Annotated in this window: 202 protein-coding genes and 4 riboswitches (2 of these 206 running past the window's edge); of the genes, 77 read left to right on the forward strand and 125 right to left on the reverse strand. The window is 70.5% G+C overall.

The features are described from left to right. Positions 1-847, reverse strand: the 5' portion of a protein-coding gene (locus HNR15_RS10220; protein WP_179481438.1) for a glutathione S-transferase family protein. Its footprint begins 185 nt before the window's first position; only the first 847 of its 1032 coding nucleotides appear in the window; the start codon lies at positions 845-847; its stop codon lies beyond the left edge, outside the window. Continuing rightward, a complete protein-coding gene (locus HNR15_RS10225; protein WP_179483710.1) occupies positions 844-2148 on the reverse strand; it encodes a dipeptidase in 1305 nt (434 codons plus the stop codon). Before HNR15_RS10225 ends, HNR15_RS10220 begins: the two co-directional genes overlap by 4 nt. A 117-nt stretch (positions 2149-2265) precedes the next feature. On the opposite strand from HNR15_RS10225, the gene HNR15_RS18615 reads away from it, so the two are divergent. Continuing rightward, positions 2266-2904: a DUF3043 domain-containing protein gene (locus tag HNR15_RS18615; protein WP_233761413.1), complete on the forward strand. Its 639-nt coding sequence runs from the start codon at positions 2266-2268 to the stop codon at positions 2902-2904. 15 nt (positions 2905-2919) lie between these two features. Here HNR15_RS18615 and HNR15_RS10235 read toward each other — a convergent pair whose 3' ends face one another. Then, positions 2920-3135 (reverse strand): hypothetical protein, encoded by a 216-nt coding sequence (locus HNR15_RS10235; protein ID WP_179481440.1) that lies wholly within the window; start codon positions 3133-3135, stop codon positions 2920-2922. Positions 3136-3284: 149 nt separating this feature from the next. Then, positions 3285-4457 carry an NAD(P)-dependent malic enzyme gene (locus HNR15_RS10240; RefSeq protein WP_343048505.1) on the reverse strand — a complete coding sequence of 391 codons (1173 nt, stop codon included), beginning with the start codon at positions 4455-4457 and terminating at the stop codon, positions 3285-3287. Positions 4458-4599: 142 nt separating this feature from the next. Between HNR15_RS10240 and HNR15_RS10245 the strand changes: the two genes are divergently transcribed. Beyond that, complete coding sequence (locus HNR15_RS10245) at positions 4600-5106, forward strand: bifunctional adenosylcobinamide kinase/adenosylcobinamide-phosphate guanylyltransferase (RefSeq protein WP_179481442.1); 507 nt, start codon at positions 4600-4602, stop codon at positions 5104-5106. Positions 5107-5196: 90 nt separating this feature from the next. On the opposite strand, the gene gcvT is transcribed toward HNR15_RS10245, so the two are convergent. Then, a complete protein-coding gene (gene gcvT / locus HNR15_RS10250) occupies positions 5197-6345 on the reverse strand; it encodes a glycine cleavage system aminomethyltransferase GcvT (RefSeq protein ID WP_179481444.1) in 1149 nt (382 codons plus the stop codon). A 99-nt stretch (positions 6346-6444) separates the two neighbouring features. Between gcvT and HNR15_RS10255 the strand changes: the two genes are divergently transcribed. From HNR15_RS10255 to HNR15_RS10285, 7 genes are all read left to right on the forward strand, one after another. Continuing rightward, positions 6445-7938, forward strand: a complete 1494-nt coding sequence (locus HNR15_RS10255; RefSeq protein ID WP_179481446.1) for a leucyl aminopeptidase — start codon at positions 6445-6447, stop codon at positions 7936-7938. Positions 7939-8004: 66 nt separating this feature from the next. Beyond that, entirely contained in the window at positions 8005-9402 is a 1398-nt protein-coding gene (gene lpdA / locus HNR15_RS10260) for a dihydrolipoyl dehydrogenase (protein ID WP_179481448.1), read from the forward strand. Between the two features lie 44 nt (positions 9403-9446). Then, entirely contained in the window at positions 9447-11291 is a 1845-nt protein-coding gene (gene sucB, locus HNR15_RS10265) for a 2-oxoglutarate dehydrogenase, E2 component, dihydrolipoamide succinyltransferase (RefSeq protein ID WP_179481451.1), read from the forward strand. 7 nt (positions 11292-11298) lie between these two features. Then, on the forward strand, positions 11299-12213 hold the full coding sequence (locus HNR15_RS10270; protein ID WP_179481453.1) for a TIGR01777 family oxidoreductase: 915 nt from the start codon (positions 11299-11301) through the stop codon (positions 12211-12213). 75 nt (positions 12214-12288) lie between these two features. After that, the gene (locus HNR15_RS10275; protein WP_179483713.1) at positions 12289-13203 is read left to right on the forward strand and encodes an ABC transporter ATP-binding protein; all 915 of its coding nucleotides are present in this window, start codon (positions 12289-12291) and stop codon (positions 13201-13203) included. Further along, positions 13203-14003, forward strand: coding sequence for an ABC transporter permease (locus tag HNR15_RS10280; protein WP_179481455.1), 801 nt, complete (start codon positions 13203-13205; stop codon positions 14001-14003). Before HNR15_RS10275 ends, HNR15_RS10280 begins: the two co-directional genes overlap by 1 nt. After that, entirely contained in the window at positions 14003-14815 is an 813-nt protein-coding gene (locus HNR15_RS10285; RefSeq protein ID WP_179481457.1) for an ABC transporter permease, read from the forward strand. The genes HNR15_RS10280 and HNR15_RS10285 overlap by 1 nt, the downstream gene beginning before the upstream one ends. An 18-nt stretch (positions 14816-14833) precedes the next feature. Here the strand turns inward: HNR15_RS10285 and HNR15_RS10290 are convergent, their stop codons facing one another. Further along, a complete protein-coding gene (locus HNR15_RS10290) occupies positions 14834-16417 on the reverse strand; it encodes a serine/threonine-protein kinase (protein ID WP_179481459.1) in 1584 nt (527 codons plus the stop codon). A gap of 89 nt (positions 16418-16506) precedes the next feature. Here HNR15_RS10290 and HNR15_RS10295 point away from each other — a divergent pair, with 89 nt between their 5' ends. Continuing rightward, positions 16507-17679, forward strand: a complete 1173-nt coding sequence (locus tag HNR15_RS10295) for a citrate/2-methylcitrate synthase (protein ID WP_179481461.1) — start codon at positions 16507-16509, stop codon at positions 17677-17679. A gap of 6 nt (positions 17680-17685) precedes the next feature. On the opposite strand, the gene HNR15_RS10300 is transcribed toward HNR15_RS10295, so the two are convergent. Continuing rightward, a complete protein-coding gene (locus HNR15_RS10300; RefSeq protein WP_179481463.1) occupies positions 17686-18828 on the reverse strand; it encodes a citrate/2-methylcitrate synthase in 1143 nt (380 codons plus the stop codon). Positions 18829-18920: 92 nt separating this feature from the next. Here HNR15_RS10300 and lipB point away from each other — a divergent pair, with 92 nt between their 5' ends. Beyond that, complete coding sequence (gene lipB / locus HNR15_RS10305; RefSeq protein ID WP_179481465.1) at positions 18921-19550, forward strand: lipoyl(octanoyl) transferase LipB; 630 nt, start codon at positions 18921-18923, stop codon at positions 19548-19550. A gap of 13 nt (positions 19551-19563) precedes the next feature. On the opposite strand, the gene HNR15_RS10310 is transcribed toward lipB, so the two are convergent. Beyond that, on the reverse strand, positions 19564-20142 hold the full coding sequence (locus tag HNR15_RS10310) for a cysteine hydrolase family protein (RefSeq protein ID WP_179481467.1): 579 nt from the start codon (positions 20140-20142) through the stop codon (positions 19564-19566). A gap of 173 nt (positions 20143-20315) precedes the next feature. Here HNR15_RS10310 and lipA point away from each other — a divergent pair, with 173 nt between their 5' ends. Continuing rightward, positions 20316-21341 (forward strand): lipoyl synthase, encoded by a 1026-nt coding sequence (lipA, locus tag HNR15_RS10315; RefSeq protein WP_179481469.1) that lies wholly within the window; start codon positions 20316-20318, stop codon positions 21339-21341. Between the two features lie 5 nt (positions 21342-21346). Next, positions 21347-22135: a DUF4191 domain-containing protein gene (locus tag HNR15_RS10320; protein WP_179481471.1), complete on the forward strand. Its 789-nt coding sequence runs from the start codon at positions 21347-21349 to the stop codon at positions 22133-22135. Positions 22136-22397: 262 nt separating this feature from the next. Here HNR15_RS10320 and HNR15_RS10325 read toward each other — a convergent pair whose 3' ends face one another. Next, positions 22398-22847: an RDD family protein gene (locus HNR15_RS10325; RefSeq protein WP_343048506.1), complete on the reverse strand. Its 450-nt coding sequence runs from the start codon at positions 22845-22847 to the stop codon at positions 22398-22400. 172 nt (positions 22848-23019) lie between these two features. On the opposite strand from HNR15_RS10325, the gene glnA reads away from it, so the two are divergent. From glnA to HNR15_RS10335, 3 genes are all read left to right on the forward strand, one after another. Further along, complete coding sequence (gene glnA, locus HNR15_RS10330) at positions 23020-24444, forward strand: type I glutamate--ammonia ligase (protein WP_179481475.1); 1425 nt, start codon at positions 23020-23022, stop codon at positions 24442-24444. A gap of 820 nt (positions 24445-25264) precedes the next feature. Further along, the gene (locus HNR15_RS18620; protein ID WP_281373884.1) at positions 25265-25387 is read left to right on the forward strand and encodes a hypothetical protein; all 123 of its coding nucleotides are present in this window, start codon (positions 25265-25267) and stop codon (positions 25385-25387) included. After that, entirely contained in the window at positions 25384-26202 is an 819-nt protein-coding gene (locus HNR15_RS10335) for a glycoside hydrolase family 16 protein (protein ID WP_179481477.1), read from the forward strand. Before HNR15_RS18620 ends, HNR15_RS10335 begins: the two co-directional genes overlap by 4 nt. 151 nt (positions 26203-26353) lie before the next feature. Here HNR15_RS10335 and HNR15_RS10340 read toward each other — a convergent pair whose 3' ends face one another. Continuing rightward, positions 26354-27058, reverse strand: coding sequence for a nitroreductase family protein (locus HNR15_RS10340; RefSeq protein ID WP_246305914.1), 705 nt, complete (start codon positions 27056-27058; stop codon positions 26354-26356). Between the two features lie 265 nt (positions 27059-27323). Here HNR15_RS10340 and HNR15_RS10345 point away from each other — a divergent pair, with 265 nt between their 5' ends. Both HNR15_RS10345 and HNR15_RS10350 read left to right on the forward strand, forming a co-directional pair. Further along, entirely contained in the window at positions 27324-29492 is a 2169-nt protein-coding gene (locus HNR15_RS10345) for an MMPL family transporter (protein WP_179481479.1), read from the forward strand. A gap of 79 nt (positions 29493-29571) precedes the next feature. Continuing rightward, positions 29572-29835: a DUF4031 domain-containing protein gene (locus tag HNR15_RS10350; RefSeq protein WP_179481481.1), complete on the forward strand. Its 264-nt coding sequence runs from the start codon at positions 29572-29574 to the stop codon at positions 29833-29835. Positions 29836-29894: 59 nt separating this feature from the next. On the opposite strand, the gene HNR15_RS10355 is transcribed toward HNR15_RS10350, so the two are convergent. Beyond that, positions 29895-30383: a VOC family protein gene (locus HNR15_RS10355; RefSeq protein WP_179481482.1), complete on the reverse strand. Its 489-nt coding sequence runs from the start codon at positions 30381-30383 to the stop codon at positions 29895-29897. 125 nt (positions 30384-30508) lie between these two features. Between HNR15_RS10355 and HNR15_RS10360 the strand changes: the two genes are divergently transcribed. Together HNR15_RS10360 and HNR15_RS10365 are read left to right on the forward strand one after the other, a co-directional pair. After that, positions 30509-31243, forward strand: a complete 735-nt coding sequence (locus tag HNR15_RS10360; protein ID WP_179481483.1) for a TetR/AcrR family transcriptional regulator — start codon at positions 30509-30511, stop codon at positions 31241-31243. Positions 31244-31259: 16 nt separating this feature from the next. Next, positions 31260-32759, forward strand: coding sequence for an amidohydrolase family protein (locus HNR15_RS10365; RefSeq protein ID WP_179481484.1), 1500 nt, complete (start codon positions 31260-31262; stop codon positions 32757-32759). A 41-nt stretch (positions 32760-32800) separates the two neighbouring features. Here the strand turns inward: HNR15_RS10365 and HNR15_RS10370 are convergent, their stop codons facing one another. The 6 genes from HNR15_RS10370 to HNR15_RS18250 form a co-directional block, all read right to left on the reverse strand. After that, positions 32801-34915: a S9 family peptidase gene (locus HNR15_RS10370; protein WP_179481485.1), complete on the reverse strand. Its 2115-nt coding sequence runs from the start codon at positions 34913-34915 to the stop codon at positions 32801-32803. A gap of 1 nt (position 34916) precedes the next feature. Next, positions 34917-38483, reverse strand: a complete 3567-nt coding sequence (gene dnaE, locus HNR15_RS10375; RefSeq protein ID WP_179481486.1) for a DNA polymerase III subunit alpha — start codon at positions 38481-38483, stop codon at positions 34917-34919. Between the two features lie 200 nt (positions 38484-38683). Further along, positions 38684-39205: a DUF1643 domain-containing protein gene (locus HNR15_RS10380; protein WP_179481487.1), complete on the reverse strand. Its 522-nt coding sequence runs from the start codon at positions 39203-39205 to the stop codon at positions 38684-38686. 58 nt (positions 39206-39263) lie between these two features. Next, on the reverse strand, positions 39264-40193 hold the full coding sequence (locus HNR15_RS10385) for an RluA family pseudouridine synthase (RefSeq protein WP_179481489.1): 930 nt from the start codon (positions 40191-40193) through the stop codon (positions 39264-39266). Next, positions 40186-40806, reverse strand: a complete 621-nt coding sequence (gene lspA / locus HNR15_RS10390) for a signal peptidase II (RefSeq protein ID WP_179481491.1) — start codon at positions 40804-40806, stop codon at positions 40186-40188. Before lspA ends, HNR15_RS10385 begins: the two co-directional genes overlap by 8 nt. Next, on the reverse strand, positions 40779-41273 hold the full coding sequence (locus tag HNR15_RS18250; protein WP_343048507.1) for a TraR/DksA family transcriptional regulator: 495 nt from the start codon (positions 41271-41273) through the stop codon (positions 40779-40781). The genes lspA and HNR15_RS18250 overlap by 28 nt, the downstream gene beginning before the upstream one ends. Before the next feature lie 16 nt (positions 41274-41289). On the opposite strand from HNR15_RS18250, the gene HNR15_RS18255 reads away from it, so the two are divergent. After that, positions 41290-41862, forward strand: a complete 573-nt coding sequence (locus tag HNR15_RS18255; RefSeq protein ID WP_246305915.1) for a hypothetical protein — start codon at positions 41290-41292, stop codon at positions 41860-41862. A 114-nt stretch (positions 41863-41976) separates the two neighbouring features. Here the strand turns inward: HNR15_RS18255 and HNR15_RS18625 are convergent, their stop codons facing one another. The 16 genes from HNR15_RS18625 to mraZ all read right to left on the reverse strand — a co-directional run bounded on the left by HNR15_RS18625 (position 41977) and on the right by mraZ (position 59573). Continuing rightward, positions 41977-43071 (reverse strand): DivIVA domain-containing protein, encoded by a 1095-nt coding sequence (locus tag HNR15_RS18625; protein WP_218883657.1) that lies wholly within the window; start codon positions 43069-43071, stop codon positions 41977-41979. A 93-nt stretch (positions 43072-43164) separates the two neighbouring features. Beyond that, entirely contained in the window at positions 43165-43452 is a 288-nt protein-coding gene (locus HNR15_RS10405) for a YggT family protein (protein WP_179481495.1), read from the reverse strand. 177 nt (positions 43453-43629) lie between these two features. Continuing rightward, complete coding sequence (locus HNR15_RS10410) at positions 43630-44133, reverse strand: cell division protein SepF (protein WP_179481497.1); 504 nt, start codon at positions 44131-44133, stop codon at positions 43630-43632. 66 nt (positions 44134-44199) lie between these two features. Further along, positions 44200-44913: a YggS family pyridoxal phosphate-dependent enzyme gene (locus HNR15_RS10415; protein WP_179481499.1), complete on the reverse strand. Its 714-nt coding sequence runs from the start codon at positions 44911-44913 to the stop codon at positions 44200-44202. Next, complete coding sequence (locus tag HNR15_RS10420; protein ID WP_179481501.1) at positions 44903-45655, reverse strand: purine nucleoside phosphorylase YfiH/LACC1 family protein; 753 nt, start codon at positions 45653-45655, stop codon at positions 44903-44905. The genes HNR15_RS10415 and HNR15_RS10420 overlap by 11 nt, the downstream gene beginning before the upstream one ends. A 45-nt stretch (positions 45656-45700) precedes the next feature. Next, complete coding sequence (ftsZ, locus tag HNR15_RS10425; protein ID WP_179481503.1) at positions 45701-47050, reverse strand: cell division protein FtsZ; 1350 nt, start codon at positions 47048-47050, stop codon at positions 45701-45703. Positions 47051-47327: 277 nt separating this feature from the next. Further along, on the reverse strand, positions 47328-48767 hold the full coding sequence (gene murC, locus HNR15_RS10430; RefSeq protein WP_343048508.1) for a UDP-N-acetylmuramate--L-alanine ligase: 1440 nt from the start codon (positions 48765-48767) through the stop codon (positions 47328-47330). A gap of 3 nt (positions 48768-48770) precedes the next feature. After that, entirely contained in the window at positions 48771-49889 is a 1119-nt protein-coding gene (gene murG, locus HNR15_RS10435) for an undecaprenyldiphospho-muramoylpentapeptide beta-N-acetylglucosaminyltransferase (protein WP_179481505.1), read from the reverse strand. Beyond that, positions 49886-51133: a putative lipid II flippase FtsW gene (gene ftsW / locus HNR15_RS10440; RefSeq protein WP_179481507.1), complete on the reverse strand. Its 1248-nt coding sequence runs from the start codon at positions 51131-51133 to the stop codon at positions 49886-49888. Before ftsW ends, murG begins: the two co-directional genes overlap by 4 nt. After that, positions 51130-52611 (reverse strand): UDP-N-acetylmuramoyl-L-alanine--D-glutamate ligase, encoded by a 1482-nt coding sequence (gene murD, locus HNR15_RS10445; protein ID WP_179481509.1) that lies wholly within the window; start codon positions 52609-52611, stop codon positions 51130-51132. Before murD ends, ftsW begins: the two co-directional genes overlap by 4 nt. A gap of 43 nt (positions 52612-52654) precedes the next feature. Then, complete coding sequence (gene mraY / locus HNR15_RS10450; protein WP_179481511.1) at positions 52655-53731, reverse strand: phospho-N-acetylmuramoyl-pentapeptide-transferase; 1077 nt, start codon at positions 53729-53731, stop codon at positions 52655-52657. After that, positions 53728-55113, reverse strand: coding sequence for a UDP-N-acetylmuramoyl-tripeptide--D-alanyl-D-alanine ligase (locus HNR15_RS10455; RefSeq protein ID WP_179481513.1), 1386 nt, complete (start codon positions 55111-55113; stop codon positions 53728-53730). Before HNR15_RS10455 ends, mraY begins: the two co-directional genes overlap by 4 nt. Beyond that, positions 55110-56873: a peptidoglycan D,D-transpeptidase FtsI family protein gene (locus HNR15_RS10460; RefSeq protein WP_179481515.1), complete on the reverse strand. Its 1764-nt coding sequence runs from the start codon at positions 56871-56873 to the stop codon at positions 55110-55112. The genes HNR15_RS10455 and HNR15_RS10460 overlap by 4 nt, the downstream gene beginning before the upstream one ends. Before the next feature lie 376 nt (positions 56874-57249). Then, positions 57250-57966 carry a cell division protein FtsL gene (gene ftsL / locus HNR15_RS10465; protein WP_179481517.1) on the reverse strand — a complete coding sequence of 239 codons (717 nt, stop codon included), beginning with the start codon at positions 57964-57966 and terminating at the stop codon, positions 57250-57252. After that, positions 57963-58946 carry a 16S rRNA (cytosine(1402)-N(4))-methyltransferase RsmH gene (gene rsmH, locus HNR15_RS10470; RefSeq protein ID WP_179481519.1) on the reverse strand — a complete coding sequence of 328 codons (984 nt, stop codon included), beginning with the start codon at positions 58944-58946 and terminating at the stop codon, positions 57963-57965. The genes ftsL and rsmH overlap by 4 nt, the downstream gene beginning before the upstream one ends. Before the next feature lie 192 nt (positions 58947-59138). Next, positions 59139-59573, reverse strand: a complete 435-nt coding sequence (mraZ, locus tag HNR15_RS10475; RefSeq protein ID WP_179481521.1) for a division/cell wall cluster transcriptional repressor MraZ — start codon at positions 59571-59573, stop codon at positions 59139-59141. Between the two features lie 255 nt (positions 59574-59828). Between mraZ and HNR15_RS10480 the strand changes: the two genes are divergently transcribed. From HNR15_RS10480 to HNR15_RS10490, 3 genes are read left to right on the forward strand one after another with little or no spacing between them, the layout of a single operon-like run. After that, complete coding sequence (locus HNR15_RS10480) at positions 59829-60830, forward strand: AAA family ATPase (protein WP_218883658.1); 1002 nt, start codon at positions 59829-59831, stop codon at positions 60828-60830. 2 nt (positions 60831-60832) lie between these two features. Then, positions 60833-62113: a DUF58 domain-containing protein gene (locus HNR15_RS10485; protein ID WP_179481523.1), complete on the forward strand. Its 1281-nt coding sequence runs from the start codon at positions 60833-60835 to the stop codon at positions 62111-62113. After that, the gene (locus HNR15_RS10490) at positions 62110-64374 is read left to right on the forward strand and encodes a transglutaminase TgpA family protein (RefSeq protein ID WP_179481525.1); all 2265 of its coding nucleotides are present in this window, start codon (positions 62110-62112) and stop codon (positions 64372-64374) included. The genes HNR15_RS10485 and HNR15_RS10490 overlap by 4 nt, the downstream gene beginning before the upstream one ends. Positions 64375-64464: 90 nt before the next feature. On the opposite strand, the gene HNR15_RS10495 is transcribed toward HNR15_RS10490, so the two are convergent. The 6 genes from HNR15_RS10495 to HNR15_RS10520 form a co-directional block, all read right to left on the reverse strand. Beyond that, positions 64465-65850, reverse strand: coding sequence for an RNA polymerase sigma factor (locus HNR15_RS10495; RefSeq protein WP_246306221.1), 1386 nt, complete (start codon positions 65848-65850; stop codon positions 64465-64467). 304 nt (positions 65851-66154) lie between these two features. Further along, a complete protein-coding gene (locus HNR15_RS10500) occupies positions 66155-66511 on the reverse strand; it encodes a universal stress protein (protein WP_179481529.1) in 357 nt (118 codons plus the stop codon). A gap of 48 nt (positions 66512-66559) precedes the next feature. Next, positions 66560-67750, reverse strand: coding sequence for a homoserine O-acetyltransferase MetX (gene metX, locus HNR15_RS10505; protein WP_179481531.1), 1191 nt, complete (start codon positions 67748-67750; stop codon positions 66560-66562). Between the two features lie 44 nt (positions 67751-67794). Then, a riboswitch (SAM riboswitch) is annotated at positions 67795-67908 on the reverse strand. A gap of 118 nt (positions 67909-68026) precedes the next feature. Beyond that, positions 68027-69010: a DUF4192 domain-containing protein gene (locus HNR15_RS10510; RefSeq protein WP_179481533.1), complete on the reverse strand. Its 984-nt coding sequence runs from the start codon at positions 69008-69010 to the stop codon at positions 68027-68029. Between the two features lie 97 nt (positions 69011-69107). Continuing rightward, positions 69108-69458 carry a YkvA family protein gene (locus HNR15_RS10515; protein ID WP_246305916.1) on the reverse strand — a complete coding sequence of 117 codons (351 nt, stop codon included), beginning with the start codon at positions 69456-69458 and terminating at the stop codon, positions 69108-69110. A 20-nt stretch (positions 69459-69478) separates the two neighbouring features. Beyond that, positions 69479-70189 carry an EcsC family protein gene (locus HNR15_RS10520; RefSeq protein ID WP_343048509.1) on the reverse strand — a complete coding sequence of 237 codons (711 nt, stop codon included), beginning with the start codon at positions 70187-70189 and terminating at the stop codon, positions 69479-69481. A gap of 84 nt (positions 70190-70273) precedes the next feature. On the opposite strand from HNR15_RS10520, the gene HNR15_RS10525 reads away from it, so the two are divergent. Genes HNR15_RS10525 through HNR15_RS10540 form a run of 4 tightly spaced genes read left to right on the forward strand, consistent with a single transcriptional unit; the run spans position 70274 to position 74908 of the window. Beyond that, a complete protein-coding gene (locus tag HNR15_RS10525) occupies positions 70274-71155 on the forward strand; it encodes a sulfurtransferase (RefSeq protein WP_179481537.1) in 882 nt (293 codons plus the stop codon). Further along, entirely contained in the window at positions 71110-71631 is a 522-nt protein-coding gene (locus HNR15_RS10530) for a SufE family protein (RefSeq protein WP_179481539.1), read from the forward strand. Before HNR15_RS10525 ends, HNR15_RS10530 begins: the two co-directional genes overlap by 46 nt. Next, positions 71628-73172, forward strand: a complete 1545-nt coding sequence (locus tag HNR15_RS10535; RefSeq protein ID WP_179481541.1) for a hypothetical protein — start codon at positions 71628-71630, stop codon at positions 73170-73172. Before HNR15_RS10530 ends, HNR15_RS10535 begins: the two co-directional genes overlap by 4 nt. A 41-nt stretch (positions 73173-73213) precedes the next feature. Further along, positions 73214-74908: a DNA polymerase gene (locus tag HNR15_RS10540; protein WP_179481543.1), complete on the forward strand. Its 1695-nt coding sequence runs from the start codon at positions 73214-73216 to the stop codon at positions 74906-74908. 64 nt (positions 74909-74972) lie between these two features. On the opposite strand, the gene HNR15_RS10545 is transcribed toward HNR15_RS10540, so the two are convergent. Both HNR15_RS10545 and HNR15_RS10550 read right to left on the reverse strand, forming a co-directional pair. Beyond that, positions 74973-75890, reverse strand: a complete 918-nt coding sequence (locus HNR15_RS10545; RefSeq protein WP_179481545.1) for a PAC2 family protein — start codon at positions 75888-75890, stop codon at positions 74973-74975. A 140-nt stretch (positions 75891-76030) separates the two neighbouring features. Then, the gene (locus tag HNR15_RS10550; protein WP_179481547.1) at positions 76031-76456 is read right to left on the reverse strand and encodes an HIT family protein; all 426 of its coding nucleotides are present in this window, start codon (positions 76454-76456) and stop codon (positions 76031-76033) included. A 194-nt stretch (positions 76457-76650) separates the two neighbouring features. On the opposite strand from HNR15_RS10550, the gene HNR15_RS10555 reads away from it, so the two are divergent. Then, positions 76651-77253 carry a cysteine hydrolase family protein gene (locus HNR15_RS10555; protein ID WP_179481549.1) on the forward strand — a complete coding sequence of 201 codons (603 nt, stop codon included), beginning with the start codon at positions 76651-76653 and terminating at the stop codon, positions 77251-77253. A gap of 21 nt (positions 77254-77274) precedes the next feature. Here the strand turns inward: HNR15_RS10555 and hrpA are convergent, their stop codons facing one another. The 3 genes from hrpA to HNR15_RS18820 all read right to left on the reverse strand — a co-directional run bounded on the left by hrpA (position 77275) and on the right by HNR15_RS18820 (position 82542). After that, entirely contained in the window at positions 77275-81147 is a 3873-nt protein-coding gene (hrpA, locus tag HNR15_RS10560) for an ATP-dependent RNA helicase HrpA (RefSeq protein ID WP_179481551.1), read from the reverse strand. 104 nt (positions 81148-81251) lie between these two features. Next, complete coding sequence (gene thpR, locus HNR15_RS10565) at positions 81252-81842, reverse strand: RNA 2',3'-cyclic phosphodiesterase (protein ID WP_179481553.1); 591 nt, start codon at positions 81840-81842, stop codon at positions 81252-81254. Between the two features lie 43 nt (positions 81843-81885). Beyond that, a complete protein-coding gene (locus tag HNR15_RS18820; RefSeq protein ID WP_179481555.1) occupies positions 81886-82542 on the reverse strand; it encodes a DUF4185 domain-containing protein in 657 nt (218 codons plus the stop codon). A gap of 39 nt (positions 82543-82581) precedes the next feature. On the opposite strand from HNR15_RS18820, the gene HNR15_RS18825 reads away from it, so the two are divergent. After that, positions 82582-82854 carry a hypothetical protein gene (locus HNR15_RS18825; protein ID WP_179481557.1) on the forward strand — a complete coding sequence of 91 codons (273 nt, stop codon included), beginning with the start codon at positions 82582-82584 and terminating at the stop codon, positions 82852-82854. Between the two features lie 324 nt (positions 82855-83178). On the opposite strand, the gene HNR15_RS10580 is transcribed toward HNR15_RS18825, so the two are convergent. From HNR15_RS10580 to HNR15_RS18830, 8 genes are all read right to left on the reverse strand, one after another. Continuing rightward, entirely contained in the window at positions 83179-84495 is a 1317-nt protein-coding gene (locus tag HNR15_RS10580) for a bifunctional o-acetylhomoserine/o-acetylserine sulfhydrylase (RefSeq protein ID WP_179481559.1), read from the reverse strand. Between the two features lie 81 nt (positions 84496-84576). Then, positions 84577-84694: riboswitch (SAM riboswitch) on the reverse strand. Positions 84695-84809: 115 nt separating this feature from the next. Continuing rightward, positions 84810-86000: a DUF445 domain-containing protein gene (locus HNR15_RS10585; RefSeq protein WP_179481561.1), complete on the reverse strand. Its 1191-nt coding sequence runs from the start codon at positions 85998-86000 to the stop codon at positions 84810-84812. Between the two features lie 85 nt (positions 86001-86085). Beyond that, on the reverse strand, positions 86086-86769 hold the full coding sequence (locus tag HNR15_RS10590) for a hypothetical protein (RefSeq protein WP_179481563.1): 684 nt from the start codon (positions 86767-86769) through the stop codon (positions 86086-86088). A gap of 106 nt (positions 86770-86875) precedes the next feature. Beyond that, positions 86876-87559: a hypothetical protein gene (locus HNR15_RS10595; RefSeq protein ID WP_179481565.1), complete on the reverse strand. Its 684-nt coding sequence runs from the start codon at positions 87557-87559 to the stop codon at positions 86876-86878. After that, complete coding sequence (locus HNR15_RS10600; protein WP_179481567.1) at positions 87556-88053, reverse strand: DUF4352 domain-containing protein; 498 nt, start codon at positions 88051-88053, stop codon at positions 87556-87558. Before HNR15_RS10600 ends, HNR15_RS10595 begins: the two co-directional genes overlap by 4 nt. A gap of 285 nt (positions 88054-88338) precedes the next feature. Then, entirely contained in the window at positions 88339-89022 is a 684-nt protein-coding gene (locus HNR15_RS10605) for a DUF4352 domain-containing protein (RefSeq protein ID WP_179481569.1), read from the reverse strand. 100 nt (positions 89023-89122) lie between these two features. Further along, on the reverse strand, positions 89123-90358 hold the full coding sequence (locus HNR15_RS10610) for a 5-methylcytosine restriction system specificity protein McrC (RefSeq protein ID WP_179481571.1): 1236 nt from the start codon (positions 90356-90358) through the stop codon (positions 89123-89125). Between the two features lie 11 nt (positions 90359-90369). Beyond that, the gene (locus HNR15_RS18830) at positions 90370-93216 is read right to left on the reverse strand and encodes an AAA family ATPase (RefSeq protein ID WP_218883661.1); all 2847 of its coding nucleotides are present in this window, start codon (positions 93214-93216) and stop codon (positions 90370-90372) included. Positions 93217-93390: 174 nt separating this feature from the next. On the opposite strand from HNR15_RS18830, the gene HNR15_RS10620 reads away from it, so the two are divergent. Continuing rightward, positions 93391-94881, forward strand: a complete 1491-nt coding sequence (locus HNR15_RS10620) for a cytochrome P450 (RefSeq protein WP_179481573.1) — start codon at positions 93391-93393, stop codon at positions 94879-94881. A 51-nt stretch (positions 94882-94932) separates the two neighbouring features. On the opposite strand, the gene serA is transcribed toward HNR15_RS10620, so the two are convergent. Further along, positions 94933-96132, reverse strand: coding sequence for a phosphoglycerate dehydrogenase (gene serA, locus HNR15_RS10625; protein WP_179481575.1), 1200 nt, complete (start codon positions 96130-96132; stop codon positions 94933-94935). Between the two features lie 53 nt (positions 96133-96185). Beyond that, positions 96186-96749 carry an arsenate reductase/protein-tyrosine-phosphatase family protein gene (locus tag HNR15_RS10630; RefSeq protein ID WP_179481577.1) on the reverse strand — a complete coding sequence of 188 codons (564 nt, stop codon included), beginning with the start codon at positions 96747-96749 and terminating at the stop codon, positions 96186-96188. Between the two features lie 101 nt (positions 96750-96850). Here HNR15_RS10630 and HNR15_RS10635 point away from each other — a divergent pair, with 101 nt between their 5' ends. Beyond that, positions 96851-97633: a class I SAM-dependent methyltransferase gene (locus tag HNR15_RS10635; RefSeq protein WP_179481579.1), complete on the forward strand. Its 783-nt coding sequence runs from the start codon at positions 96851-96853 to the stop codon at positions 97631-97633. 25 nt (positions 97634-97658) lie between these two features. Here HNR15_RS10635 and HNR15_RS10640 read toward each other — a convergent pair whose 3' ends face one another. From HNR15_RS10640 to HNR15_RS10650, 3 genes are read right to left on the reverse strand one after another with little or no spacing between them, the layout of a single operon-like run. After that, positions 97659-98543: an FkbM family methyltransferase gene (locus HNR15_RS10640; RefSeq protein ID WP_179481581.1), complete on the reverse strand. Its 885-nt coding sequence runs from the start codon at positions 98541-98543 to the stop codon at positions 97659-97661. 50 nt (positions 98544-98593) lie between these two features. After that, on the reverse strand, positions 98594-99232 hold the full coding sequence (locus HNR15_RS10645; RefSeq protein ID WP_179481583.1) for a WbqC family protein: 639 nt from the start codon (positions 99230-99232) through the stop codon (positions 98594-98596). Then, the gene (locus HNR15_RS10650; protein ID WP_179481586.1) at positions 99229-99885 is read right to left on the reverse strand and encodes a PIG-L family deacetylase; all 657 of its coding nucleotides are present in this window, start codon (positions 99883-99885) and stop codon (positions 99229-99231) included. Before HNR15_RS10650 ends, HNR15_RS10645 begins: the two co-directional genes overlap by 4 nt. A 92-nt stretch (positions 99886-99977) precedes the next feature. Between HNR15_RS10650 and HNR15_RS18835 the strand changes: the two genes are divergently transcribed. The 9 genes from HNR15_RS18835 to HNR15_RS10695 are packed head-to-tail and all read left to right on the forward strand — an operon-like array spanning position 99978 to position 109904. Next, positions 99978-100523, forward strand: a complete 546-nt coding sequence (locus HNR15_RS18835) for an acyltransferase (protein WP_179481588.1) — start codon at positions 99978-99980, stop codon at positions 100521-100523. Beyond that, positions 100520-101488 carry a glycosyltransferase gene (locus HNR15_RS10660; RefSeq protein ID WP_179481590.1) on the forward strand — a complete coding sequence of 323 codons (969 nt, stop codon included), beginning with the start codon at positions 100520-100522 and terminating at the stop codon, positions 101486-101488. The genes HNR15_RS18835 and HNR15_RS10660 overlap by 4 nt, the downstream gene beginning before the upstream one ends. After that, positions 101476-102540, forward strand: a complete 1065-nt coding sequence (locus tag HNR15_RS10665; RefSeq protein WP_179481592.1) for an NAD-dependent epimerase/dehydratase family protein — start codon at positions 101476-101478, stop codon at positions 102538-102540. Before HNR15_RS10660 ends, HNR15_RS10665 begins: the two co-directional genes overlap by 13 nt. Continuing rightward, on the forward strand, positions 102537-103529 hold the full coding sequence (locus tag HNR15_RS10670; protein ID WP_179481594.1) for a glycosyltransferase family protein: 993 nt from the start codon (positions 102537-102539) through the stop codon (positions 103527-103529). Before HNR15_RS10665 ends, HNR15_RS10670 begins: the two co-directional genes overlap by 4 nt. Next, positions 103520-104548 carry a hypothetical protein gene (locus HNR15_RS18280; RefSeq protein ID WP_179481596.1) on the forward strand — a complete coding sequence of 343 codons (1029 nt, stop codon included), beginning with the start codon at positions 103520-103522 and terminating at the stop codon, positions 104546-104548. The genes HNR15_RS10670 and HNR15_RS18280 overlap by 10 nt, the downstream gene beginning before the upstream one ends. Further along, positions 104545-105261 (forward strand): cytidylyltransferase domain-containing protein, encoded by a 717-nt coding sequence (locus tag HNR15_RS10680; RefSeq protein ID WP_179481598.1) that lies wholly within the window; start codon positions 104545-104547, stop codon positions 105259-105261. Before HNR15_RS18280 ends, HNR15_RS10680 begins: the two co-directional genes overlap by 4 nt. Further along, positions 105258-107516 (forward strand): N-acetylneuraminate synthase family protein, encoded by a 2259-nt coding sequence (locus HNR15_RS10685; protein ID WP_179481600.1) that lies wholly within the window; start codon positions 105258-105260, stop codon positions 107514-107516. Before HNR15_RS10680 ends, HNR15_RS10685 begins: the two co-directional genes overlap by 4 nt. Then, entirely contained in the window at positions 107507-108610 is a 1104-nt protein-coding gene (locus tag HNR15_RS10690) for a glycosyltransferase (RefSeq protein ID WP_218883663.1), read from the forward strand. The genes HNR15_RS10685 and HNR15_RS10690 overlap by 10 nt, the downstream gene beginning before the upstream one ends. 46 nt (positions 108611-108656) lie before the next feature. Beyond that, positions 108657-109904 carry an O-antigen ligase family protein gene (locus HNR15_RS10695; RefSeq protein ID WP_179481602.1) on the forward strand — a complete coding sequence of 416 codons (1248 nt, stop codon included), beginning with the start codon at positions 108657-108659 and terminating at the stop codon, positions 109902-109904. On the opposite strand, the gene HNR15_RS10700 is transcribed toward HNR15_RS10695, so the two are convergent. Continuing rightward, positions 109901-111154: an MFS transporter gene (locus HNR15_RS10700; RefSeq protein ID WP_179481604.1), complete on the reverse strand. Its 1254-nt coding sequence runs from the start codon at positions 111152-111154 to the stop codon at positions 109901-109903. The genes HNR15_RS10695 and HNR15_RS10700 overlap by 4 nt on opposite strands. Positions 111155-111222: 68 nt before the next feature. Here HNR15_RS10700 and HNR15_RS10705 point away from each other — a divergent pair, with 68 nt between their 5' ends. Together HNR15_RS10705 and HNR15_RS10710 are read left to right on the forward strand one after the other, a co-directional pair. Next, the gene (locus HNR15_RS10705; RefSeq protein ID WP_179481606.1) at positions 111223-111858 is read left to right on the forward strand and encodes a winged helix-turn-helix domain-containing protein; all 636 of its coding nucleotides are present in this window, start codon (positions 111223-111225) and stop codon (positions 111856-111858) included. 231 nt (positions 111859-112089) lie between these two features. After that, entirely contained in the window at positions 112090-113478 is a 1389-nt protein-coding gene (locus HNR15_RS10710) for an HNH endonuclease signature motif containing protein (protein ID WP_179481608.1), read from the forward strand. Positions 113479-113493: 15 nt separating this feature from the next. Here the strand turns inward: HNR15_RS10710 and HNR15_RS10715 are convergent, their stop codons facing one another. Continuing rightward, positions 113494-114498 (reverse strand): glycosyltransferase family 4 protein, encoded by a 1005-nt coding sequence (locus tag HNR15_RS10715; protein ID WP_179481610.1) that lies wholly within the window; start codon positions 114496-114498, stop codon positions 113494-113496. 136 nt (positions 114499-114634) lie between these two features. Here HNR15_RS10715 and HNR15_RS10720 point away from each other — a divergent pair, with 136 nt between their 5' ends. Next, the gene (locus HNR15_RS10720) at positions 114635-115735 is read left to right on the forward strand and encodes a glycosyltransferase (RefSeq protein ID WP_179481612.1); all 1101 of its coding nucleotides are present in this window, start codon (positions 114635-114637) and stop codon (positions 115733-115735) included. A 12-nt stretch (positions 115736-115747) separates the two neighbouring features. Here HNR15_RS10720 and HNR15_RS18840 read toward each other — a convergent pair whose 3' ends face one another. From HNR15_RS18840 to HNR15_RS10765, 9 genes are all read right to left on the reverse strand, one after another. Continuing rightward, positions 115748-117241, reverse strand: coding sequence for a polysaccharide biosynthesis tyrosine autokinase (locus HNR15_RS18840; RefSeq protein WP_179481614.1), 1494 nt, complete (start codon positions 117239-117241; stop codon positions 115748-115750). A 76-nt stretch (positions 117242-117317) separates the two neighbouring features. Beyond that, positions 117318-117626, reverse strand: coding sequence for a PqqD family peptide modification chaperone (locus tag HNR15_RS10730; protein WP_179481616.1), 309 nt, complete (start codon positions 117624-117626; stop codon positions 117318-117320). Next, positions 117626-118504 carry a nucleotidyltransferase family protein gene (locus HNR15_RS10735; protein ID WP_179481618.1) on the reverse strand — a complete coding sequence of 293 codons (879 nt, stop codon included), beginning with the start codon at positions 118502-118504 and terminating at the stop codon, positions 117626-117628. Before HNR15_RS10735 ends, HNR15_RS10730 begins: the two co-directional genes overlap by 1 nt. A gap of 54 nt (positions 118505-118558) precedes the next feature. Continuing rightward, on the reverse strand, positions 118559-118870 hold the full coding sequence (locus HNR15_RS10740) for a DUF3349 domain-containing protein (RefSeq protein WP_179481620.1): 312 nt from the start codon (positions 118868-118870) through the stop codon (positions 118559-118561). Then, a complete protein-coding gene (locus HNR15_RS10745; RefSeq protein WP_179481622.1) occupies positions 118870-119172 on the reverse strand; it encodes a hypothetical protein in 303 nt (100 codons plus the stop codon). The genes HNR15_RS10740 and HNR15_RS10745 overlap by 1 nt, the downstream gene beginning before the upstream one ends. Before the next feature lie 9 nt (positions 119173-119181). After that, entirely contained in the window at positions 119182-120402 is a 1221-nt protein-coding gene (locus HNR15_RS10750) for an inorganic phosphate transporter (RefSeq protein WP_179481624.1), read from the reverse strand. Positions 120403-120527: 125 nt separating this feature from the next. Beyond that, a complete protein-coding gene (locus HNR15_RS10755) occupies positions 120528-121970 on the reverse strand; it encodes an HAD-IB family hydrolase (RefSeq protein ID WP_179481626.1) in 1443 nt (480 codons plus the stop codon). Continuing rightward, on the reverse strand, positions 121967-123277 hold the full coding sequence (locus HNR15_RS18290; protein ID WP_179481628.1) for an alpha/beta fold hydrolase: 1311 nt from the start codon (positions 123275-123277) through the stop codon (positions 121967-121969). The genes HNR15_RS10755 and HNR15_RS18290 overlap by 4 nt, the downstream gene beginning before the upstream one ends. A gap of 220 nt (positions 123278-123497) precedes the next feature. Then, complete coding sequence (locus HNR15_RS10765) at positions 123498-123767, reverse strand: hypothetical protein (RefSeq protein ID WP_179481630.1); 270 nt, start codon at positions 123765-123767, stop codon at positions 123498-123500. Between the two features lie 52 nt (positions 123768-123819). On the opposite strand from HNR15_RS10765, the gene HNR15_RS10770 reads away from it, so the two are divergent. Together HNR15_RS10770 and HNR15_RS10775 are read left to right on the forward strand one after the other, a co-directional pair. Further along, the gene (locus tag HNR15_RS10770; RefSeq protein ID WP_179481632.1) at positions 123820-124179 is read left to right on the forward strand and encodes a hypothetical protein; all 360 of its coding nucleotides are present in this window, start codon (positions 123820-123822) and stop codon (positions 124177-124179) included. Positions 124180-124412: 233 nt separating this feature from the next. Beyond that, positions 124413-125072, forward strand: coding sequence for a hypothetical protein (locus HNR15_RS10775; protein ID WP_179481634.1), 660 nt, complete (start codon positions 124413-124415; stop codon positions 125070-125072). 63 nt (positions 125073-125135) lie between these two features. Here the strand turns inward: HNR15_RS10775 and HNR15_RS10780 are convergent, their stop codons facing one another. From HNR15_RS10780 to HNR15_RS10790, 3 genes are all read right to left on the reverse strand, one after another. Further along, the gene (locus tag HNR15_RS10780) at positions 125136-128036 is read right to left on the reverse strand and encodes a vitamin B12-dependent ribonucleotide reductase (protein ID WP_179481636.1); all 2901 of its coding nucleotides are present in this window, start codon (positions 128034-128036) and stop codon (positions 125136-125138) included. 124 nt (positions 128037-128160) lie between these two features. Continuing rightward, a complete protein-coding gene (nrdR, locus tag HNR15_RS10785; protein ID WP_179481638.1) occupies positions 128161-128670 on the reverse strand; it encodes a transcriptional regulator NrdR in 510 nt (169 codons plus the stop codon). A gap of 342 nt (positions 128671-129012) precedes the next feature. After that, a complete protein-coding gene (locus HNR15_RS10790) occupies positions 129013-129453 on the reverse strand; it encodes a hypothetical protein (protein ID WP_179481640.1) in 441 nt (146 codons plus the stop codon). A 306-nt stretch (positions 129454-129759) separates the two neighbouring features. Between HNR15_RS10790 and lexA the strand changes: the two genes are divergently transcribed. Next, positions 129760-130488, forward strand: coding sequence for a transcriptional repressor LexA (lexA, locus tag HNR15_RS10795; protein ID WP_179481642.1), 729 nt, complete (start codon positions 129760-129762; stop codon positions 130486-130488). A 33-nt stretch (positions 130489-130521) separates the two neighbouring features. Here lexA and HNR15_RS10800 read toward each other — a convergent pair whose 3' ends face one another. Further along, entirely contained in the window at positions 130522-131412 is an 891-nt protein-coding gene (locus tag HNR15_RS10800) for an NAD-dependent protein deacetylase (RefSeq protein ID WP_343048510.1), read from the reverse strand. Between the two features lie 127 nt (positions 131413-131539). Here HNR15_RS10800 and HNR15_RS10805 point away from each other — a divergent pair, with 127 nt between their 5' ends. Then, a complete protein-coding gene (locus tag HNR15_RS10805) occupies positions 131540-132469 on the forward strand; it encodes a LysR family transcriptional regulator (RefSeq protein WP_179481644.1) in 930 nt (309 codons plus the stop codon). A gap of 18 nt (positions 132470-132487) precedes the next feature. On the opposite strand, the gene HNR15_RS10810 is transcribed toward HNR15_RS10805, so the two are convergent. The 10 genes from HNR15_RS10810 to hflX form a co-directional block, all read right to left on the reverse strand. Then, the gene (locus HNR15_RS10810; protein WP_179481647.1) at positions 132488-134893 is read right to left on the reverse strand and encodes a ComEC/Rec2 family competence protein; all 2406 of its coding nucleotides are present in this window, start codon (positions 134891-134893) and stop codon (positions 132488-132490) included. Continuing rightward, positions 134890-135864 carry a ComEA family DNA-binding protein gene (locus HNR15_RS10815; RefSeq protein WP_179481650.1) on the reverse strand — a complete coding sequence of 325 codons (975 nt, stop codon included), beginning with the start codon at positions 135862-135864 and terminating at the stop codon, positions 134890-134892. Before HNR15_RS10815 ends, HNR15_RS10810 begins: the two co-directional genes overlap by 4 nt. Positions 135865-135961: 97 nt before the next feature. Next, the gene (locus tag HNR15_RS10820) at positions 135962-136849 is read right to left on the reverse strand and encodes a DegV family protein (RefSeq protein WP_179481652.1); all 888 of its coding nucleotides are present in this window, start codon (positions 136847-136849) and stop codon (positions 135962-135964) included. Between the two features lie 9 nt (positions 136850-136858). Next, complete coding sequence (leuS, locus tag HNR15_RS10825) at positions 136859-139744, reverse strand: leucine--tRNA ligase (RefSeq protein ID WP_179481654.1); 2886 nt, start codon at positions 139742-139744, stop codon at positions 136859-136861. A 265-nt stretch (positions 139745-140009) separates the two neighbouring features. Continuing rightward, complete coding sequence (gene rpsT, locus HNR15_RS10830) at positions 140010-140270, reverse strand: 30S ribosomal protein S20 (RefSeq protein WP_179481656.1); 261 nt, start codon at positions 140268-140270, stop codon at positions 140010-140012. A 191-nt stretch (positions 140271-140461) separates the two neighbouring features. Beyond that, the gene (gene holA / locus HNR15_RS10835) at positions 140462-141424 is read right to left on the reverse strand and encodes a DNA polymerase III subunit delta (protein WP_179481658.1); all 963 of its coding nucleotides are present in this window, start codon (positions 141422-141424) and stop codon (positions 140462-140464) included. A gap of 38 nt (positions 141425-141462) precedes the next feature. Then, positions 141463-142131, reverse strand: a complete 669-nt coding sequence (locus HNR15_RS10840; RefSeq protein ID WP_179481660.1) for a phosphatase PAP2 family protein — start codon at positions 142129-142131, stop codon at positions 141463-141465. Positions 142132-142148: 17 nt separating this feature from the next. Then, positions 142149-144704: an ATP-dependent DNA helicase gene (locus HNR15_RS10845; RefSeq protein ID WP_218883664.1), complete on the reverse strand. Its 2556-nt coding sequence runs from the start codon at positions 144702-144704 to the stop codon at positions 142149-142151. A gap of 63 nt (positions 144705-144767) precedes the next feature. Next, positions 144768-147470 (reverse strand): MGH1-like glycoside hydrolase domain-containing protein, encoded by a 2703-nt coding sequence (locus HNR15_RS10850; RefSeq protein ID WP_179481662.1) that lies wholly within the window; start codon positions 147468-147470, stop codon positions 144768-144770. Between the two features lie 60 nt (positions 147471-147530). Next, entirely contained in the window at positions 147531-149006 is a 1476-nt protein-coding gene (gene hflX, locus HNR15_RS10855; RefSeq protein ID WP_179481664.1) for a GTPase HflX, read from the reverse strand. On the opposite strand from hflX, the gene HNR15_RS18845 reads away from it, so the two are divergent. Next, complete coding sequence (locus HNR15_RS18845) at positions 148978-150171, forward strand: DUF559 domain-containing protein (RefSeq protein WP_179481667.1); 1194 nt, start codon at positions 148978-148980, stop codon at positions 150169-150171. The two genes, hflX and HNR15_RS18845, sit on opposite strands and share 29 nt — an antisense overlap. A gap of 146 nt (positions 150172-150317) precedes the next feature. After that, a complete protein-coding gene (locus tag HNR15_RS10865) occupies positions 150318-150944 on the forward strand; it encodes a methyltransferase (RefSeq protein ID WP_179481669.1) in 627 nt (208 codons plus the stop codon). On the opposite strand, the gene dapF is transcribed toward HNR15_RS10865, so the two are convergent. Together dapF and miaA are read right to left on the reverse strand one after the other, a co-directional pair. Then, positions 150928-151788 carry a diaminopimelate epimerase gene (gene dapF, locus HNR15_RS10870; protein WP_179481671.1) on the reverse strand — a complete coding sequence of 287 codons (861 nt, stop codon included), beginning with the start codon at positions 151786-151788 and terminating at the stop codon, positions 150928-150930. The two genes, HNR15_RS10865 and dapF, sit on opposite strands and share 17 nt — an antisense overlap. Positions 151789-151799: 11 nt before the next feature. After that, the gene (gene miaA / locus HNR15_RS10875; RefSeq protein WP_179481673.1) at positions 151800-152723 is read right to left on the reverse strand and encodes a tRNA (adenosine(37)-N6)-dimethylallyltransferase MiaA; all 924 of its coding nucleotides are present in this window, start codon (positions 152721-152723) and stop codon (positions 151800-151802) included. Between the two features lie 193 nt (positions 152724-152916). Between miaA and HNR15_RS10880 the strand changes: the two genes are divergently transcribed. Genes HNR15_RS10880 through HNR15_RS10900 form a run of 5 tightly spaced genes read left to right on the forward strand, consistent with a single transcriptional unit; the run spans position 152917 to position 158272 of the window. Then, positions 152917-154179 (forward strand): NAD(P)/FAD-dependent oxidoreductase, encoded by a 1263-nt coding sequence (locus tag HNR15_RS10880; protein WP_179481675.1) that lies wholly within the window; start codon positions 152917-152919, stop codon positions 154177-154179. Beyond that, on the forward strand, positions 154176-154925 hold the full coding sequence (locus HNR15_RS10885) for a DUF1365 family protein (RefSeq protein ID WP_179481678.1): 750 nt from the start codon (positions 154176-154178) through the stop codon (positions 154923-154925). The genes HNR15_RS10880 and HNR15_RS10885 overlap by 4 nt, the downstream gene beginning before the upstream one ends. After that, the gene (locus HNR15_RS10890) at positions 154922-156190 is read left to right on the forward strand and encodes an SAM-dependent methyltransferase (RefSeq protein ID WP_179481680.1); all 1269 of its coding nucleotides are present in this window, start codon (positions 154922-154924) and stop codon (positions 156188-156190) included. Before HNR15_RS10885 ends, HNR15_RS10890 begins: the two co-directional genes overlap by 4 nt. Then, entirely contained in the window at positions 156187-157497 is a 1311-nt protein-coding gene (locus HNR15_RS10895) for an SAM-dependent methyltransferase (protein ID WP_179481682.1), read from the forward strand. Before HNR15_RS10890 ends, HNR15_RS10895 begins: the two co-directional genes overlap by 4 nt. Continuing rightward, positions 157490-158272, forward strand: coding sequence for a DUF1295 domain-containing protein (locus HNR15_RS10900; protein ID WP_343048511.1), 783 nt, complete (start codon positions 157490-157492; stop codon positions 158270-158272). The genes HNR15_RS10895 and HNR15_RS10900 overlap by 8 nt, the downstream gene beginning before the upstream one ends. 72 nt (positions 158273-158344) lie before the next feature. On the opposite strand, the gene HNR15_RS10905 is transcribed toward HNR15_RS10900, so the two are convergent. Next, positions 158345-159844 carry a DHA2 family efflux MFS transporter permease subunit gene (locus HNR15_RS10905; protein ID WP_179481686.1) on the reverse strand — a complete coding sequence of 500 codons (1500 nt, stop codon included), beginning with the start codon at positions 159842-159844 and terminating at the stop codon, positions 158345-158347. A 131-nt stretch (positions 159845-159975) separates the two neighbouring features. On the opposite strand from HNR15_RS10905, the gene HNR15_RS10910 reads away from it, so the two are divergent. Then, positions 159976-160953: an Lrp/AsnC family transcriptional regulator gene (locus HNR15_RS10910; protein ID WP_179481688.1), complete on the forward strand. Its 978-nt coding sequence runs from the start codon at positions 159976-159978 to the stop codon at positions 160951-160953. A 67-nt stretch (positions 160954-161020) separates the two neighbouring features. On the opposite strand, the gene HNR15_RS10915 is transcribed toward HNR15_RS10910, so the two are convergent. The 8 genes from HNR15_RS10915 to HNR15_RS10950 form a co-directional block, all read right to left on the reverse strand. Further along, complete coding sequence (locus HNR15_RS10915; protein WP_246305919.1) at positions 161021-162235, reverse strand: MFS transporter; 1215 nt, start codon at positions 162233-162235, stop codon at positions 161021-161023. A gap of 133 nt (positions 162236-162368) precedes the next feature. After that, positions 162369-163898, reverse strand: a complete 1530-nt coding sequence (miaB, locus tag HNR15_RS10920) for a tRNA (N6-isopentenyl adenosine(37)-C2)-methylthiotransferase MiaB (protein ID WP_179481692.1) — start codon at positions 163896-163898, stop codon at positions 162369-162371. Positions 163899-163931: 33 nt separating this feature from the next. Continuing rightward, positions 163932-165311 carry an FAD-binding oxidoreductase gene (locus tag HNR15_RS10925; protein ID WP_343048512.1) on the reverse strand — a complete coding sequence of 460 codons (1380 nt, stop codon included), beginning with the start codon at positions 165309-165311 and terminating at the stop codon, positions 163932-163934. A 24-nt stretch (positions 165312-165335) separates the two neighbouring features. Then, entirely contained in the window at positions 165336-165959 is a 624-nt protein-coding gene (locus HNR15_RS10930) for a LysE family translocator (protein ID WP_179481694.1), read from the reverse strand. Between the two features lie 23 nt (positions 165960-165982). After that, positions 165983-166513, reverse strand: coding sequence for a regulatory protein RecX (locus HNR15_RS10935; RefSeq protein ID WP_246305920.1), 531 nt, complete (start codon positions 166511-166513; stop codon positions 165983-165985). Between the two features lies 1 nt (position 166514). Next, positions 166515-167594: a recombinase RecA gene (gene recA, locus HNR15_RS10940; protein ID WP_179481696.1), complete on the reverse strand. Its 1080-nt coding sequence runs from the start codon at positions 167592-167594 to the stop codon at positions 166515-166517. 410 nt (positions 167595-168004) lie between these two features. After that, positions 168005-168799, reverse strand: coding sequence for a transglutaminase-like domain-containing protein (locus HNR15_RS10945; RefSeq protein ID WP_179483723.1), 795 nt, complete (start codon positions 168797-168799; stop codon positions 168005-168007). 11 nt (positions 168800-168810) lie between these two features. After that, complete coding sequence (locus HNR15_RS10950; RefSeq protein WP_179481698.1) at positions 168811-169044, reverse strand: DUF3046 domain-containing protein; 234 nt, start codon at positions 169042-169044, stop codon at positions 168811-168813. A gap of 95 nt (positions 169045-169139) precedes the next feature. On the opposite strand from HNR15_RS10950, the gene HNR15_RS10955 reads away from it, so the two are divergent. The 4 genes from HNR15_RS10955 to HNR15_RS10970 all read left to right on the forward strand — a co-directional run bounded on the left by HNR15_RS10955 (position 169140) and on the right by HNR15_RS10970 (position 176872). Further along, entirely contained in the window at positions 169140-170102 is a 963-nt protein-coding gene (locus HNR15_RS10955; RefSeq protein ID WP_179481700.1) for a nitrilase-related carbon-nitrogen hydrolase, read from the forward strand. A gap of 26 nt (positions 170103-170128) precedes the next feature. Beyond that, positions 170129-171142, forward strand: coding sequence for an agmatine deiminase family protein (locus tag HNR15_RS10960; protein WP_179483724.1), 1014 nt, complete (start codon positions 170129-170131; stop codon positions 171140-171142). Positions 171143-171209: 67 nt separating this feature from the next. Further along, positions 171210-175865 carry an ATP-dependent helicase gene (locus tag HNR15_RS10965; protein WP_179481702.1) on the forward strand — a complete coding sequence of 1552 codons (4656 nt, stop codon included), beginning with the start codon at positions 171210-171212 and terminating at the stop codon, positions 175863-175865. Between the two features lie 167 nt (positions 175866-176032). Next, positions 176033-176872 carry an Fpg/Nei family DNA glycosylase gene (locus HNR15_RS10970; RefSeq protein ID WP_179481704.1) on the forward strand — a complete coding sequence of 280 codons (840 nt, stop codon included), beginning with the start codon at positions 176033-176035 and terminating at the stop codon, positions 176870-176872. A 121-nt stretch (positions 176873-176993) separates the two neighbouring features. Here HNR15_RS10970 and HNR15_RS10975 read toward each other — a convergent pair whose 3' ends face one another. The 4 genes from HNR15_RS10975 to rimO form a co-directional block, all read right to left on the reverse strand. Further along, complete coding sequence (locus HNR15_RS10975; protein WP_179481707.1) at positions 176994-177293, reverse strand: helix-turn-helix domain-containing protein; 300 nt, start codon at positions 177291-177293, stop codon at positions 176994-176996. Positions 177294-177462: 169 nt separating this feature from the next. Next, positions 177463-177951: a CinA family protein gene (locus HNR15_RS10980; protein ID WP_179481709.1), complete on the reverse strand. Its 489-nt coding sequence runs from the start codon at positions 177949-177951 to the stop codon at positions 177463-177465. Between the two features lie 6 nt (positions 177952-177957). After that, entirely contained in the window at positions 177958-178557 is a 600-nt protein-coding gene (gene pgsA, locus HNR15_RS10985) for a CDP-diacylglycerol--glycerol-3-phosphate 3-phosphatidyltransferase (protein ID WP_343048513.1), read from the reverse strand. Positions 178558-178574: 17 nt separating this feature from the next. Beyond that, entirely contained in the window at positions 178575-180098 is a 1524-nt protein-coding gene (rimO, locus tag HNR15_RS10990) for a 30S ribosomal protein S12 methylthiotransferase RimO (protein ID WP_179481713.1), read from the reverse strand. A 68-nt stretch (positions 180099-180166) separates the two neighbouring features. On the opposite strand from rimO, the gene HNR15_RS10995 reads away from it, so the two are divergent. Then, positions 180167-181342 (forward strand): dipeptidase, encoded by a 1176-nt coding sequence (locus HNR15_RS10995; RefSeq protein ID WP_179481715.1) that lies wholly within the window; start codon positions 180167-180169, stop codon positions 181340-181342. Between the two features lie 40 nt (positions 181343-181382). Here the strand turns inward: HNR15_RS10995 and HNR15_RS11000 are convergent, their stop codons facing one another. The 5 genes from HNR15_RS11000 to HNR15_RS11020 all read right to left on the reverse strand — a co-directional run bounded on the left by HNR15_RS11000 (position 181383) and on the right by HNR15_RS11020 (position 186935). Next, positions 181383-182204 carry a hypothetical protein gene (locus HNR15_RS11000; RefSeq protein ID WP_179481717.1) on the reverse strand — a complete coding sequence of 274 codons (822 nt, stop codon included), beginning with the start codon at positions 182202-182204 and terminating at the stop codon, positions 181383-181385. Between the two features lie 15 nt (positions 182205-182219). Further along, positions 182220-182915 (reverse strand): ion channel, encoded by a 696-nt coding sequence (locus tag HNR15_RS11005; RefSeq protein WP_179481719.1) that lies wholly within the window; start codon positions 182913-182915, stop codon positions 182220-182222. After that, a complete protein-coding gene (locus HNR15_RS11010) occupies positions 182912-185458 on the reverse strand; it encodes an FtsK/SpoIIIE family DNA translocase (RefSeq protein WP_179483725.1) in 2547 nt (848 codons plus the stop codon). The genes HNR15_RS11005 and HNR15_RS11010 overlap by 4 nt, the downstream gene beginning before the upstream one ends. Before the next feature lie 239 nt (positions 185459-185697). Continuing rightward, complete coding sequence (locus tag HNR15_RS11015) at positions 185698-185973, reverse strand: type II toxin-antitoxin system antitoxin (protein ID WP_179481721.1); 276 nt, start codon at positions 185971-185973, stop codon at positions 185698-185700. A gap of 11 nt (positions 185974-185984) precedes the next feature. After that, entirely contained in the window at positions 185985-186935 is a 951-nt protein-coding gene (locus HNR15_RS11020) for an SPFH domain-containing protein (protein WP_179481723.1), read from the reverse strand. Positions 186936-187102: 167 nt separating this feature from the next. Continuing rightward, positions 187103-187217: riboswitch (SAM riboswitch) on the forward strand. A 52-nt stretch (positions 187218-187269) separates the two neighbouring features. Between HNR15_RS11020 and HNR15_RS11025 the strand changes: the two genes are divergently transcribed. Continuing rightward, positions 187270-188706, forward strand: coding sequence for an aminotransferase class V-fold PLP-dependent enzyme (locus HNR15_RS11025; RefSeq protein ID WP_179481725.1), 1437 nt, complete (start codon positions 187270-187272; stop codon positions 188704-188706). Positions 188707-188731: 25 nt separating this feature from the next. Here HNR15_RS11025 and HNR15_RS11030 read toward each other — a convergent pair whose 3' ends face one another. Beyond that, positions 188732-189694, reverse strand: a complete 963-nt coding sequence (locus tag HNR15_RS11030; RefSeq protein WP_179481727.1) for an endonuclease/exonuclease/phosphatase family protein — start codon at positions 189692-189694, stop codon at positions 188732-188734. A gap of 36 nt (positions 189695-189730) precedes the next feature. Here HNR15_RS11030 and HNR15_RS11035 point away from each other — a divergent pair, with 36 nt between their 5' ends. The 3 genes from HNR15_RS11035 (at position 189731) to HNR15_RS18635 (ending at position 192521) form a co-directional block, all read left to right on the forward strand. Beyond that, positions 189731-190390, forward strand: a complete 660-nt coding sequence (locus HNR15_RS11035; protein ID WP_218883666.1) for a SatD family protein — start codon at positions 189731-189733, stop codon at positions 190388-190390. Continuing rightward, positions 190387-191130 carry a hypothetical protein gene (locus tag HNR15_RS11040; protein ID WP_179481729.1) on the forward strand — a complete coding sequence of 248 codons (744 nt, stop codon included), beginning with the start codon at positions 190387-190389 and terminating at the stop codon, positions 191128-191130. Before HNR15_RS11035 ends, HNR15_RS11040 begins: the two co-directional genes overlap by 4 nt. 505 nt (positions 191131-191635) lie before the next feature. Further along, a riboswitch (cyclic di-AMP (ydaO/yuaA leader) is annotated at positions 191636-191793 on the forward strand. A gap of 14 nt (positions 191794-191807) precedes the next feature. Beyond that, complete coding sequence (locus tag HNR15_RS18635; RefSeq protein WP_179481731.1) at positions 191808-192521, forward strand: LysM peptidoglycan-binding domain-containing protein; 714 nt, start codon at positions 191808-191810, stop codon at positions 192519-192521. A gap of 270 nt (positions 192522-192791) precedes the next feature. On the opposite strand, the gene HNR15_RS11050 is transcribed toward HNR15_RS18635, so the two are convergent. Further along, positions 192792-194474: an RNase J family beta-CASP ribonuclease gene (locus tag HNR15_RS11050; RefSeq protein ID WP_179481733.1), complete on the reverse strand. Its 1683-nt coding sequence runs from the start codon at positions 194472-194474 to the stop codon at positions 192792-192794. After that, positions 194471-195358 (reverse strand): 4-hydroxy-tetrahydrodipicolinate synthase, encoded by an 888-nt coding sequence (gene dapA, locus HNR15_RS11055; protein ID WP_179481735.1) that lies wholly within the window; start codon positions 195356-195358, stop codon positions 194471-194473. The genes HNR15_RS11050 and dapA overlap by 4 nt, the downstream gene beginning before the upstream one ends. 262 nt (positions 195359-195620) lie before the next feature. On the opposite strand from dapA, the gene HNR15_RS11060 reads away from it, so the two are divergent. The 3 genes from HNR15_RS11060 to HNR15_RS11070 are packed head-to-tail and all read left to right on the forward strand — an operon-like array spanning position 195621 to position 197897. Next, a complete protein-coding gene (locus tag HNR15_RS11060; RefSeq protein ID WP_179481737.1) occupies positions 195621-196433 on the forward strand; it encodes a thymidylate synthase in 813 nt (270 codons plus the stop codon). After that, complete coding sequence (locus HNR15_RS18640; protein WP_179481739.1) at positions 196430-197359, forward strand: dihydrofolate reductase; 930 nt, start codon at positions 196430-196432, stop codon at positions 197357-197359. Before HNR15_RS11060 ends, HNR15_RS18640 begins: the two co-directional genes overlap by 4 nt. Next, positions 197352-197897, forward strand: a complete 546-nt coding sequence (locus HNR15_RS11070; RefSeq protein WP_179481741.1) for a GNAT family N-acetyltransferase — start codon at positions 197352-197354, stop codon at positions 197895-197897. Before HNR15_RS18640 ends, HNR15_RS11070 begins: the two co-directional genes overlap by 8 nt. A gap of 6 nt (positions 197898-197903) precedes the next feature. Here HNR15_RS11070 and HNR15_RS11075 read toward each other — a convergent pair whose 3' ends face one another. Next, positions 197904-198332 carry a VOC family protein gene (locus HNR15_RS11075; RefSeq protein ID WP_179481743.1) on the reverse strand — a complete coding sequence of 143 codons (429 nt, stop codon included), beginning with the start codon at positions 198330-198332 and terminating at the stop codon, positions 197904-197906. Positions 198333-198420: 88 nt separating this feature from the next. Beyond that, positions 198421-199167 (reverse strand): 4-hydroxy-tetrahydrodipicolinate reductase, encoded by a 747-nt coding sequence (dapB, locus tag HNR15_RS11080; protein ID WP_343048514.1) that lies wholly within the window; start codon positions 199165-199167, stop codon positions 198421-198423. Between the two features lie 123 nt (positions 199168-199290). Here dapB and HNR15_RS11085 point away from each other — a divergent pair, with 123 nt between their 5' ends. Then, on the forward strand, positions 199291-201075 hold the full coding sequence (locus HNR15_RS11085) for an MFS transporter (RefSeq protein ID WP_179481747.1): 1785 nt from the start codon (positions 199291-199293) through the stop codon (positions 201073-201075). A 57-nt stretch (positions 201076-201132) separates the two neighbouring features. On the opposite strand, the gene HNR15_RS11090 is transcribed toward HNR15_RS11085, so the two are convergent. Further along, positions 201133-202146, reverse strand: coding sequence for an NAD(P)H-binding protein (locus HNR15_RS11090; RefSeq protein ID WP_179481749.1), 1014 nt, complete (start codon positions 202144-202146; stop codon positions 201133-201135). Positions 202147-202194: 48 nt separating this feature from the next. Between HNR15_RS11090 and HNR15_RS11095 the strand changes: the two genes are divergently transcribed. Further along, a complete protein-coding gene (locus HNR15_RS11095; protein WP_179481751.1) occupies positions 202195-203163 on the forward strand; it encodes a cytochrome c oxidase assembly protein in 969 nt (322 codons plus the stop codon). Between the two features lie 257 nt (positions 203164-203420). On the opposite strand, the gene HNR15_RS11100 is transcribed toward HNR15_RS11095, so the two are convergent. The 9 genes from HNR15_RS11100 to HNR15_RS11140 form a co-directional block, all read right to left on the reverse strand. Then, complete coding sequence (locus tag HNR15_RS11100) at positions 203421-204065, reverse strand: SIMPL domain-containing protein (RefSeq protein WP_179481754.1); 645 nt, start codon at positions 204063-204065, stop codon at positions 203421-203423. A 73-nt stretch (positions 204066-204138) separates the two neighbouring features. Then, a complete protein-coding gene (locus HNR15_RS11105; protein WP_179481756.1) occupies positions 204139-205071 on the reverse strand; it encodes a PDDEXK family nuclease in 933 nt (310 codons plus the stop codon). A 190-nt stretch (positions 205072-205261) separates the two neighbouring features. After that, positions 205262-206092: an Fpg/Nei family DNA glycosylase gene (locus HNR15_RS11110; RefSeq protein ID WP_179481758.1), complete on the reverse strand. Its 831-nt coding sequence runs from the start codon at positions 206090-206092 to the stop codon at positions 205262-205264. Between the two features lie 8 nt (positions 206093-206100). After that, entirely contained in the window at positions 206101-207762 is a 1662-nt protein-coding gene (locus HNR15_RS11115) for an alkaline phosphatase D family protein (RefSeq protein ID WP_179481760.1), read from the reverse strand. A 24-nt stretch (positions 207763-207786) separates the two neighbouring features. Further along, positions 207787-208770, reverse strand: a complete 984-nt coding sequence (locus HNR15_RS11120; RefSeq protein ID WP_179481762.1) for a TRM11 family SAM-dependent methyltransferase — start codon at positions 208768-208770, stop codon at positions 207787-207789. Positions 208771-208989: 219 nt separating this feature from the next. Continuing rightward, a complete protein-coding gene (locus tag HNR15_RS11125) occupies positions 208990-211473 on the reverse strand; it encodes a polyribonucleotide nucleotidyltransferase (RefSeq protein WP_179481764.1) in 2484 nt (827 codons plus the stop codon). A 198-nt stretch (positions 211474-211671) separates the two neighbouring features. Then, on the reverse strand, positions 211672-211941 hold the full coding sequence (gene rpsO, locus HNR15_RS11130) for a 30S ribosomal protein S15 (protein WP_179481766.1): 270 nt from the start codon (positions 211939-211941) through the stop codon (positions 211672-211674). Between the two features lie 178 nt (positions 211942-212119). Then, entirely contained in the window at positions 212120-212548 is a 429-nt protein-coding gene (locus tag HNR15_RS11135; protein WP_179481768.1) for a DUF350 domain-containing protein, read from the reverse strand. A 102-nt stretch (positions 212549-212650) separates the two neighbouring features. Beyond that, entirely contained in the window at positions 212651-213601 is a 951-nt protein-coding gene (locus tag HNR15_RS11140) for an alpha/beta fold hydrolase (protein WP_179481770.1), read from the reverse strand. A 41-nt stretch (positions 213602-213642) separates the two neighbouring features. On the opposite strand from HNR15_RS11140, the gene HNR15_RS11145 reads away from it, so the two are divergent. Beyond that, on the forward strand, positions 213643-214173 hold the full coding sequence (locus HNR15_RS11145; RefSeq protein ID WP_179481772.1) for a MarR family winged helix-turn-helix transcriptional regulator: 531 nt from the start codon (positions 213643-213645) through the stop codon (positions 214171-214173). 339 nt (positions 214174-214512) lie between these two features. On the opposite strand, the gene ndk is transcribed toward HNR15_RS11145, so the two are convergent. The 7 genes from ndk to HNR15_RS11180 all read right to left on the reverse strand — a co-directional run bounded on the left by ndk (position 214513) and on the right by HNR15_RS11180 (position 222781). Beyond that, entirely contained in the window at positions 214513-214932 is a 420-nt protein-coding gene (gene ndk / locus HNR15_RS11150; protein ID WP_179481774.1) for a nucleoside-diphosphate kinase, read from the reverse strand. Positions 214933-214956: 24 nt separating this feature from the next. Continuing rightward, positions 214957-215784 (reverse strand): undecaprenyl-diphosphate phosphatase, encoded by an 828-nt coding sequence (locus tag HNR15_RS11155; protein WP_179481776.1) that lies wholly within the window; start codon positions 215782-215784, stop codon positions 214957-214959. 46 nt (positions 215785-215830) lie between these two features. Next, positions 215831-216253, reverse strand: coding sequence for a DUF4233 domain-containing protein (locus HNR15_RS11160; protein WP_233761119.1), 423 nt, complete (start codon positions 216251-216253; stop codon positions 215831-215833). Next, entirely contained in the window at positions 216250-217641 is a 1392-nt protein-coding gene (locus HNR15_RS11165) for a bifunctional folylpolyglutamate synthase/dihydrofolate synthase (protein WP_179481778.1), read from the reverse strand. Before HNR15_RS11165 ends, HNR15_RS11160 begins: the two co-directional genes overlap by 4 nt. Further along, positions 217638-218150, reverse strand: coding sequence for a GNAT family N-acetyltransferase (locus HNR15_RS11170; protein WP_179481780.1), 513 nt, complete (start codon positions 218148-218150; stop codon positions 217638-217640). Before HNR15_RS11170 ends, HNR15_RS11165 begins: the two co-directional genes overlap by 4 nt. After that, entirely contained in the window at positions 218147-221479 is a 3333-nt protein-coding gene (gene ileS, locus HNR15_RS11175) for an isoleucine--tRNA ligase (protein ID WP_179481782.1), read from the reverse strand. The genes HNR15_RS11170 and ileS overlap by 4 nt, the downstream gene beginning before the upstream one ends. Positions 221480-221881: 402 nt before the next feature. Further along, positions 221882-222781 carry a class I SAM-dependent methyltransferase gene (locus HNR15_RS11180; RefSeq protein ID WP_218883668.1) on the reverse strand — a complete coding sequence of 300 codons (900 nt, stop codon included), beginning with the start codon at positions 222779-222781 and terminating at the stop codon, positions 221882-221884. A gap of 9 nt (positions 222782-222790) precedes the next feature. Between HNR15_RS11180 and HNR15_RS11185 the strand changes: the two genes are divergently transcribed. Further along, positions 222791-223882, forward strand: a complete 1092-nt coding sequence (locus HNR15_RS11185) for a hypothetical protein (protein WP_179481784.1) — start codon at positions 222791-222793, stop codon at positions 223880-223882. A 9-nt stretch (positions 223883-223891) separates the two neighbouring features. Here HNR15_RS11185 and HNR15_RS11190 read toward each other — a convergent pair whose 3' ends face one another. Beyond that, positions 223892-224503 (reverse strand): GAD-like domain-containing protein, encoded by a 612-nt coding sequence (locus HNR15_RS11190; protein WP_179481785.1) that lies wholly within the window; start codon positions 224501-224503, stop codon positions 223892-223894. A gap of 208 nt (positions 224504-224711) precedes the next feature. On the opposite strand from HNR15_RS11190, the gene valS reads away from it, so the two are divergent. The 5 genes from valS to HNR15_RS11215 all read left to right on the forward strand — a co-directional run. Then, positions 224712-227351, forward strand: coding sequence for a valine--tRNA ligase (gene valS, locus HNR15_RS11195; RefSeq protein WP_179481787.1), 2640 nt, complete (start codon positions 224712-224714; stop codon positions 227349-227351). 88 nt (positions 227352-227439) lie between these two features. Then, positions 227440-228177 (forward strand): DUF4129 domain-containing protein, encoded by a 738-nt coding sequence (locus HNR15_RS11200; RefSeq protein WP_179481789.1) that lies wholly within the window; start codon positions 227440-227442, stop codon positions 228175-228177. Next, positions 228164-228655 (forward strand): hypothetical protein, encoded by a 492-nt coding sequence (locus HNR15_RS11205; RefSeq protein ID WP_179481791.1) that lies wholly within the window; start codon positions 228164-228166, stop codon positions 228653-228655. Before HNR15_RS11200 ends, HNR15_RS11205 begins: the two co-directional genes overlap by 14 nt. After that, positions 228652-229623, forward strand: a complete 972-nt coding sequence (locus HNR15_RS11210; RefSeq protein ID WP_179481793.1) for an AAA family ATPase — start codon at positions 228652-228654, stop codon at positions 229621-229623. The genes HNR15_RS11205 and HNR15_RS11210 overlap by 4 nt, the downstream gene beginning before the upstream one ends. Before the next feature lie 7 nt (positions 229624-229630). After that, on the forward strand, positions 229631-230686 hold the 5' portion of the coding sequence (locus HNR15_RS11215; protein WP_179481795.1) for a DUF58 domain-containing protein. It continues 201 nt past the right edge of the window; 1056 of the gene's 1257 nt are visible here — the first part of the coding sequence; it begins with the start codon at positions 229631-229633; its stop codon lies off the right edge, out of view.

The raw sequence follows: 230686 nt of genomic DNA on the forward strand, positions 1-230686 counted from the left end.
GGTTGATGTCCGAGTGCACGACGTAGTAGTGCCGCTTGATCTGCTCGAAGTCGACGGTGTCGCCGAAACCGGGCGTCTGGAACAGGTCCCGCGCGTAGGCCCACAGCGCCGGGAACTCGATCAGCTTCGCGCGGTTGCACTTGAAGTGCCCGTGGTAGACCGGATCGAAGCGCACCAGAGTGGTGAAGAGGCGCACGTCGGCCAGCGTGATGTGATCGCCGACAAGGTAGCGCCGATCGGTGAGGCGCTCCTCCAGCCAGTCCAGGGCCGTGAAGAGCCGGTCGTACGCCGCGTCGTACGCCGGCTGCTCACCGGCGAAACCGCAGCGGTAGACGCCGTTGTTGACTTCGGTGTAGATGCGCTTCATCACCGGGTCCATCTCCGCCCGCAGCGCCTGCGGGTAGAGGTCGGGCGCACCGTCGCGGTGGAAGGCGTCCCACTGCTCGATGAGGTCGATGTCCATCTGGGGGAAGTCGTTGGTGACCACCGACCGGGTCGGTAGGTCGACCAGCGCGGGCACCGTGATCCCGCGCGGGTAGCCGGGCTGGCGGTTCTCGAACGCGTCCTTCAGGCGCGGCATCTTCAGCACGGGATCGAGGCCGCCCGGATCCAGGTCGAAGGTCCAGCTGTCCGCGTCATGGGTCGGCCCGCACACCCCCAGGGAGATGGCGTCCTCGAGGCCGAGCAGCCGGCGTACGGTCGTGAGCCGACTGGCCCACGGGCACGCGCGGCTCACCACGAGCCGGTAGCGCCCCGGCTCGACCGGCCAGGTCGGTGAATCCTTCGTGATCCGGTCGTCGATGTAGTTGGTGTCGCGTTCGAAGCTGGGCTCGACGTAGGCGGTCATGAGCCCATCCTGCCCAGCCGGTCCAGCAGGAACGCCTCCGCACGGCAGACACGCTCGAACTCGCCGAGGTGCAGGCTCTCGTTCGCGCCGTGCGCACGGGTGTCAGGGTCCTCGACGCCGGTCACCAGGATGGCCGCCTCGGGGAAGCGCTCGGCGAACGCCGCCACGAACGGGATCGACCCGCCCACCCCGATGTCGACCGGCTCGGTGCCGTCCCAGGCATCGCGGAACGCCGCCCGCGCCTGGTCCTGCACCGGACCGCTCGCGTCGGCCGAGAACCCGGCGCCCTCGTCGTCCAGGGTCACCTCGAGCTGTGCGCCCCAGGGCGTGTGCTCGCGCAGGTGCTCCTGCAGCAGCCGGTAGGCCTCCCGTGGGTCCTCGTCCGGCGCGATGCGCATGGAGACCTTGGCGCGCGCGGACGCGGCGAGCGTGTTCGACGCCGTGTCGACCGACGGCGCGTCGATGCCGATCGTGGTGATGGCCGGACGGGTCCACAGGTCCGACAGCAGGTCGCCGGAGCCGATGACCTGGACGCCGTCGAGCAGGCCGGACTCCAGGCGCAGGCGGGCCTCGTCGTACCCAAGGTCAGAGGCAGTGCCGCCACGCAGTCCCTTGACCGCCACGGTGCCCTTGTCGTCGTGCAGGGAGGCGAGCAGCCGCACCAGGGCGGTGATCGCGTCCGGGACCGGGCCGCCGTACATGCCCGAGTGCACGCTGTGGTCGAGGGTGCGCACGGAGACGACCACGCGGATCATGCCGCGCAGGGTCGTGGTGAGCGCCGGCGTGCCGATGTCCCAGTTGGTGGAGTCGGCCAGCACGATCGCGTCCGCACGCAGCCGGTCGCCGTGCCGTTCCAGGATGGTCGCGAGCGAGTCGGATCCGACCTCCTCCTCCCCTTCGACGAACACCGTGACGCCCACGGGCGGGCGCCCGTCATGTGCCCGGATCGCCGCGATGTGCGCCATCACGCCGGCCTTGTCGTCGGCGGCGCCGCGGCCGTAGAGCCGTCCGCCGCGCTCGACCGGCTCGAACGGCGGGCTGTCCCAGTCCTTCTCGTCACCGGGAGGCTGCACGTCGTGGTGGGCGTAGAGCAGCACGGTCGGCGCGCCGTCGGGGGCCGGAAGGTGACCGATGACCGCGGGGCGGCCGCCCTCGCGGACGATCTCGACGCTCAGGCCCTCGGCGCGGAGCAACTCGGCGACCGCCTCGGCGCTGCGATCGACCTGCGTCTGGTCGAAGGAGTCCAGGGAGACGCTGGGGATCGCGGTCAGGGCCTCCAGGTCGGCGCGTACGCCGGGCATCAGGTCCGCGATCCGGGCGGTCAGTCGTGCGGTGTTCTCGGGCCCGTTGTGAGGGGCTGCGGCGTCGGTATCGGTCACGGCGGCCACCGTAGTCCCGACCCCCGTAGAATCATCAGCGTGTTAGGCCGCAGCAAGTCCGAACCAGTCACCACGAGCACCCCGGATCCCGGCGAGGGGGTGGTGCTCACCAAGGACGGCAAGAAGGGTCGGCCGACGCCGAAGCGCCGCGAGCAGCAGGCGGCTCGCCGCCAGCCGCTGGTGCCGCAGGACCGCAAGGTCGCCAAGACCGCGTCCCGCGAGGAGCAGCGCAAGTCGCGCATCGCCCAGCGCGAGGCCATGGCGCGCGGCGACGAGAGCGCGCTGATGCCGCGCGACCGGGGGCCGGTGAAGCGCTACATCCGCAACTTCGTCGATGCCCGCCTGCGGATCGGCGAGGCGGTCCTGCCACTGATGCTGATCATCCTGATCGGCTCGGTCGCGCTGCCCAGCAACCTGCTGAAGACCAACGGCCTGCTGGTCGTATGGGCGATCGCCGTCATCAGCGTCATCGACGCTGCCTTCATGTGGCGCCGCCTCAAGAAGCGCATCGTGGAGTCCACCGGTGAGGCGCCGCCGAAGGGCGCGTGGTGGTACGCCGGAATGCGCGCCTTCCAGATGCGCTTCACCCGGATGCCCAAGCCGCAGGTGCCCCGCGGCATCCCGCTGGACGACATCCCGCTGCCCGGTCGAGCGAGCGGGACCGTCAAGACCCGCTGACCTGGGGCGAGCGGCTTACAGCTCGTCGGACAGGCTCATCGGCCCGTAGACGACCTCGCCGTTCTCCAGGAGCGTCACCGAGGCGACGCCGGCATCGGCCAGCTCGCGCCAACTCTGCCCGAGCCAGGACTCGGCGTCGCTCTGCGTCGGGAACGCGGAGGTCACCATCGCGGTGCCGCGCAGTTCCCCGCCGTCGCGGTCGGCGTAGGTCCAGGTCCAGGCATCGCTCATGCGGGCGAGCCTATGTGCGGCCGGTGACATCCGTCGTACGCCGGTCGGAAGTCGGCGCCGCGGTCACTTTCCTTCGCTCACCGCGCGGGCGTCCGGTCGGAAGTCGGCGCCGCGGTCACTTTCCTGCGCTCGCCGCCCGGACGATGGTGTCAGGCGTGCGCGGCCACCGCTGCGGCAACCGCCGGCGCCACACGCTCGTCGAACACGCTGGGCACGACGAGCTCCGCCGCCGGCACCTCGACGAGGTCGGCGATCGCCTGAGCGGCGGCCAGCTTCATGGCCTCGGTGATGCCGCTCGCCCCGGAGTCGAGCGCGCCGCGGAAGAGACCGGGGAACACCAGGACGTTGTTGATCTGGTTCGGGTAGTCCGAACGCCCGGTGGCCACGACGCGTGCGTGCCGTGCCGCGACCTCAGGGTGAACCTCAGGGTCAGGGTTGGCCAGGGCGAAGACGATCGCGTCCGAGGACATCGTGGCGACGATCGCCTCGGGCACACTGCCCCCGGAGACGCCGATGAAGACATCCGCGCCAACCATGGCGTCAGCGAGCACCCCGGTGACCCCGCGCGGATTGGTGGTGGCAGCCACCCGCACCTTGTGCTCCGCCAGATCCGTACGGCCCGAGTGCACCACGCCGCGCGAGTCGCACACGACGACGTCCCGGACACCCCGGCGGATCAGGATGTTGGCGATCGCGACCCCGGCGGCTCCGGCGCCGGAGACGACCACCCGCAGCGTCTCCAGCTCGCGTCCCACGACCTTCGCGGCGTTGATCAGGGCGGCGAGCGACACGATCGCGGTGCCGTGCTGGTCATCGTGGAAGACCGGGATGTCCAGGCGGGCCTTCAGTTGCTCCTCGATGGCGAAGCAGCGCGGCGCGGAGATGTCCTCCAGGTTGATGCCGCCGTACGTCGGCGCGAGGCGCGCGACCGCCTCCACGATCTCCTCCACCGTGCCGGTCTCCAGGCACACCGGCACCGAGTCGACACCGGCGAAGTGCTTGAAGAGGACCGCCTTGCCCTCCATCACCGGCAACGCGGCGACCGGGCCGATGTCGCCCAGGCCGAGCACGGCCGTGCCGTCGGTGACGACCGCGACCGTGTTGCGACGGGTCGTGAAGCGGAACGACAGCGACGGGTCGACCGCGATCGCGCGACATACGTCGGCCACGCCGGGCGTGTAGAGCAGCGCCAGGTCCGCGCGGTCGCGCAGCGGCTTGGTCGGGACCGACTCCAGCTTGCCGCCCTCATGGGCCTCGAACACCGGTCCGGAGATATCCGGCTGCGAAGGGGCGGGCACGGGTGGGACGGGGTGTTCGGTCACGCTGGGTGCACCTCTGCGGTCTCGGGGCGGGCGGGACATCGGCTGGTGCCGCGGTGGGCCCGCGTCACCCAACCACGTGGGCATCGGGGGGCGCTACTCGCAACCCGCTGCCGGGCGCGTCGCGAGCCCCTAACCTGTCGGGATGAGCACGACGTTGGTCCTCGGCGGCACCGCACGATCGGCACGCAGGTACGCCGCGGCGTTGCTGCCGGCCGGTTCCCCGGTCACGGTGGTCTTCCCCGGCGAGCCGATGACCGACCAGTACCCCGACGAGTGGACCACCGTGCGGGCCGATGACCTGACCCGCACCATCCTGCGCGGCCGCACGCCGGTGCTCATCGACTCCCTCGAGACCTGGGTGAGCGGGCTGCTCGACCACTACGACGCCTGGTCGGGCGACGAGGCGCGCCTCGCCACGGTGCGCGAGGCCATTGCCGAGTTCGGGGCGTTGTGGATGCACGCGCCGTACGACTCGGTCGCGCTCAGCCGCGAGGTCGGTCTGACCGCCATCCCCGAGGACGACCGCAACCGGCGACTGCGTGACGTGCTCGAAGAGGTCAACGCAACGGTCTCGGTCATCAGCAAGCGCACCCACCTCATCGTGGCCGGCCGCGCTCTGGACCTGTCGGACTCGGTCCGCATCGACTGACGGCACCGACCGCCGGCCTGACGGCGTTCGGCACGGTTGACGGCGTTCGAACGCCGTCAACGGACGCGAACGCCGTCAGCGTGCGTCGGCTCAGCTCGGCTGCACCTGCACGAACGGCGGCTTGACCACCGTCACCGGCAACGCCCGCCCGCGCACGTCGACCACGAGCTCGTCACCGGCGGTGATGCCGCGGTCGAGCAGTGCCAGGGCGATGCCCTGCTTGAGCGTGGGCGACATGGTCCCCGACGTGACCTCGCCGACGACGGTGCCGTCCTCGCGCGTCACGGCACAGTGCGCACGGGGGATGCCGCGACCGGTGGCCAGCAGGCCCCAGGCGAGCCGGCAGGACTTCTCGGCCCGCTGCTTCGCGAGCACGTCCTTGCCCCAGAACTGCTCCTTGTTCCACCCGACGGCCCAGCCCGCGCGCGCCATGTTGGGGGTGATCCGCATCGACAGGTCGCTGCCGTGCAGCGGGTAGCCCATCTCGGTGCGCAGCGTGTCGCGCGCCCCGAGGCCGCAGGGCAGTCCGTCCAGGTCGCGGATCGCGTCCATCAGCGCGTCCCACAGGGCCGGGGTGTCGTCCCAGCGCGGCACCAGCTCGAAACCCTTCTCGCCGGTGTATCCCGAGCGCAGCACGATGATGTCGCGGCCCTGCCAGCTCGTGGCGGCGCTGGTGAACGACATGTAGTCCATGTCGGTCGGCAGCCCGAGCCGCTGCAGCACCTCGGCGCTGCGCGGACCCTGCACCGCGACGATCCCGTAGTCCTCGTGCTGGTCGCGCACCTCGATGCCCTCGGGTGCGGCGGCCTGCAGGCGGCGCACGACCTCGGCGGTGTTGGCCGCGTTGGGGACCAGGAAGATCTCGTCCTCGCTGGTGAAGTACTGGATGAGGTCGTCGACCACGCCGCCCGTCGCCTCGTCGCAGCACATCGTGTACTGCGCCTTGGGCGGGGCGATCTTGCGCAGGTCGTTGGTGAAGCACCGGTTGACGAAGTCGGCGGCGCCCGGCCCGCGGACCGAGGCCTTGCCAAGGTGACTGACGTCGAAGATGCCGACGCGCTCGCGGACGGCGGTGTGCTCGCGCAGCACTCCGCCGCCGGCGTACTCGATCGGCATCTGCCAACCGCCGAAGTCGGCCATCTTCGCGCCGAGGGCGCGGTGGCGTTCGTCGAGCGGTGAGGTCCGGGCGGGTGCGTCGGCGACGGGCAGGGCGGTGGCGTCGGGGGGCAGCGAGGTCATGGCGTCACGGTAGCTGTGAGCCGCGCGTACAGTCGCGAGAGGCATTCACCGCCCAAAACAACACAAGCACCACCGACGACGAGAACGAGGACGACACACGTGACGACCACCGTTTCCCTGACCGCCAAGACCGCTCCCGACGGAGCCGACGTGACGGTCGTGCTGACCCGCAAGGGCGCGAAGGGGGCGGTCGCAGTGCGCACCCCCGCCCTGACCGACGCCGGCTGGGCGCACCTGGACACGCTGCTGACCGCGGTCCAGGCGACCGGCGCGGCCGACGAGGTGCTGAAGTTCACCGGGGTGCCCGGTGCGGGCGACCTGGTGGTGGCGACCGGATCCGGGCTGTCGGGTGAGCCCACCGCGACGGACGCCGAGACCGTACGCCGCGCCGCGGGCGCCGCCGTCACGAAGTTCAGGGGCACTCCCTCCGCCTATCTGGCACTCCCCACCGAGGATCCCGCCCTGCTGACCGCATCGGTCGAGGGCGGTCTCTTCGGTGCGTACGCGTACACCGCCTACAAGACCGGCGACGTCAAGGCTCCGGTCGCCACCCTGCGGGTGCACGCGAGCAGCCCGACCGGCAAGGACGCGAAGGCCCTGATCGCCCGCGCCCAGACGGTGGCCGCCGCGCAGAACTGGGCGCGCGACCTGGTCAACATGCCCCCGCTCGACCTCTACCCCGAGTCGTTCGCCCAGGCGGTGCGCGAGCGGTTCTCGGGCACCAAGGTGAAGGTCGAGGTCGCCGAGGAGGCGCAGCTCGTCAAGGACGAGTGCGGCGGTCTGATCGGCGTCGGTCGCGGCTCGGCCCGCCCGCCGCGCCTGGTCACCCTCACCTACAAGCCCCGCAAGGCCTCAGCCCACCTGGCACTGGTCGGCAAGGGCATCACCTTCGATTCAGGCGGCCTCTGCATCAAGCCCGCCGACGGCATGCTCACCATGAAGAGCGACATGGGCGGTGCCGCTGCCGTCGCCGCGACCATCGAGGCCGTCGCCGCGCTCGGCCTGCCCGTTGCCGTGACCGGTTACCTCTGCCTGGCCGAGAACCTCACCGGCGCCGACGCGCAGCGACCCGGCGACGTCGTGCGGATGCCCAACGGCAAGACCGTGGAGATCATCAACACCGACGCCGAGGGCCGCCTCGTGATGGCCGACGGCCTGAGCCTCGCCTCGCGGCTCACCCCCGATCTGACCATCGACGTCGCGACCCTCACCGGCGCGGCCGTCGTGGCCCTGGGCGACCAGACCGCTGCCGTGGTCAGCAACGAGGACGCCGTGCGCGAGGAGATCGTCGACGCCGCGGGACGGGCGGGCGAGGCCGCATGGCCGATGCCGCTGCTGGAGCACCTGCGCGCCGGACTCGACTCCAAGATCGCCGACGTCAAGCACACCGGTGCGCGCCCCGGCGGTCTCATCAGTGCCGCGCTCTTCCTGCGCGAGTTCGTCGGCAACGGTGCCGACGGGTCGCAGCTGCCGTGGGCGCACATGGACATCGCCGGACCGGCGTACAACGAGAAGCCTTACGGTTACACGCCGTTCGGCGGCACCGGGTACGCCGTGCGCACGCTCGTCACGCTGGCCGAGGGCCGGGCCTGACCGCACCACCCGGCGGCTGACAAGCTGCCGACCTGACATCACTGACGCAAAGGAGCGTTGACCCGTATGACGTCCGCGGACCCCGGGACCGACCAGACCGACACCTTCGACATCGTCGTGCTGGGCGGTGGCAGCGGCGGCTACGCCTGCGCGCTGCGCGCCACCGAGCTCGGTCTGAGCGTCGCGCTGGTGGAGCAGGGCAAGCTCGGCGGCACCTGCCTGCACCAGGGATGCATCCCCACCAAGGCACTGCTGCACGCGGCCGAGGTCGCGGACGCCGCACGCGAGAGCGCGAAGTTCGGGGTGAAGGCCTCGCTCGACGGCATCGACATGCCGGGGGTGCACTCCTACAAGGACGGGGTCATCTCCCGGCTCTACAAGGGTCTGCAGGGCCTGATCTCCGCGCACAAGGTGGAGTACGTCGAGGGCACCGGTCGGCTGAGCTCCCCCACCACGGTCACCGTCGGTGATCGGGTGCTCACCGGCCGGCACGTGGTGCTCGCGACGGGTTCGACACCGCGGCTGCTGCCCGGTCTCGAGGTCGGCGGCCGCATCGCGACCAGCGCCCAGGCCCTCACCCTCGATCACGTCCCCGAGCGCGTCGTCGTGCTCGGCGGCGGCGTCATCGGTGTCGAGTTCGCCTCCGTATACAAGTCGTTCGGCGCCGAGGTGACCGTCGTCGAGGCGCTGCCCCGTCTGGTGGCCAGTGAGGACGAGGCCGTCTCCAAGGCGCTGGAGCGCGCGTTCAAGAAGCGCAAGATCACCGTGCGCACCGGCGCCCGCTTCGCGTCGGCGACCGACGGTGCGGACGCCGTGACGATCACCCTGGAGTCCGGCGACACCATCGACGCCGACCTGCTGCTGGTCGCCGTCGGCCGCGGCCCGGTCACCGCGGACCTGGGATACGAGGAGGCCGGCGTCACCCTCGAGCGCGGCTTCGTGCCCACCGACGAGCGGTGCCGCACCGGCATCCCCGGCGTCTACGCGGTCGGCGACATCGTGCCCGGGCTGCAGCTCGCGCACCGCGGCTTCGCCCAGGGCATCTTCGTGGCCGAGGACATCGCCGGACTCGCGCCGGCCCCCGTCGACGAGCAGACCATCCCCCGGGTGACCTACTGCGAGCCGGAGATCACGGCGGTCGGGATGACCGAGGCGCGCGCCCGCGAGGAGTACGGCGACGACGTGTCGACGTACGAGTACAACCTCGGCGGCAACGGCAAGAGCCAGATCCTGCAGACCCAGGGCTTCGTCAAGCTCGTACGCCGCACCGACGGGCCCGTCGTCGGCGTGCACATGATCGGCGCCCGGATGAGCGAGCAGGCCGGGGAGGCCCAGTTGATCGTCGGCTGGGAAGCGCTGCCCGACGACGTCGCACCGCTCGTGCACGCCCACCCCACCCAGAACGAAGCGCTCGGCGAGGCGCACCTCGCGCTCGCCGGGAAACCGCTGCACGCCCACTCCTGAGACCCGCCCACCACACCGCCTGAACATGAAGGAGAATGTCGGCCATGTCTGAACGCGTGACCATGCCCGCACTCGGAGAGTCCGTCACCGAAGGCACCGTGACCCGGTGGCTGAAGCAGGTGGGCGAGGAGGTCGCGGTCGACGAGCCGCTGCTGGAGGTCTCGACCGACAAGGTCGACACCGAGATCCCGTCGCCGGTGGCCGGCACGCTGCAGGAGATCCTGGTGCAGGAGGACGAGACCGTCGAGGTCGGCGCCGACCTGGCCGTGGTGGGCGAGGGTGCGGGCGGCGACTCCGCCGGCAGCGGGTCCGACGCGGCATCATCGGAGCCCGCCCGATCCGAGGAGCCCGCCCAGTCCGAGGAGCCTGCTCCCGCCGAACCGTCGGCCGCCGCGGAGCCGGACGAGAAGAACACCGAGGACGAGGCCCCCGCCCAGGCGGCCCCGGCACAGGCATCGAACGACGCAGGCGGCGCTGGTGGTTCCGGCGAGGGCGAGACCGTGACCATGCCCGCGCTCGGCGAGTCCGTCACCGAGGGCACCATCACCCGGTGGCTCAAGGCCGAGGGCGACGAGGTCGCCATGGACGAGCCGCTGCTGGAGGTCTCGACCGACAAGGTCGACACCGAGGTCCCCTCCCCGGCCGCGGGCACGCTGACCAAGATCCTGGTCCAGGAGGACGAGACCGTCGAGGTCGGCGCGAAGCTCGCCGTCATCGGGGGCGCGCCCTCCGGTGGCGACGCCGCGTCGTCTTCCCCGGCTGCGTCGACCGGGTCTTCGGTGCCGGCTCCCACCAAGGACACCGAGACGACCAAGTCCGAGCCGCAGGCAGAGCAGAAGGACGAGGCGCCCGCCCCCGAGCCCGAGAAGAAGGCCGAGCCCGCCCCCGAGTCCGAGCCTGCCCCCCAGAAGCCGGAGCCCTCCGCGGCGCCCGCCGCGCAGCCATCGGCGTCTTCCGAGGGCGACGGCGGTTCCTCGGCGTACGTGACCCCCCTGGTCCGCAAGCTCGCGACCCAGCACGATGTCGACCTGGCCTCGGTCAAGGGCACCGGGATCGGCGGGCGCATCCGCAAGCAGGACGTGCTCGAGGCCGCCGAGGCGGCGAAGGCGCCCGCCACACCGGAAGCACCCGCCGCACCTGCAGCCGCGAGCACCCCGGCAGCGCCGTCGATCGACGTGTCCGCCAAGCGCGGCACCACCGAGAAGATGACCCGGATGCGCCGGCTCATCGCGACCCGGATGGTCGAGTCGCTGCAGGTCTCGGCGCAGCTCACCACGGTCGTCGAGGTCGACGTCACCCGGATCGCCCGTCTGCGCGACCGCGCGAAGGCCGGCTTCGCCGAGCGGGAGGGCGTCAAGCTCAGCTTCCTGCCGTTCTTCGCGCTCGCCGCGGTGGAGGCGCTCAAGACCCACCCGGTGCTCAACGCCAGCGTCGAGGACGACTCGATCGTCTATCACTCCAGCGAGAACCTGGGGATCGCCGTCGACACCGAGAAGGGGCTGTTCGTCCCGGTCATCCAGAACGCCGGCGACCTCAACATCGCCGGTCTGGCGCGCAAGATCGGCGACCTGGCCGCGCGTACCCGGGACAACAAGGTGACCCCCGACGAGCTGGGCGGCGGCACCTTCACGCTGACCAACACCGGCAGCCGGGGCGCGCTCTTCGACACCCCGATCATCAACCAGCCGCAGGTCGCGATCCTCGGCACCGGCTCGGTCGTCAAGCGCGCGGTCGTGCTGAGCGACGCGGACGGCGGCGAGACCATCGCGATCCGCTCGATGGTCTACCTGGCGCTCTCCTACGACCACCGGATCGTGGACGGCGCCGACGCCGCCCGCTTCCTCGGCACCGTCAAGGAGCGCCTGGAAGAGGGCGCGTTCGAGGTCTGATCCCGTCATGACGCAGTCGGACGCCCGGGTGGTGCAACGGGTCGCGATCACCGGATCCTCCGGGATGATCGGCACTGCTCTGATCGAGCACCTCACCGCCCGCGGCGACGAGGTCGTGAAGGTGGTGCGGCACGCACCCGGCGCGTCGGACGAGGTGCAGTGGGACCCGGCGAAGGCCGAGCTGGACCCGGCCGACCTGCGTGGGGTGACCGCGGCGGTCAACCTCGCCGGCGCCGGCATCGGCGACCATCGGTGGACGGCGGCGTACAAGCGCACCATCACCGAGTCGCGGGTCTCCTCGACCGCGACCCTGGCTCACGTGCTCGCCTCGCTCGAGGCTCCGGTGCGTCTCGTCAGCGCGTCCGGGATGTCCTATTACGGCGAGCGGGGCGACGACGTGGTCGACGAGTCCGGTGCGCCCGGCGACTCCTTCCTCGCCGGCGTGACCCAGGTGTGGGAAGCGGCCACGGCACCTGCGGCTGCCGCCGGCCACCCGGTGTGCTTCCTGCGCACCAGCCTGGTGCTGGACCAGAAGGGCGGGTCGATGGAGCAGGTGCTGCGGCTGGCCAAGCTCGGGCTCGGCGGCCCGCTCGGCTCCGGGCGCCAGTGGTGGTCGTGGATCTCGTTGGAGGACCAGGTCCGCGCGATCGTGCACCTCATCGACCATCCCGAGATCACCGGGCCGGTCAACATGAGCAGTCCCTCCCCCGCTCGGCAGGCCGACTTCATGCACGCGCTGGGACGCGCCCTGCACCGGCCCGCGGTGCTGCCGGCCCCGTCGTTCGCGCTGCGGGCAGTGCTCGGCGAGCTGGCATCGGAGATCATGACCAGTCTGCGGATGCAGCCGAAGGCGCTGCAGGACAGCGGCTTCGTCTGGTACCACGGAGAGCTGGGCGAGGTCGCGGAGTGGCTCGCTCGCTGATCCCGGCACGTCTTCCCGCACCCTGTCGGCCGCGGTAGGTAGGTTCGCCGGGTGCCCACGCGAGCGGACGACTCGATGATCCAGGCCCGTTCGCTGCGCAAGAGCTTCGGGTCGTTCGAGGCGGTGCGGGGCATCGACGTGCAGATCCACCGCGGTGAGTCGTTCGGCTTCCTCGGGCCCAACGGCGCCGGCAAGTCCTCCACGATGCGGATGATCGCCGCGGTGTCCCCGGTCACCTCGGGCGAGTTGCGGATCCTGTCGATGGACCCTGCCACGCACGGCTCGCAGATCCGCGGCCGGATCGGCATCTGTCCGCAGGAGGACACCCTCGACAACGACCTCAGCGTGCGCGACAACCTGATCGTCTACGGCCGCTACTTCGGCCTCTCGCGCGCGGCCGTCCGCTCCCGAGCCGACGAGCTGCTGGAATTCGCGCAGCTGACCGAGCGGGCGCAGGCGAAGGTCGACAATCTGTCCGGAGGGATGAAGCGTCGGCTGACCATCGCCCGGTCGCTGATCAACGACCCGGAGTTGCTGCTCCTCGACGAGCCCACCACCGGCCTCGACCCGCAGGCCCGGCACTTGTTGTGGGACAAGCTGTTCCGCCTCAAACAGCAGGGCGTCACCCTGGTGCTGACCACGCACTACATGGACGAGGCCGAGCAGCTGTGCGACCGGCTCGTGGTGATGGACAAGGGTGAGATCGTGGCCGAGGGGTCGCCGTTACGGTTGATCGCCGAGCACTCCACGCGGGAGGTCGCCGAGCTGCGCTTCGGCGTCGGTGAGCACGAGGACATGGCAGACCGGGTGCGCGATCTTGCCGACCGGGTCGAGGTGCTGCCCGACCGGCTGCTCCTCTACACCCAGCACGGTGAGGAGACTCTCGCCAAGGTCGGCGAGCGCGGGCTCACGCCGACCGCCGTCCTGGTGCGGCGTTCCACGCTCGAAGACGTCTTCCTGCGGCTCACCGGCCGCAGCCTGGTCGACTGATGAGCGCCACGACGGACCGGCCGAGCCCCTTCCAGGCGTGGCGGCTGGCGGACTACTGGTTCACGCTCTACCGCCGCACCTGGCGGGGCAGCGTGGTGACCAGCTTCCTCAATCCGCTGCTCTACGTGGTGGCCATGGGGGTGCTGCTCGGCGGTTTCGTGCACGCGGACCCCCAGCGGCCCGAGGGCGCGCACAGCTACCTGCAGTTCGTGGTCCCGGGGATGCTTGCCGCGCAGTCGATGCAGGTGGCGATCGGCGAGGTCACCTTCCCGGTGATGACCATGCTCAAGTGGCACAAGACCTACTTCTCGATGGCCGCCACACCGCTCCGGGTCGTCGACCTGGTCGTGGCGCACCTCGGTTTCGCCGTCCTACGGCTGGCGCTCACCGCGGTGGTCTTCACCCTGGTGCTCGCACCGTTCGGTGTTTTCCACTCGGTGCTCGGCGCCTGCGGCGTGGTGCTGGTGCAGTTGCTGCTCGGCCTCGCCTTCGCCGCGCCCATCTACGCGTACGCGGCGGCCCTGCGCAACGAGATGGGATTCACCCTGATCTTCCGGCTCCTGATGATCCCGCTGACCCTCTTCTCGGGTGCCTTCTTCCCGCTGTCCAACCTCCCCGCGCCGCTGGAGGCCATCGCCCGTGTCAGCCCCTTGTGGCAGGGGGTGTCACTGACCCGGATGTTCGCGCTGGGGACGAGCGAGCCCGGTCCCGTGGCCACGCACCTGGCCTATCTCGTGGTGCTCGCCGCGGTCGGCGTCTGGCTCAGCGTGCGGGCGCTCACCCGGCGGTTGATCTTCTGATGGCGATCCTGTCCGCACCGATCACCCGTGACCGCGGTCGCGAGCTGTCCCGCGCTGCCGCGACGGGCGTGCTGCTCTACCGCAACTACCTGGTCTACCGGCGCGGCTGGATCATCTTCCTGACCGGCTTCCTCGAGCCGGTGCTCTACCTGCTCTCCATCGGGATCGGCGTCGGCAAGCTGGTGCACGGTTTCGATGTCGGCGGTCGCTCGGTGCCGTACGCGGACTTCGTGGCGCCGGGCATGCTCGCGGCGTCGGCCATGAACGGAGCCATCTTCGACACCACCTTCAACGTGTTCTTCAAGTTGAAGTACCAGAAGCTCTACGACCAGGTCCTGTCCACGCCGCGTACGACGAGCGACGTCGCCCGCGGCGAGATCACCTGGGCCCTGTTACGCGGCGGCATCTACTCCGCGGCGTTCCTGCTCGTGATGCTCGCCCTCGGACTCGTGCACAGCTGGTGGGCTGTCCTGGCGCTGCCGGCGGCCCTGCTGATCGGGTTCGGTTTCGGCGGGATCGGGATGGCGCTCACCACCTGGATGCGCAGCTGGCAGGACTTCGAATTCATCACGCTCGGCACGTTGCCGCTCTTCCTCTTCTCGGCGACCTTCTTCCCGGTCTCGGCCTTCCCCGAGTGGCTGCAGTGGGTCGTGCAGTGCACCCCGCTCTACCGCGGGGTCGTGCTCTGCCGCGAGCTCACCACCGGGCAGGTGGGCATCGGATCGATGGTCTCGGTGGTCTACCTGCTGGTGCTCGGCGTCATCGGCACCCGCATCGTCAGCCGACGACTGTCGGTGCTGCTGCTCACCTGACCGCGCCGACGGGCGCGATCACAACGCTGTCCATGCGGTGATCCGCCACCCGTCGGAGGTCCAGACGAGCGAGACGTCGGCGCGCTCCCCCGCCGTCGCGGGCAGGGTGCGGGTGCCGTCCGGCCCTGACACGGTGTACGCCGACCGGTCGATCACCGCCTGCACCTGCGTGGTGCCTCCCGTCGTCGAGACGGTCCGCGCACTACGGACCCGAAAATCCAGCCGCGAGTAGTGCATTCCGCCCGCGCGGGCGGTGCTCAGGTCCGCGCTGTCGGATCGGTATGCCGTTGAACCGACCTGCACCGCCGACCGCAGATCACCCGCATCCCCGGTGACCCACGCATGCGCCCGGGCGCTGACGAGCAGCTGGAGCACGCCCAGCGGCGAGCGCGACAAGCGTTGCCGGGGCGATGCAGTCGTGGAGAACGGAGACGTCGGGTGGAGCGGGCGCGACGTGCTGGGCGCCGAGCGGGTCGGGGTGGCCACCGGGGCCGCACGGGTGCGGGGGGCGCCGGCCAGGCTGCGAGACGACGTCCGCGTTGCGTGGTCGGCACCGGCGGGCGTGCCGTCCCCCACCAGCATCAGGCCGCCGGCGACCAGTCCGACGAACGCCGCCGCACCCGCCGTATGCACCACGACCGGGCGCCGCCACCATGCGCCGCCCTCCGCACTCGCGCTGTGCCGCCCGATGCCCTCCCACGGTCTCGCCGCCGGCTCACCCCCCTCGTGATTCGGGCTCCTGCCCTCCCGGCCGGCGTCCTCACGGATGCGGCGGGTGAGCTGCACTCCGGGATCGTCCCCCGATCCCTGCGGCGCCGTACGCCGCCCTGCCGACCCCTGCACCGGCGCGGGCTCGGCGGGTGCCATCGCCCAGAGCGCCACCGCGAAGTCCTCCGGGGTCGGACGTGCAGATGGGGTGTGCGACAGGCAGGAAAGCACCAAGTCGCGCAGCTCCGGCGCGAGCTGCGGGGCGAGATCAGCCAGGTCGGGGCGCAGCGCGGCGGGCTCGGGTGCGGTGCCGACGAGTGCGGTCCATGCGATCGCGCCCAAGGAGTACGCGTCGCTCGCGGGGGTGACCTCCTGGCCCGCCAGGACCTCTGGCGCGGCCCAGCTCTTGGTGACCCACAAGGGGAGGCCGTCGTGCCCGGCCAGCTGGGAGAAGCCCAGGTCGGCGATCAACGGCTTGCCCTCCTGGGTGAAGAGGAGGTTGCCCGGGCTGAGGTCGCCGTGGACCAGGCCCATGCTGTGCAGATCGTGCAGGGCGCGGGCCACCGGGCACAGCACCGTGACCAGTTCGCCCGGAGTCAGGTGGTCGCGGGTGCGCAGACTCTCGGCCAGCGACCCGCCCTCCGCCAGTTGCATCACGAGCGCCTGTCCCCCGTCGTCGAGGGTAACGACCTCGTGCAGCCGCACGACGTGCTCGTGGCGCAGGGCCTGGAGCAGGGACGCCTCGTGCTGCAGGACGTCACCCTCGTCGGCGCCGAGCACCTTCGCTGCGAGCCGCACGCCGTCCGAACGGCGGACCGCCCACACCTGGCCCGACCCGCCGGCACCGAGCGGATGCAGCACCTCGTACCCCGGCATTTGCGGTCGCGCGTCCATGGCACCTGACCGTGCCATCCGCGGGGCGCGGCCCGCAGAACTTGTCCACAGCCCCCACCCCCGTTCGTGAGGGAACTAGCGTGCCTCTCGTGGACGACGCCGATCTGATCAGCACCTCGGTCGCCGCGGAGCTGTTGGGCGTGCAGGTGCGCACCGTGTACGCGTACGTGAGCCGTGGCGTCCTCACCCGGGCCGACCTCGTCGGGTCGCGGCACGACGGGTCCCGCTTTCGGCGGTCGGAGGTCCTCGCCCTCGCCGAGCGGCACCGGCGTGCCGTGGCCGGCCGGTTCGAGCTCACCATCGACACCCGGATCACCTCCCTCATCCCCGAAGGAGTGCTGCTGTATCGCGGCGCCGACGCGACGCAGCTCGCGACGGACACGGCGTACGAGCGGGTGGTCGAGCTGCTCTGGGAGTGTCCCGAGTTCGACTGGGCCCCGACGCCGTCGACCGACGGCGCGGCATCGCAGGCACGCCGGCTGTGCGGACCGGAGGCCACCGGCGCGGACCGCGTGCGGATGGCGGTGCACCTGCTGCACGACGGGACGCGGGGAGACCAGGTCGCCACCGACACGACCCGATTCGCCAGGGCCGGTCATGCGGCGCTGCTCGCCGCGGTGGCGTCCGTCGGGACGCCCGACCACACCACTCAGGGCACGCTGGCGGGACGTTTGGGCCACGGGCTGCTGGGTCGCCCTGTCGACGCTGCGGAAACGACGCTTCTGAACGCCGCCCTGGTGCTGCTGGCCGACCACGAACTCGCCACCTCGACGCTGGCGGCCCGCACCGCCGCGGGCACCGGCGCGCCGCCGTACCTGGTGGTGCTGGCGGGGTTGTCGGCGCTGGGCGGCCCGCGACACGGAAGCGCCTCAGTGGGCGCGGAGCATCTGCTCCGATGCAGCATCGACGACGGCGCCTCGGCCGCGCTCGACGAATACGAGGGGTCACCACCGGGTTTCGGGCACGCCGTCTACCGCGGGATCGACCCGCGTGCGGAGACCTTGCTGGGGCTGCTGGAGGAGACCGCGCCGAAGGTGGTGGCAGCCGCCGATGCGCTGCGCCTCGAGGTGCACCGGCGCGGCGGCGGCTACCCCAACGTCGACCTCGCGTTGGCGGCGCTCGCCGTCGGCCACGACCTGCCGCACGGCGCCGGGGAGACCATCTTCTCCGTGGCCAGGATCGCCGGCTTCATCGCGCACGGGATCGAGGAGCACGGCCACCCGCTGCGGTTCCGCCCGCGCGCGATCTACACCGGTGACTGAGAACCGTTACTGCACAGGCGGTCCCACGTATCGCGAGCTCGGCCGGAAGATCTTGCGGCCCCTCGCCTGCTCCAGGATGTGCGCGGTCCACCCGATGACCCGGCTGCACGCGAACGTGGGTGTGAAGAGCTCACGAGGGATGCCGCACTCCTGCATCACCACGCCGGCGTAGTACTCCACGTTCGCGCGCAGCGGGCGATCCGGCTTGGCCTCGTCGAGCACCCGCACGACCTCCTTCTCGACCCGCACCGCGAGCTCAGCGGTGTCGCCGCCGAGCTCGGTCGCGGTCTCCCGCAACAGCTCCGAGCGGGGGTCCAGACCCCGGTAGACCGCGTGGCCGAAGCCCATCACCCGCTGCCCCGCGGCCAGCCGCGCGCGCGCCCAGGGTGCAGCGTTCTCGACCGTGCCGATCTGGTCGAGCGCATCGAGGGCGCGACTCGGCGCACCGCCGTGCAACGGCCCGGACAGTGCGCCGATGGCCGCGACGACGCACGCCGTGAGGTCGGCGCCGGTCGAGGCGACGACCCGCGCGGTGAACGTCGAGGCGTTGAACCCGTGGTCGACCGTCAGACACAGATACCGGCTGAGCGCCCGCACGGCGCGCTCGTCCGGTGTGCCGCCCGTGACCATCCAGAGGTAGTTGCCGACGTACCCCAGCTCGGCGCGTGCCGGGCGGGGCTGCTCACCGCGTCCGACGGCGTACGCCGCCGCGACCAGCCACGGGACCGCGGCAGCGGTCCGCAGCGCCGCCTGTTCCCGCGCCGCGTCGTCCAGGTCCCACAGCGGCTCGTCACCTGTGAGGACGCCGTACGCCGAGATAGCAGTCCGCAACGAGGACAACGGTGCTCGCGTCGGCGCGGCACGCAGGACAGCGGTGAGCTGCTCGGCGTAGCGATCCGTCGCGAGCAGATGCTCGGCGATCTCCCCACGCCATGCGCGAACGGTCTCGGGGTCCGGCAGATCGCCGCGCAGCAGCAGGTGCCAGACGTCCTCCACGCTGTGGTCGCGGGCGAGACCGGTGGCGTCGTACTGCCGGTAGTGGAAGAAGCCCTCGGCGCCGCGGACGTCTCCGAGGGCGGTGTCGGCGACGACCACGCCGGCCAGACCCGGAGGCGCGATCAGGGGTGCGGGGTCAGCGGTCTGTGTCATGGCGCCAGCTTCACCGGGCCGCGACGCCGCGCCAATGTTGATCGTGTCAATGTGACGCGGGAGTACGGAAGGTCCCGGCGTACGCTCGAACGATGCGCATCGAGCAGCTCGGCTTCGCCCCCGATCTCGTCGATTACCAGGCCGCCTGGGACACCCAACGCGAGGTGCACGCCCGCGTCGTCGCCGGTGAGCAGGAGGACACCGTGCTCCTCTTGGAGCACGCGGCCGTCTACACCGCCGGGAAACGCACCGAGCCGCACGAGCGTCCGTTCGACGGCACGCCGGTGATCGACGTGGACCGCGGCGGGAAGATCACCTGGCACGGCCCGGGACAGCTCGTCGGCTATCCGATCGTGCGACTGCCCAACCCGATCGACGTCGTGGGGCACGTGCGCCGACTCGAACAGCTGATGATCGACGTCTGCGCTGACCTCGGCCTGGCCGCTCAGCGCGTCGAAGGTCGCAGCGGGGTGTGGTTCGCCGCATCGGACGGCAGGCCCGAGCGCAAGGTCGGCGCGATCGGCATCCGGGTCAGCCGCGACGTGACCATGCACGGGTTCGCGCTCAACTGCGACTGCGACCTGTCCTGGTCCAACACGATCGTCCCGTGCGGGATCCCCGACGCCGGCGTCACCTCGCTCAGCCAGGAGCTGGGCCGCGACGTCCCCGTGCGCGAGGTGCTGCCCTTCGTACAGAAGCGGCTCCCGGACATCCTGGGCTGAGCAGCCGCCGCACTCACCCGAGCAGGTCGGCGGTCTTCACGACGGTCGCGAACTCCCCGTGCAGGTTCGCCGCCGTGACCCGAGACAGCTCGGCGGCGGTGTACTCGGCGCCGTCCGGACCCACCCGGTCGAAGGTGTGCGTGGCGTCGATGACGAAGCGCACGTCGTAGCCGAGGTTGCCGCCGACCCTCGCGGTCGTCTCGCAGCAGTGGTTGGTGGTGATCCCGCAGATCACGATCGAGGAGATGCCCTCCTGCTGCAGCCACGCGTGCAGGTCGGGCGTGCCGTGAAAGCTGGAGTTGACCGACGTCGCGACCAGCAGGTCCGGCTCACCCGTGATGACGTCCTTGAACGCGTGGCCCGGCTGACCGGGGCGCAGCGGCGAGCGGGGGTCGAGCGAGTCGTGCCGGACGAACACGACCGGGCGCCCGTCCTCCCGCCACCGTCCCAGCAGGGCCGCGACGTGCTTCTCGCACAGCGGGTTGTCGCGCGGTCCCCAGCAGCCCGCGTCGTCGAAACCGCGCTGCACGTCGACGATCACGAGTGCCGTACGCGCGTCGATGCTCGGTACGCCCTGCACCGCGTTACTCATCCCCTGAGCCTAGGCAGCGACGGCGCCCCGCCAGACTGGGCTGCGCTCGACGGCAACGGCGATCGGCCCGCGGCGCCCGCGTACCCTGGAACAAAGCCTCTCCCACGGCGGTTGCGCCAGAGGGCAGAGCTGGGCGAGATGCCCGACGTCGAAGGCAAGGGAGCAGCGAGACCGTGACCGTGGCACCGGAGGGACGGCGCATGTTGCGCGTCGAGGCGCGCAACAGCGAGACCCCGATCGAGCGCAAACCGGAATGGATCCGTACGACGGCCAAGATGGGCCCGGCGTACACCTCGCTGCACAACCTGGTGAAGACCGGCGGCCTGCACACGGTCTGCCAGGAAGCCGGGTGCCCCAATATCTTCGAGTGCTGGGAGGACCGCGAGGCGACCTTCCTCATCGGTGGCGAGCAGTGCACCCGCCGCTGCGACTTCTGCCAGATCGACACCGGCCGCCCGAGCGACCTGGACCGTGACGAGCCGCGTCGGGTCGCCGACTCCGTGCAGCAGATGGGTCTGCGCTACGCGACCATCACCGGCGTCGCGCGCGACGACCTGGAGGACGGCGGCGCGTGGCTCTACGCCGAGACGATCCGCCAGGTGCACGAGAACAACCCCGGCACCGGCGTGGAGATTCTGATCCCGGACTTCAACGCCGTGCCCGAGCAGGTCGGCGCCGTGATCGACGCGGCCCCCGAGGTCTTCGCGCACAACGTCGAGACGGTGCCGCGCATCTTCAAGCGCATCCGGCCGGCGTTCAAGTACGAGCGGTCGCTGTCGGTCATCACGATGGGCAAGAACGCCGGGCTGGTCACCAAGTCCAACCTCATCCTGGGGATGGGCGAGGAGGACCACGAGATCGAGCAGGCGCTGCGCGATCTGCACGAGGCCGGCACGGACCTGATCACCATCACCCAGTACCTGCGCCCGTCCCCGCGCCACCACCCCGTGGACCGGTGGGTGAAGCCGCAGGAGTTCGTGCACTGGTCCGAGGTCGCCGAGGGGCTCGGGTTCAAGGGCGTCATGAGCGGGCCGCTGGTGCGTTCGTCGTACCGCGCCGGGCGGCTCTACGCCCAGGCGATGGAGCGCTCGGGACGCGAGCTCCCGGCCAACCTCGCGCACCTGGCAGCCGCGGCGTCCTCCCCCGCACGCCAGGAGGCGGCGTCGCTCGTGGAGCGCGCCCTGCCGCACGTATCCTGACCTCCATGTCGGCGACACCCACACCCGCGAAGAAGAGCCGGTTCTCCCGGAAGAAGAAGAACGAGGCCTCCGGAGCGACGGCGGTCGACGGGGGCGAGCCGGGGCGGATCGCACAGATCAAGACCCTCTACACGCTCGCGAGCAAGCAGAACCCGCGGATCCCGCTCTACCTGATCGGTGCGTTCCTGCTCGGGTTCGTCGTGCTCCTGGTGATCGGTATCGCGATCCAGCACCCGATCTACCTGGGCATCCTCGGTGTCTTCCTCGGCGTCATTCTGGCGATGCTGCTCTTCGGGCGGTTGGCGCAGAAGGCGGCGTACGGACAGCTCGAAGGGCAGCCCGGCGCGACGAGCGCGGCGATGAGCGGTCTGCGCAAAGGCTGGTACTACGAGCAGGAGCCCGTGGCCGCTGACTCCGGTCGGGCGCGCAAGATGAGCGAGATGCAGAACGCCGCCATGGTCTTCCGCGCCGTCGGTCGCGCCGGCGTGGTGCTCGTCGGCGAAGGCCCGCGCGGTGGCGCGACGAAGTTGCTGGAGTCCGAGCGCAAGCGGGTCTCGCGGGTGTCGGGACCGGAGGTGCCGGTGCACACGATGCGCGTCGGTGAGGGTGACGACGCCGTGGCGGTGAGCAAGCTGACCGCCACGATGACCAAGCTGCCCAAGAAGCTCACCGATGCCGAGGTGCAGGCCGTCAACAAGCGGCTGCGGGCGCTCGGCGGCGTGAAGCCCCCGATCCCCAAGGGCATGGACCCGCGCGCGGCGCGGCCGGACCGCAAGTCGGCCCGCGGCCGCTGACGGAGCGCGTAGCGCAGGTTGGAGGGCGAGCGCAGCGAGTCATCCGGCCGAAGCGGAGTGCGGAGGCAGCGGCCGCAGAAAGAACAGCCGCTGCTCGTATGACCAGCCGCTGACGTGGGCGACGCTTCGGGCCGAGCGGGCCACAACGAGCGCGTACGCCATGTGAACTGGAACGTTTGGAGCCGAGCGGGCCATAACGAGCGCCTACGCCATGTGAACTGGTCCGTTTCGGGCCGAGCGGGCCCAAACGAGCGATCAACCCTCAGCGCGTACGGACCAGGATGGTGCGCGCGAGCTTGTCGTGCAGCCCGCGCTGGTCGGTGTCGAAGATGAGCGCCGGGATGACCACGCAGAGCAGCACCGCGCGGATGATCGCGGCGACCGGCCCGGCGACCGCACCGTCGAGGCGGGTGACGCGTACGCCGACGATCCAGTGACCGATCGTCGAGCCCACGACCCCGACGAGCAGGATGTTCTCGACCGCGAAGACCAGCAGGGGCGCGAAACCGGAACTGCCCGACCCTCCCCAGCGGTAGCCGAGCAATCCGGCGGCGATCACGCTGCACAGCGCCCAGTCGATAATGAGGGCGAGGACGCGCGGCCCGAGACGAGCCACGGAGGTGACGCCCGACTCGGCACACCCGAAGCGCTTGCCCGGCCACCCGGTGTCGGCGGCGGGCTCCGTGGACGGTGAGGACTGGGGGGATGCCACCCGGTCAGCGTAATGACCACGGTCCGGGTCCTGAGACCGGCATCCCAGCGTGTAACACCGGCGAAACGCTTCAGTCATGGGCGGGTAATCGCGGTCCGCTAGGTTCGACGCACCGCGCGTGGGTCTGCCAGCTGACGGCGCGCGGCCATTTTTCCAAAGCCATGGAGGTTTCATGTTCAACACCAGCGATGAGGTCCTGAAGTTCATCAAGGACGAAGACGTCAAGTTCGTCGATGTGCGCTTCTGCGACCTCCCCGGTGTGATGCAGCACTTCAACGTGCCCGCCTCGACCATCAGCGAGGACTCGTTCACCGAGGGCGCGATGTTCGACGGCTCGTCGATCCGCGGGTTCCAGGCCATCCACGAGTCGGACATGAAGCTGATCCCCGACCCCCGGTCGGCGTTCGTGGACCCGTTCCGCAAGCACAAGACGCTGGTCATGAACTTCTCGATCGTCGACCCGTTCACCGACGAGCGCTACAGCCGCGACCCGCGCAACATCGCGGCCAAGGCGGAGGCCTACCTGAAGTCGACCGGGATCGCCGACACGGCGTACTTCGGCGCTGAGGCGGAGTTCTACATCTTCGACGACGTCCGCTTCGAGACCAAGCAGAACGCCGGCTACTACTTCATCGACTCGATCGAGGGAGCCTGGAACACCGGACGCGCCGAAGAGGGCGGCAACCAGGGCTACAAGCCGCGCTACAAGGGCGGCTACTTTCCGGTGCCTCCGGTCGACCACTTCGCCGACCTGCGCGACGACATCGTCGCGGGGCTCGAGGGCGTGGACCTGAAGGTCGAGCGGGCGCACCACGAGGTGGGCACCGCCGGTCAGCAGGAGATCAACTACCAGTTCTCCACGCTGCTCGGCGCCGGCGACGACATGATGAAGTTCAAGTACATCGTGAAGAACACCGCGTACAACGCCGGCAAGACCGTCACCTTCATGCCGAAGCCGCTCTTCGGCGACAACGGCTCGGGCATGCACACCCACCAGTCGTTGTGGAAGGACGGTGAGGCGCTGTTCTTCGACGAGAACGGGTACGGCGGCCTGTCCGACATCGCCCGTTGGTACGTCGGTGGGTTGCTGAAGCACGCACCGTCGCTGCTGGCGTTCACGAACCCGACGATGAACTCCTACCACCGTCTGGTGCCGGGCTACGAGGCGCCGGTCAACCTGGTCTACTCCGCGCGCAACCGCTCGGCGTGTATCCGCATCCCGATCGCGGGCACCTCGCCGAAGGCCAAGCGCATCGAGTTCCGGATCCCCGACCCGTCGGCGAACCCCTACCTGTGCTTCGCGGCGCAGCTGATGGCCGGCCTGGACGGCATCAAGAACCGCATCGAGCCGCCGGAGCCGGTCGACAAGGACCTCTACGAGCTGCCCCCGGAAGAGCTGGAGAACATCGGCCAGGTGCCGGGTTCGCTGCCGGCCGTGCTGGACGCGCTCGAGGCCGACCACGACTACCTGACCGAGGGCGGCGTCTTCACCGAGGACCTGGTCGAGACGTGGATCGATTACAAGCGGACCAACGAGGTGGACCCGATCCGCTTCCGCCCGCACCCGCACGAGTTCGAGATGTACTACGACATCTGAGTAGTCGCGCAGGGAAAGGTGGGACCGGAGCGCAGCGAAGGTTCCGCCTTTCCCGGAGCGACGGATCAGATGTCGTAGAAAGAACAGCCATCTGACCGGGCACGAACCAGTACAAAGCGAGGCGGGCACACGCCGCCCCGAGCAGAACGACGGAGCAGATGCCGTAGAAAGAACAGCCATCTGACCGGGCACGAACCAGTACAAAGCGAGGCGGCCACGCGCTTCGAGCGGAGCGACGGATCAGATGCCGTAGAAAGAACAGCCATCTGATACGCCCAAGGCGTTCACCGCCCCAGACAGACACGAGTCCTCACGAGCTGCCGGCGCACTGCGTACGGCGGGTCGTGAGGACTCGTCTGCGTTCGGCCACATGCGCCCGTACGCATCGAGCGTGCGGGCGCAGCGCCTGGCTTGTGTGCCCGTCGGGGCCGCAACACGCGCAGCGAGGCCGACTGAGCTCAGAAGTCTCGCGAAACTGTGTCGAAGGTCACGAAGTGACGGTGCCGAGCCCTGAGCACCCTGCAGAAGGCCTACCCGACCGCGTCCACCGCCCGGCGCATGAACACTGCCTACTGGGCCCCGGTGGATGCGTTCTGCGCGTATTGCGGCCATTCACAGATGAATTCGTGATTGCCGATGCTGAGGCCGGGTACGGGTCCATCTGCGTCGCCGCAGCCAAACCGATCCCCATGGCCAACCAGATCGGCCGGTCCTACACGTCCCTGATATCCCAGCGCCCGACCCTGCGGCCGGGTTCGCAGACGCCGGCGGCCTCACTGTCGCTGCCGCCTGGGTCCAGGGTCGTGAGACTCACAAGACGGTGTCGCGCAGGACTGACCGACCACCCACCCTCAAGGAGTGGGTCACCGCCGTCGCCTCCGCCGCGATGGGCATGTTCACCGCTGACCGCATCCTCATCCTCACCTCGAAGGAGGAGCTATGAAACGTCGCATCGTCGCCGTCTCAGTAGCCCTCACCCTGAGCACTGCAACCGCCGTCACGCTCCCAGCGCACGCGGCCACCACGACCAACCACTACCGGAGACTGGTAGCCAACCTGGAGTTCAACCGCGGCAACGTGCCCGCCGGGTCACGGTGGAACCCCACCGACAACTCCGGCGACCTCCCCTCGTCCAACCCCTATGCCTCGACGATGACGACCTACCCGTCCGGTTGGGGCACGCCGGCGCAGGGGTACTACCACCCCGAGCGCACCATGTCCGTCGCGAACGGTGTGCTCACGATCAGGGCGCTCGGCACCCAGGGCACCGAATGGGGCGGCTCCGTCCTCCCGATCGCCACCGACAACAAGGTCGGCTCCCGGCGCTATGGACGCATCGAATACCGGCTACGCGCAACGGGCGCGGCAGGACACTCGTTCGCCGCCTTCGAGTGGCCGTCCGACGACAACTGGGTGTACGAGATGGACGCCACCGAAGGCTTCGAAACACCCGGTACAACCGTCGGCGGCACCTATCACTACAACGGTGCGGCAGGACAGCAAGGCTTCACCGCCAGGCAGCACCAGCAGATGAGCAACTGGCACACCTTCCAGATCAACTGGTGGCCCGGCGGGCAGTCGGTGTGGATCGACCGGCGCTACCTGGAGTACGACGACACCGCAGCCGGCCACCTCGCACCCACCCAGATCATGCGGTTCCTGCTGCAGACGAACAAGGCGTGGAACGGCACCCCGGCCAATGGGTCCACCGGCACCGTGCAGCTCGCCTACGTGAAGGAATGGGCGTACAACAACTGACCTGACCCGCAAGGACGAACGCGCCTCACGCTGGCACCTCACCGGCGTGGGCGCTTTCGTCATGCTCGACGCGTCGCTCGACGCGCGCCTTACCCCGGCCTGGTCATCGACGTTCGCCCCGGTGCGATCGTCCGGGCAGTCGGCCGTCGTCTCACCAGCAGTCGATGTGCAGGACCTCGTCGATGGGCTGGCGAGGCGCCGGCTTGAAGGTCGTACCCGTGAAATAGGCGATCGGCGTGAGCAGAGCCTGGTGCACGCCGTTGGGCAGCTCGAGGATCTGGGCGGCCTCCCGCTCGTACTCCAGATGCAACGTGGTCCACGCGGTGCCCAATCCGCGGGCGCGGGCGGCGAGCATGAAGCTCCATGCCGCAGGCAGCACCGAGCCCCAGATGCCCGCCTGGTTGCCGTCCGGCAGCGGTCCACCCGTGTCGATGCACGGGATGAGCATCGCGGGCACATCGCGCATCACCTTGCCCAGGTGAAGCACGCTGTCACCGACCCGTTGCTGGACGCGGGACCGGTCGGCGTCATCCGCGGCGAGGTTGCCGGCGAACCCCTCGGACGCGGCATAGTCCTGCACAGCCCGCCAATAGAGGTCGCCGATGGCGGCCTTCTGAGCCGGGTCCGTGACGAGGATCCACTGCCAATGCTGGCGATTGGAGCCGGAGGGACCCTGGAGCGCGATCGTCAGGCACTCCTTGATCAGCTCCAGGGGCACCGGCCGGGTGAGATCGAGACGCTTGCGCACCGCGCGGGTCGTCGTCAGCAGCTCGAACGGATCCAGCGGTGCCTGCCCCATGCCGCTCATCGCGTCGCTTCGGTGGCCGTCATTTCCCACATTCGAGTCGTCGATCATGCGCTCATCCTCCCGGGTCCTGCTCTGTTGCGCTGAGGGTGTCGGTGGGTGATGGTCCAATCAGCTCTTCAGCGCACACCGATCCCGATGTGGAGACCCGAGCAATGCAGCTGTCCGACCGCTCGACCCGGAACCGCTGCCGGCGGGAGGCCGCTCGTCGCGGTCGAAATCTCTGTGCAAGATCGGGTGCGATGCAGGAAACTTGCCCCGTTGCCGCACGTGCCCGCCACCTCGAGATTCATCGCGCCGTCACCCGGGAGATCTCATGGACGCCCTAGCCCGCTGGGTCATTCACCACCGCCTGATCGTCGCCCTCTTCTGGCTGGCGGCATTCATCGGCGGCGCCGCGGCGGCCGGAGTCGTCCCCGGTCGACTCACGACCGACTTCTCCCTGCCCGGTCAGCCCGGCGACACCGCCGAGAAGGCGCTGATCAAGCAGTACGGCGTGAGCAGCTTCGACACCACGGTGCTCACCGTCACCGTGCCGCAGGGACAGACGGTGCAGCAGCAGTCGGCCAAGATCGCGCAGGTCTTCGGCTCCGCCACGCGCGTGTCGGCGGTCCCCCGCACCCGCGTCGTGGACTACGCCAGCACCGGTGACCAGAAGTTCATCGTGAACGGCGGCCGGACGACCTTCGCGCTCGTCCAGGCCACTCCACCGACGAGTTTCGCGGTCAGCTCCGGCGTGGAATTCGGCAAAGCGCTCAACATCGCGGCCAAGCGGGCCGGGTTCGAGTCGGGCACCACGTCGTACCAGTTGCTCTCGGCAGGCACCGACCAGAGCGGCGGCCCGAGCGTCCTCGTCGAGACACTGTTGGGTGCCCTGGGCGCGCTCGCTGTGCTGCTCTTCGTCTTCGCGTCGTTCCTCGCACTGATGCCGTTGATCATCGCGGCGGTGTCGATCCTGACGACGTTCCTGCTCGTGCTGCTGCTCACGACGTTCAGTGACGTCAGCTTCGTCGTGGAGTTCCTGATCTCTCTCGTGGGCCTCGGCATCGCCATCGACTACTCCCTGCTCCTGGTGTCGCGATGGCGTGAGGAACGCGCCCACGGTCAGTCGAACGACGAGGCGATCCTCACCGCGGTGCGCACCGCCGGGCACGCGGTGCTGGCATCCGGGGCGACGGTGGCGATCAGCCTGGTCGCCCTCGTCGTGGTCCCGGTGCCGTTCCTGCGCTCGATGGGCTTCGGCGGCATGCTCATCCCCCTGGTGAGCGTGGCCGTCGTGCTCACCCTGCTACCGGCGATGCTGTCCAAGATCGGACCACGCGTGGACTGGCCGCGCATCCGGCACGAGGGCCGCGCGTCCCGCGGGTGGACGGCGTGGGCGCGCCTGATCGTGAAGCGCCGGGTCGTCGCCGTCGCCGCCGGGGTCGTGCTGCTCGCGCTGCTCATCACTCCGGTCTTCGGGCTGAAGATCGGCCAGTCCAACATCGCCTCGCTCGGCAAGACCGGGCCCGCCGTCCAGACGCTAGGCACCCTGCGCGACGACGGAGTCGGCGGCGGCGTGCTGACCCCGATCACCGTCCTGGTCCCCGCCGACCAGCGTGACAAGGCGATCGCGGCGGCGGGCAAGGTCGACGGCGTCCAGCTCGCGACGGGCAACAGGACCAGCGACGGCCGGATGGCGGTCGTGGACGTCCTGCCGAAGAAGGAGACCGTCGACAGCTCCGGCGTCCAGGTGGTGCATCGCGTGCGCACCGCCGTCGAGAAGGCCGTCGACGGCGATGTGCTCGTCGCGGGTCAGGGCGCGGTCGTCGACGACTACTTCAACGCCGTCTACGACAAGTTCCCCTACGTGCTCGGCCTCATCGCCCTGGTGACGTTCGTGCTGCTGATGCGCCAGTTCCGCTCGGTACTGCTGCCGATCAAGGCCGTGGTGATGAACCTGGTCTCCCTGTCGGCTGTCTTCGGCGCGGTGACCTTCTTCTGGCAGGAGGGCCACGGCTCCGGCACGGTCTTCAACATCGCCGGCACCGGCGCCATCACGTTCTGGCTGCCGATCATCATCTTCGCGTTCCTGTTCGGCCTGTCGATGGACTACGAGGTGTTCATCCTGGCCCGCATGCGCGAGGAGTACGACGCCACCGGCAGCACGAGCGCCGCCGTGACGGTCGGCCTCGGGCGCACCGGGAGGCTCGTCACCTCGGCCGCGTTGATCCTCTTCTTCGCCTTCGCAGCGCTCGCCTCGTCGCCCGGCACCGACATCAAGGTGCTCGGCACCGCGCTCGGCGTCGGCATCCTCATCGACGCGACCATCGTGCGCGCGCTGCTGGTGCCCGCCCTGGTCAGCCTGTTCGGCAAGTACAACTGGTGGCTGCCGGGCGGCCTCGCGAAGGTGCTCTTCGTCGAGCCGTCACCCCTGCGCAACGAGACGCACGCCGGTCCACGGGAGTTCGATGAGACCGGTCGGGAGATCGCCACGTCCCGCTGAAGTCTCCGCGCCGCCGACGCGGGGGCGAGACCGTGACGGGCTCGTCCGGCCGCGTCCTCGGAAGGGGTAGTTTGCGAGAGTGACCGTGTTGATCGACCCGCCGACCTGGCCGGCCTACGGACGGTTGTGGTCACATCTGGTGAGTGACACGTCGTACGACGAGTTGCGCGAGTTCGCCGTTGCGGCAGGGCTTCCCGAGCGGCTCTTCGATGGCGACCACTACGACGTGCCGCAGGAGCGCTACGAGGCGATCGTCGCCGCGGGCGCGCAGGAGGTGGCCGGGCGCGACCTGATCCGCCGGCTCCTCGCCAGCGGCCTGCGGCTGCACCAGCGCGAACGCTGACCTCGATTTCGCCCTGCACAGCGGGGCAGATGTGCCCCGCTGTGCATGTCCTAAACAGGTCAGCCGGCGGCTGCCCGTTCGATCTCGGCGATGTCGATCTTGCGCATCGTGAACATCGCCTTCATCGCCCGACCGGCGCGGTCCTTGTCCGGGTCGGAGACCAGCTCCGTCAGACGCGTGGGAGTGACCTGCCACGAGACGCCGAAGCGGTCCTTGCACCACCCGCACTGGCTCTCCTCACCACCGTCGGCGGTCAGCGCGTCCCAGTAGCGATCGGTCTCGGCCTGGTCGGCGCACGCGATCTGGAACGAGACGGCCTCGGTGAAGGGGAACTGCGGACCGCCGTTCAGGCCGACGAAACGCTGCCCGCCGATGGTGAAACTCACCGTCATGACCTCCCCGGCCGTTCCGGCGCCGGCATCGGCCGCCGCCTGGGGATATTCGTCCTGACGCTCGATCCGCACGTCGGGGAAGACGGTGGCGTAGAACCGAGCGGCTTCCGAGGCATTGCCCGGGAACCAGAGGAAGGTGGTCAGTTCGGTGCTCATCAGGGGTCCTCTCCCGGTTCGTGATCGACAGGCGGTGCAGGCTCGACCGGCATACGCCGCCATAATGTGTACGGCGTGCACTTACGAAAGTTCACACCGTACACATGACGGATGGAGGGGACAAGATGACCGACGGCACCGCGGGGAAGGGGTCATCCGCTCATGGCCGCTACCACCACGGTGACCTGGCAGCCGCCCTGGTCACGGCGGGGCTGGAGCTCGTCCGCGCTGGAGGCCCTGCAGCCCTCGGCCTGCGCGAGGCCACCCGCGTCGCCGGCGTCAGCCCGAGCGCCGCGTACCGACACTTCGCCGACCGCGCCGCCCTCGTGTCCGCCGTGGCCGACCAGGCGTTGCATCAGGCCGGCCGAGCCATGCAGGCCCGGATGGACGACCACGGAGCCGACACAGATCCCGCCCGCCGAGCGCGCGGACATCTCCGCGCGGTGGGTCTGGGGTACATCGACTTCGCGCTGGCCGAGCCGGGCTTGTTCCAACTGGCCTTCCAGACGCCGGGACCGTCCGACGCGACCTCGGACGTCGCGACCCACTACGCCTCGCCCACCGACCAGGTGCAGCACCCTCTCGTGCTGCTCATGTCCGCGCTCGATGAGCTGGTCGAGGTCGGGGTGCTGACCGCTGCGCGCCGGGCGAACGCCGAATGGGCGTGCTGGTCGGCCGTGCACGGTCTGTCCGACCTGGCGACCCGCGGACCTCTGCACGCGCAGGACCGGGCCGCCGTGCAGCAGTTGGCCGAGTACGTCGTGGACGCCGCGATCGACGGCGTGGTGGGTGGCGATCCGAGCGAGCCGAGCACGACGAAGCCCGTCACCGGGGCGGGGGCGAAGCGGTCCCGAGGCTGACCCCTACCCTGGTGCGGTGCAGTCCGAACCCCTCACCATCCGCGCTGCACGCATCGTCCCGGTCGGCCGCCCCGCCCCGTCGGGAGCGGTCGATCTGCACCTCGAAGACGGTCGAGTGGTCGAGGTCGGAAAAGCATTGCCCGACAGGGGTTTCCGCCAGGTTGATGCCGGCGGCCGATGGCTGACACCGGGCCTATGGGACCACCACGTGCACATGACGCAGTGGGCGCACACCCTGTCGCGGCTCGACGTGAGCGCCAGCGCCTGCCCCGACGACGTGGTCCGCATCGTGCGAGCCCACGACCGGGCGAGCGGCGACCGGCACTCCTCGATCGTGGGCTTCGGTTACCGCTCCGCCGGCTGGCCGGCTGCTCCCACCGTGCGCGAGCTGGACGAGGCTGTCCCGGACCGCCCGGTCGTGCTGATCTCCGGTGACGCGCACAACGGCTGGTTGAACTCCACGGCGCTGCGGCTGCTCGACCTCCCGCTGCGCGACACCCCGATCAGCGAGAACGCCTGGTTCGACGTCTTCCCGCTGCTCGCCGCCCTACCCGGCGCCGAACCGGACCCTGTCCAGGCCTACCGTGCCGTCCTGCGCAACGCCGCGAGCAAGGGCGTCGTCGGCATCACCGACATGGAGTTCGAGAGCTCCGTCGCGACCTGGGGCCGGATGGTGCCCCTCGGGCTGGACACCCTGCGGGTCCGTGCATCGACCTACCTCTACGGTCTCGACACCACGATCGCCGCCGGGCTGCGGACCGGTGACGCCGTGCCGGGCGGCGCCGGGATGGCCACGATGGGACCGCTGAAGATCATCGCCGACGGGTCGCTCGGCACCATGACCGCGCTGTGCTGCGCGCCGTACGCCGGGCACGCCACCAGGGGGACCTGCAACGTCTCGCCCGAGGAGCTTCTCCAAGCGTTGCGCACGGCGCGGGCGCACGGCCTCGACGCCGCCGTGCACGCCATCGGTGACGCCGCAGCCACGATGGTCCTGGATGCGTTCCGGGACAGCGGGATCCGCGGCTCCATCGAGCACGCCCAGCTCCTCGATCCGACCGACATCACGCGGATGGCTGCCCTGGGGGTCCGCGCGTCGGTGCAGCCGGCGCAGCTCTACGACGACCGCGACCTGTCCGACCAGCTGTGGCCCGGGTGCGCCGACCGCTCGTTCATGCTGCGGTCGATGGTCGACGCCGGAGTGCAGCTGAGGATGGGCTCGGATGCCCCCGTCGCGCCACTGGACCCCTGGCTGGCGATGGCAGCCGCGGTGCACCGCAGCGCCGACACCCGCGGGCCGTGGGGAGCGGCGCAGGCCATCACGCCCGCGGAAGCCCTCGCCGCGAGCACCGACGGTCAGCGAACTGTCGCGGTGGGGTCACCGGCCGATCTCGTGCTCGTCGACGCCGATCCCCTTGCTGCCGCTGGTGATTCAGCAGTGGCGGGGCATGCGTTGCGAACGATGGGCGTCGCGGCCACTCTGGTCGGCGGCCGAGTCGTGCACGACGCGCTCTGAGCGCCCCTCCCACTCCGACCGTCGCTACAGGCGGCGACGGTTCATCGCAGAGCGGTGGCGCCGAGCTGGTCGAGCAGGAAGGCCAGCTCGAACGCGGTGTCGCGCCACGCGTCGTACCGCCCGCTCACCCCGCCGTGGCCCGCGACCATCTCGCACTTGAGCAGGACCGGCCGATCCACCGGATCGGAGGTGACGGTGGCGCGCAGCTGCTGCACCCACTTGGCCGGCTCGACGAAGAAGACGCGGGTGTCGTTGAGGCTGGTGGTCGCGAGGATCGCCGGATAGGCGGTGGCGGCGACGTTCTCGTAGGGGCTGTAGGTCTTCATGTAGGCGTAGACCGACGCGTCGTGCAGCGGGTCGCCCCACTCCTGCCACTCCCCCACGGTGAGCGGCAACGACGGGTCCAGGATCGTGGTGAGCGCGTCGACGAAGGGCACCGCCGCGTGCACGGCACGGTAGAGCTCCGGCGCCAGGTTGACGACTGCGCCCATGAGCAGGCCGCCAGCCGAGCCGCCCTCCGCTGCAAGACGATCCGGTGAGACCCAACCGGCGTCGATCAGCGCGCGGGAGCATGCCACGAAGTCGGTGAAGGTGTTGCGCTTGGCGAGCATCTTGCCCTCGTCCCACCACCGGCGACCTAGCTCACCGCCGCCGCGCACGTGCGCCACGGCGAAGACGACGCCCCGGTCGAGCAGCGACAGGCGGCTCGCGGAGAACCGCGGGTCGGAGGGGATCTCGTAGGACCCGTAGCCGGAGACGAGGCCCGGATTGCTCCCGTCGGCGACGACGTCGCGTCGGCGGACCAGCGAGATCGGCACCTGGGTGCCGTCGTCGCCGCGGGCCCAGAGGCGCTCCTCCAGATAGTCCTGCGGCGTGTATCCGGGCACCTCCTGCTGTTTGAGCACCTGCAGGTCACCGCTCGCCGGGTCGAACTGCAGCACGCTCGGGGGCAGCAGGTAGGAGCCCATCGCCAGGCGCAGCGTCGACTCGTCGTACTCGGCGTTGGCACCGAGGCGTACGACGGCCAGCGGGCTGTCGGTCGGCACGTGCACCGCGTCGCCGAGCCCGTCGCCGTGCTTGGGCAGCACCCGGACGGTCGGCAGGCCGCCGGAGCGCAGGGACACCGCTACGAAGCCGGCGAACGCGTCGACCCCCTCGAGCCGCTCGTCGTCCACCAGCTGCAGGACCGGGGTCCAGTGCGCCCGACCGGGCGTCGCCAACGGAGCCTGGGCCAGGTCGAAGTCGGGTCGACGAAGGTTGTGCGCGATGAAGATCCGGTCCCCGTCGACCTCGACGGAGTACTCCACCTCGGCTGCACGAGGCTCGACCATCACCAGGTCGGCGTCGGGCCGGGTCAGGTCGCCCAGCAGCACCTCACTGCTGGTGCGCGACTCGGACTCCACGATCAGCCAGCGGTCGTCACGCGACACCTCGAAGCCGATCCCGAACTCCGGGTCGGCCTCCTCGCGCACCAGCACGTCCCCCGCCGGGTCGCTGCCGACGGTGTGACGCCAGATCTGGTGGGGTCGCCAGGCGTCGTCGTGGCGGATGTAGAAGACGGTGCGCGCGTCGAAGGACCACGCGAGCCCGTAGTGCGCATCCTGCACGCTCTGGTCGAGCACCGCGCCGGTGACGAGGTCACGCACCTGCAGGTCGTAGCGCTCGTCACCGCTGACGTCGACCAGCAGTGCCAGGAAGCGACCGTCGGGGCTGATCTCCAGGCCGCCCAGCTCGAAGAACTCGTGTGCGCCGGCTTCGTGGTTCTCGTCCAGCAGGACGACCTCCCCGTCGACGGGCGCGCCGGGGGCCGGCACCGGGCGCGCTGCACCCTGAAGGTAGGGCGCGCGGCAGTGCACGGCGTACTGCGCACCCTCCGCCGTGCGCGAGTAGTACCACCAGTCGCCCTTGCGCACGGGCACGTCGACGTCGGTCTCGACGACGTGGCCGCGGATCTCCTCGAAGATGGTCTCGACGAGCGGCTGCAGGTGCGCCGTGCGCGCCTGCGTGTAGGCGTTCTCCGCCTCCAGGTGGGCAATGACCTCGCGGGAGTTCTTGTCGCGCAACCACTCCCACTGATCCTCAAACCGGTCGCCGTGGTGCTCGCGCACCGTCGGCGTACGTCGGGCGACGGGTGCAGAGACCTCGTGGGGTGCCATCTCATGCACCTACCAGGCAGGACGGGCCGAGCAGCGCCTTGAGGTCGCCGAACAGAGCGGGTGATGCGGTGACGCGCAAGGAGTCCTCCAGCTTGACGGTGACGGATCGACCGGGTTGATGCAGTTTCAGATGCACCTCGGTGGCGCCGGGGTGCTCGACCAGCACGGTGCGCAGTTTGTGCGCGAGCCCGGTGTTGGCCCGCGCCAGGGGCATGGTGAGCACGACCGGGCCGCGTACGTCGCCCTTGAGCTCCGGCAGCGTCAGCTCGGAGGCCATCAGCTGCGGGCCGTCGTCGCGCATCTGGAAGCGACCCTTGATCACGCAGACCACATCGGGGTTGAGCATGGTGGACACGGTCATGTAGGTCTTCGCGAAGAACATCACCTCGATGGCGCCCTCGAGGTCCTCCACGGTCGCGATCGCCCACAGCTCACCGCGCTTGTTGCGCTTCAACTGCATCCCCGTGATCAGCCCGGCGATGGTCAGCTGCGCGCCGTCCTTGGGTGCGTCCTCGCCGTGCAGACGGGCGATCGACATGTCCGCGTGCTGGGACAGGATGTGCTCGATCCCGAAGAGCGGGTGATCGGAGACGTAGAGCCCCAGCATGTCCCGCTCGAACGCCAGCAGGGTGGGTTTGTCCCACTCGATCTCGGGGATCGCAGGCAGCGCCGCCAGCTCGATCGCGGCCTCGTCGCCGAACCCGCCGAAGAGGGAGTCCTGCCCACGCTCCTCGAAGCGCTTCTCCTCCGCGACCGCGTCGACATAGGCCTCGTGGATGTGCACCAGCCCCTGCCGCGGATGCTGCAGATCGTCGAACGCTCCTGCCTTGACCAGCGATTCGATGGTCCGCTTGTTGCAGACGACGGCGGGCACCTTGCGCAGGAAGTCCTCGAACGAGGCGAAGCGGCCCTTCTCCTCGCGCGCCTTGACGATCGCCTCCACGACGTTGCCGCCGACGTTGCGGATCGCGGCCAGCCCGAAGCGGATGTCGGTGCCGACGGCGGTGAAGTCGGCGACCGACTCGTTCACGTCCGGTGGCAGCACCTTGATGCCGAGCTTGCGGGTGTCGGCCAGGTAGGTGGCCATCTTGGTCTTGTCGCCCTCGACGCTGGTCAGCAGCGCGGCGGCGTACTCGGCCGGGTAGTTGGCCTTGAGGTAGGCGGTCCAGTACGAGACGAGGCCGTACCCGGCGGTGTGGCTCTTGTTGAACGCGTACCCGGAGAAGGGCAGCATCACGTCCCAGAGCGCCTTGGTCGCCTCGGCGCTGTAGCCGCTGGCGACCATGCCGGCCTCGAAGTTGCCGAACTCCTTCTCCAGGATCTCGATCTTCTTCTTACCCATCGCCCGGCGCAGCAGGTCGGCGCCGCCCAGGGTGTAGCCCGCGAGCTCGCGGGCGATGGCCATGAGCTGCTCCTGGTAGACGAGCAGGTGGTACGTCGTGCCGAGGATCGGCTCGAGCGCGTCCTTGAGCTCCGGGTGGATCGGGGTGATGGCCTGCCGGCCGTTCTTGCGCTCGGCGTAGTTGATGTGCGCGTTGGCGGCCATCGGGCCGGGTCGGTAGAGCGCCAGCACGGCCGCGATGTCCTCGAACCGGGTCGGTGCCATCAGGCGCAGCAGGCTGCGCATCGGCCCGCCGTCGAGCTGGAAGACACCGAGGGTCTCTCCGCGCGCCAGCAGCTGGTAGGTCGCCTCGTCCTCCAGCGGGATGGTGGCCGTGGTGAGGTGCACGCCGCGGTTGGTGTCGATGTTGCCGAGGGCCTGGTCGATGATGCCGAGGTTGCGCAGGCCCAGGAAGTCCATCTTGACCAGGCCCATCTCCTCGCAGTGCGGGAAGGAGAAGCCGGCGATGATGGTGCCGTCCTTGTCCCGGCGGTGCATCGGGATGAGGTCGAGCAGCGGCTCGGACGACAGGATCACCGCGGCGGCGTGCACGCCGGTGCCGCGGATCATCCCCTCCAGCCCACGCCCGGTGTCGACGACCTTGCGGACCTCGGGCTGCGCTTCGTAGAGCGCCCGGAACTCGGTCGCCTCGGCGTACCGCGGGTGCTTGGGATCGAACAGGCCGGTGAGCGGCACGCCCTTGCCCATCACGTCCGGCGGCATGGCCTTGCTGATCTGCTCGCCGAGCGCGAACGGGAAGCCCAGGATCCGGTTGGCGTCCTTGACCGCGGCCTTGGCCTTGATGGTGCTGAAGGTGTTGACCTGCGCGGTGTACTCGGCGCCGTACTTGGTCGTGACGTAGCGGACCATCTTGTCGCGCTGGCGGTCATCGAAGTCGAGGTCGACGTCCGGCGGGTTGATCCGCTCGGGGTTGAGGAAGCGCTCGAAGAGCAGCTGGTGCTCCAGCGGATCCAGCTCGGTGATCCGAGTCAGGTAGGCCACCATCGACCCGGTCGCCGAGCCTCGTCCCGGGCCCACCGGCACGCCGTTGTCGCGCGCGTAGCGGCAGATGTCGGCGACCACGAGGAAGTAGGAGGAGAAGCCCATCGGTTCGATGACGGCCATCTCGGTCTCGATGCGCTCGAGCACCTCTGGGCCGGGGTCGTCGCCGTACCGCTCCTTCAGACCCACGGTGATCTGCTCGCGCAGGTACGCCGCCTGGGTCTGGCCCTCGGGGACGTCGGGGAACTGCGGCATCCGGTCGACGGGCGCGAAGACCTCGCTGTAGTCCTCGATGCGCTCGGCGATGGCGAGGGTGTTGTCGCACGCCTCCGGCAGCTCGGCGAAGAGCTCGCGCATCTGCTCGGCGGTCTTCAGGTAGTAGCCGGACCCGTTGAACTTGAAGCGGTGCGGATCGTCCTTGTTCTTGCCGACTCCGACGCACAGCAGGTTGTCGTGCGCGTCGGCCTGGTCCTCGGTGACGTAGTGGCTGTCGTTGGTCGCGAGCAGCGGGATGTGCAGCTCTCTGGCGATCTTCAGCAGGCCGTCGCGCACCTGCCGCTCGATCGACAGCCCGTGGTCCATCAGCTCGAGGAAGTAGTTGGTCGCACCGAAGATGTCCTGGTACGCCGATGCCGCCGCGATCGCCTCGTCGTACTGACCCAGCCGCAGCCGGGTCTGCACCTCACCGGAGGGGCAGCCGGTGGTGGCGATGATGCCCCTGCCGTGCTCGGCGAGCAGCTCCCGGTCCATCCGGGGCTTCATGTAGTAGCCCTCGAAACTGGCCAGCGAGCTCAGCTTGAACAGGTTGCGCAACCCGCGCGCGTCCTGCGCCCACATGGTCATGTGGGTGTAGCGACCGCCTCCGGAGACGTCCTTGCCGCCCTCGCCGTCGACGTTGGCGTCGCGGTCGCGCGAGCCGGCCCAGAACTCCTGGGTGCGCGAGTGCCGGGTGGAGGGTGCGACGTAGGCCTCGATGCCGATGATCGGCCGGACGGGGCTGCTCTGCGCGGCCAGCTGGAACTCGTAGGCGCCGAACATGTTGCCGTGGTCCGACATCGCGATGGCGGGCATCCCGAGCCGCTCCGCCTCGGCGAACATCGGCTTGATCTTGGCCGCCCCGTCCAGCGTGGAGTACTCGGTGTGCACGTGCAGGTGCACGAAGTTCGAGGCAGGCGAAGAAGACATCGCGATGAGTCTAGGTCGGTCTACCGACACCCCGGTCCCCGACGCGCACGGTGGGGCGCACGGGCCGCGTGGTACTCGGCGGAGGACTCGCGCGGGTGGCGGTCGGTGCCCGCAACCGCTGCCCGACACCGCGTCCTCGACGAGGCGAATCCGTCGTTGGTCGAGGACGTCGGTCGGCGATCCGACCCACGCCGAACCGGTCAGGGTGACGGGTGCGGCAGTTCCACGAGGGGTTGGTCGCCGCGGACATACAGAGGGTGGCGGGGGTGCCCGCCTTCGGTGACGCCGAGACAGGTCAGGGCGACGACACCCCTGGTCAGCTCGCGGACGGCCCCGACCCGGTCGGAGCGCGCGTGGGCTCCCCATGCGGCGATGACCGGTCCACCGTGGAGGCGAGCGAGCCTCAGCGCGCCGCTGATCGCCTCGTCGTTCTCGGGGCCGACGGGGTCGTCCGCGGTCCACAGGTCCGCGGGCTTCGTCGCGCGCCAGGCGTACAGGTTGACGACGACGAGCCCGGTGCAGCCTTCGCGCCTGGCGAAGCCGATGCATCGGCGGATGGTGGGGTCATCGACGTCAGCGTCGGCGGTCGACGGGTTGAGCATGATGAAGGTGGCTGTCGGGCCGCCCTTCGATCCCCAGCGACGGGACAGCCGATACCGGTGCCGGCCGCAGCCGCAGATGCTCGCGTCGGATGACGAGGCGAACAGGTCGTCGCCGCTCATGCTGAGCCGTCCTGAGTGCGTGGTTCACGGTCTGCGTGGGCTGACCGGACGGGCGGGGTCAGTCTCCCGCGCGGACCAGGTCGAGCGCGTGCTGCAGATCGGCCGGGTACGGGCTCTCGAACGTCACGTACTCCCCCGACCCCGGATGGATGAACCCCAGCGCCCGCGCGTGCAGCCACTGACGGGCCAGGCCCAGCCGTTTGGCGATGGTCGGGTCGGCGCCGTACATCGGGTCGCCCACGCACGGGTGGTGCAGCGCCGCGAAGTGCACCCGGATCTGGTGGGTGCGGCCGGTCTCCAGGTGGATCGTGAGCAGTGACATCGACCGGAACGCCTCGAGCAGTTCGTAGTGCGTCACGCTGGGTCGCCCCGCCCCGAGCACCGCGAACTTGTAGTCGTGCCCGGGGTGCCGCCCGATCGGGGCGTCGATGGTGCCCTCGAGCGGGTCGGGCAGACCCTGCACCAGCGCGTGGTAGGTCTTGTCGACGGTGCGGTCGCGGAACGCCTGCTTCAGCACGCTGTAAGCGCGCTCGCTCTTCGCGACGACCATCAGCCCGCTGGTGCCGACGTCGAGGCGCTGCACGATCCCCTGCCGCTCCGCGGCGCCGTAGGTCGAGATCCGGTATCCCGCGGCAGCGAGACCGCTCACCACGTCGGGACCGTCCCAGCCCACGCTCGGGTGCGCCGCGACACCGGCCGGTTTGTCGACCACGATCAGTTCGCTGTCGTCGTGCACGATCGTCATTCCGGGCACGTCGCGGGGTACGACGGCCGGTCCTTTCCGCAAGGCCGGCAGGGTCACCTCGAGCCACTGGCCGGCGCTGACCCGCTCGGACTTGCCGACGACCTTGTGATCCAAGGTGACCGACCCGTCCGCCGCGAGGGCCGCCGCGCGGCTGCGGGACAGACCGAGCAGACGGGCGATGGCCGCGTCGACACGTTCGCCCTCCAGCCCCTCGGGGACCGGCTGCGCCTTCAGTTCAGTCATCGTCGTCGCTCCGGCGCTCAGACGAAGCGGCGGTGTCCGTGCGCTCGCCGGCGTCGGTCGTGTCGCCCGACGCGCCGGCCCGCCGACCGTCGATCCCGATCCCGCGGATCGCGAGCAGAGCGATGAGGGCCGCAGCGCACACCACGCACATGTCGGCCACGTTGAAGATCGGCCAGTGCGGCAGCTCGAGGAAGTCGACGACGTGACCCTGCCCGCCGCGCGGCGGGCGCACGAACCGGTCGGTCAGGTTGCCGAACGCACCGGCGAGCAGCAGTCCGAGCGCGACCGCCCAGGCCCGACTGCCGATCCGGCGTGCGGCGAAGATGGTCGCCGCGATGACCGCCATCGCGATCAGCGTCAACACCCAGGTGGCGTTGGTCGCCATCGAGAACGCGGCGCCGGCGTTGTGGGTCAGGTGCAGTTTGAGGACCGGCCCGACCAGATCACGCGGTCGCGCAGGGTCGAGGGCGGCGTTCGCCCACGCCTTGGTCCCCTGGTCCAGGAGGTACCCGAGGACGGCGACCGACCCCAGCACCGTGAGGAGTCGGGTGCGGGTCGGGGTGCGCCTCGGGCCGGCGGACGTGGTCAGCGGCGTTCCTGCTTCTGTTTGCATTGCATGCACAGGGTCGCACGAGGGAAGGCCTGCAGACGAAGTTTGCCGATCGGCTTGCCGCAGCTCTCGCAGATCCCGTAGGTCCCGTCGGCGATCCGGTCGAGCGCGTGCTGGGACTGTTCGAGCATCTCCCGCGAGTTCTGCGCAAGAGAGAACTCGTGCTCGCGCTCGAAGGACTTGCTGCCGGCGTCGGCCTGGTCGTCGCCGGCACCGTCACCGCTGTCGCCGATCAGGTCGGCGATCTCGTGCTCGATACCGGCCAGCTCGGAGCCGAGCCGGGCCACGTCGGTCTCCAGCTCGGCCTTCACACCGGCGAGTTCCTCGGCGGTCCAGGGCGATTCGTCCTCGCGCACCTTCAACTGCTTGCGTGGCGAGGTCACCGCGGACTTGGGCGCGGGCGTGGAGGCCTGCACGGAGGTGTGTTCCGCCGCATCCTTCATCGTCGAGGAGGTGGGTGTGCTCTTCACGGCAGCCTTCTTCGTAGTGCTCGTCTTCGGGGATGACTTCTTGGCGGTCTTCTTCGTGGTCTTCGCAGCGCCGGCCGTCGCGCGAGCGGCGGGCGTCGCGGCGTCCCGCGACGCGACCTTGCCGGCGGCCGGCCGGGCTGTCCTGCGTGCCGTGCCCGCTGTCTTGGCGGCGGACCCGGTGAGGGCCGCCTTCTTCGCGGGCGTCTTCTTGGCGGGGGGCCGGGCAACGATCGCCTTCTCCGATGCCTTCTTCGCCGATGCCTTGTCGCTCGCCTTCTTCACAGGCGCCTTCTTCGCGGTCTTCGCCGCGCCCGACTTCGTCGCGACCGACTTCCTGGTCACCGGCCGCTTCGCGGTCGCCGGGCGCGCGGATGACGGCTCGGAGGTCTCCCCCGCACCGGTCACCACCCGCGCCGCTTTGCGCAACACCGACGTGACTCTGGACGCCCGGGCGGCCGCCGCTGCGATCACCCGCGCCGAATCTGCGGGATGTGTGCTTCCCATTGCGCCCCTCCGGCCGCTCGAGGCCGGGAACGGCCTGGCACGTTTGTGTCTGCCGCAGGATAGGGGATCACGCGGGACTTGCTGACCGCGGCGCGACGGACGATCGAATGACGGATCGCAATCATGCCCGCACCTGGCCCTGCAGGCACATGCGACGGCCCCGCACCGGGTGCGGGGCCGTCGTCATGTGCTGCGGGTGTCAGTGCTGCCCGCCTGGGGCGGACTCCTTCTCCTGCACACCCTCGCCGTCGAGATCCTTGAGCTGACCCTGGATGAATCCCTTGAGCTTCGAACGGTATTCGTGCTCGAACGACTTCAGCTGCTCGATCGCCGTGCTGATCGACTCACGCTCGGTGGTGAGCTGGCCGATGATGCGCTGCTTGCGCTCCTCGGCCTCCTTCACCAGTCCGGTCGAGCGTTCGTTGGCCTGTCGCATCAACTCATCGTGCCGCTTCTGGCCGGTGCCCACGAGCTCGTCGTGCTTGGACTGGCCCTGCTGCACGAGCTTCTCGCGCGTCGTGGTGCCCTCGCCGACCATCGAGTCGTGCCGCTCCTGGGCCTCCTTGATGAGGCGGTCGCGGGTGGTCTCACCCTCGCGCACGTGCTCATCGTGCAGGCGCTGCGCGAGCGCGATGACGCCGGCTGCGCTGTCGTTGCCCGCGGTGGCCGCCGTACCGGGCGCCTGGACGCCGGCCACGGAGGAGCCGCCCTGAGCCGTACCGGCGTCGCGCACCCGTGCCTCGGACTGCGCCTCGGCCTCCTCGGCTCGCTTGGCGGCCGCGGCGGTCCGTTGCGTGGAGTCGGCCTCGGCCTGCTCGATCTGCTTCTGCAGTGCGGCCAGCCGCTCCTTGGCCTCGGCGACCTCGCGCTGCACCTTCTCGCGCTCACCCTTGGCGGTCGCCAGGTCACGCTCGGCGCTCGCGAGCTCTTCACGGGCCTTGGCCAGTGCTGCGGCATCGGGGGTCCCGGTCGCGCCGGCCTTCGCCGGCACGGGGATGGCCGCGGTGGCGTCGGCGTCGGCCTTGTCGGCATCGCCCTTCACGGGGGTGAGCGCCGGGACGCCGGACGCGGTGTCGGCGGCCGTGGAACCGCCCTCCTTGCCCGCCACTCCCTTGGAGCGGCGCAGGTCCTCCAGCTTGCCGGTGAGGTCCTCGTTCTCGGCGTTCAGCCGACGCAGCTCCACGACGATCTCATCGAGAAAGTCGTCCACCTGGATCTCGTCGTAGCCGCTTCGGCCAAACCCCTTGGGTTTGGTGAACTCTTTCTTGACTACGTCCTCAGGCGTCAACGCCATGTGTTCACCTCGGTGCACCTAGATGCCGCGGCGCTCGCGCGCGCTCCTGCGCGCACGGCAGACCGCCGACAGAAATCGGATGTGTTGTCGTGCTCAGGCCAGAGAGCCTATGAGATTGAGCAGCAAAGAGACAGCCAGCAGTAGGACGAGGAAAGCCAGGTCGAGCTGGATCGAACCGATCCGCACCGGTTTGAGCACCTTCCGGACCGCCTTCAGGGCCGGGTCGGTGGCGGTGTACGTCGTCTCGGCAAGTACCAGCACGGGTCCGCGCGGCTGCCACTGACGCGCGAAGACCTGGATCCACTCCAACACCAGCCGTGCCAACAACAGCACCAGGAAGATGTAGAGCACGATCGAGATGACGCCCAGCAACGTGGCCATGACCCCATTGTCACTCATCCCGGCGCCGGGCACGACGACGGCCGGCGAGCTGCCCGCTCGATGCCGAGAAGAATCGGCATCCCGGACGCTTCGCTACGCCGATACGCGCCGCCCGGCACGACGACGGCCGGTGGCGCGGGGTGCGCGCCGACCGGCCGGTGGTCGTGAGGTGCTGCCTCAGCTCTGGTTGAAAAGCCCCCGGGGCGTGCGCGCGGCGTCGGCACCGGTCGTGGCGACCTCGACACCGGAGGGCGACAGCAGGAAGACCTTGGCGGTGACCCGCTCGATGGTGCCGTGCAGACCGAAGACGAGGCCGGCGGCGAAGTCCACCAGGCGCTTGGCGTCGTTGTCGTCCATGTCCGACAGGTTCATGATGACCGGCACGCGACCGCGGAAGTTCTCCCCGATCTCCTTGGCCTCGTTGTAGGTGCGCGGGTGGATGGTGGTGATCCGGCTGATCGGGCCACCGGCCGCCGGCGCACCGGCCGGTGCGTTCTTGTGCAACTGCGTCACGGGTGCCGCCTCACGTTCCTGCTCGATGTGGGCGGTCTCGTCGTAGCCGCTGTCGGCGTACTCGTGCGACTCGTCCGTGGTGTAGGTGTCGTCGTACTCGTCGTCGTAACGACGGTCGGCCTCGGAGAGACCGAGGTACTCCGTCATCGCGCGCAGCTTTCCAGCCATTCGTGGTACTCCTCGTATCGTCAGGCCGGATTCGGCCGGGCAGGTGGCCTGGTGGTGTGAAAAACGCTACCGCCGGGGAGGTCGCGAACCGAGGATTGCGCTGCCGACACGCAGGTGTGTCGCACCCGCGGCGACGGCCGACTCGAGATCGCCGGACATCCCGGCGGAGATCCACGTCGCGTCGGGATGATGCGCGCGTACGTCGGCGGCCACCTCGCGCAGCCGGGCGAACGCCGCCCCCGCATCGCCGTCCAGAGGCGCCACCGCCATCACCCCGCGCAGGCGCAGCGCATGCGACGCGGCGATCCGGTCCGCGAGCCCGGCCACCTGGTCCGGCGACGCTCCCCCGCGTCCGGCGTCGTCACCGGACAGGTCGACCTGCACCAGCACCTGCGGCGCCCGCTCGTGGGCGACGGCCCCCCGGTCGAGCGCGGCCACGATCTTCGCGCGGTCGACCGAGTGCACCACGTCGGCGTACGCGCTCACGTGCGGGGCCTTGTTGGACTGCAGCTGACCGATGAAGTGCACTCGCAGGTCGGCCCGGACGTCCGGCGCGAGGTCGGCCACCTTGGCCGCCGCCTCCTGGTCGCGGCTCTCGCCGATGTCGCGGACCCCGAGGGCGTGCAGGCGGAGCACGTCCTGCGCGGGGAAGAACTTCGTCACCACGATGAGCGACACCTCGCCGCGGTCGCGCCCGGCGGACGCGCACGCCGCCGCGATGCGCTCCTGCACCGCGGCCAGGTTGATGGCGAGCTCGTCGGCGCGGGGGTCAGGCGCCACGGTCGGCCCGTTCCCGGAGCACGACGACGCCGGCGAAGCGCCCTTCACCGTGGTCGCGGCGATGGGAGAAGAGGCGATCGGACTCCCGGGTGCAGCCGGGCACCCACGTCACCGGGACGTGACGGGAGCGCAGCTGCGCGACCACACCGGACGCGACGTCGATGGCAGGAGTGCCGGTCCAGCTGACGGCACGACTCTCGGGGCTGCGGCGAGCCGCGTCCTCGCGCATCTGCTCGGGCACCTCGTAGCACCGGCCGCACACCGAGGGGCCGACGAAGGCCTGCGGCGCATCGGCGCCGAGCCCGGCCATCTCGTCGAGGGCGGCGTCCACGACGCCGTTGGTCATTCCGGGACGCCCGGCGTGGACGGCTCCGACCACCCCGGCGTGCACGTCGACCAGCAGCACGGGCGTGCAGTCCGCGACCAGCACCGCGAGCCCGAGACCCGGGACGTCGGTGACCTGACCGTCGCACTGCTGCGGCTCGCCGCTGCCCGCGGCCGTGGTCCGGATCGTGCGGTTGCCGTGCACCTGGTGCATGAAGGCGAGCCGGTGCGGAGCCAGGCCCATCGCCCGCGCCACGGTGGCGCGATTGGTGCGTACGGCGTCCGGGTCGTCGCCAACGAGAGCGCCCAGGTTGAGCGAACCGAGCCGCCCGCTGCTCACCCCGCCGGTGCGGTCGGTGAACGCCACGTCGGCGGACCGGCCGTCACGGCCGGTGACCGTCTCGCGCCACCAGAACACGGGCTCAGACCCGCGCCGTGGACCGACGCCGACCGCGCCCGGCGATCACTTGAGGAAGTCGGGGACGTCCAGGTCCTCGGGCGGGTCGACCGGAGCCTGACGCGGCGGGCGCACCGGAGCGGCCTGCTGCGGGACGCTCTGCTGACCCTGCTGGCCCTCGCCCTGCCGACCGTCGGCGCCCTGCTCGCGGCCCGGACCGCCCTGGCCGCCCTGCTCCCCTCCGACGGGACGCTGCACCGGCTGGCCGTAACCCTGCTGGCCCTGGCCACCCTGCTGACCCTGCGCCGGGCGGGCGGGCTGCGCCGCACCGTCGCGCTGCACCGGGGCCTGCTGGTGGGGCGCGCTCGGCGAGGCGCCTCCGACGGCGGCGGCCACGGGCTGCTGCTGCCGCGCCGTCGGGCCGCCCTGGATCTGACCGATCGCCCGCTCGTCCGCCCGACGCTGCGGGGTCCCGCCGTCGAAGCCGGCAGCGATGACCGTGACCCGCACCTCGTCACCGAGGGCGTCGTCGATGACCGCACCGAAGATGATGTTGGCCTCCGGGTGGGCGGCCTCCTGCACCAGCTTGGCCGCCTCGTTGATCTCGAAGAGTCCGAGGTCGCTGCCGCCCTGCACGGACAGCAGCACGCCCTGGGCGCCGTCGATGCTGGCCTCCAGCAGCGGGGAGGAGATCGCGTACTCGGCCGCCTGCACCGCACGGTCCTCGCCGCGCGCCGAGCCGATGCCCATCAGGGCCGAACCGGCGCCCTGCATGACCGACTTCACGTCGGCGAAGTCGAGGTTGATCAGACCGGGGGTGGTGATCAGGTCGGTGATGCCCTGGACACCTGACAGCAGAACCTGGTCGGCGGTGTGGAAGGCCTCCAGCATGGAGACGTTGCGATCGCTGATCGACAGCAGCCGGTCGTTCGGGATGACGATGAGGGTGTCGACCTCCTCGCGCAGCGCGTTGATGCCGAGATCGGCCTGGCCGGCACGACGGCGTCCCTCGAACGTGAACGGCCGCGTGACGACGCCGATGGTCAGCGCGCCGAGGCTCTTGGCGATCTTCGCCACGACGGGTGCGCCACCGGTGCCGGTGCCGCCACCCTCTCCGGCGGTCACGAAGACCATGTCGGCGCCCTTCAGCACCTCTTCGATGTCCTCCGCGTGATCCTCGGCGGCCTTCTTGCCGACCTCGGGGTCCGCGCCGGCGCCGAGGCCACGGGTCAGCTCGCGGCCGACCTCCAGCTTGACGTCCGCGTCGCACATCAGCAGCGCCTGGGCGTCGGTGTTGATGGCGATGAACTCCACGCCCTTGAGGCCGCCCTCGATCATCCGGTTGATCGCGTTGACACCGCCACCACCGATACCGACGACCTTGATGACAGCCAGGTAGTTCTGAGGAGTTGGCACGAGGTGGAGCCTTTCGAGGATTGCCGGGTGAAGTGCTGCGGTGCTGCTGTGCTGCGTCCAGATGCGGTGCGCGGCGAATGTCCGGGCGTGCAGAGGGCACCGTACCGGCCACGATCATGCCGGGGGCGGTTGCAAGTGCCCCTACGACACGCGCCGCGACCTGTCGAAAACCGCCCAGACCTGCACGAGGTGCGCAGAAAGAGCGGTGCAGACGACCGCTCACCCACGCGACCGCGATCGTACGCGACCCCGCTCGACATCGACAGTCGCCTTGACCTCAACTAGAGGTCGAGCGTTCGGCGAGCCGCTGCAGGATGGGAGACGCCAGGGCGGTGACGTCGCCCGCGCCGATCGTGAGAACGAGGTCGCCGTCGCGTGCGGCGTCGGCGACGGCGTCCACCGCGTCGGCTCCGGAGGCCACGAAGACCGCTCCGGGGACCCGGTCCGAGAGCAGTCGCCCGGTCACTCCGGGCACCGGCTCCTCGCGGGCGGCATAGACGTCCATGACGAACGCCTCGTCCGCCAGTCGCAGTGCCGCGGCGAACTGTTCGGCGAAGGCCTGCGTGCGGGAGTACAGGTGCGGTTGGAACAGCACGATCAGGCGCCCCCCGTCACGCAGTGCCAGGCCCGTGCGGATCGCGGCCTGGAGCTTGTCGGGGTTGTGCGCGTAGTCGTCGACGACGCGCACGCCGGCCGCGTTCCCCCGCACCTCGAACCGGCGGGAGGTGCCACGGAAGTCGGCGAGCCCGCGGACGGCTGCCTCGGGCGCGATGCCGCAGCCGGCGGTCAGCGCGAGGGCCACCGCGGCGGCGTTCAGCAGGTTGTGCGCGCCCGGGACCTGCAGGCGCATCGCCACCCGCTCCCCGGACGGGAAGGACAGCAGGGCGGATGCCGACATCCCCTCGGCGCTCTCGTCGCTCAGGCGCAGGTCGGCGCCGGGCGACCTGCCGTAGGTGAGCACTCGCAGGCGGGCCGCGTGCCGGCGTGCCAGGGCCGCACTCCCCTCGTCGTCCGCGCATGCGACGAGCAACCCGCCCGGCCGGATCGAGGCGGCGAAGTCGTCGTACGCCGCGTGCAGCCGCTCACTGGTGCCGTAGAAATCGAGGTGGTCGTCGCGCACATTCGTCACGACGGCGATCTGCGGCCGGTAGACCACGAACGAGCCGTCGCTCTCGTCGGCCTCGACGACGAACGACTCGCCGTCGCCGACACCGGAATTGGCGCCGATGCCCGCGATGTCGGAGCCGATCGCGAACGACGGTCCCGCCCCCGCGGAGCGCAGCGCGACGACCGCCATGGCGCTGGTGGTGGTCTTGCCGTTGGCGCCGCCGACGGCGATCGCCCGGCGTCCCTGCGTGAGCACGGCGAGGGCCTGTGAGCGGTGCAGCACCCGCAGTCCGCGCTCGCGCGCCGCCGCCAGTTCCGGATTGCTCTCCCCGATGGCACTGGAGACGACCACCAGGGTCCCCGCGTCGAGCCCGGTCACGTTGTCGGCGCTCTGGCCGATCACGACGGGCACACCGGCAGCGCGTAGTCGCTGCACGGCGTCGTTCTCGGCCCGGTCCGAGCCGGTCACGGTGACCCCGCGCGCCAGGAAGAGCGCGGCGATGCCGGACATCCCCGAGCCGCCGATGGCGATGAGGTGGACCGCGCGGACGTCCTGCAGCAGGGGCAGCGGCGCGGCGAAGTCGAAGCGGCGATTGATGCCGTCGGCCACCGGTCAGCTCCCCGTGGCGGCGTGCTCGATCATCGTGACGAGAGTGCCGGCCGACTCGCCGTGGCCGGAGCCGCGTGCGGCGATGGCCATCTCCTGCAGCCGAGCCTCATCGCGCAGCAGCGGGATCAGGTGGGCGTCGACCCATTCGGGGGTGAAGTACTCATCGGGGACCAGCTGCGCGCCACCGGCGGCGACCATCTCTGCGGCGTTCAGCTTCTGCTCGCCGTTGCCGACAGGCAGAGGCACGAAGACGGCCGGCAGCCCCACGGTCGCCAGCTCGCAGACCATCCCGGCACCGGAGCGGGTGACTGCGAGATCCGCCGCGGTGTAGGCCAGATCCATCCGGTCGACGTAGGGCAGCACGACGTACGGTGCGCCCCCGAGCACTGCGGGCAGGTCGATCTCCTTGCCGCGGCCGGTCACGTGCAGCACCTGGATGCCTGCGGCGCTCAGCTCCCGGGCCCGCTGCGCGAACGTGGAGTTGAGTCGTGCCGCGCCGAGCGATCCGCCGGTCACCAGCACGGTGGGCAGGTCCGGACGCAGTCCGAAGAAGGCGCGGGCCGCCTCGCGACCGACGGACCGGTCCAGCCGCGAGATCTGCGTCCGCAGCGGCATGCCGATCACCCGGGCGTGCGGCAGCTGCGTCGTGCGGAAGGTGGTCGCGACGTACGGCGTGAGGCGTGCACCGGCACGGTTGGCCAGGCCCGGTCGGGCGTTCTGCTCGTGGACGACCATCGGGATCCCGCGTCGCTTGGCGGCGAAGAACGCGGGCGGGCTGACGAAGCCGCCGAATCCGACGACGACCTGCGGGTCGACGTCGTCGACCACCGCGCCGGCCTCTGCGATCGCGCCACGCAGGGCGACCGGGAAACGCACCGCAGCGGAGTTCGGTCGGCGCGGGAAGGCGACCTTCGGGATCAGCCGTAGCTCCAGGCCGGCCTCGGGCACCAGCCGCTCCTCGAGGCCGCCTTCGCTGCCGAGCACGGTGATCCGCGCCTGCGGATGGCGGGCGGCAAGCTCCTGCGCCGTCGCCAGCAACGGTGAGATGTGCCCCGCGGTGCCTCCGCCGGCCAGCAGCACGCTGCGCAGCGGCGCCGACTGCGGGCTCTGCCCGCCGCTCATCGCCCGGCGCGGGAGGACGCGAGGACGGCCGAAGCCTTGCGCAACAGGCTCGGGCGCGCCTGCAGGGCGGCCCGGCACTCCGGCTCCGCACGTGCGAACGACAGCAGCATTCCGAGTGCGAAGAGTGTCGTCACCAGGGCAGATCCACCAGCGGACACCAGCGGCAGCGGCACCCCGATGATGGGCAGCAGGCCGGTCACCGATCCGATGTTGACCATGGCCTGGAAGACGATCCACAGCATGATCCCTGCCGTCGCCAGCCGTACGAACATGTCGTTGCTCGTGACGATCAGGCGGTAGCAGGCGTACGCCAGCACGACGTAGAGGCCGACGACCGCCATGGTGCCGGGGATGCCGAGCTCCTCGCCGATGATGGCGAAGATGAAGTCGTTGTGCGCCTCGGGCAGCCAGAACCATTTCTCACGGCTGGCACCGAGGCCGACGCCCCACCAGCCGCCGTCGGCCATGGCATACATGCCGTGCACCTTCTGCCAGCACCCAGGGGTCTGGGCGTCCATGCAGGTACCGAGCCAGGCGTCGATGCGACCGGTGCGGTTGCCGCTGGTGAGCGCGAAGGTCAACGCGCCCAGCGCCGCGGCGCCGGCGGCGACACCGAAGATACGCAGCTGCACACCGGCCACGAAGAACATCGCGCCCATGATGGCCAGCAGCACGAGGCAGGTGCCGAGGTCACCGCCGCCCATGACAGCGGCGAGCACGATGAAGAGCAGCGGCCCGAGCGGCAGGAGCAGGTGCTTGTAGCTGTCGAGGACCCGGCGTTTGCGGGAGAGCACGGTCGCGACGAGCAGGACGACAGCGATCTTGCCGACCTCGGACGGCTGCATCGTGAAGCCGCCCGCACCGATCCAGTTGGTGTTGCCGTTGACCGTCAGGCCAAGGGGCGTGAAGACCAGCAACTGCAGGAACACCGCGAAGAAGAACACCGGAAATGCGATGGTCTTCCACATCCGGACGCTGATCCGACTTGCGACGAACGCGCCGATCACACCCACCACGGCGAACGAGGCCTGGTTCAAGAAGATCGTGTACGAGGAGTGCGTCGCCGACGCGTACGACGTGACGCTGGACGCCGACAGCACCATCGTGAGGCCGAAGATCAGCAGCAGGGTGCCGGATCCGAGGATCAGGTAGTACGGGCCGACCGGCGACGTCACCCGCTCCTTGACCTGCTGCAGATAGCCGCGCGCCGGATCGAAGCCGGGGTTGGCGCCACTCGCGGTCATCGACCGGCTCCGCTCACCCGACGGGCGGCCTGCGCGAAGAGGTCGCCCCGCTCGGGGTAGCCGGAGAACATGTCCTTGGACGCGGCCGCGGGAGCGAGGAGTACGACGTCGCCCGGCCGGGCGAGGCGGGCAGCCTCGGTCACAGCGAGATCCATGGCGTCAGTCTGAATGCTGTCGATCTGCACGACGGGGACATCGGGCGCGTGTCGCCGCAGCACCTGCGCGATCACCTCGCGATCGGCCCCGAGCAACACCGCGGCGCGCAGCCGCGGGGCGGCGTCGCGCACGAGATCCTCGACGTCGGCGCCCTTCAGCTGGCCGCCCGCGACCCACACCACGTGCTCCACCGCGCGCAGGGCGGCCGCTGCCGCACCGGGATTGGTCGCCTTCGAATCGTCGATCCAGCGCACCCCGGCACCGGTCGCGACGACCTGCCCGCGATGCGGCTGGGGCGTGTAGCCCACCAGGCCTGCGCGCACGGCCGCCGGCGGCACGTCGTAGGACCGCGCCAGGGCCGCGGCCGCGAGGGCGTCGGCGACGTAGTGCGGCGACGGCGCCTCATCACCCGCGGCGAGCTCGGCCACCGTGCACAGCTGCGCGGCGTACCGGCGGTCGGGCACGAACGCGCGGTCGGCGAGCACTCCGTCGACCACGCCGAGCATCGATGGTCCCGGCAGGCCGAGGGTGAATCCGATGGCGCGCGCACCGTCGACGACGTCGGCGTCCTCGACGAGTTCGCGCGTCGTGGAGTCGTCCTCGTTGTAGACGCACGCGCGCTGGGTGCGTTCGTAGACGCGCCCCTTCATCCGGCGGTACTCCTCGTAGGAGCCGTGCCAGTCCAGGTGGTCCGGTGCGACGTTGAGGCAGCAGGACGCGTACGGCGACAGGCTGGATGACCAATGCAGCTGGAAGGTCGACAGCTCGACGGCCAGCACGTCGTAGGGCTGCGGATGCAGCACCGCCTCGACGAGCGGCGTGCCGACGTTGCCCGCCGCGATCGCGCGCAGCCCGCCTGCCTGCAGGATCCGCTCGAGCATGGTGACGGTGGTGGTCTTGCCGTTGGTGCCCGTGATCGAGAGCCACGGCGCGGCGCCCTCGCGCGGGCGCATCCGCCAGGCGAGCTCGACCTCGCCCCACACCGGCACCGCGGCCGCCGCAGCGGCCCGCATGTACGGATGCGTGGGCGGGATGCCCGGCGAGGTCACCACCAGGTCGGTGCCCGGTCCGGGGCGCTGCTGGTGCTCGGCGCCGAACCGTACGACGGCGCCCAGGATCTCCAGCACGGTCGCCTGCTCGCGCTGGTGGTCGGTGGGGGCGCCAGACAGCACCGTCAGGTGCGCACCGCGCTGCAGCAGGGCGTCGGCAGCGGCGTACCCGCTCACACCGAGACCGAAGACCACCACGTGCAGCCCGGCCCAGTCCGCGTCGGCATGGTCGAGGGCGGCGAGGCGGGTACGGCGGCCGTCGTCGACCGGCATCAGCCGCGGACCGTCTGTGCCTGCCGGACGCGCCGGGCACCCATCAGGTGACGACCCACTCGGCGTAGAACAGGCCGAGCGCCACCGCGACGCACAGGCCCGCGATGATCCAGAACCGGATCACCACGGTGACCTGTTCCCACCCGAGCATCTCGAAGTGGTGGTGCAGCGGCGCCATCCGGAAGATCCGTTTGCGGCGCAGTTTGAAGGACCCCACCTGCAGGATCACCGAGAGCGTCTCGAGCACGAACAGCCCGCCGAGGATGACGACCAGCAGCTCCGTGCGCGAGCAGATGGCGAGGCCCGCCAGCGCGCCGCCCAGCGCGAGCGAACCGGTGTCGCCCATGAAGATCTTGGCCGGGGTGGCGTTCCACCACAGGAATCCGAAGCACGAGGCCATCACGCACGCCGCGACGACGGCGAGGTCGAGCGGGTCACGCACCTGGTAGCACTTGTTGCTGAAGTGGTACTCGCAGTTCTGGTTGTACTGCCACACGCTGATCAGGATGTACGCGCCGAAGACCATCGCGCTGACGCCGGTCGCGAGACCGTCGAGGCCGTCGGTGAGGTTCACGCCGTTCGAGGTGCCGGCCACGATGAGGTTGGCCCAGAGGACGAAGAGGACGACGGCGAGGGCCGTGCCACCGAAGGCCAGGTTGACCCAGGTGTCCCGCACGAACGAGATGTGGAAGCTGCCCGGCGTACGACCGCCCTTGTCGCCGAAGCGGGTCGCGAGGATCGCGAACACCGTCGAGACGAGCACCTGCAGCACGAGCTTCTGGACCGAGCGCAGGCCGAGCGAGCGCTGGTGGGAGATCTTCATCCAGTCGTCGGCGAACCCGACGAGACCGAGTCCGACCAGCAGGAACATGACCAGACATCCGGAGACGGTCGGCGGCGACCAGCTGAGCAGGTGGGCGAGGAAGTAGCCGCTCACCGAACCCGCGATGATCACCGCGCCGCCCATCGTGGGCGTGCCGCGCTTGGTGTGGTGGCTGGTGGGTCCGTCGTCGCGGATGAACTGCCCGTACCCGCGCCGCACGAGGAACTGGATGAAGATCCGGGTCCCGAACAATGCCACTGCCAGCGCGATCAACGCGCCGATCAGGACAACCTTCACAAAACATCCTCCGCTTCGAACCGTTCGGTGATCCGGTCGCCAAGGTAACGCAGGCCGGAGTCGCGGCTCGACTTGAACAACACGACGTCCCCCGGTTGCAGCATGGAGACCAGCAGGTCGTACGCCGCGTCGGCGTCGACGACCCGCTGCGCCGCCCCCGCGGCGTCCTGCACGGCATCGGCGACCGGCGATGCGTCGGGACCCACCGCCACGACGACGTCGATCCCCCGCGCCACGGCGTCGGTGCCCACGGCGCGGTGCGCCGAGACGCTCTCGTCGCCGAGTTCCCGCATCGCCCCGAGCACCGCCACGGTACGACGTGCGCGCCCGATCTGCGCGAGCGCCGCCAGCGCGGCGGACATCGACTCGGGGTTGGCGTTGTAGGCGTCGTTGACCAGAGTGATGCCCCGCTCCAGCTGGTGCACCTCCATCCGCCAGCGCGCCTGCGCCGATGCACCCGACAGGGTCTGCACCGCCCGGGACAGCTCCACACCGGACTCCACCGCGGCCGCCAGCACCGCCAGGGCGTTGCCGACATGGTGCTCGCCGTGCACGGCGAGGGTCACCGGGATGCTCCCCTCACTGGTGAGCAGGGTGAAACTCGCCCGGCCGGAGGTGTCGGAGCGTACGTCGACCGCCCGGTAGTCCGCAGCCTCCGAACGGCCCACCCCGATCACCCGGGCCGACGTCTTCTCGGCCATCGCGGCGACCCGCGGGTCGTCCAGGTTCAGCACGGCCACGCCGTCGGAGGGCAGGGCGGCGACCAGCTCGGACTTGGTGCGCGCGATGGCGTCCACGGAGCCGAACTCGCCGACGTGGGCGTGACCCACGTTGAGCACGATCCCGATCCGGGGCGGCGCCATGCGCGTCAGGTAGGCGATGTGTCCCACACCCGAGGCCCCCATCTCGACCACCAGGTGACGGGTGGCAGCGGTGACCCGGCACAGCGTCAGCGGCACGCCCACCTCGGAGTTGTAGGACCCCTGGGGCGCGACGGTCTCCCCGTCCTGCGCGAGCACCTGCCCGAGCAGGTCCTTGGTGGAGGTCTTCCCCGAGCTGCCGGTGATGCCGATGATGTTCAGACCCGGCACCCGGTCCACGACCGAGCGCGCCAGGGACGCGAATGCGTCCTGCACGTCGGGGACGACGACGGTCGGGGTGGCCTCGACCGGTCGGCTGCCGAGGGTCGCGACCGCACCTGCGCGAGCGGCACCGTCGGCGAACTGGTGCCCGTCGGCGTGCTCACCGACCCGTGCGACGTAGAGGCTGCCGGCCTGCGCCTCCCGGGAGTCGGTCACGACCGGGCCGTCGACGAGGACGTCGTCGCCCACCAGAGATCCGCCCACGACCCGGGCGATCTCGCTCAATGCCAGAGGGATCATTTCGGACGTTGCTCGGTGCTGACGGCGGCGTACTGGATCGGGTAGAGCGAGACCGGCTTGCGGCTCGGCGCGACGCCGCGCGTGCGCAGCACGTAGCCGGCCACCTGGGAGAAGATCGGCGCGGCCGCCTCACCGCCGTAGATGGTGGTCTTCGGGTTCTGCAGCGCGACCGCGACGATGTACTGCGGGTTCTCCGCCGGAGCCATCCCGATGAAGGAGGCGGTGTAGCCGTTGTAGCGGCCGAGCTTGGCGTCGTACAGCTCCGCGGTGCCGGTCTTGCCGGCGACGTTGTAGCCCGCGACCTTGGCCTTCTGCGCCGTACCGTCCTGACCGACCACACCGCTCAGCATCGTGCGCAGCTGGCTCGCGACGCCGGTCGAGATGACCCGCACCGGCTTGCGCGAGTCCGCGGGCTTGGTCCACCCGCCGGACGCGTTCTGCACCCCCGCGATCAGGTTGACCGGCAGACGCACCCCGTCGTTCGCGACGGTCTGGTAGACCGACGCCTGCTGCATCAACGTGGTGGACAGGCCCTGCCCGAACATCACGGTGTACCTCTGCGAACCGCTCCACTGCGACGGTGGCGCCACGATGCCGCCGGTCTCTCCCGGGAAGCCCACGCCGGTGGGCGCGCCCAGGCCGAACTTGCGCATGAAGCCGTAGAGGTAGTCGGAGGACACCTTCGACCCGGTCAGCATCGTGCCCATGTTGGAGGACTCGGCGAGGACGCCGGCGACCGTGAGGCTCTCGGTGCCGTGCGGCTCGGAGTCGTGGAAGAGGGCTCCCCCGCGGCGCAGCTGCGACGGCACGATCACCTGGGAGGTGGGAGTCGCGACGCCGGCGGACAGTGCGGCGGCCATGGTGATGATCTTGCTGGTCGAGCCCGGCTCGTAGGTCTCGGCGAACCCGCGGGGCTGCAGGTTGCCCGGGGATGCCGCGCCCGGGTTGGTGGGATCGAAGCTCGGGTACGACGCCGCGGCCAGCACGTTGCCCTGCCGGTCCATCACGACGAGGTCCCCGGCCTCGGCGCGTGTCTTCTTGACACCGGCAGCGAGCGCGTTGCTCGCGTAGTACTGGATGTCGGAGTCGAGCGTGAGCTTCACGTTCGAGCCGTTGACCGCGGGGGTGTCGGAGTTGCTACCGGTGGCGATGACCGTGCCGTCGGGCGCCTCCTCGTAGGTGCGGACACCGGGCCGGCCGTTGAGGATCCCCTGTTTCATCAGCTCGACCCCGCCGGCCCCCGCGCTGCTGCCGGCGTCCACCCAGCCGACGATCGACGATGCGCTCGCGCCCTGCGGGTACTGCCGGGTCTGGGTGGACTCGGGGTAGATCCCGCCGAGCTTGAGGGCCAGGACCCGCTGCCACTGCTCGGGCGTGACGTTCTTCACCAGATAGACGAACCTGGACTTGCGCTGGGTCGCGGCCTGCAGCGTCGCGTAGTACTGATTGGCGCTGCCGCCGAGCACCGATGCGAGCCCGGCTGCCACCCCGGAGTTGCCCAGCACCGTGGTGCGGCCGTTCACGAAGCTCTTGTACTGCGAGGTCTGAGTCGCGTCCGCGGTCACGTTGTAGCGCTGCACACTGGTCGCCAGCGCGGCACCCTTGTCGTCGACGATCTGACCGCGCAGGGCGGGCACGTTCTCGTGGTGCAACCGGCTGTCACGGGCCTTCGTCGACACGGCGGCGGCGTCGACGCCCTGCACACGGATGATCTGCGCGGTGAACAGGCTGAAGATGAACAGCATGGCGACCATCAGCATCCGGGCACGCCGGCCCGGGTGACCGAGGCGCATCGTGACCGGGCGGCGGCGCGGCGGCCCCCCGTTGCCTCCGCCGCCGGCAGAGCGTGCCGGGCGCCCCGGCCGCTGCGAGCCGTTGACGGATGCAGGGCGTCGTACGCCCGCTCCGGTCGGTCGGTCCGACCCCGTGGCCCTCGCACGCGTCGCCGCGGGCTTGGAGGAGTCCCGTCGCGGATCCCGTTGTCCCGCCACCCGATCGGCCGGTCGTGCACCGGTGCGACCGCGCGAGGTCGTCCCGGTCGTGCGCGGACGGGCGGAGCCGGCGCCGCGGGCCCCTCGCGAACTCTGGGATCCCTGCGAGCCCTGGGAGCCCGGAGGACGGGTCTGACTCAACGGGTCACCTCGTGGTCGTCGCGTGCGTGCCGGTCGTGTTCTTGGTCTTGGTCTTCGTGCCCGTCGTGCTGCTCTTGCTCTTGGTGCTCTTGCCCTTGCTCTTCGGGCTGTCCTTGGTGCTCTTCGTCGTGCCGGTCTTGTCCGGCTTGGCCGTCTTGGTCGCCTTCTTCGGTGCCGGAGCCCCGACGCCGGCACCGAGGGAGGCCCCCGTCGCGGCAGTCCCGGCGACCTTCGCAGCACCGCCGGTGGTCAGCGGACCCACGGTAAAGGGGGTGCTGCCCGCGGCCCCGTTCGCCACGCCGATCGTCTTCCCATCGGATCCCACGTAGCGGACCCGGGACGCGGGAGCGAGGCCCATGGCGTGTGCGCGGGACGCGAGGGAGGCCGGAGACTCGGCCAGCTGCAGCGCGGAACGCAGGCTCTGCTGGGTGTCGGTGTAGGTCGCGGAACGCGCTTGCAGGGAGTCCATCGTGAACGACTGCTGGGCGCGCTGGGTGTTGAGCACCAGCAGGGTGGCGAGGCCCATCGCGAGCACGAACACGCAGGCGGCGATGAACGCGGCGCTGTGCCCGTCACGGGAGTCGGCGGGCGCGACGACCCGCAACCGGACCGACGACGCACCGCTCGTGGGCAGGGACCGCGACTTCGACCCGGGGGTCGGGTGCGGCACCCGCGCTCGTGGGGCGCGCAGCGGTACGGCGGCCTGCTGGCTCATGCTCATCGGGAGGTCCCCTTCGTGGATCGACGACGTTCTGCTGCGCGCAACCGGGCGGAGGCCGCGCGCGGGTTCTCGGAGGTCTCCTGTTCGGAGGGCCGTTCGGCTCCCCGGGTGAGGCGACGCAGGTAGGGCTCGTGCTCGGGCAGCTCGACCGGCAGGTCCACCGGCGCCGAGCTCGTGGTGCCCTCGGCAAGGACCTGTTTGGCGATCCGGTCCTCGAGGGAGTGATAGGCCAGGATGGCGATCCGGCCGCCGACGGCCAGGTGCTCGATGGCCTGGGGCAGGGCGCCGGCCCAGGAGTCCAGCTCGCGGTTGACCTCGATGCGCAGCGCCTGGAAGGTGCGCTTGCCCGGGTGGCCGCCGGTGCGCTGCTGCGCTGCGGGGATCGCGTCACGCAGCAGGTCGACCAGCCGCGCGGACCGGTCGAAGGGCGCCTTCTCGCGTTCGCGGACGACGGCGCGGGCGATGCGGCGGGCGAAGCGCTCCTCGCCGTACTCGCGCAGGATGCGCTCGAGCGCCGCGGCGTCGTAGGTGTTGAGGACATCGGCGGCAGTGGGGCCTTCGCCCTGGTCCATCCGCATGTCGAGCGGCGCGTCCTGGCTGTAGGAGAAACCCCGCTGCGTCTCGTCCAACTGCAGGGAGGAGACGCCGAGATCGAAGAGCACTGCCTGCGACTCGCGCACGCCGAGACGGACCAGCTCGGTGAAAGCGTCGTCGTAGACGGCGTGTACAGGGCGGAATCGGTCGCCGAAGCGCTGCAGCCGCTCCCCCGCGAGGGCCAGGGCCTCGGTGTCACGGTCCACACCGTATGCCGTGACACCGGAAAAACGTTCGAGGACGGCCTCGGTGTGTCCCCCCATTCCGAGGGTCGCGTCCACGAAGACCGCGCCAGGGGTCTCCAGGGACGGTGCGAGCAGCTCCAGGATGCGTTCGCGCATCACGGGGGTGTGCCGCTCGGCGGCGTTGCTGTCGGTGTGGCTCATCGCGGCGGATCTCCCCTCTGGTGCGGCTCGGACGGTGTGACGTGCTGATGGGTGCTGCGGGATCTGTGCGATGTGCTGCGGGGCGCTGTCTGATGCCTGGTCCCCAGCCGTCGCCGTTGCCGACGGGCGGCTGATGCTCCGGTGCCGGGGAAGTGGCATCGGTGCATCCGGCGAACGGATGGAGGCCGGATCTCAGAAGAACCCTCCGGGGATCACCTCCTCGCCCTGGGAGGCGAAGTCGTCCTCGGTGGCTTCCAGGAACTGGGTCCATGCGGCGGTGTCCCACAGCTCGAGCCGGTTGCCCGTGCCGATGACCGTGCAGTCCTTGCTCAGGCCGGCGTACTCGCGCAGCACTGCGGGGACGGTGACCCGCCCCTGCTTGTCCGGGATCTCATCGGAGGCGGCCGACAGCAGGACGCGCTGGAAGTTGCGGACCCCCCGGTTGGTGACAGGGGTGTTGTTCATCTGCTCGGCGAGCCGCTCGAAGTCCGACATCGCGAAGACGTAGAGGCAACGGTCCTGGCCGCGGGTGATGACCAGACCGCCCGCAAGTTGGTCGCGGAACTTCGCGGGAAGGATCAGTCGGCCCTTCTCGTCGAGGCGGGGGTGGTGGGTGCCGAGGAACATCGCGCCACACCTCCCGATCGTCGTCCCACGAGGTTCGGCCGACCCGACTCTCCGCTGTCCTCCACTTTACTCCACATCCCCCCACAAACGAAGCAAAAGGAGCCCGCTGAATCTCATGTCGCCCCAAAAAGTGCAGGTCAGGGCGGGTGGAGGATGGTGGAGGATCGGCGACGGCGTACGTCGGCCGTATGACCGGTCGGACCCGAGGTCGGGCACCCGGCTACATGGCGCCTGCCCATCAGGCAGGATTCATCCATGAAGCATTCCGCATCGGTCGATGCGCTCTCGCAGACGGCGACCTCGCGATCGGCGATGAGCCTGGACGACGTGCGCCGGGTCGCCGGCGACATCCAGGCCTCGGTGGCCGGGGTGATCGAGGGCAAGAGCGACGCCATCGCCACCGCGGTCGTGGTGCTGTTGGCCGAGGGACACCTGCTGATCGAGGACGTCCCGGGTGTCGGCAAGACGATGCTGGCCAAGGCCCTCGCGCGGTCGATCGACTGCACCATGCGTCGCCTGCAGTTCACCCCCGACCTGCTGCCCAGCGACGTGACGGGGGTGAGCATCTTCAACCAGGACACCCACCAGTTCGAGTTCCGCCGTGGCGCGGTCTTCGCCGGGATCGTGGTGGGCGACGAGATCAACCGCGCCTCGCCCAAGACGCAGTCGGCCCTCCTGGAGTGCATGGAGGAGAACCAGGTCACCGTTGACGGTCAGACCTACCTGCTGCAGCGCCCGTTCATGGTGATGGCCACCCAGAACCCGATCGAGATGGAGGGCACCTACCCGCTCCCCGAGGCGCAACGTGACCGGTTCATGGCGCGCATCTCGATGGGCTATCCGACCGCAGCGGCGGAGATGCGGATGCTCGACCTGCACTCGGCGCACCGTCCGTTGGAGGCGCTGCGGCCGGTCGCCGACGCCGCCCTGGTCCTGCGCGCCATCGAAGCGGTCTCCGGTGTCTATGCCAGCGCCGCGCTGCGCCAGTACATCGTCGACCTCGTGACCGCGACCCGGACGGCGCCCGGCGTCCGCCTCGGCGCCTCACCCCGCAGCGCGCTGCAGCTGCTGCGCGCCGCCCGCGCGCAGGCCGCACTCGACGGCCGTGACCACGTGCTCCCCGAGGACGTGCAGCGGCTCTGGATCCCGGTCCTGTCCCACCGCGTCATCATGGGCGGCGACGCCAGCGGACGATCCGCGACCGACACTCTGGCGCAGCTGTTGAAGCGTGTCCCCGTCCCCGCGCAGGCCCGCTGACCATGGTGCGCGCACCCGCTGCCGGGCGGCGGCACGCGCGCGCGCGCCTGACCTCCCGCGGGCATGCCGTCGTGGCCGCGGGAGTCGCCCTCACGATCACCGGGCTGGCGCTCGGTTACGGCGACATCACCCGGATCGGGATCTTCCTCCTCCTGCTGCCGTTGTTGGCGACGCTGCTCGCCTCCCGCCGCGCGGCGCACCTGGAACTGACCCGCACCATCGCGCCGGTGATCCTGCACCCGGACGAGCCGGCGCCCGTACGCGCCGTGTTCGCGAACCGGGCGAAGCGCGCCAGCCGGTTCGGCACGGCCCAGGACAGCATCGAAGCCAGCCTCGGGGACCGACCTCGCTACACGCTGCCGAGCATCCCGGCGCGGGGCAAAGCCGTCGTCGAGTACACCGTCCGGGGTCGCGCCCGCGGGCTGCACACGATCGGACCGACCACCATCGAGCACCCCGATCCGTTCGGCATGTGCTGGGCGGGCACCGTCATCCCCGCCGACGACCAGATCCTCGTCCTGCCCCAGACCTTCCCCCTGGTGCGGCACCGGCTGCCGTACGCCAGCGGCGGCGAAGGCGACTCGGGTCACTCCATCGCGTTGCACGGAGAGCAGGACGTCAGCATCCGCGCCTACGTCGAAGGCGATGAGCTGCGCCGGATCCACTGGGCCGCGACCGCGCACCGGGGTGAGCTGATGGTGCGCCACGAGGACCGGCCCGCGTACAAGCACGCCCTGTTGATGTACGACGCCCGCACCAGTGCCCATCGCGTCGACGGCGCCTACGACTCCTTCGAGTGGACCATCAGCGCCACCGCCTCGATCGCGCTGCTGCTGCACGACCTGAACTATCTGACCCATCTGCTCTCCCCCGAGTTGCTGGACGGGGAACGGTACGAGACGCCGTCGTCCTCCGACACCATGCTGCGCGACCTGGCCGAGGCGCAGGAATGCGAGGACGGGCTGCACGCGCAGGTGCTCGCGCAGGCGTCGCGGACGGCGTCCGGCTCGACCACGATGGTCGCCGTCCTCACCGACCGCCCGGCCGCCGGCCTGCGCCAGCTGGCCGCATGCTGCGGACGCGGGGCCGTCGGCATCGCCATCGTGGTCGACACCGACGCCTATCGACGCGATTCGGAGGTGGAGGGGGCGGACGCCCGGGCGGTCGCGCATGAGTTCCAGGCGGCCGGCTGGCGCACGGTGGTGGTCGGCCCGCGATCCGGCGTGCCCGCTGCGTGGCGATCGGTGGCCGGCATCGCGCCGGTCGGGGCGGCGATGCGATGACCCGCGCCCGTCCCGCACAGACGTTCCTCGCCGCTCTCGCGACGATGATCGCGGCCTGGCCGATCACCACCCTCTTCGTGGGTAATGCGTGGATCGACGAAACACTCGGGCTGGTCACGCTGGCAGCCCTGCTCGGGATGGCCGGGCGGGCATTGGATCTGCCCCCGATGCTCACGCTGTCGGTTCAACTGATCGGAGTGACCGCGGTCACCGTGGTCACTCACCTGCACGACCACCTGGACACCAGCCTGCCCTCGGCGCTGCGCGCGCTCGGGGCGGACGCGCACCACACGGTGACGGCGTACGCCGCGCCGGCCCCGTCCACGGTCGGCGTCGTCTTCTTCATCGGCCTGATCATCGCGATCATCGCGATCACCGTGGACTTCCTGGCGGTGTCGGCCCGCTCGCCCGGCCTGGCCGGCGTCCCGTTGCTGGTGGAGTTCGTGATCTCCGCGGCCAACTCCGGCGGGTCGTTGCACCCCCGCTACTCGTTCGCTCTCGGCCTGGCCTGGCTGGCGATGCTCTACGCCGCCTCCGAGCGGTCCGCGCGTGACTGGTCGGGGCTGCGGGCGCGCATCCCCGGACGCCCCAACAATCCGACCGCCCTGCTCGGCGGACACGATTTCGGTCCCTTCACCCGGACGGCCGGTGTCGGCGCCCTGATCGCGGCGCTGGTGATCGCCGCATCGCTTCCCGCCGCCTCACAGAAGTTCGTGGCCAACGGTCTCGCACGCGGCAACGGCCCGGCCACCACGGTCGGCTTCTCGACCGATCTGGACCTGCACAACAACCTCGTCGACCGCGACCACTCCCCCGTGCTCACGCTGCGCACCGCGGACCTCAACCCACCGCCGCTCCGCGCGCTGGTCGCGGACGACTACACCGGCGACCACTGGGTCCCGACGCGGCCGTCGTACCTGTTGCGCGGAGTCAACGGAGCGCCGCTGCAGCGCTACGGGCAGAACACGGTGCCGACCACCAGCTCCCCCTACACCATGGTCATCACCCAGAACACGATGCGCCCGCCGTACGTCGTGGCCCCCACCCAGGTCGCCAGCGCCAACTTCGGGGGCGCCACCTGGAGTTACGACCCGGACACCACCCAGCCGTCGACGACCCGGCTCGAAAACAGCTACACGGTCCGGTACCTCAGTCAACCCGCGAGCGCCAGGCCCTCGTCGCAGACCATCGACACCACGGGATTCGGCCCCGACCTCGTCGTCGACCAAGCCTCGCGGAGCCGCATCGACGCGCTCGTGCACACCGCGGCGCCGAGCGGGACGCCCTTCCAGAGGGTCATCGCGATCCAGGACTACTTCCGCGACGGTGACAACTTCAACTATTCGCTGACGCTGGACCCGACCCGCAAGGACTCCGCGGGCCGGCCACTAGACCCCATCAGCAACTTCCTGGTGACCCGGCGGGGCTACTGCATGCAGTTCGCCACGGCGATGGTGATGGCGGCCCGGTCCATCGGGGTGCCGGCGCGCCTCGGGGTGGGCTTCCTGCCCGGCACGGTGGACTCCTCCGGCTCCTACCAGGTGCATCAGTCCGACGCGCACGCCTGGCCCGAGCTGTACTTCCCGGGGATGGGCTGGACCCGATTCGAACCCACCCCTGCGGCACGGACGGGTCTCGCGCCGCCGTACGCGAGCCCGACGATCGGCAGCCCCGAGAGCGCCGCCCCCCGACGTTCCGCCTCCGGCGGCCGCACCGCACGGGGCAGCGACTCGGTGACCAGCGCACCGGGCAACACCACCCCCACCTCCTCGCACTCCGTGAACCTGCACCTGGTCTGGCTGCTGTGGGTGTTCGCCGCCCTGCTGGTCCTCGCGGCCGCGTTCGCCGTCCTGCCGTTGCTGGCCCGGTGGTCCCGGCGCCGACTGCAGGTCGGGCACGGCGCCGCAGATGATGCCGCCCGCGTGCAGGCGCAGTGGGACGACCTGGTCTCGCGGATGGAGGACCTGGGCATCGACCCGGCGCCGCAGGTGTCGCCGCGCTCCCAGGAGGCGCACTACCGGTTGCACCTGGTGGTGGGTCGGGAGGGGCAGGAGTCGCTGCACCGCGCGGTCGACGTCCTGGAGCGGGTCCGCTACAGCCCGCGACCCGGTCCGGGTGACGATCTGTCGGCTCCCGCCGACGATCTGCTGATGCGGATCCGCCGGAGCCGCTCGTTCCGTTCGCGGGTCGTCGCCACCTTGTTCCCGCGATCGGGACGGCGCGCGGTGCGCTCCCTGTTCTCGAGGCGCACGCGGCGCTGAGGGATCGGCGACAGACCGAGACAGACACGCAGAAGGCCGCGCACTCTTGCGAGCGCACGGCCTTCTGGTGGTCCGATGTCGACCTGGAGGTCAGTCCAGGTAGTCGCGCAGCACTTGCGACCGCGACGGGTGACGCAGCTTGCTCATGGTCTTGGACTCGATCTGGCGGATGCGCTCGCGCGTCACGCCGTAGACCTTGCCGATCTCGTCGAGCGTCTTGGGCTGGCCGTCGGTCAGGCCGAAGCGCATCGAGACCACGCCGGCCTCCCGCTCGGACAGGGTGTCGAGCACCGAGTGCAGCTGCTCCTGCAGAAGGGTGAACGAGACGGCGTCCGCGGGCACGACGGCCTCGGAGTCCTCGATGAGGTCACCGAACTCGGAGTCGCCGTCCTCACCGAGCGGGGTGTGCAGGGAGATCGGCTCGCGGCCGTACTTCTGCACCTCGACGACCTTCTCCGGGGTCATGTCGAGCTCCTTGGCGAGCTCCTCCGGGGTCGGCTCCCGGCCCAGGTCCTGCAGCATCTGACGCTGCACCCGGGCCAGCTTGTTGATGACCTCCACCATGTGCACCGGGATGCGGATGGTGCGGGCCTGGTCGGCCATGGCACGCGTGATCGCCTGCCGGATCCACCAGGTGGCGTACGTGGAGAACTTGTAGCCCTTCGTGTAGTCGAACTTCTCGACCGCACGGATCAGACCGAGGTTGCCCTCCTGGATCAGGTCCAGGAAGAGCATCCCGCGACCGGTGTAGCGCTTGGCCAGCGAGACCACGAGGCGCAGGTTGGCCTCCAGGAGGTGGTTCTTGGCGTTCTTGCCGTCCTGGGAGATCCACCACAGCTCGCGCTTGAGCTTCATGTCGATCTTGTCGCCGGAGTTCAGCTTCTCCTCGGCGAACAGACCCGCCTCGATGCGCTTCGCGAGGTCGACCTCCTGCTCGGCGTTGAGCAGCGCGACCTTGCCGATCTGCTTCAGGTAGTCCTTGACCGGGTCGGCGGTCGCTCCCGCGGTGACGACCTGCTGGGCCGGGGCGTCGTCGTCGTCGTTCTGGCTGAGCACGAATCCGCCGGCGGCCTCCGAGGCCTCCTTGGCGGCCTGACCGTCCTGCTTCGCGGTGGTCTCGTCGGTGGACTCCTCCGGCTCGGCCTCGGACGACGCGGCGGCCGCGTCGGCAGCCTTCGCGGCCCGTGCACGCTTGGCCGTCGCGGTCTTCGCGGCAGCGGCGGTCCTGGCGGCCGCGGCCTTCGTGGTCTTGGGAGCCACCTTGGTCACCGTGACACCGTCGTCCTGGCCAGACTCGACGGCGGCCTTGGCCGGTGCCTTCTTCGCGGCGACCTTCTTGGTGGCCGCGGCCTTCTTGGTGGTGGTCGCAGCGACCACGGGGGTGCGCTCGGCGGCGGGGGTCACCTCGACACCGGCCGCGGCGAGGGCGCGCAGCACAGCAGGGGCGCGGCGTACGTCGTGCCCGGCCTCATGCATGGCCGAGGTCAGCTCCGCACCGCTCACGCCTCCGCTGGTCCGCGACGTACGCACCAGCTTCTCCAGGGCGGGGTGGGAGATGTGCTGCGGCAGCTTGGACGCAGTGTTGACTTTGGCCACGGGTGGTCACCAACTACCTTTCGAAACAACAGCATCGGCGCGATGAGCGCGCGCGACACCGACCGCTCAGGGCGGCATCGAAGTTTGGGGATCGTGAAGCTCGTCCGCCCAGGTCGGCGACAGCCTCTGCTTACCATTATAAAACGACTTCGGCCGTGCTCCGTCCACCGGCCGATCGGGCCACTCAGGGCTTGACCGCGAGCACCGGACAGTCGGCGTCCAGCAGGATCCGTTGCGCGTGCGAGCCGAGGATGAGTTTACCGACCGCGCTGCGCCGTCGTAGGCCGATGACCAGCAGTCGAGCGGACCGGGACCGCACCAGATCGAGCAGGAAGTCGGTGATGTCATCGCCGTCCGGGTCCGCGACCTCCGCCTGCACCCCGTCCGCCCGGATCCGCTCCAGCGCCGCGTTGAGCTCATCCCGACGCCCCCGCGACGGGACGACGATGAGCGGGCCGCCGCCGTCGCGCGCCTCGTCGGCCGCGCGGGTGATCGCCGCCTCCCCCTCCGGGCTCGGCAGGTAACTGACCACGACGCTCATCGTTGCCTCCTTGGACCGGCGGGGCGGGCTCGACGTCTGCGGCCGACGCTACCCGACCTCGCGGGGTCGCACCCCGCGGACGGCATCCACCGCCTCAGCCACCGCTGCGGCGATGGCGTCGGTCTCGATCAGGAAGCCGTCGTGCCCGTGGGAGGACGACATCACGTGCACCCCGCCTCGCCCGTGGGCGTCGACGATCTCCTGCGACAACTCCACCGGGAAGAGCCGGTCGGAGTCGACGGCGACCGTGCGCAACATTCCGTCGTACGCCCCGAGCACGTGCGCGAGCGAGCCGCGCCCGCGGGTCACGTCATGCGTCGCCATCGCCCGGGAAAGTTGCAGGTAGGACCCGGCGTCGAAGCGGGCGGTCAGTTTGGCGGCCTGATGGTCCAGATAGCTCTCGACGGCGAACCGGCCGTCGCTCATCGGGTCCTCGGCGCCCTGCGGGTCGCGCCCGAACCTGGTGTCCAGCTCGGCGGCGCTGCGGTACGTCGTGTGCGCGATCCGGCGGGCGAGGCCCAGCCCTTGCCGGGGGCCCGGTCCGTGACCGTAGTAGTCGCCGCCGAGGTAGTCCGGGTCGGAGGTGATCGCGAGTGCCTGCGCCTGGCCCCAGGCGATCTGGTCGGCCGTGGCGCGGGCGGTGCTGGCGATGATGAGCGCACCGTCGACCCGGTCGGGGTGACCCGCCACCCATTCCAGTGCGCGCATCCCGCCCATCGACCCGCCGAGCACCAGCCGCCAGCGGTCGATGCCGAGCGCGTCGGCGAGCCGTGCTTCCACGGCGACCTGGTCCCGCACGGTCGTCGCCGGGAACCTCGAGCCCCACGGGTGACCCGCCGGATCCGATGATCCCGGACCTGTCGTGCCGCGACAGCCGCCGAGCACGTTGCTGGCGACCACGAACAGCTCGCGGGTGTCCAGCGGCGCACCCGGCCCGATGAGCCCGGGCCACCAGCCGGCGGTGGGCTGCCCGGGCCCGGCCGGGCCCACGACGTGGGAGTCGCCGGTGAGTGCGTGCTCGACCAGGACGGCGTTGTCGGCGTTCGCGTTGAGGGTCCCCCAGGTCTGGAACGTCACGGTCACCCGGGGCAGCGGCACACCGCTCTCCAGAGTGATCTCGGGCAGCAGAAGGGCTCGAGATGCGGGGTTGGTGCCGACGGGCGGGCGCACCCACCGGTCGGCCGGGCGCGCAGCGTCGCGCTCCGGGGTCGGTCGGTGGCGTTGTTGCGTCACAGTCATCGGCGACTTCCGGCTCAGGGGGCCGGTGCCTGGAGGGATGGCTGACCCCGCGCTTGCCGGTGCCATGTCGACATCGGCCTTGTCCTCACCCGGGGCACCCCACCGCGGTGGAGGGTTGCCGCCCAGTCAGCCGGGGCTTGGCACTGGGACTCTTGACGTCGACCACCGTAGCAGCGGGACTTCGTGCCCGACTTCGGCTCCAGCACACCGGTGCGGGCGGGCGACGCACGCGGGCGCAGGAAAGTGACCGCACCGCCGACACCCACCCGGGCGGAGTCAGGCGCACCGGCGGGGACGGGCGCCGAGCTCCACCGCCCTGCCCAGCAGCCGCGCGAGCCGGTATCCCGGGTCGATCCGCAGGGCCTGCTCCACCGCGACGGCCGCGAGCGCTCCGGAGCCGCTGCTCCACGCCGAACCGGCGATGAAGGTCAGCACCGGAGGACGCATCCACTCCGGGAGGCAGTGCAGCCACTGCACGAGCCTCGCCCGAACGGCGCGGGGATCGAGAGCCCCCGCCACGTAGGGGGACAGCGCAGGCGTCGAGGGCGTCGGGCCCGGCAGGCCGGGCGCCACCCAGCCGAAGACCTCGTCCCGCACGGCCGGGTCGGCGATCGCGCGGCTCAAGGAGGCCAGCATGGGGACCGGCATCTCATGGATCGGTGCCGAGCCGTGCAGGATCTCCCACATCGCGGCGGTGAGGGCAGCCGGGCGCATCGGCCGATCAACGACGGGCGCGGCGCCGACCGCCTGCGCGACCTCCGTGCGGCACTGGTTCAACGACGCGCGCAGGTCGGCACGCGAGGCGTGCGGCGCGATCCCGTCCAGCACCGACTCGAAGACCGCATCGACCCGGTCCGGGTCCGGCAGCGCGGCGGGACGTCTCGGGCAGCCCCCGCAGCCGCACCGGTGGGCCCACCATCCGCCGTCCCGGGTCACCAACAGGTGCGCCGCGTCGACGTCGTAGGCCCGGAGCACGTCGCAGGCAACGTCGAGCAGTCGGGTCGGCGCATCCTGCGGCACGGGAGGGGTGTCCACGAAGGCGCAGCACAGCGCGCTTCGCACCCCGGCCCGGGCGAAGACCTGCCCGATACGACCGGTCCCGGGCAGGAGGTCGTCCTCCTCCCGCAGGTCCAGGCGGGCGACCACCCGGATCCGTTGGTCGGCGAGCCCGACGACGACCAGGGAGTCGGTGGGCCGGAAGCCGAGCTCGTAGGGCAGGTAGGCGATCAGTTCGCCGAGGCCGTGCAGAGTGCTGCGCATGCGCCCACCGTGGTGCGGCGCGGCGCACGCGGGACGTCCGCCCTCAGGGGGTGTGGATGTCGCCTGGGTGCCTCGGGGGATGTGGACGACCGACGGGTCAGCGCAGACGACGCCCGCGCACCGTGTGCTTGCGGGCCGCCTCCCAGGCCAGGAAGTCGTCGGTGTCGTGCACCAGCGCGTTGGCGAGCCAGGCGAGGACCACGGCGTCGTCCGCCAGGCCCATGATCGGTGCCAGCTTCTCCGGGATCAGGTCGACGGGTGAGGCGATGTACGCGGCGGCGGCGACCATCGCGGCGACCCGGGCGGGTGAGGATCCGGTGTACTCCTTGGCGGCCACCGCGCGCACCATCCGGGGCAGCGCGGTCAGCCGCGCCGCGACGCTCGGCCCGGACGGGTCCGCCACCGAGGCGATCGAGTCCCGCAGGGAACGGACCGCGGAGGCACTCATCCGACGACTCTGCCGCGGGCTCATGCGCTGGCGCTCGCAGTGCCGGGCGATCCCGGCCGGGCCACCGGGAACTGGGTGCGGGCGGTCTTGGCGACCTTGTTCAGGAGGTAGACGTCGAGGCCTGCTCCGACGACCCCGCCGGCCAACGGGATCGACTTCCCGAGCCGGGGCAGCAGCTTCTCGCTGACCTGGGCGATGAGCCGGAAGCCCACCGCCTTGTCGATGACCATCCGGGCGGCCGGCGGCAGACCCCTGGTCGCGAGGTTGGCGAGCCGGCCGGTGCTCACCACGCCGGCCTTCTTCAGCAGCGCGTCCGCCTCGCCTCCCACCAGCGCCAGCAGGATGGCCAGTCGCAGATCGGGGTTGCGCAGGTCGTAGCCGCGCAGGTGCGCGATCGCCGCCGTCATCCGGGTCGCCAGCGCGTAGAAGCCGGCGATGTTGGCCGGCAACGAGACGGTCATCGTGACGAATCCGCCCAGCCCGGTCACGAACCCGCCGGCAGCAGCGAGTCGTCGGTGGTCGGCGATCACCTTCTCGATGGCCGCGTCGACGTCGCCGCCGCTCTCCTGCAGTGCCCGCCGGGCCACGTGATCCGCCGAGTCGAAGCGCCCCTTCCCGTCGATGCCGACGTCCATCAGCCGGTTCGCGAGGTTCATCGAGGTACCGGCGAACGCCCCCTTGTTCAGGTCGAGTTCGGTCGATTTCTTGGAATTGCGATGAAGGAGGGCCACGAACCCATCGTGCCAGTAGCCGAGCCGGGCCCGCGGAGGCTGCGCAGGCGCCGGCTGCTGATCCTCCCGGCGTACCGTGGCGCCATGGCTGCCCCCACTGACAACGACCCGGCATTCCAGCACTTCGCACACCCGGAGCGGCTCGTCTCCACGCAGTGGCTGGCCGACGCGCTGGACCGCGGCGAGGACCTCGTCGTGCTCGAATCCGACGAGGACGTCCTGCTCTACGACGCCGGCCACATCCCTGGTGCGCACAAGCTCGACTGGCACCTGGACCTGAACGATCCGGTGAGCCGCGACTTCGTCGACGGCGAGCACTTCGCGCAGGTGATGGGCGAGCGCGGCATCGGCCGTGACACCACTGTGGTGATCTACGGCGACAAGAGCAACTGGTGGGCGGCGTACGCGCTGTGGGTCATGACGCTCTTCGGCCACGAGGACGTGCGGCTCCTCGACGGCGGCCGGGCCGCGTGGGCGGCCGAGGACCGCCCGCTGACCCGCGAGGTGCCCACCGCGACGCCGGTGCAGTACCCGGTCGTACGACGCGAGGACCCGCCCATCCGCGCGTACCGCGACGACGTCCTGGCGCACCTGCCCGGCCCGCTGGTCGACGTGCGCTCCCCCGGCGAGTACAGCGGTGAGCTGCTGAGCATGCCGGACTACCCGCAGGAGGGCGCGATGCGCGGCGGCCACATCCCCGGCGCGCGATCCGTGCCGTGGGCGCGGGCGGCCGCCGAGGACGGCCGGTTCCGCGGGCGCACCGAACTCGAGGCGATCTATCAGGGCGAGCAGGGGCTCGCGCCCGACGACGACGTGGTCGTCTACTGCCGCATCGGTGAGCGGTCGTCGCACACCTGGTTCGTCCTCACCCATCTGCTCGGCTTCGGATCGGTGCGCAACTACGACGGCTCGTGGACCGAATGGGGCAACTCGGTGCGGGTGCCGATCGAGACCGGCGCACCGTGAACGAGGACCTTCCCGCCCCGATGGCGGAGCTGGCGGACGACTTCAACGCCCTGGAGCCCAAGGACAGGTTGCAACTGCTGTTGGAGTTGAGCGACGAGCTCCCACCGCTGCCGCAGCGGTACGCGGACGAGCCGGGCAAGCTCGAGCAGGTGCACGAGTGCCAGTCCCCGCTCTTCCTCGCGGTCGAGGTGGACGACCAGGAACGGGTGCGCCTCTTCTTCCAGGCCCCACCGGAGGCGCCGACCACCCGGGGGTTCGCCGGCATCCTGCACGCCGGGCTCGACGGTCAGCCCGCGCGTGCGGTGCTCGACGTACCCGATGACGCCGCATGGAGGTTCGGGCTCGCAGAAGCGGTGTCTCCGTTGCGAATGCGTGGGATGCTGGCCATGCTCTCCCGCATCAAGAGACAGGTCCGCGAACGTACGTCGGGGATGCCTGTGCCCGACCACACCGGTGAGGTTCGAGAACACCTATGAACAAGAAGGCATTGATCGCGATCCCCGCAGTGATCGCGGTGATCGGCCTCGTGCTGCTGATCATCGGATTCGCCTCCGGTGGGGGTGCGAAGGTCTCGTCGTTCTCCAACGGCGCCCGCGTCACCTCCTCCGACGCCGGCTTCTCCCTCTACAGCAAGGACAAGGCCGCGCGCGCCGCCACGGTGTGCACGGCGGTGTCCAACGGCAAGACCTCCACGATGGGGCGTCCGAGCTCTGATTTCTCGGTCAAGAGCGGCGGAAGCACCTACTGGGAGGTCGCGCGCAGCACCGACGGCATGACCAAGGGCGACTACACCGTCAACTGTGCGGGTAGCAACAACCTGTTCGCCGGCACCCGCGCTGACAAGGTCGGCGGCGGCTTCAAGGTACCCGGCATCGTCCTCGGCCTGATCCTGCTCATCGGCGGTCTGCTCGGCGTCGTCCTGCTCAGCCTGCTGGGTCGCAGGAAGACGGCTGCGGGCGGCGCCCAGGGGCAGTACTCGGGCTACCAGCAGGGCAGCGCCTACGGCCAGGGCTACGGCGCGCCCGGCGCGTACGGCTCGTCCTCGGGTCAGCAGGGCCGGCAGGGTGGCTACGGCCAGCAGCCCGCCCAGCAGAGCGGGTACGGCCAGCAGGGCCAGCCCGGCCACCGGGGTGGCTACGGTCAGCAGCCCGCCCAGCAGGGCGGGTACGCACCCCAGTCCGGCCAGGGCGGTCAGTCGGGCAGCGGGTACGGCCAGCAGGGTGGGTACGGCCAACACCCGGGCCAGCAGGGTGGATACACACCTCAGTCCGGCAGCGGCTACGGCCAGCAGGGTCAGCCCGCACAGCAGGGCGGCTACGGCCAGCACCCGGGCCAGCAGGGTCAGCCCGCACAGCAGGGCGGCTACGGCCAGCAGCCCGCCCAGCCCGGTCCGTCCGGTGGCTACGGTCAGCAGGGTGGGTACGGCCAGCAGCCGGGCCAGCAGGGCGGGTACGCACCCCAGTCCGGCCAGGGCGGTCAGTCGGGCAGCGGGTACGGCCAGCAGGGTGGTAACGGTCAGGGTCAGCCCGCTCAGCAGGGTGGTTACGGTCAGGGTCAGCCCGCTCAGCAGGGTGGGTACGGCCAGCAGCCGGGCGGATACACCCCACCGGCCGGTCAGTCCGGTCAGTCCGGTCAGTCCGGCAGCGGGTACGGCCAGCAGCCGGGCCAGCAGGGCGGATACGCACCTCAGTCCGGTCAATCCGGCCAGCCCGGCCCCGGGGGCGCCTACGGCCAGCTGCCCTCCCAACAGGGCGGACACGGCCAGCAGCCGGGTCAGTCCGGTGGGTACGGCCAGCAGGGTCAGCAGGGCGGCTACGGCGAGCAGCCCTGGCAGCAGGGGCAACAGGGGCACAGTTCGACCCCGGTCGATCCGGCCGACGCGCCCACCACGGCCATCTCGGGACTTCCCGTCGATGACCAACAGGGTCAGCAGAACCAATATGGTCAGGACGGTGGCCGGCGCCCGCAGGGCGAGCGTGACGAGCACGGCACCGACGACCAAGGCGGGCAAGGCTGAACCAGTCGACTGTCACCGCACGGGCCCCGTATCCCTCGTGGATGCGGGGCCCGTTGCTCGGCCTTGCCGTCGACGCGCGCACGGGCGAGGTGGCCATCGCGACGACTGCCGGCTCACCCGGCACCGCGCAGATCGACCACCAGGCGCACTTGTCCGAACCCGTCCGCGCGGGCAAGTTGATCGCCGCACGGGACGGCGACACCGCCCATCCCGTGCGCTGGGTCTGGTGGTCCGACCAGGTCCCTCGCGCGCTGCTCGCGCACGGCATCCGCCCCGGCCGCGGACTCGACCTGTTGCAGACCGACCTGCTGCTGCACGGCGGTGCCCGAGCCGCGCCCGAGCACATCTGGGCCCGCGCGATGGGCCTGGACCGTGACGGCGTGCCTGCCCGCCACCAGGGTGATCTGTTCGACAGCCCGGACGATCCGCCCGTCGGGAGCGACGGGCCGCAGCCCCTGGACGAGCAGGGCTACCTGCGACCGGGTTTCCTCGCCGCAGAGGGGTCGACCGCTTCGCAGTGGGCGCATCTGGCCGTGCGCGTGGCCGAGCAGCAGACACAGCAGCTGCAGGAGCGTCCTCGGGCGGTGGCGACGGCGTACAGCGAGTCGGGCGCCGCGATGCTCGCGCTGGAGCTGGAGCGCACCGGCCTGCCCGTGCACCGGCCCACCCTCGAGCGGCTCATCGAGGCCTCGGCCGGACCTCGGCCGCACACTCCGCAGGACGAGATCGACGCGCGTGCGGTCCGCGATACCGCCGTGCTGGCGCTGATCCCGCCGGGGCGGGCCGTCGATCTGCGCAACCCCGAGCAGGTGCTCAACATGTTGCACGGGTTGGGGATCCGGGTGGACAACACCCGCAAGTGGGAGCTGGACCGATACCGCAGCACCCACCCCGTCGTCGACGCCCTGCTGCAGTGGCGGGCCGACGAGCGCATCGCGACGACGTACGGCTGGGCGTGGCTGCGCGACCATGTCGGACGCGATGACCGACTGCGGGGGCGGTGGCACTCCTTCGACGGCGGGGCGGGGCGGATGACCGCGGAGGCGGGGCTGCACAACCTGCCGGCCGCGCTGCGCCCGGCGGTCGTCGCCGCGCCCGGGCACCTCTTCGTACGCGCCGACCTCGGCCAGATCGAGCCGCGCGTGCTGGCCGTCGTCTCCGGCGACCCGGCCCTGATCGCCGCGACCGCACAGGACGACCTCTACCGCACCGTGGCCGATCAGCTGCGGGTCGAGCGGCCGATCGCCAAGGTCGCGGTCCTGTCGGCGATGTACGGCGGCGCGGCGGGTCAGGCGGCCGCGGCGCTGGAGGGTCTGGACCGGGCCTACCCCACCGCGATGGCGTATCTGCGGGCAGCGCAGGCCACCGGTGAGAGCGGGGGCTCGATCACGACGTACGGCGGACGACTCATCACTGTGCCGCGCAGCACCGAGCAGGCCCAGGCGCGGGCGCGGGGGCGCTTCTCCCGCAACGCCGTGGTGCAGGGGGCTGCTGCGGAGTTCTTCAAGGCCTGGGCGCTCACCGCGCGGCACGCGATCGCGGCGTACGACGCCCGCATCGTGCTGTGCCTGCACGATGAACTCCTCGTGCACGTGCCCGAGGAGCACGCTCCCGCCACGGCGGCCGCGGTCGACTCCGCGCTCCAGGACGCCGCACGCCGCTGGACCGAGGGCTCACCGGCGCGTTTCGTCTCCGCCACCGGCATCGTGCGCAGCTGGGCCGACGCGAAGCCCTGACTCGACAAAATGGACATGCAGGGCGGGGCACATGTGCCCCGCCCTGCATGTCCGAAACGTGAGATCAGTTGGAGTTGTCTCCCGACTCGTCGCGCAGGAACTTCTCCAGCTCGGCGCCGATCTCGTCGGCGCTCGGCAGTTCGGCCATCTCGTTGGCCAGCAGGTTCTGCCGCTGCAGTCCCTCCTGGAACGCGTCGTACTGCTGCTCCAGCCCCTGCACCACCTCGACCACGTCGGGGTTCTCGGCGACCTGGCGGCCGATCTCGGCGCGGTGCAGTCCCGCGACGGCGGTCAGCTCCTGCATCGGGATGCTGAGGCCGGTGAGAGCGCACACCGCCCGCAGCGCGGCCACGGCGGCGTCACCGAAGTCGGTCTGGGTCAGGTAGTGCGGCACGTGGATCGCGAATCCGGCAGTGTCGATGCCGGATTCGGACAACCGCAGGTGCATCAGCGACTCAAGGCTCGAGGGGATCTGCACCATCCCGAAGACCGGGTTGTTCTCCGGCATCAGCCGCTGGTCGCTGGCATAGCGCGTCATACCGACCGGGCGGGTGTGCGGCACGGCCATCGGGATGCCGTGAGCGCTCACGACGAGCTGCACACCGAGGCGGCGTACGAGCATCCGCACGGCCTCGATCACGCGCTCCCACTGGTAGTCCGGCTCCGGGCCGGCGAGCAGCAGGAACGGGGTGCCGTCGTCGTCGGTCATCCGGAAGAGCGTCAGCGCCGGGTCGTCGTAGTCGCTGTAGTGGTCGCGGTCGAACGTCATGACCGGACGGCGTCCGCGGTAGTCGAGCAGCTGGTCCAGGTCGAAGGACGCCACCACCGTGTGCTCGAGGGTGCCGAGCAGGTGTGACACCACCTGCTTCTGGGTGTTGCCAGCGTCGATGAGGCCGCCGAGCGCCACGACCATCGTGTGAGCGCCCAGCTCGCTGGGATGGGTGTCGTTCTCGAAGCGATACAACTCCTGTGGATCCTGCACGGTGCTCTCCTGCTGACGAATGATGCGCTGTTCGCGCCTTCCTCTGCCCGTTCCAACGCCCGGCCAGCGCGCACGATTCCCGCGTGGCACTCCCCCGTCGCGCGGTCTGCGTCACTGCCCGCGCGGGACGCCGGCACGCGTCAGGCGGGGACCTGCTCGCCGTATCCGAGAGTGCGCAGCCGCGCACGGAGCCGGTCGGCGTTCGTGGCCAGCACCTGCGGGTCCTGTCCGTGCGTGACGGCGTTGACGTCGAAGTCGCCGTGACCGTTCGCGGGCCAGACGTGCACGTGCAGGTGGGGCACCTGGAAGCCTTCGATCAGCACTCCCGCCCTCCGTGCGCCCCACTCCTGCACCTGCGCGCGGCCGATCACCTTGCCGACCGACATGAGGGTGGCGATGAGGTCGTCGTCAGCGTCGAGCCACTGATCCACCGGCGTACGCGGCACGACCAGCGTGTGTCCGTCGGTGAGCGGGTCGACCGAGAGGAACGCCACGCACACCGGGTCCTGCCACACGATCTGGCCGGGGATCTCTCCGTCGATGATCTTCTCGAACAGGGTGCTCACGGGGCGCCTCTCGACCGCAGGGACATCGGGTCCGGCCAGCATCTCAGGTCACCGGTGCCGTCTCATCCCCGTCCGTGGCGCTGGCGGCTCGCGGCCGTCGTCGGCGTGCGGCAGTTCTCACCGGGTTCGGCACTGCGGCGCCGCCGGGCTTAGCGTGGGAGCTCCGAGCATCGACAGCACTGGATGGGACCGCGATGACCGAGCACGCGACGCTGCGACAGTTGAGCGGCATGCCCGAGGCGCCCGCCCCGTTGGCGGACTCGACGTTGATCATGATCGACCTGCAGAACACCTACACCCGTGGCGTCATGGAGCTGGACGGCGTCCAGGCGGCGCTGGACCAGGCCGAGGAGCTGCTGTCGAACGCCCGGGACGCCGGCGTCCCGATCCTGCACATCATGCATGACTCCGGACCGGGCTCGCCCTACGACCTTCAGGACGACATCGGCCAGATCGTCTCGCGGGTGGCCCCTCGCGACGGCGAGCCGGTGATCGTCAAGAAGTTCCCGAACGCGTTCACCGGCACCGACCTGCACGACCGGCTGCAGGCCGGGCCCGGCCGTGACCTGGTCCTCGCCGGATTCATGACGCACATGTGCGTGAACTCGACGGCGCGCGGCGCGTTCAGCCTCGGCTACTCGCCGTCGGTGGTCGCTGGGGCGACGGCGACCCGGGATCTTCCGGGCACGGACGGCGGCGCCCCGGTGTCGGCCGCTGCCCTGCAGGCCGCCAGCCTGGCCGCCGTCGCCGACCTGTTCGGCGTCGTCGTGGCCACACCTTCCGACATCCCGGGCTGACTCGTTCGATCGAACGGCACCTCAGGTGGTCGGCGCCGCCTCGATCCGGTCCATCGCCTTGCGCAGTCGCTGCACCGAGACCGCCCCTGAGGTGCCGAGCCGCTGGGCGAAGAGGCTGATCCGCAGCTCCTGCACCTGCCAGCGCAGTCGGCGTACGGCGTCCTCGCGGCGACGGGCGGGCGGCAGACCCTCGATGAGGTCGCCGAGCTCCCGCTCGACGGCGTGCACCTCGTCCATCCGCTGGGCGTCGCGGGCGATGTCCTCCGGCGCACGTTCGAGGCGTTCGAGCATCCCGCGCAGGTAACGGTCCAGGTCACGCAACCGGGAGGCGCCCGTCGCCGCTACGAACCCGGGATAGACGAGGCCTTCATGCTGCCGGCGCACGTCGGCGACGAGCTCCGCGACGGACGGGCGGGTCATCGAGTCCAGTGCGAGCTGCACCTCGCGGGAGTGGTGCAGCACGGGCACCAGGCCCTCCACGATCGACAGCACCTGCGCCGACGCCTGCTGGCGTGTCTGCCGCAGCACCGCGTCGAACCGCTCCCGGGTCCGCACCGGCCCCGGTGAGGAGTCCGCTGCCACCACCGCGTCGACGGCGGCGGCCAGGACGTCGGAGAGCACCGCCTGCTGGTCGGCGTGCGGTCCCCAACCGAGCGCGAGCCGCTGGGCGTTGTCGAGCATCCCCAGCAACCGCGACCAGGGCACGTCCAACTGCAGCAGCAGCAGGCGGCGTACGCCGGCCGGGTGCTCGGCGTCGCGCTCCGCGGCGCTCGGCAGCACCCGCAGGGCGACGCTGTCACCCTCGTCCACGAGTGCCGGGTAACCCTGCACGGTCCGCTTGCCGACGCGCTCGGCGAGCTCGGCGGGCAGCTCCTCGAAGTCCCAGGTGGTGAGTCCGGAACGCTCGATCTCGCTGCCGGCCCGGGACAGCACCGAGCGCACCCGACCGGACAGCTGCTCGCGCAGGGCGGACAGGTCCTCACCGTGCGAGAGCGCGCGGCGCCGCGAATCCTCAACGCGGAACGTTGCTTTGAGGTGGTTGGGCACTCGGTCCCAGTCCCACTGGTCGGCCGGGACGCGCACGCCGGTCAGTTGCTGGAGTGCTCCGGCGAGCTCGGTCGTGATAGAGCCGCGCGCCGGGTCCATCAGCGGCAGCGCCCTCGCCGCGACGTCGGGCGCGGGCACGAAGTTGCGACGCGTCGCCTTCGGTAGCGACCGGATGAGCGCGGTCACCAGCTCGCCGCGCACGCCGGGCACCAACCAGTCGAAACCGTCCTGGTCGACCTGGTTGAGCTGTTCTACCGGGACGTGCACTGTCACACCGTCATCGTCGGATCCCGGCTCGAAGCGGTAACTGAGCCGCAGGTCGAGCTCTCCGCTGGACCAGGTCCGCGGATACTCGTCGAGGTCGATGTCGGCGGCGTCGTCGCCGCGCAGGTCGTCCTCGGACATCGTCAGCAGGTCGGGTGAGCTGCGCTGCTCCTTCTTCCACCACGCGTCGAAATGCGCTGCGGAAACGATGGATTCGGGGATCTTGGCGTCGTAGAACGCATAGACGGTCTCGTCGTCGACCACCACGTCACGGCGCCGGGTGCGTGCCTCCAGATCGCGCAGCCGCGCGAGCGTCTGACGGTTGCGTTCGGTGAAGGCGTGCCGGCTCTCCCAGTCGCCTTCGACCAGCGCGGATCGGATGAACAGATCGCGCGACATCACGGGGTCGATCGACCCGTAGTCGACCTTGCGACCGGCGGCCAGCGGCAGCCCGTAGAGGGTGACCCGTTCGGCGGCGACCACACTGCCGCGGCGGCGCTCCCAGTGCGGCTCGGCGTAGCTGCGCTTCACCAGATGACCACCGGCGCGCTCGACCCAGGCGGGGTCCACCGCGGCGTTCGTCCGCGCCCAGAGCCGGCTGGTCTCCACCAGCTCTGCAGACATCACCCAGTCCGGCGGTTTGCGGAAGAGCGCCGACCCGGGCTGGATCGCGAACCGCACGCCGCGGGCACCCAGGAAGTCGCGCTTCTCGCGGTCACGCAGACCGACGTGCGACAGCAGACCGGTGAGCATCGCCTGGTGAACGGCGTCCTCTCCGGCCGGGTTGTCCGCGCGGCGCATCCCCTGCTGTTTGCAGGCCTCGCGCAGCTGGGTGTGCAGGTCCTGCCACTCACGCACCCGCAGATAGTGCAGATACTCCCGCTGGCACATCCGGCGGAAAGCGCTGCTGGACAACGCCTTCTGTTGCTCCTTCAGATAGCGCCACAGGTTGAGCAGCGACAGGAAGTCGCTGCTCTCGTGGCGGAAGCGGGCATGCGACTGGTCGGCCTGCGGACGCTTCTCGGCCGGTCGCTCACGAGGATCCTGGATCGACAGGGCCGCGACGATGACCAGCACTTCGGCCAGGGCGCCGTTCTCCGCGCCGGCGAGCAGCATCCGGGCGAGCCGGGGGTCGGTGGGAAGGGCGCTGATGGCGCGACCGGCGGCGGTCAGGCGCGGGGTGCCCCGGGAGCCGCGCTCCTCGACGGCCTGCAACTCCTCCAGCAGCCGCACGCCGTCGCTGATCTGGCGGGAGTCCGGCGGCTCCACGAACGGGAACCGGGCCACGTCGCCCAGGTCCAGCGACGCCATCTGCAGGATGACCGAGGCGAGGTTGGTACGCAGGATCTCCGGATCCGTGAACTCCGGGCGTCCGAGGAAGTCCTCCTCGGAGTAGAGCCGGATGCACACGCCATCGGCCACCCGGCCGCATCGGCCCGACCGCTGCCGCGCGCTCGCCTGCGAGACGGGCTCGATGGGCAGACGCTGCACCTTGGTGCGCTGGCTGTAACGGGAGATGCGCGCGGTGCCGCTGTCGACGACGTACCGGATGCCCGGAACGGTCAGTGAGGTCTCGGCGACGTTGGTGGCGATGACGATCCGTCGTCCGCCATGCGAGCCGAAGACCCGGTGCTGCTCTGCGGCGGACAGCCGCGCGTAGAGCGGCAGCGTCGCGGTGCCGGGGAGGTCGAGGGCGTCGAGCGCCTCTGCGGCGTCACGGATCTCGCGCTCGCCGGAGCAGAAGACCAGGATGTCCTGCGGTCCCCCGTCGGACACCGGCTCGCTCCACAGCTCCTCGACGGCGCGCACGATGCCGGTGACCTGGTCGACGTCGACCAGTTGGGGCCCGGACGGCCCGGCGATCTCCTCGACCAGGGGCCGGTAGCGGACCTCCACCGGGAAGGTGCGCCCGGAGACCTCGATCACGGGAGCGGGCACGCCGTGCTGGGCGAAGTGCTCCGCGAACCGGCCCGGATCGATGGTGGCCGAGGTGACGATGACCTTCAGGTCCGGTCGCCGCGGCAGCAGCTGCTTGAGGTAGCCGAGGATAAAGTCGATGTTGAGCGAGCGCTCGTGGGCCTCGTCGATGATCAGCGTGTCGTAGCGGCGCAGATCGCGGTCGCGGCGCAGCTCCGACAGCAGGATGCCGTCGGTCATCACCTTGACCAGGCTGTCCGGGCCCGAGTGGTCGGCGAAGCGCACCTGGTAGCCCACCACTCCCCCGAGCGGGACGTGCAGCTCGTCGGCGATCCGGTCGGCGACCGAGCGCGCGGCGATCCGGCGCGGCTGGGTGTGCCCGATCATCCCCGCGATGCCGCGGCCCATCTCCAGCAGGATCTTCGGCAGCTGGGTGGTCTTGCCCGAGCCGGTCTCGCCGGCCACGACCACGACCTGATGCGCCTCGATCGCGGCACGGATGCGCTCGCGCTCGGCGACCACCGGCAGCTGGGGCGGGTACTCGATCGCGGGCAGCAGCGACCGGCGGCGTTGCTGCGCGGCCTCGTCCAGGCGCGGCGGACGCCCCCCGGACGTCGTACGCGGGCGGCGGCGGGTCGGGCGGGTGCGGCGTGAGGGCTGGGTCATCGGGGATCTGGTCCATTCTCCCGTACCGGCCGGGCAGGTCGCGCTGAGGTGAGATCCGCGTTCGGGACGGTGTGTCGCGCTCAGCACCATCGCGAAGCCGGATCTCAGAGGGACGGTGACGGCCCGAGGTCGCCGAGGGGCAGGCGCGCCAGCACCTCGTGTCGCGCTCTGCCACGTGGCCCCTCGCCCAGGTGGGAGGCGATGACCTCGACCTCCTCGGCCGTCCAGAACGCTCCGCTGTAGCCGTCGAGCAGACGCACCCAGCGGTCGAGCGGGGTCGGGCGACCGCAGCGGGCGACGGTCACGTGCGGCCGGAACCGCTGTCCGTCGACCTGCGCGCCGCTGTGGGCGGCGGAGCCACGGACGCCGGCCGCGAGCGCCTGCAGTTCCTGGTCGGCGTGCTCGTCGGTGCGCAGCCCGACCCACATCACCTTGGCGCGCGCGGGATCGGGAAAGGCCCCTCCTCCGCCGAGGCACAGATCGAACCGGTCCCGGCGCCCGGCGGCCGCCGCGACGGCCTCCACCAGGTCGTCGAGGCGGTGTTCGGGGACATCGGGCAGGAAGGCCAGGGTGAGGTGGAACTGCTCGGCGTCGGTCCAGCTGAACGGCGCGGCGTCGCGTCGTACGTCGAGGAAGTCGTCGAGGCGCGCCACCTCCTCCTGAGGGGGCCGCAGAGCGATGAAGACACGGGGCATGAGGGTGCCAACCACCCTGTGGGTGCTGGCATTCCGTGCAGCCCTAGGGCATGGGCACCTCGATGAACACCGGGCGCGATGCCTGGGGCGCCTGCGCCATACCCGCGAGGGTCGTGGCGGTGCGAGACAGCGAGACGAGCAGGTTGCCGTCGCGCAGGGCCAGCTCGGGGTGTGCCAGCGGCTGGTAGGTGATGGTGCCGTCGCCGGGAGCCGGCACCGCGACGGTGCGCGAGAGCGCCCACGGGCCCTGCGGCTGCGTTGCGGTCCACACCCCCACGCGTTGTTGCAGATCCCCGCCGCGCATCGAGACGGCGACCCAGGAGGTTCCGAGGTGACTGACGCTCAGGGCCTGGCTCACGGTGTCCCTTCCGAGCAGGGGTTGGGCGGCTGCGGCGTCGGGGACCCAGGCGAGGCCGTTCCAGTAGGTCCACGCGCTCGGATCCTGTACGCCGGATGCCGCCACCCGCGCGATGTACAAGCTGCGTCCCGCACCACGCGCGGAGCCGCCGCGGGTGCCGTAGACGTACACCTCGTTCCAGTCGCGGACCAGGGCCGAACCCCAGGTGATCTCCTGAGAGCGGGTACGGCGACCACCGGGCCGGGCACCGGCGTCCCGCCACGCGGCACGTCGAACCGCGCGATCGCCGTACCGGAGATGGTGAAGTCCAGGAGCGACGTGCCACGCCGGATGCGCGAGCACGCGACGTAGACCTGGTCGCCGCGCGCGGTGGGCACGGCCGTGACCGAGGTCGGCCAGCACACCGTCGGCGGGGTGTCGGCGATCACCGGACCCCGGCCGGCCGGCACCACCTGCGAGGTGCACAACCCCGAGGTGACGAGCATGGAGTTCGCGGCGAACCGGCTCGCCGCGCTCGGATCGCGCAGCGTGTCGCCGAACGCCCACAGCACCCGTCCGTCGCTCAACGGCGTGCTCGCGCCCACGTCGGCAGCCCGCCAGAGCGGAAAGCCCTGCAACGACTGCATCCAGGAGTTGAGTTCGCCGACGTCGTAGGTCTGGCCGGGCGCCACGTCGCCGCACGCGGTGACCGTCGAGAGCGCAGCCGCCCCTCCGGTCCAGGATCGAGCGGAGTAACTGGGCGGCGCCTCGTCCCTCGGCAGGGCGCAACCGGCGAGGGCCGACGCGCAGATCATCGTCAGCACAGCGACGACGACCCGGCGGGGCTCCCTCATCCGGCCACCCTAGGCGGCGCGACGCGGCGCGGCCTCGAGTCCGACCGTCGGGTCGAGGTGCCGGAGCGACGTTCGCCAGCGCCCGATGCGAACCGCCGCCGCACCCGGTGACGGGAGCGGCGGCGGATCGTCGTACGACGGGTGCCTACTTGGCGGCCGCGAACCCCTGCTCGAGGTCCGCCAGGATGTCGTCGATGTGCTCCAGCCCGACCGCGAGCCGCACCAGACCCGGCGTGACACCGGCCAGCAGCCGGTCCTCGTCGCTGCCCTGGGAGTGGGTCGTCGACGCCGGGTGGATCACCAGCGAGCGCACGTCGCCGATGTTGGCGACGTGGCTGTGCAGGGTGAGCGCTTCCACGAACGTCTTGCCCGCCTCGGCGCCGCCGGCGATCTCGAACGCCAGCACCGCGCCGGATCCGAGCGGCGTGTACTTCTGTGCCAGCTCGTAGTACTCGTCACCGGGCAGCGACGCCCAGCGCACCGACTCGACCTGATCCTGCTGCTGCAGCCACTCCGCGACCGCGCGGGTGTTCTGCACGTGCCGCTCGATGCGCAGGCTGAGCGTCTCGACACCCTGCGCGATCAGGAACGCGTTGAACGGCGAGATCGAGGACCCGAGGTCGCGCAGACCCTGCACCCGTGCCTTCAGGATGAACGCCAGGTTGGCGCCGAGCGGGCTTCCGACGCCGAGGTCGCGGGCGTAGACCAGCCCGTGGTAGCTCTCCTCGGGGGTGTTGAAGTTGGGGAACTTCTCCGGGTCCTTGCCGAAGTCGAAGTTGCCGCTGTCGATGATCGCGCCGGCGATCGCCGTGCCGTGCCCGCCCAGGTACTTCGTCGCCGAGTGCACGACGATGTCCGCGCCGTACTCGATCGGGCGCAGCAGGAACGGCGTGGCGACGGTGTTGTCGACCACGAGCGGTACGCCGAGCTCGTGCGCGACGTTCGCGACGGCCTCGATGTCCAGGATCTCGATCTTGGGGTTGGAGATCGTCTCGCCGTAGAAGAGCTTGGTGTTGGGCTGGGCGGCTGCGCGCCAGCTCTGCGGGTCCTTGGTGTCCTCCACGAAGGTCACGTCGATGCCGTACTTGGGCAGCGTGAACTTCAGCAGGTTGAAGGTGCCGCCGTAGAGCGACGGGCTGGCCACGATGTGGTCCCCGGCCTCGGCGATGTTGAGGATCGCCAGCGTCTCTGCGGCCTGGCCGGAGGCGACCAGCAGCGCGCCGACCCCGCCCTCGAGGTTGGCCAGGCGCTGCTCGACCACGTCGGTGGTCGGGTTCATCAGTCGTGTGTAGATGTTGCCGAACTCCTGCAGGCCGAAGAGCTTGGCCGCGCGGTCGGTGTCCGGGAAGACGTACGACGTCGTCTGGTAGATGGGCAGGGCGCGTGCGGTGGTGGCCGCATCGGGCTCCTGGCCGGCGTGGATCTGACGGGTCTCGAAGGACCAGCCGGGGCTGTCGGTCATCGTGTCGCCTTTCGTGACGCAGGGTGCGGCACCGGCGAGCTCGCACTGCGCCGACGCTGCAGCGGATGGCGGGGGGCCCACGATCCGCGCTTGCCGGGGGACGATCGGCATCCACCGGCCAGGTCTTCACCCGGGGCACCCCACCGCGGAGGAGGGTTGCCGGCCAGCACGCCGGGGCCTGACGCTGGCACTCATGACCTAGAACGTGAGGTTATGACACCCCAAGGCCGGCGCGAGGTGAATCTCGATATACGGACGACGGTCGTCAGCGCTTTCGTGACGCCGACACCACAGATCCGCTGACAACCGCGAGGTCAGAGCAGCTGGGCGATCGTGTAGATGAGCAGCCCGACCAAGCCTCCGACGATCGTGCCGTTGATGCGGATGAACTGCAGGTCACGCCCCACGTGCAGCTCGATCCGCGACGCCGCCTCCTTGCCGTCCCACCGCTCGATCGTGGTGGTGATCACCGAGGTGAGTTCGCGCCCGTACGTCGTGACGACGTGGCCGACGATGCTCTCGAGGCGGCGTTCGATGGAGTCGCGCAGGGCCTCGTCGGTCCCGAGCCGCTCCCCCGCATCGGTCAGCGCGCGCGACAGGCGTGCGTGCAGGTCGCTGTCCTCGTCGCGCAGTCCGTCGACGATCGTCGTCCGCACCGAGGCCCACAGGGCCAGCACCGTCCCCGGCACCGAGGGGTGCTTCAGCAGGTGCTCCTTCAGCGACTCGGCCTGGGCCATCGTCGCCTCGTCGTGCTGCAGGTCGTGGGCGAGCTGCCCCAGCAGGTGGTCCAGCGCCTGCCGGGTCTGGTGCTCCGGGTCGTCACGCACGTCGGCGAGGAATCGCAGGATCTCCAGGTGGATACGGGAGGTCACCGTGTCGTCGAGCCACTTCGGGGACCACCAGGGTGCCCGGGAGCCGAGGATCGCCACGATGGTCTCGGGGTTGGCCGCAACCCAGTCGTGCAGCTCCCGCACCCCGAGATCGACCAGCGACGTGTGCGACCGGTCGCGCAGGATGCCCTCGAGCAGGTGCCCGGCCACCGGGGCGATCGGTTCCCTGCTCAGCCGGGGCAGGACCAGCCGGTCGAGCAGCTCCAGCACCTCGCGGTCGTCGATGGACTCCAGCCCGCGCGCGAGCGGCGGCGCTGCCGTGCGTACGACGCGGACGCTGTTGTCGCGCACCGCGAGCCACCGCCCCACCCGCGCCGGGATCTGCGCAGCTGCGAGCCGCTCCTGGACCGTGTCGGGCGTGAGGAAGTTCTCCGCCACGAAGTCCTCGAGGCTCGCGCCGATGGCGTCCTTGCGCTCCGGGATGATCGCGGTGTGCGGGATCGGCACGCCCATGGGGTGCCGGAAGAGGGCGGTGACGGCGAACCAATCGGCGACGGCGCCGACCATGGCCGCCTCCGCCGCGGCGTTCACGTAACCCCAGACTCCCCCATGGCCGTGGGTGAGCACGAAGATCACCGCCGCTAGTAGCAGCAGCCCGAGCGCCACCGTCCGCATCCGGCGCAGACCGGCGCGGCGGGCCGCGTCACCGGCGCCCAGCAGCGGACCCAGAGGAGGGATGGGAGGTACTTCGGAGATCAGATCAGCCCTTCCACTGTGCCTGTGGGGTGTCGTTGAGACCACCCGCGAACGCCAGGGTCATGGTGCTGAGGTCGGTGCCGACCGGCACCTCGAACACGACGGCTCCGTTGGCGTCCTTGGTCGTCGAGTTGAGCGTGGTCCCCGACAGTTGCTGGGCCTCGGGCAGCGCGCTGGGGCTGCTCGTGCGGTAGCAGGTGCGGTGAGCGGCATCGAAGAGGTTGAAGTCGATGTAGCTCATATAGAGGGAGTACCCCGACACCAGATGGGTACGCACGTCGACGGCAACGTACTGCATTCCCGGGTCCAGCAGGCTGGGGTCCGCGGCCGTGATCTGGCGCGGCTTGGCCGGGCTGACCTGCAGCGTGCGCTGGAGCTCATCGGTGACCTGCACCATGGTCCCGAACGGCTTGGTCGCCATGGTCGCGGAGTACGTCGGGCCGATGGTGGAGTCGGTCTTGCAGACTGCGCCGGCCGAGCTCTGCGGCGCACTGCTCGACGTGCTGGGACTGGCACTGTCACCGGACGTGCTCGAGGAGTCCGACGGCGCGGAGGATGCCGAGGTCGTGCCCGACGCCGCAACAGTGGGAGTCTCGAGGCCGGGCGCGGTCGCCGTGCCGCATGCAGCGACCGTCGTCGCGGCGAGCGTGATCAGGGCCGGCAGACACAGGGACGAGGCGCGCGACATGGGTGAATTCCTCACGGACGGGACGACATCGGGGAGCAGGGGACCAGTGTCCTTCATGCGATGCCCCGACGCGGCACATTGGAGCCAGCTCGTGTCGCGGAGCGGGTCAGCGCGTCCACTCCGCCTTCGCCAACTCATCGGAGTCGTCTCCGAACGTGAGCGTGTACGACGTCAGGTCGGCGCCGGAGGGAGTCTCGTAGATCACCGATCCCCGTGCATCACGATGCGCCGTGCTGACCGTTGCCGTCGACGCCAGCAACTGGCCCGCGGGAAGGACGTCGTCGAAGTCGGACGCCTGCTGGCAGGAGATGCGGTGCGGGTCGTACAGCGCGAAGTTTTCGTCGGACTGCCCGTAGGAGGCACCTGAGACCAGGTGGGTGAGGGTGGGGAACGCGACGTACTGCATCCCGTCGGGCGGCGGGTTCTCACTCTGCGAGCTGACGATCCTGGGCGTCCCGACCGTGATCTGCACCTTCGCTGCCGGGTACGCCGTGAGCACCGACACGGTCTTCCCGAACGACACGACCTGCGCCTTCGGGTTCAGCACGGCCGACAGGTCGGCGTCGAACGGACAGGTGACCGTACCCGCCGGGCCCGCGACACCGCCTTCGCTCACTGTCGGTATCGGCTGTGACGACGACGTCGCCGCGCGCGACGGGGGCACGACGACGCCCGGTGCCCGGGTCGAACACCCGGCGAGAGCGATCACACCGGCTGCTGCGAGCGCTGCCCAGACACCTCCACGACCTGGCGTGCCCATCCGCCGACCGCGTCGTCCGGCCGTGGTCACGACTGCCACCGCGCACTGGCGACCCGGCTGAACGCCCCGTTGTAGGCCAGCACGAGCGCACGTGGGTCGGACCCGGCGTCGACCTCGAAGACCAGGGCACCGGACGCGGGTGGCGACCCGGCGCTCGGGTGTGAGTCCTGCAACAGCTGGGCATCCGGCACGACATCGGAGTCCTTGGCATCCTTGCAGGCGTCGCCTCGCGGATCGAAGAGCGCGAACTGGTCAGCGCTCACGGAATGGTCCGAACCGGCCACCACCTTGAGGGTGACGGCGACCGTGACGAACACGTGGCCCGGATCGGGTGCCTCCGACGGCGAGGCGACCTGCGACGGCGTCTTGGCCAGGATCTGGACGACCGCCGGCGGTCCGTCCAGGCCGTCCGGATCCGGAGCCGAGCGGACGGCGACCGCGGAGCCCCAGGGGCGGGTAGGTGTCTGGGCGTCCGGCGAAGGGTCCGACCCGAACTGCGGTGCGTCGCAGCGGGCCGACTTCACGCTCGAGGTCGGCGAGGTCGGCGAGGTCGGCGAGGTCGGCGCCGGTGGCCGAGAGGCCGCCGTGGTCGCGGAGGAGGACGACGCATGTGCGCCACCACTGCATGCGGTGACGAGGCCGAGACATCCCGCCGCGATGGCGACCCACCCCACACGGCGTCCGGACCCCCGCACTCGCTCCTCCTCGCACTAGGCCGACCTGATCGAGTCGACGGTACGGGAACCCGAACGGCCGGATCCAGAAAAGACCCGGAGCTCACGAGATCCAGGATTCGGTCGCCCGATGGCTCAGTCGGTCCACCTGTCGGTGGCCGTCTCGTTCAGCCCGCCGACGAATGCGACCGTCAACATGGACGGCTTCGTGGCGATCGGCACCTGGAAGACCATCGAGCCCGTCTCGGACTTCTTCCTCGCGTTCAGCTCTCCGTCCTTCCATACCTGCGCGGCCGGGATGGCCCCGGAGTCGTCGCGGTAGTCGCATCGGTTGCCCTGAGCGTCGATCATGCTGAACGTGTCGATGGCACCGATGTACGTGGAGTCCCCACCGGTCAGCGTGACCGACATGCTCACGGCGACGTACTGGTAGCCGTCGTCCGGGGGGTCCTCGGTCACCGCCGACACGACCTTGGGGGCCTGCACCGTGACCGCAAGCCGCACGTCGTCGGAATCTGCGTCGGTGGTCTGGGCCGTGGTGCCGAACCGGTGCGACTTGGTGCTCGGCGCGGTGGTGGGACCGAACTCGAGGGAGGACCCGCACGCGCTGGTCGTCGACGACGACGTGGTGCTCGGCGCGGAGGTGACGCTGGTGACGATGTCCCGGCTCGGGGTGACGACGGTCGGTGCGTCGGTGCCTGCGCCGCATCCGGTGAGGACGCCGACCGACCCGATCGCCGACGCCACGACCGCGAGCCGGACCCTGCGCCCGCCGCGCCGGACCCCGCGCCCGCCGCGCCGGGTCAGCAGATACGTCATCTTCCGTCTCCCGTCCGAAGGTGGCGACATTCTCGCTGAGCACCGGATCCCTGTGTAAGTAATCGCTGAGAGCCGTCACCGCAACGGCGCCGGTCCGTCATCAGATCGTGGGTACGACGGCGCTCGCCTGCGTCCGGTTCCGTTGCGGCAGCGGGCCGAGCGCCGAAACGCGCACCAGCTCGGCGATCTCGTCCAGGCGAGCCGAGAGCGCGTCCGGTGTCGCGTCGAGCGTGAGGGGCAGGCACAGCAGCCGAGTGCCGGTGCCGCGGATGCGCATCTGCGGCTCGGGTGGGTGCTCGGCGTCGGCGTAGACCAGCAGTGCGGTCGGCACCGGTAGCGACGCCGCCTGCAGCAGCAGCGCCGAGACCTCCTGCGACAGGGCCGACGATGCGCCGACGAGACGATGGCGAGCCTGCAGCACCAGGGCCGGCCGAGCACCACGCATGACCACCAGGTCCGGACGGACCGGCAGCCGGGCATCGTCGTCCAAGGAGTACGCCGGCCGCTCACTCACGTGCAGCATCGGCCACAGCCGGGCCTGGAGCTCGGCGGCGACCCACCGCTGGAACACATCCTGCAGGTCGATCAGGAACGCGTGGGCCCGGTGCTCGCCCTCCCGATGGGAGATGGTGACGCCTTCCAGGGCCTGCCCGGCCAGGTCGAGCGCCGCCGCGTAGTGCTCGTTGAGCCGGGTGATCGGCACTCCCCCGCGGTGGTCGTCGGGGACCGTGGGCGAAACCCCGTCGAAGCGCACCGCGAGCGCGGTCGCTCCGCGACGCAGCACCGGCGGCAGGGCGGGCCAGCGCAGCAGCTGCTCCAGGGCGCACCGCAGCATCCTGTTCTCCGGGACGTCGACGGTGAAGTCGTCGTATCCGCAGGGCGGCCGGGCCGCTGCCCACGGACGGACCGCCACCTGCCCGACCAGCAGCCGCCCGCGGATCACGTGCAGCGACTCCTCCCGGTGCAGGTAACCGTGCAGCAGCCCGCGGCGGGTGCAGTCGTCGATCGCCCGCAGCAGGAACGCGGCCACGCCGTCCACGAGGTCGACGCCGCCCTCCCAGCCGACTTCCTCACGTCCGAGGGTGCCGCCCGGGATCCCTGCGGAGAACATCGTGAAGAGGTTCGCCATCCCCGCGCGCGGGGTGACCCGCACGGTGAGCCCCGGCACGTGCACGGCGCCCACCCAGGAGGTGGACCGCAGTCGCACCTGCCCGGGGTCGGCGGTGGCCTGCACCTCCAGTCGCCCCGCCACCAGATCGAACAGCCGCTCGCGGGCGGTGCCGCCCAGGGGGAACGGGTCGGACGTGGAGTGCTCGGTGAGCGTGACGGTGCGCACGGCGTACGACGTCAGGCGGGCGGGAGCGGGCGGGTGGACCCGGTCGGACCGTGCCGCTCGAGGACTGCCGCCCAGGTGAACGTGCGCAGCAGATCCTCCCGGCCGTAGAACTGGTCCTCGATGAACGGGTAGATGCTGTAGTTCCAGATCCGTTGCAGCGCAGCGTCATCCAACTGATCGACCATGAAGTGGCTGTGGCCGATCTGCAGATGCGGCCCCCGCAGGGCGTGCCGCAGCTCCTCGTTGACCCGGTCGACCAGCTCGGCGACCCAGACCGGACCGTCGTGTGCGCTCAACCAGCGCAGCAGCAGCCCCTCCATCGGACCCTCGTGCGGCATGAACGGCACGAAGTGGAAACGCCGGCGCAGCGCCGCGTCGACCAGGGCGATGGAGCGGTCGGCGGTGTTCATGGTGCCGATGAAGAGCAGGTTGGGCGGCAGCTCGAAGCCCTCGTCGGGCCGATAGGAGGTGAGGACGCTGCTCGAGCGGTACTCGAGCAGGTAGAGCAGCTCACCGAACACCCGCGGCAGGTTGGCCCGATTGATCTCGTCGATGACCATCACGTGCGGGGTCGTCGGGTCGGCCTCGGCGGCTTCGGCGAGCAGCGCGAGCGGGCCCTTGCGCAGCTCGTAGACCATCTGCCCCTGGGCGTCCAGGCGTGGTCGGAAGCCTTCGAAGAAGTCCTCGTACGACGTCGAGGGGTGGAACTGCACGACGGCCCGTTTGGTCGAATCGGGTTGCAGGGCAGCGGCGAAGCGCTGCGCGAGGAAGGTCTTGCCGGTGCCCGGCGGCCCGTAGAAGACCACCTGCTTCTTGTCCTCCAGCAGGCCGTGCACCTCGCGCAGGAAGTCCTCGTCGACCAGCAGGTCGGCGGCTGCCTCGGCGATCAGATCGCGATCCGGATCCGCGACCGCCTCTCCGCGGTGCAGCAGCCACCGGGCGAACTGCACCTGCCCCCAGGGGTCGCCGGGCAGCAGCGGTTCGAGCCGCGCACGCAACCGGGCGGACGCGGTGAGGTGCAGCCGCGCGCGCGTCGTATCCGAGGTTTCGGGCAGATCGACCCCGAGCACGCGGGCCAGAGCGACCTTGCCGTCGGCCCCGCCGAGGGGGTAGACGGGCAGATAGCGCGCCGGGTGGACCACCGCCATCAGCTTCATCACGACCGTCTCACCGAGGCCGGGCACGGGCGGGTCGCTGAGGACGGCGTCGATCCGTTCGGCGTCGCTGCCGCTGCCCCAGAGCAACGTCTTCAGCGCGCCGGCGAGCCGGTCGAGGCCGGGCGCGTCGAGGCCGGCCAGGGCCGCCTGGAGCACCGAATGGCTGCCGACCGCGCCGTACGCGCGTCCGGTCACCAGCCGGCGGAAGGAGGCGAGGTCGAAGGCGTCGAGACCGTCCGGGTCCAGGTGGGCGGCCAGCGATCGACGCTGCTCCTCGTGCCAGCCGTCGCGCTCCGTGGGGTAGGGCCGGCCGACCCGGAACTGCTCCAGGTGCGCCAGCAGCTCCAGGTCGGCCGGGCCCGTCGGTGTCGGGTCGTGGCCGGCGAGCACGTCCACGAGGGGCGTGACCGCGCGGGCGGTCGCGAGCAGGTCCTGGGCGACGTCCGCCCGGTCGAGCGCCTCGGGGTGGGGCCACCAGCGGCCCACGAAGATCTCGCCGCCGGGATAGGACCGGCCGGCGGGAGACACCCGGTCGGCGGTAGCCGCACCGTCGACGGCGAGGAACTGGACTTCCGGCGGCAGATGACGCTGCACGGCGGCGGCGATCCGCGCCTGGCGGTCCTCGGCGCCGACACCGACGTGTCCGGCCCCGGGCCAGCCCGCGTGCAGCCCGACGGCGACCCCCGAGCGCGTGACCCACAGTCGCAGCGCCGGCGCCCCTGCGTCGCCGGGCAGCGACCAGGTGGCGTGCAGGTCGGCGCGGAAGGGGGCGTCCCGGCCGGTGCCGACACGCGTCTGCAGGTTGGTCTCCCGCAGCCGCAGCCCGGTGGCCTGCTCCAGCGGCCGGTGCAGCGAGCGCGTGAGCAGCGTTGCCGCACCTCGCAACTGGCCCGCCAGGCCCGCTGCCCGTGCCTCGGACTCCGCGCGCGGATACCCCCGCATCGGCTGATGCTCGTCCATCAGCTCCGCGGCCTCGTCGCACGTCTGCGGCAGGCCGCTGCCCACGCCGACGAACGGGCCGGCGGCCTCCAGGTAGACCATCAGCCGTTCCGCCTCGCGTGGGTCGTGCGAGGCGAGACCACGGCACAGCTGGGCGAACGCGATGTAGCGCTCGGCGTGGGTCATGTGCCGCCCCATCCAGCCGAGCGTGAGGAACGACGCCACGGCGGGCGACCACGCGACCGGCCACTGGGCGGCGCGGTCGGTCGTCCAGAACACGGAGAGCACCGGCAGAACGGGCGTGGTGGTGTGGCCGCCCGTTCTGGCGACGTCTTCCAGAGCCCTGATCAGTGCGGCGGCCTCGTCGTCACCGTCGGGGGTGCGGCACACCGCGACGAACAGGTCGGCCAGATCGCGTTCGTGTCCGGCGCTCGCCTCGACGAGCTGGTGCAGCCATGCCGGGCCGGAGGGAGCGAACTGGGCGAACGGCCCCGGCCGCCCACCCCACGCGGCAACGGCATCCGCGAATGCGCGTACGTCCCGGCGCAGGGTCAGATCCTGCAGGATCTCCCGCATCTCGGCGCACCGCTCGTCGCCGTGGCGGTCCTCGGCGGCCCAGCGGGCCTGCGCGGTGGCGTCCTGACGCGCGGCTGCCGCGAGCAGGTCGTACGTCGTACGCCATCGCTCGAGGTCGCGTCGGTGCTCCGGCGACGGCTGATCGGTGGTCGCGGGCTGATCGTGCGCGGTGTGCGGTTGGGCCACGTGAGGCTGGACTCTCAGGGTCGGTGCGTGGACGGTGCGGGATCCGGGATGTCGCCCACTTTAGCCGGGCACAGCGGGCCCCAGCGGGCACCCGGGACCGGTCGGGCACTACACCTGTTGTGTGAAGTGGCTTACAGTGACGACATCCACCCGAGCGTCCGGAGAGTCCCCAGGATGACCGCGAATTTCGCCCACACCGAGCTACCGCACCCCCCGGGACGCCGACGCGTGCTCGGTGACGTCGTCTCCGTGATGCGCGCTCCGGGCGGGGGTCCCGTCCAGAAGATGCTGCACCTGTCGAAGGGAGCGGGGCCGCTGTTCGAGCTGCGCACCTTCGGGATGAAGTTCGTGCTCACCACGGACGCGGCGCTGACCGCGGAACTCAGCGACGAGGGCCGCTTCCAGAAGGCCCTCGCGCCCGGCGTGAAGGCACTGCGCGAGGTGGCGGGCGACGGGCTCTTCACGGCGTACACCGACGAACCGAACTGGGCCCTGGCGCACGACCTGCTGCTGCCGGCGTTCACCCGCGCCTCGATGCGCGGGTATCACGACACGATGAACGCCGTGTGCTCGGAGTTGATCTCGGCGTGGGATCAGGAGAGCGAGCCCGTCGACGTGTCCCCCTGGCTGACCAGGATGACGCTGGAGACCATCGGGCGGACGTCGTTCAGCACCGATTTCGGCTCGTTCACCAGCGACGAGCAGCACCCGTTCGTGACCGCCATGATCACCGCACTCGCGGGCGGGCAGCGCCGCGCGTTCCTGTCGGCGGTCCCCGGCGGCCGGCTGCTCATGCGGCGCGGACGGAAGGTCTACGACGAGCGTCGGGCGTACGTCGACGCGATGATCGACGACATCGTCGAGGCCCGCCGGGCGAGCGGCGACCGTCGCACCGACGACCTGCTGGGCCTGATGCTGAACTCGCGCCACCCCGACACCGGTGCCGCCCTGGACCTGACCAACGTGCGCTACCAGATCAACACCTTCCTCGTGGCGGGACACGAGACCACCTCGGGCGCCCTGTCGTTCGCGCTCTACTACATGAGCCGCGACCGCGAGGTGATGCGCCGGGCCCAGGAGGAGGCCGACGCGATCCTCGGGACCGATCCCGACGCGGTGCCCACCTTCGAGCAGGTGCCGAAGTTCCGCTACATCCGCCGTTGCCTCGACGAGGCCCTGCGCCTGTGGCCGACGGCTCCGGGCTTCGCGCGCGGACCGCGGCACGGCTCCGAGACGATCGGCGGCCGGTGGACGCTGCACCGCGACGACTGGGTGCTCGTGATGCTCACGGCCGTGCACCGCGACCCGTCCGTCTGGGGCGCGGACGCCGACTCCTACGACCCGGACCACTTCCTGCCCGCGAACGTGCGTGCTAGGCCCGCCCACTCCTACCTGCCGTTCGGCGTAGGCGACCGGGCGTGCATCGGGCGGCAGTTCGCCCTGCACGAGTCCGTGCTGGCGCTGGCCCGGCTGGTGCACCGCTACGACCTCACGCCGGACCCGTCCTACGACCTGCGGATCGCCGAGCGGCTCACGCTGATGCCGCGGGATTTCCGCCTCGGGGTCACCCGACGTACGCCGAAAGACGTTGCGAGGTCTACCGATCCACGCCCGTCAGAGGCGGAAACGGCATCCGGGGTCTCCGGCTGCCCCGTCGCCCACTGATCGGGCCGCCCACCGTGATGCAGGTAGGTCACCGCGCGGGCGACGTGACGCTCAGATGACGCGCAGCCGGATGGTCTCCGGCAGGGCCGCCAGCTCGTCGACGACGGCGCGCGGGATGTCGTTGACGTCGGTGACGACGTAACCGTTGTCACCGAGCGTGCTCAGCATCTGCCCCTCGATGTTGACCCCGTGCGCGGCCAGGATGCTGTTGACCTTGGCGAGGACGCCGGGCATGTTCACGTGCAGATGGGTGACCCGGTGCCCGCCGGGACGCGCCTCCAGGGTCAGCGTCGGGAGGTTGACGTTGAGCGTGGTGGTGCCGCGCTGCACGAAGTCGCGCAGCTTGGTCGCCACGAACCGGCCGATGTCCTCCTGCGCCTCCTGGGTCGATCCGCCGACGTGCGGGGTGAGGATCACGTTGGGGATGCCCTGAAGGGGTGAGACGAACCGCTCGCCCTTGACCTTCGGCTCGGTCGGGAAGACGTCGACCGCCGCGCCCGCGATGTGCCCGGACAGCAGACCCTCGCGAAGCGCGTCGTAGTCGACCACGAAACCGCGCGACAGGTTGAGGAAGAGCGCGCGCGGACGCATCCGGCCGAACTGCTCGGCCCCGAAGAACCCGGCGTTGCCCGACCGTCCGTCGACGTGCAGCGTCACCACCTCGGCGACCTGCAGCAGCTCCTCCAGGCTCTCGCAGCGGTGGGCGTTGCCGAGGGCCAGCTTGTCCTCGGTGTCGTAGAAGAACACCCGCAGCCCGAGCATCTCGGCCACGACCGACAGTTGGCTGCCGATGTTGCCGTAGCCGACGATCCCGATGCTGCGGCCGCGGATCTCGTGGCTTCCGGTCGCATCCTTGTTCCAGGTGCCCGCGTGCAGGTCGCCGTCCTTCTCGGTGAGACGGCGGGCCATCGCGATGATCTCGCCGATGACGAGCTCGACCACGCTGCGGGTGTTGGAGAACGGCGCGTTGAAGACCACGACTCCGCGTTCGGCGGCCGCCTTGAGGGCGACCTGGTTGGTGCCGATGCAGAAGGCTCCGATCGCCTGCAGCTGCGTGGCGGACTGCAGCACGCGTTCGGTGACCTCGGTCTTGGACCGGATCCCGAGCAGGTCCACCCCGTCGAGCGCCGCGATCAGCTCGTCCTCGTCCAACGCGCCGGCGTGCGACTGCACCTCGATGCCCGAGTCCTGCAGCAGCGAGACGGCGAGGGGATGGATGTTCTCCAGGAGCAGTGCTTTCACGCGGCCCATTGTGCCGGGCCCCGCTCGCACCCGGCTCGGGTGTCCGGGTGCCGGTCGGCCGCTCAGGGCCGGACGGGCCCCAGCGCCCCAAGGGCGGGAAGGATGACGCGCAGGGCCTCGTCGATCTGCCCCACGGCCTGTCCCGCGGCCGCGCCGCCCTTGCGGATCGGGTCCTCGACCTCGTCCAGCTCGGTGATCCGGTCCTTCGTACGCGCCAGGTGCGCCAGCGGATCCGCGCCGGGCGGCAGGTCCCGCAGCAGGCGGGCGGCCTGGCGGATCGTGTAGGTGCGGCGGTAGAGCGTGGGCGTCTCGTCGACGATCCAGTCGTTCTGCGGTCTGCCGGCGGTGAGGATGAGGCGGGCTTCGCCGAGGATCGCCGGGGTCGCCTGGCGGGAGCGGAAGCCCCCGGCCGGCACGTCCATGAGGGCGAGCTGGCGCTCCACCTCGCGCAGCACCCGGTCGCTGCGCACGGCGCGCACACCGCAGCTCGCGAACCGCCAGGGCCCGTCGGCCACGGCGCGGTGGCGCGAGATGAGTTCGGCGGCCGGCGACCGGGCGAGGTTGCCGTCACAGACGAACAAGAGCAGATCCGGCTGCCGGAGGGTATCGGGGGACGTCGTCGACACGGTGCACACGGTAAGGGAGTGGGGGCGGCCCATCGACACCGCGGCGACCGATGGTGACCCTAGACTTCCTGCGCTCCCCACCCGTTCGAGAGGCCCCACCCATGTCGCACGCCCACCCCGACGTCCAGGACCGCGCGAACCACGCGTCGTACACCGGCGCCGATGCGGTGCGCCACTATCCGCGGTTGTCGCACCTGCACCCCGCGGAGAAGGTCCTCTTCGACGCGTACGACGGCGACCTGCGCGGGCGCACGGTGCTCGACATCGGTGTCGGCGGTGGACGCACCACGGGTCACCTCGCGCCCCTAGCGCGGGAGTACGTCGGGCTCGACTACTCGCCGGCGCTGGCCGCCGCGACGGCCGCGCGCTTCCCGAATCTGCGCATCGAGGAGGGCGACGTCCGCGACCTGCGCCGCTTCGACGACGCCTCGTTCGACGCGGTGATCTTCTCCTTCAACGGTCTGGACTACATCGGCCACGACGACCGGGCGATCGCGCTGCGGGAGATGCGCCGGGTGCTGCGCGAGGGCGGCCTGCTGCTGCTGTCCAGTCACAACCGCGACCACCTCAGATTCCACCTGCTGCCGTGGCAGGGTCGCCCGCGACCGGGCCGGAGCGTGCTCCGCAGCAGCTACGCCGCCTGGCGCGCCCGGGCGAACCGGCGACGGCTCCGGGCTCACGAGGTCATCCGACCGACCTGGGCGGTCATCAACGACGACGCACACGACTACTCGATGCTCACCTACTACGTCGGAGCGGACGAGTCGCGCAACCAGCTGCGTGCGGCCGGTTTCGCCGACATCGCGACCTTCGACCTGGCGGGCGACGCCGTCGAGCGGGACGACCGCGCCGTCTGGCTCTACTACACGGGACGGGCGGCCTGACCCGGCCGCAACGAGCGAGGGCGCGTCAGCCGTGCGTCCCCGGCCGCGCCCGCCGCGCCACCCTGCGCACCGGCCGGGCGAGGGCACGCAGGCGCTCCGAACGGCGTACCGGATGCGGTTCGCGGGCGAAGCGGTGCGCCACGTCGTAGAGATGCAGGTCGAGATGACGCCGCACGTGGTGGTCGCGCAGCGCACGCTCGCTGAGGAAGACGACGTTGTGCTGACCGGAGTACTCCACGTCGCGCGCGACCGCGTAGAGCCCGGCGTGCAGAAGTCGCGCAGTGATGTCCAGACTGAGCGTCTGGCCCTCCCAGCTCGGGACGTCCTCGACCTCGACCTTGAGGACGTCGACCCGCGACAGGGTGCGGGCGGCTCCGTCCAGCACCAGCCCCGCGGCACCCTCGACGTCGATCCAGAGGGCGACCCGGTCGGCGGCGTCCGCCACGAAGTCGTCCAGCGTCGTCGAGGCCACCTCCACCGGGCGCACGTGCTCGAAACCGCGGTGCCGCAGCATGGAGGTCCATCCGACGGGCGCGGGTTCGTCGCCCGCGTGCTCCAGATTCAGCAGGAGCGTCGTCACTCCGGTGTGATCGGACACGGCGCTGTGCAGGTACTCGATGCCGGCCGCGTCGAAGTCTGTCCTCGCCCGGTGATGTTCGTAGTTGACGGGCGACGCCTCGAAGGCCACCACACGGCATGCCGGGACCGCCGCCCGCACGCGACGCGACGCGGTCGCCTCGAACGCGCCGACCTCCAGGAAGAGATCCGGCGCGAGGGTCTCGACCACCTCGTGGAAGAAGTCGTCCAGTGCCTGCGCGCTGCGGTGCCGCCCGTCCAGCGCCGTGGAGAACCGGGCGGCCTGGCCCCGCAGCTGCAGATCGAGCACGACCGCCTGCGCATCCACAACCATGGCGGCACCCTACGCACCGACGGCGGCGTGAGACGGCGCCGTGCCGGCGGTCAGGATGCGCGGGAGATGACCTCGACGGGGTCGTCGTGGTCCATCAAGAGGGTGAGCACCGAGTCACCCGAGGTGATCTCGTGGTGGGACCACCGCAGTTCGATGCCCGCCTCGGCGAAGGTCGCCGTGGCGTCATCGCCCATGTACGCCGTCGCACCCGCGCCGGACAGGTACGCCGTGCCACCGACTGCCTGCACCTGCTCGATCAGTCGGGGCACGCCGGAGGCGGCTGGCGGATCGGTGAACGCGAGCGGCGTACGGATGTCGAGCACGTTGCGCAGCACATGGATCATCGACAGGTTGACCTCGGCGAGGGTGTCCCCGCTGCAGTCCGCGATCCGGTCCAGGAGCGGCAGGCCGCGCGATTTCCAGTACCGGGCGCCGGTGTAGCGCCCCCGCACGACGCCGATCAGCCGGTCCTGCCAGCCCGGCAGCACCCGCACTGCCGTGATCGGCACCAGCGACGGCTTGCCCTCCAACTGGTGGGAGCACCAGGCGTCGCGCATGGTGACCCGGCGCTGGTAGCCGTGCTTCTGGAACTGGTCGTGCTGGGCGATCACGAAGACGTCGCTGGAGATCATCTTGAACCAGAAGCCGGAGTAGGGCAGCAGATCCGGCTGGTGGATGGCGACGATCACGGGCGGATGCTCCGCACGAGCGCGTACTGCTCGGCGTACCGCACCAGGCGCGCGTGCCCGAGCGCGACCGCCATCTCCTTCAGACCGGTCATCGCGTGCACCTCGTCCGGGATCTCCGTGGCGTACGCGCGGCAGGCCGCGACCTTCGCGTCGATGTGCTCCTCCTGGAGCGATTCGAAGACGTTCCAGCGCAACTCGGCCTGGTAGAGGTTGACGTCGTACGCCGCGATGTCGTAGACGAAGACCGACGGCGGGAAGAAGTGCGTGACACTCATGGAGGCCCGGCAGGCGCGCATGCCGGCCTCGTAGGCCGCGATGTGGTCCTGGTGCAGCGACGGGTAGGGCAGGTAGACCTCGTGCGGTCGATACGTCTCGAACACCTCGTCCAGGGCCTGCACCAGGGCCTGGGGATCCTCGCCGACATGTCCGTCGGGCAGGCCCAGCCGCACCGAATCCCGCACGCCCAGTGCGGCCAGCGCGGCCCGGTGCTCCTTCGCCCGCACGTCGCCGCTGTCCGCGACGACGACCACGAGACTGTCCTCCGGGTGCTTGGCCAGCAGTCCCCCGCAACCCAGCGATTCGTCGTCCATGTGCGGCGCCACGACGATCCGGCGAACGGGACGGACGGTGCCGTCGGCAGCGCTGAGATTCACGAGCGCCGATCGTACGGTGCGCGCGGCCCCAGACGGCACAATGAGCCCTGGCCGACCGGATCCCGGAGCCGACGACGACCGAAAGCGCACCCGTGAGCCTCGCCCGCCGCCTGACCGAGGCGCGCCCGTCGGTCCGCTGGCACCTCGGCCGGGCGGTGACGACCTCCCTCTACCGGCGCTCCTTCGCGGCCATCGGCGCCGGCAGCGTCGTCGTGGCGCCGCGCATCCTGCGCGGGGTCGACCGGATCAGCCTGGGCGCGCGCGTCGCGGTCTACCCCGGCGCCTGGCTGCAGACCGAGGACGGCGGCTCGCTGCGCATCGGCGACGGCACCTACCTCGGCCACGACGTGCACCTGCACGCGGCCGATCCGCTCGAGATCGGCGCCGAGTGCGTGCTGGCCGACGGGGTCTTCGTCGCCACCACCGATCACGGGCGCGACGGGCGGCACGAGATCGTGCACAGCGGACCGGTGCGCATCGGCGACCGCGTCTTCATCGGGCAGCGGGCGATCGTGCTGGGCGGCATCAGCATCGGCGACGGCGCCACCGTCGCCGCCGGGGCCGTCGTCACCCGCGACGTGCCCGCGGGCGCCGTCGTGGCGGGTGTGCCGGCGCGCGCTCTGGCGGGTGGGGAGTGAACGAGGCGATCCAGCAGGTCGGCGTCGTCGTGCCCCACTACGGCGATCCCGCACCGACGCGCGACCTGGTCGCGTCGCTGATCGGGCAGGCACTGTCGATCGTGGTGGTCGACGACGGCTCCCCCGAGCCCTTGGCGCCGATCTCCGGCGCGAGCGTCGTACGCCGGGAGGTCAACGGCGGGTTCGGCGCGGCCGTCAACACCGGCATGGCGCGGCTGCCCACCGAGCTGGCGCTGATCCTCAACAGCGATCTGGAGATCGGCCCCACCTTCGTCGCCGACCTGCTCGCGGCAGCAGCGCCCTGGCAGCCGGTGGTGGCGAGCCCGCAGGTCACCACCCTCGACGGCGACCCGGAGTGGGTGGGCCGGCACTTCCCCACGATCGGCCACCAGGTGATCGAGTGGCTGACCCCGCTGGCCAGGTTCCGGCACCTGCCGCGGCTGCACGAGGCCGTCGGCCACGACACGCGTGCGGTCGGCGACGCCGTGGTGCCGGTCGACTGGGTCGTGGGCGCGGCCGTGCTGGTCCCGGTCGCGGCGTTCCGGGCGGTGGGCGGTTTCGACGAGCGGTACTTCATGAACGCCGAGGAGGTCGACCTGCAGCGTCGCCTGCGCGGGCTCGGCATCCCGTCGGTGGTGCTCGGCACGGTGTCGGTGGTGCATCGCGGCGGCGGCTCGTCGGACCCGGCGCGCAGCCGCCAGTGGCTGGTCGCCTCCCGTCTGCAGTACGCGCGCACCTGGGGCGGATTGCGCCGGCTGCAGATGGCACTCGCGGGGGCCAGCGCGGTTAATCTGTGCGCCAACGTCTCCCGCCGGGCACTACGGCGACCGGTGCGTCCGGTCGACGTGCTGCGCGAGGAGTTGCGCCTCATCCAGGGGCGCGGCGCCGGCCACGCCGCCGCCCGACCGCCGTCCCCCGCCGGGGTCCCGACCGACACGGAGCAGGATCTGCCATGCGAGCGCTGATCAGCGGCGGAGCCGGCTTCATCGGTCGGCATCTGGCGACCGAGCTGCGCCTGCAGGGTCACGACCTCATCGCACTGGACCTGCTGAGCCCCCAGGTGCACAGGGAGCCGGAAGCCGCGCGCGCCGGCTTCCCCGGCCGCATGGTCGTGGGCGACGTGTGCGACGCCGACGCCTGGGCGCGGTGCAGCGATGCCGACGTCGTGATCCACCTCGCGGCCGAGACCGGCACCGGCCAGTCGATGTACCAGCAGGACCGCTATCACCAGGTCAACGTCGAGGGCACCCGTCTGGCGGCGCGTGAGGCGGCGCGCCGCGGCGTACCCCTCGTCGCCATCAGCTCGCGCGCCGTCTACGGCGAGGGTGCGCGCGTCGAGGCCGACGGCACCCGCACGTACGACGGCGTCGTACGTCCCGGTTCGCGGGCCGCGGACTCCCGTGAGGACGACCCGCACGCACCGGTGTCCGTCTACGGCGAGACCAAGTCCGAGGGCGAGCAGGTGATCGCCGCAGAGCTCGGTGGCCGAGGGTCCGCCACGGTGATCCGGCCGCAGAACGTGATCGGTGCCGGCCAGGCGCTGCACAACCCCTACACCGGCGTGCTCGCGGCGTTCCTGGCCTGCCTCAAGGAGGGCCGTGCGATCTCGGTCTACGGCGACGGCGCGCAGACCCGCGACTTCGTGCACGTCACCGACCTCACCGCGATGATCGGCTGGGCCGTCGCGAATCCGGCCCCGGCCGCGGACGGCCCGCGGATCATCAACTGCGGCAGCGGTGTCCGTACGACGCTGCGCGAGCTGGCCGACCACGCGGTCGCGGCGTCGCTGAGCGCACCGGTCGACATCGTGCACGTCGACGTGCACCGCGCCGGCGACATCCGCGACGCCTGCGCCGACCTCACGAGGGCACGCGAGCTGGGAACCCCCTCGCCGCGGTGGTGTGCCGCCGACGCGGTCGCCGACTTCGTGCGCACGTCGTGGGATCAGCCGGGCGCCCGCGCCGACGCCTGGGACAGGGCGCTGGACGAGCTGCGCGATCGCGGGCTGACCTCGTGACGCCCCGCCGCGTGCTGCTGGTCAGCCCCGGGTTCCACGGCTACTGGCGGGCCATCGCGGCAGCGCTGCAGGACCGCGGGCACACCGTGGACACCCATGTGTACGACGCGCCGCCGAGCCTGCCCGGCAGGATCGCCAACAAGCTGCTGCACGACCTGCCGGACGCGGTGACTCCCGCACGGCTGCACGCCCGGCTCACCGAACGTGCCATCGCAGCCGTGCGGGCACACGCCCCGCAGGTCGTCGTCGTGGTCAAGGGCGACCTGCTCCAGGACTCCTTCTGGCACCTGCTCGACGAGTTGCGCCTTCCCCGCGTCACCTGGCTCTACGACGAGGTGCGCCGCACCCGCTACACGCTCGAGGCGCTCGCGGGGCTGGGTCCGCTCGCGACGTACAGCCGCACCGACGCACAGGCGCTGGGCGCCACCCACCTGCCGCTGGGGTTCGATCGGCGCACCACCTACACCCCGCGCCGGGAGTCGGTCGTCACCTTCATCGGTGCGCGTTACCCCGCGCGCGAGACGGCGCTGCACGGCCTGGACGATGCCGGGGTGCCGGTGCGGGCGTACGGGCGCGACTGGTCCCGCGGGCTCGGCGACCGCCTGCACACCCATACGCTGCGCGCCGCCCGGGTGCCGAGTGGTGGGCAGCTGTCGCGGTCGCAGGCGTACGGCGTGATGGCCGGATCCGCCGCCACGCTCAACCTGCACGGCGACCAGGACGGTTTCACCATGCGCACCTTCGAGGCGGCGGGCGTGGGCGGGGTGCAGCTGATCGACCGGTCGGACGTCAGAGATCTCTACGAGGTGGACGGCGCAGCGGGCGAGGTGCTCGTCGTCACCTCTCCCGAGGAGCTGCGCGAAGTCGCCGGCCGGTGCGTGCGGGAGCCGCGGTGGGCCGACGGGATCCGTGCTCGCGGCCGGGCTCGGACGTTCGCCGAGCACACCTTCGACCACCGCGCCACGGTGCTGGAGTCGCTGTGGGCCTGATTCATCCGCGCGACCTGAGCGCCTGGCAGGACTGGCAGGACTCCCGTCATCGCGTGCGCCGCGTCGCACAGCGGGTGCGCCGTACGGGGGCGCCCACGCAGTTCGTCCTGGACCTGCCTCGTGACGGCAGCGCACGTGTCCTGGTCGCCCTGGACGTGACCGAGGGCCCCAAGAGACAGTGGCTGCTGGAGCCGTTGAAGGACCTGCCCGTCGCGGTCCTGAGCGAGCGGCCCGTGCCGGATGTCGCAGCAGGAGAACGTGTTTCGCGTGCGGTCTCTGCCGACGACCTGAATGCACTAGTGCCCGACGTGGGTGCCGTGCTCTCCTACGGCCATTACCTCGCGGTGGGATCGGCCGCCCACGCGTTCGCCGAGCGCACCGGACGCGCACAGCTCGTGCTGCAGCACGGACTGCTCACGCCTTACCAACCGCCGCTGCCACCGCACGCCCACGCCCTCGCATGGTCGGCGGCCGACGCGGACTTCTGGACGCTCGGCCGCGACGACGTGACCGCGCAGGTGGTCGGATCGCAACTGCTGGCAGCGGCCGCGGTCGCACCGGCAGGCGCGGCCTCGGCCGAGGCCCCCCTCACCTATCTGGGTCAGTTGCACGGCGCCGAACTGCCGCGGCGCGGGCTCGCACACGCGGCGTACGGCTTCTGCCGCGACACCGGCGCGACCTACCGCCCGCACCCGTCCGAGACCGACCGGCTCTCGCGCTCCCAGCACCGCGTATGGGAACGCCGCGGCATCACCCTCGACCGGAGCGGCACGCCGCTGCGGACGCATGCCGGGCCGGTCGCCGCAGCGTTCTCCACCGGCGTGCTCGAGGCCGCGGCGCGCGGGGTGCCCGCCTTCGTGCACTACCCCGACCCGCCACCGTGGCTGGAAGAGTTCTGGGCCAGGTACGACATGCGCCCCTGGGGCGGCGAGCCGACTCCGGCGCCGTCGACGGGGACGGACCCCACCGCCGCGATCCGGGCGGCGGTCATCGACTTCAGCGGAAGGACCAGCAGGTGAACACCCTCTGTGTGATCCCCGTGCGCGGCGGCTCCAAAGGCGTGCCCGGCAAGAATCTGCGGCAGATCGAGGGCCGTCCCCTCGTCGTGTGGACCATCGACCAGGCGCTGAACACACCGGGCCTGGACGTCCTCGTCTCCACCGACGACGAACGCATCGCCGAGGTCGCGCGCTCGGCGGGCGCCGACGTGCCCTTCCTGCGGCCTCCCGAGCTGGCCCGGGACGACACCCCCACCGAGCCGGTGGTGCGGCACGCGATCGCGCATCGGGTGGGTGAGGGACGATCACCGGACGCGGTGATGCTGCTGCAGGCGACCTCGCCGCTCCGGCTGCCCGGCACGCTCGAGCGGGCGATGAGCCAGTTCGACTCCTCGGGTGCGGACTCGCTGGTCGGAGTCGTGCCGTTCGCGCCGTTCTTCTGGTGGCAGGCACGCGACGAGCTGCCGCCGCGGGCGGACTACGACGTCACCGCGCGGCCCCGCCGGCAGGACCTCACCTCGGGGCAACTGCGCTACCGCGAGACGGGCTCGCTCTACCTCACCCGACCATGGGTCTATGAGCAGTGCGACAACCGTCTCGGCGGCCGCATCGAGCTCTTCGTGATGGACGAGGTGGAGGGCATCGACATCGACACCGAGCACGACCTGCGCCTGGCAGCGCACGAGATGCGTCGCCTCGCCGAGATCCGTTCGACACCAGGTGGTTCCGCATGATCATCGAACGCAACATCGCGCCGTACATCGTTTTCTCCGAAGACCCGATCGTCCGTGCGCTGGGCAAGATCAGCGACAACAAGGAGCGCATCGTCTTCTGCGTCGGGCAGCAGGGCCACCTCGAGGGGTCGCTGTCCGACGGCGACTTCCGTCGCTGGATCGTCGCCACCCCGGATGCCGATCTGCAGACCCCGGCGGTCCAGGTGGCCCACCGAGACGTCGCCAGCGGCCGTTTCGGTACGCCGACCGCGTCGTTGCGCGCGGCCTTCCGGCCCGGCGTCACCCACGTCCCGCTCGTTGACGAGCAGCACCGGATGATCGCCATCGCCATCGACCGCGACGACGAGCTGCGGATCGGCGCCCACGCGATCGGACCGGGTCACCCCGCGTTCCTGATCGCCGAGATCGGCAACAACCACCAGGGGTCCGTCGACCTGGCGCGGCAGTTGGTCGACCTCGCCGCCGATGCCGGTGCGGACGCCGTGAAGTTCCAGCTGCGCGACATGGCCGCGCTCTACCGCGGCCCCCAGGGCTCGACGGCGGGTGAGGATCTCGGCGCGCAGTACACCCTCGATCTGCTGGCCAAGTTCGCCCTCGACTTCGACCGGCTGAGCATCGTCTTCGATCACTGTCGCGATCGCGGCATCGACGTGATGTGCACGCCGTGGGACAGTCCGAGTGTCAAAGCCCTTGCGGACTACGGCATCCCGGCCCTGAAGATCGCGTCGGCCGACCTGACCAACCACGCGCTGCTGCGGGAAGCTGCCGGATACGGACTGCCGCTCGTGCTGTCGACCGGCATGTCCCGCGAGGACGAGATCCGCGAGAGCGCCGCGCTGGTCCGGTCCACCGGAGCGAGCTTCGCGCTGCTGCACTGCCAGTCGACCTACCCGGCGCCGTTCAAGGACGTGAACCTCGCCTACATGGACCGCCTCGCCCAGATCGGCCAGTGCGTCGTCGGCTACTCCGGGCACGAGCGCGGCTTCCACGTGCCCGTCGCCGCCGTCGCCCGGGGTGCGCACATCGTGGAGAAGCACTTCACCCTCGACCGGTCCCTGGAGGGCAACGACCACAAGGTGTCGTTGCTGCCGCAGGAGTTCGCGCAGATGGTCGCCCGCATCCGCGAGGTGGAGGAGGCGCTCGGCAGCGCCGCCCCCCGTGAGGTGTCGACCGGGGAGATGATGAACCGGGTCAACCTGGCCAAGAGCCTGGTCGCGACCCGCGCCATCGCGACCGGTGAGACCATCACCGCCGATGCCGTGACCATCAAGAGCCCCGGTCGGGGTCTGCAGCCGAACGCGCTGCAACAGCTGGTCGGTCGGGTGTCCCGCCGTGACATCGACGAGGGCGACTTCTTCTACGACGGAGACCTCGGCACCGCCCAGATCGACCGTCGCGAGTTCTCCTTCCGACGGCCCTGGGGCCTGCCCGTGCGCTACCACGACTTCCGCTCGCTGGTCCGCGGCTCGAACGCCGATTTTGTCGAATTCCATTTCAGCTACAAGGATCTCGACCTCGACCTGTCGCAGATCTTCCGCACGAACGTCGAGCTTGCTGCCGCACCGTACGCGTTCACCACCCACACCCCCGACCTCTTCAGCGGCGACTTCATCCTCGACCTCGCCAGTGAGGACCCGGCCATCTGGGAGCGCTCGATCACCGAGCTCCAGCGCGTCATCGACATCACCCGCTCGCTGCACCCGCACTTCACCTGCGCGCAGGATCCGCTCATCGTGGCGACGCTCGGCGGGTTCACCGCCGACGCGCACGTCGACCCGTCGCTGCGGGAGCGGATGTACGCACGGGTGGCCGAGGGCCTGTCGAAGGTCGACGAGACCGGGGTGCGGCTGACCGCGCAGACACTGCCGCCGTACCCGTGGCTGATGGGCGGGCAGCAGTTCCACAACCTCTTCCTCGACGCACGCGACACCGCGGCGTTCGCGCAGCGATACGACCGCAAGCTCACCCTCGACGTCTCGCACAGCAAGCTCGCCGCGAACTTCGCCGGGCGTCCGTTCAGCGAGTACGTCGACATCCTCGGCCCGCACACCGAGCACCTGCACATCGTGGACGCCACGGGCGTCGACGGCGAAGGGGTGCAGATCGCCGACGGTGAGGTCGACTTCGCGGCACTGGCAACCCAGCTGGACCAGCTCGCGCCGCATGCGGGGTTCATCCCGGAGATCTGGCAGGGCCACGTCGGGGGCGGTGAGGGATTCTGGGTGGCGCTCGACCGACTCGAGGCGTGGTTCTGAACACCCGCCCGATCGCGCTGTGGGCGCTGCCGGTCGCCAACCTGGCGGGCGTCGCCCGGCACACCCTCGATGCGCTCACCGCGGGCATCCCCGACTGGCGTGCGGTCGTGCTGTGCCCGCCGGGTCCCCTGGTGACCCGGTTGCAGGAGGCCGGGGTGCCGGTCGTGGCGGCGGCGTTCGGTCCCGACGCCGGGCTGCGCGCGTCGATCCAGACCCTGCGGCACACCTGCGCGACCCTGCGGCCCGCGCTCGTGCACACCCACCTGGCATACGCCGACATCGTCGCGGCGCTCACTCCCCTAGACGGTGCGGCGAGAGTGAGCACCGAGCACGGGATCGCAGCCGACGACCTGGTCTATCAGGGCAGCAGGTGGCGCTCGCAGATCATGCGCCGTTCCCACCAGGCGCGGCTACGGCGCGCCGACCGCTTGATCGCGGTCTCACGCGCGACCGCCGGGGCGATGCGCGCCAACTGGCACACCGATGCTTCGATCACCATCATTCCCAACGGTTTCGACCCACCGACCGACAGTGTGAATCGTCCCGCGACCGATGCCCCCCGGGTGCTGTCGCTGTCCCGGCTCGCACCGGAGAAGCGGATCGAGGCACTCCTGCAGGCGTTCGCGCTGGTGGTGCGGGAGCACCCCGGGGCACACCTCACGGTCGCCGGCGACGGAGAGTTCGACGGGTCGCTGCGCGCCCTCGCGGGTCGTCTCGGTATCTCCGACCGGGTCGACTTCCCCGGCTTCGTCGACCCCTCGAGTGCGCTCGCCGACTGTGACGTCGTCGCCCAGCTCTCGGTCTGGGAGAACTGCTCCTACACGCTGCTGGACGCCGTCGGAGCCGGCGTCGGAGTGGTGGCCAGCCCGGTCGGGGGCAACCCCGAGATCCTGCCCGAGCAGTGTCTGGCCGATCCGGACGCACCGGCGCAGGTGGCCGCCGCGATCGCACGTCAGGGCGGCATACCCGCACAGCGGCCCCGGCTGCCCCCGTCCTGGCCGACCCCGGCCGGGATGGCCGCCGCGATCGGCGAGGTCTACGACGGCCTGGACCGCCCGGTCTCCAGCGGACCGCGCGACGCCGCGAAACCATAGACTCTGCCCGCACCCGAGCTCGCAGAAACCCACCCGGAAGACCGCCATGACCCTGCTGCAGGAACGCTCGCTCGCCGAGCACCGGCAGCCCAAGGACGCCGACGTACCCGGTGCGCTCGAGCGGATGGACAACCCGAAGGTCATCTCGGCGACCCTCTCGGTGCTGGCGATCTTCGCCTCCCTCGCCGCCGACAAGTACGGCGCGGGGCTGCCGGTGCCGCCGAGTTCGCTCCTGCTCGGCGCGGCCGTCTTCGGTGCGGCGTTCGTCGTGCCCACCCGCGGCGTTCCGCGGCCGAACTGGGGCGTCTGGCTGACGCTGGCGATCCCCGGCTGGCTGGTCGTCAGCTCCTACCTCAACCACATCTCGGGCACCAAACGACTGGCGAACCTGGGCATGGAGGCGCTGCTCGTGCTGGTGATCGCCTCGGGCCGGCTGTGTGTGATCTCGGTGGCTCGCGGAGCGGGCATCGCGGTGGTGCTGGGATCGCTCTGGGGGCTGGGGACGCTCGGCGCGAACGGGTACGTCGGTCGTCTCGTCGGCGGGTGGGGCGACCCCAACAACGCCGGCCTGTGCCTGGTGGTGCTCGGATGCGTCGCGTTCGCGTACGTCCGCACCCGTCTCGCGCGGGTGCTGATCGCGGTGGCGGGGGCCTCGGCGGTCTTCGCCACCTTCTCGCGCACCTCCCTCTTCGCGATGGTGATCGTGATCCTGTGGGTGGTCGTGGGAGACCGGGTGCAGGTCTGGGTCCGGGTCGTCGTGGTCGGCTCGGTCATGTGGTACGTCCACACCCTGCCGGCCACCGACTACGCCACGGGCATCTTCGCCGGCCGGGGCGGCAGTGATGCGCTGCGCCGCAGGATCTCCCGCGCCGAGCGGCTGACCGTCTCCGAGCACCCGCTCTACGGGCACGGCGCCGGCAGCGCGCGGACCAACGTCGACGGTGACACCTTCTACTTCCACAACTCCTACCTGGCGTTGCGAGCCGAAGGAGGCTGGATCCTGCTCCTGATAGTCGTCGCTCTCTACGCCCTCCTGCTGTGGAATCTGCTGCGCCTGCCCGCCGGGCACCGCAAGCCGTGGATCGAGGCCTCCCTCATCGGCGTGCTCGTGTGCGCGGCCAACCTAGGAGAGGTCTTCCTGGCGCCGCCGGCCATGATCGCCGTGGGCGTGGCGCTGCGCCATCTGGCGCTCAGCCGCCGCCGGATCATGGATCCGAACGCGCCGCCCCCGCTGGGCCTGTGGGAGCGGTCCCGTCCCGCGGACCGTCTGCCGTTCGCCTCCGGCACCCGTTAGACGCCGCCCGTTCGGCTCCCGGCCGCTTGTGGCCAGGTCGCGGGACGAGGCACGGAACGGACCGCCCGACTGAGCGTCGGGATGAGCGCGACCGCCGCCGTGAGGCCGACCAACAGGGCGATGGCCCCCGGGCCGCCCAACCTGTGCAGGGCGAGTCCGGCGACGACGGGATAGAGCGGAAGCAGCAGATAGGACACGAACTGGCTGACCGACTGCACCCGGCCCACGAGCTCCGGCGGGGTGATGTGTAACCGGTACGCGCCGATACCGGAGTTGCCCGACGGGTTGAGGAAGATTCCGACGGACAACGACACTGCGGCCGCCAGCGGCGTGTTGAAGAACATCAGCGGCACGGCCAGGGGCACCCAGCTCCACCCGACCAGCACGGTGAGCAGCCCGGTCGGAAGGGCCCTCACCACGCGGGGTGCGCAGACGGCGCCGGCGATGCCGCACACGCCGGCGGCGGTCTCGACCAGGCCGATCTGCACCGGGCTGCGACCGGCCTGGATGAGGCGGAGCACGGCCGTGAAGGCGATGGTGTTGACGGTCAGGTTGAGCAGCGGTGACCAGACGAGCAGCACCCGGAAGAACCGGTGCCGGGTCACGAAGCGGACCCCTTCGGCCAGTTCGGCGCGCACCCGGCGACGAGGCGCCGTACGGGCCGGTGCGGTGAGATCGGCGCGGATCCGTCCGAGCAGCACCCAGGACACGGCGTACGACACGGCGTCCGCCGCGAACGGCAGCCACCGGGTGACCCCGTAGAGCGCTCCCCCGATCGGTCCGCCGACCAGGGACGCCACGTGCTGGCGTGCCTGGTTCTGGGCCAGAGCGGTGGGTAGCAGATCGCTCGGGACCACGGTGCGTACGGCGGACACCTCGGCCGGTGAGAAGACGCCGGCTGCCAGACCGGTGCCCAGCGCGACCACGATGAGGTGCACCAGGCTGAGGCGGTGCATGCCGATGGCCACGACCAGCGACAGGTAGAGGACCAGGCCCACGGCACTCGCGCACCGCATGATGCGGCGCCGATCGAACCGGTCGGCGAGCACGCCCGCCGGCAACAGCATCGCGGCGACCCCGAGCAGATTCGCCGTTTCCGCGAGCCCGGCCGCGAGCGTGGAACGGGTCTGGGCATAGGCGATGAGCGGAAAGACGAACATGCTCACCCGGCTGCCCAGCTCGCTGATGGTCTCGCCCACCCACAGCAGCGTGAAGTCGTGCTGCCGCGTCAGACTCCGGAACCCTGCCATATCTCGCACGCTAGCTTGCGCACGTTGTGTTGCGCAATAGAACGTGCACGATTGGCTATGATCGGCGGATGGTGTCGAAGAGGCCGGCCAGCACCCTCGTCGAGGACCCGCGCACCCTGCGGGCCATCGCCCATCCGGTGCGCAACCGGATTTTGACCGAACTGGCCGCCACGGGGCCGGCGCGTGCCGCCGACCTGGCCCAGGACCTGGGCATCCCCGCCAACCAGACCAGCTTCCATCTGCGGCAGCTCGCCAAGTACGGACTCGTCGAGGAGGCGCCGGAAGCGGCCCGCGACCGGCGCGACCGGGTGTGGAAGGTCGTGGCCGAAGGGGGTTACCTGGTCAATCTGCGCGCCCTCGAGGCCGCGCCCGAGACGCGTGCCGCGAGCCTGGTCTGGCGCAGCCACTTCGAACGCTGGGCCCATGCGGTCATCAGCGCCGCGATGCGCCGGACCTCGGTCGACGACGGCGCGGTGGTCACCATCAGCGACACGGCGCTGCGCCTGACCGATGAGGAGGCCCGCGCCATGGTCCAGGAGTTGAACGACGTCGTGTCGACCTGGGCGGCGCGCACCCGCGGGCGCGACCCGCAGCGGCGTACCTATCTGTTGATGTACGCCGCGCAGCCCTACCCGGACCTGGAGATATCGCGGGACGAGCACGGCGCCGATGACGGCGACGCCAACGACTCACTCGGCAGCTAGTCGGGTGCCGGCCTGCTCGGCGTCCCAGACGGTGGCCCGAGAGCCCGAGGCGACCACGTGTTCGCGACGAGCTGTAAATGACCACGTCCGTGGAGGGGATGTGGACAACTCGATCGCGAAAGATCAACATTCGCAATATCTTTCGAATTAATTACCCTTGTTCGCACGGTCGAACAGGCGTATGATTCAAGGTAGATGGCCAGGGGTGCCGTCACCAGCGCAGGAGGGGCCATGGCGCAGTCGACGACCGACATCCATGGGCCTGCTGCACCGGGTGCTGGCGCTCGGTTGATGGCCCTGCTCGGCGACTTCAGCAGCGCACTGGAGGAGTGGCCTGGCGCGTTGTGGCAGTTGGACGAAGCGGCGCTGGGCGAGGTCGTCGGGAGCATGCTGCGGATGGGCGGCCGGATGGAGAACGTCGCGGCGCTGGCCACCGCGGATGCGCTGAGCCGCGGCACGGTGGCGAACTCGACCGCGACCGGGGCACCGGCGTGGGTGGCCCGGCAGGCGACCGGTGTGGAGCCGACCGTCGTACGACGAGTCGGGAGGGTGGGCGTGGACTGCGCCGATCCTCGCAACCAGGTCGTGGTTGACGCGCTGGCCGATGGGTCGGCGAGCGTGCCGGTCGCCGACGTGGCGCTACGGGAGGTGCCGCGGATCCTGCCGCAGCTGCCGACCGCGGACCGGGATGACCTGTTGGGCCGCTACCCGAGCCTGTCGGCTCACGGGGCACGTGCCTTGCGGGAGCTCAGCACCCGCATCCTGGGGGAGTACGCCCCCGAACGCCTGGTGCGCGATGAAGAACGCCAGCAGGACTGCGAATCGGTCTTCTGGGCCGACCTACCGTCCGGGCTGACCCGGTTCGTGGCCGAACTCTCGAGCGGGCACGCCGCGGTGGTCAAACATGCCCTGCGCGCGTTGTCCGCGCCCGCGCCAGTGGAAACCCAGGCCGGCACCAGCGTGGCCGAGCGGGACACCCGCACTCCGGCCAAACGGCGCGCGGACGCCCTGGTGCGACTGATCGACACCGCCGCAGGCGTCCTCGACGGCACCAGCTCGCGGCCCGTCGGAGAGTTCGGCGGGACCGCCAAGATCCTGGTCACGATGGACTACAACACCCTCTACGAGGGCCTTCGCGACGCAGGCCGGCTCGACGATCTCAGCGAAAACGGTTCGCACGAAACCAGATCGGCGCCGACGTACCTGCCGGGCATCGGGCGCACCACCGACGGTGAGCATCTCGACGCCGGGACTCTACGACGGATGGCGTGCGACGCCGACCTCATCCCCGCAGTCCTCGGCACCGACTCCGAACCATTGGATGTCGGCCGCGCCAAACGCCTCTTCACCGGCGGACTACGCACCGCGATCATCCACCGCGACCAGCACTGCACCTTCCCCGGCTGCGAAAGACCACCCGACTGGTGCGACGCCCACCATGTGAGGCCCTGGTGGGCCGGCGGACAGACAACCCTGACCAACGCAGCCTTACTGTACGCCCGCCACCACACCATCGTGCACCGCGACCTGCTCACCGCCACCGTCACACCCACCGGCGTCACCTGGGACCTCACACCAGGACTCATGCCCACCCGACCAGGGCGGAATCCAGCTGCGTGACATGAGCCGATCGGTTCAGTCCACCTCGATCGAGCGCAGCGCGCTGTCCACCGTGCGACCGACCACGTCCCACTCGAAGCGTGCAGCCCGGCGCGGCCCGGCGAGCGCCAACCGATCCCGCACGGCGGTGTCGTGCGCGGCGGTGACCAGAGCCGCAGCCACGGCATCGTTGTCGGCCGGATCCACCAGCAGGGCAGCGTCGCCGGCGATCTCCGGCACAGCGGTCGCGTCACCGCCGACCGCGGGCACGCCGCACGCCATCGCCTCGAGCAGCGGCAGACCGAAGCCCTCGTACCGGCTCGGCATCGCCACCACCCGCGCCCCGCGGTAGTACGCCGGCAACTGCGCCTCGGGGACGAGGCCGGCGAAGTGGATCCGCTCCCCGAGCCCCAGCTCGCCCGCTGCGCGCACGGTGTCCGCGACGGCATCGCCGGTCATCACCAGGTGCAGCTCGCGCAGCCCCGGGTCGGTCATCGCCCGCAGCAGCACCGGCAGGTTCTTGTGCGGCCTGTGGTTACCGACGTAGAGCACGTAGGGATAGCCGGGTTGGTGCACTGGTCCCCGCGGCGTGTACGACGCGTCGACACCGTTGCCGACGACGAGGACCCGGGCGCCGTCGACGCCCGACCACGCCACGATCCTGCTCTTGGCGTGGTGGGACATGGTCAGGGTGAGCGGCGCACGTCGTACGGCGGGGCGCACCACCCGCTCGTAGTAGTTGCGCACGCCCCGGCCGGCCTCGCCCGGCACGTCGAGGTGCATCAGGTCGTGCAGGGTCGGCACCACCGGCCCGCGCCAGCCCACCGGGGCGGCGAACCCCGGGCTGACGAAGAGGCGGCGGTGGCGTGCTCGCGCGGCCGTCAGCTGCTGCAGCTGCACGAGCCCGCGCATCGAGACCGGGTCCGCGCCGGGCACGTCCTCCCAGTCCCCGGTGAGCCGTGATCTCACCTCCCGGGCGAACCGGCCGATGCCGTGCGGGCCGCTCCAGCGGGCGTCGTACACCGGTCGCGCGTTCGTCATCGATCTCCCCGGGGCCATGTGTCGTCGCGGAAGCCTACCCGGACCTCGCAGCGCCACTGCTCCCTCGCATTGCCTATCGTTGAGGCGTTCGCGTCGGCCGAAAGGCCCTGAGGAGTAGGGAGTGTGGACCACCGGCATGAGTGAGCCGACCGTGGCGATCGCCCACGACTACCTCACCCAACGCGGTGGCGCCGAGCGAGTGGTTCTCGCCATGCATCGCGCGTTCCCCGAGGCACCGATCTACACCACGCTCTACGCACCGGACCGCACCTTCCCGGAGTTCCGCGACGCGAACATCGTGATGACGGGCCTGAATCGGGTGGCTCCCCTGCGCCGTGAACACCGCTTCGCGTTGCCCCTTCTCGCGGCCACCGTCGGGCGGACCCACATCCCCGCTGACGTGGTCATCGCCTCGACCAGCGGATGGGCGCACGGCTTCCGCACCGACGGTCGCATGCTGGTCTACTGCCACTCCCCCGCACGCTGGCTCTATCTGACCGACCAGTACGTCGGCCGGGCCTCCTGGCGCAGCCCACGCGGTCTAGCGGCGCTCGCCGTACGGACGCCGCTCATCCGCTGGGACCGCGCGGCGGCGGCGCGAGCCGATCACTACTGGGCCAACTCCCGCGTCGTGCAGACGCGCATCCACGACGTCTACGGCATCGATGCGGAGCTGCTGCACCCGCCGTACGGGATCGACGTCACCGGTCCGATGGCGCGGCCGCCCCAGGTGCCGCCGGAGCCGTTCCACCTCCTGGTGGCCCGGCTGCTGCCCTACAAGAACGTCGACCAGGTCCTCGCCGCGTACGTCGGTCGCTCCGAGCGGCTGCTCGTCGTCGGCGACGGTCCGATGCGCGATCAGCTGCGGCGCGCCGCACCCCCCAACGTGGCCTTCGCGCCGCAGTTGGACGACGCCCACCTGCGCTGGTGCTACGCGCACGCGTCGGCGCTGCTCGCGGCCAGCTACGAGGATTTTGGGCTCACGATCCTGGAGGCGGCGGCGTTCGGCACACCTGCGGTCGCACTCCGCGCCGGGGGCTTCCTGGACAGCGTGCGCGAGGACGTCACCGGAGTCTTCTTCGACGAGCCGACCAGTATGGCGATCTCGCGCGCGCTGGACCGGCTGAGCGAGCAAGAGTTCGACCCCGAGGTGATCGCCGGGCACGCGGCGATGTTCGGAGAGGCCCGGTTCGCAGAGCGACTGCGGCAGTCCGTGGCCTCGTTCGCGACCGGGTGAACCGGCCGACCCTCAGACCTTGGCGCGCCGCTTGAGGTGCACGTGCCGCTCGCTGCGGCTGCTGACCGACGCCCCGTCGTCGACGGCACCGGTCGCGGCGTCCACGTCGGGGGTGCTCTCCGTCTGCTGCTTCGGCTCCGTCACCTCGGAGCTGTAGTAACGCTGGCTGGCCCGGCGGTAGCCGCCGTAGCCGTAGCCGTAGTAGGCGGCACCGATGCCCCGCGCCGGCGCACGGTTGATGACGCTGCCGAGCAGGCGGGCGTTGATCCGCTCCAGCATCGAGACCGACACCCGCAACTGCTCCTTCGCGGTGCGGCCCATCACCGCGACGAGCACGGCGCCGTCGGCGGCCGCGGCGAGCAGTCCCGCATCGGTGACCGGGAGGATCGGCGGCGCGTCGATGATGACCATGTGGTCCTCGCGCAGGGTGGAGAGCAGGGAGCGCATCCGGTCCGAACCGACCAGCTCCGAGGGGTTCGGAGGCACGCGCCCGGCGGGCAGGATCCGCAGGTTTTCGGTGCTGACCGAGCGCAGCGCGTCCTCCAACTCCACCGTGCCGGCGAGGACCTGCGACAACCCCACCGACCCGTCGATGCCGTAGACCTCGGCGACGGTCGGACGGCGCAGGTCGGCGTCGATGAGCACGGTGGGCGTGCCGGCGTCGGCGAGCACGCGCGCCAGCGTCGACGCGACGGTGGACTTGCCCTCACCGGGATTGGGGCTGGTGACGACGATCGCCTTCGGCGGGTTGTCGACGTTGACGAACCGCAGGTTGGTGCGCAGCTGTCGCAGCGCCTCACCGGCGTGCGAGTGCGGGTCGGCGTCCCGGCGCGAGTTGCCCCGCAGCATCGAGGTCTTGGGCAGGATGCCGAGTGTGCCCGCACCTGTGATCGTCTCGACGTCCTGGACGGTGCGCAGCCGCTGGTCGAGCATCAGCCGCAGGACGGCGAGCAGGTAGCCCAGCACGACGCCGGCGGCGAAACCGGCCTCGACGTGCTTTTTCACGTTGGGGCTGATCCGACCGCCATCGCCCGTGGCGTTCTGCAACGGCACGACCCGTATCACGGTCTGGCCGCCGTCGCTCTCCAGGTTCTTCACCGTGTTCGCGGTCGCGACCAGGGCCGCGTTGGCGATCTTCGGGCAGTCCGAGGGGGTGTCGCAGGTGACGGAGACCGTGATCAGGGCGGCCGTTCCGACACTGGCCGTGATGTGCCCGGCGATGCGCCCGACCGGGATGCCGGTGGCCTTGGACACCTCGTTGGCGACCGGCAGCGTGCCCACGAGCGTGGTGTAGGCCTGTGCCTTCTGCTGAGCGACCTGGCTGCCGTTGATGGTGTCGGCGATATTGCCGGTGCCACCCACCTGCACGAACGCCGACGACGACGACGCGTAGGTCACCGGCAGGCTCAGCACGTAGGCGTACGCACCCAGGGTGCACACGACGATCGCGACGAGCAGCACATGCCAGTTCGCACGGCTGAGCCGGAGGAAGTCGACGACGGTCACGTGGTGTTGGGTCCTTGGCCTGAGGGCGGGCCACGATCGACGGGCGCCGATCCGGCTCTTGTGGGCAGCAGGAATGCTACCCGTCCACAGCCCCCTGATCGGGTTCGCGCACCTGCAGAAGTCCACGCCGGAGCAGTTCGCGCAGGAAGCTCTCGACGGAGTCCCGGACCGTGTCCGGGGTCTGCCCGGTGGCCAGCGCGACCTCGGCGGTGATCTCGTCCTCAGGCATCGAGCGGGCGGCATCCCAGATCTGTGCCGCCGGACCCTCCAGGGCGATCGGGAGACCGGCTCTGACGCGGGTCAGATAGACGGCCGGGCCGTGGGGGCCGCCGTCCTCGTCGACGACCCACGCGACGCCGTCCGGGACGACGTACGCCGGCTGCATCACCGCCCCCTTCGACGCGGCAGACGGCGGGTCAGCAGCACGCCGATCTCGCGCGCCGCCACCATCGGACGGCGCACCGTCGCCTGCAGCCACTCCGCGCGAGACGGCTCGTGGCCCAGCCGCATCTGCAGGTGGTCGCGGTTGACCAGCAGCACCTCACCGCACAGCTTCGCCTTCTCCGGCAGGGTGGTCGCCGCACGGAAGCGGGCATGCCACTCCTGCAACCGCGTGCCGCCCTCGGAGGCGACCACCCACAGGTCGTGATCGGCACGGTCGCGGAAACGGTGGAGATCTCCGCTGGCAGCCGCCAGGGCGACCTCCGCCCCCAACCCGCGCGCGAGGCGCGCGACCTCATCCAGCTCGACCGGGGTGAGCGCGGCACGGACGCGATCGATGTCCGCGCGTCCGCGAGCGGTGTCGCGGGCGCCGTGCAGAAGGATGAGCAACGCCTGGTCGAGCACGCTCGGCACCTGCACGTCGTACGCCGCGATCGTGGCGGTGCACCGACGTTGCCACAGCTGCTCGAACGCGACGGAGGCATCGACCCCGAAACCGGGGAACAAGCGGTGCACATCGACCCAGCCCCAGTAACGGTGATGCAGATTGGCGGCATGCCGGAAGATCGAGCCGGACTCGAATCCGGTGCGCGGCTCGAACTCCGCAGCCTCCAGCACGGACGTCAGCTGGGGCACGTGAGAGGGCCGGACCAGCACGTCGACGTCGCTGCTGGTGCGACCTACGAGCCGGAAACGGGCCGTGGTCGCCGGCCCCTTGATGTGCAGCAGGTCCACCCCGGCGTCACGTGCCAGGTGCTCGACGACGGCATGCGCCAAAGACAGTCGCGCCCATGCGGGGAGGACGATCTCGGACTGATGCATGGGCTTCGAGTCTAGGTCGAGGTCACCCGCCTTCGGCGACTTGCGAGCCCCTCGTCATCGGGCGTCGTGCAGCGGCCAGCCCTTCTTCTCCAACCGCTCCTGCACACGCCGCAGATCCGACTCGGACGGCACCCCGTCGGTGTACTTGGTGACCAGGACGCCGACGTCGACCCGGGAGATCGCCGCATCGTCGCCGTGCTCGCGTGCACCTGAGATGAGTTGACGCGCAACGTCTTTGACCTCTTCGTCGGACAACTGCCGACGCAGGAGCGCGAGCAGCGGCTGATAGTCGCGCTCCGGGACGCCGTCCGGATAGCCCGCGCGCAGCCAGGTCATCAGGTTGGCCATGAAGACGGGTCGATCCATCAAAAGACCTCGATCCCGAGGTAGTGCTTCAGGCTGGCCTTGGTGATCCACAGCACCCCCAGCAGGATCGCGACGGCGATCAGCCCGAAGAGCAGGTACGCCGCACCGAGGGCGACCGGGTTGCCGCGGCTCGCTCCCCCGGACGTCCCGGCGTCGCCCGCGAAGGCACCGCCTGCTGACCCGCCGTGTCCCTGCGCGAGCAGCCGGACCCCGACAGCGAACAGGGCGGGCAGGCCCGCGCCGAAGACCAGCCCGGCGAGCAGGACCCGGAACAGTGAGGTGAATTCGTCCGCAGTGATCATCGTGGCCTCCTAGGCGGCGGGTTGACGCTCGGACAGTTCGGAACGTACGGACGGAGCGCCCTCCCACTCGTCGTTGACGTTCCCGGCGTGCACCGCGGTCGCCCGGCTGCGCAGATACATGTACCCGGCCGCGCTCAGCAGCACGATGAAGATGACGACCGCACCGCCGACACCCCCGATCAGGTGCGCGACGCCGTAGCAGGCGGCGCCGACGATCGCGGCGCACGGGAGGGTGAGCACCCAGCCGGCCGCCATCCGCCCGGCGACACTCCATCGCACCTGGGAATTGGGCCGGCCGAGGCCGGTGCCGACGATCGACCCGGAGGCGACGTGGGTCGTCGAGAGCGCCATCCCGAAGTGGCTGGAGGTCAGGATGATCGCCGCGGACGAGGCCTCGGCGGCCATGCCCTGCGGTGCGTCGATGTCGACCAGACCCTTTCCGAGGGTGCGGATGACCCGCCAGCCGCCGAGGTAGGTGCCGAGCGCGATCGCCGCGCCGCAGCTGAAGATGATCCAGATCGGGATGCCATTCTTCGTGATGTCACCGGAGGTCAGGGAGCCTTTGGCGATCAGAGCGAGCGCGATGACGCCCATCGTCTTCTGCGCGTCTCCCGTGCCGTGCGCCAGGGACACCAGCGAGGCCGTCCCGATCTGGCCCCAGCGGAAGGAGCTCTCCTTCTCGCTGTCGCGCACCGACCGGGTGATCGCGTAGATCAGGAAGGTGCCGATGGCCGCGACGATGCCGGCGACGAACGGTGAGGCGACGGCGGGCAGGAGCACCTTGGAGACCAGGCCGTCCCAGTTGATCCTGCTGAGCCCGCCCGAGGCCAGACCCGCGCCGATCAGGCCGCCGAAGAGGGCGTGCGAGGAGCTGGAGGGCAACCCGTGCAACCACGTGAACAGGTTCCACAGGATGCCGCCCACCAGCCCCGCGAAGATGATGATGAGCGCTGTCTCCGCGGTGATGCCGCCGAGCAGGTTGCCCGATCCCTTCTGCTGGATCTTCAGGACCGACGTGGTGACAGTCGTCGCGACCTCCACCGACAGGAAGGCGCCGACCAGGTTGAGGAGGCCGGAGATGGCGACGGCCACCTTCGGCTTCAGCGCACCCGTCGCGATCGAGGTGGCCATGGCGTTCCCGGTGTCGTGGAAGCCGTTGGTGAAGTCGAACCCGAGGGCGGTCACGACGACCAGCACCAGGACGACGACCTCTTGGGCGTGTGCGCTCATGGCGCAAGTGTGGGTGCCACGAGGACTCGACGTCTAGTCGAGTGAACGCCGGCCTACCCCACCTGACCTGCGCAAACGCGGATGACGGCCCGTGTTCACCCGATGTTCATCCGGGGCGGGCGGCTCTACTCGTCCTGCGCCTCGTCCGCGCGGGCGAACGACCGGTCCGCCGGCGGCACCTTCCCGCCGGGATAGCTGGATGCCAGTTGCTCCATCGTGGGGCGGCGGCGACTGCGCGCCTCGTCGGGCAGCAGGCGCGCGATCGCCTTCATCACCCGGTCGGTGTCGGCGGCGGCGGAGCGGTACTTCAGCTCGACCGGAGGACCGAAACGCACGGTGATCTGCGGCGGGTGCAGGTAGTTGAGCATCTGCGGCAGCTTGGACGAGCGGGGCCAGACCTGCTCGGTGCCCCAGATCGCGCACGGGATGACCGGCACCCCGGTGCTCTTGGCCAGCCGGGCGACCCCCGTGTGGCCCTTGAGCGCACTGGAGAAGAAATCCGGCCCGCGCGGGATGGTGCCCTGCGGCATCACCCCGACGAGCTCGCCACCGCGCAACGCGGTCTCGGCGGCAGCGAGCGGGTCCGGAGCATCGGGGTCCTTGCTCTCCCGGTCGACCGGGATCCCGCCGGATCCGGCGATCAGCTGCCCCACCACCGGTACGTCGAAGATCTCCCGCTTGGCCATGAACCGGCCGGTGCGGCCGGCGCGACCCATCGCCAGGAACATCGTCGGCAGGTCGAAGTAGCTGCGGTGGTTGGCCGCCACGAGGACGCCGCCCTCGCTCGGCACGTGTTCGGTCCCGAGCACCTCGAACCGCGCGTAGGGAAACGCCTCGGGACGCGCCATCCACTGGCCGATCCGCTGCAGTTCGATGTCGACGAACGGCACCTTGAAGACGCCGGGAGACGCGCTGAAGTGCTCCACCGGCCAGCGCCGTACGGTCGCGAAGGCGAGCAGCCGCGGGTCGGGATTGACCGCGTGCGGGTGTCCGACCGCGGACAGCAGGGGCAGGTCGTAGACGGAGTCGGAGTAGGCGAAGGACTGCGTCAGGTCCACGTCGTGGTCACCGGCCCAGTCGCGAACGGCGGCCAGTTTGCCCGTGGACCAGACGAACGGACCGTCCAGGCCCCCGTCGTACCGACCCGAGACCGGGTCCACGGAGTAACGCGTCGCGATCACGGCGTCGAGTTCGAGCAGATCGGCCAGCGGCTGGATGAGGTGCAGCGGTGTCGTCGTGGCAAGGACGACCTTGCGCCCGGCGGCGCGGTGCTTCTCCAGCGTGAGGTGGGCGAACGGCTCGATCAGATCCATGAGGCCGACCGCCGCGCGCCGCGCCGCCTCGTCGAACGCGCCGGCACGCTTGCCGCGGGCGACCAGCGTCGCGTTGCGCGCCAGGACCATCGACGGAAGGGTCTCGCCGAACCGGTTGAACACGCCGTAGAGCAGGCTCTCGCCGGGCAGCTTGGTGGTGACCAGGCCGGCCTCGCGCAGGGCATCGGTGATGATCGGCCCGGACGCCCCGCGGAGCAGCGTGCGGTCGAGATCGAAGAACGCGGCGCCGGTCATGCCTGCACGCCGAGGACGTCCGCGATGACCTCGTAGACCCGCGGGTCGTTGACCAGGTCGTTGTGACTCATGGACCCCATCATGGTGGACCGGCTCAGGTCGTTGTCCGCTCCCGCGCGAGCACTCGCGCGCGGCACGATCCCGTCGCCGATGATCCCGCCCAGCCGCGCGTGCGGATCCTTGGTGAGCACGCCTGCGACGGCCAGATGGCGCACGACCATCTGCGGGGCCAGGGCCTGGCGCCATTCGGCGGCGTCCGGCATCGCGCCGCGGGTGTCGGCGAGGAAGAGGTTGCCCGGCCGCAGGTCCTTGATCCCTTCGCTGCGGAACTGGATGACGTCGCCCAGCCACCGGGTGGCGCCGTACCCGGAGAAGAACTCGGCGAGGTAGTTGGCGCCCTGCTCGATCGGCGACCCGTGGTACGGCGTGCCGAGGGTGATCAGGTCACTCACCAGGGGTCCCCACGTCGAGGAGGTCGGCCACTGCAGCAGGGCGCTGCTCGCCACCAGACCGCCCATCGAGTGCCCCACCAGCACCACGCGTTCGACGGGCACCGGCCAGTGGTCGACGACCTGCTCGATCAGCAGGGCAAGCTCCAAGCCGTTGGACTTGATCCGCAACCCGGTGTTGTAGCGCACCCAGAGGGCCGACCAGTCACCGTGCGCCTCCAGACGCCGCCCGTAACTGAGCCGTCGCCCATCATCGTCGCGGTGCGCGTGCCGCTTCCACATCTGCTCGGTGCCCACGAAGCCGTGCACGAAGATGACGATCTGGGGTGTGGCGTCCGGGTAGGCGCGGGCCAGGCCGTCCGCGGTCGCGGGGACCCGCTCCCCGGAGCGGCGCAGGCTCATCGGGGAGGACAACGGCATCCGCCCGGACGAGGCCATCTTGTCGCCGTTGAACCCGTGCACGAAGGCGAGGACTCCGCTCGCCCGCCGCGTGGTGCCCCGCCCGAACTTGCTCGTCCGGCCCGCCTGCGCGGCCTTCGCCGCAGTCGCGCCGACCGCCTCGGCCACGCCCTCGAGCGCGACGGCCGACGCGCCGTACGCAGCGCGCGCGATGTGGTCGTGCGCGAACTCCACCGGGGTGACGACCGGGCCGACAGTGCGGCGCGCAGACGCGAAGACCTTGCTCGCGACGGCACCGTGGGTGTCACGGATGGCTCCCGTGACGCCGCGTACGGCGGTGCCGGCGCGGTGAGCGGCGGCGACCTGGCTATCGGCGGGGGCAGCGAGGTGTGCCTCGCGATGTGCGTCGAGCTCTGATTCGATCTCTGAGTCGAGCGGCGGCTGGGCCCGTTGGGTCACGAAGTCTCCTCATCAGGTGTAACCCGCTCAACCTACCCGTGAGTAGCAGTCCTGCGCCGGACCTGACCGTTTGCCGGACGACGCAGCGTCCGATGACCCGGGCGTGCGATCACATCCGGCTCAACGACCCCCTCACCCACTCGCGTCGCACGAAGCACGAATGTGCACCACTTTTGCCTGTGGATAGCTCACGCGAGCCGGCTGGATCACGCATGCTGGGTCACCGTGGACGTTCCACGTCCAGCAGGAGGCCGGTGCGCCACCGGTCAGGGAGGGTCCTCATGCCGCGCACCCGTGGCCGGTCCGTCGCCATGCTGCTCGCAATCGCCGGGGCGGCAAGCGTGAGCGCGTGCTCCGGAGGGTCGAGCACCATGCCGTCGACCACGTCGTCGACGACCAGCAGTCCGGCGTCGACGAGCAGCTCCACGACCAGTTCCCCCGCACCAAGCAGCTCGACCTCTGCGTACGACGGCCCGGCCGGAGTTCCCACGGCCGCCCGCGCCCACACCGATGCGGGCCGCATCGCCTTCGCCAAGTACTACGTGCAGCAGATCAACGAGACCGGGAAGCACCCGAAGGTGGGCGTCCTAGAGCCCCTCGCCCTTCCCACCTGCAAGAGCTGCGCCAACTACTCCATGACCGTCTCGCTGCTTGTGAAGGGGAAGACCCATTACACAGGAGACAGTTTCAAGATCAGAGACGCCGCGTTCCAGTCCTCGGATCATTCGCTGGTGCAAATATCTGGCGACGTTCTGAAGGTTATAGAGACGGATTCGACTGGCCGGATCCGCGGCGGTTACCCCCCTGCATCGGACGTCCAGTTTGTTGTATTCCTCGCGCCGTGGTCTGGACTCTGGCGCGTCTCGGAGATCAAAGTTGAGCAGGCGGGGTCACAGTCTTGATGGTCAGGGCAGTTATCCACTCTTCGCTTGCCCTGGTCACATACATAACGCTTGCGGGTCACGATTTGCCGCCAGAGGGGAAGTGCGGCTTCCTCGTCTGTCAGGTGAGCGGAGGAGGATCGTATGCGGGGCTGAGCAAATCGGAGACGGCTCACCTTCCAGGGAAGACGACGACCGGCGGCACGGTGGGAAGTAGGACCTACAAGCCCGGGACGGCATACCAATACAGCACCGTGTTGAGGTGCGCGGGCAACGGCCCGGATCATCAGGAGTTCATCTGCCCCAACGCCCTGAGCTACTGCGAGAAGGTCGAGCATGTCCCGGGTCCATGGGTCTTCATCTACCGACGCGTCGACACCGGGGACAACGTCTACGGGCCGTGGGAGTCGCCGGGAACCACGTGCTATCCGGACGTCCTCCCCGGAAAGCACAAACCTCAGCTCACCCTCGCCATGATCGAGCACGCCTGGTCGGTGACGCCGTTCGCCAGACCACAGCTCTCGATCCAACCGGTGAACAACCGCACGCTGGTCACCCTGCCCACCTACTTCCAGGCGAACTGGCCCGTCGCCGGGTACGCACCGGGCGAGGTCCGGCCGGTGACCCTCGTCGGTCACGCCGTACGAATCAAACCGACCCTGAAGTCCAACACCTTCGTCTTCGGCGACGGTTCGACCAGCGGAGCCACCAAGTCCATGGGTGGGACCTACCCCTCCGGTGACATCACACACGCCTACGACGCACCCGGCTCGTTCAGCACGTCGGTCCGCACCACCTACGGCGGGCAGTACTCCGTCGACGGCGGGGCGTGGACCGACCTCCCGGGCACCACGGTCGTCGCCGGCCCCGCCGAGCCGCTGCGGGTCCTGACCTCCACCACCCGCCTCTATTGACGATTCGACCATGCACGCCGGGGCACATCTGCCCCGGCGTGCATGGTCGAATCAGCGGCAGCGTCAGCTGCAGCCGGAGGTGCTTCCGCAGCCCTCGCACACGTAGCAGCTACCGGCCGGGCGCATCTTCGTGCCGCAGGTCATGCACATCGGCGCGTCCGCGGACTTGCCCTGGAACTTCTCCATCAGCTCGGCCGAGGAGTGGATCTCCGAGGAGACCTCGCGCACGTCAGCCGCGCCGGCACCGGAAGTGATGTCCTCGGCAGCCACCGTCGACGTCGACTGCTCGGGCCGCTTGGAGGACGGCGCCGCTGACTGGGAGTAGGACTCCAGCTCGCCGGCGACATCTTCGTCACCGTCGGCCTCGGTCGCCTCGGCGTAGGAGCCGGTCTCGAGCTGACGGGTGCGCTCCTCGGCGGTGTGGATGCCCATGAACGACCGCGTCTCGAAGTCGGTGTAGTCCAGCGCCAGACGACGGAAGACATAGTCCATGATCGACTGCGCCATCCGCACGTCCGGGTCGTCGGTCAGACCGGCAGGCTCGAAGCGCAGGTTGGTGAACTTCTCCACGAAGGTCTCCAGCGGCACGCCGTACTGCAGGCCGATGGACACGGCGATCGAGAAGGCGTCCATCATGCCGGCGAGGGTCGAGCCCTGCTTGCCGAACTTCAGGAAGAGCTCGCCCAGCTGACCGTCGTCGTAGGTGCCCGCGGTGAGGTAGCCCTCCGCACCGCCGACGGCGAACGAGGTGGTCTGCGAGGTACGACGCTTCGGCATGCGCTTGCGCACCGGGCGGTACTCGATGACCTTCTCGACGGCGGCGTCGGCAGCGGCGGCCGCCTTGTCCTTGGCGGTCGAGCCACCGTCGGACAGCGGCTGACCGACCTTGCAGTTGTCGCGGTAGACCGCCAGCGCCTTCAGCCCCAGCTTCCAGCCCTCCAGGTGCACCTCGGCGATGTCCTCGACGGTCGCCGTCTCCGGCAGGTTGACCGTCTTGGAGATGGCACCGGACAGGAACGGCTGGCAGGCCGCCATCATCCGCACGTGACCGAGAGCGCTGATCGCCCGCTCGCCCATCGCGCAGTCGAAGACCTCGTAGTGCTCCGGCTTCAGACCCGGCGCGTTGATGACGTGGCCCTTGTCGGCGATGTGCTCGACGATCGCCTCGATCTGCTCCTGCTGGTAGCCCAGCTTCTTCAGCGCGCGCGGGATCGTCTGGTTGACGATCTGCATCGATCCGCCACCGACCAGCTTCTTGAACTTGACCAGCGAGAAGTCCGGCTCGATGCCGGTGGTGTCGCAGTCCATCATGAAGCCGATCGTGCCGGTCGGCGCGAGCACCGAGGCCTGCGCGTTGCGGTAGCCGTGAGCCGCGCCGAGCTCGACGACCTGCTTCCAGGCCTTGCTGGCGTAGCGGTGGATCTCACCGTCCATCGAGTCCGGCGGACGCAGCTCGTCGTTGGCGCTGCGGTGCTTGCGCATCACCTTCTGGTGCGCATCCGCGTTGCGGGCGTAGCCCGCGTACGGACCGACGACCTCGGCCAACTCGGCCGAGCGCTTGTACGCCGCGCCGGTCAGCAGGGAGGTGATCGCGCCGGCCAGGCTGCGGCCGCCCTCGGACTCGTAGCCGTGGCCGGTCGCCATCAGCAGCGCGCCGAGGTTGGCGTAGCCGATGCCGAGCTGGCGGTAGTTGCGCGTGGTCTCGCCGATGGCCTCGGTCGGGAAGTCGGCGAAGCAGATCGAGATGTCCATCGCGGTGATGACCAGCTCGACGACCTTCTGGAACGTCGCGGTGTCGAAGGTGTCGTCGTCCCGCAGGAACTTCAACAGGTTGAGCGACGCGAGGTTGCACGAGGAGTTGTCCAGCGACATGTACTCCGAGCACGGGTTGGACGCGGTGATCCGGCCGCTCTCGGGGGTGGTGTGCCAGTCGTTGATCGTGTCGTCGTACTGGATGCCGGGGTCGGCGCACTCCCACGCCGCCTTGTTGAGCTTGGCGAACAGCTCACGGGCGTCGACGGACTCGATGACCTCACCGGTGCCGCGGGCGGTCAGCCCGAACTCCGTGCCGGCCTCGACCGCGCGCATGAACTTGTCGCTCACCCGCACCGAGTTGTTGGCGTTCTGGTACTGCACCGAGGTGATGTCACGGCCGCCGAGGTCCATGTCGAAGCCGGCGTCGCGCAGCGCGCGGATCTTGTCCTCCTCGCGCGCCTTGGTCTCGATGAACTCCTCGATGTCGGGGTGGTCCACGTCGAGCACGACCATCTTGGCCGCACGGCGGGTGGCCCCACCGGACTTGATGGTGCCCGCGGACGCGTCGGCGCCGCGCATGAAGGAGACCGGACCGCTAGCGGTGCCGCCGCTGGACAGCAACTCCTTGGAGGAGCGGATCCGCGAGAGGTTGAGGCCGGCGCCCGAACCGCCCTTGAAGATGAACCCCTCCTCCTTGTACCAGTTGAGGATCGAGTCCATCGAGTCGTCGACCGACAGGATGAAGCACGCCGAGACCTGCTGCGGGCTCTTGGTGCCCACGTTGAACCACACCGGGGAGTTGAAGCTGAACACCTGGTGCAGCAGCGCCCAGGTCAGTTCGTGCTCGAAGATCTCCGCGTCCTCGTCGCTCGCGAAGTAGCCGTTGTCGCGCCCGCCCTTGACGTAGGTCAGGACGACACGGTCGATCAGCTGCTTGAGGCTGGTCTCACGCACCGCGGTGCCGAGCGCCCCGCGGAAGTACTTGGTCGTCACGATGGTGGAGGCGTTGAGAGACCAGAAGTCCGGGAAAAGGACACCGCGCTGCTCGAAGATCGTCGCGCCGGTCTTCCAGTTCTGCTGCACGACGTCGCGCTGCTCCCAGGTCACCTCGTCGTACGGGTGGACGCCGGGCGTGGTGAAGATGCGCTCGATGTGCACCCCACGGTCTGCGCGGGCGGCGTCGGCGCGGGCGCCGGTGGTCTCGGTCATGCTGTTCCTCCGTGTGACGTGGTGAGCTGGGCTGCTGATGCGGGTGGTGCTGGTGATGCTGTGGGGCCTTGCGGTACGCGCACGGGTTACTGCTGCAGCACCCGGCGCACGGGATAACCGGGTATCAGTGATCCTCCCCGGCACCACTGACAACGGGATCGTCGGCGGCGTACGAGGGGCCGAGCACCTGACGCTCGGCGCGAAGCAGCGCGATCGCCGCCTCGAAGTCGCCCAGGTCGTCGAAGGCCTGGTAGACAGAGGCGAATCGCAGGTAGGCGACCTCGTCGAGGGCACGCAACGGGCCGAGGATCGCCAGACCGACGTCATGGGCGTCGATCTCGGCCAGTCCCTGCATCCGGATGGACTCCTCCACCTGCTGGGACAGCAGCGCCAGGTCGTCCTCGGAGACCGGGCGGCCCTGGCACGCCTTGCGCACCCCGACGAGCACCTTCTGGCGGCTGAACGGCTCGCTGGCTCCGGACCGCTTGACGACGGTCAGGCTCGTGGTCTCCATAGTGGAGAAGCGCTTGCCGCAGCTGGGGCACTGGCGGCGCCGTTTGATGCAGGTGCCGTCCTCGCTCGAGCGGGAGTCGACGACGCGACTGTCCTCGTGCCGGCAGAACGGGCAGTGCATGCGTGTCTCCCTCACCCTCGACGATCGGCTCACACCGATCACTCGCCGTCCACGCCGTAGCCCCGCCGAACGAGCCGCCCACCTGTGGGTAACTCGTGGACAACCGGGGGATATCCGCGCTGTGCCTTGGGATAACCCGGGTCGACCTGGGGACTACATGTGGACAACTTACATCGATGTAACTACTAGATGTAGGGATCGTATTCCGGTGGAGGGGGTGATGCAACCTTTAGAGACTGCCCGGTTTCCGCGGGGTCGTTCGTGCTGGTCAGAGGGCCGCCGAGGGCGACACGGAGGCGGTGTCGGCCCTGCTACGGGGCGCCAGAAGGCGCGCGGCCGGACTCAGCGAGGCAGGCGCAGTTGCTCGCCGGCGAACACCTGCAGGGTGTTCAGTCGATTGGCGGCCTGCACCCGCTGCACCGCATTGCCGATCGGCAGCTGGGGGTAGGCGTGGTGGGCGACCGAGGACAGGGTCTGGCCCGACTGGACGACCACGGTGTCGTAGCGCTGCGCGGACCCGCCGCCGCCCACTGCGGCACGGGCTCCCGCCACTCCCCCGACGAGACATAGCAGGAGTGCGCACAGCGTGATCAGCAGGCGACCGCGACGAGTGATGTGCATCGTCGGCGCAGGTGCGTCCACGAGCGCGGGCAGATCAGGGACCGCGCGCAGGTGGCCGCGACGGATGGACGCGGGCGCCGTACGTCGCGATGCGCCGGGACGACCCGGCCGGGCAGGGGTGGCGGGAGTGACCCAGCTGGGAACAGCGGTGACGGCACTCATGAGATCCTCCGATAACTCGTCGATCGTACGTGTGTGCGATCGATCATCTGTCTGATGTCTAGCACGCGCGTTCGAGAAAATCCAGACACGCCCCGAACAGATGTTTGGAAAGTGTGTCCGACTCTCGTAATCTCGTGCTCACCTGCAGAACTGAAACACCGACCACCGACAGCCCCTGCTCAGCAGTTGTGAATCCGCGGAACGACGCCGAATACGGCGACTCATCGGTCCCGGGGACGCAGCCGTTCGGACACCTGGGGCGGGCGGTGGCAGCACGATCCACTCGGAGAGGGACGGACGAAGACCATGGCCAAGGTGCACCAGATGCCCGAGCGCGACGACGACGGTTTGACCACCCGACAGCGGCGCGTGCTGGAGGTCATCCGCAACTCCGTGGACCGGCGCGGTTACCCGCCGAGCCTGCGCGAGATCGGCGAGGCCGTCGGCCTGACCAGCCCCAGCTCCGTCGCTCACCAGCTGTCGATGCTCGAGCGCAAGGGCTACCTGCGCCGCGACCCCAACCGGCCGCGCGCCATCGAGGTCATCTCACCGGACCAGGACAAGGACCAGCGCGGCTACCGGGGCGGGTCCAGCGTCACCAACGCGCCGGACGGTGACCTGAGCGTCGAGGACGAGACCGGCATCGGCGACCGACGACCCAGTGCGTCGTACGTCCCGGTCGTCGGACGGATCGCCGCGGGCGGTCCGATCCTGGCCGACGAGGTCGTCGAGGACGTCTTCCCGCTGCCCAAGCAGATCGTCGGCGAGGGCGACCTCTTCCTGCTGAAGGTCGTCGGCGACTCGATGATCGACGCCGCGATCTGCGACGGCGACTGGGTCGTGGTGCGTCAGCAACCGACCGCGACCAACGGCGACATCGTCGCGGCGATGCTCGACAACGAGGCGACCGTCAAGACCTTCAAGCGCACCGGGGGCAAGGTCTGGCTGATGCCGCACAACACGGCGTACGACCCGATCGACGGCGACGACGCCGTGGTGCTGGGCAAGGTCACGGCGGTGCTGCGCAGGGTCTGAGCGACCGCGGTCGCCCGGCGCTCCTCAGGCGCGTTAGACGCCCGGTGCACCCACGGCCGGCGCTCCCAGTCGGTCCGCCAGCGCCGTCAGGGTGCTGCCCAGCGGCGCCTCAATCTTCAGGTCGGTCTCGCCGTCCCCGCGGGTCCATCCGTCGTTGATCACGATCACGGGCACGCCGATGCGGGCGGCCCGGCGCACGAACCGGTAACCGGACATCACCGCGAGCGACGACCCCAGGACGAGCAGCGCCGACGCCTCTTCGACGAGGCCGAAGCATTGCTCCACCAACGGTTTCGGCACCGATTCGCCGAACATCACGACGTCCGGTTTCAGCAGGTCCGAACCGCACACAGGGCAGTCGGCCGTGACGAACGCGCGCACGATCGCCTCGGGCAGCGCGACGTCACCGTCGGGTCGGACCGCGCCTCCGATCGCGCGGTCGAATCCGGGGTTGGCGTCGCGCAACCAGTCGTCCATGTCATCGCGGCGATGCGTGCTCGAGCAGGCCATGCAGACCACCCGCTCCAGGTTGCCGTGCAGCTCGAGCACCTCGCTCGCACCGGCCGCCTGATGCAGCCCATCGACGTTCTGGGTGATGACGCTCGTCAGGGTGCCGGCGGCGAGAAGCCTGGCGACCGCGCGGTGGCCGTCATTCGGTCGGGCAGCCGCAAAGCGTGGCCAACCGACGTAGGAACGTGCCCAATACCGCTGCCGCGCTTCATGACTGGCGCGTAGCTCGGTCACCGTCATCGGCTGCACCCGACGTACGCCGCGGGCGTCGCGGTAACTCGGCAGACCCGATTCGGTGGACAGGCCGGCTCCGGTCAGGGCGACCAGCCCGCCATCCGCCAGGTAGCTCGCCAGTCCGTCCCATTGATCCGGGCGCACTCCCTCGGGCACCGGGGAGACCGCAGACTCGAGCACGTCATCAGTGTCGCACCGGCCCCGTGGCCCCGTGGGTGCGCGGGTGGCCACTGCGATGCATGGCTGGTGCAGAACGAAAGCACGAAGATGGGTTCCGATGGATAACCTTCCATTATATGATTGGCGGATGATCGACGCTGCGGGCCTGCGGGTCATCCGGGCCATCGCCGACGAGGGCAGCTTCACCGCTGCGGCCACCTCTTTGGGCTACTCCCAGCCCGCCATCTCCCAGATGGTGCGCCGTCTGGAGGACCGGATCGGCACCGTCCTGGTCGAGCGCCTGGGCCGCAGCGTGCGGCTGACCGAAGCCGGCGCGGTGCTGGCCCGTCACGCGGGCCCCGTGCTCAGCGCCCTCGAGGCCGCCGAATCAGAGGTCGCCGCGATCGCCGGGTTGCGCGCCGGCCGCGTCCGCCTGATGGCCTTCCCCTCCTCCTCCTCGACACTCGTCCCGCACGCGCTCGCGATGGTGCGAAAGGCCTACCCCGACGTCGAGGTGACCTTCACCGAGGCCGAGCCCCCCGAGTCGCTGGCCGCACTGCGGGCCGGCGAGTGCGACATCGCCGTCGCGTTCGCATACGACGGTGCGCCGCTGGCCCGCGGCGAGGACGACATCGAGGCGTTCCAGTCCCGCAAGCTGCTCGACGACGAGGTGCGCCTGGTGGTGCCGTCGGACCACCCGCTCGCCGGCGCCGCGTCGGTGCGGATGACCGACATGGTCGACGAGCAGTGGATCGCGGGATGCCCACGATGCCGCGGACACCTGCTCTCCCTGGCCGAGCGCGCCGGATTCAGCCCGTCGGTCTCGTTCGAGACCGAGGACTACGTAGCGGTGCTGGGTTTCGTCGCCGCGGGCCTGGGGGTCGCCCTCGTGCCCGACCTGATCCTGCACTCGGCGCACAACGACGGCGTGACGATCCTGCCGATCAAGCCGACCCCCCGTCGGACCGTCTACGCCGTCACCACCCCGGACCTCACGCGCGTGCCCGCCGTCGCCGCGACCCTGGAGGCGCTGTGCGCGGCGTCCACCTCGGTGCGGTCGGCGACACCGGTCGCCTGAGACTCCCCCACCTGCCCGTCAGGGCCTGTCGACGGTGACCCGCCCGTCGCGCACAGCCACGACCACGTCCCCTCCGCGGTCGGTGCGGTAGGTCGCTCCGGGCAGGCTCTTCAACAACGACAACGTCGAGGGCGTCGGCAGTCCGTAGTCGTTGTGAGCACCGACGCTGATGATCGAGATCGGTGCGTGCACGAAGCGCACCAGGTCGGCGGACTGGTTGGCCGAGCCGTGGTGGGCCACCTTGAGCACGTCAAAGGGCGGCCCCGTCGGCTGATGACTCAGCTCGCCGTACACGGCAGCGCCCGCCTCACGCTCGATGTCACCGGTCAGAAGGATCCGCAGGCCGTGGGTGCGCACGTCGAGGGTGATGCTCGCGTTGTTCTGGATCGAGCCGGCGTCGATCTCGCGGCTCGGCCACAGCACGACGGCGTGCACCCCGGGCCAGTTCACGGTGTCTCCCGTGACCAGGGTGCGCACCGGAATGTGGCTCGCGGCGGCAAGCCGGTGCACCAGCGGGGCGTTGCTGGCCGCCTCCCGGGTACCGGGCGCGCTCGTCGCGACCACCGGCGTCACGAAGATCTCCCCGACGGATCGCCCCCGCAGGGCACCGGTCAGACCGCCGACGTGGTCGAGGTGGAAGTGAGTGAGCACGATCGCGTCGATACGGGTGACGCCGGCGCGATGCAGGCAGGCGTCGATGTGCTGCGGGTCGGGCCCGGTGTCGACGACGACGCCGTGCCCCGGAGTCGTGGCGAGCACCCCGCCGTCGCCCTGCCCGACATCGCAGGAGATCCACACCCACCCCTGCGGCGGCCAGCCGAGATGCGGCAGCGGCCACGCCGCGGCCGTCAACGCCAGCGCGCAGCCGGCGGCCAGCGCCGGATGGGTACGGGCACGCCCCCACAACCCGACGCCGCCCCAGATCGCGAGCACGGTGAGCGCGCCGAGCAGGAGCGCACCGCCCAGCCCGCTCGGCCACGGCAGGACCCCGCCCGGCACCCGGGCGCCGACGTGGGCCACCCAGGCGATGCCCCAGGCCGGGACGGCCGCGCACCACGCCGGAACTGCGGCGACCGCCGGACCGAGCGGGCTCGCCAGCACGGTCACGACGCCGGCGAGGGTGGCCGGCTCGACGAAGACCGCAGCGAGCAGATTGGCGGGCACCCCGACCAGACTCACCGACGACTGCAGCAGCACGATCACGGGGGCGCACGCCGCTTGCGCTGCCAGCGGGATCGCGATCGCGTCGGCGACCGGTCGCAACCTGAGGGGCAACCGCGCCGCCATCGCGTCACTCCACGGCCGGGCGAAGAGCAGAAGACCCAGGGTGGCCAGGGCAGAGAGGGCGAACCCGTACGAGCGGGCCAGCCACGGATCCCAGGCCAGGAGTACGACGATCGCCGCCGCCAGCGCGGACGAACCGACCCGGCGGCGTGACATCGACACCCCGAGCAGACCGACCACGCCCATCACCGCGGCCCGTAGCACGCTCGGCTCGGGTCGGCACAGCAGGACGAACCAGCCGAGGACGAGCAACGCGAGCGGCGTACGCCACCGGCGCGGGACCCGGCACCAGCCCGCCAGCCAGCCCGCACCGACGAGGACGAACGTGACGTTGGATCCCGACACCGCGGACAGGTGGGTGAGCCCGGTGGCCCGCATGTCGTCGTTCAACCGCGTGGGCATCCGCGCGGTATCGCCCGTGACCAGGGCCGGGACCAGGCCGCGCGGATCGGCGGGCAGCGATGCCGTCGCGGCGCGGGTGTCGGACCGCAACGACTCCACCCACCGGGTCAGCGGACCGGGCCTGCCGACCACGCGCGGGGGCGATCGAGCGTCGAGAAGGGCCGTGACGTCGTCACCGGCATCCGCCGGTTGCAGCCGCCCCGTGAACTCGATGCGGTCGTGCCAGGCCGGTGCCCGCCACGTGGGCCTGGCGAAGACCAGCACGGGGGTATCGGGGGTGCTGCGGGCGCCCCGCCCGACGACCGCACGCACCGAGGCGCGGTAGATGACCGTCGGTCGCGCCGGATTCGTCACGACGAGACGTGGGTCGGATTCGACCACGGCGGTCACCCGCACGATCGCCCGCTGAGCTGCCAGTGTCTCGACAGGGCCCGCGGTGCGGGCGCTCTGGTGGGCTACCAATGCGCCGAGCAGCAGCGCGGTGCAGAGCCAGCCCAGGGCGATGCCCGCCCGCCACCCCGAGGAGCGGCGCCCGCGGCCGACGAGGAGGCAGAGCACGCCGAGGACGAGGCATCCGATCGCGATGCCGAGGACCACGGTCACGGGTTGCGGGAGGGCCACCACGGTGCACGCCCAGGCCATGAGTGCCGGCACCAGCATCCGCAGGTCCAGCGGCGGGCGGCCCACCGGCTCGCCGTCTCCCTTCTCCAGGTCGCCGGAAAGGCGATCCGCGCTCATACCGTCACGTGCGGTCGTAGCCGCGCGAGCACCTTGTCGCCGATGCCACTCACCTCCCCCAGCTCGTCGACGCTGGTGAACCGGCCGTTCTGGGTGCGCCAGTCGACGATCCGCTGGGCGAGCACCGGTCCCACCCCCGGCAGTGCGTCCAGGCTCGTGACGTCCGCGGTGTTGAGGTCGATCACTCCCCCGGCCGAGGCGTCGGAGGAGCCGCCGCCCGCCGCCGTCACGGGCGCCGAGCCCTCGCCGCTGCCACCGCCCACGGCGCCCGGCGCCGGCGTCATCGTCTGGCCAGGCTTCGGCACCTGGATCTGCTCTCCGTCGGTGACCACCCGGGCGAGGTTCACGGCGGTCAGGTCCGCGGACGGCAATGCGCCGCCAGCGGCGGCAACCGCGTCCTGCACCCGTGCGCCGGCACGCAGCGTGACCACGCCGGGGTGGCGCACCTGGCCGACCACCTGCACGACGACGGTGGTCGCGGCCGAGCTCGTGGGCACTGCGCTCGGGGCGGTGGAGCTGCTGCCGAACCGGCTCACCCCGGCGGTGGTCGTGGCGGCCGACCGCGGGGCGCTCCCCGCGGCGACGGGCGTCGACGTCGCCGACGCGCGAGCGAGCAGCACACGTCCACCGAGGACCAGCCCCGCGACGAGCACCACGACCAGTACCCCGAGCACCGCCAGCCTGCTCGGCGCCACCTGCGCGTCCCGGAGGGCGGCAGGCGTCCGTAACAGCGGAGCGTGCGGGCGGAGGTCTCCGCTCGTCCCGGCGTGACGTCCTCCACCGCCTCGTCGCGCCAGCCGGGCGGAACCCCTGGTCTCTCCCGCCGCTGCGGGCTGGATCGCCGGACGCCGACTGTCGAGCAGTGACTCCTGCGTCGGCACCCAGCCGAGCGGGCGTCGTACGGCATCGAGCTCGTCCAGGACTGCGGCCAGGCGATCGGGGGCGGCCTGTTCGGCACGAACACGTGGCATACGGGCACGCTAGGGATCTGGCCGCATGCCCGTCCGCCAGCGGATCCGCGGTTGTGGACAACCGCGCCCGCGCGGCGGGGATGTGGAGGGAAAGCGGTCAGGCGGATGCGCCGAGGATCGCCGAACGCGCTCCCAGGCGGGGACTGACAGCGGTCGCCAGGGTGCCGGGGCCGACATGGGCGCCGACCACGGCGCCGAGCTCCACGAGCAGCACCCGCCGTGCTTGCGGCACGGCGTCGGCCAGGGATTCCACGAGCTGCTCGGCGCGCTCGCGGGAGTCCAGGTGGTGCACGGCGATGTCGACGCCGTCGGGTCCGTCCATCGCGGCGGCCGCCTCCACGGCCCGCTCCCGCATCCGCGCGAGGGCCTTGCCGGTGGTGCGCACCCGCTCCAGCGGCTCGATCTGACCATCGGTCATCGTCAGCAGCGGCTTGATGGCAAGTGCGGAGCCGAAGAGCGCGGCGGCCTTGCCGATCCGACCGCCGCGGCGCAGGTATTCCAGGGTGTCGACGTAGAAGCCCACCGACGCCGCGGCCGCGTGGTCGCGCGCCACCTGGGCGACGACCTCCGGCGCGGCGCCGCCCGCCGCGACCTCCGCGGCCGCGAGGACGGCGTACCCCATCGCCATCCCGATGGAGCGGCTGTCGACGACGGTGACGGGCACCGGTGACTCCTCGGCGGCGATCTCGGCCGAGGAGCCCGTGGCCGACATCGCACCCGAGATGTGCACCGAGACGATGTGCCGGGCCCCGGCGTGCGCGAGTTCCTCGTACACCTCCAGGAACGCCCCCGGCGAGGGACGCGACGTCGACACCGGACGGAACGCCCGCAGCGCCTCCGCCACGTCGGCCGAGGAGATGTCCCGGCCCTCTTCGTACGACGTGCCGCCGATGACCACGTGCAACGGCACCACGCGCACGTGGTGACGGGCCGCCAGATCCCCCGGCAGGTACGCCGTGGAGTCCGTCACGACGGCGACGTTCACGCGTCCACCTCAGCCGGCCACGATGTTGACCAGCTTGGGCGCGCGGACGACGATCTTGCGGATCTGCTTGTCGCCCAGGCTTTCTCGGACCTTGGCGTTGTCACGCGCCAGCTGTTCCAACTCGTCGGCGTCGATACTCGGCGACACCTCGATGCGGTCGCGCACCTTGCCCATCACCTGCACCACGCAGGTCACCGTCTCCTGGACGAGCTTGGCCGGGTCGGCCTGCGGGAACGGCACGAAACTGATCGTCTCGTCGTGACCGAGCGCGCGCCACAGCTCCTCGGCGAGGTGCGGCGCCAGCGGAGCGGTCATCTGCACCAGGGGTTCCACGACCGCGCGCGGCGACACGCCGGTGCGGGTCAGCACGTTGTTCAGCTCGATCAGCTTCGCGACGGCCGTGTGGAAGTGCAGGTGCTCGAAGTCGCGCCGTACGCCGTCGATGGTCCGGTGCAGCAACCGGTCCAGATCGGCGTCGGGCGCGTCGCCGACGACCCGAACCGCACCTGTCTCCTCGTCGATCGCGTTGCGCCACAGGCGTTGCAGGAAGCGTTGCGAGCCGACGACCGCCCGGGTCTCCCACGGCCGCGACATGTCCAACGGACCCATCGACATCTCATAGACGCGGAAGGTGTCGGCGCCGTACTGCGCGCACATCTCGTCGGGTGTGACGACGTTCTTCAGCGACTTGCCCATCTTCCCGTACTCCCGGGTGACGGGTGCGCCGTTCCAGGTGTACGTCGTCGCGGCGCCCTCGCCGTCCTCGACCACCTCGTTCGCCGGCACCACCTGCCCACGGGCGTCGCGGAAGGCGAACGCCTGGATGTAGCCCTGATTGAACAGCTTGCGGAACGGCTCGCTCGAGCTGATCTCGCCCAGGTCGAAGAGCACCTTGTGCCAGAAGCGGGCGTACAGCAGGTGCAGCACCGCGTGCTCCACGCCGCCGACGTACAGGTCCACACCGCCCGGGTCGTTCGCGACGCCCTCGCCGTCACCGCGGCCGGGCCCCATCCAGTACTCCTCGCACTCTCGGTCAGCGAAGCGCTCGGTGTTGGCGGGATCGGTGTACCGGATCTCATACCAACAGGATCCGGCCCAGTTGGGCATGGTGTCGGTCTCGCGGGTGTAGGTCTTGGGGCCGTCGCCCAGGTCGAGCTCGACGTTCACCCACTCGGTCGCCCGGCCCAGCGGTGACTCCGGCATCGAGTCGGCGTCCTGCGGGTCGTAGGTCTTGGGCGAATAGTCCGCCACCTCGGGCAGCTCCACCGGCAGCAGGTGCTCGGGGATCGCGTGCGCAGCCCCGTCCTCGTCGTAGACGATCGGGAACGGCTCGCCCCAGTAACGCTGCCGGCTGAAGAGCCAGTCGCGCAGCTTGTAGGTGATGGTGCCGTGACCGCTGCCGTGCTCCTCCAGGAAGGCGATGATCGTCGCCTTGGCGTCGTCGACGTCCTTGCCGTTCAACGAGATCCGGTCGTTCGCGGAGTTGATCATCGGGCCGCTGCCGGTGTAGGCGGTGTCCTCGTCATGGCCCTCGGCGGGTTGCACGGTGCGCGGGTGAGGCAGCCCGAACTTCTTGGCGAAGTCCCAGTCGCGCGGGTCCTCCGCGGGGACGGCCATGATCGCGCCGGTGCCGTAGCCCATCAGGACGTAGTCGGCGATGAAGACCGGGACATGCTGCCCCGTCACGGGATTGGTGGCGTACGCGCCGGTGAACACCCCCGTCTTGGCCTTGTCGTCGACCTGCCGCTCCAAGTCGGACTTGCGGCTGGCCGCGGCTCGGTACGCCGCCACCGCCGCCCGCGGGTCGCTGGCGTCACCCGTCCACCGGGGATCGATCGCCTCCGGCCAGGTGTCAGGGGTGATCGTGTCGACCAGGGGGTGCTCGGGCGCCAGCACCATGTAGGTGGCGCCGAAGATCGTGTCCGGGCGGGTGGTGAAGACCTCGATCCCACCAGCGGATCCGGCCAGCGGGAAGGTGACGGCGGCGCCCTGCGAGCGACCGATCCAGTTGCGCTGGATGGCCTTCACCGACTCCGGCCAGTCCACCCGCTCCAGGTCGTCGATCAGGCGGTCGGCGTACGCCGTGATGCGCATCATCCACTGGGGCAGGTTGCGCCGGAAGACCGGGAAGTCGCCGCGCTCGGTCAGGCCCTCGTTGGTGACCTCCTCGTTGGCGACGACGGTGCCCAGGCCGGGGGCCCAGTTGACCGGCGCCGTCGACTTGTAGGCCAGGCGGCGCGCGTCGACCGCGGCGGCCCGCTCGGCCGCGGTCAGGTCGTCCCACGAAGCGCCGGACGGCGTTGCCACGGTGCCCGATTCGTACCCCGCGACCAGGTCGGCGATGGGTCGCGCCTTGCCCGCGCGCTCGTCATACCAGCTGTTGTAGATCCTGGTGAAGATCCACTGGGTCCACTTGTAGTACGCCGGGTCGATGGTCTGCACCGCGCGCCGGTCGTCGTGCGACAGACCCAGGCGGCGCAGCTGACCGATGTAGGTCTCGATGTTCTCCTCGGTCGTCTTGCGAGGGTGCTGCCCGGTCTGCACGGCGTACTGCTCGGCGGGCAGGCCGAAGGAGTCGTAACCCAGCGTGTAGAGCACGTTGCGGCCCTGCATCCGCTGGTAGCGCGCGATCACGTCGGTCGCGATGAACCCCAACGGGTGGCCGACGTGCAGGCCCGCGCCGGAGGGGTAGGGGAACATGTCCTGCACCATGAACTTCGGCCGGTCGCCGATGTGGTCCGCGCCGTTAGCACCGTCGGTGCCCTGATGCGCCCACGGACCGCTGGGGTTCTCGGCGTGGAAGGTGCCGTGCTCCTCCCAGTGCTCCTGCCAGCGGCGTTCGATTTCGCCGGCCAGCTCAGGGGTGTAGCGGTGCTGCGGTTCGGTGTCGCTCATGCTTCTCCTGCTCATCCTTCGGTCGGTCCTCGCCTGCGGCGCCGGGTTCACCGCGCGGGACGCTCGTGTGCATGAAGAAACCCCCTGCGCATGCAAGGGGTCGCCGCGTCCGGATCCGGTTCAGATCGGCCGCGGCTGCCGAAGGAGGTGCTTGTCGTACATGCGAGGCAGACTACCGCAACGGTCCTACGCCCTGCCGCCCGATAACGCGAAGCGCCGGCCGCCCGAACGGGGCTGACCGGCGCTGCACAGGAGAGTGGGACGCTCAGAGAGCGTTGACCTTCTTCGCCAGGTTCGACTTCTTGTTGGCCGCCTGGTTCTTGTGGATGACACCCTTGGTGACAGCCTTGTCCAGCTTCTTGGACGCGGTGCGCAGGGCCTCTTCGGCGCCGGCCTTGTCACCGGACTCGGCGGCCTCGCGGACCTTGCGGATCCAGGTGCGCACCTCGGACTTGTGCGCCTTGTTGCGCTCCGTACGGATCGCGTTCGTCTTGACCCGCTTGATCTGCGACTTGATGTTTGCCACGAATGAACTTCCTTGGTCGAAATGTCAGGGATGTCGAGGGCACGTACGACGACGGGTTGGGGCGTGGGAACACTCCGGGCGAATCGTCCTACGAGATGCTGCTGCATGCGCGCACGACCGGGGCGCGCACGCGATCGCCAAATCTACCAGCGCCGCACGGAACCACCCAAATCGTCGGCGGGCGGTCGGCCTCAGCCCGCGCCGCGCTCCCGGGTGATCGTGAGGATCGCGTGCTCGACGGCGTAGACCGGGTCGCGACCACCGCCCTTGACCTCGAAGTCGGCCGCTGCGACCGCCTGGATCGCGCGTCCGAGCCGGTCACCGTCCCACCCGCGTGCCGCCGCACGCGCTCGGTCGATCTGCCACGGCGCCATCCCGAGCTTGCCCGCGAGCGCACCCGACGACCCCCCGCCCGCCGTCGCCACCCGGGCCACCTGACGCAGTTGGCTCGCCAGGACCGCGACGATCGGCACCGGGTCGAGCCCGGAGGCGATGGCGTGCCGCAGCAGCCGCAGGGCGTCGGACGTCTGGCCCGCGACGGCCGCGTCGGCGACCCGGAAGCCGGTCGCGTCGACCTTGCCCCCGTGGTACTCCTGCACCTGCTCGACGTCGATGAGGCCCTCGGTGTCGTCGATGAGCTGCAGCGCGGCGGACGCCAGCTCCCCCACGTCGCGACCCACCGCGTCGAGCAGGGCCCGGACCGCCTCGGGGGTCGCCTTGCGCCGGGCGCGGCGGAACTCGTGGGTGAGGAAGTCGCTCTTCTCCCGATCCGTCTTGATCGCCGGGGCGTCGATGCGGCGGGCGCCGGCCGCCTTCAACGCGTCGAGCACCCGCTTGCCGCGGTTGCCGCCCTTGTGCAGGACCACCAGACGCAGGTCGTCGCCGGCGGCCTGCTCGATGACCGTGAGCAGGTCGGCCTGCAGGTCGTCGGAGGCCTCGTCGGCGTCGTGCAGGACGATCGCGGTCGCCCCACCGAAGAGACTCGGGCTGGCGTGCACGATCAGGGACCCGGGCGCGTAGTCGGCCGCGTAGAGGCGCACCACCTCGATCTGCGGGTCGTGTGCCCGGAAGACCTCGAGCGTGCTGTCCAGCGCCCGATCGGACAGGACCCGCTCCGGACCGGCGATGAGCACGAGGGCAGGCGGCTCGGGCATGGGCACACCCTGCCACGCGGGCCCGACACCCGCGATGCTCAGGTGCGCCGTGCCGGCCTGTGCAGCGGTTCGCTGCCCTGCAGGTCCGGCGTGATGCGCCCGAGACCGCGGCCGAGCGCGAGGACGAGCAGGCAGACGCCCGCGCCGAGCAGCATCGCGACCGTCACATCACCGAGGTAGTGCGCGCCGACGAACACCCGGCTCGCGGCGACCACGAGCACCACCGGGATGCCGATCCCCAGCGCCACCCGGTGCGAGCCCTGACCGAGCCAGACGGTGAAGCAGATCGCCGCGACGATTCCGGTCGCGATCGCCGTGTGCCCGCTCGGCATCGAGTACGGATCCTGCAGGGCCACGGTCCGGCGCACCGGTGGCGCGGGTGGCCGGGCGCGCTCCGCGACGTGCTTGACCAGGGAGCAGGCACCCCAGGTCGCGAAGAAGAGGGCCGCCTCCACCACGACGTCCCGGCGGCGACCGCCGACCAGAAGGACAAGCAGCACCAGCACGATCATCACAACCGCGCCGACGGTGCCGAACCCACTGTCGATCCACCGGCCGGCCTGCCGGCCCCAGCCCGGGTCGTGGTGCGTGGCCCAGACGCTGACTCGCAGCTCACCGGTGCGCCGCGCCCCGAGGCGCGTGCAGACCGTGGCCAGCGACAGGGCGACCAGCACCATCAGCGCGCCGGCCAGGGTCAGACCGCCCACCTGTGGGCGCCGTGCTCTCACTCGTCCAGACGTACGCCGAGCACACCGGCCCGCGCGCGCAGCTCCTCGGTCGGCAGGTCCAGGTGCTCGGCGAGCTCGGTGACGTTCAACCCCATCTCGGCGCCGTCCCGCAGCTCCTCGTCGTCCTCGGCGCTCCAGACCCGCTCACCACCGTCGGTGACGACGCGCAGCGCGCGCGGCTCCGGAGGGCCCGGGACCTCACCGGGGCCCGGCGCCTCCGTGACGTCGGCGGGCTCCTGCGCTCCGTCCGGCACGGCCGGAGGTGCGCTCGGCGGGGTGTCCGGCGCCTTCGGCCGCTTGGCACCGAGCGGCATGATCGACGGCTGCGCGAGAGGCTGCTCCTCCACCTGGGCGACCTGCGCACGCAACTGGTCGAGAAGCTGTTGCTGCTGCCCGCTCGGCCGCGCCGACAGGGCGGGCTCGGGCTCGTGCCCGGCGGGCGTGGGCTGCGGGTCCGGGGCGACCGGCTCGTTCGGGGCGGCCAGGTCGTCCGGGGCGGGATGTTCGACCGGTCCGGCGACGGACGGTCCCGGGTGCGCCGAGGTGTCGTCGTCGCGCACCACCGCGACCGGAGACGCTTTCTCAGCGCCGCCCCGCGCGGCCACGGCGATCACCGGCCCCGCGGTCTCGTCGAGCCGTCGGAGGGCGTTGAGCACCAGTGCCCGGTCGCTGGTCGGCCAGAACGGCGGCAGCGTGGACTGCAGGAAGCCGGCGTACCGGGCCGTGACCATCCGCGGGTCCAGGAAGGCGACGACGCCGCGGTCGTCGGCCCGCCGGATGAGCCGACCGGCACCCTGAGCCAGGCGCAGTGCGGCGTGCGTGGCGGAGACGGCCATGAAGCCGTTGCCGCCGCGCCGGGCGATGGCCTCCGTGCGTGCGGACGACAGCGGGTCGTCCGGCCGCGGGAAGGGGATGCGGTCGATGATCACCAGCTGGCAGGCACTGCCCGGGACGTCGACGCCCTGCCACAGGCTCATGGTGCCGAAGAGGCAGGTCGGCCCGTCGGCCGCGAACTGCCGCACCAGGGTTGCGATCTGGTCATCGCCCTGGCACAGGACCGGGATCTCGTCGCCGAGCCGGGTGCGCATCGCCTCCGCGGCCGCCTTCGCGGCCCGGGTCGAGGAGAACAGACCCAGGGTGCGACCGCCCGCGGCTCGGACCAGCGTCTCGATCTCGTCGAAGACCGCGTCGGCGGGACCGTCCCGGCCGGGCGGGGGCAGCTGCGAGGCGACGTACGCGATCGCCTGCGTCGGGTAGTCGAACGGTGAGCCCACGTCGAGGCCGGTCCAGGAGGGTCCTCCCGCACCACGCAGCCCGAGGGTGCCGGCGACCGCGTCGAAGCTGCCGCCCAGCTCCAGGGTCGCGGAGGTGAGGACGACGGTTCGCTCGCCGAAGACCGCCTCCCGCAGCGCCATCGCGACGCTCATCGGCGCCACCCGCAGCAGGTGCCCGCGCCGCAGGTCCTCGGAGATCCACGCGACGTCCAGCTCGCGCTCCTCCAGCACCCGCGCGGCCGTGTCGAACAGCTCGTCGACCGCGGCCTGGGCCATCTGGCGCCCACCGTCGGGTGCCGCACCCTGCTCGGGCTTGAGCTGGCTCGACACCTCGCGCGCGGTGTCGCGCACCCGCCCGAGGCCCAGCGCCAGATCGTCGGGGATACCCGTGAGCCGGCCAGGCGCCAGTCGGTCCAGGATCCCTTGGACGAACTCGCCGGCGTCGGTGAGCGCGGCCGTGTCGGCGAGGCGCCCGCACCGCCGGGCGGCCGCCGACGCCATACCCCCGGACAGCTCGTCGGTGACGGTCGAGGTGACCCGGTCGACCAGTTCGTGGCCCTCGTCGATGACCAGCAGGTCGTGTTCGGGCAGCATCCGGCGCCCCTCGAACGCGTCGATCGCCATGAAGCTGTGGTTGGTGACGACGACGTCGCAGTCCTTGGCGTGCGCCCGCGCCTGCTCCACGAAGCACTCGGCGACCATCGGGCACTTGGAGCCCAGGCACTCCAGCGCGGACACCGAGACCTGCCGCCAGGCGCGTTCGCTGACGCCGGGCACCAGGTCGTCGCGGTCGCCGGAGTCGGTCTCCTCGGCCCACTCCCGCAGCCGCAGCACCTCGCGGCCGAGCCTCCCGGCCTGCTGATCCACATCGCCGACCGAGAGCAGCCCCTCGTCCTCGTCGTCGGGGTATCCGCCCTGCAGCTTGTTCACGCACACGTAGTTGCGGCGCCCCTTGACCAGGCCGTACGTCGGGCGCCGGCCGATCACCGGTGCCAGCGCGTCCGCGATCCGGGGCAGGTCGCGGTCGACGATCTGTGCCTGCAGCGCCAGGGTCGCGGTGGCGATGATCGCGGGTCTACCGCTCTCCACCGCGTGCGCGATCGCCGGCACCAGGTAGGCCAGCGACTTGCCGGTGCCCGTGCCGGCCTGCGCGAGCAGGTGTGACTTGTCGCTCAACGCGTCCTGCACGGCGTGCGCCATCCGGGTCTGCCCCTCCCGGGGGGTCCCTCCCACCCCCTGGACCGCCGCCGCGAGCAGTGCGTCCAAGTCGTCGGGCATCAGGCCAGGGTATGACGTGCGGGAGGGCCCCGCCGCGCCCCTGTGGACGCGCGGAGGCCGGTGTCAGTCGCGCAACCCGCCCGGATGGCAGATGAGGTGGGCGACCAGGGCGGTCCACCCGGTCTGATGGGTCGCGCCCAGACCAGCGCCGGTGTCGCCGTCGAAGTACTCGCTGAAGGTGACCTCCCGGTCCCAGAGCGGACCGTCCGGATACCACCGCGGGGTGCCCGGACGACGACCACCGGGTCCTGCCCGGAAGAGGCCGACGAGCCGTTCGCGCAGGTCGTCGGCGACGGCACCGAGCGTCGTACCCGCCCCGGAGCTCGTGGGGTGCTCCACCTGCAGGTCCGGTTCGGCCGCCGCGTAGCTGCGCAGCGCATCGAGCAGCAGCACGTTGACCGGCATCCAGACCGGGCCGCGCCAGTTGGAGTTGCCGCCGAACAGTCCGCTGTCGGACTCCGCGGGCACGTAGCGGATCGACGTACGCGCGCCGTCCACGTCGACCGCGAACCCGTCGCGGTACGCCGCGGACAAGGACCGGACGCCGTGGGGTGAGAGGAATTCCGATTCGTCGAAGAGCCTGCGGTACAACGCCGTACGACGCTCCGCCGGCACCAGGGCGATCGTCACCCGGTCGTCGTCGTGCGACTGGTGGTGCACCAGCGCATCCGCGAGCGCGGTGTCGCGACGCTGGGTCCACTCGACCTCGTCGATGAGCTCACCGATCTCATCCAGGACCACGGGATGCACCGAGTGCACGGCGATGAGCGGCAACAGACCCACGAGCGACCGCACGGGCAGCTGCTCAGTCGTGCCGTCCGGATGCACGAGGGTGTCGTAGTAGAAGCCGTCCTGCTCCGACCAGAGCGAGACGCCCGCGGAGCCGAAGTCGTCCATTGCCCCCGCGAGCCGCAGGAAGTACTCGAAGAAGGTGCGCGCCACGTCGTCCCAGCCCGGCGCGTCGCGCGCGAGCTCGACGGCGATCTGCAGCATGGACAGCGCATAGAACGCCATCCAGCTCGTGGCGTCGGACTGCTCCAGTCGCACCCCGCCGGGCAGCGGGGCCGAGCGGTCGAAGAGCCCGATGTTGTCCATCCCGAGGAAGCCGCCCTCGAAGAGGTAGGAGCCGTCGGCGTCCTTGCGGTTGACCCACCACGAGAAGTTGAGCAACAGCTTGCTGAAGACGCGCACCAGGAAACCGGTGTCCGTGCCACCGTCGATGCGGTGCACCATCCGGGTCGCCCATGCGAGCACCGGGGGGTTGACGTCGCCGAAATCCCATTCGTACGCGGGGAGTTGGCCGTTCGGGTGCTGCACCCACTCGCGCACCATGAGCTCGATCTGCTGCTTGGCGAACCACGGGTCGATATCGGCCAGCGGCAGCGTGTGGAACGCCAGATCCCACGAGGCGAACCACGGGTACTCCCACTCGTCCGGCATCGAGATGACGTCGGCGATGTCGAGGTGGGTCCACCTGCTGTTGCGCCCGGTACGGCGAGCGGCCGGAGGCACCGGCTGGGCGGGATCGCCCTCCAGCCACTCGCCGATGCTGTAGCGGTAGAGCTGCCGTCCCCACAGCAGACCCGCGAACGCGCGCCGCGCGATGTGCCGGTCCTCATCCTCGTGGACGTCCGCGAGCACCTCGGCGTAGAAGGCATCGGCCTCCTGCGCGCGGACCTCGACGACGCGGTCGCTCGGGGTGTCGTCCGGTGCTGCCACCGGGGCGTGCGCGACCCCTGCCGTGGCGCGCAGGTCGGCCCCCGCACCGCTCCCCTCCTGCGCGGGTTGCTCCGCGGTGGCGGCCGCGGTCAGCCGCAGGCCGACCGTGACGGAGGCACCCGGCGCCACGGTGTCGTGGTGCCACCAGAAGCCCACCTTGGTGCCCTGGTCGGGGCGCGTGCAGGCGAGGTTGCCGTGGACGACGGCCTGGTCGAGGCCGCTCGTGGGGCAGTCGGTGGCGCTGGGTGTGCCGTAGAGCGCGAGGTCGTCCGTCTCGTTGTCGCAGAACAGAATTCGCGGGCTGCCGTCCGGCACGATCCGGTAGTCGCCGAGCCACGCGTGGTGGAACTCCACGGCCGCGCCCGAACCCTGGGCCTGCTGAGCCCGCTGCATCGTCGGTCGGCGGTCGTCGCGACCCCACGCCCAGGTGTTGCGGAACCAGCCCTGCAGGACCACATCGAGAGGTGCGGGATCCGGGCCGCGATTGGTGGCGGTGACCCGGACGACGATGTCGGTCGGGGTGGCCTTCGCGTGCACGACCTCGACGTCGAAGAAGTGGTCGTCGGCCAGGATGCCGGTGTCGGTCAGCTCGAACTCGGTGTCGGCGCGACCGCGCACGGCCGCCTCACGGAGCAGTTCGGCGTACGGGAAGGCCCGCTGCGGATAGCGGTAGAGCCAACTGGCGTACGCGTGGGTGGGGGTGGCGTCGGTGGGCCACCAGATCTCCTTGACGTCCTCGCCGTGGTTGCCCTGGCCGTTGGTGAGGCCGAAGAGCCGTTCCTTGAGGCGGTCGTCCTGGCCGTTCCACAGGGCGAGGCCCAGGTTGAAGAAGCCGAACCGGTCACACAGACCCGCCAGCCCGTCCTCGCCCCATCGGTACGCGCGGCGGTGGGCGTCGTCGAACGGCAGGTAGTCCCAGGCGTTCCCGTCGGCGGAGTAGTCCTCGCGGACGGTGCCCCACTGCCGGCCGCTGACGTACGGACCCCAGAGCCGCCACGGCGCCAGGTCGTCGTGCGAGGCGGCCAGGCGGTCGTGTTCGGCGCTCACCCGTCCGACTGTGCCAGACCCCCGCGGGTGCGGGGGCCCGACCACGTCAGACGGTGTGGATCAGCGGGCGAACGCGGTGAGCTCGCCGTCCAGGGCGGGCGTCACCTTCGCATGCACGTGCGTACCGTCGGCCAGGTGCTCGGTCTCCAGCACCTCACCCTCGTCGTGGATCCGGCTCAGCAGATCGCCCCGGTCGTAGGGCAGCACCACGTCGACGCGGATCTCCGGACGGGGCAGCTCGTCGTCGATGAGCGCCTTGAGCTCGGCGAAACCGGCGCCGGTCCGGGCGGACACGGTGATGCTGTGCTTCTCCGAGCGGCGGATGCGGTCGATCACCTCGGGATCGGCGACGTCGGCCTTGTTGATGACGATGACCTCGCGGACGTCGTGCGCGCCCACCTCGGCCAGCACCTCGCGTACGGCGCTGATCTGGCCCTCGGGGTCGGGGTGCGACCCGTCGACCACGTGCAGCAGCAGGTCGGAGTCGCCGACCTCCTCCAGCGTCGAGCGGAACGCCTCGATCAACTGGTGCGGCAGGTTGCTCACGAAACCCACCGTGTCGGCGAGCGTGTAGAGACGCCCGTCGGCGGTCTCGGCGCGTCGTACGGTCGGGTCCAGGGTCGCGAAGAGCTGGTTCTGCACCAGCACGCCGGCCCCGGTGAGCCGGTTGAGGATCGAGGACTTGCCGGCGTTGGTGTAGCCCGCGATGGCGACGGACGGCACGTGGTGGTTGCGCCGCGAGGACCGCTTGGTGTCACGCATGGTCTTCATGCCGGTCAGCTCGCGCTTGAGCTTGGCGATGCGGGTGTTGATGCGGCGCCGGTCGAGCTCGATCTTGGTCTCACCGGGTCCGCGCGAGCCCATGCCCTGACCCGCGGCGGCCTGGCCACCGGCCTGCCGGGACATCGACTCACCCCAGCCGCGCAGCCGCGGGAGGAGGTACTGCAACTGGGCCAACTCGACCTGCGCCTTGCCCTCCTTGGACTTCGCGTGCTGGGCGAAGATGTCCAGGATCAGGGCGGTGCGGTCGATGACCTTGACCTTGACGACGTCCTCCAGGCCGCGGCGCTGGCCGGGTGCCAGTTCGCCGTCGGCGACGACGGTGTCGGCCCCTTCGGCGATCACGACGTCGCGCAGTTCCTTCGCCTTGCCGGCGCCCATCCAGGTGCTCGCGTCGGGCTTGCTGCGGCGCTGCAGGACGCCCGCGAGCACCGTCGAACCGGCGGTCTCGGCGAGGGCGGACAGCTCGCGCAGGGAGTTCTCGGCATCCTGGATCGTGCCGTCGTGCCAGACACCGGCCAGCACGACCCGCTCGAGCCGCAGCTGCCGGTACTCGACCTCGGTGACATCGGTGAGCTCGGTCGAGAGGCCCTCGACGCGGCGTAGCGCAGCCCTGTTCTCGCGCTCGAACTGGTCACCGTCGGTGCCGGGATCGAGCACGAAGCCGTCGGCGTCGTAGCGCTCCAGCACGGGTTCGCCGTCGTCCTTGGCGAGCGCCGTGGCGCGGGTGTCGAAGAAGTCGTCGTGTGCAGTCATGTTCTCCTCAGGTTCCCAGACGTCAACAGCATCTGCGAACCGTTTATGCCGGTACGCCGTCCCTACTCCCCGTCCCTACGCCCGCTCTCGTTTCAGCCCGCTCAGCCCCAAACGCGCCACCCACCCCTACGCCCGCTCTCGTTTCAGCCCGCTCAGCCCCAAACGCGCCACCGAACCCCCGTGGGTTGTGGATAACCGTGGGCAGCCTCCCGGAGTCCTCGATGCTGTCCGGATGGCCGCCTCCGACAACGCCCGCGTGTTCATCGATCGCCGGACCGCGCGCACACGTGGTCTGCCGATGAAGGAGCTGCTCAGCACGCAGTACACCAGGGTGTTCTTCGACTGCTACGTGCCGGCAAGCACCCCCGTTACGCAGACACTTCTCGTTCAGGCGGCGCTCTTCTGCGCGCCCGAAGCCCTCGCGGCCAGCCACCACTCGGCCGCTCAGCTGTGGGGCGGCATAGTTCCGCGAACGTCGGATGTGCACCTCGCCGTGACCACTGACGTTCGCACCAAACGCCGTGGGATCCGGACGCATCGCTACGACGTGAGCCCGCGCGTCATGCAGCGATCGGGTGTACCGACAACGACACCCGAGCAGACATTCGTGGATCTTGGCGCGTATCTCGAACTGGTGGATCTGGTGGTCCTCGGCGACTCGCTGATCAGGAAGCAACGAACCACGATCGATCGACTCTCCGCGGCCGCATCGGTCGCATCGGGCAGGGGTTCTGTCACTGTTCGCCGAGCCGCGACGTGGGTGCGCGGGAGCGTGGATTCGCCGAACGAGACGAGGTTGAGGCTGTTGCTCGTCCTCGCCGGCCTCCCCGAGCCCGCGGTGAACACTGCGATCCGAGGGGCCGACGGTGAGATTCAGCGCAAGCTCGATCTCGCGTACGAGAGGGCGAGAGTCGCCATCGAGTACGACGGCCGCCACCACATCGACCGGCAGGAGCAGTGGCAGCGTGACCTTCTGCGCCGCGAGGAGTTGGAGGGGCAAGGATGGCGGTTCGTCGTCATCACCGCGGACGACCTCTATTCGCACCCGAATCGAGTCCTGACGAGGGTGACGGCGGCGATGCGCACGCAGGGAATGCGGGTACCTCGCCTGTCCACCGCCTGGTGCACCTACTTCCATCAGCCGTCCGCAAGCTCAGTGGCCTGACGCGGGCCACGCTTCGGCCCGCTCAGCCCCAAACGCGCCGCCCAGCCCGTACGCCCGCTCGCGTTTCGGCCCGTTCAGCCCGAAACGCAGGTTGTGCGAGTGGACGGCGCACGACCCGCGCGCCGGGAGGTGGGTAGCGTGCTCGCGTGGCGGACTCCGAGGAACATCAGCACTACTTCACCGCGCAGCCCGCGAGCGACGCGGACCGTCGCACGATCAACATCCCGCTGGCCGGAACGACGTACGCCGTGCAGGTCGCCCGCGGCGTCTTCTCCCCCGACCGCATCGACCAGGGCACATCGGTGCTGCTGCGGCACGCTCCACAGCCGCCGACCACCGGCACGTTCCTCGATCTCGGGTGCGGCTGGGGACCCGTCGCGCTGACCCTGGCCCTGCGCTCGCCGCAGGCGAGCGTCTACGCCGTCGACGTCAACGAACGCGCACTCGACCTGACTCGCCGCAATGCCGCGGCGGTCGGAGCTAACGGCCTACGGGCGGAGCTCCCCGACGACGTACCCGCCGACGTCCGCTTCGACCTGATCTGGTCCAACCCGCCCATCCGGGTCGGCAAGCCGGCGTTGCACGACCTTCTCCGTACCTGGTTGCCGCGGCTGAGCGCGTCGGGCGAGGCCTATCTCGTGGTCCAGCGCAACCTCGGCTCGGACTCCCTGCACCGGTGGTCGAGCGAGGAGTTCGCCGGGCAGGGGCTCGTGACCACCCGGCACACGAGCGAGAAGGGCTACCGCATCCTGCAGGTCAGCCGGGCAGGCTGACCCGGCCGTCGGCCACCAGCGCGGCGGGACCGGACAACGAAACCCGGTCGCCTTCGATCAGGACGCCGAGGCGGCCACCGGGCACGTCGACCGTCCACTGGAGCTGATCGGGCGACTGCCCGCTCCACCACCAGGTCGCCAGAGCGGCGGCCGCCGCTCCAGTGCCGCAGCTGAGCGTCTCCCCCACCCCGCGTTCGAAGACCCGCATGCTGATGTGCCCGGGCCCGTGCGCGCGGACGAACTCCACGTTCGTGCCGTCGAACGGTCGCGGGTCGACGTGCGGTGCCCGTTGCAGGTCCAGGGTGCCGAGATCCATCGACGGCGGCAGCGCGACGACGGTGTGCGGGTTGCCGAGATCGAGGCTGAGCGCGGGCAGCGCGTCGGGCGCGCCGACGACCTGGACGACCGCGTCCATCCCCCGCTTGGCGGCCTCGTCCGCCCGCGACAGCCTCCACGGCCCGAGGTCCGTGCTGTAGCCGTCGCCCACCAGGTCGATGCGCTTGACGCCCGCACGGGTGCCGATCTCGAACGACGGACCGCTCGCCAGTCCGTGCTCCACGAGGTAGCGGGCGAAGACCCGCGTGCCGTTGCCGCACATCTCGGCGGCCGATCCGTCGGCGTTGTAGTAGTCCATGAACCACAGCTGCGGGTCGATGTCCGCGGGAGCATCGGCGACCGACTCGGTGCGGGTCACCCGGATCACGCCGTCCCCGCCGATCCCCGCGTGCCGATCGGCGAGGAAGCCGACGTCGGCGGCGGTCAGCGACAGCGCACCGTCGAGGTCGGCCACCAGCACGAAGTCGTTCATCGTGCCGTGGCCTTTGACGAAGTCGACGGTGGGCATGCGTGCCATTGTCACGGACGCGCCGCACGGATCAGCGCCAATGCGCGATCGGTGAGATCCGGGTCGTCGTGATCGAGCCAGGTGATCCGGGGATCGGCCTTGAACCATGCGACCTGTCGGCGTGCGAATCGCCTTGTGGCGAGGGCGGTCTCGTCGATCGCCTGATCCCGGGTCAGATCACCGTCGAGCTGCCCCAGTGCCTGCGCGTACCCGATCGCCCGGCTGGCCGTCCGTCCGTCGCGCAGCCCTTGACCGTCCAGCCGGCGCACCTCGTCGAGCAACCCGTCCTCCCACATCTGACGCGCACGACGAGCGATCCGCTCGTGCAGGAGGGGTCGGTCCGCTCGCAGCCCCACCTGCACGGCCGGGCGGCGGTAGGTGCGCGTGGGCATGGTCGCGCTGAACGGGCGACCGGTCAGCTCGATGACCTCCAGGGCCCGGACGAGACGGCGTCCGTTGGCCGGTCCGATGGCACGCGCCGCCGCGGGGTCCTGCTCCCGCAGCTGTGCATGGAGCGCATCGGGGCCCTCGGTCTCCAGGCGCTGCTCCCACGCGGCTCGCGCACCGGGGTCGGTCGGCGGTATCTCCAGTACGTCCAGAGCCGCCCGCGCGTAGAGGCCACTGCCGCCGACCAGGATCGGCGTACGCCCCCGCGCGCACACGTCGTCGATGGCGACGGTGACGCGTTCCTGGTACGCCGCGAGCGTGGACTCCTCGCGGACGTCCAGCACGTCCAGCAGATGGTGGGGGATGCCGCGTCGTTCGGCGACCGGCAGCTTGGCCGTGCCGATGTCCATGCCGCGGTAGAGCTGCGAGGCGTCGGCATTGACGATCTCGCCGTCGAGCGCCTCTGCCAGGTCCAGCCCGAGGTGGGACTTCCCGGTCGCCGTCGGCCCGACCACCGCGACCACGGTCGCCCGACCGCCCACATCCATGAGGGAAGTATCCAACGCCGTCGACGCGGTCCCCGGGCCGCGGCGAATGGACGTCGTCACGCTCCGCTGCTCGGTCCGGGGACGACGCCGGCGCGCGGGTGTGACGTACGCCTCACCGCGACGCGTACCCATCCGTGATCTGGGTCGTCTCGAATCACACGTAGTTCAAGACGTCCACCACCGAGGAGCATCCATGTCACCGCGCAGGTACGCCGTGATCGGCAGCGGTGTGGCCGGACTGACGGCCGCGCACGTCCTCAGCAAGAGTGGCGACGTGAGCCTGTACGAGGCCGACGAGCGACCCGGTGGTCACGCACATACCCACGACGTGCCGCTCCCCGACGGCAGCACCATCGCCGTCGACAGCGGGTTCATCGTGCACAACGACCGCACCTACCCCACGCTGCAGCGGCTCTTCCGCGAGCTCGGCGTGCCCACTCAGCCGACCGACATGAGCATGTCGGTCTACGTGCCGCAGACCGGCTTCCAGTACGCCGGGGGCAAGGGCCTGAGCGGCATCCTGGCGGACGCCCACACGACGACCCGTCCCGGTTTCTGCCGCATGCTGATCGACGTCAAACGCTTCCACCGCCGCGCTCGCGCCCTGCTCGACGGCCCGGAGCAGGATGATGTGACCATGCAGGACTGGCTCGGTGAGACGACCTACGGTCGCGACTTCACCGAGAACTTCATCCGCCCGGTGATCGCTGCGGTCTGGTCGTGCCCGCCCGACATGGCACTGCACTACCCCGCGCGATCCCTGCTGCAGTTCCTGGACCACCACGGCATGCTCACCGTCAGCGGATCGCCGACCTGGCGCACGGTGACCGGCGGGTCGCGCGTCTACGTCGAGCGCGTCGTGGCGGGTCTGCACCGCACCCTGCTCAACACCCCCGTCGCATCGGTGCGCAAGCTTGCCGATGGCGTGGAGGTCGGTGATTTCGCCGGCAGTCGGGAGGTGTACGACGGAGTGGTGATCGCAACACATCCCCACCAGGCGCTCGCGATGCTGGCGCAGCCCACGGCCGCCGAGGAGCGCGTGTTCAGCGCGATGCCCTATTCGGTCAATACCGCCCAGTTGCACACCGATTCGTCCGTCCTGCCGAGCAACCCGCGCGCCTGGGGCTCGTGGAACTACCTGTCACCCGAGGACGAGGACGGTGTCGTCGTCACCTATGACCTCACCCGACTGATGCGACTGCCGAGCCCGGACGGCACTCGGATGCTCGTCACGCTGGGTGGCGAGCACCGTGTGGACAAGCGCACGGTGATCGCGCAGATGACCTACGAGCACCCGCTCTACACGCTGGGTTCGCTGCGTGCGCAACGCGAGTCGCCCTCGCTCTCCGACGACCGGGTCGCCTTCGCCGGCGCCTACCACGGGTCGGGCTTCCACGAGGACGGGGCGCTCTCCGGACTGCAAGCGGCGACGCGCCTCGGTGGGACGTGGGAGTGAGCCCGCACCCGACGGCCACCGCCTACCTGACACGGGTACGCCACCAGCGCACCTCCCCGATCAAGCATGGATTCAGTTATCCCGGCATCAGCTATCTCGTCGACCTCGACAAGCTGGGCAGCTCCGAACGTCCGGCCGAACTCCCCTGGTGGGCCAGCGCGTTCACCCGCTTCAAGGCCTCGGACCATCTAGGCGACCCGAGCTGTTCCTGGCGAGACAATGTGACGACGTACGCCGCAACGCATGGAATCGATCTGGACGGCGGCACGGTGCGCGTCCTCACGGGAGCTCGCTCCCTCGGCTACGTCTTCAACCCCGTCAGCGTCTACTGGTGCCGGGACCGGGGCGGCGCGCTCGCCTGTGTCATCGCCGAGGTGCACAACACCTACGGCGAGCGACACGCCTACCTGGTGCGGCCCGATGAGAGCGGCCGCGCTGAGGTGGGCAAGGAGTTCTACGTCTCCCCGTTCAACGACACCGACGGCGAATACACGATGTCCCTGCCCGAGCCGGACGACGAGTTCGCGGTCGCGATCACCCTGCGCCGCACCGGTGAGCGACCCTTCGCGACCACCTGGACCGGCCGACGAATTCGTGGTCGCGGCGAAACCCTGAAAGCTGCCGTCGCCACTCCTCTAGCCTCATACCTCGTCACCACGCTGATCCACCTGCACGGAGTGCGATTGTGGTCGCGGCGGCTCCCGATCCAACCACGACCACAGCACGCGCCCCAGGAGGCAGTATGACCGCCCTGTCCGACCCCTCGACCATGGGGATCGATCCGATCCGGTGGCCTGATGTCGTGCGAATCCCCCGCAGTTTCAAGGCAAGCGCGGCCGAGAGCGTCACGCGCGGCCTCTTCCGTCGGGCGGTCGCGCGACTCGCGATCCGCGTGGTCATGCCGGATGGGACCACGCTCGGCGGGTGCGCCGACGATCCTGCGGCGCCGACCATGCACGTGCACAACCCGCGCGCCCTGATGCGCCGGATCGGCACCGGCGGCCTGATCGGGTTCGGCGAGTCCTATCTGGCCCGCGAATGGGACAGCGAGGATCTCGCCGGGCTCATCGCGGCGTTCGCCGGCGGCATCGACCACCTGGTGCCCACGTCGTTGAAGCGGATGCGATCGGCGTACCTCACGCGCAAGCCGCTCTCCGACAAGCCATCGACGGCGAACTCGCGCAGCAACGTCGAGCGGCACTACGACCTCTCGAACGACATGTTCGCGACGTTCCTCGACCCGTCGATGACGTACTCCGCCGCGCTCATCGAAGGACCGGTCGACGCCGACTCGCTCGAGCTGGCGCAGCACCGCAAGATCGACCGGATGCTCGACCAGGCCGGCGTCGGCGAAGGCAGCCGGGTGCTCGAGATCGGCACGGGTTGGGGCGAACTCGCCCTGCGGGCCGCAGCACGCGGGGCTCATGTCGACTCCGTCACGCTGTCCAGCGAGCAGCTCGCCTGGGCGCAGGGGAAGATCGACAACGCGGGCTTCGCGGCGCGCGTCGACCTGGCGCTGCGGGACTACCGCGACACCCTCGGCCAGTACGACGCGGTGCTCTCGGTGGAGATGATCGAAGCGGTGGGTCTGGAGTACCTCGACACCTACTTCGCCAAGATCGCGCAGGTGCTCGCACCCGGGGGGACGGCGGTCATCCAGGCCATCACCATGCCGCACCATCGGGTGCTGGAGACCAGGAACACCTACACCTGGATCCACAAGTACATCTTCCCGGGCGGCGCGCTGGCATCGGTCGAGATGCTGCGCGATACCGCAGCGCGACAAGGGCTTTCGCTGGGTGATGACCTTCCGATGGGTCAGAGCTACGCCGAGACGCTGCGGATCTGGGCAGAGACCTTCGACGCCGCCCACGAGCGTCTCGAAGAGCTGGGCTTCGACGAGACCTTCCGGCGGATGTGGCGGTTCTACCTGCGCTACAGCGAGGGCGGGTTCCGCGCGGACTACCTCGACGTGCATCAGCTGACCTTCACCAAGGGCGCAGCAGCATGAACTCGGACGTCGCGGGCCGTATCGCCGCCCTGGTCGCACCGCTGTCCGGGGGCGAGCTTCCCGTGCGGTTGACCGCGTGGGACGGCAGCGCCTCCGGACCCCTGGACGCGCCGCACGTGACGTTGGCCAGCCCCCGTGCGATTCGCCGACTGCTCTGGCATCCGGGCGAACTCGGCGCGGCACAGGCGTACGTCACCGGGGAGCTCGATGTCGAGGGCGACCTGGTCGAGGGCCTCTCCCGGGTGCGGGCGACGCTCGCGGCCCGCGGAGTCACCGCCAAGCGTCCCTCCGCGCGGATGCTCGCCGATGCGACCCGACTGGCACGCGAGTTCGGTGTGCTGGGTCGGCCCCTGCCTGCGCCGAAGACGCAGATCGCCGTCCGCGGACGGTTGCACTCCGTCAGCCGGGACCGCGACGTCATCCACAACCACTACGACCTGTCCAACGACTTCTACTCCCTCATCCTCGATGATCACATGGCGTACTCCAGTGCCTATGTCACCGGCGCTGACCTGAACGGCAAGGAGTTGCAGGACTATTCGCTCGAGGACGCTCAGCGCGACAAGCTGGACCTGGTGTGCCGCAAGGCGGGGCTCGATGCCCGTCGCGGTATGCGATTCCTCGACATCGGCTGCGGGTGGGGTTCGCTCTCGCTGCATGCCGCCGCGGCGTACGGCGCGCAGGTCACCGGCGTGACGATCTCCAAGGAGCAGAAGGCGTTCATCGACTCACGCGTCGCCGAGCGGGGCCTGGGCGACCTGGTGGAGATCCGTCTGCAGGACTACCGGGAGATCGCCGACGAGCCGTTCGACGCGGTGGCTTCGCTGGAGATGGGCGAACATGTCGGCGAACGCAACTACGCGGCGTACGCGGACACGCTCGCGCGGTGCGCCTCCGACGATGCACACGTGGTGATCCAGCAGATGTCCCGACACGACGAGCACCCCGGCGGCGGGCCGTTCATCGAGGCGTTCATCGCGCCCGACATGACGATGCGCCCGGTGGGTCAGACGGTCGCCTTCCTCGAGCGGGCCGGCCTCGAGGTGCGCGACGTGCATGCCATGCGCGAGCACTACGTGTGGACGGTGCGCGCCTGGCAGCGTCGGTTCGACGCCGCCAAGGACCAGCTCGTCAAGCTCGTCGGCGACGAGGTCGTGCGGGTCTGGGAGCTCTACCTTGCGGGCGGGCTGCTGGCGTTCCAGGAGGGGCGGATGGGCGTCGATCAGATCACCGCCGTGCGCCGCAGGTCCGGCATGAGCGCACTGCCCGCCGTACGACCGGCGAGCTGGAGTGACCCGCGTGGCTGATTTCCTGCTCGTCTCCGGCGTCAGCCTCCTGCTGCTGGCGGTCCTGCAGGCAGTGACGTTCTTCGTCGGCCGCGCCAAGGGCCGCTACAACGTCGTCGACGTCATCTGGGGATCGGGGCTCGCCCTCGTCGCGCTCGTGGCGCTGGTGCTGGGCACGGGCGGCATCGCTCGACGGATCACACTGGCCGTGCTGGTGATCGGCTGGGGTGCGCGGCTGTCGTACCACATCTGGAAGCGAAGCCGCGGCGGCGAGGAGGACCCTCGCTACGCCGAGTTGCTCGAGGGCAAGGGCACCGGGGCCATCATCGGGCGCATCTTCGTGACCCAGTGGATCGCGCAGTGGTTCATCTCGCTGCCGGTGCAGGTCGCCGGGGCCACCCACGATCCGCGCGGCATCTGGTGGGTCGTCGCGGTCGTCGGAGCCCTGGTGACCGTGTTCGGCATCGCCTTCGAGGCCATCGGCGACGCGCAGATGAGCGCGTTCAAGGCGGACCCTGCGAACAAGGGCACGATCATGGACCGCGGCCTGTGGGGCTGGACGCGGCATCCGAACTACTTCGGTGACGCCTGCGTCTGGGTGGGCGTCTACCTCGTCTCCGCGTCGGTGTGGCCAGGGGTGCTCACGGTGCTCTCACCGGTCGCCATGGTGTTCTTCCTCGTCGTCGCCACGGGCGCGCGACGCCTGGAGAAGTCGATGGCGCAGCGCGAGGGCTACCGCAACTACCAGGAGCGCACCAGCTTCTTCGTGCCCACGCCCCCCGGCAAGCACACCTGACCCGAACTCACTTTTGGACATGCACACCGGGGTATATCTGCCCCGCTGCGCATGTCCGAATGTCTGCGCGATTCAGGAGCGGGCAAGGGTCGACTCGTCGGGCACGTGAGCCGGACGTCGGGTGCGCACCAGCCACCCGGCGCCCACGGCTGCCACGAGCGCGACGGCCCCTGAAACGACATACGCCAGCGTGAGACCTGCGGCGAACGCCTCGTGCAGTGCTCGCGCAAGATCCGCGTGTCGGCTGAGCACCGTCCCGGCGCCGCCCCCGATCACCCGGCTCGCGGTGCGGGCCGGGTCCGTTACGCCGTCGCCGCGCAGAGTTGAGGTGGCGGCCGCGGCTGCGAGGTTGCCGAGCACCGCGATGCCCAGGGCCTGACCGAGCTGACGCGCAGTGTTGATCGCCCCCGACGCGACACCTGCTCGGTCGTCGCCGACGTCCGACGTCGCGGCGGCGGCCATGACCGGCACCGACACCCCGCACCCGATCCCGATCAGGGCGAGGCCAGGAAGCAGCGATGGCCAGTTCGCCTCGATCGAGATGAGCACCGCGCTGAGCAGACCGCCGGCACCGATGAGCCCGAGCCCGCCGCCGATCGCGAGGCCACGCGGCACCTGCTGCATGAACCGACCGGACAGGGGCGACAGCGTTGCGGAGAAGACGGGTAATGGCAGGCAGACCAGGCCGGCCTGGATGGGTGAAAGGCCGAGCATCGTCTGCGCCCAGATGACCGCGTAGGTGAGGGCGCCGAACCCGGCGAACGACAGCGCGAAGGCGGCCCCCACCGTGCCGCCGAACACGCGCCGGCCGAAGAGCGACAGGGTGATCATCGGCGCGGCCACCCGCGATTCGACGATGAGGAACGCGACGAAGGCGAGGACGGCCACGACGAGGCATCCGAGGACGACGGGGGATGCCCAACCGTCGTCGCCCGCGCGGGTGATCGCGAAGGTGAGCATGCCGGCCGCCACCGCGAAGACGAGCGTGCCCGCGACGTCGATGCGGCGGTGCCCACCCGCCTTCGGCGCCGTGATGACCGCCAGCGTGATCAGCACCGTCGCCACCCCGATCGGAGCATTGACCAGGAAGATCCAGCGCCAGGAGATCGTCTGCGTCAGCACGCCTCCCAGCACCGGGCCGACCGCAGATGCCGCGCCGCTCACCGCGCCCCAGACCCCGAACGCCGTGCCGCGATCGCGATCGGTGTAGGCAGAGCTCAGCAGGCCGAAGGTGGTCGCGAACATCGCCGCACCACCGACGCCCTGCAGTGCCCTGGCGGCGATCAACATGGCCGGATTGACAGCCGCTCCGCACAGGCACGACGCCACCGAGAAGACGACGAGCCCGAGGACGTACGTCCTGCGGTGGCCGAGCGCGTCTGCCAGCGAGCCGAAGCCGAGCAGCAATGCCGCCAGAACGAGCGCGTACGCGTCGATGACCCATTGCAGCGCGGCGAACGAACTGGACAGATCGGTGGCCATCGCCGGTAGTGCGACGTTCACGATCGTGACATCGATGAGCAGCATGAAGCTGCCCAGACAGATCGCGAGCATTGGGAGCCACTTGCGCATGGGAAACTCCTCGATGGACGAAGGACGGGCCGCTTCCAACGGTGCTTCCAGCGCGAATTCAGCTCCACCAAGTCGGCCTCGTCGCCACGAAAACTCTCTCCGGCGACCCACGGGGCTCGTAAGCTTCCAGGATGGGCTCGATCGAGCTACACATCCTCCAGTGCCTGATCATCGACGGGCGGATGCCCCTGCGCCGCATCGGCGAGGTGGTCGGCGTCTCGGAGCAGACCGTCTCGCGTCGGTACCGTGCGATGCGCGATGCCGGGCAGGTCCGGGTGCACGCGGTGCGGTCCGGATTCACGGCAACGCGTCAGGCGTGGACGGTGCGGATCCAGAGCCGCCCCGACTCCGCCGAGGCGCTGGCGGATGCGCTGGCCAACCGCGACGACACCGGGTGGATCGCTCTGACCTCGGGCGGCAGCGAGGTCGTCTGCGCCACGAGCGGTCCGGTGGGCTCGAGTGGCGAAGGCGTGCTGCGCCGACTTCCGCACACCGGTGCAGTGCTCAACTTCTCGGCGCAGGCCATGCTCCGCGCGTTCGCCGGCGCGGTCGACGAATGGACGATGTTCGACACCGCGCTCACGACGCTGCAGGCCGCCGAACTGCGCGCGGCTGCGCGTCACCGACGGCACGCCGGGACCGAGGCCATCACCGATGCCGACGCCCCGTTGGTCGCCGCCCTCGCCCGCGACGGACGTGCCACCGCCGCCGACCTCGCCCGTGGGCTGGACTGGCCGGTGTCTCGTGTAGCGGGCCGGCTGGATGCATTGCTCGGAGGCGCGCTCTACGTGCTCACCGACCATCTTCCCGAGACCTTCGGCTATCACGCCTCAGCGATGATGTGCCTCACCGTGAGTCCCGGCCGCGTCGTCGACGTCTGCGAGACCCTCGCGGGGCACCGGCCGACGGGGTTCGTGACCGCCACGACGGGGTCAGCCAACGTGATGGCGACCGTCACCTGCCGGAGCCAGGACGACCTCTTCACCTACGTCACCGAACAGGTGGGCGCACTACCCGGAGTACTGCAGTTGGATCTACTGCCGTACCTGCGGCGGGTCAAACAGGGCGGCAGCCGGGTCGTCGACGGGCGCCTCGTCGCGCCCACGTGACGCGGTACTACGCGGTTTTGGACATGCACACCGGGGCAGATATGCCCCGGTGTGCATGTCCAAAATCTCACGCGGGCTCGCGTACGCCGTGGCGCAGCCAACCGACGACCGTCAGCGCCAGCAGGAAGATGACGCCGACGTAGGCCACGGCTCCTGACCAGCCGTACGCCGAGTAGGCAAGTCCCGCAGCCGCACCGAGTACCGAACTTCCGGCGTAGTAGGCGAAGAGGTAGAGCGAGCTGGCCTCCGCGCGGTGGTCGTGCGCGATGCGACTGACCCAGCCACTTGCGACCGCATGCGCCGCGAAGAACCCGGCCGTGAAGAGCAGCACCCCGATCAGGACGAGGGGCAGTGCCGTGACCCAGGTGAGGAGGAGGCCGATGAGTGCGACGACCTCGGAGGTGAGAAGCACCGCCGCCCGCCCGAACCTGTCGGACAGCCGGCCGGCCGCTGCCGACGACACAGTGCCGGACAGGTACATCAGGAAGACGAGGCCCACAACGGTCTGCGACAGGCTGAACGGCCTTGCCAGCAATCGGTATCCGAGCAGGTTGTAGATCGAGACGAAGCCGCCCATCAGCAGGAACGCAGTGCCGAAGAGTGCCAGCAGCCGGGGACTGCGCAGGTGCCCGGCGACGGCCCGCGCGGTGCGGCGTACGCCGATCGGTTGCGGACGGAAGTAGACCGACGGCGGCGCGAAGCGAACGAAGACGAGGGTGAACGCGAGGCTGACGAGGGCCGCGACCTCCAGGGCCCACCGCCACGTGGACAGGTCGAGCGTGAGGGAGGCGACCACCCGCCCGGCGAGCCCACCGACCGTCGTCCCCGCGATGTAGCGACCCATGGCCGCGCCGAGGTCCTGGGCGTGTACCTCCTCGGCGAGGTAGGCCATTGCGGTGGCCGGCACCCCGGCGAGGGCGATCCCCTGCACCCCGCGCAGCGCCACGAGCAGCCCGAACGACCCCACCCACGGCAGCACGATGCCGACCGCGGCCGTCAGCAGCGCGGAAGTGACCATCACCCGGGTGCGCCCGAACCGCTCCGACAGGGCACTCGCCGGGATGATCGCCAACGCGAGCATGCCGGTGGTCGCCGACACTGCGAGGGCCGAACCGGCGGGTGAGACGTCGAACGCGTCGGAGAGCGCGGGCAGCACAGCCTGCGCGGCGTACATCGCGACGAAGGTCGTCATGCCGGCAGCGAAGAGCGACAGGGTGATCCGCCGGTATCCCGCGTCACCTCGCCGGTAACCCGCGGGGGCTGGAGCTGTCGTCTGAGCCATCCCCGTCATCGTCCCTCAGTCGAACCGGCGCACTGCGCCGAACCCCGCACCGAGATGTCAGTTCGGGAGGGTCGCGGAACCCTGGAACCCTCCTCGATCGACATCTCGGCAAGTTGCGACAGACCTGGGTGCGCTAGCAGGCGCAGGCGGGTCCGTCGGCGGCCGCGCGGGGGGCCGGGGCGCCGATGGACGGCATGCCGAGGGTCACCGTGGGTTTGGCCGTCGCGCCCGTCGCGCCCGGCGTGGCGCCGTCCTGCAACGCGGCCCACGCGTCTCCGCCCGGGGTGCGCCTCACGGAGTAGGCCCCGCCCTGGATGCCGGAGTCGGCCACCAGGTGATGCGGAGCGCCGTAGGTGACACCGACTGTCACCATGTCACCGGGCCTCGCACGCTCGGCACCGTCCGGCACTGCGAAGTGCACCAGGCGGTTGTCTCGGGCGCGGCCGGACATCCGGCCACTGGCTGCGTCCTTACGACCTTCACCGGGAGCGACGAGCACCTCGACCTCACGGCCCTCCAGCGTGCGGTTCTCGGCCCAGGAGACCTCTTCCTGCGCCGCGACCAGCCGCTCGAAGCGTTCCTGCACCACGGCTTTCGGCAACTGGTCGGGCAGGTCGGCGGCCGGGGTGCCGGGGCGGATCGAGTACTGGAAGGTGAACGCCGAGGAGAAGCGAGACTCGCGCACGACGCGCAGGGTCTCGGCGAAGTCGGCCTCGGTCTCGCCGGGGAAGCCCACGATGATGTCGGTCGTGATCGCCGCCTCGGGCATCGCCGCGCGCACCCGCTCGATGATCCCGAGGAACTTGGCCGACCGGTAGGACCGGCGCATCTCCTTCAGCACCCGGTCGGACCCGGATTGCAGCGGCATGTGCAGCGACGGCATGACGTTTGGGGTCCGCGCCATCGCGTCGATCACGTCGTCGGTGAACGCGGCCGGGTGGGGCGAGGTGAAGCGCACCCGCTCCAGGCCCTCGATCTCCCCGCAGGCGCGCAGCAGCTTGCCGAACGCGAGACGGTCGCCGAACTCCACGCCGTACGTGTTGACGTTCTGGCCCAGCAGGGTCACCTCGACGACGCCCTGCTCGACGAGCGCCTTCACCTCGGCGAGCACGTCGCCGGGACGGCGGTCCTTCTCCTTGCCGCGCAGCGCCGGGACGATGCAGAACGTGCAGGTGTTGTTGCAGCCGACCGAGATCGACACCCAGCCGCTGTACGCCGAGTCGCGTCGGGTGGGCAGCGTCGAGGGGAAGGTCTCCAGCGACTCCAGGATCTCGACCTGCGCCTCTGCGTTGTGGCGCGCCCGCTCCAGCAGCACCGGCAGGGATCCGACGTTGTGGGTGCCGAAGACCACGTCGACCCAGGGCGCGCGCTGCACGATCGCGCCCTGGTCCTTCTGGGCGAGACAGCCGCCGACGGCGATCTGCATACCGGGGTGGGCGTCCTTGACGGGCTTCAGCGCACCGAGGTTGCCGTAGAGCTTGTCGGCGGCGTTCTCCCGCACGGCGCAGGTGTTGTAGACGACCACGTCGGCCGCGTCAGGGCGACCGTCGGTCGCCAGGGTCAGCCGGTCGACGTACCCGGCATGCTCGAGCAGCCCACTGATCCGCTCGGAGTCGTGGACGTTCATCTGGCACCCGTGGGTGCGGACCTCGTACGTGCGCATAACGCGGTCCAGGGTACGGCGTGCCGAGGTCGCTCAGATCGCCTTGCCCGGGTTGAGGATGCCGTGCGGGTCGAGCGCAGCTTTGACGGCGCGCTGCATGGCCACGACCTGCGGCCCGAGCTCGCGCTCCATCCCTGCTCGCTTCCACAGACCCACCCCGTGCTCCCCGGTGACGGTGCCGCCCGCGGCCAGCGCCGCGTCGATGATCGCGGTGAACGCGTCCTGGGCGCGCGCCTTCGCTGCCTCGTCGCCGCGTTCGGTGATCATCAGCGGATGCAGGTTGCCGTCGCCGGCGTGCGCGATGTTGGCGATGGTGGTGTCGTAGCGGGCGGCGATCGCGGCGATCTGTTCGAGCATCTGTGGGACGGCCGCCTTGGGCACGCACACGTCCTCGGTCAACACGTCGCCGAGCCGCTCGAGGGCGGGGTAGGCCAACCGCCGCGCGGCCATCATCGCGTCCGCCTCCTCCGAGTCGGCCGCCTCCGCGGTGAAGGTCGCCCCCGCTCCGCTGAACGCCTTCTGCATCGCTGCGGCGCCGGCGGCTCCCGCCTCGCCGGCATCGTCGAACCGGCCGATGAGCACGACGTTCGCCTCGCCGCCGATCCCCAGATGCGCATAGTCGTCCACGGCCTGCAGCGACACCCGGTCGACGAGCTCGAGCGCGGCGGGCGTCAGCCCTTGCGCCGCGACGTCGCGGACGGCCTGACCGGCGCCGGCCAGATCGTCGAAGTAGCCGATGACGGTGTGGCCCGGGTCCGGCAACGGCAGGAGGCGCACCGTGACCTCGGTGACGATGCCGAGCGTGCCCTCCGACCCGACGTACAGACCCATCAGGTCCAGCCCCGTCACGCCCTTCGCGGTCCGCCGACCGAGGCGGACGACCTCTCCGGTGCCGGTGACCACCTCCAGCGCGCGGATGTAGTCGCGGGTGACGCCGTACTTCACACAGCACATACCCCCTGCGTTGGTCGCGACGTTGCCGCCGATCGTCGACCACGGCGAACTGGCCGGATCCGGCGGATACCAGAGGCCGTGCTCGGCGACCGCCTTGCGAAGGTCGTCGTTGATGACGCCCGGCTCCACGACCGCGAGCCGCTCGAGCGGGTCGATCTCGCGGACGGCGTTCATCCGGTCCAGCGAAACGACCACGCAACCCGCGAGCGAGTTCGCGCCTCCCGACAGGCCGGTCCCGGCGCCGCGTGGCACCACCGGAGTGTCGTGCTCGATCGCCCAGTGGACGAGCGCCTGCACCTCGGCGGTGGAGCGGGCGCGTACGACCGCCAGTGGCGTGCCGTAGGGCGCCCACTCGGCCTCGTCGTGCAGGTAGCTCGCCATGAGATCCGGGTCGCTGACGACGGCGGAGGCGTCGAGGACGTCGTGCAGTGAGCTCAGAGCATCGGCTGTGACAGTCACCCGTGCGACGTTACGCCGCGTCGGTCAGTTGCGCGGGACGAGCGCGATGCCGGTGATCGCGAAGACCGATCCCGCGACCACATCGATGGCTCGGCCCGCTCGTCGATAGGCAGCCACCACCGGGGCGGACGACGCAGCGGACGCGACGACGACGTACCAGGCGAGCCCGATGGCCAGGATCGCGCCGAGCACGCCGACCCGGCCACCGACGCTCAGCCCGTGCGGCAGCAGCGAGGCGAAGAGCGCGCCGAAGAAGACGACCGCCTTGGGATTCGCCAGGTTGGTGAAGAGGCCGAGCCGCCAGAAGGAATGGCTCCCGCCCTGGTCAGGGGCCAGCACGCCGTGTCCGGTTTCGGGACGGTGACCCCGGAAGGCGCCGATGAGCACCCGCGCGCCGTAGAGGAAGAGGAGCACGGCACCGACCGTGCGGATCACCAGGTAGAGGTGCTCGTAGCGGGCGATGACGGCGCTCAGCCCCACGAGCGCGCACGTGGCCCAGCAGGCCATCCCGCCGACGACGCCGACGGCCACCGACAGACCCGCCCGACGGCCGTGGGCGGCCGAGGTGCGCAACACCGCGACGAAGTCCGGCCCGGGGATCGCCACGGCGACGAACCAGGCCACGAGGAGGGGAAGCGTCGACGACATCGAACGATTCTCGCGCATCCGCCTCAGTCGCGCTGGTGCTCCGGGGCGTCCGAGACGGCCGCCCGGATGACCGACCAGGAGAGGGCCGACGGGTACCCCTTGCGCGCCAGCATCCCCGCGAGGCGGCGGGTCTGCACGGCGGCATCGAGTCCGTGCATGGAGCGCAGCTTCTTGGTGACCAGCGCCTGCGCCCGGTCCCGCTCGCTCTCGTCATCGATCTGCTCCAGCGCCTCCTGGGCGGTCTCGTCGTCGACACCCTTGCGCCGCAGCTCCTGCGCCAACGCCCGGCGGGCCAGCCCGCGCCCGGCCTGCTGGGAGCGCACGACCATGCCGGCGTACGCCTCGTCGTCGACCAGACCGACCTCCTGCATCCGGTCGAGGACGACCCGCGCCACCTCGTCGTCACACCCCTTGGCGCGCAGCTTGTCCTCCAGCTGCCGACGACTGCGCGGGGCCATCGTGAGCTGACGCAACACGATGGCCCGCGCGATGTCGTGCGGGTTCGGCTCCGGATCGGTCTCGGGCGCCGGCGAGGTCTTTCCCCGCGTCGTCATCTCAGAAGTCGACCGGCACCTCGGCGGGTGTCGCCGACGCGACCACGTCGGCGGGCTTGTCGACCTGCGGGCCGATGCCCAGCTTCTCCTTGATCTTCTTCTCGATCTCATCCCCCAGGTCGGGGTTGTCCTTCAAGAAGGTGCGGACGTTCTCCTTGCCCTGACCGAGCTGGTCGCCCTCGTAGGTGTACCAGGCACCGGACTTGCGCACGAAGCCCTGCTCGACGCCCATGTCGATCAGGCCGCCTTCGCGGGAGATGCCCTGCCCGTAGAGGATGTCGAACTCCGCCTGCTTGAACGGCGGCGCGACCTTGTTCTTGACGACCTTGACGCGGGTGCGGTTGCCGACCGGGTCGGTGCCGTCCTTCAGCGTCTCGATGCGGCGCACGTCAAGGCGCACCGACGCGTAGAACTTCAGCGCCTTGCCACCGGTGGTGGTCTCCGGCGAGCCGAACATCACCCCGATCTTCTCGCGCAGCTGGTTGATGAAGATCGCGGTGGTGCCGGTGTTGTTGAGCGCGCCGGTGATCTTGCGCAGCGCCTGGGACATCAACCGGGCCTGCAGGCCGACGTGGCTGTCGCCCATCTCCCCCTCGATCTCCGCACGCGGCACGAGCGCCGCGACGGAGTCGATCACGATGATGTCGATCGAACCGGAGCGGATCAGCATGTCGGCGATCTCCAGCGCCTGCTCACCGGTGTCGGGCTGGCTGACCAGCAACGAGTCGATGTCGACGCCCAGCTTCTTGGCGTACTCCGGGTCGAGCGCGTGCTCGGCGTCGATGAACGCCGCGATGCCGCCTCCCCGCTGCGCGCTGGCCACGGCGTGCAGCGCGACGGTGGTCTTACCGCTGCTCTCCGGGCCGTAGATCTCCACCACGCGACCGCGTGGCAGGCCGCCGATCCCGAGGGCCACATCGAGCGCGATCGCACCCGTCGGGATGACGTCGATCGGCGGGCGCACGTCGTCGCCGAGCCGCATCACCGATCCCTTGCCGTGCGCCTTCTCGATCTGCGCCATGACGGCATCGAGGGCCTTGACCTTCTCGCCGGGCTTGGGGCCGGCCGGTGCTGGACTCATCGGGTGCTTCTTTCTGCTCGAGGTGGTCGCGCCTGCCGTCGACCTTCTCCCTGCGTCAACGTGCGATGACGTGAGATCTGGTCAGACGCTAGGCACCCCCACCGACAGCCACCGGGCTCGGTCCGGCACGTGTGGACAAGCAGCTCCCCGGGAGGGCACCTGTGGAAAGCGTAGACCAGTGACCGAACACGCGTACGAAGCGACACGCCGTACGTCGGCACTCCCCCGGCGCCGACTCAACCGGCCGGACCCACCACGTGTGCGTTCTGCGTCCGCGGCCAGTGCTGCAGCCCTGGCCACCGACGCAAAACCCCCACCACACACGAAACGTGCGACGGATCCCCAACCGACTCAACCTTTCGAGCCGCTTCCTGACACTCCGCTGCGGGCGCACCTCGCTGCGCGCTTCGTCAGCGACTCAGCCTGACCAGGCCCGTGTGATTGTCCTGCGGCAGCTGTCCGTCGATGACCGCGCCCACGCTGATGGCGTCGAGCGTCACCAGTCCGCCGAAACTGGTCATGAAAGAGGTGTCCGCGGCATCACGTCCGGTCGCCACCCGCAGCAGCGACTGCCGCGGTGCGAGGCCGGTGGCATCCACCGTGTGCCACGCCCCCTCGACGTAGACCTCGACGACCGCGTGGAAGTCCATCGGATCCAGACCGGCTGCGTAGACCGCGATCAGCCGCGCCGGCACGCCACGGGCGCGCAGGATCGCGATGGCCAGGTGCGCAAAGTCGCGGCACACGCCGTTGCCGAGCAGGAAGGTGTCGAGTGCGCCGTCGGTCGGCCGCGAGGAGCCCGCGACGTACGCCGTGCGCCGCTGCACCCACTGCCGCACGGCGAGCACCAGCTCGACTCCGTCGAGATCGCCGAAGAGTTCCGCAGCCACTCCGAAGAGCCGGTCGGACTCGGCGTACCGGCTCGGCACCTGGTTGCCCAGCTGCGCGCCGGTGCCCTCGTCACCGTCCTCCTCGTAACCGGAAACCGTTGCCTCGTAACGCATCTGGTACGCGCCGGGCGTCGCCTCGAAGAGGTGCAGCACCCCGTCGTGGGTGTCCTCCACCTCTTGGACGTCGACATCGTCACCATCACGCGTGATCCGCATCGACTCGTCGATCTGCAGGCCCTTGCACCGCGCCGCAGCGACCGCGAGCACGATCCTGGCCGGCCCGTCGACCCGGAAGTCCAGGGCGGCGTTCACCATCCGCTTCACGCCTACGGCTCCTTCGTCTCGGTGCCCGGCAGATCGCGGCCCAGCCACCGCTCAGGGGGCACCTCGAGGTCCACGCAGAGCGCGCGCCACACCTCGCGCGGGCCCACGCCGTCCTCCAGGGCCTCGTCCGCGCTGCGATCCTGCAGCGCGTGGATCGCGTGCGACCGCGCGAGCACCCGGCTGTATCCCGAGCCGAACTCGTCGTCCATCAGCCGCCAGAACTCGCTCAATCGCACGCCGCCAGTCTGACAGCCGTCGGCGTGCCCGAACGACGCTGCGCAAAGCAGCCCACTCGGCGCGGCCCACCCGAGCCACGCGCGATACTTCAGCCATGCGCCTCATCACCGCTCCCGCCGTCCCCGACTCCCCCGCACGGGTGCACGCTCCACAGGACGCTCCCGTGCGCGTCGGACTGGTGCAGCACGCGTGGGATCCCGACGCCGCGCGCCTGACGCAGACGCTGCACGAAGGCATCGGTCAGGCCGCGGATGCCGGCGCCCGATTCGTCTTCCTGCCCGAGCTGACCCTGTCGCGCTATCCGGCCGACACCCTCCCTTCGGGCGTGGCATCCGAGACGGCCGAGGATCTCTCAGACGGCCCGACGATGCGCTTCGCCCGCGACGCCGCGCGCGAGCACGGCGTCTACGTGCACGCCTCTCTCTACGAACGCGCCGACGCCGAGGACGGCCGCGGCCTCAACACCGCGATCCTGGTCTCGCCCGACGGCGACCTGGTGCAGCGCACCCGCAAGACGCACATCCCTGTGACCGCCGGCTACTACGAGGACAAGTACTTCCGCCCGGGTCCGGCGGATGACGCCTATCCCGTTGCGATCGTGGAGGATCCGGCGATCAAGCTGGGTATGCCGACGTGCTGGGACGAGTGGTTCCCCGAGGTCGCGCGGTCGTACGCGCTCGCCGGTGCCGACGTCCTCGTCTACCCCACGGCCATCGGCTCGGAGCCGGACCACCCGGAGTTCGACACCCAGCCGCTGTGGCAGCACACGATCGTCGCGCACGCCATCGCCAACGGGCTCTTCGTGATCGCTCCCAACCGCTGCGGCAGCGAGGGACTCATCACGTTCTACGGCACGTCGTTCGTGGCCGATCCGTACGGCCGCGTCCTGGTGCAGGCACCCCGCGACGAACAGTGCGTGCTGGTGGCCGACCTCGACATCGCCCAGCGACGCGACTGGCTCGACCTCTTCCCGTTCCTCGCCACCCGTCGTCCAGACACCTACGCGTCGCTCTCCGCGCCGATCCGTCCGGAGCACCGGCGCACGGTCGACCAGTGACGGCGCCGATGGCCGGCGACTGGCGGATGCCGCCGGAGTGGGCGCCGCACGCGCGCACCTGGATGGCGTTCCCGACGAAGGGCTACACGCTCGGTGACACGCCTGCGGAGGCCGAGGCGGCGCGGCGTACCTGGGCATCAGTCGCCAACGCCGTCGCCCGCTTCGAGCCGGTCTCGATGGTGGTCGCGCCGGCGGACGCCGACCTCGCGCGCGGCCTGCTCGACCCCGCGGTCGAGTTGCACCAGACCGATCTCGACGACGCCTGGATGCGCGACATGGGCCCGTCGTTCGTGCTGTCGGCCGACGGCTCGCGCCTCGGCGCGGTCGACTGGGTCTTCAACGGGTGGGGTGCGCAGTCCTGGGCCAGCTGGGAGTACGACGCGCAGATCGGCAGGTATGTCGCAGGGCTCGCCGGTGCCGAGGTCGTCACGTCGCCGATCGTCAACGAGGGTGGAGGTTTCCACGTCGACGGTGAGGGGACCGTGCTGCTGACCGAGACGGTGCAGCTCGACCCCGGGCGCAACCCGGGCGCCACGAAGGCGTCCATCGAGGCCGAGTTCGCGCGCAGTCTCGGGGTGGACACCTTCGTCTGGCTGCCCCGCGGGCTCACCCGCGACTACGACGAGTTCGGCACCCGGGGCCATGTCGACATCGTGGCGACGTTCCCGTCCCCCGGCGTGGTGCTCGTGCACTCCCAGGAGGACCCGGACCACCCCGACCACGCGGTCAGCCGGTCGCTGATCGACAGCCTGCGCGGCGTCGTGGAAGCGGGCGGACGCACGCTGGAGATCGTCGAGATACCAGCACCAGCAACGCTCTTCGATGACGACGGGCCGGTCGACTACAGCTACGTCAACCACCTGGTCGTCAACGGCGGGGTCGTCGCCTGCACCTTCGACGACGCCCACGACGACCGTGCGCTGGACGTGCTGCGGCAGGTCTATCCCAGCCGTGAGGTGGTCGGGGTCGACGCCCGCGAGATCTTCGCTCGCGGCGGCGGCATCCACTGCATCACGCAACAGCAGCCCGCCCTTCCCTGATCTCGCGGGACGTACCCCGCTGACCCGCGAGGTGGTTGTCGGTGGCTGATGGCAGGCTGGCAGCAACATGAGCACCGGCGTCGACGTTCTCGATCGCTTCTCCCCCATCACCCGGGCATGGTTCACGGGCACCTTCAGCGAGCCCACGTCCGCGCAGGTCGGGGCGTGGGACGCGATCTCCAGCGGTTCGCACACCCTGGTCGTCGCGCCGACGGGCTCCGGCAAGACGTTGTCGGCGTTCCTGTGGGCCTTGGACCGGATGACCACGGAGACGACACCGGAGGATCCGCAGAAACGCTGCCGGGTCCTCTACATCTCCCCGATGAAGGCGCTCGCGGTCGACGTCGAGCGCAACCTTCGTGCTCCCCTGGTGGGGCTGCGTCACGCGGCGACCCGGCTCGGCGCCGAGCCGCCCGACGTGACCGTCGCCGTCCGGTCCGGCGACACCCCGGCGCAGGAGCGGCGCGCGTTCACGCGCAGCCCCAGCGACGTACTCATCACGACCCCCGAGTCGCTCTTCCTGCTGCTCACCTCGGCCGCCCGGGAGAGCCTGACCGGCATCGAGACGGTGATCCTCGACGAGGTCCACGCACTGGCCGGCACCAAGCGGGGCGCCCACCTCGCCGTGTCGCTGGAGCGCCTCGACGCGCTGCTCGACAAGCCCGCTCAGCGGGTCGGACTGTCAGCGACCGTGCGACCGGTCGACGAAGTCGCGCGGTTCCTTGCTGGCGGCCGCCCGGTCACCTGCGTCCAGCCGCCATCGACCAAGGAGTGGGACCTCGACGTCGTCGTGCCGGTGCCCGACCTGTCCGAGCTCGGTCAACCCACCGACGATCTCACCGGCGCGGCGGCCGGACCGCGGGAACGCAGCTCGATCTGGCCGCACGTCGAGGAACGCATCGTCGACCTGATCGCGCAGCACCGCTCGACCCTGGTCTTCGCCAACTCCCGTCGTCTCGCCGAACGGCTCACGACCCGGCTCAACGAGATCTGGCAGGAGCGCACGGCCGAGGCGGACGAGGCTGTCGCTGAGGGCGATTCGCGGCCACCTGCGGAGGTGATGGCGCAGGCGGGCAGCGCCCGGGGTGCGCCGGCTGTTCTCGCTCGCGCTCACCACGGGTCCGTCAGCAAGGAGCAGCGAGGCGAGATCGAGGACGCCCTCAAGACCGGCACGCTGCCGGCGGTCGTCGCGACCAGCTCTCTCGAGTTGGGCATCGACATGGGCGCGGTCGACCTGGTCATCCAGGTCGAGTCGCCACCGAGCGTGGCCAGCGGGCTGCAGCGCGTCGGCCGCGCCGGTCACCAGGTCGGCGCCGTCAGCCATGGCGTGGTCTTCCCCAAGTTCCGTGGTGACCTCGTCCAGACCGCCGTCGTCGTGGAGCGGATGCGCGACGGCGGGATCGAGGCCCTGCGGGTGCCGGCCAACCCCATCGACGTCCTCGCCCAGCAGATCGTGGCGATGTGCGCCATGGACGACTGGGACGTCGACGAGCTCTTCGCGCTGATGCAGCGGTCGGCCTCGTTCGGCACCCTCGCCCGTACGGTCCTGGAGTCGGTGCTCGACATGCTCTCGGGCCGTTACCCGAGCGAGGAGTTCGCCGAGCTGCGGCCGCGGATCGTCTGGGACCGGGTCGGCGGCAGCCTGTCGGGCCGCCCGGGCGCGCAACGCCTGGCGGTGACCAGCGGGGGCACGATCCCCGACCGCGGGCTGTACGCCGTGTTCCTCGCCTCCGGCGACGGCCCCGGGCGCCGCGTGGGCGAGCTCGACGAGGAGATGGTCTACGAGTCGCGTGTCGGCGACCTGTTCACCCTCGGCACCAGCACGTGGCGGATCGAGGACATCACCCACGACCGGGTGCTGGTGACCCCGGCTCCGGGTCAGCCCGGCAAACTTCCCTTCTGGAAGGGCGACTCGCTCGGTCGGCCGGCCGAGCTGGGCGCCGCCGTGGGCGCGTTCGTCCGCGAGGTCGGCGCGTTGCCCGACGACAAGGCGCACGAGCGCGTCAAGGCCGCCGGCCTGGATCAATGGGCCGCCGACAACCTGATCGCCTATCTGCGCGAGCAGCAGGAGGCGACCGGCCAGCTCTCCCACGACCGGCAGATCGTCGTCGAACGCTTCCGCGACGAGCTCGGCGACTGGCGGATCGTCATCCATTCGCCGTACGGCGCCGGGGTGCACGCGCCCTGGGCGCTCGCCATCGCCGCCCGGATGCGGGAGCGCTTCGGTCTCGAGGTGCAGGCCATGCACGGCGACGACGGCATCGTGCTGCGGCTGCTCGACCTGGATCTCGACGAGGGCGAGCAGTCGCTGGGCAGCGCGCTGATGGAGATCGTGGCCCTCGATCCCGACGAGGTGCACCAGTTGGTCACCGAGCAGATCGGTGGATCTGCCCTGTTCGCAGCGCGTTTCCGTGAGTGTGCGGCTCGCGCGCTGTTGTTGCCGCGACGACAGCCGGGCAAACGGCAGGCCTTGTGGCAGCAGCGGCAGCGCGCGTCCCAGCTGCTCGAGGTCGCCAGCCGCTACCCGTCGTTCCCCATCGTCCTCGAAGCGGTCCGGGAGTGCATCCAGGACGTCTTCGACGTGCCGGGGCTCACCCAGCTGATGCGTGACATCGGCGCCCGTCGCATCCGGATGGTGCAGGTCGACACGCAGCGCCCGTCGCCGTTCGCGGCCAGCCTGCTCTTCGGCTACGTCGCCCAGTTCCTCTACGAGGGCGACTCGCCGCTGGCTGAACGCCGCGCCGCAGCGCTCGCGCTCGACCCGTCGTTGCTGTCCGATCTGCTCGGCACGAGTGAGGGCGCCTCGCTGCGCGACCTGCTCGACCCCCAGGTCGTGACCGATACGGGCCTGGAGCTGCAGCGGCTCGCAGAGGGTCGCCGTGCCCGCAACGCCGAGGAGGTCGCCGACCTGGTGCGCGTGCTCGGCCCCCTGACGCTGGAGGAGATCACCGAGCGCAGCGACAGCGGGCAGGACGCCGTCCGCGGCTGGCTCACCGACCTGATCGGCACCCGGCGGCTCATCGAACCGTCCTGGGGCGGGACCGTGCGGTACGCCGCGATCGAGGACTCCTCACGGTTGCGCGACGCGCTCGGGGTCGCCCTGCCGCCGGGCGTGCCGGGGGCGTTCCTGGAGCCGGTCGACGACCCGCTCGGTGAGCTGCTCTCCCGCTACGCACGCACCCACATCCCGTTCACCGTCATGGAGGCCGCCGAATCGTTCGGCCTCGGGCGGGCCGTCGTCCACGACGGCCTGCGGCGCCTGGTCGGCGCCGGTCGCCTGGTGGAGGGTGAGTTCCGCCCTGGCATGCAGTCCGGCGAGGGCGCCGCCCTGGAGTTCTGCGACCGCGAGGTGCTGCGCATCCTCAAGCGCCGTTCATTGGCGTCGCTGCGTGCCGAGGTCGAGCCGGTGCCGGCGGTCGAACTCGCCAGGTTCATGCCCTCGTGGCAGGGCGTGCAGGGCCGAGCCCGCGGGGCCGACGGACTGCTGCGGGCCGTGGAGCAGTTGGCCGGTGCCCGCGTGCCGGCCAGCGCGCTGGAGACCCTGGTGCTCCCCGCGCGGGTCGTCGGATACACCCCCGGGCTGCTGGACGAGCTGACGACCAGTGGCGAGGTGCTCTGGCAGGGCCATGCCGCTCTACCTGGGGACGACGGGTGGGTCTCGCTGCACCTGACCGAGACCGCGCACCTGACGCTCGCGCCGGCCGACGACACCCTGGAGTTCACCGAGACGCACACCGCGTTGATGGACGCCCTCGGTGCCGGCGGCGCGTACTTCTTCCGCATGCTGTCCGACGCCGCCCACTCCACCAACGACACCGAGCTCGTCGGTGCGCTGTGGGATCTGGTCTGGGCGGGGCGGGTCACCGGCGACACCCTGGCGCCGCTGCGCGCGCTCCTCGCCGGCGGCCGCACCGCCCACAAGGCGAAGACCTCCGGTCCACGGCGTACTCGATATGCCCGTCCCGGATCCGGCCTGCGCGCGATGGGCGCCGCCAGGCCGGCCATGCCCACTCGCGGCGGGCCACCCACGTCTGCCGGTCGCTGGTCGGCGCTACCGGCCGCGGACAGCGATGCCACGCTCCGGGCGCTGGCGACCACCGAGGTGCTGCTCGACCGCTACGGAGTGGTGACCCGCGGTTCGGTGGCGGCCGAGGGGGTTCCCGGTGGGTTCTCGGTCATCTACAAGGTGCTGGCGTCGGCAGAGGAGACCGGCCGAGTACGTCGCGGTTACTTCGTGGAGGGACTCGGCGCCGCTCAGTTCGCCACCTCCGGCGCGATCGACCGGCTGCGCGCGGGTGCGAAACCCATTACGAGCCACCGCAACCCGTGGGATGCTCCCGCACCCACCGAGGCAGCTCGCGCCGTCGTACTCGCCGCTGCGGATCCCGCCAACCCGTACGGTGCCGCGTTGCCCTGGCCGGAGGCCGAAGGGGGCCACAAGCCCGGCCGCAAGGCCGGTGCCCTCGTCGTCCTGGTCGACGGCGTGCTCGCGCTCTACATCGAGCGGGGCGGCAAGTCGCTGCTCAGCTGGTCCACCGAGGAGTCGGAGTTGGAGGCCGCGGCAGACGCCCTCGTGCTCGCCGTACGCGAGGGGGCACTGGGGCAGCTCACCGTGCACACCGCCGACGGCGACGCGGTCCTCGGTGCACAGTCGCCACTCACCGACGCTCTGCAGAAGGCCGGGTTCCACACCACCCCGCGCGGCCTGCGCCTGCGCCGCTGACCTGGTCGAGTGCCCGGTTGTCAGCGGAAAAGTGGCGCCGACACCACAGATCCGCTGACCACCACCGCACCGTCCTTGCGGTTGTTAGCGGGAAAGTGACGCCGGCACCACAGATCCGCTGACAACCGCGCCCGGACCCTGTGGGACCCGACGGTTACGGTGGCGACGTGCCCGAAGGCGACGTGGTCTGGAAGGCGGCCGACCGACTCAACGCCGCGCTGCGCGACCAACCGCTCGTCGGAGCCGAGTTGCGCTGGCCCGGCATCCCCGACCGCCCGTTGCACGGCATGGTCACCACCGGCGTGCACAGCCGCGGCAAGCACCTGCTGCACCGCCTCGACTCGGGCCTGACGATCCATTCCCATCTGCGGATGGAGGGCTCGTGGCGGGTGCGCCCGACACCGCAGGTGACGCCGCGTTTCGCCAGAGCCGCCGACATCCGCGCTCTGCTCGCGACGCAGGAGTGGGCGGCGATTGGCTGGCGCCTCGGCATGCTCGACCTCATCGCGACCGGGGACGAGCACCGGCTGGTCGGCCACCTCGGTCCGGACATCCTCGGCGCGGACTGGGACCCGGAGGAGGCGGTACGCCGGCTGCTGCGAGCTCCCGATCTGACCATCGGCGAAGCACTGCTCGACCAGCGCAACCTCGCCGGCATCGGTACCTTCTTCGCGGCCGAGGCGCTCTTCGCCCGGCGACTGAACCCATGGACCGCCGTGGGCGATCTGGGTCCGGACGAGGTCCGCGCGCTGATCGACGTCGCCCAGAAACAGCTGGCGCAGTCGGCACACGACCCGTCACGCTCGCTCACCCAGCGCACGGGCCTGCTCGACGACAACTACGTGCACGGCCGCAGCGGACTGCCGTGCGAGCGGTGCGGCACGCTCATCCGCGTCGCGATGATCGGCAAGGCCCCCCAGGACCGCACGATGTTCTACTGCCCGCACTGCCAGGGCGGGCTCGGACCGACCGACGACGGGAAGCGGCAGCGCCCCATCGGTCGTTGAGGACCACCGCCGAGCAGATGTGGAACGGACGCGCGCCGTACAGCGCGTTCAGCTGAAGTCGTTGTGGGGCGTAGCGCGCCCCATAGAGCGCGCCGGCACTCCCACCGTGCGTGGGAGGCGGTCAGGCTGCGGAGACGACCGGCGTGCGCGCGGTGTGCACAGGAAGCGGCACCGGCGCGCTCACGGCCTCGGCGGCAGCGACGCGTTGGGACACCTGGGAAAGCGCCGTCGAGAGCGGGATGCCGAGGGCGGAGCAGACGGAGGACAGCAACTCCGAGGAGGCTTCCTTCTCGCCGCGCTCGATCTCGCTGAGGTAGCCCAGCGACACCTTGGCGGCAGCAGATACCTCGCGCAACGTGCGGCCCTGGTCCTGGCGCTGGTCGCGAAGGACGTCACCGAGTTCGCGTCGTAACAAGATCATGAAACGCCTCCCAGTGTCCTCATGTCGTCGGCCGGTGCGGCCCGGGGATCGTGGGCGGATGCCCTCATCCAGTGCACCCACACTACTCATTGATGCCGACAGGAGTGTGGGGCACCACCTGCAGGCAATGTGCGAGCTTCCACCGATATGAACGCGCTCGTCGAGTCGATTAATCCAGCCGGCCCGTCGGTGCAAGGCCGGAGGCCAGCAGTCGCAGCACCGCCACCGTGCACGCCTCGCGCACGGACTCACGGTTGCCCGCCAGGTCCAGCTGCCGCACCTGCACCCCTTCCGGACCAGCCACCGCCACGAACGCGCGCCCGACGGGCTGCCCGTCCTGCTCGGTCGGGCCGGCCACCCCCGTCGTCCCGAGGCCGTAGGTCGACCCCAGCACCCGGCGTACCCCGGTCGCCATCTGCTCGGCGACCTCGGCCTGCACCGCACCACCGGCGGCGAGCAGGTCGGCGTCCACGCCCAGCACGCTGTGCTTGAGATCGGTGGCGTAGGCCACCACGCCCCCGCGCACGACGGCGCTGGCCCCGGGGACCTGCACCAGCCGGGCCACCACGAGGCCACCGGTGAGCGACTCGGCCACCCCGACCGTGGCGCCCGCGGAGCGCAGGGCAGCGACCACGTCGGCCGGATCGAGAACGGACATCGAGCTTCAGCGCACCGGCCGGGCCCGCAGCCGCAGCGCTCGGAAGACGTAGTCGACGCCGGTCACGACCGTGATGACCAGCGCGACGAGCAGCACGCACCACGCCGCGACGTGCACGATCCCGCCGAGCGGCATCACGAACAACCCGATCCCGAGCGCCTGCAGGGCGGTCTTGGCCTTGCCGCCGCGGCTCGCGGGGAGCACGCCGTGCCGCAGGACCCACAGCCGCAGCACCGTCACCCCGAACTCGCGAATGAGGATGAGCACGGTGATCCACCACGGGACCTCGTGGATCAGTGAGAGCCCGACGAGCGCCATCCCCATCAGCGCCTTGTCGGCGATCGGGTCCACGATCTTGCCGAAGTCGGTCACCAGACCCCGCGATCGGGCGAGGTCCCCGTCGATGCGGTCGGTCACGGACGCGACGAAGAACACCCCCAGCGCGCCCCAGCGGTACGCCGTGTCATGACCCCCGTGGGTGAGCAGCAGCCACCCGAAGAACGGCACCAGCAGGATGCGCAGGACGGTCAGGGCGTTGGCGATGTTCCAGTTGCTCACCCCGGTGCTCGGGGCGGTCGCCGGGTCCGGCACGAGGGGCGGGGGCACCAGGCGGTGCTCTCCGCTCACAGCGGGCTCGCGATCCAGTCGATCCCGAGGGTGTCCTCGACGCGGGCCGTCACGATGTCGCCGACGGCCGGGCGGGCCCGGTCGCCGTAGGTCAGGATCGTCTCGCCGTCGACGTCGGGTCCCTGCTGGCCGGCGCGCCCGCGGACCTCCCACTCACCGGAGTCCTCGTCCAACTCCGAGGACTCCACGAGCACCTCGACCTCTTCGCCGATGCGCTCGGCGGCGCGCTGCTCGTTGAGCTCGGTCGCCAGGGTCCGGATGTGCTCCACCCGCGCGTCGATCTCGTCGGCGGGCAGCTTCGCGGCGTACGACTCGGCCTCGGTGCCGTCCTCGTCGGAGTAGCCGAACACACCGACCACGTCGAGCCGGGCGTTCAGCAGGAACTCCTCCAGCTCGGCGACGTCGTCCTCCGTCTCGCCGGGGAAACCGACGATGACGTTGGAGCGGATGCCGGCGTACGGCGACCGCGCGCGCACCTGCTCCAGCAGTCCCAGGAACGACTCGCGGTCGCCGAACCGGCGCATCGTGCGCAGCAGCGGACCGCTCGCGTGCTGGAAGGAGATGTCGAAGTACGGCGCCACGCCCGGGGTGGAGGTCATCACGTCGAGCAGGTCGGGGCGGATCTCGGCCGGCTGCAGATAGGACACCCGCACCCGCGAGATCCCCTCCACGGCAACCAACTCCGGCAGCATCGTGTCGAGCAGCCGCAGGTCGCCGAGGTCCTTGCCGTAGGACGTGGAGTTCTCGCTGACCAGGAAGATCTCGCGCGCGTCGTGCTGCCCGAGCCAGCGCGCCTCGTCGAGGACGTCGGAAGGGCGGCGCGAGACGAAGGCGCCACGGAACATCGGGATCGCGCAGAACGCGCACCGCCGGTCACACCCGCTGGCGATCTTCAACGGCGCCCACGGCCGTCCGTCCAACCGGGCGCGGATGATGCGCGGGGATCCGGCCGGCGACTCGATGGTGACGTCCTGCGGGGGCCCGGCGATCTCGCCCGCGCTCAGCGGGGCGTCAGCGGTGTGACTGCCATCGCTCCCGTTGCTGCCATGGCTGCCATGTCCAGGCTGAGCCACTCCCTGCCCCTGCCGCGCGACGGGCGACAGCGGCAGCAGCTTGCGGCGATCTCCCGGCGTGTGCGACTCCGGCCGCTCACCGTCGAGGATCGCGGTCAGCGACGCCGACATGTCCTCGTAGGAGTCGAATCCGAGCACGGCGTCGGCCTCGGGCAACTCCTCGGCCAGCTTCTTGCCGTAGCGCTGGGCCAGGCATCCGACGGCTACGACGGCCTTCGTACGCCCGTGCTGTTTGAGGTCGTTGGCCTCCAGGAGCGCGTCGATCGAGTCCTTCTTGGCCTGCTCGACGAACCCGCAGGTGTTGACGACGGCGACGTCGGCATCGGCGGCGTCGTCGACCAGGGACCAGCCTCCTGCGGCCAGTCGGCCGGCCAACTCCTCCGAATCCACCTCGTTGCGCGCGCACCCGAGTGTGACGAGCGCAACGCTGCGCGAAGGGGAGGACATGACCCCCAGGGTAGTTGGCATCGCGGCCCCTTCCCGCCGGGCGGCCCGCGGGGTGATGGGATGGTCCGATGTCCCGTGACCTCACCGACCTCCTGCACGAGCATCCCCTCATCGACGGTCACAACGACCTGCCGTGGGCCGCGCGCGACCTGACGGGCTATGACTTCGACCGGCTCGACCTGGCCGCCGGCACCGTCGGACGCACCCACACCGATCTGCCGCGGTTGGCCGCGGGCCTGGTCGGCGGGCAGTTCTGGTCGGTCTGGGTGCCGGCGACGCTCGCCGGTGATGCCGCGGTGACGGCGACCCTCGAACAGATCGACGGCGTCCACCAGATGATCGGCCGGTACGCCGACCGGCTGGGTCTCGCGCGCACCGCCGACGAGGCGCGGCGCGTCTTCGCCTCCGGCCGGATCGCGTCCTTCCTCGGCGCGGAGGGCGGTCACAGCATCGGCTGCTCGCTCGGCGCGCTGCGCATGCTGCATGTGCTCGGGGTGCGCTACATGACGCTGACGCACAACGAGAACGTGCCGTGGGCCGACTCGGCCACCGACACCCCCGTGCTCAAGGGCCTCAGCCCGTTCGGCGTCGAGGTGGTGCGGGAGATGAACCGGATCGGCATGCTGGTCGACCTGTCCCACGTGAGCGCCGACACCATGCGCGATGCGCTGGCCGAGTCGGTGGCGCCGGTGATCTTCTCCCACTCCAGCGCCCGCGCCGTGTGCGACAGCCCCCGCAACGCGCCCGACGACGTGCTGGAGATTCTGCGGGACGAGAACGGCGTCATCATGGCGACCTTCGTGCCGGACTTCGTCTCGCAGGAGTGCGCCGACTGGCGCGCGGGCGCCCGCGAGGCGGCGCGTACCGAGGGCATCGACCCCAACGATCACGAGGCCTTCGAGGCGTTCGGGGCCCGGCATTCCGTCGCGCACCCGAAGCCGAAGGCCACCATCGAGCACGTCCTCGCGCACTTCGAGCACCTTCGCGAGGTCGTCGGCGTCGACCACATCGGCGTCGGCGGCGACTACGACGGGGTGCGGGAGCTGCCCGAGGGGCTGCAGGACGTCAGCTGCTACCCGCGGTTGTTCGGTGCCCTCCGCGATCGCGGGTGGTCCGACGCGGACCTCGCCAAGGTCGCGGGCGCCAACGTGCTGCGGGTGCTCGGTGATGCCGAGGACGTGGCTCGTGAGCTGCAGACCACACGTGGACCCAGCCTCGCGACGTACGCCGACCTCGACGGCTGATCGGCGCGCCTCCGGGCCGCGCAGCGCTCTTCACTGCCCCTCAGACCTCGAGACGGTCGGGACGACGCAGCACGTGCCCGAGGGCGGCGATCACACCGACGACCCACCCGACCCGGATGCCCCAGTCGGCGCCACTGCTCACCGCCAGGGTGAACAGCCGGCCCAACGGCCCGTGGTGGGAGATGGCGAGGTACTCGACCCCGAGCGCCACCGCCCCGGCCACCATGGTCGCTCCCCATCCGGCGAGCAGGACGGTCAGGAATCCGCGGCGCCCGGGGGTCGACGCGAGTGCCGCCCACAGCATCAGGAGCAGGACCACACCGGCGACCGCGAACGCCAGGACGAAGTGCCCCGTCCCGGCGTTCAGGTTGATGTCCGACGCGGCCCGCAGGCCCGAGGACGGCCAGGGCGCCAGGCCCCCGATCAGCAGGTTGGTCCGGGGATAGATCGACATCGAGTGCCGGTGGTCGGCGACGTAGCTGGCGACCAGCGAGACGGCCAGCCCGATCAGGGTGGCGATGAGCGCGACGAGGAACGCCGATCCGGCGCCCGCTCGGTGACGCACGACCGGTATGCCGCCCTGATTCTGGCCGGGCTGCGCCCAGGGCGCCGCACTACCGGGGGCGCCGCCTTCCGGGTGCTCGCGTCGCTGGGTCGCGGACTGCCACTGCGGATCCTGCCGGGGGGTCTCGCGCTGCGGATCTCCCGCAGCGCCGTAGGGCCCGCGCTCGCCACTCGCATCGTCGTAAGGACGGGCCTCGCGGCCGGGCTCGACACCTGGCTCGCCAGCCTGCCCACGGCCGGGCTGTCCGTAGGGATTGGTCGGATCGGGTCCGTCACCCCGGGGTCGGTCGTCACTCATGCGCGCACCCTTCGCTCACGGTTCCTTGCGAAACCTCGTCAAGGTCATCCCTAGCAGTCGAGCGACCACCAGGCCTAGATAGTTGACTCCGGCAAGTTGCTCCAACATCGCCGCGGACCGGGCGTGGTCGCCGACGGGGTAGATGTCGGAGAGCCCCGTCCCGGTCATCGTGGTGAAGGACAGGAAGACCAGCTCGATCCAGGTCAGCGGCCCGTGGTGCATCGTGCCGGTCGTGAACTGGCCGGACCACACGGTCTGCACCAGCCCGTAGAGATAGGCGAACGCCCACGCCACCACGGTGAAGCACGCGCCGGTCGCGTAGATCTCGTCGGCGCCGACCTCGTTGTCGCCGAACATGTAACGGATCAGCGCGTACGCCGTGTAGAGGTAGAAGATCGCGTGCGTCACGTCGAGCCCCACCGTGACCCAGTACGCGTCGTGCAGCGGCACGTCCAGCACGCTGAAGATCAGCGCCGGCACTCCGATCGTGGCCGAGATCCAGGTGAGGGCCGGTGTCATCCGCACGGCAGCCACCGCGGTGACCAGCACGAGCAGCTGCACCACGGAGTACGCCGTGCGGCCGGGCGTGCTGTCGCCGGTGAACGGATAGATCAGCAGGCCGCCGAGCTGGATGATCAGCAGCACGGCGTTGGGGTAGGTGCCGAGGATGCCCCGCAGGCCGGTACGCCGCCGCGGGGCCGCGACGGTCATGTCCGGCCGTTCTCCGTCAGTGACCAGGCGTCCTCGCCGGGGTCGTCGTCATCGTCGGCCACGCCGAGCGGTGTCTGCGCAACACCGTCGAACGGCGCCCCGACATCGTCGCCGCGCAGCAGGGACAGGGTGGCCGGCAGGTCGTCGCCCTTGACCAGGACGTCGCGCGCCTTGGAACCCTCCGACGGGCCGACGATCCCGCGCGACTCCATCAGGTCCATCAGCCGGCCGGCCTTGGCGAAGCCGACCCGCAGCTTGCGCTGCAGCATCGAGGTCGATCCGAACTGGGTCGTGACGACCAGCTCGGTCGCCTGCAGCAGCAGGTCGAGGTCGTCGCCGATGTCCTCGTCGACCTCCTTCTTCGCCGCCACCACCGTGACGTCGTCGCGGTAGTGCGGTTTGAGCTGGCCCTTGACGTGCTGGACGACCTCGGTGATCTCTGTCTCGGTGACCCAGGCGCCCTGCACGCGCATCGTCTTGGACGCGCCCATCGGCAGGAAGAGCGCGTCACCCTGGCCGATCAGCTTCTCGGCACCGGGCTGGTCGAGGACAACGCGGGAGTCGGCCAGCGACGAGGTCGCGAACGCCATCCGGGAGGGCACGTTGGCCTTGATCAGACCGGTGACCACGTCGACCGACGGGCGCTGGGTCGCCAGCACCAGGTGGATGCCGGCGGCGCGCGCCAGCTGGGTGATGCGGACGATCGACTCCTCGACGTCGCGCGGCGCGACCATCATCAGGTCGGCCAACTCGTCCACGATCACCAGCAGGTACGGGTAGGGGTGGATGACGCGCTCGGACCCCGGCGGCGGGGTCACCTTGCCGGCACGGACGGCCTTGTTGAAGTCGTCGATGTGCTTGTACCCGAAGGCGGCCAGGTCGTCGTAGCGCGTGTCCATCTCGCGCACGACCCACTGCAGCGCCTCGGCGGCCTTCTTGGGGTTGGTGATGATCGGGGTGATCAGGTGCGGAATGCCTTCGTACCCGGTCAGTTCCACCCGCTTGGGGTCAACCAGGACCATCCGGACCTCGTCGGGGGTGGACCGCATCAGGATCGAGGTGATCATCGAGTTCACGAAGCTGGACTTGCCGGCGCCGGTCGCACCGGCGACCAGCAGGTGCGGCATCTTGGCGAGGTTGGCGATGACGTAGCCGCCCTCGACGTCCTTACCGACACCCATCACCATCGGGTGCTCGTTGGAGCGCGCCGCCTGGCTGCGTAGGACGTCGCCGAGGCTGACCTTCTCGCGGTCGGCGTTCGGGATCTCGATGCCGATCGCGGACTTGCCCGGGATCGGGGACAGGATGCGCACGTCGGCCGACGCCACGGCGTAGGCGATGTTCTTCGACAGCGCGGTGACCCGCTCCACCTTGGTGCCGTGGCCCAGCTCGACCTCATATCGCGTGACGGTCGGGCCGCGGCTGAACCCGCTGACCTGGGCGTTGATGTCGAACTGCTCGAAGACCTGGGTCAGCGACTCCACGACCCGGTCGTTGGCGGCCGAGCGGGTCTTGTGCGGCGTCCCCGGTGCGAGCAGGTCGCTGTTCGGAAGGGTGTAGGTGACGTCGCCGGCCAGCGCGAGCTGTTCGACGCGCTGCGGCAGCGGCCGGGTGGGCGGCGCCTGCAGCTCCTCCTTCACCCGCATCGGAGCCGGCGTCCTCGTGCCGGGCAGTGCGACCGCGTCCGGCGTCGGCGCGGTCGTGGGCGCAGCAGTGGCCGGTGCGTCGAGCAGTTCCTCGCCGACCACCTCGTCACCCTCCGGGACCTTCTGACCCGGGCGCAGGCGGCGGCCGTTCTTGGTCGTACGCGCCACGATGGCGGCCTGCTCGAACGGTTCGTCACCGTCGCGGCGGGCGTCCTCCTCGGCGGCACGCCGCGCGCTGCGACTCGACCGGCGCTTGCGGCCCGGTCCGTCGATCTCGTCGCCGTGCAGGTCGTGCTCGACGGCGTCGACCGGGCCGTCGTCCTCATCGGTCGCGCGCTCGCCGAACAACCGGTCCTGCAGATGGCCCAGCCGCTCCGGGATCTGCTGCACCGGCGTACCGGTGAGGACCAGGACGGCGAAGAACCCCACGAGCAGCAGGATCGGCACGGTCCCCCAGGTGTGCACCGCGGCGACGAGCGGACTGGAGGCCAGGAAACCGATCATGCCGCCGGCTCCGCTCACTCCCCCGCGGTAGGTCGGGGAGGGCGTGCCGTGCGCGACGCTCGCCAGGCCGCAGGCCGAGACGGCGAGGATCCCGAGTCCGGTGATGACCCGGTTGGTGCCCTGGTGGCCGCGTGGCGAGCGCAGCATGTGCACACCGAGCAGCAGGAGTACCAGCGGAAGTGCGAGGCCGACGAGGCCGAAGGTGCCGGCCACGACGGCGTGGACGACGTCGCCGGCAGCGCCCTGCAGTCCCCACCATTCACGCGCGGCGACCACGATGGCGATGGCGATCAGGGCGAATCCGATGCCGTCGCGGCGCAGCTCCGGCTCGACGTCGTGGGTGGTGTGCCCGACCCTGCGGGCCGCTCCCCCGGCGACGTGGGCCACGCCCATCCAGGTGCCGCGGACAGCGCGCAGCGGCAGCGGGAGACCGCCGTCCTTGGCGCCCTTGGTCGGGCGGGCGGCGGGCGTCTTGCGTGGTGCCGGAGGGCGCCGGGACGCCGGACGCTTGCCACCGGACGCGCGCTGGCGCGACGTGGTGCTGCTCGGGGCTTGACGGGTAGGCACGGGCACAGGCTAGCCGTCAGTCACACCTGTCACAGGCGCCCCACGCGGAGAACCGCCCGGAATCCTCAGCCCCCGTCGCTGCGCGGACGGCCGCGCCGAGGCAGGGGCCGGGCCGCCTTGGGCAGCCGGCCGCGCTTGCGCAACGCCTCCCGGATCAGCATCTCCACCTCGGCGTTGACGCTGCGCAGCTCATCCTGGGCGAGCCTGGTCAACGCCTCGTGGACCGCCGGATCCAGACGCAGCAGCAACGACCGGCGCGCGGGCGGACGCTGCGCGCCGGGGTCGCCGGGGTCGCCGGAATCGGCGGTGGCGCCTTCGCTCGGCGGATCGGAGTCGCTCATCGACCGATCCGTCAGTGGTAGAGGCTGCCGGCGTTGACCACCGGTGTGGCGCGCTGGTCACCGCACAGGACGACCAGCAGGTTGGACACCATCGCCGCCTTGCGCTCCTCGTCGAGGTCGACGATGTTCTCGCCCTCCAACCGGGTGATGGCCATCTCCACGATGCTCACCGCACCCTCGACGATGCGTTCACGGGCGGCGATGATCGCGGCGGCCTGCTGCCGCTGCAGCATCGCCTGGGCGATCTCCTGGGCATAGGCGAGGTGGCTGATCCGGACCTCGCGCACCTCGCACCCGGCGACCGCGATACGCGCCGCGACCTCGTGGGCGAGCTGCTCGGACACCTCGTCGGTGGAGCCGCGCAGCGATGTGCCCGTGCCGCTGGGGTTGTCGTACGGATGCGTCGTCGCGACGTGCCGCAGGGCCGACTCGGACTGCACCCGGACGAAGTCGCCGTACGACTCGACCGAGAACGTGGCCTTGGCCGTGTCGGCCACCTGCCACACGACGATGGCGGCGATCTCGACCGGGTTGCCGTCCGCGTCGTTGACCTTGAGGGCGTTGGTCTCGAAGTTGCGCACCCGCACGGAGATGTTGCGGCGGGTGGTGAGGGGCAGCACCCAGGTCAGGCCCGCGTGCCGCGCCGTCCCGATGTAGCGGCCGAAGAACTGCACCACCCTGGTCTGACCCGGCTGGATCACGACCAGCGGGGTCGCGACCAGCGCGGTCAGCACCGCCAGGACCACGCCGACCGCCGGCAGCCCCGCGACAAAGCTCCAGACGGCCACCGCCGCCAGGACGAGCGCGACCGCCAGCGCGAGGAAGCCGTTGACCGACCAGGCACGTCGCTCGGCGACATCGACCCGCCGCCCCTCGTGGCCCACCGGTCGCGTCGACGGCGGTTGCACGGTCGGATCGGCACTGTCCGACGCGGGATCCTCGGGCCGCAGTTGCTGTGACATCACGTCCTCCTCGATTTAACTGATATCACTTTAATAGCACTTAAACCAGGCGGGCGGAAGCCCTTCGCGCAGATGAGAGGACCGCAGCACATCCTCCGCGGTGCGACCGGTCCACGATGCGGATCGCGACATGACGACCGGACACCGCATCCGTTAGCCTCGTCGCAGGTCAAGAGTCTCAGCGTCAAGCCTCGGCTAGCTGAGCGGCAACCCTCCTCCGCGGTGGGGTGCTCCGAGTGACGACCCGGCCACGCCGCATCCGCCGCGTGGCAAGCGCGGACCGACGTATCGGCATGCTGCCGGTGACCGCTGGTCCCACGGCGAGAGGCTGCCCGTGACCGTCCAGGCAACACACACCCAGCACGACACCGAGACCCCTTCCGGCACCGAGTACGGCACGGCCGTACCCCGCGAGCCCCGCGAGCCCCGCGCCGCGCTACGCGTCGTCCGCGACTTGCCGCCCCACCGCGTGCCCCAGGTGCAGGCCCACCTGCCGCTCACCGTGGCGCACGAACTCGGGGTGCCCACCGTGCACCGAACTGTTGTGGACGCCGCGAACTTCGACCACGGGGCGACCACCCCGGCGCTGGTCAGCGTGCGCGACGCCGTCGATGCCGCACTGCCGACGTACGGCTCGGTGCACCGGGGCGCCGGCCTGCCGAGCCGGGTGACCACCGGCTGGTTCGAGCAGGCGCGGGTGACCGTGGGCGAGTTCGTCGGAGCGCGCCCCGACGACGAGGTCGTCTTCACCCGCAACACCACCGACGCCCTGGCCCTGCTGGCGCACTGCGTGCCCCGCGGCACCCAGGTCTTCGCCTGGGAGTCGGCCCACCACGCCGCACTGCTGCCCTGGGGGCGGCGCAACTGCACCCGCCTCGCGGTCCCGAACAGCGCCTCCGACGCCGTGCAGCTGTTGCGCTCGGCGCTGGCCGCGAGTGACGCGCGCGGCAAGCTGGTCGTCATCACCGGCGCGTGCAACGTCACCGGTGAGGTGTGGCCGGTGCGCGAACTCATCGCCGCGGCCAAGGAGTACGGCGCGCGCACGGTCATCGACGCCGCGCAGCTGGCGCCGCACCGCGAGATCGACCTCGCCGACCTCGGCGCCGACTGGGTCGCGTTCTCCGGTCACAAGCTCTACGCGCCCTACGGCGCCGGGGTCCTCGTCGGCCGACGCGACTGGCTGGACCTCGCATCGCCCTACCTGCCCGGAGGCGGCGCCACGGCGCGCGTGCGTCATCAGCGCATCACGTGGCATTCCGGCGCGGCCCGTCACGAGGGCGGCACGCCCAACGCCGTGGGTGCCATCGCGCTCGCCGCTGCGTGCGCGACGCTGCGCCGCCACCACGAGGAGATCGAGCGCCACGAGGCCGCCCTCGCCGACCAGTTGCGGACCGGGCTGCGCTCCATCCCGGGCGTCCGCCTGGTCAGCGTGCTCGGCGAGGACCGCCCCAACGTGGGTGTGGTGACCTTCACGGTCGACGGGTACGACCCGGCGCTGGTGTCGTTGGTGCTCTCCGACGAGTACGGCATCTCGGTGCGCGACGGTCGCTTCTGCGCCCACCTCCTGTGCGACAGCATCCTGGGCGACGGCTCCACCGCGGTGCGGGCGAGCATCGGCCTCGCGACCCGCGCCCACCACGTGGGCCGCCTCGTCGACGGCGTACGCCGCCTGGTGGAGGCCGGACCCACGCTGGACTACACCTACGACGAGTCCACGGGCTGGACCGCAGCCGACGACCCGCGCGACCTGTCCGTCCCCTGCCCCTGGTGACGGGCCCCGGACTCTCCCCGGCGTCCTAGCGCAATCGGACGCGTGCCCAGACGGCCCGGTGGTCGGTATCGGCGACCGTGACCCTCCCGGAGGCCACGACGTCGAAGTCGCGCACCAGGATGTGGTCCAGTGCGATGAACGGCGGGAACGACCGCCCGTTCGGCCACGTGCGGACCCAGCCGCTGCCGGTGGCCCGTTGAGCGTCGGTCATCCCTGCGATGGCCCGGCGGAAGGCGGGCATCGCGGTCGAGGCGTTGAAGTCGCCTGCGATCACCAACGGCATGTCCATCGGCTGACGGGCGCGCCAGCGACGCACCTCGTCGAGACCCGCGCGCCATCGGGTCGTGAGATTCGGCAGCGGGGCGTAGGTGTGCACGCCCCTCAGGAGGTAGGTGCCCTCCGGGGTCTGCACGCGCGCCACCGGCATCCCCGCGCCGTCGTACGGCACGAAGGAGCTCTCCTCGGTGAGCGGATGGGCGCTGGCGATCACGGTCCCGCGGAAGTCGGTGCGCGTCCGACCGACCCGGTGCGGCAGGAGGGTGCGCAGACCCGCAGCATCGAGACGCTCGAGCGCATCCGGTGTGACCTCCTCCAGCACCAGCGTGTCGACGTGGTGGGCCCGGACCGCGGCCATGATGGGGGCCGCCGACGCCTGACCGAACTCCATGTTCGAGGTCATGATCACCTCGTCGCCGGGCCGGCTGTGCACTGTGTGGGGCACCAGGGTCGGGACCGCGAGCGCCACAGGGACCGCGGCGATGAGCAGCAGACCCACCAGGGCGATCAGCATGGGCCGCGTCGGGCCGACCACGGCGGTCACGCCGACGCCGGCGACGAACGCGGCTATCGCGAGGATGCCGAAGAGCGGGAAGATCGACTGCACGATCGGGGCGACCCCGTCGGCGTCGATCCAGCGGGCCGCCATGCCGCACGCTGCGACCAGCGCCACCAGGCAGAGCACGACGAGGGCGACGTACTTCAAGAACATTCCTTCATCTTGACATTATGAAGCTATGATCTTCATATGCAGGACGTGAAGCCCGCTGAGCACGCAGACCCGTGCGCCACCCTGATCGGCGACATCGTGGACTCCCGGGGCGCCCCCGACCGCCATGCGTTGCACACCCGCCTCGTCTCCACCTTGCGCCGCACCGACCACCTGGTGGCCGCGACCACCGCACTGCGGATCACGGTAGGTGATGAATTCCAGGCCAGCTACGAAACCCTCGGCAATGCGCTGGAGGCGGCCTTCCGGATCAGGCTGGGCCTGATGCCCGAGACGCTGGTGCGATTCGGGCTGAGCTGGGGAGGCGCCACCGTGCTGGACGCCCGCGCCGGCACCCAGGACGGACCGGCGTGGTGGGCCGCCCGCAAGGCGATCGAAGCCGCGCAGGCGGCCGAACGACGACCGGCGACGCACGCCGTACGCACCGTCTACACCCCCGCGCAGGACGACGGCCCCAGCGCGGGAGCGGTCAACGCCGCCCTGGTGTGTCAGGACCAACTGCTTTCATCGCTGGATGAACGAGCCATGCGCATCCTGCAACGCCTCGTGGCAGGCGAGTCCCGCACGGAGATCGCACGCGCCGAGGACGTCTCCCCGTCGGCGATCTCCCAGCGCATCCGCGCCGCGGGCCTGGAAGTCATTGTGAACGCCGCCCGCGACCTCGCCTCCGTCCGATGAGCATCCTCGGCGCACTACTGCTCGCCGTCGGCGTCGGCGACCTGGTGCGGGTCCGGTCCGTCGTGGCGTCGTACGCCGTGGGGCCGCTCGTTCTCCTTGTGGCCGCCCTGTTGGCCGACCTGCACGACGCCGCCGACATCGTGCTGCTGGTCTTCGCTGCCGCGGTCGCCGCCGCGTGGCGCTGGCTGGCCGGTCGCGCCGCGCGCAGCAGACACGGCGAGACGCTGGCGCTGTGCCTGCTCGGAGCGGGCGTCCTGGTCGTGATGATCGCCGCGGGCAGCGCGAGTCACGCCGACGGCGCGCTCGGCCACTGGATGCGGCACAGCGCGTTCGCCACGCTGCACGACCTGTCGCCCGACCGCTTCCTGCTGGTGCTCGGCCTCGGAGCGGTGCAGCTGGCCACCGGCAACGAGCTGGTGCGCCTGGTGCTGACCGCGATCGGCGCGGTGAAGCCGGAGGGCCAGCCGCAGCCCTCCGACGAGCTGCGCGGCGGTCGGCTGCTCGGTCCGATGGAGCGCCTGTTCATCCTCGGGCTCGGCATGGCCGGGCAGATCACCGCGGCCGGGCTCGTGATCGCCGCGAAGGGCCTCATCCGCTTCCCCGAGCTGCAGGCCCGTCGATCGGCGCGCCAGGAGATCTCCGGCCTCGGCATCGATGCCGTCACCGAGTACTTCCTGGTCGGCAGCTTCGTCAGCTGGCTGGTCGCGCTCGGCGCCCTCGGCATCGTCGGCCTGCGCTGAGGACGGGCGTGACATCGGTCACCCGGTTCCTAGGCCCCGCTCAGCACACCGCGGTTCGGAATGTGCCACGGGGATCCGGTGGATGTCCGTCTCACCCGCACCAGGGCATGACCACAGGGTCACCGCGTCGACACGTGACCGCGGGCGGACTGCGCAGGCGCCCAGTGCCGGTCCGTTGCAAGCAGATTGCACTTATCCGGCACGAGCTCGGCCGCCGCTGCCACCACCTGCTGGACCTCGGCGCACACTGCCGCCCGGTCCATGCGTTTCGGACATAGCCTTCCTAACTATCACATCTCAACCCCCAGATGCGCTTCCGCTTGCTCACAGGACCGCCACAGACACGACCGGACGGTCGACCAGGCGGGTTTGGCAGGGGCGGCATCGGCACGTACGGTGGTCCACATCGGGTCGTCAGCACTAGATGTGCTAACGGCCCACTTTCGGGGCGTGCCACACCACGGCACGATTCAGCCCTCGTGGCACCGCGCCTAACCTCGCCCGGTGTCACCATCTGCCGGGAACGTCCCGGGAACGGCGAGGACGGGGGACCCAACCGGGTCTCCATGCATGGAGACCCACTGGGGTTAAGCAGAGAACTTCTGCAGGGCACCTGACCGCCCGACCCGACAGCTAACTCCGTAGGCGCGCGTCAGGAAAGGGACATTGGTTCATACATGAAGAACATCTCCACCAAGACTCGCATGATCACGGTCGGTGCCGTCGGCACCGCGATGCTCGGCACCGGCCTCGCGGCCGCCGGCAGCGCACACGCTGCCTCCGGCTCCGTGTGGGACCGCGTCGCTGCTTGTGAGAGCGGCGGCAACTGGGCCATCAACACCGGCAACGGCTTCTACGGTGGCCTGCAGTTCACCCAGCAGACCTGGGCCGGCTACGGCGGCACGGCGTATGCCGCTCGCGCGGACCTCGCCAGCCGTTCGGCACAGATCGCGGTCGCCCAGAAGGTGCTCGCCTCCCAGGGCGCCGGCGCATGGCCGGTCTGCTCCAAGAAGGCCGGCCTGACCTCCGGCAACGGCGCGAGCAGCGGTGGTGGCGTCGCCACCCCGACCCCCCGCACCGTCGTCAAGCACCCCGGCCGCAGCGCCTCGCGCCCCGTGGTCAAGCAGCGTCACGCGGTCGCACCCCAGGTGCGTACCTACCGTCACGTTGCCGCTGCTCCCCAGGTGCGCACGCACCTGCACCGCGCCGCTGCGCCGCAGCTGCGTACGCAGCCCACCGGCCGTGTCATCACGGTGCACGCCGGCGACACGCTCAGCAAGCTCGCTGAGCGGTACCACGTCAAGGGTGGCTGGCAGGCCCTGTTCGCCATGAACAAGGGCACTGTGAACAACGCCAACCTGATCTTCGTCGGACAGCACCTGTCCATCTGAGATCGCTCATGAAGTAGGCCCGGACCGCTCGTCGGTCCGGGCCTCCTTCTTCTCCCCACGAAGTTCTCGGCTACGTAGCGGAGAACTTCGTGGGGTGACGTTCGGGGTCCCCGCGAAGTATCGGAGCGAAGCGGAGAACTTCGTGGGGTTACTTCGGGGTCCCCGCGAAGTATCGGAGCGAAGCTTCGGACCCCGACGAGGTATTCGAAGGAGCGAAGCGGGGGAGAAACCTCGTCGGGTGAAGCGAAGCGGAGAACTTCGTGGGGTGACTCAGGCGTCGATGACGACCGGGATGATCATGGGACGCCGGCGCAGCTTGCCGCCCATGAACGAGCCCACGGTGCGGCGGATGACCTGCTGCAACTGGTAGGAGTCGGTGACGCCCTTGCGGCGGGCCTCCTCCAGGGCGGCCTCGAGCTTCGGCAGCACTTCGTCGAGGACCGCCTCTCCCTCGGCGAAGCCGCGGGCCTGGATCTGCGGTCCGGCCGCGATCTGCCCGGTGTCGGCGTCGCGTACGACGATGACGGTCACGAAACCCTCGTCGCGCAGGATCCGGCGGTCCTTCAGCAGGGTCTCATCGGTGGTGCCCACCAGCGAGCCGTCGACGTAGATGTAGCCGCACGGCACCGCGCCGGTGATGGAGGCCTTGCCCTTCACGAGGTCGACGACGACGCCGTCCTCGGCGAGCACGACGTTGCTGCGCGGCACGCCGGTCTTCACGGCGAGGTCGCCGTTGGCGATCAGGTGGCGCCATTCGCCGTGCACCGGCATCACGTTGCGCGGCTTGACGATGTTGTAGCAGTAGAGCAACTCCCCCGCGCTGGCGTGCCCGGAGACATGCACCATGGCGTTGCCCTTGTGCACGACATTCGCGCCGAGGCGCATCAGGCCGTTGATCACCCGGTAGACGGCGTTCTCGTTGCCCGGGATCAGGGAACTGGCCATCAGCACGGTGTCGCCCTGGCCGACATCGATGCGGTGATCGCGGTTGGCCATGCGGGACAGCGCAGCCATCGGCTCGCCCTGCGAACCGGTGCAGACCAGCACGATCTTGTTGTCCTGCAGGTCGTCGAGCTTCTTGACGTCGACGAGCACCCCGTCGGGGATGGTGAGGTAGCCGAGGTCGGCGGCGATGCCCATGTTGCGCACCATCGAGCGACCGACGAGTGCGACCTTGCGCTTGTGCTTGTACGCCGTGTCGATCACCTGCTGCACGCGGTGCACGTGCGAGCTGAAGCACGCCACGATGATCCGGCGGGACGCCTCGGAGAAGACGCGCTCGATGGCGGGCGTGATGTCGCGTTCCGGAGTGGTGAAGCCCGGCACCTCGGCGTTGGTGGAGTCGGTCAGGAAGAGGTCGACGCCCTCCTCGCCGAGCCGCGCGAACGCCCGCAGGTCGGTGATCCGCCCGTCCAGCGGCAGCTGGTCCATCTTGAAGTCGCCGGTGTGCAGCAGGGTGCCGGCGGGCGTGCGGATGAAGACCGCGAGCGCGTCGGGGATGGAGTGGTTGACCGCGATGAACTCGCAGTCGAACGGGCCGAGCTTCTCCCGGTCGCCCTCCTTGACGCCGAGGGTGTAGGGCGTGATCCGGTGCTCCTTGAGCTTGGCCTCGATCAGGGCCAGCGTCAGCGTCGAACCGACGAGGGGGATGTCGGGCTTGAGCTTCAGCAGATAGGGCACCGCGCCGATGTGGTCCTCGTGCCCATGGGTGAGGACGATCGCGTCGATGTCGTCGAGGCGCTCCCGGATGTACTGGAAGTCCGGCAGGATCAGGTCCACGCCGGGGTGGTCCTCGGGGAAGAGGACGCCGCAGTCGACGATGAGCAGCCGACCGGCGTACTCGATGACGGTCATGTTGCGACCGACCTCGCCCAGGCCGCCCAGGGCGACGACGCGTACGCCGTCCTTGGGCAGGCGCGGTGGCGCGCTCAGTTCGGGGTGGGGATGGCTCACAGAACTCCTGATCGGCGAAGGCCCTCGCGCAGAATGTCGAGGTGCTCGGGTGCCGCCGGCAACAGGGGCAGGCGGCAGAAATCGGACTCGATCACGCCGAGCATCCTCATGGCGGCCTTGGCCATGATCGCGCCCTGCGTGGTGTTCATGACCGCCTCGATGGCGGGTATCAGCGTGGTGTGGATCTCGCGGGCGCGCGGCAGGTCGCCGCGGTCGACAGCGGCGACCATCTCGGCGTACTGACTCCCGGCGACATGGCCGACGACGCTGACGACCCCCACGGCGCCGAGGGCGAGCCAGGGAAGGTTGAGCACGTCGTCACCGGAGTACCACAGAAGGTCGGTCTCGTGCATGAGCCGACTGGCCGCGAACAGGTCGCCCTTGGCGTCCTTGACGGCAACCAGCTCCGGGATCTGGGCCAGGCTGCGGATCGTGTCGCTCGCGAGGGCCGTGCCGGTGCGGCCGGGGATGTCGTAGGCCATCGCGGGGAGCCCGGTGGCCCCGACGACCGCGCGGAAGTGCTCGACGATGCCGGCCTGGGTCGGTTTGTTGTAGTACGGCGTGACGATCAGGACCGCGTCGGCCCCGACCGCGGCGAGCGCCTCGGCGGCACGGCACGAGTGGGCGGTGTCGTTGGTGCCGACACCCGCGGTGACCGCCACCCGGTCGCCGACGGCCTCGACGACGGCGCGTACGACGGCGACGTTCTCCTCGTCGGTGGTGGTCGCGGACTCCCCGGTCGTGCCGTTGACCACCAGGCCGTCGTTGCCGTGGTCGGCCAGGTACGCCGCGAGGCGTTGGGTGCCGTCCAGGTCGAGTGCGCCGTCCTCGCGCATGGGGGTCACCATCGCGGTGACGGTGCGGCCGAACGGAGTGGACGTCATAGGGCGAAGGCTATCGGGCGCAGCCGCTGCCCCGATCCTGCGGTGGGCCCGGCCCGAGAGCTGCCCAGGAGCTACCCGGGAGATGAAAGATCGCGTCGCTACCCGCTCGGGGGTCCGGGTAGCGACGCGATCACCCGGTACATCGGCCCACTCCCGGAGTCGTTACAGGACATCGATGTGACCTGCGTCACACTAACGCGGGCACGCCGATGTCCATGGCGAGCGATCCGCCACTGTCGCCCCCGGCACTACCATCGGGGCCGTGGATCAGTACCTGACGCTGCTGCGGCGCACCCTGCACGACGGCGCCCGCAAGGACGACCGCACCGGCACCGGCACCTTGTCGGTCTTCGGCCACCAGATGCGGTTCGACCTGAGCGCCGGTTTCCCCGTCACGACCACCAAGAAGCTGCACCTGCGCTCGATCTTCGGTGAGCTGCTGTGGTTCCTGCGCGGCGACACCAACGTCGAGTGGCTCCACGAGCGCAAGATCTCGATCTGGGACGAATGGGCCGATGAGAACGGCGACCTCGGGCCGATCTACGGGCACCAGTGGCGCTCGTGGCCGACCCCCGACGGCGGGCACATCGACCAGCTGGCGCGGATCATCGACGCGATCCGCACCACCCCCGACTCCCGCCGCCTCGTGATCTCGGCATGGAACGTCGCCGACGTCGACGACATGGCCCTGCCCCCGTGCCACACCCTCTTCCAGTTCTACGTCGCGCCGCCGGATGCAGGCGGCGTACGCCGGTTGTCGTGCCAGCTCTATCAGCGCTCGGCCGACGTCTTCCTCGGCGTTCCCTTCAACATCGCCTCCTACGCGCTGCTGACCTCGATGGTCGCCCAGGTCACCGGACTCGGGGTCGGCGACTTCGTGCACACCATCGGCGACGCGCACCTCTACCTCAACCACGTCGACCAGGCCCGTGAACAGCTGGGCCGCACGCCCGGCCCGCTGCCGACCCTGCGCCTCAACCCGGCACGCACCCAGATCGACACGTTCGAGCTGGAGGACATCGAGCTCGACGGCTACGTCGCCGCGCCCTCGATCAAGGCCCCGATCGCCGTATGACGATCACCCTCATCGCCGCCGTCGCCCGCAACGGCGTGATCGGCCGGGACGGTGACATGCCCTGGCACGTCCCCGGCGAGCAGCGCGGCTTCAAGGCCGCGACCATGGGCCACCCGATGCTGATGGGTCGCAAGACCTTCGCGGCCATGGGCGCCCTACCCGGGCGGCGGTCGATCGTGCTGACCCGCGATCCGGACTTCCGGGCCGACGGCGTGGAGGTGGCGCGCAGCCTGGACGAGGCCCTCCTACTCACGCAGGACGAGGACTTCTTCGTCGTGGGCGGAGCCCAGATCTACGCACTCGCACTTCCCTACGCCGACCGGCTGCTGCTCTCCCTCATCCCGCAGGAGCCGGCCGGAGACGCCTACTTCCCCGGCTGGCCCTACGACGACGCACCGGCCTGGCGCGAAAGTGCCCGCGAGGACCACGACGGGTGGACCGTCCTGACCTACGACCGGGTCACGCCGCGCACCCAGGTCGTGCACGGTCCCCGGATCGCCCGCGGGGCGCGGCAGAAGATCGGCGCCAGCGTCGCGGTCATGCACGAGGGCCGGCTGCTCGTCACGCGCCGCGAGGACAACGGCCTGTGGTGCCTGCCCGGTGGCGGCGTCGACGCCGGCGAGACCTGGTCGGAGGCCGCCCTCCGCGAGGCCCGTGAGGAGACCGGTCTCGAGGTCGCGATCGACGGGGTGCTGGCCGCGTACACCGACCCGAACGTCGTGGTCGCCTACCCCGACGGGCACCACACCCAGATCTTCGGCGTCTGCTTCCGCGCCCACCCGGTCTCAGGCGAGGCGGGCATCTCCGACGAAGTGACCGAAACCCGTTGGGTGACCCGTGAAGAGGCCGCCGGGCTGCCCTTGATCCCCACTGCGCGGCGGCTCGTGCCGCAGGCGTTCGACACAGGCGATGTGACCTATGACTGACCTCACCCCCACCCCCGACGCGGCGGTCCGCACCGCCCGCGCCACCGATGCCGACGCGGTCGGCGCCGTGCAGGCGCAGCTGTGGCGCGAGGCGTACGGCATGTTCCTGTCGCCTGAGTTGCTCGAGCAGTTCACGCCCGAGGCCTTCGCGCAGGTGTGGGCCGAGTCGCTCACCAGTCCCCCGAGCCCGCTGCACCGACTGCTGGTGGCTACGCAGGGCGCCGACCTCGTCGGGTTCGTGGCCATCGGGCCCGGCGAGCACGAGGGCACCGGCGAGATCCTCGTCGGCGGCGTGCTGGCGAGCCACCGGCGCTCCGGGCACGGCTCACGACTGCTCAACGCCGCGGTCGACACCCTGCGAGCCGGCGACTTCGGGCAGGTCGAGGGATGGGTGCTCGCCCTCGACGAGCAGACGCGCGGGTTCGCCGAGCAGGCAGGGCTGTCCGCGGACGGCGCCTGGCGCGAGCGGGCGCTGCCCGGCGACAGCGCGGCCCGCGAGGTGCGCCTGCGCGCCTGGATCGGCCCCGTCGAGGACTGAGCCCGCTCAGCTGCCGGGCTGCTCCAACTGGATGTTCACCAGCCACGGCACGCCGAACTTGTCGGTCAGCTGGCCGAACTTGGCGCCCCACGGCGCCTTCTCCAGCGGCATGTCGATCTTGGCGCCCTCGGACAGGCCCTTCCAGTACGCCGTGAGCTCGTCGTCGTCGTCGGCCTCACCGGACAGCGAGATGGTCATCCCGCCGACAGGATTCATCTGCATCGTGCTCGGCACGTCGGCCCCCATCAGCTCCAGACCCTTCTCGGTCCGCAGGTAGCCGTGCATGATGTTCTCCTCCTCCCCCGCCGGCACCGGCATCTTGAACTGCGCGAAGGTGACGAGGTCGGGCGTGCCGCCCAGGACGGAGGCGTAGAAGGTCATCGCCTCGCGGGCGCGGCCTTTGAAGTTCAGGTAGGGGTTGAGGCTGATGGCCATGGCGGCTCCTCCGGGGCGAGAAGGTGGATGTGAACGGGGTTCACATCGTAGCGACGCCGCTCGTGCCCGCGCCAGGGATCGGCTGACCTCACAGGTCGAGAAGGTGCTCCAGTCCGACGGTCAGACCCGGCCGGTCGCCGACCGCGCGCACCGCGGCCAGCACGCCGGGCATGAAGCTCACCCGGTCGAAGGAGTCGTGCCGGATCGTGAGGGCCTCCCCCGCCGCGCCGAAGGCGACCTCCTGGTGCGCCACCCGTCCGCGCATCCGCAGCGCGTGCACGGGAATGCCGTCGATGCGGGCACCGCGAGCGCCGTGCGGATCGGTGCGGGTCGCGTCCGGTACGTCGACCAGTCCGGCGCTTGCACGGGCCGCCGCGACCAGCGACGCGGTGCGCGCCGCCGTACCCGAGGGTGCGTCGACCTTGTCCGGGTGGTGGGTCTCGATGATCTCCACCGACTCGTAGAACCGGGCGGCGCGCTGCGCGAACGCCATCATCAGCAGCGCGCCGATCGCGAAGTTGGGCGCGATGAGCACGCCGACCCGCGGGTGGTCGACCAGCTGCGCCTCGAGCGCCTGCAGCCGCTGCGGCGACCAGCCCGTCGTCCCGACGACGCAGTGCACGCCGGCAGCCACGCAGTGCGCGACGTTGTCCGGCGAGGCATCGGGCGTTGTCAACTCCACCGCGACACTGGCGCCGCCCAGGTCGCCGAGCGGATCGCCGTGACCGAAGCGACCCACCAGGTCCAGATCCGTTGCGTCGTCGATGGCCTGCACGGCAGCCGATCCCATCCGACCGGAGGACCCGATGACGGCTACGGGGATGCGTTCGCTCACGGCGCCCAGGGTAGGGGGGTGGGGCGGTTCCCAGGGCATAAATAGTGGAGGTATATTCGTTACCTAGGTTAACGGTCGTGGGCGCATGCCGCGCGACGTCCTGTTCGATCTTCGAGGAGACTCATGTCCGAGGCCGCTTCGCCCCGCGAGCAGCGCACCCGTGGCGTACGCCGTCGCTACGAGGCCGAGCACCCGCGCTACAAGTGGGTGGCACTGTCGAACACGACGCTCGGCGTGCTGATGGCGACGATCAACTCCTCGATCGTGATCATCTCGCTGCCGGCGATCTTCCGCGGGATCGGGCTGAACCCGCTCGGCGCCGGGAACATCAGCTACCTGTTGTGGACGCTCATGGGGTTCCTGGTCGTCTCCGCGGTGCTGGTCGTCACGCTCGGGCGCCTGGGCGACATGTTCGGCCGGGTGAAGATCTACAACCTCGGCTTCGTGGTCTTCACCATCTCCTCCCTCTTCCTCACGGTCGATCCGTTGCACCAGGGCGGGGGCGCGATGTGGATCATCCTGGGACGCCTCGTGCAGGGCGTCGGCGGCGCGATGCTGATGGCGAACTCGACGGCGATCCTCACCGACGCCTTCCCGTCCCACCAGCGCGGGATGGCCCTCGGCATCAACCAGGTCGCGGCCATCGCGGGATCGTTCCTCGGCCTGATCATCGGCGGCGTGCTGTCCGAATGGCACTGGCGCGCCATCTTCCTGGTGAGCGTCCCGATCGGCCTGCTCGGCACCGTGTGGTCCTACACCTCGCTGCGCGAGCTCGGCGTGAAGCGCCGCGGCACCCTCGACATCCCCGGCAACATCACCTTCGCCGGCGGCGTGACCGCGATCCTCGTCGCGATCACCTACGGGATCCAGCCGTACGGCGGCCACTCGATGGGGTGGACCAACCCCTGGGTGCTCGCCGGACTGATCGGCGGCCTGGCGCTCCTCGTGGCGTTCACCGTCATCGAGTCCAAGGTGAAGGACCCGATGTTCTCGATGGGTCTGTTCAAGATCAAGGCGTTCGCGGCCGGCAACTTCGCCGGGCTGCTCGCCTCGATCGGCCGGGGCGGCATGCAGTTCATGCTGATCATCTGGCTGCAGGGCATCTGGCTCCCGCTGCACGGATACGACTACCAGAGCACTCCTCTGTGGGCCGGCATCTACCTGCTGCCGCTCACCGTGGGCTTCCTGATCGCCGGACCGGCGTCCGGTTTCATGTCCGACCGGGTCGGTGCTCGCGCGTTCGCCAGCGGCGGCCTGGTGCTGACGGCCGCGACGTTCGTCGGGCTCATCCTCATTCCGGTCAACTTCAGCTACCCGGTCTTCGCGCTGCTGCTCTTCCTCAACGGCATCGGGTCCGGGATGTTCTCCGCTCCCAACACCACGGCCATCATGAACAGCGTGCCGGCCAACCAACGCGGAGCGGCGTCCGGGATGCGCGCGACGTTCTTCAACTCCGGCACATCGCTCTCGATCGGGATCTTCTTCTCACTGATGATCGTCGGACTGGCCTCGCACCTGCCCGACCAGCTGCGCACCGGCCTGGCCGCCCAGCACGTGCCGGCAGGGGTGGCCGATCAGGTCGCCGGACTGCCGCCGGTCGGGTCGCTCTTCGCGGCGTTCCTCGGCTTCAACCCGATCCAGTCGCTGCTCGGTCCGACCGGAGTGCTGAAGCAGGTGCCGGCCGGTAACGCCAAGACCCTGACCGGTCGGGAGTTCTTCCCGCACCTGTTGAGCGGCCCCTTCCACGACGGCCTGGTGATCGTCTTCCTCACCGCCGCGGCGATGATGCTCATCGCGGCCGTGGCCAGCCTTCTGCGTGGCGGTCACTACGTGCACGACGACGACGATGACGATGCCCCCGCGGGCTCCGACGCCGTTCGCGACGAGGAAGTGAATCAGCCGGCCTGATCTCGGCTTTCGGACATGCACGGCGGGGCACCTGTGCCCCGCCGTGCATGTCCGATTTCAGCTCTTGCGGCGCACGAGCCCGGCTGCGATGGCGCCGATGCCCGCGACGCCGACAACCCCACCGAGGACCTGGTAGGCCTGGTGGCGCCACCCCTGCGGGTCGAAACCCGCGGTCGCGGCCTGGATCGCGTCGTCGTACGACGTGCGCCCGCCGGGCGGTGGGCCCACCACCTCGAGGATGTCGTCCTCGTGACAGACCGCCTCGTGTACGAGACTGCCGACCAGCGGGCGCGCGATCCCCGCGGACACGGGGGTGACCGCCCCGACCCAGTGACTCGCGAGCTGCGGCGTGAGCACGGGAACCGTTGCGATCAGTGGTGATCCGAGTCCCGTCACCCGGGCGTACTCCCGCATCATCTCGGCGTAGGTGAGCACGTCGGGACCGCCCACGTCGAAGGTCCGGTTGACGTCCGGGGCGAGATCGGCGGCGCCCACCAGGTAGTGGAGCACGTCGTCGATGGCCACCGGTTGGATGCGGTTGCGCAACCACCGCGGCGCCACGACAGCCGGGAGCCGCTCGGTCAGGTGCCGCAGCATGTCGAACGACGCCGACCCGTCACCGAGCACCACGCCCGCCTGCAGCACAGCCGTGGGGACGCCGCTCGCGAGCAGGATCTCCCCTACCTCGACCCGCGAGCCGAGGTGCGGCGACAGGTGACCGGTCGGGTGCAGCCCGGACAGGTAGACCAGCCGTCGGACGCCCGCGCTGTGCGCCGCCTCCGCCACGACGTGGGCCATCTCGCGGTCGCGGCGTACGAAGTCGCCCCCGCCGTCCATCGAGTGCAGCAGGTAGTACGCGGTGTCGACGCCGTCGAGCGCCTGCTTCATGTCGTCCGGGTCCGACGCGCTGCCCTGCGCGACCTCGACACGGTCGGCCCACTCCCGGGCCCGCAGCGCCTCCGGGTGGCGGCTGAGCACCCTTACCTGCCAGCCACTTTCGAGCAGCTTCGGCACCAGCAGGCCGCCGATGTACCCGGTGGCGCCTGTGACCAGAGCGATGCGAGACGTCATACGGGACACAGTAGGCGCGCGCCCAGCGACGTCGGGGAGGATGGGTGGGTGCCTGCCTTCACTCCGGCCTCGTGGCTGACCGCCTGGACCTGGTCGTGGCCCGGCGTCGTCGTGGCGCTGCTGCTCACGGCGCCCTACCTCGCGCTGGCCGGACGCGCAGCGCGCCGGGGTGAGCGGTGGCCCTGGTGGCGCACCGCGGTCTACCTGGTGGCCGGCGTCGGATCGTTGATCTATGTGACCTGCGGACCGATCGGGGCCTACCGCACGAGTCTGCTGTGGTGTTTCGGCGGCCAGGTGGGGGTGGTCGCCTCCGTCACACCGCTCGCGCTGGCGATCGGAGATCCGGTCGGGCTCGTACGCCGGGTCCGTCCCGGCGCGGTCACCGTGCTGCAGGGGCGCGTCGCACGGGTGCTGATGTTCCCCCTGCTGGCATCCGTCCTGGCCGCCGTCAGCATCGTGCTGGTCTTCTTCACCGGATACGCGCAGTGGGCGATCACCTCCGGGATCGGCGAATTGGTGCTCCTGGTGCACCTGCTCGCGGTGGGGGTCCTCGTCGTACTGCCGCTCCTCACCGAGGAGTTGCTGCCCGCGTGGGCGACCGCACCGGTGCGCGCGCTGTTCGCCTTCGTCGACGGGTTGCTCGACGCCATCCCCGGCATCCTGGTGATGACTGCGTCCTCGCTGCTGGTGCCGGACTTCCCGGGCTGGGGCACTCCGGCACACGCGCACTTCAGCAAGACGCTGGACCAGAAGTTCACCGGTGGGGCCCTGCTCGGCGTCGCCGAGGCCATCGGGGTGCCTTTGCTGGCAGCGGTGTTCGTGCAGTGGATGCGCAGCGACGCGGTCGAGGCCGCACAGGTCGATGCACGACTCGACGCTCAGGAGCGCATCGGTCCTGCTCCGACGGCGCGCACCCAGGTCGAGGAACCCGAGGCGCAGGGCGACCGACCCTGGTGGTTGGACGACCCACGAATGGCCGACCGCTTCCACAAGCGCAACGACTCCACCGGCAACTGAGCGGACCGTCCGCGCGGGTCTGTCTCACCGTTGCGCCCGCGGGAGCACCGTCGACTCGCCGGTCCCGATGCCGGGTCCGCCCGTGTCGGGGACGACCAGGAGGACCCGGGCACGCCTTGGCGACGGCCAGCGTGGTGACCGGGACGAACCGATGCCCGAGTGCTGCGGCCTCGCCCGGTGAGTCGTACTCGGACTGATGACCCGGTGAGGTCAGCGTGGTGTCACAGTCGAGGGTGACGACGGGGACGGCGGGTGGGTCAGCTCGCGAGGAACTCCACGTCGATCGCGATCGTCACCGCGATCCGGCGTGGAGCGAACCTCAGGTCTGTCGAGGACCCGCTCGACGGGGCGAACCGAGCCTGTTCGCGGAACTCGGCCCCACCCTGGGCAGATCCGCTGTCGGCGATGACGACCGCTTCGATCGCCTGCTTGCCGGCTGCCCGCGCGTACTGGTGAGCGTGCTCGTCAGCAGACCGCACCGCCTGCGCGCGCAGCGAGTTGCTGGCCTCGTTGCGGGTGGCGGTGGTCAACTCCCACTGCACGTGCTCGACCCGCACCTCGTCGATCTCGCACCACTGCTCCACGGCGTGCCCGAGCTGTTCGAAGTCCGCGAAGCGCGCCTGGACGTCGGCGGAGGTCTGGTGCGTGAGCGGCAGTCGGCGACCGTCGGGGTCGTACGGCCGATCGGACCAGGTGGTCACCTGCTCGTTGCTCCAGCGGCGTACCGCTCCGCCGCGTTCGAGGTCGGCGAGCTCGTCGGTCAGTAGGCGCAGCACCGTGCGTACGCGTTCGGCGACTGCGTGCTTGTCCGTGCCCTCCGCCTGGATACGCAGCTGCAGATCGGCTCGCTCGGCAGGGCAGTGCCTGGTGGCGGTCTCGTGCACCCGAATGGTCAACGACATCTCTGGAACCTATCGGCTCCCACCTCGGCCCGGACCCGTGACCAGCCCTCCAGCTGCGTCCGCGCGCCGCGTCTCATCCGGTACGAGCCCGAGATATCGAGATGGCCTCGCTGACCCTGGCGCGCACCCAGTCCGGGTCGCGCATGACCTGCGTGTAGGTGAACCGCAGGACGATCTGACCGGCGCACACCATCTCCGTGTAGCGCCGACAGTCCTTGTCGAACCCGTTACGCGTGCCGTGAGTCTCGAAGCCTTCTGCTTCGATGACGATCCCGAGGTGCCGATCCGCCAAGTCGACCATCGCCCGGTGGCTCAGGTCGAACTCGACCTGGGGCTCGACCTGCAAACCCGGAACCTCCAGGCAGATGGCACGGAGCACCGACTCCAGCGGGTTCGCCGATCGTGCATCCGCGGCGCCCAGCACGGAGCGAGCGGTCCGGGACCGACGTCCCCGCACCGCCGTTCGCGCTTCGCGCAGGTCGGCACGACTGACCGAACCGCTGCGCAGCGCCGAGTCCGCGACAGTGAGAGCCTCATCGAACGGCAGATCTCGCGCGCAGTCCAGGACGGTCCGGACGGGCTCGGTCACAGAATCGATGACCTGCTCCTCGCCGATGGTCCGGTAGAAGACGCGCGCGGCGGTGAGCCGTCCTCGAGGCAGGTGACGGTTGGGGCGCACGGTGACGTGGGGTCGTGCGGGCATCGATTTGAGGGACCATCCGTGCTGAGCCGCAGCACTGAGGTGGCTCAGCACTCCGCCGAGCCCGATGGCGGCCTTCAGGTGGTCCGACACTCCGGGGTCCACGTACCGGTCTCGGCCCAGGTGCACCAACACGCCGTCTCGACAAGCCGCCGCGATCGCGCGCTGGCTCACCACAGCTGCCAGGTCGGCGTACCGCGCCGCACCGCCCAGCTCCGCGAGCCGCGCGACCACTCGCAGGTGGTCGTCGGTGTACACCGGGAGGTGATCCGCCCGGTTCTGGCCCGCCGATGGGTCATCTGCCACGAATCTCCTCCCCCTGTATACCGACCGGCTGCCGCGACGAAGGAGTGCAAGGCGTCGCGGGATGCACCGGGTCCATCCGCCACATCGTGCCCGTTCCCGATGGCCGCGAGCGGTCGTCCACAGGAACGAACCACGGTCACAGGTCCTGCCCGCGGCGATCTCGACACGCCGCTGCTGTCGTCGGCCCGGGTCAGGCGGTGCGGTGGCGCTGGCAGCGTGGGCACCAGAACAGATTGCGTCCGCCCATCACCTGGGTGCGCACCTTCGCGCCGCACCTCGGGCACGGCTCGTCCGTGCGTTTGTAGACCGCGTGCTTCGGGCGGCGTACGACGGCCGCGCCGGTGCTGGCGATCGCCGCCTCCGCCTTCTCCAGCTGCGCCTCGTCCGTCACGATCCGGCCGGTGGCGACGCCCACCTTCATCAACCGCACGAGGTCGGTCCATAGTGCGTCCCACACCGCGGAGCGCACCTTGTTGCCCGGCTTGAACGGGTCGACACGATGACGCCACAGCAGCTCGCAGCGATAGAGGTTGCCGATACCCGCGACCACGTCCTGGTCCATCAGCAACTGGCCGATCGCCTTGCGGCTGCGATGGATCCGGTCCCACGCACGGCTCGGGTCGGCATCGGCTCGCAGCGGATCCGGACCGGTGCGCGCGATGACCTCCGTGACCTCCGTAGGAGTGCGCAGGGCGCAGATGATGGGCCCGCGCAGGTCGGCGACCGTGGTGTCGGTCGCCAGCCGCAGCCTCACGGCGCCGCGCGGAGGCGGCAGCATGTCGTCGTACGACAGCACACTGAACTTGCCGATCAGGCCGAGGTGCACGTGCAGCACCCGTTCTGCGGAGAACTCCACGAACAGGTGCTTGCCCCAGGCGTCCGCGCTGTCGAGATAGGTGCCGTCGAGCAGCGCCGCGCTCTCGGCGAAGCGGCCCTGCGGGCTGCTCACCGCCGGCCGGCTCCCGCCGAAGGCGTCGTCGATCGCGGAGGCGAGCCGGTGAATCGTATGTCCCTCTGGCACAGCCTCACTCAGCCGATCAACACGGTCGAGACGCGATCCAGCCGAGGCTGGTCGTACTGTCCATCCGACACCACACCGCGCGCCCAGGTCAGCAGCAGCCGGTCCCCCAGCACCTCGACCCCACCCATGTTGTTGTCGAACCATGGCCCGTGCGTGAGGTCCCACTCGTACGCCGGCCGCCGCACCTGCGGCAGCCGCCGCGCGAGGCGGCGCATCGGGCGCTTCGTCCAGTTCGCCAGGGTGCCCTGCAGCATCCGCACGTGGCGCGGCAGCGGGTTGCGGATCGGCGAGCAGACGACCTGCAGAATCCGCGAACTCAGCGCATAACGCTCGTGCTGCACCTGGGTGATGTAGGAGTTGTGCACGTCGCCGGACAGGAATGTGATCGTCGCCGGCGCCTCGCCGTGCTGGCCGCGTGCCACCTCCACCACCCGTTGCAGCACGTGGGCGAACGACCGCTCGAACGCCGCCCAGTGCTCCAGATCGACCGCCTCGCGCAGCTTCTCGCCGAGTCGCGCCGTCCGTGGCCCACCCCACGCGCCGCCCGCCATCGTCTCGTCGATCGACTCCAGGTCGTGGATGGCCGGCGGGAGGAAGAACGGCAGCGACGTGCCGATGAACAGGTGCGAGGTGTCACCGTGCAACTGCTCGTCGAACCACCGGCTCTCCTTCGCATCCAGCATCGCGCGCTTCCCCGGCTCCAGCACTCGGGCATTGCGCGAGTCAATGACGACGAGCCGACTCTCACCCAGATCACGGGTGAAGGAGAAGCGGTAGGTCTCCGGCTCGCGGTCGACCCGGTCGGCGAACGCCTCGATGACCTCGGTGATGTCCAGCTCACCCTCGGCCGGGTCATGGGCGGCGATCTGCCGCCAGATCTCGTCCTGCCGCAGCTCGTCCGGCGCAAGATTGCCCGCGTGCTGATAGATCCAGTACGACGCGAGCGCACCCTTGATCCGGTCGCGCCACCACGGGAGCTTGTTCATCTCCTCGTGCCAGGCCCGCGAGGTGTTCCAGTCGTCGCGCACGTCGTGGTCGTCGAAGATCATCGCGCTGGACAGGGTCGAGAGCAGCCATCGGTTCGCCGGGTCGGACCACGCGAGCCGGTAGAGCTCGGCGTACTCGACGAAGTCCTTCACCTCCGGTCCCGGTGGGTCATCCAATCCCCTTCTGCGCTTTATGAACTCGCGCATCGCACGGGACGTCTCGTCGGCGTAGAGCTGGTCGCCGAGGAAGAGCACGAAGTCGGGCCAGTGCGCGGGGTCGCGGATCATGTCCACCGCGTACGCGCGCAGGGCGTCGACACCGTGCGACTTCGTGCCCTCCTTGTCGTGCGGGACGCTCGTGCGGCAGGACCCGTAGAGGAAGTGCGACGGCCGGCTGCGGTCGAGGGTGGCGATCCGACACGGCGGGTAGGGGTCGCCCGGCACCGGCCACACGACCCCGCCGTCGACGGCCACCTGGTAGTCCTGGACCGACCCGGGCTCCAGCCCCTCGACCAGCACGATCGCGTAGTGGTGTCCGTGCGCGGCGAAGGTCGGCACGGAGGTGGTGTGGCCGTCTTCGCTGCGCACCTCGACCTGCCCGGCGGCGGCCGTCTCGACCCAGATCGTCGCCGTCGTCTCCCCCACATGGCGCAGCAGCGGACCGAGGACCAGCGGTGGAGGCATAGGACAGTCCTAGCAAACCGCGCCTCAGCGGGCGCGACGGCCCGGTGCGCGACTACGCGTCACGACGTACGCCGAGGGGTTGACGCCGTGGTAGCGCACCACCTGCTCACGCACGATCTTCAGCCCGCGGGTGCGTGCCAGAGCGTCCTTGAAGACCCGCTTGTCGTCGGTGAGCAGGACGCAACGACCGCTCAGCGTCAGCACACGCTCGATCTCGCGCAGCACCCGCGGGTAGAGCTCGATGTTGTTGCTGTTGCTGCCGATCCGCTTCCCGAACGGCAGGTCCGTGACGACGCGGTCCACGCTGCGGTCGGCCAGGTCCAGTCTGGCGGCGTCCCCCGCGGAAACCTCGATGCGCCGGTCGAGACCGCGTTCGGCGAGGTTGCGACGTGCCAGGTCGACGGCCTCGACGTCCCGGTCCAGAACGATGCACCGGCCGTCCGGCCGCTCGATCGCGTCGACGATCGGGACGGTGGCGACTCCCGCGCACGGATCGAGCAGGAGGTCGTGAGGAGCACACTTGGCGAGCCGCAGCAGGCCCGCGACCACCGACACGGGTGTCGCCGCCGGCAGACGGCGCAGCGTGCCGAATCGGGCTGCCCACGCCAGGGGCCCCAGCTGGGCGACACCGCGCTCGACATCCAGATTGACCTGCCAGTCGGAGGGGGCGTTCACCCACCCCGCTCCGTCGGAAAACCGTGCGATCAGCTCCTCGCGGACATCGGGCGCGGCCTGCACCCGGAACCGCACCGGCTGCTCGATGCCAGCGTCCCCTGCGAGCCGTCGTACGACATCGGCGATGACGTCGGACGGTGCATCCGGATCCCAGGGCAGCGCCACCCGGTCCAGCGCGACGGCGGACGTCAGGAAGCCCAGGTCCTCCACGTCCTGCAGGAGGATCTCCCCCGGCTCGATCGACCGGCTGCGGATGCCGTGCTCCTGCAGCAGGTCTCCGCGGAACAGATCCTCGAACCCGACCGCGCACGTCACGATCAGGTCCACCGGCATACCCGTGATCCTCTCAGGCCGCACGACGCTCGATCGTCAGCGGATTCGTGGCGCCGGCATCACTACGACGCTGACAACCGCTGAGGCCGCCTCCGGTTGTCAGCGGATTCGTGGCGCCGGCACCACCACGACGCTGACAACCGCGGCAGGGGCCCGGACGCACGGACGCCCGGCACCCCCGTTCGGGGGCACCGGGCGTCCGGGTACGGCGTATCAGACTCAGGCGTCGGCCGGGGTCGCGCCGGCGGGCTGGTTGGACTCGTTCGAGCCACCCTGCCCGCCACCGCTGTTGCCACGGCCGCGACCGCCACGACGGCGGTTGCGCGGGCGGCGTTCGCCACCCTCACCCTGGCCACCGGTGTCCTCGGACCCGGTGCCCTGCGCGGAACCGTCGTCCTCAGCGGCGACGGCCGTGGTGTCGTCCGCAGCGGTCTCGGGAACGGTGCTGACCGGAGCGGCGTCGGCCACGGGGGCCGGCTCCGCGGCGGCGGGGGCGGCCTCGGCAGCAGCCGACACGTCCTCGACGACGGCCAGCGACAGCTTGCCGCGCGGGTCGACCTCCTTGAGCTCGACCTGCACCTTCTGACCGATCTTCAGCACGTCCTCGACGTTGTCGATGCGCTTGCCGCCGACGAGCTTGCGCACCTCGGAGATGTGCAGCAGGCCGTCCTTGCCGGGCAGCAGGGAGACGAACGCGCCGAACGTCGTGGTCTTGACCACGGTGCCCAGGAAACGCTCGCCGACCTCCGGCATCTGCGGGTTGGCGATCGCGTTGACCGCGGCCCGGGCGGCCTCGGCCGACGCACCGTCGGTCGCGCCGATGTAGACCGTGCCGTCGTCCTCGATCGACAGGTCCGCGCCGGTGTCCTCCTGGATCTGGTTGATCATCTTGCCCTTCGGGCCGATGACCTCACCGATCTTGTCGACGGGCACCTTCACCGTGATGACACGCGGTGCGAAGGGGCTCATCTCGTCGGGGCCGTCGATGGCCTCGTGCATGACGTCCAGGATGTAGAGCCGGGCGTCGCGTGCCTGGGTGAGTGCACGGCCGAGCACGTCGGCGGGGATGCCGTCGAGCTTGGTGTCCAGCTGGATCGCGGTGACGAACTCCCGCGTGCCGGCGACCTTGAAGTCCATGTCGCCGAAGGCGTCCTCGGCTCCCAGGATGTCGGTCAGCGCGGCGTACTGGGTCTGTCCGTCGACCTCGGCGGAGACCAGGCCCATCGCGATGCCGGCGACCGGGGCGCGCAGCGGCACACCGGCGTTCAGCAGGGCGAGGGTGGACGCGCAGACCGAGCCCATCGAGGTGGAGCCGTTGGAGCTCAGCGCCTCGGAGACCTGACGGATCGCGTACGGGAACTCCTCGCGGGTCGGCAGCACCGGCATCAGGGCGCGCTCGGCGAGCGCTCCGTGGCCGATCTCGCGACGCTTCGGCGAACCGACGCGACCGGTCTCACCGGTGCTGTACGGCGGGAAGTTGTAGTTGTGCATGTAGCGCTTGCGCGACACCGGGCCGAGCGTGTCGAGCTGCTGCTCCATGCGCAGCATGTTGAGGGTGGTGACGCCCATGATCTGGGTCTCGCCACGCTCGAAGATCGCCGAGCCGTGCACCCGCGGGAGCACCTCGACCTCGGCGGACAGCGCACGGATGTCGGCCAGACCGCGACCGTCGATGCGCACCTTGTCGCGCAGGATCCGCTGCCGGACCTGAGCCTTCTGCAAGGCGCGGTACGCGGCGGACACCTCCTTCTCGCGACCCTCGAAGCGCTTGCCCTCGCCGGCCAGTTCGGCCTTCAGGGCGCCCTTGAGCTCCTCGATCTTGTCCTCGCGGTCCTGCTTGTCCACGATCGTGAACGCGGCGGCGACCTGCTCGGAGGCGTCCTTCTCGACGGCCTCGTAGACGTCGTCCTGGTAGTCCAGGAAGATCGGGAAGTCCTGCACGGGCTTCGCGGCCTGCGAGGCGAGCTCGGACTGCGCATCGCACAGGACGCGGATGAACTTCTTGGCCGCTTCCAGACCCTCGGCGACGATCTCCTCGGTAGGAGCAGTCTTGCCCTGGTTCTTCACCAGGTCCCAGGTCGCTTCGGTGGACTCGGCCTCGACCATCATGATCGCGACGTCGTCACCGGCGACGCGGCCGGCGACGACCATGTCGAAGGTCGAGCGCTGCGCGTCGGAGAAGTTGGGGAAGGCGACCCACTGGCCGTCGATGAGGGAGACGCGGGTGGCGCCGACCGGGCCGGAGAACGGCAGGCCGGAGATCTGCGTGGAGGCGGACGCACCGTTGATGGCGAGCACGTCGTACTGGTGGTCGGGGTTGAGCGACAGCACCGTGATGACGACCTGGACCTCGTTGCGCAGACCCTTCTTGAAGGTCGGGCGCAGCGGGCGGTCGATTAGGCGACAGGTCAAAATGGCATCCGTCGAGGGCCGTCCCTCGCGGCGGAAGAAGCTGCCGGGGATCTTGCCCGCGGCGTACATCCGCTCCTCGACGTCGACCGTCAGGGGGAAGAAGTCGAACTGGTCCTTCGGTTGCTTGCCTGCGGCCGTGGTGGACAGCAGGGTGGTCTCGTCGTCGAGGTAGCACAGCACGGAGCCGCCTGCCTGCTTGGCGAGGCGTCCGGTCTCGAACCGGACGGTGCGGGTGCCGAAGCTGCCGTTGTCGATCGTGGCTTCGGCGAAAGTGATCTCTGGACCCTCCATTGGGTCTCCTCTTCTGTTCTCTTCTGACCGGCCGGCGGATCGTCGTTGCCCGCGGCCGTTTTCTTCATCTCGGGGCGTACGGCGATGTTGCCCGCGGGCGGCAGCGCAGCGGCTGCGGCCGGCGGGGTCGACATACCCCCGAACACGCCAGAAGGCGGCCACCGCGAAGGTGACCGCCTGCTGGCGTGAAGTGGGTGATCAGCGACGTAGACCCAGTCGCTTGATGAGCGAGCGGTAACGCTCGACGTCGATGTCCTCGAGGTAGCGCAGCAGACGCTTGCGCTGGCCGACCAGGAGGAGCAGCCCGCGGCGGCTGTGGTGGTCGTGCGGGTGCTGACGCGAGTGCTCGGTGAGGTCCTTGATGCGCTGGGTCAGCATCGCGACCTGCACCTCGGGGGACCCGGTGTCACCCTCGGACGTTGCGTACTCGGACATGATCTGTGCCTTGACGGCGGTTTCCAGGGGCATCGTGAGGATGACTCCATTTCTGTGACTCGTTGCGCGGTGCTCCTGGGCATGTCCACCAGGGCGCTGTCGATCCGCGGCCGGTATACGGCGATCCCCAGAATAGCAGCGCGACAGGAGGCGCCCTAATCGGCCGAGGCCGCCACTACGCCTCCGCCGGGCCGCCTGCGAGCCGCGTCTTTCAGCTGATCGCGGCGGTGATGACGGCTGCGATGGCCAGGTGGCTGGCCGCAGTGACCCACACCGCGGGGTGCCGCTCGGTGGCGACCATCATCGCGCCGAGCTTTCCGGGCGTCAGGATGTCGAGGATGACGAAGAACACCGCCATGATCAGCATCCCGAGGATGCTGAAGACCGCGGTGCGGATGAGGCCGTCCGTCAGGTCGCCGTGGGCGCTGCGGATCGCCGCCACGATGATCGCGGCGACCGAGACCACGTTGACCGACACCAGGATGCAGGCGTTGGTGTTGCGCTGTTCCCAGATGAGCTCGTGCAGCTTGCCCGGGGTGAGCATGTCGATCATGGCGTAGCCGACGAGCATCATGCCGACGCCCACCCCGGCGTAGGCGGCGATCGCACCGACGTCGTTCCACAGATCCGAACTGGTCATCGCATCTCTCTCACTGGTCTGACGGCGGGCGTCACGGCGGGGCGGCTCCTGCTGAGGGTAGACGTGTCGGGCGTTCCCCTGCCTCGCTCACTGCGCGGCCGTTCAGCCGAGCCCCAGGTCACAGGTGAGCTGCCGCCACGCCGCGACCATGAGCGGTCCGCCGTGGCCCTCGGTGCTCTCGATGACCAACCGCGACCTCGGGAGCACGCGGTGCAGCGCGTACGCCGTCACCGCCGGTCCGCTGATGTCCCTGCGTCCGTGGACCAGCCCGACCGGTATCTCGCGCAGAGCGCCGGGGTCGGTGAGCAGCGGCGGGTCGACGAAGCCGTCATGACTCCAGTAGTGGGCGGTCAGCCGGGTGAATGCCACCTGGTAGTCGATCGGCCGCTCGCTGTGGCTGGTGGTCGGCTGCAGCAGCCCGACGTGCGCGTCCTCCCAGCGCATCCACGCCTCGGCCGCCGGGCGGTGTACGAGTGGGTCGGGGTCGGCCAGCAGACCTGCGTACGCCGTGACGAGTCGTCCCTGCCCGCGGCGGTAGCCGACGCCCGCGCGCTCGGCGTACCCGGCGTACTCATCCCACGCCTCGGGAAAGATCCGCCCGACGTGCTCGGTGATCCAGTCCACCTCCGCTCGGCCGGTGGTGGTGACCGCCATGACGCTGACCGCGAGGGTGCGTTCGGGGTGGGCGCGGCCGTAAGCGAGCCCCAGGGTCGAGCCCGACGACACCCCGGTCACGACCCAGCGCTCGATGCCGAGGTGGGTGCGCAGCGCTTCCAGATCGGCGATCAGGTGCGCCGTCGTGTTGGCGCCCAGGTCGTACGTCGGGTCGGACGCGTGCGGCGTCGACCGGCCGCAGCCGCGCTGGTCCAGGCCGATGACCCGGAAGCGGTCGTTGTCGAACCAGCCCCGGTAGCTGCCCTTGTTGAGACCGCCGCCCGGGCCGCCGTGCAGATAGACCAGAGGTACGCCGTCGAGGGCGCCGGAGTCCTCCCAGTAGACGCGGTGTCCGTCGCCGACCTCCAGCAGGCCGGTGGCTATGGGGTCCGTGTGCATGCGGTCATCGTGGCAGGCCGGCAGTGGCAGACTTGTCGCTCATGAGCCGATCCGTGCCGACTGATCGACCCAGTGAACGCGCCCGTTACGAGGCGGAGGTCGCGGCGTACGTCGCGGCCGGGGGGAACGAACAGGTCCAGCGGGTCATCACCGCGGTGCACGGGATGTCCCGTCGCCTCGCCCAGTGGTACACCCGCCAGCTGCAGGATGTCGGCCTCTCCTCCGGCGAGTGGTCGGTCATCTCCATCCTCGCCACGGCGCCCGACGGTCAGCTGACGACGCCGTCGTACCTGGCGCACGCGACCGCCATCGCGCCGTCGTCGATGACCCACCGGCTGGACCGGATGAGCGAGCGGGGGCTGCTCGAGCGCACCCCCGACAAGGAGAACCGGACCAGGATCCTCGTCGCGCTGACCGAGACGGGCTGGGAGCTGTTCAAACAGGTCATCCAGGAGTCGGACGTGATGGAGTCGGACGTGCTGGACCGGCTCGACACCACCGAGCGCGCGCGGCTGGCGACGCTGCTGGAGCAGGCGATCACCGGACTGGACGAGGCTCTCGGCGCCCGCTGACGGGGGCATGACCACGCTCACTCTGCGTTTCGGCCCGCTCGGCCCCGAACGCACGCCGCCGACCCGCGCGCACCCTGCATCTCGGCCCGCTCGGCCCCGAACGCACGCCACCGACCCGCGCCCACCCTGCGTTTCGGCCCGCTCGGCCGACGAAGGACCGTCGTAAAGGGAAACCCGGGTCCCCGCGAAGTATCGGAGCGCAGCGGAGAACGTCGTGGGGTGGTCTTCGTGGCGGGGTCCCCGCGAAGTATCGGAGCGCAGCGGAGAACTTCGTGGGGTGGTCTTCGTGGCGGGGTCCCCGCGAAGTATCGGAGCGCAGCGGAGAACTTCGTGGGGTGACTAGAACCAGATGGAGATCTCGCGGGCGGCCGACTCCGGTGAGTCCGAGCCGTGCACGATGTTGGCCTGCACCTTCTCGCCCCAGTCGCGCCCGAGGTCGCCGCGGATGGTGCCGGGCAGCGCCTTGGTCGGGTCGGTGGCGCCGGCCAGGGCGCGGAAGCCCTCGATGCAGCGGTGGCCCTCGACCACGACGAACGTGGCCGGCCCTGAGGACATGAAGTCCACGAGCGGCTCGTAGAACGGCTTGCCCTGGTGCTCCTCGTAGTGCCGGGCGAGGCGTTCGCGATCGGGGGTCGTGATGTGCAGGTCGGCCAGGACGTAGCCCTTGGACTCGATACGGCGCAGCACCTCCCCCGTCAGGCCGCGGCGGAAGCCGTCGGGTTTGACGATCACCAGGGTGCGTTCGATCTGCTCGCTCACGGGCGAAACCCTAACGGGTACGGGTCAGGTGGCCTGCAGCGCGCCGACCGACAGCAGCACGAAGAGCAGCACGGCCAGACCGATCCGGTAGAAGACGAACGGCCGCAGCGTGTGCGTGGTGAGGTAGCGCATCAGCCACGCGATGACGGCGTACCCGATGACGAACGCGAGCACCGTCGCGACGGCCACCTGGCCCCAGCCGTCCGGGTTGGGTTTGGACACCTCGCCGGCGAGCTCGAACAGGCCGGAGGACCACACCGCGGGGATCGCGAGCAGGAAGGAGTAGCGAGCAGCCGACTCCCGGCGGTAGCCCATCAGCATCCCGCCGCTCATCGTGCCGCCGGACCGAGAGACACCCGGGATCAGGGCCAGCGCCTGCCAGAGGCCGAAGAAGATGCCGTCGCGGGTGGTGAGGTCCTGCACCTGCTTGGTCTGCCGCGCGGTGCTGTCGGCATAGGCGATGACCAGCGCGAAGAGCAGCAACATGCTGGCGGTGATCCAGAGGTTGCGCGCCGGGCCTTCGATGGCGTTCTTGAAGATCAGCCCGAGGATGCCGATCGGCAGCGTGCCGATGATGACCAGCAGGAACTCCCGGGCGTCCGGGTCCGACCACGGCAGCCTGCGCCGCAGCGCGAGGACGCCGGCGCGGATGAGCCGCACGATGTCCCGCCAGAAGTAGACGAGCACCGCTGTCTCGGTGCCGAGCTGATTGATGGCGGTGAACGCCGATCCGCCGCCGTCGTTGTCGAAGAAGAGCCGACCCACGATCAGCTGATGTGCCGAGGACGAGACGGGGATGAACTCGGTCAGGCCCTGCACGATGCCGAGCAGGACCGCTTCGAGCCAACTCATGCGGTCACCGGGACCCGGACGGTCTGGACGATCGGGGTCGGGACGATCACGGTTGTCGCTCCAAGTAGTCGGCGGTCAACTGGTCCATCTTGCGGCCCTGCACCAGTGCCGTGATCCACAGCGCGAGGAAGATCACCCCCACCACGAACATCAGCGGCACCACGAAAACCGCGGCCAGCGTAGCGATCTGGACCACCCAACCCAGCGCGACACCCCAGGGGCGACGCATCGTTCCCGCCGTGACGATGCACAGCACCGCCAGCACGCCACCCACCCAGAGGTACGCCGGGTGGCCGACGCCGTCACGCGACTTGGCGATCGCGTACGCCACCAGCCCACCGAGCAGGACCACTACGACCTGGAAGGCGACCACGACGGCGGCCAGCCGACGGGTCATCCGGTCGCCCACGCCGTAGAGCAGCACGCCGCCGGGTGCGACCCGGTGGCCGGAGGTGTCCGTGCCGCTCACGTGTCGGTCGACCCGAGCAGCGCGCGCACCTCGGCCGCCGTGACCACGGATCCGGTCGCGAGCACCCCGCCCGCGACGCCGCCCTCGTCGGCGAGCTCGGCGGCCCGGTCCAGGGCCTCGGGAAGGCTCGGCACGACGAAGACCCGGTCCTCACCGAAGATCTCGGTGGCCAGCTCCCCCAGCCGGTCGGGGTTCGTCGCCCGCTCGGATCGCGTACGGGTCACGACGATCTCGTCGAGCACCGGTTCGAGCGTCTGGAGGATGGCGTCGGCGTCCTTGTCCTGCAGGATCGCCACGACGCCGACGAGCTTGGCGAAGTTGAACGAGTCCTCCAGCGCGTCGCGCAGCGCCCGAGCGCCGGCGGGGTTGTGCGCGGCATCGACGAGCACGGTCGGTGAGCGCCGCACGATCTCCAGGCGCCCCGGCGAGGTGACCCGCTCGAGCGCCTCGCGCAGCACGTCGATGTCGAGCGGCTGCTCCCCGCCGCCGACGAACGCCTCGACCGCCGCGATCGCGGTGACGACGTTGTGCGCCTGATGGTCGCCGAAGAGCGGCAGGAACAGGTCGTTGTAGTCGCCGGCGAGACCACGGACCGACACCTGCTGACCGCCGACCGCCTGGTCCCTGGCCAGCACGGAGAACTGCTCGTCCTCGCTGACGACGGTGGCGCCGACCTCCTGGGCGCGCTCGGCGATCAGCTCGTGCACGTCGGGCTCCTGGCGACCGACGACGGCGATAGCGCCCGCCTTGACGATGTCGCGCTTCTCGAGGGTGATCTCCTCGATGGTGTTGCCGAGCAGCCGCTGGTGGTCGATGTCGATCGGGGTGATGACCGCGACCTGGCCGTCGGCGACGTTCGTGGCGTCCCACCGGCCGCCGAGCCCGACCTCGACGATGGCGACGTCGACGGGCGCGTCGGCGAACGCGGCGTACGCCATCACCACCAGCAGCTCGAAGTACGTCGTGCGCGGCTCGCCGACCTCGGCCGCCCGCTGGTCGACCAGCCGCACGTACGGCAGCACGTCGTCGTACGTCGCGACGAAGCGTTCGGGGTCGATCGGTTTGCCGTTCAACGCGATCCGCTCGCGGATGTCGTGCAGGTGCGGTGAGGTGAACCGCCCCGTCGACAGGCCCATCTCGCGCAGGATGCGCTCGATGAAGCGCGTCGTGCTCGTCTTGCCGTTGGTGCCGGTCAGGTGGATCACCGGGAAGGTGCGCTGCGGCTCGCCCAGCAGCTCCATGACCTGCACGACGCGCTGCAGCGACGGCTCCGGCGTGCTCTCGGGGGTGCGGGCCAGGATCTCCCTCTCGACCTCGTGCAGCCGCTTGCGCAACTCCAACTGGGCCTCGGCCTCGCGCGCCGCTGCGTCGGGACGCCCGCTGCTCATACGTCCTCCTTCAGCACGCGGCGCACCCAGATGCTGTCCGGCACACCGGAACCCGCTGTCTCCCGCTCGTAGAACTCGAAACCGAAGTGCGCGTAGAAGCCCGCGGCGTTCTCGTTGCCGTCCAGGTAGGACAGGACCATGCTCTTCCATCCGTCGTCGGTCGCACGGCTGATCGCCGTGCGCAGCAGCCGCGAACCCACGCCGCTGCCCTGGTGCTCGGGGAGCACGTAGAGCTTCCAGAGGGCGATCTCGTCGCCGAGGGGCCCGACCACGGACACCCCGATGATCTGATCCCCGACCGCGGCGACCGTCGCCCGACCGGACCGGATGGCCGGGATGGTGGCGTCCGCGGTCCACCACTTCGCCAGGCCCATCGCCACGTAGTCGTCGCCCGCGATGGGGCCGTACGTGCTGGGCCAGGTCTGCCGTCCCACCTCGATGACCCCGAGAAGATCGTCCCCGACCGCCTCGCGGATCCGGACGCGCTGCGACACCTCCGCCGCGGTCATCGCGGACCTCCCGGTCGGCTCGGCACACTGACGGCGATGGTGACCTTCTTGCCGTCCCCGAGCTGTACGACGGTCCCGCCGGGCAGCTCGTGCCCCGCGCCGGCGGCACCGAACTGCACGGCCAGGGTCTCGCCCATGATCAGCGACTGGTGGGCGACCACGGCCTGCCACACGTCGTCGTCACCGGCGACCGACAGGCTGATCCGGTCGCTCACGTCCAGGCCCGCCTCACGGCGTTCCTGCTGCACTGCGCGGATCACGTCGCGGGCCAGCCCTTCCGCGCGCAGCTCGTCGGTCACCGCGGTGTCGAGCACGATGAAGCCACTACCTGGTAGCCCGGAGAGCATGGCCGGCACCTGGGTGGATGCCGCGTCGCCGGACACGACCGTCTCCAGGGTGTACTCACCCTCGAGCAGGGCGAGGCCGCCACTGGTCACGGAGCCGTCCTCGGCCACCGACCAGTCGCCGGACTTGCTGCCCTTGATGGCCTGCTGCACGGCCCGGCCGAGACGCGGACCAGCGGCTCGGGCGTTCACCGAGAGTCGCTGCGTGACGCCGTACTCCTCCTGGGTGGCGTCCGCCAGGTCGGCGAGCCGCACCTCGCGCACGTTGACCTCGTCGGCGATGACCCCGGTGAAATCGGCCAGCGCCTCCGGGTTGGGCACGACGACAGTGACGCTCGGCAGCGGCAGCCGGACGCGCAGCTGGTGGGCCTTGCGCAGGCTGGAGGTGGTCGAGCAGATCGCTCGCGCCCGGTCCATCGCCTCGACCAGCGCTTCGTCCCGGGGCAGGTCGTCCGCGGTCGGCCAGTCGGTCAGGTGCACCGACCGGCCACCGGTGAGCCCGCGCCAGATCTGCTCGGCCTCGAAGGGCAGCAGCGGCGCCGCGACCCGGGTCAGCACCTCCAGCGCGGTGTAGAGCGTGTCGAACGCCGCGTGCGTGGCCTCGGAACCTCGGGCCTCCGAGTCCCAGAAACGCTCCCGGGACCGGCGGATGTACCAGTTGGTGAGGACGTCGAGGAAGCCGCCGACGCTGTCGCAGGCTCCCGCGATGTCGTAGACGTCGAGCTGGGCCTGGGTCGTGTCGACCAGGTCGCGCAGCTTGGCCAGCAGGTAGCGGTCCAGCACGTCGGTGCTGGCGGTCGACCACTTCGCCTCGTAGCCGGCCGCATTCGCGTAGAGGCTGAAGAAGTACCAGCTGCTCCACAGCGGCATCATCACCTGGCGCACACCGTCGCGGATGCCCTGCTCGGTCACGACCAGGTTGCCGCCGCGCAGGATCGGGCTGGCCATGAGGAACCAGCGCATCGCGTCGGCGCCGTCGCGGTCGAAGACCTCGGACACGTCGGGGTAGTTGCCGATCGACTTCGACATCTTGGCGCCGTCGGAGCCGAGGACGATGCCATGGCAGATGACCGACTTGAACGCCGGCCGGTCGAAGAGCCCGGTCGCCAGCACGTGCAACGTGTAGAACCAGCCGCGGGTCTGGCCGATGTACTCCACGATGAAGTCGCCGGGGAAGTGGTGCTCGAACCACTCGGCGTTCTCGAACGGGTAGTGCACCTGGCCGTAGGGCATCGACCCGGAGTCGAACCACACGTCCAGCACGTCGCTCACCCGGCGCATCGTCGAATTCCCGCTGGGGTCATCGGGATTGGGCCTGGTCAGCTCGTCGATGTACGGGCGGTGCAGGTCCGGCACGCGCTCACCGGTGGTCGGGTCGATCCGCCCCGGCAGCACGCCGAAGTCGCGCTCGAGCTCCTCGAACGATCCGTAGACGTCGATGCGCGGGTGCGCCGGGTCGTCGGACTTCCACACCGGCACCGGACTGCCCCAGAAGCGGTTTCGGGTGATCGACCAGTCGCGCGCGCCCTCCAGCCACTTGCCGAACTGGCCGTCCCGCACGCCGCCGGGCACCCAGGTGATCTCCTGGTTGTGCGCGAGCATCCGCTCCTTGATCGCGGTGACCTGCACGAACCAGGACGACACCGCCATGTAGATGAGCGGGTTGCGGCAGCGCCAGCAGTGCGGGTAGCTGTGGTCGTAGGTCTCACGGCGCAGCAGCACCGTGCCGGGGGTGACCCGGCCGTGCTCGTCCGCCCCACGGGTCGCGGCCTTGAGGTCGTCGATGATGTGGGAGTTGGCGTCGAAGACCTGCATGCCCTCGTACTCGTCGACCGGCGCGGTGAAGCGACCGTCGGGGCCGACCGGGATCACCGGCTGCATGCCCTCGCGGTCGGTGACGAGCATGTCCTCCTCACCGAATGCGCCCGCGCTGTGCACGAGCCCGGTGCCGTCCTCGGTGGTGACGAAGTCGGCCTCGACGACCCGGAAGGCGTTCTCGTGGCCCAGGTAGTAGCCGAAGGGCGGGGTGTAGGTGCGCCCGAGCAGGTCGGCGCCGGTCAGTCGCTGCACGACGTGGGACTCCCAGTCGGCGTCCGAGGCGCCGAACAGATCCTTGGCGTACGACGCCGCGCGGGCCGCCGCGAGGATGTAGCGCTCGGTGGTGCCGGTGACATCGGACTCCAGCACGACATAGTCGATGTCCGGGCGCACCATGATCGCCAGGTTGGACGGCAGCGTCCACGGCGTCGTGGTCCAGATGAGGGCCAACTCCCCTGTCTCCAGACGCAACCCGACAGTGACGGCCGGGTCCTGGCGCATCTGGTAGACGTCGTCGTCCATCCGCAGCTCGTGGTTGGACAGCGGCGTCTCGTCGTTCCAGCAGTAGGGCAGCACGCGGAAGCCCTCGTAGATGAGGCCCTTGTCGTAGAGCGTCTTGAACGCCCAGGTGACCGACTCCATGTACTGCGGGTTGAGGGTCTTGTAGTCGTTCTCGAAGTCCACCCACCGGCCCATCCGGTGCACGTAGGACTCCCACTCCCCCGTGTAGCGCAGCACCGAGGCGCGCGCCGCGTCGTTGAACTTCTCGACGCCCATGTCGAGGATCTCGTCCTTGGTCTTCAGGCCGAGCTGCTTCATCGCCTCCAGCTCCGCCGGGAGCCCGTGGGTGTCCCAGCCGAAGCGTCGTTCGACCCGCTTCCCGCGCATCGTCTGGTAGCGCGGGATGAGGTCCTTGACGTAGCCGGTCAGCAGGTGGCCGTAGTGCGGCAGACCGTTGGCGAAGGGCGGGCCGTCGTAGAAGACGAACTCGTTGCTGCCGTCCTGGCCGGCATCGCGCTGCTGCACGGAGGCCTGGAAGGTGTCGTCCTTCGCCCAGTAGTCCAGCACCGCGCCCTCGATGGCCGGGAAGTCCGGGCTGGGTGCGACGCCTGAGCCGGTCGTCGCGGGGGTGCCGTCGGCGGTGGGATCGACCTTCGGGTAGGTCATGCGGGTGCGTCCTTCGGTCTGCGAATCGTCCTCTGCGCTGCCCGAGGACGACGTACGCCGGTCTGTCACCGGCGACACCGCGGTACCACCCCGCTTGCCGCACGTCTTCCGCGCTGAACGCGAACGGCGTGCGGCCGCTTGTTCCTGAGCTGTGACGGGCTCGTCCCGTCCGGGTCTACTGGGCGCCGTCGACGCTGTTCTTCCGGAAGCTCGCCGCTGATGACGGCTCGAACGCTGTGTGAACCAGTGTACGGCGTCTGCGCGGGGTCGCCCTCGCGCGGCGCACGGGCGATCCGAGGGACGGTTCTCGACGCAGTGGGGGTTCTGCGTTCTCGGCCAGTGCTGCAGTCCTGGCCGAGAACGCAAACCGACCACCTCGACCCGCACGTCCGGCGGGTCTACTCAGTCCGGCGCGACCGCGACCGCACAGCGCGCGACCGCATCCAGGCTGAAGTCACCGGTCGGCGAGCCCAGTTCGCGGAACAGCTGCGAGCGCACCGCGGCACGGTGCTGTTCGGACAGGCCGACGCAGTAGGCGCCGGCGGGCCCGACACCCGCGAGGAAGCCGGACCACAGGTCGTCGAAGTCGTCGTACGCCGCGCTCACGGTCAGCGTGCTCTCGGGCAGCACCGCCCACCCGCCCGCAGCGAACAGATCATCGATCTCGCCCGCCTGCCCGAAACGCAGGTGGCGCGACTCGTCGGGCGCCGCTGGATCGACCGCGAGCGCGGCATCCCAGAAGGCCCGCAGCATCTGCATGCCTCCCGCGGCGTCCCAGACACATACCGCCGCCCGTCCCTGCGGCCGCAGCACCCGTCGGAACTGCGCGAGCGCGCGTTGCGGATCGCCCACGAAATGCAGTACCAACTGCGCGAGGACAACGTCGACGGACGCGTCGTCGAATGGGATGTCCTCGGCGGACCCGGGACGGACGTCGACACCGGGGTAGCGGGCCGAGCACTCCTGCACGAACGGGGCGGAGGGGTCGCACGCCATCACCGAGCGGACGCCGAGCCGCTTCACGAGTTCGCCGGTCAATGCACCGGGGCCGCAGCCCACGTCGAGCACCGTCAGACCCGCGTTCACGTCGGCGGCGTCCGCGACCAGCGTGGCGAGCGGCCTGGAGTAGCGGCCCATGAAGGAGTCGTAATCACTGCCGGGGATCTGGAAGCCCCAGCCGCCGTCGACCGGCCCTTGGGGCGATGGTGGAGTCTGCATGCCGCCGTCCTCACCGCGGTGGTCACCGCTCGCCTCGAGCGGGGAATCCCATGATGCACCCGGACTGCGCTGTGCTGCGCTCATACTCGGTCCATGAGGCGCGGGGCGGGTGCGGCGGCAGCCGCGGCGGTCGCCGCCGTCGCCCTCACCGGGTGCAGCGTCAGCTTCCACGTCGGTGGCACCCGCTCCGGCACGGCCCGGGCCCCGGTCCCGCCGTCGATCGTGCACGACGGTCGCGTCTCGCTCGACTTCCGCCAGACGCCGACCCGTGCCGCCTTCGGGTTGCCAGCCGACCAGAGCTGGCGCGGGTACGAGGCCCGGTACAAACACACCTACGCCCTGTCGATCACCCTTCCCGGGGGCGTGCTGCGGCTACCCGCCCACTCGATCGACGGTGACACCGACGACGCGGGCGGTGCCGTCGACACCGACCACAGCCACCGGCCGAAGTACTTTACGGTCGACGTGCTCTACCCCTCCGAGGACGCGGCGGACACGGCCCTGGCCCAACAGTCGGCGCTGCTCGGCATCTCTCACCGCCCGTCCGCCTCGGACGCGCTGGTCGACGGATCGCCGTCGCGCGATCTCTTCGTCGAGGTGCAGCGCCAGTCGAGCCTGTCCGCCACGCTGTCGGCTCCCGGAGAGCGCTACTACTACTTCAGCTTCGACCGGTACGACAACGCTGCCGTCGCCGCCGTCCTGCACGACGGTCGGATGGACGTCGACGCGCGCACGCGACCCAGCCGGGCGCAGCTGGGCTTCCTCGACGACTACGCCCGGGCGGACATCCAGACGACTCCCCCGTCCAAGGCCCCGGTGGCGCTGACCCTGCGTACGCCGCACGGCACGGTGACGCTCGCCGTCGATTCGCTGACCTCGACCTCGGGGCGCGACGCCGACCCGCAGCTCGTCCGCCAGCGCGCGGCCCCCTCCCGCACCAGCACCACGTGGGTCGGGGCCGTGGCCGAAGCACGCGCCCAACTGGTGCGGGCCGCGCCGGCGCTGGGCCTGGCACCGTCCGCGATCTCTGCTCTGTTCGCCGGTCCCGCCGACACCGCGCACACGGTCCGGACGACGACGTCGGCGTACGACCTGGAGGTGAGCGTGCAGGCCGATCCGTCCGAGCCCGGCCCGTACGCGGCGAGCATCGGCTACCGCTTCACCTGGCGGGATCCCGCAGGTTGAGCCCGCAGGTCAGCGGCGCTGTTGGCCGACCCGCTCGTGGATGAGGTCGAGGTGGCGTACCCCGTCGCCGCGGTCGAGGTTGTCCGGGTGCACCTTGCCGCCGAGCGCCAGGATCGGGGTGAAGAAGTAGATCTCCCCCTCGCGCAGCTCGCCCTTGCGCTGCCGGGCGCCCTTGTGCGGCCCGGCGAGGTCGCGCGGGTGCGAGGACGGGCCGGGCAGGTGCTCGCCCAGGAACGCGGCCATGTCGCCGTCGATGACCGTGTTGGTGTGGAAGTGCGGGTCGAGGCAGGAGATTACGTCGCGCCCGTCGACCCGTTCGTAGTGGTAGACGTGCCCGAAGCTGGTGACGGCGAACGGGACGCTGGCGACCTGATCGCCGAGCCACACCTGCAGCGTCGACACCCAGTGGCCCGGATCGACGATCGCGAGCGCCTGGTCGCCGTAGAAACCGAGTCCGTAAGCGCGCCACAGCTCCACGAGCGCGTCCGGCAGGCGCCCCTCGGCGTACTCCAGGAACTGCGGACTCGGGACCCGCACGTCCGCACCCGGAGGGAAGGCCTGCACGAAACGGCGTACGGCGGCGCCGATGTCGCTCGCGCGCTGGTCGGACGTCTGGGTCATGGCGCGGTGTCTCCTTCGGGGGTCGGGCGGGTACGTCGACCGACGGTAGTCGATCCCGTCACCGTCGGCGGCGCAGTCGGGAGGGGTGGCGCGGCCGGTTGTCAGCGGATTCGCGGTACCCGCGTCACTTCCGCGCTGACAACCACGCGCGGCGGCCCGCGGAAAACCCCGGTGAGGGCATCGGCGCACGTCTGGGATCATTGCGGCCATGACCGAACGCCCCGCCGCAGCCCACTCCTCCGTCCCCGACCGGCCCACGGTCGACGGCCTCGAGGAGCGGTGGGGCGCGGTATGGGCGCGTGAGCAGACCTACGCGTTCGACCGCGAGCGCGCGCTGAGCCTGCCGCGCGAGCAGGTCTACTCCATCGACACCCCGCCGCCGACGGCCAGCGGCAGCCTGCACGTCGGGCACGTCTTCGGCTACACCCACACCGACTGCATGGCGCGCTACCAGCGGATGCGCGGCCGCGAGGTGTTCTACCCGATCGGATGGGACGACAACGGCCTTCCGACCGAGCGCCGCGTGCAGAACTACTACGGCGTGCGCGGGGATCACGCCGCGGCGTACGACGCCGACTTCGTGCCGCCGTTGCAGGGCGCCGAGGGCAAGTCCGTCAAGGCGGCCGACCAGGTGCCGATCAGCCGCGCGAACTTCATCCCGCTGTGCGAGGAGCTGACCGCGCGCGACGAGGAGTCGTTCGAGCAGCTCTTCCGCACGCTCGGCGTCTCCATCGACTGGCAGCACTCCTACCGCACCATCGACGACCGCTCCCGTGCCGTGGCCCAGCAGGCGTTCCTGCGCAACCTCGCCCGCGGCGAGGCCTACCAGGCCGAGGCGCCGGGACTGTGGGACGTCACCTTCCAGTCCGCGGTCGCGCAGGCGGAGGTCGAGGCGCGCGACTACCCCGGCGCGTACCACCGGATCGCCTTCCACCGCACCGACGCCGACCCGGTCTACGTCGAGACGACCCGCCCGGAGCTGCTGCCCGCCGTGGTCGCGCTCATCGCTCACCCGGACGACGAGCGGTACGCCGACCTGTTCGGTACGACGGTCACCTCGCCCCTCTTCGGGGTCGAGATCCCCGTGCTGGCTCACCCGGCCGCCGAGCCGGACAAGGGCGCCGGCATCGCGATGTGCTGCACCTTCGGCGATCTCACGGACGTGCAGTGGTGGCGCGAGCTGCAGCTGCCGATTCGCTCGGTCATCACCCGCAACGGCCGCATCCAGGGCGAGACGCCGGAGTGGATCGCGGGCGGCCCCGGGGAGGCCCTCTACGTCGACGAGCTGGCCACCAAGACGGTCTTCTCCGCCCGCAAGGCCGTCGTCGACGCGCTGATCGCGAGCGGCGACCTCGACGGCGAGCCGAAGAACACCCAGCGCAAGGCGAACTTCTTCGAGAAGGGCGACAAGCCGCTGGAGATCGTGACCAGTCGTCAGTGGTACATCCGCAACGGCGGCCGCAGCGAGGAGCTGCGCAAGGAGCTGGTGGCCCGCGGGGGCGAGATCGACTTCCACCCGGGCTTCATGCGCAGCCGCTACACCAACTGGGTGGAGGGGCTGAACGGCGACTGGCTGATCAGCCGGCAGCGGTTCTTCGGCGTTCCGTTCCCCATCTGGTACCCCATCGACGCCGATGGCGAGATCGACCACACGCGACCGATCGCGGCCGACGAGAGCCAGCTGCCGCTCGACCCGCAGGTCGACGTGCCGTCGGGCTACACCGCCGAACAGCGCGGCGTGCCCGGTGGTTTCGCCGCCGACCCCGACATCATGGACACCTGGGCGACGTCGTCGCTCACCCCGCAGATCGCTGCAGGGTGGCCTGTGACCAGCGACCCGGAGTCCCGTAACGACCCGGCGCTCTTCGACGCGATCTTCCCGATGGACCTGCGTCCGCAGGGCCACGACATCATCCGCACCTGGCTCTTCTCCTCGGTGGTGCGCAGCCACTACGAGCATGGTGAGGCGCCCTGGCGCGGCGCTGCGATCAACGGCTGGATCCTCGACCCGGACCGCAAGAAGATGTCCAAGTCCAAGGGCAACGCCGAGACTCCCCTCGACGTCGTGCTGCAGTTCGGTGCGGACGCGGTGCGCTACTGGGCGGCGTCCGCGCGGATGGGCGCCGACTCGGCGTACGACACGGGGCAGATGAAGGTCGGCCGGCGCCTGGCGATGAAACTGCTCAACGCCAGCAAGCTCGCGCTGACCATTGGCGAGTCCGACGGCGACCCGGCCGCGGTGACGCACCCCCTGGACCGCGCGATGCTCGCCGGGCTGCGCGACGTCGTCGAGGTCGCGACCCGTGGGTGGGAGAACTTCGACTACACCCGGTCGCTGGAGGTCACCGAGAGCTTCTTCTGGACCTTCTGCGACGACTACATCGAGCTGATCAAGGACCGCGCGTACGGCGCGCAGGGCGACGAGGGTGCCGCGAGCGCCCGGGCGGCCCTGCGGGTCGCGCTGTCGGTGCTGCTGCGGCTCTTCGCTCCGTTCCTGCCCTACGCCACCGAAGAGGTGTGGTCGTGGTGGCAGGAGGGTTCGGTGCACCGCGCGTCCTGGCCGACGGTCGCCGAATGCGGTGCGGCCGAAGGAGATTCACGTGCACTGCGGGTGGTCGGAGACGCCCTGGCCGGGATCCGCAAGGCCAAGTCGGACGCGAAGCTCGGCATGCGCGCGCAGGTCACCTCGATGACGCTGACCGCGCCCGCGGATGTGCAGGAGCTCATCCGCGGTGGTGAGGACGACCTGCGCGCCGCCGGCAAGGTGACCGGCATGACGTATGCCGACGGGCCGGCCCTCGCCGTACAGGACGTCGAACTGGTGCCGCCGCCCCCGCGGGGCGCCTGACCTCGATCCGCGCGCCGGTTGTCAGCGGTTTGGTGACGTATTCGCCACAGATCCGCAGACAACCGCGGTGGCAGATTACAGTCACGGCATGGTCAGCGGGGGACGCGCGACGCACCTGCAGCGACGGGTCACCCTGATCGCTGTCGGCGTCGCCGTGCTGGTCCTGGCCCTGCTGGCCGCGACGACCCGTCGTCCCGCGATCGTGCACAGCTCCTCGAGGACGACGTCCTCGACGCACCTCCCCACACTCACGACGAGATCGGCGTCGTCGTCCCCGGCCGCGACCGGCCACCGGACGTCGGGAGGCTCCGGGCTGACCGTGCTCGCGGTGCTGGTCGTGCTGCTCGCCGTGCTGCTCCTGGTCCTGGTGATCGCAGTTCTGGCGATGGGGGCCGGCCCGCTGTCGGAGGCGCTGCGCCGTCGCTGGGACCAGCGCCGATCCTCGTCGGCGAGCCGACAGCACGTCGGGTCCGCCCGGTCGGAGGTTCTGACGGAGTCCCTTCCGGATCTGCTGCGGGCTGTCGAGCAGGGGTCACCGCGGGCCGGCATCATCGCGGCCTGGGTGCGGCTGGAGGGCATCGCCGCCGACGCCGGGGTGCCGCCGCATCGCAGTGAGACGCCCGCGGAGCTGACGATCCGGGTCCTCGACGGCATGGACGTCCCCGGGCGGTGGATCCTGCGCCTCGCCGACCTCTACCGCGAAGCCCGCTTCAGCGACCATCCGATGAGCGAGGACGACCGCGCCGAGGCCGTGCACTGCCTCAACTCGCTGACCGCCGGCGAGACGGTCCGAAGCACGGACGGGAGCCGCAGTGGCCGTCAGTAGAGGTCGGTGGGCGACCCGCGTGCTGCTCGCCGTGGCTGCCGTTGCGGTCGTGGTCATCGGGGTCAGGTTGAGCAACGAGGACATCGCCGTCCTGCCGCTCGGCGCCGGGATCCTCGCCGCATGCGCGGTGTGGTGGTTCGCGGTGGACGCGGGCGCAGCGGCATCCACCGTTCGGTGGACCGAGCCGGCGGAGTACCCCGCGCACTACACCCGGGGCGACCCCGCCGCGAGCTATCTGCGCCGACTCTGTGAAGAGGCCACGTCGAACGGCCGCCGCACCTCGCCCACGGCCGCCGCGGCGTTGCAGGACGCCGTCCGCCAACTCGTGCAGGACCGCCTGGAGCAGCGCCCGCTGCGGGGCCTCCCGGCACTCGAGACGTTGCCCCCGCCGCTGGAGCGCTATCTGCGGACCGATCCCGCGCCGCGACTTCGCCCCGAGGACCTGGATCACATCGTCACATCGATCGAGGAGCTATGACCGCACCGATGACCCCCTCCGACGCCACCCGCAGGGCCGGGGAGGTGCTGGATCAGGTCGAACTCGCCGTGATCGGCAAGCGCAAGCAGCTGGAGGTCGTCCTGGCGACGATCCTGGCCGGCGGCCACGTGCTGATCGAGGACAACCCCGGTCTCGGCAAGACCCTCGCCGCACGGTCCTTCGCGCAGTCCCTGGGGCTGTCATTCGCGCGCGCCCAGTTCACCCCCGACCTGCTCCCGTCGGACCTGACTGGGTCGTTCGTCTACGACCAGGGACGCGCGGAGTTCGTCTTCCGGGAGGGACCCGTCTTCACCGGGCTGCTCCTCGCCGACGAGATCAACCGGACGCCGCCGAAGACCCAGGCCGCGCTGCTGGAGTCGATGCAGGAGCGGCAGGTGACCATCGAGGGGCAGACCTTCGCGCTCCCCCGACCGTTCCACGTCGTCGCGACGGCCAACCCGGTCGAGTACGAAGGCACCTACCCGCTTCCGGAGGCCCAGCTCGACCGCTTCCTCAGCCGCATCGCGTTCGGCTACCCGGAAGAGGCCGAGGAGATCGACGTCCTCGAACGCCGGATGGCGCGCCGCGAGGAGGCCATCACCCTCTCCCCGGTGATCGACGCGAGCGAGCTCATCGCGATGCAGGATGCCGTGGAACAGGTGCGGGTCGACCCGTCGGTGACCCAGTACTGCGTACGCCTCGCCGCAGCCACCCGGTCCCACGGCCAGCTGGCGATGGGCGCGTCGCCGCGAGGCTCGCTCGCCCTGGTCCTCCTGGCACGCTCGGTGGCCGTCGTCCGCGGTCGCGACTTCGTCACGCCGGAGGACGTCAAGAGCGTGGCGACCGCCGTGCTCGCCCACCGGGTGAGCGTCCTGCCGGAGCTGTGGATGACCTCGGTGTCCGGAGTCGACGTCGTCCGGGAGCTGCTGCAGACGGTGGCCGCCCCCTCGTCCAGGGTGCGGTCGTGACGGTCCCGTGAACGGCTGGCGTCCCACCCCGGCTCTGCTCACCGCGGCCGCGGCCACGGCAGGTCTGCTCGTCATCGCCGTCCTGTCGCAGAACTCCGGCCTGGTCGTGGTGGCCGCTCCCCTGCTGATCATCTCCGTCTGGTCGCTCCTGGACCGCCCGGAAGGACGACCGCGGGTGATCGACGCGACGACGGTGCCGCGTACCCATGAAGGGGCGACCCAGACATGGTCCCTGCAGGTCACCGATCTGGCCGGCGCCGAGATCGTCGACGCCACCACCTCCTGCACCGCGCACGTCGACACCGACCCGGCGTCCGGCCTGCTGCGCGCCGTACCGTCCGGTGAATCCGCCGAGTTGTCGATGCGGTGGGCCGCCCGGCGATGGGGGCCCGCAGAGGTAGGCAGCGGCAGCTGCGTCGCGTTCAGCACCTGGTCCGGTTTCCGGGCCGGTCCGCTGCCGTTCCGTCCGAGCCGCGTCCAGGTCAGCCCCGCCATTCCCGCCTTCACCGCAACGGGCGGTGCGCCCCGGCCCGCCGGTCTGGTCGGCCAGAACCGCAGCCAGCGTCGCGGTGACGGTTCGGAGTTCGCGGACATCCGGGGCTTTCAGAGCGGCGATCGACTGCGCCGCATCCACTGGCCGATCTCCGCGCGGACCGGACAGTTGCACGTCCGCACGACCTATGCCGAGTTGGACAGCGAGATCCTGCTCGTGCTGGACGCCGAGGAGGAGTACGGCGATTCGAGTACGCACGCCGAGACCTCGCTCGACATCGGGGTCCGATCCTGCGCGGCGATGGCGGCTCACCTGCTGCAGCGTGGGGAACGCGTGGGGCTGCAGGTCCTCAGCAGCGTCCGCCCGGAACGCGTGCGCAGCAGGGGTGGGTCGGGACAGCTGCGACGGATCCTGCACGAGCTGTCGGGGGTGCGGCCCGGAGCGCTCGGCGCCGGCATGGGCGCCCGCAACCGGATCCGTGCATCGCGCGGCACGCTCGTCGTCGTGGTGACCCCGCTGGTCGGCACCGCCGCCACCACGCTCGCCGCCGAAGCGGCCCAGCGCGGCCTT

The sequence above is a fragment of the Allobranchiibius huperziae genome (assembly GCF_013410455.1).
Lineage (GTDB): Bacteria > Actinomycetota > Actinomycetes > Actinomycetales > Dermatophilaceae > Allobranchiibius > Allobranchiibius huperziae.

Excerpts from the sequence above, each read along its gene's own strand:
- HNR15_RS10225 (WP_179483710.1), bottom strand. The coding sequence starts at position 2,148 with ATGCCCGGCGTACGCGCCGACCTGGAGGCCCTGACCGCGATCCCCAGC.
- HNR15_RS10235 (WP_179481440.1), bottom strand. The coding sequence starts at position 3,135 with ATGAGCGATGCCTGGACCTGGACCTACGCCGACCGCGACGGCGGGGAA.
- HNR15_RS10245 (WP_179481442.1), top strand. The coding sequence starts at position 4,600 with ATGAGCACGACGTTGGTCCTCGGCGGCACCGCACGATCGGCACGCAGG.
- gcvT (WP_179481444.1), bottom strand. The coding sequence starts at position 6,345 with ATGACCTCGCTGCCCCCCGACGCCACCGCCCTGCCCGTCGCCGACGCA.
- lpdA (WP_179481448.1), top strand. The coding sequence starts at position 8,005 with ATGACGTCCGCGGACCCCGGGACCGACCAGACCGACACCTTCGACATC.
- sucB (WP_179481451.1), top strand. The coding sequence starts at position 9,447 with ATGTCTGAACGCGTGACCATGCCCGCACTCGGAGAGTCCGTCACCGAA.
- HNR15_RS10270 (WP_179481453.1), top strand. The coding sequence starts at position 11,299 with ATGACGCAGTCGGACGCCCGGGTGGTGCAACGGGTCGCGATCACCGGA.
- HNR15_RS10275 (WP_179483713.1), top strand. The coding sequence starts at position 12,289 with ATGATCCAGGCCCGTTCGCTGCGCAAGAGCTTCGGGTCGTTCGAGGCG.
- HNR15_RS10280 (WP_179481455.1), top strand. The coding sequence starts at position 13,203 with ATGAGCGCCACGACGGACCGGCCGAGCCCCTTCCAGGCGTGGCGGCTG.
- HNR15_RS10285 (WP_179481457.1), top strand. The coding sequence starts at position 14,003 with ATGGCGATCCTGTCCGCACCGATCACCCGTGACCGCGGTCGCGAGCTG.
- HNR15_RS10290 (WP_179481459.1), bottom strand. The coding sequence starts at position 16,417 with ATGGACGCGCGACCGCAAATGCCGGGGTACGAGGTGCTGCATCCGCTC.
- HNR15_RS10300 (WP_179481463.1), bottom strand. The coding sequence starts at position 18,828 with ATGACACAGACCGCTGACCCCGCACCCCTGATCGCGCCTCCGGGTCTG.
- lipB (WP_179481465.1), top strand. The coding sequence starts at position 18,921 with ATGCGCATCGAGCAGCTCGGCTTCGCCCCCGATCTCGTCGATTACCAG.
- HNR15_RS10310 (WP_179481467.1), bottom strand. The coding sequence starts at position 20,142 with ATGAGTAACGCGGTGCAGGGCGTACCGAGCATCGACGCGCGTACGGCA.
- HNR15_RS10320 (WP_179481471.1), top strand. The coding sequence starts at position 21,347 with ATGTCGGCGACACCCACACCCGCGAAGAAGAGCCGGTTCTCCCGGAAG.
- glnA (WP_179481475.1), top strand. The coding sequence starts at position 23,020 with ATGTTCAACACCAGCGATGAGGTCCTGAAGTTCATCAAGGACGAAGAC.
- HNR15_RS10335 (WP_179481477.1), top strand. The coding sequence starts at position 25,384 with ATGAAACGTCGCATCGTCGCCGTCTCAGTAGCCCTCACCCTGAGCACT.
- HNR15_RS10340 (WP_246305914.1), bottom strand. The coding sequence starts at position 27,058 with ATGATCGACGACTCGAATGTGGGAAATGACGGCCACCGAAGCGACGCG.
- HNR15_RS10345 (WP_179481479.1), top strand. The coding sequence starts at position 27,324 with ATGGACGCCCTAGCCCGCTGGGTCATTCACCACCGCCTGATCGTCGCC.
- HNR15_RS10355 (WP_179481482.1), bottom strand. The coding sequence starts at position 30,383 with ATGAGCACCGAACTGACCACCTTCCTCTGGTTCCCGGGCAATGCCTCG.
- HNR15_RS10360 (WP_179481483.1), top strand. The coding sequence starts at position 30,509 with ATGACCGACGGCACCGCGGGGAAGGGGTCATCCGCTCATGGCCGCTAC.
- HNR15_RS10370 (WP_179481485.1), bottom strand. The coding sequence starts at position 34,915 with ATGGCACCCCACGAGGTCTCTGCACCCGTCGCCCGACGTACGCCGACG.
- dnaE (WP_179481486.1), bottom strand. The coding sequence starts at position 38,483 with ATGTCTTCTTCGCCTGCCTCGAACTTCGTGCACCTGCACGTGCACACC.
- HNR15_RS10380 (WP_179481487.1), bottom strand. The coding sequence starts at position 39,205 with ATGAGCGGCGACGACCTGTTCGCCTCGTCATCCGACGCGAGCATCTGC.
- HNR15_RS10385 (WP_179481489.1), bottom strand. The coding sequence starts at position 40,193 with ATGACTGAACTGAAGGCGCAGCCGGTCCCCGAGGGGCTGGAGGGCGAA.
- lspA (WP_179481491.1), bottom strand. The coding sequence starts at position 40,806 with ATGCAAACAGAAGCAGGAACGCCGCTGACCACGTCCGCCGGCCCGAGG.
- HNR15_RS18625 (WP_218883657.1), bottom strand. The coding sequence starts at position 43,071 with ATGGCGTTGACGCCTGAGGACGTAGTCAAGAAAGAGTTCACCAAACCC.
- HNR15_RS10405 (WP_179481495.1), bottom strand. The coding sequence starts at position 43,452 with ATGGCCACGTTGCTGGGCGTCATCTCGATCGTGCTCTACATCTTCCTG.
- HNR15_RS10410 (WP_179481497.1), bottom strand. The coding sequence starts at position 44,133 with ATGGCTGGAAAGCTGCGCGCGATGACGGAGTACCTCGGTCTCTCCGAG.
- murG (WP_179481505.1), bottom strand. The coding sequence starts at position 49,889 with ATGAGCGGCGGGCAGAGCCCGCAGTCGGCGCCGCTGCGCAGCGTGCTG.
- ftsW (WP_179481507.1), bottom strand. The coding sequence starts at position 51,133 with ATGACCGCGAGTGGCGCCAACCCCGGCTTCGATCCGGCGCGCGGCTAT.
- murD (WP_179481509.1), bottom strand. The coding sequence starts at position 52,611 with ATGCCGGTCGACGACGGCCGCCGTACCCGCCTCGCCGCCCTCGACCAT.
- HNR15_RS10455 (WP_179481513.1), bottom strand. The coding sequence starts at position 55,113 with ATGATCCCTCTGGCATTGAGCGAGATCGCCCGGGTCGTGGGCGGATCT.
- HNR15_RS10460 (WP_179481515.1), bottom strand. The coding sequence starts at position 56,873 with ATGCTGATGGTCGCCATGCTGTTCATCTTCAGCCTGTTCACCGCGCAG.
- ftsL (WP_179481517.1), bottom strand. The coding sequence starts at position 57,966 with ATGAGCATGAGCCAGCAGGCCGCCGTACCGCTGCGCGCCCCACGAGCG.
- rsmH (WP_179481519.1), bottom strand. The coding sequence starts at position 58,946 with ATGAGCCACACCGACAGCAACGCCGCCGAGCGGCACACCCCCGTGATG.
- mraZ (WP_179481521.1), bottom strand. The coding sequence starts at position 59,573 with ATGTTCCTCGGCACCCACCACCCCCGCCTCGACGAGAAGGGCCGACTG.
- HNR15_RS10480 (WP_218883658.1), top strand. The coding sequence starts at position 59,829 with ATGAAGCATTCCGCATCGGTCGATGCGCTCTCGCAGACGGCGACCTCG.
- HNR15_RS10485 (WP_179481523.1), top strand. The coding sequence starts at position 60,833 with ATGGTGCGCGCACCCGCTGCCGGGCGGCGGCACGCGCGCGCGCGCCTG.
- HNR15_RS10490 (WP_179481525.1), top strand. The coding sequence starts at position 62,110 with ATGACCCGCGCCCGTCCCGCACAGACGTTCCTCGCCGCTCTCGCGACG.
- HNR15_RS10495 (WP_246306221.1), bottom strand. The coding sequence starts at position 65,850 with ATGCATGAGGCCGGGCACGACGTACGCCGCGCCCCTGCTGTGCTGCGC.
- HNR15_RS10500 (WP_179481529.1), bottom strand. The coding sequence starts at position 66,511 with ATGAGCGTCGTGGTCAGTTACCTGCCGAGCCCGGAGGGGGAGGCGGCG.
- metX (WP_179481531.1), bottom strand. The coding sequence starts at position 67,750 with ATGACTGTGACGCAACAACGCCACCGACCGACCCCGGAGCGCGACGCT.
- HNR15_RS10510 (WP_179481533.1), bottom strand. The coding sequence starts at position 69,010 with ATGCGCAGCACTCTGCACGGCCTCGGCGAACTGATCGCCTACCTGCCC.
- HNR15_RS10515 (WP_246305916.1), bottom strand. The coding sequence starts at position 69,458 with ATGAGTGCCTCCGCGGTCCGTTCCCTGCGGGACTCGATCGCCTCGGTG.
- HNR15_RS10525 (WP_179481537.1), top strand. The coding sequence starts at position 70,274 with ATGGCTGCCCCCACTGACAACGACCCGGCATTCCAGCACTTCGCACAC.
- HNR15_RS10530 (WP_179481539.1), top strand. The coding sequence starts at position 71,110 with ATGGGGCAACTCGGTGCGGGTGCCGATCGAGACCGGCGCACCGTGAAC.
- HNR15_RS10535 (WP_179481541.1), top strand. The coding sequence starts at position 71,628 with ATGAACAAGAAGGCATTGATCGCGATCCCCGCAGTGATCGCGGTGATC.
- HNR15_RS10540 (WP_179481543.1), top strand. The coding sequence starts at position 73,214 with ATGCGGGGCCCGTTGCTCGGCCTTGCCGTCGACGCGCGCACGGGCGAG.
- HNR15_RS10555 (WP_179481549.1), top strand. The coding sequence starts at position 76,651 with ATGACCGAGCACGCGACGCTGCGACAGTTGAGCGGCATGCCCGAGGCG.
- hrpA (WP_179481551.1), bottom strand. The coding sequence starts at position 81,147 with ATGACCCAGCCCTCACGCCGCACCCGCCCGACCCGCCGCCGCCCGCGT.
- thpR (WP_179481553.1), bottom strand. The coding sequence starts at position 81,842 with ATGCCCCGTGTCTTCATCGCTCTGCGGCCCCCTCAGGAGGAGGTGGCG.
- HNR15_RS10580 (WP_179481559.1), bottom strand. The coding sequence starts at position 84,495 with ATGACCGACAGCCCCGGCTGGTCCTTCGAGACCCGTCAGATCCACGCC.
- HNR15_RS10585 (WP_179481561.1), bottom strand. The coding sequence starts at position 86,000 with ATGCGGACGGTGGCGCTCGGGCTGCTGCTACTAGCGGCGGTGATCTTC.
- HNR15_RS10590 (WP_179481563.1), bottom strand. The coding sequence starts at position 86,769 with ATGTCGCGCGCCTCGTCCCTGTGTCTGCCGGCCCTGATCACGCTCGCC.
- HNR15_RS10605 (WP_179481569.1), bottom strand. The coding sequence starts at position 89,022 with ATGACGTATCTGCTGACCCGGCGCGGCGGGCGCGGGGTCCGGCGCGGC.
- HNR15_RS10620 (WP_179481573.1), top strand. The coding sequence starts at position 93,391 with ATGACCGCGAATTTCGCCCACACCGAGCTACCGCACCCCCCGGGACGC.
- serA (WP_179481575.1), bottom strand. The coding sequence starts at position 96,132 with ATGGGCCGCGTGAAAGCACTGCTCCTGGAGAACATCCATCCCCTCGCC.
- HNR15_RS10635 (WP_179481579.1), top strand. The coding sequence starts at position 96,851 with ATGTCGCACGCCCACCCCGACGTCCAGGACCGCGCGAACCACGCGTCG.
- HNR15_RS10640 (WP_179481581.1), bottom strand. The coding sequence starts at position 98,543 with ATGGTTGTGGATGCGCAGGCGGTCGTGCTCGATCTGCAGCTGCGGGGC.
- HNR15_RS10665 (WP_179481592.1), top strand. The coding sequence starts at position 101,476 with ATGCGAGCGCTGATCAGCGGCGGAGCCGGCTTCATCGGTCGGCATCTG.
- HNR15_RS10685 (WP_179481600.1), top strand. The coding sequence starts at position 105,258 with ATGATCATCGAACGCAACATCGCGCCGTACATCGTTTTCTCCGAAGAC.
- HNR15_RS10695 (WP_179481602.1), top strand. The coding sequence starts at position 108,657 with ATGACCCTGCTGCAGGAACGCTCGCTCGCCGAGCACCGGCAGCCCAAG.
- HNR15_RS10700 (WP_179481604.1), bottom strand. The coding sequence starts at position 111,154 with ATGGCAGGGTTCCGGAGTCTGACGCGGCAGCACGACTTCACGCTGCTG.
- HNR15_RS10705 (WP_179481606.1), top strand. The coding sequence starts at position 111,223 with ATGGTGTCGAAGAGGCCGGCCAGCACCCTCGTCGAGGACCCGCGCACC.
- HNR15_RS10710 (WP_179481608.1), top strand. The coding sequence starts at position 112,090 with ATGGCGCAGTCGACGACCGACATCCATGGGCCTGCTGCACCGGGTGCT.
- HNR15_RS10715 (WP_179481610.1), bottom strand. The coding sequence starts at position 114,498 with ATGACGAACGCGCGACCGGTGTACGACGCCCGCTGGAGCGGCCCGCAC.
- HNR15_RS10720 (WP_179481612.1), top strand. The coding sequence starts at position 114,635 with ATGAGTGAGCCGACCGTGGCGATCGCCCACGACTACCTCACCCAACGC.
- HNR15_RS10730 (WP_179481616.1), bottom strand. The coding sequence starts at position 117,626 with ATGCAGCCGGCGTACGTCGTCCCGGACGGCGTCGCGTGGGTCGTCGAC.
- HNR15_RS10735 (WP_179481618.1), bottom strand. The coding sequence starts at position 118,504 with ATGCATCAGTCCGAGATCGTCCTCCCCGCATGGGCGCGACTGTCTTTG.
- HNR15_RS10740 (WP_179481620.1), bottom strand. The coding sequence starts at position 118,870 with ATGGATCGACCCGTCTTCATGGCCAACCTGATGACCTGGCTGCGCGCG.
- HNR15_RS10745 (WP_179481622.1), bottom strand. The coding sequence starts at position 119,172 with ATGATCACTGCGGACGAATTCACCTCACTGTTCCGGGTCCTGCTCGCC.
- HNR15_RS10750 (WP_179481624.1), bottom strand. The coding sequence starts at position 120,402 with ATGAGCGCACACGCCCAAGAGGTCGTCGTCCTGGTGCTGGTCGTCGTG.
- HNR15_RS10755 (WP_179481626.1), bottom strand. The coding sequence starts at position 121,970 with ATGACCGGCGCCGCGTTCTTCGATCTCGACCGCACGCTGCTCCGCGGG.
- HNR15_RS10780 (WP_179481636.1), bottom strand. The coding sequence starts at position 128,036 with ATGACCGAGACCACCGGCGCCCGCGCCGACGCCGCCCGCGCAGACCGT.
- nrdR (WP_179481638.1), bottom strand. The coding sequence starts at position 128,670 with ATGCACTGCCCGTTCTGCCGGCACGAGGACAGTCGCGTCGTCGACTCC.
- HNR15_RS10790 (WP_179481640.1), bottom strand. The coding sequence starts at position 129,453 with ATGAGTGCCGTCACCGCTGTTCCCAGCTGGGTCACTCCCGCCACCCCT.
- lexA (WP_179481642.1), top strand. The coding sequence starts at position 129,760 with ATGGCCAAGGTGCACCAGATGCCCGAGCGCGACGACGACGGTTTGACC.
- HNR15_RS10805 (WP_179481644.1), top strand. The coding sequence starts at position 131,540 with ATGATCGACGCTGCGGGCCTGCGGGTCATCCGGGCCATCGCCGACGAG.
- HNR15_RS10810 (WP_179481647.1), bottom strand. The coding sequence starts at position 134,893 with ATGAGCGCGGATCGCCTTTCCGGCGACCTGGAGAAGGGAGACGGCGAG.
- HNR15_RS10815 (WP_179481650.1), bottom strand. The coding sequence starts at position 135,864 with ATGCCACGTGTTCGTGCCGAACAGGCCGCCCCCGATCGCCTGGCCGCA.
- leuS (WP_179481654.1), bottom strand. The coding sequence starts at position 139,744 with ATGAGCGACACCGAACCGCAGCACCGCTACACCCCTGAGCTGGCCGGC.
- holA (WP_179481658.1), bottom strand. The coding sequence starts at position 141,424 with ATGCCCGAGCCGCCTGCCCTCGTGCTCATCGCCGGTCCGGAGCGGGTC.
- HNR15_RS10845 (WP_218883664.1), bottom strand. The coding sequence starts at position 144,704 with ATGCCCGACGACTTGGACGCACTGCTCGCGGCGGCGGTCCAGGGGGTG.
- hflX (WP_179481664.1), bottom strand. The coding sequence starts at position 149,006 with ATGACTGCACACGACGACTTCTTCGACACCCGCGCCACGGCGCTCGCC.
- dapF (WP_179481671.1), bottom strand. The coding sequence starts at position 151,788 with ATGCCCACCGTCGACTTCGTCAAAGGCCACGGCACGATGAACGACTTC.
- miaA (WP_179481673.1), bottom strand. The coding sequence starts at position 152,723 with ATGGATGTGGGCGGTCGGGCGACCGTGGTCGCGGTGGTCGGGCCGACG.
- HNR15_RS10880 (WP_179481675.1), top strand. The coding sequence starts at position 152,917 with ATGTCACCGCGCAGGTACGCCGTGATCGGCAGCGGTGTGGCCGGACTG.
- HNR15_RS10890 (WP_179481680.1), top strand. The coding sequence starts at position 154,922 with ATGACCGCCCTGTCCGACCCCTCGACCATGGGGATCGATCCGATCCGG.
- HNR15_RS10895 (WP_179481682.1), top strand. The coding sequence starts at position 156,187 with ATGAACTCGGACGTCGCGGGCCGTATCGCCGCCCTGGTCGCACCGCTG.
- HNR15_RS10905 (WP_179481686.1), bottom strand. The coding sequence starts at position 159,844 with ATGCGCAAGTGGCTCCCAATGCTCGCGATCTGTCTGGGCAGCTTCATG.
- HNR15_RS10910 (WP_179481688.1), top strand. The coding sequence starts at position 159,976 with ATGGGCTCGATCGAGCTACACATCCTCCAGTGCCTGATCATCGACGGG.
- HNR15_RS10915 (WP_246305919.1), bottom strand. The coding sequence starts at position 162,235 with ATGGCTCAGACGACAGCTCCAGCCCCCGCGGGTTACCGGCGAGGTGAC.
- miaB (WP_179481692.1), bottom strand. The coding sequence starts at position 163,898 with ATGCGCACGTACGAGGTCCGCACCCACGGGTGCCAGATGAACGTCCAC.
- HNR15_RS10930 (WP_179481694.1), bottom strand. The coding sequence starts at position 165,959 with ATGTCGTCGACGCTTCCCCTCCTCGTGGCCTGGTTCGTCGCCGTGGCG.
- HNR15_RS10935 (WP_246305920.1), bottom strand. The coding sequence starts at position 166,513 with ATGACGACGCGGGGAAAGACCTCGCCGGCGCCCGAGACCGATCCGGAG.
- recA (WP_179481696.1), bottom strand. The coding sequence starts at position 167,594 with ATGAGTCCAGCACCGGCCGGCCCCAAGCCCGGCGAGAAGGTCAAGGCC.
- HNR15_RS10945 (WP_179483723.1), bottom strand. The coding sequence starts at position 168,799 with ATGGTGAACGCCGCCCTGGACTTCCGGGTCGACGGGCCGGCCAGGATC.
- HNR15_RS10955 (WP_179481700.1), top strand. The coding sequence starts at position 169,140 with ATGCGCCTCATCACCGCTCCCGCCGTCCCCGACTCCCCCGCACGGGTG.
- HNR15_RS10960 (WP_179483724.1), top strand. The coding sequence starts at position 170,129 with ATGCCGCCGGAGTGGGCGCCGCACGCGCGCACCTGGATGGCGTTCCCG.
- HNR15_RS10965 (WP_179481702.1), top strand. The coding sequence starts at position 171,210 with ATGAGCACCGGCGTCGACGTTCTCGATCGCTTCTCCCCCATCACCCGG.
- HNR15_RS10975 (WP_179481707.1), bottom strand. The coding sequence starts at position 177,293 with ATGATCTTGTTACGACGCGAACTCGGTGACGTCCTTCGCGACCAGCGC.
- HNR15_RS10980 (WP_179481709.1), bottom strand. The coding sequence starts at position 177,951 with ATGTCCGTTCTCGATCCGGCCGACGTGGTCGCTGCCCTGCGCTCCGCG.
- rimO (WP_179481713.1), bottom strand. The coding sequence starts at position 180,098 with ATGTCCTCCCCTTCGCGCAGCGTTGCGCTCGTCACACTCGGGTGCGCG.
- HNR15_RS10995 (WP_179481715.1), top strand. The coding sequence starts at position 180,167 with ATGTCCCGTGACCTCACCGACCTCCTGCACGAGCATCCCCTCATCGAC.
- HNR15_RS11000 (WP_179481717.1), bottom strand. The coding sequence starts at position 182,204 with ATGAGTGACGACCGACCCCGGGGTGACGGACCCGATCCGACCAATCCC.
- HNR15_RS11005 (WP_179481719.1), bottom strand. The coding sequence starts at position 182,915 with ATGACCGTCGCGGCCCCGCGGCGGCGTACCGGCCTGCGGGGCATCCTC.
- HNR15_RS11010 (WP_179483725.1), bottom strand. The coding sequence starts at position 185,458 with ATGGGCGTGGCCCACGTCGCCGGGGGAGCGGCCCGCAGGGTCGGGCAC.
- HNR15_RS11015 (WP_179481721.1), bottom strand. The coding sequence starts at position 185,973 with ATGAGCGACTCCGATCCGCCGAGCGAAGGCGCCACCGCCGATTCCGGC.
- HNR15_RS11020 (WP_179481723.1), bottom strand. The coding sequence starts at position 186,935 with ATGTCACAGCAACTGCGGCCCGAGGATCCCGCGTCGGACAGTGCCGAT.
- HNR15_RS11030 (WP_179481727.1), bottom strand. The coding sequence starts at position 189,694 with ATGTTCTTGAAGTACGTCGCCCTCGTCGTGCTCTGCCTGGTGGCGCTG.
- HNR15_RS11035 (WP_218883666.1), top strand. The coding sequence starts at position 189,731 with ATGCAGGACGTGAAGCCCGCTGAGCACGCAGACCCGTGCGCCACCCTG.
- HNR15_RS11040 (WP_179481729.1), top strand. The coding sequence starts at position 190,387 with ATGAGCATCCTCGGCGCACTACTGCTCGCCGTCGGCGTCGGCGACCTG.
- HNR15_RS18635 (WP_179481731.1), top strand. The coding sequence starts at position 191,808 with ATGAAGAACATCTCCACCAAGACTCGCATGATCACGGTCGGTGCCGTC.
- dapA (WP_179481735.1), bottom strand. The coding sequence starts at position 195,358 with ATGACGTCCACTCCGTTCGGCCGCACCGTCACCGCGATGGTGACCCCC.
- HNR15_RS18640 (WP_179481739.1), top strand. The coding sequence starts at position 196,430 with ATGACGATCACCCTCATCGCCGCCGTCGCCCGCAACGGCGTGATCGGC.
- HNR15_RS11070 (WP_179481741.1), top strand. The coding sequence starts at position 197,352 with ATGACTGACCTCACCCCCACCCCCGACGCGGCGGTCCGCACCGCCCGC.
- HNR15_RS11075 (WP_179481743.1), bottom strand. The coding sequence starts at position 198,332 with ATGGCCATCAGCCTCAACCCCTACCTGAACTTCAAAGGCCGCGCCCGC.
- HNR15_RS11085 (WP_179481747.1), top strand. The coding sequence starts at position 199,291 with ATGTCCGAGGCCGCTTCGCCCCGCGAGCAGCGCACCCGTGGCGTACGC.
- HNR15_RS11090 (WP_179481749.1), bottom strand. The coding sequence starts at position 202,146 with ATGACGTCTCGCATCGCTCTGGTCACAGGCGCCACCGGGTACATCGGC.
- HNR15_RS11100 (WP_179481754.1), bottom strand. The coding sequence starts at position 204,065 with ATGTCGTTGACCATTCGGGTGCACGAGACCGCCACCAGGCACTGCCCT.
- HNR15_RS11115 (WP_179481760.1), bottom strand. The coding sequence starts at position 207,762 with ATGCCTCCACCGCTGGTCCTCGGTCCGCTGCTGCGCCATGTGGGGGAG.
- HNR15_RS11120 (WP_179481762.1), bottom strand. The coding sequence starts at position 208,770 with ATGCCGGTGGACCTGATCGTGACGTGCGCGGTCGGGTTCGAGGATCTG.
- HNR15_RS11125 (WP_179481764.1), bottom strand. The coding sequence starts at position 211,473 with ATGGAGGGTCCAGAGATCACTTTCGCCGAAGCCACGATCGACAACGGC.
- rpsO (WP_179481766.1), bottom strand. The coding sequence starts at position 211,941 with ATGCCCCTGGAAACCGCCGTCAAGGCACAGATCATGTCCGAGTACGCA.
- HNR15_RS11135 (WP_179481768.1), bottom strand. The coding sequence starts at position 212,548 with ATGACCAGTTCGGATCTGTGGAACGACGTCGGTGCGATCGCCGCCTAC.
- HNR15_RS11140 (WP_179481770.1), bottom strand. The coding sequence starts at position 213,601 with ATGCACACGGACCCCATAGCCACCGGCCTGCTGGAGGTCGGCGACGGA.
- HNR15_RS11145 (WP_179481772.1), top strand. The coding sequence starts at position 213,643 with ATGAGCCGATCCGTGCCGACTGATCGACCCAGTGAACGCGCCCGTTAC.
- HNR15_RS11155 (WP_179481776.1), bottom strand. The coding sequence starts at position 215,784 with ATGAGTTGGCTCGAAGCGGTCCTGCTCGGCATCGTGCAGGGCCTGACC.
- HNR15_RS11165 (WP_179481778.1), bottom strand. The coding sequence starts at position 217,641 with ATGAGCAGCGGGCGTCCCGACGCAGCGGCGCGCGAGGCCGAGGCCCAG.
- HNR15_RS11170 (WP_179481780.1), bottom strand. The coding sequence starts at position 218,150 with ATGACCGCGGCGGAGGTGTCGCAGCGCGTCCGGATCCGCGAGGCGGTC.
- ileS (WP_179481782.1), bottom strand. The coding sequence starts at position 221,479 with ATGACCTACCCGAAGGTCGATCCCACCGCCGACGGCACCCCCGCGACG.
- HNR15_RS11180 (WP_218883668.1), bottom strand. The coding sequence starts at position 222,781 with ATGAGCGCAGCACAGCGCAGTCCGGGTGCATCATGGGATTCCCCGCTC.
- HNR15_RS11185 (WP_179481784.1), top strand. The coding sequence starts at position 222,791 with ATGAGGCGCGGGGCGGGTGCGGCGGCAGCCGCGGCGGTCGCCGCCGTC.
- HNR15_RS11190 (WP_179481785.1), bottom strand. The coding sequence starts at position 224,503 with ATGACCCAGACGTCCGACCAGCGCGCGAGCGACATCGGCGCCGCCGTA.
- valS (WP_179481787.1), top strand. The coding sequence starts at position 224,712 with ATGACCGAACGCCCCGCCGCAGCCCACTCCTCCGTCCCCGACCGGCCC.
- HNR15_RS11200 (WP_179481789.1), top strand. The coding sequence starts at position 227,440 with ATGGTCAGCGGGGGACGCGCGACGCACCTGCAGCGACGGGTCACCCTG.
- HNR15_RS11210 (WP_179481793.1), top strand. The coding sequence starts at position 228,652 with ATGACCGCACCGATGACCCCCTCCGACGCCACCCGCAGGGCCGGGGAG.